The following is a 230,686-nucleotide window of genomic DNA, read 5'->3' as shown; positions in this document are numbered from 1 at the left end:
ATCATTAATCGCCATTGCTTCAGCAAGCTTCGACTCTAGTTCATCAGCATGATCAATCTGGATACCAACGTGACCATAAGCTTCCATTAACTTGCCAAAATCAGGCAATGATTCAACGTATGAGCTTGAGTGACGGCCTTCATAGTTCATATCTTGCCACTGCTTCACCATACCTAAAGCACGGTTATTCAAGCACAAGATCTTCACATTCATGCCGTATTGCTTACACGTTGAAAGCTCTTGAATACACATTTGAATTGAAGCTTCACCAGTAATACAAACGACTTGTTGATCTGGGAAAGCAAGCTTCGCAGCCATTGCATAAGGTAAACCTACGCCCATGGTGCCTAATCCACCCGAGTTAATCCATTGACGTGGACGCTTGTATTTGTAATACAACGCACCAAACATTTGGTGTTGGCCCACATCTGAAGTAATGATGGCGTCACCGTTAGTGACTTTATATAAAGCTTCAACAACTTGCTGTGGCTTCATTGTGCCATCAGTCGGGGTTTCAAACTTTAAGCCATGAACTTTACGCCATTCATTAATTTGATCCCACCACGTAGCAATTGCTTCAGGGTTTGGCTTAGACACATTCAATTGTTTCAACTGCGTCAACATTTCCTGAAGTACAGGCTCAACCGCCCCTACAATCGGAATGTGCGCCATAATTGTTTTTGAAATGCTCGCCGGGTCAATATCAATATGAATAACTTTAGCATTCACACAGAATTTTGCTGGGTTATTGGTCACTCGGTCATCAAAACGCGCACCAATTGCAAGAATGACATCAGCATTATGCATCGCCATATTTGCTTCATAAGTACCGTGCATACCTAACATGCCCACAAATTGTGGATCATCGCCAGGGAAACCACCAAGGCCCATAAGTGTGTTAGTTACTGGATAACCTAGTAAATGCGCGAGTTCAGTCAATAATGCCGATGCATTACCTTGAACAACGCCACCACCCGTATAAATTACAGGGCGTTTTGCACTTAAAAGCTCATCAATCGCTTTACGAATTTGACCAGAGTGTCCACGTGAAGGTGGTTGATATGAACGCATCTTCACTTTTTCAGGATATTCGTATGCAAATTTTTCTGCTGGATTAGTCGCATCTTTAGGAATATCGACTACAACTGGGCCAGGGCGACCACTTGATGCGATATAAAATGCTTTTTTGATAATTGCAGGAATTTCACTTGCGTGACGAACTTGGAAGCTATGTTTCACGATCGGACGTGAAATACCCACCATATCAGTTTCTTGGAAAGCGTCTTCACCAATAAGATGTGATGCAACTTGGCCAGACAAAATCACCATTGGGATTGAGTCCATATAAGCTGTTGCAATAGGAGTTACTGTATTGGTTGCGCCAGGTCCTGAAGTGACCAGTACTACGCCAGTCTTACCTGTGGCACGTGAGTAAGCATCTGCCATATGACCAGCAGCTTGTTCATGACGTACGAGGTAATGATTGATTTTGTCTTGTTGAAATAGCGCATCATAAATATGTAATACAGCGCCGCCTGGATAACCAAAAACATGTTCAACGCCTTCGTCCGCAAGAGCACGAACGAGCATTTCACCACCAGATAAAAGTTCCAACGTGATTCACCCTAAATTCTTTATCACTATTTATGGAAGGCACAAATAGTGTTTCATTCATTGAATTGTCTGCACTGTTATAGCACACATATTGTCTAGTTTTCGTTGCAATAGAAAAATTTCTGTTTTTCAGCCGTATAAGCTTTTTTAACATTAATAAAGCATGTCTGGATATACATACTTTAGTAAAATCAATCTCTCGGCTAGAGAGAATGTCTATTACAAAACATGACGGTTATTCGAAGGGTGATCAAATAATCGCATATAAAACTAAAGGAAGCATTTTTGTTGTTTAATTCACTAAAGTCAAGATTAAAGAAACACTTTTCTATGATTATTTTTTAACTGACTATTTTTTCATCTTATTTGATTTTTCCACTTTTCTTTTTTTATGATTACCCAACTTTTTTCAGGTTTATTCTTGTTTAATTTTTAACGGAAAATAAATCCATCCCAAAACTGCATTTTTGTCGATTTTGCGCTATGCTGTGCAACAATCTTTAATATCAATTTTTGTTGTATAGCTTACGTCTATGACTATTTCTCACATTGACCCCGAATATCAAGCAAACACGATTGAACCATCAGTTCAACAAGATTGGGAAAATCGTAAAGTCTTTAAAGTTGCCGACACTGTCGAAGGTAAACATCGTTACATCCTGTCAATGTTTCCTTACCCAAGCGGCAAGCTGCATATGGGGCATGTGCGTAACTATACAATTGGCGATGTGATTAGCCGTTTTTACCGTTTAAAAGGTGAAACTGTATTACAACCTATGGGTTGGGATGCATTCGGTTTACCTGCGGAAAACGCAGCAATTGCCCATAAAGTTGCTCCAGCAAAATGGACATTTGAAAACATTGCGTACATGCGTGACCAATTAAAAAAATTAGGTCTATCTGTAGATTGGGATCGTGAATTTGCAACTTGTACACCAGAGTATTATCACTGGGAACAATGGTTATTTGTTCAGCTTTATAAAAAAGGCCTGATCTACCGTAAACTTTCAACAGTAAACTGGGATCCAGTTGACCAAACTGTTTTAGCAAACGAACAAGTTGAAAATGGTCGCGGATGGCGTTCTGGTGCATTGGTTGAAAAACGCGATATTCCAATGTACTACTTCCGTATTACTGACTATGCACAAGAATTATTAGACGACCTAGACACCCTACAAGACGGCTGGCCTCAACAAGTGTTGACCATGCAACGTAACTGGATTGGTCGCTCTACAGGCATGGAAATTACTTTCCCATCTGCCAATACCGGAATTTATGCTGATGGCTTAACTGTTTATACAACACGTGCTGACACGCTTATGGGCGTGACATATGTTGCCGTTGCAGCAGAACACCCTCTTGCGCTTAAAGCTGCTGAAAACAACCCTGAATTGGCTGCATTTATTGAAGAGTGCCGCATGGGTTCAGTTGCAGAAGCAGACTTGGCAACAGCCGAGAAAAAAGGCATGGCAACAGGCTTGTTTGTAAAGCATCCTGTAACTGGTGAAGAGCTTCCTGTCTGGATCGCAAACTACGTATTAATGTCTTACGGTTCTGGCGCAGTGATGGCTGTACCAGCGCATGACGAGCGTGATTTTGAATTTGCTAACAAGTTCAACTTGCCTATTAAGCAAGTAATTGATGCCAAAGGCGCTGACGATGCAGACTACTCTGCAACTGAGTGGCAAGAATGGTATGGCTCAAAAGAAGGTAAACTTGTGAACTCTGGTGAGTTTGACGGTTTAGAATTCCAAGCTGCTTTCGATGCATTCCTTGCAAAATTAGAACCACAAGGTTTAGCAAATTCTAAAGTTCAATTCCGTTTACGTGACTGGGGTGTTTCTCGTCAACGTTACTGGGGTTGTCCAATTCCAATGATTAACTGTGATACTTGTGGTCAAGTCACAGTTCCAGAAGACCAGCTTCCAGTTGTATTACCAACTGACGTTGTTCCAGATGGTTCAGGTAACCCGCTTAATAAAATGCCTGAATTCTATGAAACAAAATGTCCTTGCTGTGGTGGTGATGCACGTCGTGAAACAGATACCTTGGATACTTTCGTTGAGTCATCTTGGTACTATGCACGCTATGCATCTCCAGACTTTACTGGCGGCATGGTTAAACCTGAAGCAGCTCAAAACTGGCTTCCTGTAAACCAATACATTGGTGGTGTTGAACACGCGATTCTTCACTTACTTTATGCACGTTTCTTCCACAAATTAATGCGTGATGAAGGTGTAGTACAAGGTAATGAGCCATTTACCAACTTGTTAACTCAAGGCATGGTGCTTGCTGATACATTCTATCGTGAAGCAGAAAATGGTAAGAAAACTTGGTTTAACCCTGCTGATATCGAATTAGAGCGCGATGAAAAAGGTCGTATTCTTTCTGCAAAATATTCAGGTGATGGTCAAGAAGTTGTGATCGGTGGACAAGAAAAAATGTCTAAGTCGAAAAACAACGGTATCGACCCACAAGCGATTATTGATCAATACGGCGCAGATACAGCACGTGTATTCATGATGTTCGCTGCTCCACCAGATCAATCTTTAGAATGGTCTGATGCAGGTGTTGAAGGTGCAAACCGTTTCTTGAAACGTGTATGGCGCCTTGTAGCGAGCTTCCTTGAAAAGGGCAACCAAGCTTCTACGATTGATGCTGCTAACTTGTCTAAAGATGCTCAAGATTTACGTCGTAAAACTCACGAAACTATCCAAAAAGTAAGTGATGATATCGAACGTCGTCATGCATTCAATACTGCGATTGCTGCTTTGATGGAATTGTTAAATGCAAGCAATAAGTTTGAAGCAAAAGATGACAACGACGTTGCTGTAGAACGTGAAGCGATCACCACACTGTTAACTTTACTTGCTCCATTTGCACCGCACTTAAGTCAAACATTATTGGCTCAGTTTGGTACAGATGTAACAGCAGCAACATTCCCTGAAGTCGATGCTTCTGCATTAACTCGTAATACGCAAACGATTGTTGTACAGGTTAACGGTAAACTTCGCGGTAAACTTGAAGTTTCTGTTGATATTTCTAAAGAAGATCTATTAGCTCAAGCTAAGGCCCTTCCAGAAGTTCAACAATTCTTAACAGGACCAACAAAGAAAGAAATTGTGGTTCCAAATAAATTAGTTAACCTCGTGGTTTAATTAAAGTTATTAATGAGAGGATCAAGCATGCACTTTGCCAAACGTTTAGCCGCTGTTGTTTTAACCTTAGGCCTTAGTGCAGGCTTAGTCGGGTGTGGATTTCATTTAAAAGGAACCAACCCGACTGCAACTCCGCTTGTTTATAAAAAGTTAAGCCTTGAGTTACCAGCTAAAACTGATGATTTAGAAACCCAGTTAAAAGTTTATTTGGCTGCAAATGGTGTTCAACTCAGCAATGATAATGATGCCTATGTACTCCGTGTTTTAGAATACACACCACGTCGTCAGCTTTTAAACGGAAAACTAACGGAAGTATTATTACGCTTAACCGTAACCTTCCAGATTGAAGATCGTCAAGGTAACAAAATTACTGAACCACGTTCATTAACTGCATCTCGTAGTTATCAATATGATCTTGCAACGGTTAACACCGAAAATCAGCAAGAATCTTATTTACAACGTATTGTAATTGATGACATTGCACAACAAATTACTCGTCAGATTTCAGCAAACCGCTTACCAAAAGCTCAACCTTAATCTCCAGTTTTATCAGCAATGAAAATTGACTATTTGCAAGCCTTAAAACGCATTCCGGAAGCACGGGGTGCGTGGATTTTACATGGCCAAGAACCTTTGCTGGAACAAAATTTATTAGATGCTTTTCGTAAAAGTTGGCAACAACAAGAAGTTGAAAGACAGCGCTACGATATTAGTAGTGTAAGCGACTGGAAAAATGTTTTTAACGCTCTTAACAGCTTATCTTTATTTTCTCAGCAGCTTGCCATTGAAGTACATGGCAATATAAAGCCTGACGCAAATGGGCTAAAACAACTTAAAAGTTATATCCAACATAATGAAACCAACTTACTTTTAATTGTTTTACCTAAACAAGATAGTAGTAGTTTAAAGTCTGCTTTTTTCCAAGTTGTTGAAGCAAATGGTGTTGTCGTTGCCCTTACGGCAAACTATCCGCAAGACCGCCAAAGAATTTTATCTGCCGAAGCAGAGAAACTTGAAATTCAACTTGATAATGATGCCTGGCAATGGCTCATGCAGCATCATGAACATAATTTGCTCGCAGCTAAAAATAGCTTGATGCGTGTAAGAGATACTTTTCCAGACCAACAACTGATTCAAATTGAACAGTTGTATGCTTGTTTACAAGATCAGTCTCGTTACACCACTTACGATTTAAGCGATGCTTTATTAGAAGGTAATCTCGCTCAGTCCATTAAGATTTTTCAATATTTAATTGCAGCTGGTGAGCCAGAAAGTCTGATCTTATGGACACTAAGTAAAGAAATGCGTTTATTGATGCAATTATTTGAGCAGCCTCATAATGCATTACAACTTGGTATCTGGAAAACAAAGGTTGGTTTATATCAACAAGCTTTAAGAAGATTAAATCCTCAACAGTTTTTAGGCTGGTCTACCCTTCTATTGCAAGTTGATGCGGCAATTAAAGGAATGTCGAATGAAAATGCCCAACATTTAATGCAGCAGGCTATTGCTGAATTATGTGGGAAAACACTATTTATACAATAATTCGGCCGAATCATTTTTCTTCATTCCTGAAATATCATAAAAATTCACGTTTTATCCTCATTTCGCTTTTATACTAAATTAAATTTTAGACTTTTCGACCTCTCGCCATGCCAAAAATAAAGCCAATCAAACTTGTTATTATCATCGTCTGTATAGCCATTATTGCTGTATTAGCTTGGAAATTTTTAAAGCCTAAAGAGCAGCAGCCTCAATATATTACAGCTGAGGTAACACGCGGAGATATTGAAAATAATGTCCTTGCAACAGGTACACTTGATGCAACCAAACTGATTAGTGTGGGTGCACAGGTATCTGGTCAGGTCAAAAAGATGTATGTACAGTTGGGCGATCAAGTGAAACAAGGTCAACTTATCGCACAAATTGACTCAACCACCCAAGAAAATAGTTTAAAAACTTCTGATGCGAATATTAAAAATTTAGAAGCGCAGCGCCTTCAACAAGTTGCTTCTTTAAATGAAAAACAACTTGAATACCGCCGTCAGCAACAAATGTATGCGCAAGATGCAACGCCTCGTGCAGATTTAGAATCGGCTGAGGCAAGCTATAAAACAGCTCAGGCGCAAATTAAAGCATTAGATGCACAGATCGAATCTGCAAAAGTGACAAAATCTACGGCACAAACCAATATTGGTTATACACGCATTGTTGCTCCAACTGATGGTACGGTTGTCGCGATTGTGACCGAAGAAGGCCAAACTGTAAACGCAAACCAAAGCGCTCCAACAATTGTCAAAATTGCAAAACTACAAAACATGACGATTAAGGCGCAGGTGAGTGAAGCTGACATTATGAAAGTTGAAAAAGGACAACAGGTTTACTTTACAACTTTAGGTGATGAAACTAAGCGCTATGCAACATTACGTCAGATTGAACCAGCTCCAGACTCAATTTCTAGCGAATCAACAAGTACAACAAGCTCAACAACCAGTTCAGCTGTTTACTATAATGCGTTATTCGATGTGCCAAATACTGATGGTAAATTGCGTATTGATATGACAGCACAAGTTTATATTGTATTAGATTCAGCTAAAAATGCCCTACTTGTTCCTTCATCAGCACTGAGTTCTAAACAATTTTCAGGCCAAAGAAAATCTGGTCAATCTACAGATAAAGCTGCTTCAGCTCCAAATGCAGAAAGAAAAAATTCAGGTAGTGGTGTTCGTTTAGAACGTTTAAATTTAACTGCTGAACAAAAACAACTAGTTGAGCAAGGTAAATTAACGTTAAGTGTTGTACGTGTATTACAAGCCGATGGCACAACTAAACCAACTCAGATTTTGGTGGGTATTAACAACCGTGTAAATGCGCAAGTTCTTGCGGGCTTAAAACAAGGTGATCAAGTTGTGATTGCCGATAGTGCAGATACTTCTGCTGCATCAGCAAATAGTAGTAATAACCGTCGCCGTAGTGGCCCAATGGGAATGTAAGCATGACAAAACAAGCTTTGCTTGAAGTCAGCAATCTAGTCCGGGAATTCCCTGCTGGCGAAAGCACGATACAAATTTTAAAAGGTATTGACCTGACCATTTATGAAGGTGAACTGGTTGCGATTGTCGGCCAGTCTGGTTCCGGCAAATCGACCCTCATGAATATTTTGGGGTGTTTGGACCGACCTACGAGTGGTAGTTACAAGGTTAATGGACAAGAAACCGGTAAACTTGAGCCAGATCAACTCGCTCGACTACGCCGTGAATATTTTGGTTTTATTTTCCAGCGCTACCATTTATTGGGTGATTTATCTGCTGAAGGTAACGTAGAAGTTCCAGCTGTTTATGCAGGTGTTACCCCTTCTGAACGTAAACAACGCGCAACGGCTTTACTGACCGAATTAGGTTTAGGTACTAAAACCCTCAATAGACCAAGCCAACTTTCTGGTGGTCAGCAGCAACGTGTTTCTATTGCCCGTGCGCTGATGAATGGCGGTGACGTTATTCTGGCAGATGAACCAACAGGGGCGCTTGACTCTCATAGTGGTGTTGAGGTGATGCGTATTTTGCGTGAACTCAATGCCGCAGGTCACACTATTATTTTAGTCACCCACGATATGCAAGTTGCAAAAAATGCGACTCGCATTATCGAGATTAGTGACGGAGAAATTATTAGTGACCGCCCTAATGTTCCAGATCAAGCAGCTGAACCAATCAAATCTGATCCTGATGCGGCGCCTGCTTTGCAAGGTAAACAGAAGAAAGGCAAAAGTATTTCTGCATGGCGCTCTACTTTAGACCGTTTATCTGAAGCCTTTCAAATGGCTTTACTGTCTATGAATGCCCACCGCATGCGTACTTTTTTAACCATGCTGGGGATCATCATTGGCATTGCATCGGTTGTTACTGTTGTCGCATTAGGTAAAGGCTCTCAACAGCAAATTTTAAGTAATATTAGTAGTCTGGGAACAAATACGATTACAGTATTTCAGGGCCGTGGTTTTGGTGACAACTCTAAAACTGCAAGTTTTAAAACCTTGGTGCCTGCCGATGCCGATGCGTTAATGACTCAACCGTATGTTAGTGCAGTCAGCCCAATCGTTAGTACATCCAAAACCATGCGTTACCAACAAAATGAAGCGAACGCGACCATTAATGGTGTGAGTAACGATTATTTCGATGTGAAAGGTTTGGTCTTTAAAGATGGACAAACTTTTGATCAACGTAGTGTCCGTGATCGCTCACAGGATGTGGTCATTGATACTAATACTCAAAAGCAGTTCTTTAGTGACGGTACCAACCCTATCGGTCAAGTAGTGTTACTCGGTAGTGTACCTGCTCGTATTATTGGCGTTGTAGAACCGCAAACGAGCGGCATGGGCTCAGATGACACTTTAAATGTCTATATGCCTTATACAACCGTGATGAGCCGTATGTTAGGACAATCTAATGTACGTAATATCGTGGTTCGTATTAATGACAAATATTCAACTGCTGCCGCAGAAAATGCGATTGTGAATTTATTAACCCAGCGCCATGGTGCACAAGATATTTTCACCATGAACAGTGACAGTATCCGTCAGACTATTGAGAAAACAACTAGCACAATGACCCTTCTGGTTTCAGCAATTGCCGTAATTTCATTGGTCGTTGGTGGTATCGGGGTAATGAATATTATGTTGGTTTCGGTGACTGAACGTACTCAAGAAATTGGTGTACGTATGGCCGTAGGTGCGCGTCAAAGTGATATTTTGCAGCAATTCCTGATTGAAGCAATTTTGGTGTGTTTAATTGGTGGTGTGCTTGGCGTCTTACTATCGCTTGGCCTTGGGCAACTTATTAATAAATTTGCTGGTGGTAACTTTAGTGTGGCTTATTCAAGCACCTCAATTATTGCAGCCTTTGTCTGTTCAACACTGATTGGGGTCGTTTTTGGTTTCTTACCAGCCAAGAATGCCGCGAAACTTGACCCTGTCGCCGCACTATCTCGAGAATAAGGAAAATTGCATGTCTTTCTCTATGACTAAACTCAGCACAGCACTTCTTCTCACAGGTTCTCTTGTCGGATGTGCAGCTGTAGTAAAAACACCTTATGAAACACCTGCAGTACAAGTTCCGGGTAGTTTTCAGTATGACACAGCAAAAACAAAAACCATGTCTGCTAATCAATATTCTGACCGTTGGTGGACACTCTTTAACGATGCACAGCTCAATCAACTTGTAAGTAATGTATTAGAACGTAATAGTGATTTAGCAGTTGCAGGTATTGCTCTAAAGCAAGCCCGTCTACAAGCTGACTTAACCGCTAACAAACAAGGCTTACGAACCAGTTCAAGTGTTTCTACAGGGCATTCTTTCGATTTAAATTCGGGAGATGATAGTGCTAAAGGTCTATCAATGAGCGCTGGCGTAAGCTATGAGCTTGACTTGTTTGGCAAGCTTGCACGCCAAACTGAAGCAAGTAAATGGGAAGCTTTAGCGACTGAACAAGACTTACAAGCCACGGGGCAAAGTTTAATTGCAACTACTGCCAAACTCTATTGGCAACTCGGTTATTTAAATGAGCGCTACACAACTGCCCAGCAAAGTCTAGCAACCTCTCAAAAGCTTTATGACTTAGTGCAAATTCAATATAAAGCTGGTGCCGTTTCAGGTGTAGATCTGACTCAAGCAGAACAATCAGTACAAAGCCAGAAAGCGAGTTTAAGCCAGATTGAACAACAACTGGTTGAAACTCGCACAGCCATTGCGGTGTTATTACATGAACCATTGCAGCAATTAAATATTCAAGAGCCAAAGCGTTTACCACGCACTGCTCTACCTGCAATTGGTGCTGGTTTACCTGCCGATATTTTATCGCGCCGCCCTGATTTGCAAGCAAGCGAACTCCGCTTAAGAAAAGCATTAGCCACTAAAGATGCTACTAAGGCTAGCTACTATCCATCGATTAGCTTAACCAGCAGTCTAGGCTCAAGCAGCACATCGTTAACGGAGTTATTACGTAACCCTGCTCTCACGCTTGGTGCAAGTTTAAGCTTACCGTTTTTGCAATATAACGATATGAAGAAAGATATCGCGATTAGTAATCTGGATTATGAAAAAGCGATTATTCAATATCGTCAAACACTTTATCAGGCTTTTGCTGACGTAGAAAATGCTTTATCGAGTCGTACCGAACTCGACAAACAAGTAGCGTTACAAGAGCGTAATGTTGAACTTGCAGAAAAAACTGAACGTCTAACCGAAGTTCGTTACCGTTATGGTGCTGTTGCATTAAAAACACTTCTCGATGCTCAGCAAACCACACGTACTGCACGTCTAAGTCTCGTTGAAACCAAGCAAAGCCAATACAACGCGTATGTCACCCTCATGCAAGCTCTAGGTGGCTCCCCTGTAAAAGAACTACCGAATTAATAGCACTCCAAGTATTATTGTTTTACTCGTTTAAGCTATCAGCTCATCAAAATGAGTTGATAGCTTTTGATTATTTTTCGCCTTGACGAAACTATTGCTTTTTTATATGTTGATCAAAACAAATTCAAATTAGATAACAAATTCATTTATTTATGATGCGGTTTTATTTTCGCTATACAGAAGATATCTCATATATCTGTAGTAATGGGGTAAAGAAATTCCATGGATACTTTTAACAACCGAGAGATTGCGATAGGGATTTGGCTGTTAGTAATTTTTGTTTATTTTGCTCTATCTCCTAAAATGATCGAAGCCAGACAATCATTTAAACACCTGTTAGCCGCATTCTTTGTAAAACAAATTATTTCAGTACTCGGCTTGATGATCGTATATATAGTATTTATTGTTTACACCCTATCTGAAATTAATCTATGGAATACTGGGCAGCTTAAAAACACTATATTTTGGAGTATATCTGTTGGCTTTATGTCCATTTTTAACATGGAATCAATTAAAAAAGATAAAAGCTTCTTCAAACACTCAGTAATAGATAATTTTAAATTGCTGGCAATTCTCCAGTTTATAGTTGGTGTATATACTTTCCCAATTTGGATTGAAATTCCATTAGTTCCTATTTTGGTGCTAATAGGTGCCATGTTGGCGATTGCTGAAAGCGAAAAAAAACATTACCAAGTCAAAACTGTACTTGAATATTGTCTAACTATATTTGGCAGTATCTCGATTATTTACACTTTATATATGTTGATAACTAATTTTGATGAATTTGGAAATAAAAGGACGGCATATGACTTTTTTGTTCCACCATTACTAACTCTTTTCTATTTGCCATTCTTATTCTTCATGCTAGTTTATTCAACGTATGAACAAGTTTTTGTTCGTTTAAGATTTTCCATTGAAAACCAGCTATATAGGAATTTAGCAAAAATATACGCACTTGCTTTATTTAATATTCAGATGAGTTTACTTGATAGATGGTCATTCCATGTCGCCAGAATAAAAATTGAATCACATACTGATCTAATCGAATCATTTCGACATATACTTAAGGTAAGAAAAGCAGAAACAAATCCTATAAATTTGCCTATCGACCAAGGATGGAGTCCATATCAAGCAAAGGAATTTCTCTCATGTGAGGGACTAAATACTGGGTTCTACAATAATATATATGAGGATGAATGGGTTGCTTCATCTTCGTTGAAAGAGTTTAGCGATGGTATTATCCCAGATAATATTGCTTATTATGTAGAAGGATCTGAAAAAATTGCGAAGATGCTAAAACTTAAAATCAACGTGAATGATACTTCTAGAACCCGACAGGCATGTGAGAAGTTAAAATCAGTAGCAGATGTTTTGAGTATTTCCAGCTTAGGTTTACCTTTATCTAAAGAAATGACAAATGCTATTTCAGAGTGCAAGTCATATTCTGAAAAAGTAGAAAATAAAACAATCGAATTAGCAGTAGAGTACTGGTCTAATCATAAATTTAAAGGAGTTGATCTCAAGTTTATGATATCAACCATTTAACAAAATATTACTGTAGAACAATGTTTCCACTGCATTCCAAATTTTCCAAAAATCACAATCTTATTACAATGGATATTTTTTCAAAATATAAACTGTTCAATTTTTTCAGGTAATAATAGCAATATATGAGTAAATATGTATAAAGTTCACCTTCTACTACACATTTGGGATCGTCAAAATTTAGACCAATCGAATAATTGGGCGGTTGCATATAAAACGATTGAGATGCCATTTATTCCTTTCATTGGCTTAGAAATTGACTTTCCTTTTGAAAGAAACCAAAAAATCAAATCTATTAAATGGAGCATGGAGAGCAATTCATTTTCCTGCACTCTGCAAGATGAATTCTCGCGCAACGGTATAGATGATTCAATGTTTGATGAATGGCTTGAATATTACGAAAATCATGAATGGTCTATTGAAGGACCATATCCCAAAACCGAATAATTAGACTATAGCGATATATTTATATTAATTTTGAAATGACAGAAAAAGTGAAATTAGGTTGTAAAAACAAAGCCGCTATTAAAGCGGCTTTGTTATGTAAATTAGATAAATCTAATTATTCATCATCCATCATAGATTGGCTCATACCAACAGTATTGAAACCAGCATCTACATATAGAATTTCACCAGTAATACCTGAAGCCCAAGGTGAGCATAGGAATAATGCTGCGTTACCTACTTCTTCAATCGTTACGTTACGCTTTAACGGCGCAACTTTTTCATTGGCATCTAACATTTTACGGAAAGACTTAATACCAGATGCAGCCAAAGTACGGATTGGACCCGCAGAAATCGCGTTTACACGGATACCATCAACACCAAGGCTTGATGCTAAATAGCGAACACCAGCTTCTAAAGAAGCTTTTGCCATACCCATTACGTTGTAGTTAGGCATAACGCGCTCAGAACCTTGGTAAGTCAAAGTTAATAAACAACCTTGGCGAGCTTGTAATAAAGGTTTTGCAGCACGTGCCATTGCAACAAAGCTGTATGCACTGATGTCATGAGCAACTTTAAAACCTTCACGGTCAGTCACGTCAGTGAAGTCACCGTCAAGTGTATGTGCAGGTGCGAAGCCAATTGAGTGTACAACACCGTCTACACCATCCCAATGTTTTGCAAGTTCTGCAAATGCATTATCAATTTCAGCATCAACAGCAACATCACATGGAAACACAAGCTTAGAACCGAATTGCTCAGCAAATTCATCCACACGTTTTTTTAATTTTTCGTTTGGATAAGTAAACGCAAGCTCTGCACCTTCACGGTGTAATGCTTGTGCAATACCAAAAGCAATTGATAATTTACTAGCAACGCCTGCAATCAAAAAGCGCTTACCTGCTAAAAGTCCTTGTGTCATGCCGATCTCACTCAAAACAATTTCAAGCATAATGCCAATATTCGGCGGTTTTCGAAATTGCATAATGCATCTTTTTTCAAAAATCGCACGAAAAAAAATCGCTCCTGATGAGGAGCGACTTCTAGATGAATTCAATCTTAGTCGTCAGACAATAAGCCAAGTAAGCGTAAGAAAGAAATATACATCCAAACTAAAGTTGCCAGTAATGCGATACCACACAACCATTCCATGAATTTTGGTGCACGATATGCTGCATTAGTTTCGATTAAATCAAAATCTAAAATCAGGTTAAGCGAAGCAATGACCGCGACGAATGCAGCAAAACCGATACCTAACCAGTTACTTTCAAAAATATAAGGAACACTTGAACCAAATGCTAAACGCATGATCATCTGCACAATAAATACAATAAAGATAGCTAAAGATGCAGAGATTACAACTGACTTAAACTTTTCAGTTGCGCGGATAATTTGGAATTTATATAAACTAAACATCACCAAAGTGGTGACAAAGGTTGCTAATAAAGCCTGAAGTGGAACACCTGGGTATTTCAACTGGAAAGTAAACGAAATACCACCTAAAAAAGCCCCTTCAAATAAGGCATACGGAATTGCCAATGTTGGCGCAGTCGTTGGTTTAAACGTTGTAATTAAAGCTAAAACCAAACCACCAATTGCACCCACAATTGAAGCTGCGTAAGCAATACCAACATTTGCAGTAAAGGCTGCATAGAAAAATAAAGCGACACCCACCGCAGCTGCAATGACCGTCAACATAACAGATTTTTGAATCGCACCTTGCACAGTCATCGGTTGACTATAGTCACTGACCGTTTCAACACGAGTCAGTATCGGGTTATTACTTTGCATAAATGCTCTCTTTTTATAATAAAAATTTAAAACATCATTTTAAGCAAAATGAATATGAAAGCCAAATTAAGCAATTGGCATTATTGTAACAATGTCCTTTATACAATAAAAAAGGAGGCATAAGCCTCCTTTCATATCACGTCTACAATGTAATCAATCTTTACCATCAGTATTCATAATAAAGAAATATTCGCGGTAATATTTCAACTCTGAAATTGAGTCACGAATATCATCCATTGCCAAATGTGATGCATTCTTTTTCAGGCCACTCATAATTTCAGGGCGCCAGCGTTTTGAAAGTTCTTTTACCGTAGATACATCAAGATTACGATAATGGAAATACTGCTCAAGTTCAGGCATAAGACGATGTAAGAAACGGCGATCCTGACAGATTGAGTTACCGCACATTGGGGAAACTTTTGGATTCACCCATTTTTTTAGGAATTCTAAAGTTTGTAACTCAGCATCACGGGCTGTTAACTTACTGCGACGGACTCGTTCAATCAGTCCAGACTGCCCATGTTGACGAGTGTTCCATTCATCCATTGCATTTAAAATACGATCAGGTTGATGAATCGCCAAAACAGGACCTTCGGCAAGTACATTTAAATGATCATCTGTAATAATTGTTGCGATTTCAATAATTTGGTCATTATCGGTATCTAATCCGGTCATTTCCAGATCAATCCAAATTAATCGTGTATTTAAAGTACTGCTCATGAATGTACGTTCTAAAATGCCGTAAAAACATCAATAGTAGCAAATTTCTTGCTTCCGCGCTGTAATTCTATAGCTGCTTCATGCTATTTTGCGGTCTTCAAACAATGGTTTTTTTGGGATATGAATGGCTTTAATTCGTAAGCGTCGTTTAACTGAACAACAGCAACGTCGTATTGAAAAACAGCATAAAACTCGCCAAGAAGAGATCGATACTTCACAGGATCTAGACGGACTCGTTGTACAACATTATGGCCGTCAACTTGAAGTACAAGCCCTCTCTGTACCTGAGCATCACCCAGAAAAACCACAAGTTGCCGAAGGAGAACCAGAACCATTCTGGAAGCCGATCGAGCTCAATAGTGTTTGGCGTTGCCATACTCGAACTAATCTTGAGTTACTTGTAACTGGTGATCGTGTTAAATGGCAGGCAGACCCAAATACGGGTCTAGGTATTATTACAGCCATTCACCCACGTACATCTTTACTTACCCGCCCTGACCGCTATCACAAAGTTAAACCAGTGGCCGCGAATATCAGTTTGATTGTGATTGTATTTTCACCGCTTCCTGAACCTGCGCCAACGTTAATTGATCGATATTTAGTTGCTTGTGCAGATGCAAACATTCCTGCTCTTTTGGTCCTCAATAAGTCTGATTTACTCACTGAAAATGACCCAATTCTTACCCTATTAGAAGAATATAAAACCTTGGGTTATGAAGTGATGATTTGTCAGTCCAAGAAGGGAGATATCTCTGCTTTATCTGAGCGTTTAGATGGTGAAACCGTAGCATTTGTAGGGCAATCAGGCGTAGGAAAAAGCTCTTTAATTAATGTGCTCATTCCAGATGCAGAGCAAAAAACTAATGTTATTTCTGAAAACTCTGCACTTGGACAACACACGACAACCTCTACGCGCTTAATCAACTTCGGTAAAAATGGTGCCTTAATTGATTCTCCGGGAATTCGTGAGTTTGGGCTTTGGCATCTCGATTTAGAAAAAATTCGTATGGGATTTCCTGACATTGCCGCACATCTAGGATCTTGCCAATTCCGTAATTGCACACATACTCATGAAAAGAATTGTGGGCTTAAACAGGCCGTTGAAGCGGGTGAAATTTTGCCACGACGTTTAGATAGCTTTTTGCGTTTAATCGATGAGATTCAAGAAGCGCAGCAAAAAAACTGATTTTCTGCCCTATTTGCCCTTGAAGTGGTGATTTTGATCACCATCTATATACGCTATACTCTAGGTCAATTTTGTTTTTTAATTTTTTTAGGTGACTTGTGGAACGCTGGTTAGAGTTTATGGGGAATCACCCCATTTTGTTTGGTACGCTCGGAGTCTTGATTGTGTTGTTCTTCATTTTTGAAGGTCAACGTAACGGTCGTAAAATTTCTCCACAGTCGCTTGGTATTTTAGTGAAAGCGAAAAATGCTCTTTTGATTGACTTACGCGATAGCAAAGATTTCCGCGAAGGTCACATTAGTGGCAGTCGCAATATTCCGTATAGCCAAATCGCAAGTCATGCTGACGAATTAAAAGCAAGTGACCGTCCACTGGTATTTATTTGCAACTTGGGGCAAGTTGCTGGAAGTGCTTTGCAAAAAGTTGCTCACCACGATAGCTATCGTCTTGATGGTGGTATTAGTAACTGGAAAGCACAAGGCTTACCTCTTGTTAAAAGCAAACCAAAAGCTTAAGGAGAATTATCATGGCTGCAAATGTCATTGTTTACTCAACTTCTGTATGCCCGTATTGTGTTCGTGCTAAACAGTTACTTGAGCGTAAAGGTGTTGCTTATAAAGAAGTAAATCTTTCTGTTGAAGCACCAGAAGTACGTGTTGAATTAATGCAACGCACAAATCATCGTACTGTCCCACAAATTTTCATTAACGATCAGTTTATCGGTGGTTTTGACCAACTTTATGCTTTAGAGCGTGAAGGTAAACTCGACGAATTATTGGCTTAACATCGCATCCATATTAAGGAAAAAACAATGAGCGAAGAACAACAAGTTCAACCACAATTAGCTTTAGAGCGTATTTATACAAAAGATATTTCTTTTGAGGTTCCTGGGGCGCAGGTTTTTACTAAACAATGGCAACCTGAACTTAATATCAATCTTTCTTCTGCTGCAGAAAAGATTGATCCGACTCACTTTGAAGTTTCTTTAAAAGTTGTGGTTCAAGCCGATAACGACAACGAAACAGCGTTCATTGTAGATGTAACTCAATCAGGTATTTTTTTGATCGACAACATTGAAGAAGAGCGTTTACCTTATATTTTAGGCGCATACTGCCCAAATATTTTGTTCCCGTTCTTACGTGAAGCTGTAAATGATTTAGTAACTAAAGGTAGCTTCCCACAGTTACTTCTTACTCCAATCAACTTTGATGCCGAGTTTGAAGCTAACATGCAACGTGCTCAAGCTGCTGCTGTTGAAGGTCAAGCTTAATTTTTTAGCTTCTCCTTTTAATAAAAAAAACCGCGTAATACGCGGTTTTTTTTATGTGTGCTATTTATATTATTAACGATCAAGCGAGTGAAGCTGAATAGATGGAAACTGAAAACCACGGCAAGATAACTCTGAACGCCATGCCACGGTTAATATCATATTGCCAATAATAAAATTCTGATAAGCAAATGTCCCATTAAGTGGGTGAGAACAGACTCCACCATGATCGGTAGGATGTGCCTGAGTATTTAGCGTATTTAAATCTAAACGTATACCTAATCCTGAAGCTTTTAAAACGGCTTCTTTTGTGGTCCAGACTTTGAACCAATATTCTCTATCTTGTTCTAAGCTTAGCCATGTTTCATATTCATCGGGATGAAAGGCATGTTTTGCTAAAGCATCTAAGCGTACATTTCGATCCAGTTCCTCAACATCTACCCCAATATCTTTAACTTGTTCGCTCATGGCTAAAGCGTAGTATTGTTGGCTATGTGTGTGATTAAAATGCAAAGTGTGATTTAACAAATAAGGTTTACCATGTTCATGCTTGGCAAACTCCAATTCCATTGACGTGAGTTGGAGTTTCTCTGCAATCAGTCGATTTCTGACACTCTGTATTTGTTGTTTTTTATAATGATTAAATGAACGGAAGTCTGGAAAATCTTGTTTAGACTTTAAAAGAAGCTGAGATAATGCCTGTGTATAGACTTCAATTTTGCGCTTAGACATTATCTCAACCTTACTAGAAATTATTAAAATTTAACGACATCGCCTTTTAAAGCAACACCCGCCATCATGGTGCCTTTATAGCAATCGTAAGTTGTCGTACTCGTTGTTTCATTGGCTTTAAAATAGCTCACAATATTGGTCACGGCGTTTGCCCCTTGTGCTTTAGCATTGTTTTGCATTTGGATCAGTGCTGAACGTAAAACCCAGTCACAAGACGTTGCTGCTGACTTACCAAAACCATTGGTCTTTTTATTGGTTACCGCATCTTTTTGAATGATTTTACCGCCAGACTTTGTACCCTTTAAATAAAACTTTACTGAACCATCCAGAGTCCCATCGGCAACTGCACGGTCTACAGCTTCTTTAAAATTTAACTGATGTACTTCATCTCCAGCCTGAACAGTGGCAGTAAAACCCGCACTTAGCATTGCTATAAATAAAAGTTTTTTATTTAACATTGTTGTGTTCCTTATTGTTTAACACGTTTAAAAATAAGCGAAGTATTAATTCCGCCAAAAGCAAAGTTATTGCTCATAATAATGTCAGCATCCAAATTTCTCGGCTGCTGAACGATATAATCTAGTTCACCACATAGCGGGTCGATTTCATCTAGATTTAAAGTTGGAATAAAACGGCCACGATTCATCATTTCGATGCTTAACCAAGCTTCAATAGCCCCACACGCCCCCAGCGTATGTCCAAAATAACTCTTTAAAGAGCTGATTGGTTTATAGCCTAAAACTTTTGCAGTGGCTTGGCTCTCTGCCACATCGCCCTGATCAGTTGAAGTACCATGCGCGTTTACATAGGCAATGTCTTTAGCCTCTACAGATGCATCTTTAAGCGCTAACTCCATACAGCGTCCCATCATTTCTGACTCAGGACGAGTTACATGTTGACCATCGGTATTGCTACCATAACCAATCACTTCTGCATAAATATGAGCACCTCGTGCTTTGGCATGTTCATATTCTTCGAGAATTAAACACCCTGCCCCTTCACCAATCACCAATCCATCTCGTTTAGCATCAAAAGGACGTGGTGTTTTTTCAGGTTGATCATTCATTCCACTGGTCGCGAACAATACATCAAAAACTGCCGCACCTGCCGCACTGAGTTCCTCTGCACCACCCGCAATCATGACCTGTTGTTTGCCATATTTGATTGCTTCATACGCTTGCCCAATTGCCATGGAACCAGAGGTACATGCGCTTGAGGTAGGTAAAGTTAATCCTTTTAGACCAAAATATACAGTCATGTTCACCGCACTGGTGTGGGCCATCATACGAATATAAGTGGTGGCATTAATCTTACTCATGCTCTGGTGAAGCAACATGCTTGCAAACTCACCCACGGCATCTACGCTACCCGCAGAAGACCCAAAGGCAACACCCGCTTCGCCACTAGACAAAATTTCATGCCCGAGCAAACCAGCATTTTGTAAAGCAGTTTCGGCACAAACCACAGACATGAGCGCTACACGCCCCATCCCACGGGTAACCTTACGGTTAAAATGTTTTGGAACATGAAATGTTTCCACAGGCCCAGCAAGTTTGGTCCGAAGGTCAACATATTGCTCCCACTCCGGCATGTAGCGAATACCGCTTTTAGCAGCTTCAAATCGCGCAAAGATGTCATCGGCAGTTTCACCTAAAGAGGTAATGCCTGCCATTCCTGTCACAACTACACGTTTCATCAGATGAGTCCTCCATTTACAGAGATCACCTGTCGAGTTACATACGAGGCTTCATCTGAACACAAGAATTTCACTACGCTCGCCACTTCATCGACCTGTCCCATGCGCTGCAGCGGAATCATTTTAAGCGCATGCTCTTTGACTTCATCTGTCACCATTTCGGTTTCAATCAGTCCAGGAGCTACACAGTTCACAGTAATTTTTCGCTTCGCCAATTCGAGTGCTAAGGCTTTGGTCGCACCAATCAAACCTGCTTTTGCAGCACTATAGTTAACCTGACCACGGTTACCCATAATCCCAGAAACCGAAGATAACGTGACGATACGGCCACCTTTACGTAAATGAATCATTGGCATGATGAGTGGTTTTAAAACATTATAAAAACCATCTAAGGAAGTCGAAATAACTTCATCCCAATCTTGATCAGTTAATGCTGGAAAAGCACCATCATGAGTAAGACCTGCATTTAATACGACACCATAAAAAGCGCCATGCTGCTCTACGTCTTGTTCTAGAATTTGTTGAACTGTCTGGCGCTCATTTACATCAAACATTAAATAATGGCTATTTTGACCTAAGGCTTGAATCTCTTGTACGACTTGCTCAGCCTCTGCCTGACGAGAACGTGCATGTACAGTTACATCAAAACCAGCCTTTGCCAGCTGTAATGCAATCGCTTTCCCAATTCCTCGGCTTGAACCCGTTACTAAAATTCGTCTTGTCACAATGTATTCCTAATTCTTTGTGGTTATTCAAATGGTGTTTCTGTAGGTTCAAATACACTTAACGTTGCCTGAATGCAGTGCTCAGCATATTGAATTTCACAGGAAAATTGCCCAAGTCCTTCATGAAAATATTGTTGCTCTATTTGGATAATCAATCGTGAACCTAAGGAGAAATAAGGGATGGGTAAATTTAATTTACGTGTTCCCAATAAAAAACCGACTTTTGGTGCTTGTTTTGACTGCTGACCTTGCCAGCCTGAATAAGCACTAATTGTTTGTGCCATAATTTCAATGCTTGCCCATGTCGGCAATCCTTCCGCTTCACAAAACATGAGCTCTGGTGTAATCGTGAGTTCTGCTTGTGCCCGCCCTTCAGCAACATCCGTTAAATGGTCAATAAATACCATCGGTTGCTCATGAGGAATATATTGAATTGCATCCAGTTTCATTAGGGCTTCACTCCAAAAACAAGACTAATATTACTTCCCCCAAAAGCGAAAGAATTACTCATGACATAACGAATGGGCTGTGTTAATTCGGCTTCTTGCACATAGTTTTGGTCGACCAAATCTGGATCAATCTCAACATTTTGATGTAAAGGCAACCAGCTTTGATCCTTTAGAACCTGTTCACAAATGAAAGCTTCTATGGCACCCGCTGCACCAAGACAATGTCCAGTTTTATGTTTTGTACTACTTAAAGCGACTTGGTAATCACCAAAAACTTGTCTTACAGCCTTAATTTCCATTGCGTCATTTTGTGGAGTTGCAGTTCCGTGCAAGTTAATATAACCCACCTCTTGAGCTGAAATACGTGCCATATCTAATGCACGTTGCATAGCTAAAGCAGCACCTTTGCCTTCAGGATGCGGGGCGGAAATGTGCCATGCATCCATGGACTCACCCGCCCCAATTAACATGACAGGTGCTTGTTCTTTACTTAGTACAAAAAACGCAGCGGCTTCACCAATATTAATACCATCACGGCTTATGCCGCAGGGTTGGCAAATATGTGCAGATAAACTTTCTAGACTATTAAATCCATTTAGAGTCAATTTACACAAGGTATCGACGCCACCAACCAGCACAACATCTGCTAAGTCTGCGTGAAGTAATCTCTGCCCTGCGGCTAATGCTTTAGCGCTTGAAGAACAAGCTGTTGAAATCGTATATGCAGGCCCTTCCCATCCTAAGTACTGCTGTAATGCTTTCGCTAAACAGCTCATTTCTTGAGGATAGTGTGATATCGATAGATCTGTTTGCCCTTGAAAATATTGCTTAAGTAATAATTCATTATCTGCAATACCAGAAGTAGAGGTGCCTACCACAATGGCTAAACGTTTATTTTCAAAGGATGCTGTATAAGCTTTTAACTCTGTTTCGATTTTAGATAATGCGGTTAAGGCAAAACGTAGATTACGTGAATCTACAGACTGCAAGGTATCAGGTACGCTCGAACATAATGGGTGCGTATATTGCCCCACCCAAACATCACGATCAGCGATTAAATCATCTCGCAAAGTTAAGGTTTGCTGCGGCTCTTGTAATGCCTGTTTAATTTGATTAAGTTCGCAGCCTAATGCAGATAAACCAACACTAAATTGTATGCCTACTGCCATTGGAGTTGCATTTGCTGAAGGTAAATGTTTCATGGCGTAGGACTTTCTTCTGTCTGCAAGGTGTTCTCAATCGAACTCAGCGTCATGGTATAAGGGACTTGTTCATTAATCAATTCAATACTTCCTTGCCCTTGTTTAAGCTGCAACACAGGTTGCTTTTCAATATAAACAACTTGCTTGTCTGCTTGTTGTTTCATCTCTACAGCTTGCTGCCCTAAATGTGAAAACTGAGGATATGTCGCAAACAAAAGATCACGTACCACAAACTCAAAAGGCAATAAACGCATTTGATCAATGCGTTGTTCAACATGAACCCGATGCCCATCAAACTGTAACTTAAATAATTGTTGACCTGTCAGGCTCAAAGCAACCATATCTAGTACAGCACCCTTTTGCTGTTGATATAGCAAGAAGCTAAAACTTTGCTGCTTCCACTGAACCTCAACCTGATCTTGCCTTTGATAAGTCTGAGCTTGCCACAGTGGACTTTGCAGCCCTTTAGCATGTGGCATAACCTGACAACCATTTAAAAATATAAAGCTACTGAGTAATATCGTTGCCCATTTGCGTTGCATGGTTATCCCTCAAGTACCTGTTCTTGCGCCAAACCTTCACGACAATATTCTGCCAAAGTAGTGAGTCTACGTTTGGCATTTTTATGAATCGGGTTTTGTTCATCCCACGCATAACCAGCCAATAGGGATGAGATCATACGGCGAATACCTTCATTCTGATTTTGCGAGAACACCACATCTTGGAACTCGCCTTCGTACCACGACTCAACATAGGCACGAAATACCTGAATACCGCGACGTAATGGCTTTTCATATTCTTCTAACCAGTCGACTTGCTCACCTTCTAAAACTCGTTCAACCAAAGGAACCGCCAAACTGGAAGATTTAAGAGCAATCGTTACACCTGATGAAAAGACTGGATCAAGAAACTCACCCGCATTACCTAATAGCGCATAGTTACGGTCTGCCAAGTGTTTTACATTCGCTGAATAACCAACCAAGGTGCGCACTGGTGTATCAAAGTTTGCACGGCGCAAGACATGTGACAAGCTTGGCTCATCATTCAAAATACGCTTAAACATTGCCTCAGGTTCATTATCCGAAGCATTTTCGACCGTGTATTTGTCAAAAAAATCTTGCTCTGCAACAACACCAAAAGAAGCTCGTCCATCTGCAAATGGAATCAGCCAATACCATGCACGATGATCTTTTTCATGGACAGTAATTAAAATTTTATTACGGTCAAATTCTGGATCATCCGTAATTCCGTCTTCAATATGGGTAAACAACGCACGTCGTACCGGAAAATTTGATGGACTTTCTAGATCTAATAACTTTGGCAAAATGCGTCCAAAGCCACTCGCATCTAACAAGAATTTAGTTTGAATCTGATAACGCTGTTGTTCTTCATCGATTACTGTAAGTACAGGCTGTTCAGATGCAACATCAACATCTAAGACTTCATGTCCAAAGCGTATATCTGCGCCATAAACTTGAGCCTGCTTTGCTAGCAAATTGTCAAAATCTGCACGGCGAACTTGCCAAGTTGTTCCCGGACCATCCGTAAATTTTTCTGTAAAGTCATAAAAACTACGCTGTTTGCCACGTAGAAAAGCTGCCCCATTTTTAAATTGAAAAGCATATTGCTCAACATGCTCACGGACTGTTTCTAATAAACCAGCCTCTTCTAAAAATGCCATAGACTGCGGTAACAATGATTCACCAATCGAAAAACGAGGGAAATGCTGTTTTTCAATGACCGTAACGGTATAGCCCTTTTTTCGAAGAAGTGCAGCAGCAGAACTACCTGATGGCCCAGCCCCAATAATTACGACGTCAATTTTTTCTATAGTGCTCATAGCACAACTTCCTTTTTAATTTATTCAAATTATGAATGGTCTTGTAAATTTACAATATGTTTTTCATCTGCGGGCGTTAACAAAGTCGCATAGATAAACGAGAAAATAACCCCGAATAAAACCGTTAACCCAAAACAATGAATTGCGTAAGTATGGCTAAATGAAAGTAATCCAAAGCCCAGTAAGGTCGACATCATACATAAAAATAATGCCATTCCAACTACTTGTGGGTGATCATGTCCATGTCGGTAGAAAATTGCATAGTCGACACCAATCCCAATAATCAGAAAAGTCGCCATAATACTAAACAGGTTAATCTCGACACCTAACCATGCCTGAACAGCAAAAGTGCTTAGTAAAGCCAAGCTGACTGGCAAGACCAAAGGTACAATCGAACTTAATCCATAAATAAGCGCTAAACCAACTGCCAGACCAATTAAGGCATAAATCAGAAGATGTTGAGCCTGCACTCGATGTTCAGCAAACATTTGTGACATCGCAGTAATCGGTTGCTGGAAATGTATATGCTCATTCTGAAGTTGCTTTAACGCGTCAGGTTGTTTCACCCCTGTCACCATCACTAATCGCTCATTGGCTTGAGGTTGTAAAAAAGCTAAAGGGTGATCTTTAAATACTGAAAAATCTAATAACGGTTGTGCCGCTAGTTGCTGTTGCCACTGTAAAACATCAGTGACATTTAGGCCCATACTTTGTGCATATTGCTGCAAAGTCGCTTTTGGAATATTTCTTAATAATTGTAGATTACTTTGCTGCTCTGCTAATGGTGGAATCCATTGTCCTAAAGCTTGAAATGCACTGATTTTCCCTTGTGACTGTAACTGTTGCAAATGTCCAATCAGTTGCTGCTCTTGTTGCTGCATTTCATTCGCAGATGCTGCACGCACCACAAAATAATCACTACTTTGTTGCTGACCAAATTGCTCACGAACCGCTTGGTCTTGCTGCTTTAACCTCGCGTCCATACCTTGTAAGTTACGAATATCATCATTACTTTTAAGATAGAAAAGACTAACTGTACCTACTGCTAAAATGATTGCAATCAAGCTATAACGTATCTTGGCACGCTGTTGAAACCATAACCGTGCTTGTCCAATCCACGACAGTGCTTTTATTGCTGGCTGGGCATTGAGTGCAGGTAATCTTGGTAATAGCAGTACACTACTGATCCACGCCGCAGTTAATCCTACAATTGAAAAGACCGCAATCTGCTTGAACCCAGGAAACGGAGTAAAACTCAAAAAGATGTAAGCAACCAATGTGGTCATTAAGCCCATAAACAAACTTGGTAATAGCGGTTTTAAAATTTGAAAACCACCAAGCTTTCTATGCTGCGATTGCATCGCCATAAAATAAAATGAAAAGTCGACACAGACACCAATCAGACTTGCACCAAAGACCAATGTCATCAGGTGAATTTCACCAAACACCCAATGTGTGACCGCAAACGCCACAAAGCTTCCAGTCGAAACTGCAATAAACTCGGTTGCCAAAGGTCGCAGTGAGCGAAAGCCGAACCAAACCAGAAAAATTAAGCCCAGTGTCGAGCCAACACCAATTGTTGAGATTTCCTGCTTAGCCGATTGCGTCCCAAAATTTGAAAATAAAATAGTTCCAGTCCAGTGAGATTTTAACCCCATTGCCGCTAGCTTTTGCTTAGTTTGTTCAATCCAAGTAGAGGTCTGTTCTTGGTAATCAATATTGTATGGACTTTGCGTTAGCTGTAATACGAAAAGCCGAGAAATGCCTTGTTCATGATGAATTGTGGCAAAGCCCTGCTCCATTTCAATATCTTGCTGTGACGGGGTTACCAACTGCATGGCATAACGAGGGAACAATAATAGCGGATCTTGCTTAAGTGACTCAGCAGTGACAGGCATACCTGGACTCATCATCTGCATCAGACTTTGTTCAGTCAGCGCAGCATAATCCTTTTTTTGCAATAAGGCTTGATCTTGAGCACTCAACAATCCTGCTCGATGTTGATACAACTGTTTTGCAAATTGATCAAAATCAAGTTGTGGCTTCAGCGGTTGCCACAACTGGCTTTGCTTGGCCTGCGCTGTTAAGAAATGAGTCGCTTGTTGTATCGCAGCTTCATCTTTGGCATCTACCACCACAAATACTTTATTGTTGAGTTGCTCATTCATGTATTGCTGAGTACGTGCAAGTTCTGGGTCTTGCTGAACTTTAGGCAATAACGCAAAAATATTAGTTTGAATATGAATATCTTTATTCAGCCACGTCACGCCAAGCCCCACCGCGATCAGTAGCAGAGCAATTAACCAAAGCGCGGTGAACTTATTTTGCCAGTTGGAAAATCGCATGCTCAGCAGCCGTTAGATTCGTCGGTTGAGAAGTCTGTTGACTAAAGCGAATAGTCGTTAAATTATTCGCTTTCTCGGTAATCACAATTTGGTTGACGTACTGTTGTCCTTGAGCATCAACACGCACAAATAACTTTTTAAACAAGCTACTTTTCGGAGTTAAGCTCATGCTCCAACCCACTGGACTATAATTCGCACTTACCACATTAAAATTCTTTGCCAAGGCCTGTTCATTACCAGACATGAGCTGTAAGAATAAAGTCGCGACCGAACTATATGGCGATTGATCAACTTGTATTTGGCTAAATGTACGCTGAGTTTTCTGTACCAATTTGGTTGGGGTAACGATCAAATCTGCTTGCACAGGTCGTTTGATTTGCCACGCTACACCATAAGATTTTGAGAACAACAAAGAGCCGTTCGATACAAAAGTTTTATTCAACGATGGCAATTTTTTTTGCTGTTCGAAATCAGCACGAACCGTAGGAGACTGTGACAATTGCTGAAAAATCTGAGTGATCTGTGTTGGCGCTGCATAGACCGCACTTAAACTGCTCATCCAAATCGCAGTACCTAAACCTAAAGTTTTGATGAATTTAGACATCACGCATTCCTCTTCGGTTGAAACTCAGACCATGCATTTAAACGATCAAACAAAACTTGAGGCGACTGAAAACACATTTCACGCGCTTCAATATTCACCGCCACCTGTGTGGTATAACCCTTGGTTAAACGTTTCCCTGACTCAGCATCAAAAATTAAATAATCAATTTTCAAACGGTTTTCCCATTCTTTTAAAATGGCCCGAACCCGAATCTTTTGTTCAAACTCAATACCGTATGCATAGCGAACATGGCTTTCAATCACAGGCCATGCATAGCCTGATTCTTTCATCTGCATATAGTTATAATGAAATTGATCGAGCAATTTACAGCGAGCAATCTCAAAATATTTTAAATAGTGTCCATGCCAAACCACATTCATGGTATCGACATCATGAAATGGAATTTCAATGATTACATCTGCATGCATTGGCTCACCTTATCCCATAAATTCTGGTTGATTAAACAATTCAAGTTGGTCTAAACGATCAACAATCTGTTGTAATTCGGTTTGTAATGGTCGGTCTTCTTCGACAAATGCAAAGCTTTGTAAGGTCCATTGCATAAATGCCTGCAATGTTGGACTTAACTGTGTAGTTAAACCTTTCAGATGAATCGCCTGCACACTCGCACAGCACAGCGCTGCAATGACTTGCTGTGTTAAGGTAATTACACGGCTCGCATCACGTGCAGCAATGGTACCCATGCTGACTTTGTCTTGGTTATGACATTCAGTTGAACGTGAAAAAATTGAAGCTGCCAAAGTGTTTTTCAAAGCTTCAGCCGTCCACGCCGATACTCCGATTTGTACCGCTTTAAAACCATGATTCAGTGGTAAACGTTCAGCCGTTGCGCCTGTTAAATTACGTGGTAAACCATGATTCATTTTATGGTCGACTAGCTGTGCAATCTGTCTATCCATCAAATCAGCAATATTGGCAATCATAATTTTCAAGCTATCCATTGCTTGTGCAATGTGCCCACCGTAAAAATGACCGCCATGCAATACACGCATACCGACTGGATCAATCAATGGGTTGTCATTACTTGAGTTCAACTCATTTTCAATGAACTGACGTAACCATACTTTCGAATCTTCAAATACACCAATAATATGCGGCGCGCAGCGCAATGAATAGCGATCTTGCAAGCGTGGACTTTGATGTGCTGTTTGTACTTCACTGTTCAGCCAGTCACGTAATTGCTTGGCAATTTGTTGCTGTCCTGGATGAGGTTTCTGTGCAAACAGAACCTCATCAAAATGGCTTGGATTACCTTCCAAAGCCAATACATTTAGAGCGGTAATTAAAGTACTCGCAAGTGCAATCTGCTCTGCTTTTTTATAATTTAAACAAGCAATTGCCGTCATCACCGCAGTGCCGTTCATGAGCGCCAAACCTTCTTTAGGTCTGAGCGTTAAAGACTGCATATTCTTTTCAGCATAGACTTGAGCAACTGGAACAGTTTGTCCATCAACATAGACATCACGCTCACCAACTAACGTTCCCGCAATATAAGACAACGGTGTTAAGTCACCGCTTGCCCCGACTGAACCTTCAGATGGAATGACTGGAATTACATTTTCATTCAGCAACCAAACCAAGCGCTCAAGTAGTGCTATCGACACGCCTGAATAACCGCGAGCCAATGAACATAAACGTGTTACAACTACTGCACGTGCAGTGATGACATCTAAATTTTCACCTAAACCACAACCATGAAAGCGTGAAAGATGCAGCGGTAGTTCATTAACCTGATGTAATGGCACTTCAACCAAACATGAGTCACCATAGCCCGTGGTCACACCGTAGATAACCCCTTCTTCTTCAAGGAGCTGATCGAGAAAATCAGCACCTTTTTGAATTAGTTCACGCCACTCAGACGTTTCTGGTAAAGCAACCTGACATTCGCCTCTGGCTACAGAAACGACATCTTCAATACTCAGTGGTTGTTCACCTACGGTTAACACACGCATGTTATTTCGTCCAAAAATTATAAAAATTAAACCATTGATAAGGGGCACGCAGACAATGCTGTTCTAGTACGGCAACGTACGTTTTAGTGATGGTTTGCATACTTTCAATACGGTGAGCACGGGGTAAACTCACCTGCTCAGCAATTGAATGAATATGCACTTGAAACTGCTGTTGCACCCGATAGCAAAACACCGCAATAACAGGCACTTTGAGTAAATTTGCTAAAATCCAAGCCCCTTGTGGGAAAGCTGCTGACTCCCCTAAAAAATCAACATGCTGTACACGATCTGACTGCACAGGCACTCGATCTGCCGCTACAATGACCCACTCACCTTGCTGCATTTTGTCTTGCAGCAGCATGGCGGTTTCAATACCCAGCTCATCAACTGATAAAAGACACACATCTGCCTTATCATTTATTTTTTTCAAAAACTCATTAAATTTTGTCGCATGCTTTTGGTAAACAAGCACATTAATTTTCTGTGGATGCTCTGACTTAATGGCTCGAAGCAATTCAATATTGCCAAAGTGAGAGACAATAATCAGAGCACCTTTTTGATAATGCTGAGAGAAGTTTTCGTGCCCAAAAACTTGCAATTCTTGCTCAGGAATATTACCTAACCAGCCCTCAATCTTATCTAAAATACATTCACCAAATTGCATGAAATGCGCGTAGCTATTTATCCAATTTGGTTGGTGGTTAAACGGCGACTGTGATCCAGCAAAATGATGCAGTTTTTGTAAATAGAGTAAAGAAGCCTGTCTTGCTGTGGCTGCAAATAACCAATACCACATAATGACAAAATACATCACCAACTTGCATAACCAACGTCCACCAAAACGGTAAAACCACAACATCAGCATAAGGGGCAACATGCCACCTCGCTCTTTAATGTCGTTCCATTTTGGTGAAGCTGAATCTGTCATAATTAACCTTGCAGCTTTTGTTTTAATAGCTTCGGTAAGCGAATCAGCATGCCCATAAACAAAGTTGCATGCGCTTTACTTAGCCCTAAGTTATCTCGCCAAGCATGAAAATGAGAAATACCCTGCTCTGGATAAACCACAGGCGTTGGTACATTAATAAAAGGGGTATTTTCCCATTTTAAACGTACTAAAATTTCACTATCAAAGCCCATACGTGGCTGAAATTTAGCACTATTCAATACCTTGATTGTGCTCTCGAGCGGATATACGCGAAACCCGCACATGCTATCTTTAATTTCAAAAGATAAGCTATTTAACCACACCCAAAAATGAGTAATGTAACGGCCATATAAGCGTTTTTTAGGAATAGAGGCATCAAAGTATGGCTGACCAATCACCATTGCATCGGGATGCTGGTGAGACTGCTCAATAAATTTTTGAATGTCATCCCAACAGTGTTGACCATCCGAATCGAGTTGTAATGCATGGCTTAAACCAAGCTCATAGGCTGCACGCAAACCAGTCATTACGGCTTGTCCCTTACCCCTATTCACATCATGTTCAATAAGATGAATTTGAGAATATTGCTCTGCCAATCCTTTTAAAATTTGGCTACATGCATCATCACTGCCATCATTGACCAAAACAATCGGTAGACCAAAACTGTTCAGATAAGAAATTAAATCTGCTAAATAATGTGGATGGTTATAAACCGGAACAACAAAGCCGTAATTGGTCTGCATTTTTAACCCTCTACTTCCGTTTGCAAAGCAAATAATAATCGCCCTGAAGCCAGAATTTGTTCTGAATCACGTAGTTCAAAACTCACTTTATGCTCTTTTCGAGAAAACTTGAGTTGTACTACAGCATAAGGGCGAATCAGGTTTTGGAATTTTAACTGCTCATATCCCTGACACCAGCTCAAATCAGACCAAATTGATTTAGCAAAGTGTTGTAAAAAGCCTATTTGCCCAACCCCAGGATAAATGGGTTGTGTTGGGAAATGCCCTTTAAAACATGCTAATTCAGGTGGAAATTCCAACTCCCAAATGTAGTCATCTGAATTTTGAGACTGTGACAGCACCACGGGTTGTAACATAGGCTTAAATAGAGTTTTCAAATAGTTTTTATTGAGTTTGGACTGAGTATTTTGTGGTAACTGGCTAAGGAAACGCCATTGACGAGGAATCGCCATCGTTTCCAAGCTGTCTTTTAATTGCTGTTTTAAATGGTTGACAAAAGCGGACTTACCTTGCTGTTGTAACTGCTCACGAGCTTGTTCTGTTAGAACAACAATACAACCCAACATTTGGCGTAGCTCATATTCAAGTACCAATACATGGCATTGCTTTACGACATCTAAAGCTTGGATGCTTTGCTCGATCGCATCTAGACTTAAACGCTTTTCTTCAAGTTTTACAATTCGATCTGTACGCCCCAGCAGCTTAAAGGTCTGACATGTTGCATCTGTCCATGCCGCACCATCACCTGTGGTAATCCAGTCATTCTCATAGGCATGATTACTCTTGACCATAAGCTGTTGGTCTTCAATACGAATAGCCACATTACTAAATGAAGTCCAAGCATCTTCATCTTTAGCGCGATGGGCAATACCACCAGTTTCCGAACTTCCCAAAACTTCAATAATCGGACGATTTAGCAAAGGGCGAACACCACTTTCTAGTTTGCCCCCGGAACTAAAGACCATCTGGCAGTGTTGTAAAACAACATCGGTTGTCCAGCGTTTTAATAAAGCAGGACTTGAGATCAAATAATTGCTTAACCCCATTGTTTCTAATTGTTTTTGGGCTTGTACCACATCTTCAGGGAATGCCATTTGAGGATTATAAAAACTTCGACCTGTAGCAAGTGGTAGTAATAATTTAAACAGTAATCCATAAATATGTTGATGACTAACTGTTGCAATCGCAGTTGCATGTTCATCAAAGCTAAAACTCTGACTCAACCCTTGGACTTCGTTAAGTAATTGTCTAAGTGTTCTTGGAATTTTTTTAGGTTCTCCAGTTGAACCCGACGTATAAAAATAGAGTTGAGCCTGCTCTAAAAAAGCATCGTCTAACATTAAAGATAAAGGAACAACCTCTCCAATTTCTTGACGCTTTAAAAAATAAATCTGCTGTGCTGCAAAATCTTGTTCTAGTTCACGTACTCGATTGGGTGGCAAAAGTATTTGTTTTTTCGCTAACAAAGCAGCAAAGAATAAAACCAGAAACTCATAGCTATCTGCTTCCCATAAAGCCCAAGTTAGATTTTCCATTTGAGCAATTGCAGCAGCTTGTAATGCCACATCTTGCCAAAATTGATTAAAACTGGTCGAGTTTAGAGTACCGTCTATACAAAGTGGCTGAGCTGAATCGATGAATTTCTGAAAATGGCAATACATAGTTTTTTAATTAATGATTTGAAGAATGTAAACGCTGATGTCGTTTACGCAAAATAAATTCACCAAGGAATAAAATGCCCATCAGCACATAAGAAATAAAGCCATTATAAATGACCCAAACCTGAGTTGAGGTAAAAAGCACTGTGCTTAAAGCGATCAGTGCATTACAAAAAAAGAAAACACACCAAACTTTGGTGACCTGTCTGGTCCACTGTACGCCAGAAGCAGGTAAATCAGGTTCAACGAGTCGGGCAAAGCGCTCAATCATAGACGGCGGCTTAATGAGCGTCAGCGCAAAAATAATTAATGCACCTAGACTCATACCCACTGGATATAACTTTAGCCAAGCATGGTCATGTAACAATAAACTTAGACTACCGCAAACGATAGCAAAACCCGTTAATGGCCATAATAACGAGTTGCCTTTGCTAAAAAGTCTGATCACACCTAACCCGATGAGTAAAGCACTCACCCAGACAAATTGGCCGTGACTCAAACTCCAGCCCACAATAAAGGGATACAGCACAAAAAGTGCCGTCATTATCCCTTTAAGAATAAACTTCATTCAGCAGTCATGTTCTGAATAACCGTCACCACATCAAGTACGGTTCTCACATTTTTAAAGTCTTCAGGCTTTACTTGCTTGCCTGTTAACTCTTTAATTTTTACAACTAAATCGACCGCATCAATACTGTCTACATCCAGGTCTGAATAAAGGTTCGAATCGAGTTGAACAGTCTCTGGTTCAATCTCAAACAAATCTTCCATCCATTCACGGAGTTTAGTTAGTACTTGCTCTTGAGATAACATCATCACGCTCCTTATGACTTCTGTTGTGCTTCAACTAAAGCAACCAAGCTCTGGATTGACTTAAAATGCTGTTTGGTTTCATCCGACTCTGCATTTAAATGAATGTTGTAACGCTTTTTCAAAGCCAGTCCCAACTCAAGTGCATCAATCGAGTCTAATCCTAAACCTTCTCCAAATAATGGAGCTTCTGTATCAATATCGGCAATAGTAATATCTTCTAGTGCTAGAACATCAATAATCATTTGCTTTAGTTCATCAGCAAGATTGCTCATTTCAAGATAACTCTTCATCAAAAATTTTATAAAAACTACGACTTAACTGACGAACTTGTTTAGGTCCTACTGTTAAATCATCTAACAGATCTGATACTTGCACAGCATCTAATACCTTGACCTCGATATGAAATGGTTGAGATGGTACGTGGTACCATTTTTCATTCTTGGTTAAAGTTGAAGGTGTACAAGTAATAATTACTGGGCGAATTGGTACATTTGCACGAATGGCAATATTGGCCGCGCCTCGCTGGAACTCGTTTAGGGTCATCCCTTTTTCAGTGCGCGTTCCTTCCGGAAAAATTAAAAGAGAAGCCGCATTATTTTCTTTTAGACGCTTTACACAGTCTTCAACAAACTGCTGAGAACCTGCATTTAAAATATAGCCTGCGCTTTGTACGGGTCCTTTGGTAAATGGGTTCGACCAAAGAGACTGCTTCACGACACAATTAGCCTGCTGCATCATACCAATTAGTACTACAACATCAATCAAAGTCGGATGATTGGCAATCACCAGCTCTTGGCGACTATTTTGTAGTTTTTCTAGCCCCTCTACCGAATAAGTCATGATGCCGAGTTTGACCATCATGTCGGTAAAGCCTTTAAAACTATGTTTAATCACATTTTGCGCACGTTGCTGCCGCTTTTGCGGATCAGAAGTGGTTGCATTGAGTACGGGTGCAATCACTGAGGCGATTGCCATACCACCCACCCCAAAACTGGCAAAACTAAAGCCAGTGGCAGCTACACGCCAGCAATAATTACTTTTTTGCTTGAGATTTTTAAGATTTAGCATTTGTTCCACCCAAATGCAGATGTTAACTGGTCAGCATCCTGCCAAAAATGAGCAAAAGCAGGAGCATCTGCTTCATCTGTATGCGTCCACGCAGTAATTTGTAAATTAGGTTGCTCTAGAGTAACGACAGCAGCCATCGCATAGGCAGGAAAATTGATTGCCTCAGCATAAATATTAGGTAATGGCTCATCATAAGCGACGACTAAGACCCGCTTAATCTCAGGCATTAACTTTAAAAGTGCATAAGCCTCAATCAAACCTTCAGTCCATGAACAGCTTAAGCTGGTAGAGGGAGTATCATCCTGACATAAAATTGAATAGAGACCAGAAATTGCATTATGAACAGATGTTGAAAATTGTGTTGGCGATGGAGTTTGATCATTTAAAACGTCTTGCAAGATATTTAACGTTTTTGCCTCATCACCATATTTTGATACCCAAACAATATAATCGGCCTTATTACTTTCTAATGCTCCGATCGCACTATTTAAAGCAAGTTTAGCCAATGGTGATAAACGTCTACGCTGCATAGCTGGGATACAGTCGAGAGCCGCATAGGAAGGCTGAGCATGTGTAAATATAAGCTGAGCAAGATGTAATGTTACCATGCTAAAAAATGAACCCTAAGCCGCGTTATTCTGTCGAAATATAAATTATTTTATAAATATGCTGATTATAGCATTCGTTATAAAATTTACAAAAAATTACGTTTATCACTCACACTTTTTCACAACTCTTCGGAGTAGCTCATTTATTTGCAAAAAAAACCCAAAGAAAACTTTGGGTTTTTGAGCAGTAAAAAAATTAACGGTTAAATTTTTTCTCTGCTTTCTTAAATTTCTGAATATAACGACGGCGACGTGCAGCAGTACGTTCATCAACCTGACTCTTACGACCTTCAAACGGGTTTTCAGAAGTTTTAAAGTCAATACGAACTGGTGTACCTTCGAGTTTATACACTTTACGGAACACGTTTTCTAAATAACGGCGATAATCGGCAGGTGTCTTATCAACCTTATTACCATGGATCACAATAGTCGGTGGGTTCTGTCCACCCATATGCGCATAACGCATTTTAATACGGCGACCGCTAATCATTGGCGGTTGATGAGCTTCTGTCGCATCACTCAAAATTTGAGTCAATTTAGCTGGTGATACTTTTAAGTTCGCAGACTCATAAGCACGGTGGATAGAAGGATATAAATCACCTACCCCAGTTCCATGTAAAGCAGAAATTAAATGGATTTTTGCCCATGGAATAAAGTCAAAACGACGTTCAACATCAAGCTTACACTGCTTGCGGTCGTATTCAGACATGTTATCCCATTTGTTGATGGCAATAACCATGGCACGACCAGCTTCAAGCGCATAGCCAATTAAATGCAAGTCTTGCTCAACAATACCTTCACGCGCATCGACTACAACCACGACAACATGTGCATCTTTCATTGCTTGCAAAGTTTTAACAATTGAGAACTTCTCAATCATTTCATCAACTTTACCTTTACGACGCACACCTGCTGTATCAATTAAGGTGTATTTACGGCCTTCACGCTCAAAAGGAATGTAAATAGAGTCACGCGTTGTACCTGGTTGGTCAAATGCCACCACACGGTCTTCACCCAGCAAACGGTTGACCAGTGTTGACTTACCAACGTTAGGACGACCAATAATTGCTAAGCGTAAGCCAGTATCTTTGTCATGTTCTTCAGGATTTTCATCTTCTGGAACTTCCGCAAGTACATCTTCCAGCATTTGCTGTACACCACGACCATGGCTAGCGGCAACTTGTAATGGTTCACCCATACCAAGTTTATAGAACTCAACCAAAGCTGCTTCGGCATGAACACCATCTACCTTGTTCGCAACAAGATAAATTTTCTTACCTAAAGTACGTAGTTCACGAGCAATTTGCTCATCAGAAGCTAACAATCCCGCACGAGCGTCAACCACAAAAATAATAATATCTGCTTCGTTGATCGCTGTTTTTGACTGCTCGGCCATGTAGTTATCGATACCACCTTCACTCTCACCGATACCACCAGTATCAACAACAATGAAAGACTTATTTTGATAAGTCGCATCACCATATTTACGGTCACGAGTCAGACCCGCGAAGTCGGCTACAAGTGCATCACGACTCTTGGTAATCTGGTTAAATAACGTTGATTTTCCGACATTCGGACGACCAATGAGCGCAATAACGGGTTTCATACAATAACCTTAATTCAAGACCAGCCATATCTCATGGCATGAGCATTAGAAACAATACAGGAGATATATTTTAAGGTCAGATATGACCATAATAAAAGACGGGGCTTTGAACTGATTTAATTCAAACACCCCGATATTTTTTTAACAGCGTAATTTGTTAAGCGGCTATTTTAGCACAAGCAAACGAAATTAACGATTCTGCCAAATACTTAAATCGCCTTTTCTGGTCGAAACGTAAAGTTGGTTCTCAATAACACGTAATGTATTGACCTCACCACTTGTTTTTGAACGACCAATCAACTTACCTGTTGCAGGATCAACAAGATGTAATACGCCATCTAAATCACCAACAATAAGGTCCGATCCCAACACAACAGGGTTACTTAAATGACGGTTTAATAAACTATCATTTTGCCAAACTTGTTCGCCTGTCGTTAAATCATAAGCAGTTAACTTACCATCAGTTGATGAAACAAATACTTTATTGTCATAAACTTCCGGACGCTTGGTGCTGCTTGAGTCTTCACTCCAAACTACACGTTGCGAAGCTAGATCAGTTACGGTCACTTGTCCTTGGAAACTTGTAGTTACCATAAACTGTCCAGCAACAGTAGGATCACCATCGATATCAATCAAACGTTGAATATCAGAACGACCTTCACTTACCGCAACACGACGTTGGAAACGTGGAATACCACTAATCGTATCAATTGCATAAACATACGCATTCGCAGATGCGATTAATACGGTACGCGGGTCAAGACTCACCGGTGACGCCTGACCACGTAAACTAAATTGGACATTTGGTAATTTATAAGCCCAAACTTGTTGGCCTGAACCAGCATCATGCGCAAATACAGTACCATCATTAGCAATGGTAATAACGCGTCCAGACTGAACTAAAGAAGGACTTAATAGTGCACCAGATAACTGCGCAGTCCACTTTTGTTCACCTGTTGCCTGATCTAAAGCAAAAAGTTGACCTTTACTATTACCAACAACAACAATTCCTTCAGCAGCTTCAACACCAGAGCTCAAGCCTAATTTGCTGACTTTTTTCTCCCAAAGACGCTGCTTACCACGATATGCAGCGACTTCACCTTTTGGGTCAAGCGTAAAGACCACGCCCTCACTTGCATCAAGCTGCAAACGTAACGGATCTGCCTTATCAGTAGAAGAAACACTGCGCGAAAACACGGGTACTAGAGTCTTTTTCGACTCAGTCAATTTCGGTAGTGGATTTGGTTTTGCTTCTTTTACTTTGTTGCTAGAACATCCCACCAGTACAGCTGATGCGATTGCAATTGCCAAAGGCAGTTTGAATTTCTGATTCATTAAGACTCTTCCACCTGTGTTTCCAAAATTGGGCGCTCAATCTGTGGATCTTCAACTAAAACGCCAACACTTTCGAGTTTAATTTGTAAAATTTGTCGTTCTTGTTTACGTTCCAGTAACGAATCCCATGCTGCCTGATACGCTTTTTTAGCAGAATCAATATCTTTCTTGGCAACAAAGATATCACCACGTAACTCTTCTACTGTTACTTTAAACGCAGGATCGACGTTACCAGACAAAGTTTTCAGTGCTTCATCATATTTGTTTTGCGCCAATTGTGCATCTGCTAAACGCAATTTTACAACCTGAATCAAACCTTCATCTTTTACTTTTGAATTTTCGACTTTCTTCAATGCTTTTTCAGCAGCAGCATAGTCTTGTTTTTCATAAGCTAATTTTGCTAATACAAACTGAGTCTGTATCGCCTGAACAGAATCAATATCATCTTTTACGATTTTATCTGCCGATGCTGTTACCGAAGTTAAAGCATTAGGATTATCAGCACTTGCATTTGCTTCATCCATTAACTGCTGTACTTTTGCAGTTTCTGTCTGGCTGCTCGCAAGATTTCTTTTTTGCCAATATTCCCACCCAAAAAAGGCAATCAATGCAATGAGAATCCCGCTAATCATGGCAGAACCATATTTTTTGGCGAACGACTTTAAGCTGTCGAATTGTTCTTCATCACTTACACTCATGTGATTGTCCTTTTCCAGATGTTTCAGTTTATTTTGTAAATTTTTCGATTAAGAATGGTACAAGCTCAGCCAGCGCAACTTGAGACTGCTCAGCTGTTGCTAACTCTTTGATAGCAAGTTGCTGTGCTTCCCATTCACGCTCACCTAAAATCATGGCGTAAACAGCCCCAGCCTGATCAGCTTTTTTCATCTGACTCTTCATGCTGCCTTGTGAACCTGTTTTGATTCGAATACTGCTATTTGCAGCTTCTAACTGGTCACGTAATTGCTCCGCTAAAATCAAAGCTTTAGTTTGATAAGCAGGTTCTGCAACCAAGAAGACTTCACAATCACGTATAACTTGAGCCTGCTCAACCTGCTCAAGTAGAAGCAATAAACGCTCCATACCCATCGCAAAACCAACAGCTGGTACAGATTGATCGGCCTTACCTTTTAGCTGACCAACTAAACCGTCGTAGCGACCGCCAGCACATACAGTACCTTGCGAACCAAGTGCAGTTGTTGTCCATTCAAAAACGGTTTTATTGTAGTAATCCAGACCACGCACCAATTTTTGATTAATGACAAATTGGATGCCAGCAGCAGTCAAATAATCTTGTAACTGCTTAAAATGATCCAAGCTTTCTTCTTTCAAGAAGTCATGTAATTTCGGTGCATTTTCTAAAATTTTCTGAGTAGATTCAATTTTAGAATCCAAAATACGTAATGGATTCGTTGTTAAACGACGCTGTGAGTCTTCATCCAACGCATCTTTATGCTCGTTTAAAAACGCAACTAAAGCATTACGATACTCTGTACGCTCATCAGTTTCGCCCAAAGTATTTAACTCAAGCTGAACCTTATCAGCAACGCCCATACGTTTCCATAAACGAGCGGTCAACATAATCAATTCAGCATCAATATCAGGAGTCGCAACACCGAAAGTTTCCACGCCAAACTGGTGGAACTGGCGGTAACGTCCTTTTTGTGGCTTCTCATAACGGAACATAGGTCCCATATACCACACGCGTGGCGTAGCACCGCGCAACAAATTATGTTCAACCAAAGCACGAACACAACCTGCTGTACCTTCCGGGCGTAAGGTTAATGACTCTGGTGGATTGCCTTTGTCAAAAAAGGTATACATTTCTTTTTCAACAATATCGGTAGCATCACCAATAGCACGTTTAAACAAGCCCGTTTGTTCAACGATCGGCAAACGAATTTGTTGATATCCATAAGCATCCATTAAAGATGCTAAATGTTGCTCGAGACGTCTCCACGCTACTGTTTGCGTTGGCAAGATGTCATTAAAACCTTTGATTGCGACGATTGAACTCATGATGAACTACGAATAATTTCTTTAGATTTAGCTTCTTCAAGCTCTTGGACACGTTGACGAACCATAGTTTCGATTTCATCAACCAATTGATCGGTATCGATTAAATGGCTTTTTTCACCATTACGATAAACCAATGAGCGAGGCGCAGCCCCAACAACCCCGATGTCAGCTTCTTTTGCTTCACCTGGGCCGTTTACTTTACAACCAATTACCGACACATCCATTGGAGTACGAATATCTTCTAAACGCTCTTCCAATGCTTGCATTACCTGAATAACATTAAATTCTTGGCGAGAGCAACTTGGGCAAGCAATAAAGTTAATCCCGTTAGAGCGAAGCCCAAGTGATTTTAAGATATCAAAACCAATCTTGATTTCATCTTCTGGTTCGGCGGCAAGCGAAATACGCATCGTATCGCCAATACCTTCCATCAACAATCCACCAAGGGCAATCGCTGACTTCACAGTACCTGTACGGTAAATACCAGCTTCAGTCACACCAAGATGTAATGGGTTATCAATTTGCTTTGAAAGTAAACGGTAAGCATCCATGGTTAAAAACACATTTGATGCTTTTACGCTGACTTTAAATTCATGGAAGTTGAGACGATCTAAAATATCAATATGACGTAGTGCTGACTCAAGCAACGCCTCACCTGTAGGCTCGCCATATTTCTTTTGTAAATCTTTTTCTAAAGAACCCGCATTGACCCCAATACGCATAGAAATGCCATGATGACGCGCCGCAGCAACGACTTCACGCACTTTCTGGTCTGAGCCAATATTACCTGGGTTAATACGTAAACAGTCTGCACCATAGTCTGCAACTGCCAGAGCAATTCTATGGTCAAAGTGAATATCAGCCACTAATGGAACTGAAACACGTTTACGGATCGCACCAAATGCCTCAGCAGCCTCCATAGATGGGACCGAAACACGCATAATATCAGCACCTGCATCAACGCAACGCTCGATTTGAGCAACGGTTGCATCGACATCGCAAGTTTCGGTATTTGTCATACTTTGCACGCTAATAGGTGCATCGCCACCGACATACACCGAACCAACACGGATTTTACGTGTTGGTCGACGTTTAATTGGGTTCTCTATCATTGTATCGCTCAACTCATGGTATTAGCGGGATAAACGGAATTCTGCTTTACCGTTTACCGTATATGGAGACAATGAAATCTGTTCTTGGTTTAGACTTAATGACACAGCCGTTGCATCATCAAGACGAATCTGGAATGGAGACTCACCAGTTAAGTTTAAAGTTGATGACTGACGACCTGTCGCCAAAACTTTACCTGTTGCATCAACAATATGAACAGAAGTTGGTCGGTTAAAGTTTAACACCAATTGGTCACCCACTGTTGAGGTGGTAGCCCCTTGCATAGGTAAAACTTCAACATTCGATTGATTTACTTTAGGTAAATCAGCATCTTCTTTCTTTGAAGTCCATTTTTGGACACCCATAACAAGCAATGACACAACAGCAAGAATTACAATAGCAAGAAGTATGCGCTTTAACCATTTCTTATTACGATCACTATTAGAACCTGGGAGTTTACCCATGATTTTAATTGGCGAATTATTTAAGGCATGATTTGGTAACAACCCGGTATCATTTGCATAAATCTCATCGAAACGCTGAATAATTGCCGTCGCGTCCGTATTTAAATATTTTGCATATGAACGGTAATAACCCTTAATGAAAGTCGCTTCCGGCAATGATTTATAGTCATCTTGCTCTAAAGCGGTCAAGGTCTTAACCGGCATATTTAAATCTGAAGAAACTTGCCCTAACTCTTTATTCTGAGCAACTCGAATTTGACGTAAATACTCACCAGGACGTTGAATATTTCCTAAAGCAGAAGTCGGTAAGCTTGAGCCAGTTGGCTGCTGTGAATTAGGATTTATTTCCATACGGCCTCAGTACTATACTGTAATTGCAAATAACGTTGATATTCTGGACTTTCTGGGAACAAAGCACGTAACTGGTTTACTAACACTTGCATTCCCATTTTATCCGCATTGGCTCGAGCCACTCTTACACCAATCCAAAGTGCTCTTGCACCCTGATTTTTCTGCCCCACTGTACGAACATATTGCTCATACATTTGTGTAGCAGCCGGAATCTGCTGCTGCAAATAAAAAATTTCCGCTAACTCTAACATTGAAATATAAGAGTCGCGGTTAGCAAGGAGTGCTTGTTTGAATGTTTTTTCAGCATTCGCAACATCACCCAATTTTAAATAAATACGCCCCAGATTTTCTAATGCCTGATAGCGTTGGTCATAACCTAATGTTGCGCCAGCAATACGAAATTGCTCAACCGCATCATTATAACGCTCCATTTGATATAAATAAGTACCATAATTATTATGTGCTTGAGCATTATCCGGTTCAGATGAAATTGCTCGTTTAAAATAATGTTCTGCTTTTTCTAAATTGGGTTTGCTACCTTCTTGCTGTAGCAAAATACCCATCATCATATTTGCAGTAGCATCGCGGCTAGCTACACTTAAAGCTTGATCAAGAGCTCGCTTTGCTGAGTCCAAGTCACCCGAACGGATATGTTCAGCAGCAAGTTGTGTACGCACCTTTACCGCTTTCTCTGGGTCTTTTTTTTGCGTATGCGTTGTCTGGCAACCACTGACCAGAAATGCAACTGCAATCCCCATACATAAGACCGTTTTTAACTTTGGAATACTCAAAGCCTGCCCTCAATTTATCCTTGTGTACGCAAAATCTCTTGACGCTGTGTGACTTTTTTCTGCCACTGTTCAGCACGACGGGTTCTGTCAGCCACTTGACCCACTAACTGCCCACATGCAGCGTCAATATCATCACCACGTGTTTGACGAATCGTACACACAAATCCCGCATCAGACAAAGTTTTTTGGAACGAGATAATACGATTTCTGCTTGAGCGACCATATGGCGCATGGGGGAACGGATTAAATGGAATCAAGTTAATTTTACTTGGTAAATTTTTTAATAATTTAATCATTTGCTGTGCATGTTCAGGCTGATCATTTACGCCTTCTAACATCACATATTCAATCGTTACATGTTTACGCGTACTTTCATTACCATCTTTGGCAATATAACGCTGACATGCTGCAATTAACTGAGCCAATGGATATTTTTTATTAATTGGCACAAGCTCATTACGTAATTCATCGTTTGGCGCATGTAAAGAAATGGCTAAAGCGACATCAATGTCTTTTGCAAGCTGGTCAATTTTCGGTACAACACCCGATGTCGATAAAGTCACACGACGTTTTGACATGCCATAAGCAAAGTCATCAAGCATAATCTGCATTGAGCTTAATACAGCATCATAGTTGAGCAATGGCTCACCCATGCCCATCATCACGACATTGGTCACTGAACGCTCACGCTCAGCAACTGGCACTTCTTCCATATAAGAATAGTTTGCCATCCAGAGTTGCCCAATAATTTCATCTGGCGTTAAATCACGTTGGAAACCTTGTTTGCCTGTTGAACAAAATGAGCAATCTAATGCACAGCCCACTTGAGAGGAAATACAAAGTGTTTTACGTAATCCAGTTTTATCTTCGGCAGGAATTAATACAGTTTCAACCAAAGAACCTGCACCCTCACCTACGCGAAACACCCACTTACGTGTACCATCTTTTGAATAATGACGATGAACCACTTCAGGTGCTTTAATTTCACAAATCTGCTCAAGCTTCGCACGTAGTTTGCCTGAAATATTGGTCATTTCAGCAAAGTCAGTAACAAAGTATTGATGTATCCATTTCATGACCTGTCCGGCACGAAACTTCTTCTCACCAATATCTTCAAAGAATTTTTCTAACTCAGGACGAGACATGCCGAGTAAATTCACTTTATTTTCGGCAGCAGGGATTACCGGCGTGGACGAAGATTGCTGCTGTCCATCAAGATTTTCAGATGAAACGACCACTGCAGAGCTCATGTGTATTTACCTAAACCATGTCAAAAAAACTGAAGATATTGTTCAAGAATCAAACAATATTCTCTTAAGAGAATAAAAAAACCAGATAAGTAGTATACCACTTATCTGGTTTGAATGCTTTCGATTAACGAGTGCGTGAGCAGATCTCGTTGTCAGCAAAGAAGTAAGCAATTTCACGCTCTGCAGAAGCAACTGAGTCAGAACCGTGAGCAGCGTTTTCGTCGATGCTTACAGCGAAGTCAGCACGGATAGTACCAGGAGCAGCTTCTTTAGGGTTTGTAGCACCTAAGATTTCACGGTGTGCAAGAACTGCGTTTTCACCTTCAAGAACAGATACTACAACTGGACCAGAAGTCATGAATGCAACTAAGTCACCAAAGAAACCACGTTCTTTATGCTCAGCATAGAAACCTTCAGCATCAGCTTGAGAAAGGTGTTTCATTTTAGTCGCAACAATTTTTAAACCCGCTTTTTCAAAACGAGCAAAAATTTCACCGATGTGGTTTTTAGACACTGCATCAGGTTTTACGATAGACAAAGTACGTTCAATAGCCATGAGTGGCTCCTTTATTTTAAGATTTAAACTTTAAAAAATTTGCCGCATTATACCGATGTCATAGGCAATAATCAGCTTTGAATGTGTAAAAGTTGCGATTTTTTCTACTGTTTTTAGCGAACTTCGTCTATCCAGGCCATTTGAATGCCTTCTAGCAATCCTTCTGTCGATTTATTTGGGTCATCGCTAAAGTCTGGTAATGCGCACACCCATGCATGTAAATCGGTAAAACGAATCCATTGCGGATCAACTTCTGGATGTGCTTCTGACAATTCAATGGCAATATCAATCGTATCTGTCCAACGTAAGCCCATAGCGGCTCCTATCTGTTTAATCTGCTAAATCACGAACTATGTACTTTAGCAAATCCTCAAACCTAATCGATAGCTTAAGCTGATAAAAATTACCGATGCTTATAAAGCGATGTTCAATAATGGCGCCACAAAAATAATCACAGCCGCGACCGCTGCACCAATTAGCGCACCAACAATCACATCACTTGGGTAATGAAGACCCAGTACCATACGAGACAAAGCGACAAGCACCATAAATGGGAACATGGCTGCAAGCAGAACTGGCTGGATGTAACCCAATACAATTGTCACCATGACCGCATGAAGTGTGTGGCCTGATGGAAAACTAAAGTGATCAAGCGGTCTTTCACCAAGCACAATCACCTGATGCACCTGATAAGGACGTGGTCGCGTTGTCTTATGTTTTAAAAATTTATAAATTGCTGTGCCGACAGAACCACCTAGCAACAAGTAGATAATTTGCAAGCTATAGGTGATACCTTGCATGCCCCACACAATTGCCAGCATTAGATACCAAAACGGACCATCACCAACACGACTGATAATTTTGAAAAAAAGGGCAACACGCTGTGAGTGAGAGAAATTGTTCAGATATAAACAGCCTCTCAAGTCTAAATCGAGTATTTTTATTTTTGCATTCTTAAATTTCATGGTCATTCTCCTATCTTAGGATACTTAGGTGAAGTCCAATGAGGGCTCCTTCACTACCTGATAAAATGCCTGCTCCAATTGCTGAACCGGAAGTTGCCAACCGCTTTGCTGTACTTTATGACAGGCTTGTACGCCCATTTCTCTAAGTTGTTGTACCGAAGGAAGCTGATAAATTTGTTGTATAAAGTGGTTTTTTTGTCCAAGTGGGCTTAACCAGCCATTCACACCATGTGTTAAGTATTGATGTGCACATGCATAATCATACGCTATAACTGGTAAACCGCTTGCCATTGCCTCTAAAACTACGTTACCAAACGTTTCAACTTGACTCGCAAATACGAATACATCTGCACTCGCATAGGCCACCGCCAAATCTTGACCTCTCAGACTTCCAGTAAAGATAACACCCTTCGCTTCAGGTAGTGACTTTAAACGAGCAAAATCTGGGCCATCTCCCACAATCACTAATTTAGTTTTATGTGGCTGAATGCTTTGCAGGTTCGCATAACTATCAATGAGGACTTGCACTTCTTTTTCAGGAGACAAACGCCCCACATAAAGCATAACGCGAGTATTCTCATCAGCATCCCATTGTTTTCGCAAATTTTCAGAGCGATGCTTCGGTGAAAATCTTGTTGTATCTACGCCACGCCCAACGACAACCAGTGGACAAGTAATACCAAAACCTCGTAATGCTTCTTGAGTATCTTTACTCGGCACACAAGTTACTTGAGTGTTATTGTGAAACCAACACAGATATTTTTGAATCGGTTTGACTAAAAAAGCCAAATCGAAGAATCGACTAAAGTCTTGAAATGGTGAATGAAAGCCACTAGAAACCGGAATAGCTTTTGCCTTAGCAGCTTGCATGGCAGTTAAACCTAATGGCCCTTCAGTCACAATGTGCACAACATCTGGGACAAACTTTTCAAAAGCTTTCGATACTTTTAAATATTGTGGCCAACCGAATTGTAAAGTTGGATACTTGGGAATCGCCTGCGACATAACCAAACATTCTTGCTCTGGTGTAAAGTCATTACATTTTGCTTTTTGCTCTGGGCGAATCAGTAAAATCTTATGCCCCTGTTTTTGTAAACCTTGGCATAACTGTAATAATGATAGTGCCACACCATTGATTTCGGGTGGCCAAGTTTCCGTCACAATCGCAATTTTTAAACGTGGGCGCACCAAATCATGCAATGAATGTGCATTAGATAGCTGCTGCTTTTGTTTAAAAAAGAATTGGAAGCTTTCAGGAAGTTGCTGTTGTTTTAATAGTGCTGTCGCATATGAACTTTGCATAGCGCCATCCATCAATGTATTTATTTTCATGCTTAAAGATTAAGCAGTTTTTTTGACATTTTGATGATAAATGCATGACAGTTTACTGACATGAAAAATAAAAAAAGCATGCTGATGACAGCATGCTTTTTTCTTAAATCCTAGTAACTCTTAGCGATTTTGCAATTTTGCATAATCCATGAGTACATTAGCAGCTTCAGTCACAAAAGTTTCTTCTTCTGGTAACGCTGGACGTTGCGATGCTTTCATTTTAGCGCGAGATTCAGCTAGAGCATCTAATGAAGCTTGATAGCTTTCCCAGTTTGCAAAAGGCTTTTGACCCGTTGCAGCACGGCGTTCATTCTCTGCATCTAAAGTTTGTTTCTCTAAACCAAGTAATTCAGCACGGCGCTTATCAATATCAAGTACCACTTGTTTTTGATCACTCGTCACCTTAGCAATCGCAGTACGTTTATTTAGATATTTAAACTGAGCATCATTGCCAACACGTTGTTCAGAGAATTGAGACAACTTTGTCACATAAGGCTGAACAGAACCTTCACGTTTAAATGGTGCAGTAGGAATTGTGTCCCACTTCAATGCATTTTTCGATTTACGCTCACCAAACTCTTCGTTATAGATATCAACGAGTTTAATGTCTGGTACTACACCTTTATTTTGTGTACTACCACCAGTAATACGATAAAACTTACGCTGAGTTAAAGTTGCTTGACCATATGCCAGAGTATCAAGTTGTACCTGAGCTGTACCCTTACCAGTTGTTGTACTACCAATAATAATACCGCGCTCATAATCTTGAATTGCAGCAGAGTAAATCTCACTTGCCGATGCAGATGCCAAGTTCACCAATACCGCGAGTGGGCCTGTATAAATTTGCTGACCGCCATCGTTATCTTCAAACACGCTTACGTTGCCATTGCCATCACGAATTTGCACCACCGGACCAGACTTAATCACCTGACCCAACATACGTGCAACTTCTTCTAATGAGCCACCTGGGTCATTACGTAAGTCAATAATAATACCTTCTACTTTCTTCGCTTTTAGCGCTTCAAAAGCATTTGCAGTATCTTCAGAAACTGAACGGTATTGTTGACCTGCACGACGTGAACGATAGTCGAAATAGAATGATGGAATTTCAATTACGCCCAACACATGCTTTTTACCATCACGTGTCACTTCAACTGTGCGTGAACGAACACCAGCATCTTCCTCTTGGATAACATCACGTACTAATGTCACGTTACGTGCCTGACTCATTGATGCGCCAGCGCCAAGAAGTTTTAGCGTGACTTTTGTTCCACGTTTACCACGAATGAGTCCAACAATTTCAGAACTTGTCCAGCCAATCACATCAACCATTTTCTCGCCTTCTTGGGCGACACCAATGATTCGATCTCCTGATTTCACTTGACCAGACTTACTTGCAGGACCACCTTCTACAATGGTTTCAATTTTGGTGTAATCTTCGTTGCCACGTTCTGGACGAATCGACACCCCAATACCTTCGAGCTGCAAAGTAGTTTGGCGATTAAGTTCGATCGCATCAATTGGCGGGTAATAGTTACTATGTGGATCATAGGTCGCCAACATTGCATTTAAAGTTTTGTCCAAGACGTCATCGCTTTTTACACGACTAATTCTTTCAAGCTGACGTGTATAGCGTTTAGTTAACGTTTGAGCTGGCGTTAAATCTTCTGGGCCAGTTAAGTCTTGACCATCAGCAAGCGAAGGATTCTCTTTAAGCGCTTTTTGTTTCGCCTGCTCTTCTTCACGGCTAATGGTTAAGTTGATTAACTGTGAAACCAACATTTTGCGCCAATGGTTTTGTTGTTCAGCAGTCGTTTTAAAATACGGTGCTTTTTCACGATCAACTTCAATATAGCTATTTGGCTGCTTTAAATTTTGCTGTTGTTTTAACTCAGCTAACATGAACTCATAAAATTGTTTTAAGCGTTCACGATATTGCTGATGAATTGCAAACGGTCCAGTTAAATTCCCCGCTTTTAATGAAGCACCAAAATTTGAACCATATAGTTTTTTATAATTTTGAACTTCAGAATCTAGAAATAGTGAGTGATCTGGATCGAGACTATCTAAATACATATCCAGAATACGATTTGATGTGGTCGCATCCAGACGCATATTTAAATAATGTTGGCGATCTACTAAAGTTGCCAGTTGGCGAGCCACCAAAGCCTGTTCTTGCGTTGGCTGGATCGATTGAGAAACCGCAGCAGTATTGGTTGCTGCTCTCGCTTCATTCATCGTATGAGAGAAGAATAAACCGCCAGTCGCGATCGCTACTGCACAAGCTATAGTTTGAAGTTTCATAAATTTTTAATACTTCCTTGGGTGTTCCTATCTTACACGCTCTGTTTTCGATATGAACTAAGCAGATTCAAAATCTTAACCAACTAAATTGTTTATACCGTGTAGTTTTATCATATTCTGTACTGACAAAATGTAGCAAAACATTGCAAAATTCGCTTATTGTTTTTCAATCAAAATTCAAATGGAACCAATATGATTGGCGCATTGATGCTGGACATCGCCGGCACAGAACTTACTCAAGAAGATATTGAACTATTACGCGCTCCGCAAGTCGGTGGCATGATTTTATTTGCACGAAATATTGAATCTCCACAACAAGTGCGTGCTTTAACCGACTATATGCGTCAAATTCGTCCAGATATTTTGATTGCTGTTGACCAAGAAGGTGGCCGAGTTCAGCGCCTAAGATCAGGTTTTACCTTATTACCGGCCATGGGTCGTTTCGGAGAGTTATATTTAACTCAACCCCAAAAGGCTCTTGAATTAGCTGAGCAATGCGGTTGGTTAATGGCAACTGAAGTGCTTGCTGTCGGCATCGATTTCAGTTTTGCGCCAGTTCTAGACCTAAATGCTATTAGTGATGTAATTGGTGACCGTAGCTTCTCTAAAAATATTGATGATATTGCCCCGCTTGCAGGCGCATTTATGCAAGGTATGAAAAAAGCCGGCATGGCAAATACAGGCAAACACTTCCCGGGTCACGGTTCAGTAAAAGCTGACTCTCATGTTGCGGCCGCAATCGACAGTCGTAGCTATGACGAAATTTACAACCATGATATGCAAAGCTTCATTAAGCTTATGCCTCAGCTAGATGCACTCATGCCTGCACATGTGATTTATGATCAAGTTGATCCAAATCCAGCAGGTTTTTCACCTTTCTGGATTCAAGAAGTTCTACGCAAACGTTTGAATTTTAATGGTGTACTTTTCTCTGATGACTTAAGTATGCAGGCTGCATGTGTCGCAGGTGGTGCGGATGCTCGTATTCAGGCTGCTCTAGCAGCTGGGTGTGACATGGGGTTGGTATGTAATGATCGAAGTGCAGCCTGTACAGCGCTCGAAGGTATTACAAACTTAGCACTACCAAATCAACAGCGTTTGGAACGCATGCGTGGCCAAATTCCACAAATTCAGATTGGTGAAACTTTATCGCTTGGAAATGAGTGGCAAGCTGTCAAAACAGCCATTGAAGAGTTTAAAAATTCGATCTAAATTGAGTTAAACCTATATTTGACTGATGATCTTGATCATCAGTCAAACCACACAAAAACAATAAATCGAGTTCAGGACGAATGACACAACACCTTTCAAAACACCGCCACATCTCTTTTACAGCCCACTATACGGGTTATATCTGGTATCAAATGGGGATTTCTCATGAAGCTCTTGCCACAACGAAAGGCAAGTCACTGGCGTATTTGGTTCACCCGCTAGAATCATGGGCAGAGAAATATGTGGGTGGCAGCATGCGCACCACACTAAAACAACGCCACATCATGCTTGATCATCATTTAGAAAAATTAATTCAAGAAAATCCTGATTTACAAGTTCTAGAAATAGCATGTGGCCTGTCGCCACGTGGCTGGTGGTTTAGACAACATTACCCTTCTATTACCTATCGGGAGCTTGATTTGCCCGATATGGCACAAACCAAACAAAATGCGTTACAGCAAATTGAAAAAAATGCACCTGAAATCTTATCAGTTGATTTATTTACAGAAGCTTTTGCACAGGCATTTGAAGTATTTGACCCTAACCGCCCATTGGTTGTAATCAGTGAAGGCTTGATTAACTATTTCGACAAAGATTTATTAAAACAATTGATCCAAGCGATTGGCCACTATGGTGCCACTTTTAAAAAGCTTCATTATTTAACCGACTTATATCCTGAACCCATTAAAAACAAACTCGCCAGTATTATTTGGAATAGTAGTAAGTTACTTAAAATAATGTCTCGCAGTTCTTTTAGTTTTCATTTCAAAAGTCCACAAGAGGTTAAAGACTTTTTTAAAGATACAGAGTTTGGGCAAGTTACTATTGAACAGCCACAAATATTCTTTGGGCAAGTTTCTCAAGATAACCATGAAGAGCATTTAGGCGATTTAGTCTGGATTATTCATTCTCAAATAAAATAATAAATATAAAAAAATGGAAGCTCGAAATAAAAGAGCTCCCATCTATAAATATATTATTAAGCTGCTTGTTTTTGACGAGCAATAAAACGGCTTAACCGATCAGCAAGCTCAAAACTACCATGTTTAAATAAAGCTCGAATACCCTGCGCTGTACTTTCAAAAATTAAGCACTCAATCGCAAAACTACCTTCTTCATCTTCTAAATGAAGTGCCAAATCGCGTGGATGGTCATTAACAAAATCAAACTGCGAAACATCATTCATTTTTAAATACATACCGAAGAAAGTCACATCAACAATTGATACAGGGACCTGTACATCAAACTCTCTATGGGTAAGTTGAGTATGCGGTTGTAAAACTGGGACTCGCTCCTCACCACGACGTTCCATTTTTTGCATTTGTTCACGCGTCATTGGAATAATGCCATCCAAATTTTGGATAGATTCACCCTTCAAGAATGAAGTGAACAAACTCATGGTTTCTTTACGACGCTGGAGCTGTGGCACATGATCAGCGTTTGCAATAAGTGCAAATTCCATATCAGGACATTGCAAAGCAAAATTGGCATTTTCATGAGGCAGAGTAAAACTGTCGTATTGCCCTGCTGCAACTAGCGTTTTGCACTCTGGAATAGGTACATCTGTTAACCGCAAAAGGCGGTTACAGTTAATTTCATAACGTTCCCGCTCAGTCCCCGTAAACTCGGCCATTTGTCTAAAAAATAACTTTTTAGCGGTTGGTGACATACGAGTTTTATCTAATTTTGCATGATTAACTAAATATAAAATTACAGCTTGCCCAAACTCCTCCATGCGGTTTTCTTGCATGAGCTTGAGCGACTCTTCCAAAATCATTCGCCAACTTTTTCGGGTCTTTTGCATAACCCCCATTAAAATCATGCGATCCATTAATTCAGGACGATGATAAGCAAAACAAGAAGCAATCACTGACCCCAAAGACATTCCCATTACAGAAACTTTTTGTATTCCAACAATATCTAACCAACGTCCTAACATTTCAGATAAATCAGGAAGTTCTAAAGTACCGGCAGATACTCCTGTGTCGCGATTGGTAATTTGCTGATTTGCACCCATCGAAGGTAAATCAATTAAAATAACCGGACCACTTTCAAACAATTGTTCAACACAATATTTATAAGAATTAAAATTCTGGAAAGCACCACCAACAATCACAATCGGCGTATTGTGAATCGTTTTTGGATCGGCAATTGCCATATATTCAATTTTCCAGCCGTCGATCCATGTTGTACGAGCAGGTTGTTTAAAACTATCTCTATGGTAGATATCGAAAAAGCCAAAACCGGCATAAGCTTGGTTGATCTCCGAATCCATTTGAATAATGGAATTCATATCCTTGCTTCCTCCTTGCTGTAATTTTTTTATGCTGCAAGAGTTCCTTCTTGAACACGTAATCTTTTATGCACAAAACTTTAAAATTTGTATTAGTTTGTATTGCACAATAACATTCTAAACAATTGTCTGAAATATACGCAATCGCTGAAATGACCGCTCATCTTGTTTAAGTCGCTAATAGTTTGCAAAATATTTAAATGTTTTTTTATGGCGGTCACATTTTTCAAAAAAAGCCATTCATTGTTCCGCATTTGACTGCTACTATCTTACTCATTGGTAAATGATTAAAAAATGCTATGCAAGATTCAATTGAACAATATATGCAAAAAGTTGGGCAACAAGCACGCGAGGCCTCACGCGTCTTAACAAGTGCTTCTACCTCACTAAAAAATCATGCACTCTCTGCTATTTATACTGCTTTGGAAAATAATCAAGCAGCAATCTTGGCGGCGAATCAAATCGACATGGATAAAGGTCGTAGCAATCAGCTCGACAGTGCCTTACTTGATCGTCTTGAGCTTACGCCCGCACGCTTTAAAGGGATGTTGCAAGGTTTAAAAGATGTGATCGCGCTTGTCGATCCAATTGGGGAAATTACGGATCTTGCATATCGCCCCACAGGTATTCAAATTGGAAAAATGCGTGTGCCTCTAGGCGTAGTGGGTATGATTTACGAATCACGTCCAAACGTTACCCTTGAAGCTGCATCTTTAGCGATTAAATCGGGTAATGCCATTATTTTACGTGGTGGTTCAGAAGCACTCGAGTCAAATAAAGCAATCGCAGAAGCAATTAAGCATGGTTTAAAAGTTGCTGGCCTACCTGAGCATTCAGTACAAGTCATTGAAACTTCTGACCGTGCAGCTGTTGGTCACCTCATCACGATGGCTGAATATGTAGATGTAATTGTTCCACGTGGCGGTAAAAGCTTAATTGAGCGTGTAACCAACGAAGCGCGTATTCCTGTCATTAAACATCTTGATGGTAACTGCCATGTATTTGTTGAAGCGCAGGCAGACTTGCAAAAAGCTTTACCAATTACATTAAATGCAAAAACACATCGCTATGGTGTTTGTAATGCGATGGAAACTTTGCTGGTTGATGAGAAAATTGCAGACGTTTTCTTACCACGGATTGCCGAACTATATGCTGAAAAACAAGTTGAGTTACGCGGTTGCCCAGAAACACGCCGTATTTTAGGTGCCTCTGTAAAACCTGCGACAGAAGAAGATTGGTATACCGAATATTTAGGGCCAATTCTTGCTGTTAAAGTGGTTAGCGGTATTGATGAAGCAATTGACCATATCAACAAATATGGTTCACATCACACCGATGCAATTGTGACTGAAAACTACACTTTAGCTCGTCAATTCTTAGCTCGTGTAGATTCAAGCTCAGTTGTGATTAATGCTTCAACTCGTTTTGCTGACGGTTTCGAATATGGCTTAGGGGCAGAAATTGGTATCTCTACAGATAAAATTCATGCTCGTGGTCCAGTTGGTTTAGAAGGCTTAACTTCTCAAAAATGGATTGTGTTAGGTGACGGTCAAATTCGTCAATAATTAATCTATTGGTTCAAACAAAAACGCCTGATCTTGATCAGGCGTTTTTTATTATTCAAGTTATGAGTCACTATAAAAAACCAACCCGAAGGCTGGTTTTTCTTAATCGTATATTTATTAGAAAATAAAGTCAGTATTCACAAATTTAGAGTAGTGTTCAGACACCATAGAGGCCAACATGCCTTTGCTGTCATCTGTCTGTTTAGCAGCAATCATAGAACGAATAGAAAATGCTCGAAGTGCATCATGTACAGAAAGTGTGCCTTCCGCAGAATCTTTACGACCACCAAACGGGAATACATCAGGGCCACGCTGACATTGGCAATTGATGTTTACACGACAGACCTGATGGACCAACGGATCAACTAAATGACCAATTTGCTCAGGGTCGCTACCAAAAATACTCACCTGCTGCCCATGATCAGAAGTAGTGACATAGTCCAGCACAGTTTCAATGTCATCATAAACAGAGACTGGTATCACTGGACCGAACTGTTCTTCACGATACAGTCTCATCCCCTCGGTCACTGGATAAACTACGGCAGGATAGAACATTGTTTTGCAGAATTCACCACCTTCCGGATTAACTATTTGAGCCCCTTTAGCCACGGCATCTTCAATGACGTCAGTCATGTAGGCTGTACGGTGCATACCAGGTAGCGGCGTAATAAATACACCCTTTTCCCATGGCATACCCACTTTCAGTTTAGCTAGTTCAGTCGTTAAGCGGTTAACAAATTCATCTGCTATTGAACGATGTACCATCAGCATTTTGAGCGCGGTACAACGCTGACCATTAAATGACAATGCACCCAGCAGACACTCTTTCACTGTCAGATCCAAGTCGGCATCCGGCAGAATAATAGCTGCATTCTTCGCATCCAACCCCAAAATTGCACGCAGACGGTGAGATTTAGGATGTTGCTTCTTCAAGTGATCAGCTACTTTACTAGAACCAATCAGTGCCAGCACATTAATTTGCCCAGATGCCAGCAAATGCGGCACCACTAAAGAACCTGGTGCATAAATGGTATTGATCACACCTTTTGGAAATGAGTCACGAAACGCTTCTAGTAATGGTTCGAACAACAAGGTCCCAAATTGAGGTGGTTTAAAAATGATGGTATTACCCATCAGCATGGCTGGGATCAGAGTCGCAAAGGTTTCATTCAGTGGGTAGTTGTATGGCCCCATACACAACACGACACCTAGTGGAGTACGACGAATTTGACCAATCGTACCTTCAGCCATGACAAAGCGAGAGTTAGCATTATCCAGATCTTTCAGAGCATCTATCGTTTGACGCATGTAGGTAATCGTACGGTCAAACTCTTTCTCTGAATCAGCCAAGCTTTTGCCAATTTCCCACATGATCAGCTTAATGATCAGATCTCGCTGTTCCACCATCCGCTGAATAAAATTTTGCATACAGGCAATGCGCTCACCAACCTTCATCATTGGCCATTCGCCACGACCATTGTTGTAAGCTCGTACCGCTGCCTCTAACGCTTCATCACTTTCTTTTTCACCCATGACCGGATAACTACCAAGTTCAACTTGTTGTAGGCTACCGTCAGGCTGCTGAATCCAGATTGGAGATAATGTTTTCTTGGTTGCACCAGCCCACAACCTCAACTCACCATCTACTAGTGAGACACGCTGATGAATTTGAGAGGGCAGACGCACACTTTCAGGAATACTGTCCTCTACTGGGAATTTATGCTGTAAATTATTTAACTGATTCATTCTTCTTAATACCTTATTATTCGTATGTCTTTTATATATCCCCGAACTGTCCACTGTAATCAGGTCTTTTTCGGGTCAATATCACTATTATTATCCGTATTCACCTTGCTTGAACCGTAAATCACAAGGTGAATAACTTAAAGCGTTGATAATCTTTCTAGATGAATTTACCCCCGACACACATTATCAGTCATTCCTAGCTTCTGAATGACTTGCTCAATGATTTGTTCTGGTGTGAGAGCAATATCAATAGCAATTGCTTCATTCATATCAGGTTCTTCCAACGTATCTAGCTGTGTTTGTAGCAACGCTGGGTCAAAAAAATGACCAGATCTTTCTGCCAGTCTTTGCTGTAATAACTCATAAGAGCCTTTTAGGTACACAAACTTAACATTCTGATCCTGCCCTCTTAAAATATCGCGATACATTCGCTTTAAAGATGAGCATGTAAATACAGCTGTTTCACCGTCTCTTTGTTTGGTTTCAATGACCTGACGAATTGCCTGTAACCATGGCAAGCGGTCTTCATCAGTTAAAGGAATGCCTTGGCTCATCTTACTTTTATTTGCAGCTGAATGAAGCGTATCTCCATCAAGAAACTCACAAGCCAAACGCTCTGATAACAATTCACCAATTAGGGTTTTACCTGTTCCACAGACACCCATTGCAATCACAATCATGGATTACTCACCTTTAATTATAAAATAGTGCTAAGCAGTAGCGTGAAAGATAAACCCAACACTGAAATGATCGTTTCCAATACCGACCAAGTCTTGAGCGTCTGTCCCACTGTCATACCGAAATATTCTTTGATTAACCAGAATCCTGCATCATTTACATGTGAGAAAACTAATGAACCTGAACCCGTCGCAAGCACTAAAAGTTCTGGTCTAACTGCGACACCAGCCGTAGCTGCAATTGGAGCAACAATGCTACACGCTGTAGCCATAGCTACCGTTGCAGAACCTGTTGCCAAACGAATTAATGCTGCAACAAACCAACCCAACAATAACGGCGACAGGTTTGCTTTCAACGCTGTAGAGACAATCTCATTAGAAATACCAGTGTCACGCAAAATGCCGCCAAAACCACCACCAGCACCTACAATCAACATAATCCCTGCAATAGAAGCTAAACATCCACCGCAGAATTTTTCAATTTGTTCACGGTTAAAGCCCTGCATCGTACCAAAGGTAATAAAGCTGACCAGTACGGCAATGAGTAATGCGATATCAGAAGTACCAATAAAACGTAGCAAATCATTTGCGAAAGTCTGTGGAGCAAAGAAAAGATCAGCCCAGCTTCCAACCAACATTAATACTACAGGCAGCATAATTGTGAATAAGGTAATCCCAAAGCTTGGTAGCTCACGAGTTCTATTCGTATCTGCTTCAATAAACTGCTTCGCTAACGGATTATTTTCGGGCAATTTAACGTATTTATTAATCCAAAGTGCATACAATGGTCCAGCAACAATAGCTGTTGGCACACCAACGATCAGACTATAAGCAATTGTTTTACCAATATCAGCATGATAAGCCTGTACTGCCAACAATGCTGCTGGATGTGGTGGAATTAAGCCATGCACAACCGATAAACCGGCAACCATTGGCAGGCCAACAACTAATAAAGATTTGCCTGTCCGTTTAGCAATGTTGAATGCAATTGGAATGAGTAGAACGAAACCTACTTCGAAAAATACGGGAAGGCCAACAATAAGGGCAATAAACATCATAGCCCAGTGAATATTTTTCTCACCAAACCACTTAATTAAAGTAATTGCTATTCGCTCTGCACCACCAGACTCGGCCATCATTTTACCGAGCATCGTTCCGAGTGCGATTACAATCGCAAGGTGACCTAAGGTTTTACCTGTACCGGCTTCATAAGACTTAACAATATCACCCATTGGCATGCCAACAGCCAAGGCTAAACCGAGTGAAACAATAATAAGAACTAAAAATGGATAAATTCTAAACTTCGCGATCATGACCACTAAAGCAATAATCGCGATTACAGTGTAGATCAGTAACATGCCACCCTGAACCGTCTCCATGGGACACTTCTCCTTGGAATAATTATTTAGGCACACTGCCTAAACAAGGGTCTTCAACCACAGTAATTCCTACTGTTAAGACATTAAATTTTTATATTTAGGTGTGACCAGTACAAACTGATCACATCAATACAGCCTTTAAAGCACATAGAATGCACTTCATTTTTTATAAATATTGTCTACATTTACAAAGCTCTCAACTGACTCGCAATTTGTGCCAAGCGAGTAATTTCAGACCAGTCTTGGGCAGCTACTGTAGCTTTAGGTGTTAACCATGAACCACCTACACAAACCACGTTAGGTTGTTTTAAGAAATCTGGCGCTGACTCTGCCGTAATTCCACCAGTCGGACAAAAGCGCAAGTTTGGAAATGGACCATAAAATGCTTTTAGCATCTCAACACCACCTGCCTGTTGAGCTGGAAAGAACTTCACAATGTCATAACCCAATTCAATCGCTTGAATTAGGTCACTTGGTGTCATCACACCCGGCAATAGAGGTAAGCCAGCATCTTGCGCAGCCAAATGCAGATCTTTAGTTAAACCAGGAGATACCCCAAATTGAGCACCTGCTTTTTTAGCTTGAGCACAATGTTCTGGCTTGGTAATCGTTCCCACACCCACCACAATGTCATCGGCCAACTGGCTAGCACGCTCAATAGCAGCAAGACCAGCAGCGGTACGTAACGTAATCTCAAGAACTTTTACGCCACCTGCATGTAAAGCACGTGATACATCTTCACCTTGCTCGGCAGAATCAAATGCCAATACAGGGATAACTGGGCCTAATTTGACGATATCTTCAATTTTAATCATTATTTTTCAGTTCCTTTGACTCAAATCTGCTCTGGTGAATTTTCACCAACCAATGCACCAAATACAGATGCTCCATGTTCAGCTGGCGCAGCAGCAGCACGGAAAACACCAAATAATTCACGACCAAAGCCAACTTCGTTTTCTGCCTGATGTTCTGGCTGTGCAACAGGGCGCGACTGCCATACATCGTCACCTATTTCGACATCAAGTACGCCAGCTTCGGCATCAATGATTAACATATCGCCTGTTTGAACTTTAGCAATTGGCCCATTTAGTAAGGCTTCTGGAGATAAATGAATCACCGCAGGAACTTTACCTGAAGCACCAGACATACGCCCATCAGTGACTAAAGCAACGTGGAAACCTTGATCTTGTAAAACACCCAACACAGGCGTTAAACGATGCAATTCAGGCATACCATTCGCACGTGCACCTTGGAAACGAACAACTGCAATAAAGTCTCGATGTAACTCACCACGATCAAATGCAGCTTGCACTGCTTCTTGAGAATCAAACACAATTGCTGGAGCTTTAACTTTACGATGTTCTGGCGCAACAGCAGAAATCTTGATCACACCACGGCCAAGACGACCCTGCATTAAACGCAAGCCACCATCTGGTTGAAACGGTGCATCAATGCTACGAAGTACTTTGTCATCAAGGCTTTGAACCACACCGTCAACCCAAGTGAGCTTACCGTCAATCAATTTCGGTTCTTTGGTGTAGTGCTGTAAACCTTTACCAGCTACAGTCGTTACGTCGTTATGCAACAAACCAGCTTCAAGTAGATTACGAATGAGGAAAGCGACCCCACCCGCAGCTTGGAAATGGTTTACATCAGCTTTACCATTTGGATAGATTTTTGCGAGCAATGGAACAACAGCCGATAACTCATCAAAGTCATCCCAGTCAATCAAGATGCCAGCCGCACGAGCAATCGCAATAAGATGTAGAGTGTGGTTGGTTGAACCACCTGTAGCGAGTAACGCCACAATACCGTTTATAATTGCTTTTTCATCGACAACATGACCAATTGGCGTGTAGTTTCCACGCTCAACTGTTAAATCAAGTACACGAATCGCCGCTTCTGCGGTGAGTGCATCACGTAATGGTGTATGAGGATGAACAAATGCGGCACTTGGCAAATGTAAGCCCATAACTTCCATCAGCATCTGGTTACTATTGGCTGTACCGTAAAAAGTACAAGTCCCTTGTCCGTGATAAGCAGCTGACTCAGCTTCTAGCAAAGCATCTCGGCCAACCTGACCCGTTGCAAATTGCTGACGAATTTTGGCTTTCTCATCGTTAGATAAACCACTGGTCATTGGGCCAGCTGGCACAAAAATAGTAGGTAAATAGCCAAACTGCAAAGCACCAATGAGCAAGCCCGGCACAATCTTGTCGCAAACACCAAGACATAAAGCTGCGTCAAACATGTTATGAGACAATGCAATCGCTGTACTCATCGCAATGGTTTCACGAGAGAACAAAGATAGTTCCATGCCAGCATTACCTTGGGTAATACCGTCACACATCGCAGGTACACCACCTGCAAACTGCGCTACTCCCCCATTTTCGCGAGCGGCATTTTTAATTAAATCTGGAAATGTTTTATATGGTGCGTGAGCCGACAGCATTTCGTTATATGAAGATACGATGCCAATATTTGGTTCACGGCCTACTTTAATAATTAATTTTTCATTATCGTCCATACTGGCAAAACCATGAGCCAGATTGGCACATGAAAGTGCTCCACGAGCAGGAAATTTGCCTTGTGCATGTTCAATACGTTGTAAATATGCAGAACGAGTTTTTTGACTACGTGCGATTACACGCTCGGTCACTTTTGCCAATACTGGATTCGGCAAGTCCATGCTGGACGCTCCTGTACAACCGGATAAGCCGGAACATAAAAATAGACCAAATGATATATTTCATCATCATTTGATAAGGGGAAGGGACAATATTATTAAGGCAAAAACCGACATGCAAGCCCTAGTCAATTTTACGGTAATACCCGAGCATGGGTATTAAATACAAATTATGTTTAAGTTTTAAACAAGAAGCTGGTTTTATTTTTGACTATATTTACTGGTATATTAGCCCCTAATAACTATGAGAAAATTCTCATAATATCAAAGCAATAAAATATTCTTATAAATGTATTAATACCGGCTTTTTTATACTAATTTTTATATTAAAAATGTTTATGATTTATATATTTTAACCTATATATAAACGATTAAAATTTAATTTAATTTACGTATATTATTTGTAATACTCCCCTCTAGTTTGATTAAAATAACAGCATGTCTTTTTTCTTAAAAAATTTATACCAAATATTTGAAAAATACATTAAATAGAAATTTACCTTTCATAAATATATACAAAAAACTCGTTTCAACACGCATAAAAAAACAAGGAATACAGTGGTTAAGCTTTATACTGGACAAATATTAGTTACAAATAATTTGATGGTCGATAGTGCTTAAGTCTAATGGGCTAAAGTCTATCTTGGACAGAAAAACAACACATGTTAAAACATGACAACCCGTTCAATCTGTATCGAAAAATAATACATGTTGAACAGGAAGTTAGGAAAACTATTTTAAATCAGGACTTGGGTATTTCAACGTGGCTACATCAGTATTAGTTATCAATTGCGGCTCTTCATCTATTAAATACGCACTGGTTTCAGAGCGTCGTGAAGATCGTATTTACGGTTTAGCAGAAAACTTGGGGGCAGCTGATGCTCGTATTAAGGGAATTACAGTAGGTGGTGAACCACTTGAACTTTCAATCCCTTATGCTGACCATGCCAAAGCTTTAGAAACTTTACTTGCACGTCTTGCCAACTACAAACCGCAAGCAATCGGACATCGTGTTGTACACGGGGGTAGTTTAACCAAAGCAGAATTACTCACTCCTGAAATTATTGAACGTATTCGTGCTGCGACACCTTTAGCCCCACTTCATAACCCAGCACATTTAATTGGTATTGACGCAACCGTACGTCTATTTCCTGAATTACCTCAAGTTGCCGTATTCGACACTGCATTCCATCAAACCATGCCACCGCATGCATACCGTTATGCAATTCCTAAGTTTTTATATACTGACCACAACGTCCGCCGTTATGGCTTCCATGGTACAAGCCATGCGTATGTGTCTGATAAAGCGAGTGAGCTGGCAGGTAACCTGAAAAAAGGTGGATGGTTAACAGCCCACTTAGGAAACGGCAGTTCAACTTGCGCAGTATGGAATGGACAAAGTGTTGATACTTCTATGGGTCTTACTCCACTTGAAGGTGTAGTGATGGGAACACGTAGTGGTGACGTTGATCCAAGCTTACATAGCTTCCTTGCGAAAAACCTCGGTTGGGATTTAGCAAAAATTGATAAAGTTTTAAACAACGAAAGTGGCTTACTAGGCTTATCTCAACTGTCTAATGACATGCGTACAGTCATTGAAGCTGCTGAAAATGGCAACGAAGATGCTAGTCTTGCAATTGAAGTGTTTAGCTATCGCCTAGCAAAATCACTTGCTGCATTAAGCTGTGGTTTGCCAACTTTAGACGGCTTAATCTTCACGGGCGGTATTGGCGAGAACTCAGCTTATATTCGTGAAAAAACCTTAGCGTATTTACCTCATTTTGGTTTGCAGCTTGATAAAGATCAAAACAACAACCTGAAACGTGGCACTGAAGGGCGAATCGACAACGGAACAGGACCTCAAATTTGGGTCATTCCTACAGATGAAGAAGGCCGTATTGCTAAAGAAACTCGTCAAGTTGTTGAAGCGGCAGAAAATACAGCATCTGTAGCAAGCCTTGCTTAATTAGAGCTTAGCGAAAACTCGATATTCGTTTATTTATAGGTTTATATGAATACAATTTTATTGATTCCTACAGGTGAAGGGGTTGGCTTAACCTCTGCCTGTTTAGGTATGATTTACGCACTTGATTGCAACGGCATTAAAGCGGGCTTTTTAAAACCATTTTCTCAAGAAGACCAAGAACATCTTGACCGAACCACTTCATTATTTGGTCATTTATTTCAAAGTAAAACTGTTCAATCTATTTCACATGAAAAATTAACTCAGCTTATTGCGGCTGGGGAAGTAGATGAATTACTTGAAGAAGCTGTTAGCCTTCATCGTAGTGTTGCAGCAGACCATGATGTCATTATTGTGGAAGGCTTATTACCTAACGGACAAGACCATTTTGCCAGTGAGCTCAACGCAAGTCTTGCTCAAGCACTTGATGCAGAAGTCGTGTTGGTCAGCACAGCAGATATTCAAAACCCGAAAAAAGCAGCAGAAAAAGTAGATGCTCATTTACGTCAGTTTGGTGGAGCAACATCAAATCGTACTGCTGGTGTACTGTTTATGCGTACCCGTGGATTAACTGAAGAAACAGCACAAATTCCTGTTGCGTTTGATCCATCGTTACGACCGACTGAAGAAATCGCAAAATTTACGACCGAACTGCAAAAATATAATCGTTATTTCGGCTCTAGTGACTTACCAATTATTGGACTTGTTCCTTTTAGTAACACGCTAAGCGTACCGAGAACTCTCGATATTGCAAATGTCATTGATGGGCAATGGGTACATCAAGGTGAAGCTAAAACACGTCGAATTTTGCATTCAAGTTTAATTGCTTCAAGCATTGAATATGAACTGAATAAGTTTATTGCAGGCGAGTTAATTATTAGCGCATCTGAGCGTACCGATGTTTTACTTGCAAGTAGTTTGGCAACCAGCAATGGTATTCCTCTGGCGGGTTTAGTTCTTACCGAAAGAGAAGCGCCAGCACCTGAGCTTTTAGAGTTTTGCCAAAGTGCAATTAAACAAGGGTTACCGATTTTACATACCCGTTTAAACACACTTGAAACTGCACAGCGTTTATCTAATTTTGGCAATGAGATTCCAACTGACGATACTGAACGTGCAGAGCAAGTGACTCGATTTGTTTCAAGTCATATTGATGTTGAATGGCTTAAACAGCACAGCAACAATGCCGCCACCCCTCGCCTGTCGCCATCAGCTTTCCGTCATGAACTGGTGCAAAAATCAATTGCAGCAAAAAAACGGATTGTGCTACCTGAAGGTGATGAACCGCGCACCATTCAAGCTGCCGCAATTTGTCAGGCACGTGGTATTGCTGACTGTATTTTGTTAGCTAAACCAGATGCTGTGCACGATGTTGCAAAAGCACGTGGTATTGAATTACCTGCTGAACTGGCAATTATTGATCCTGATAGCATTCGTGAACAATACGTTGCACCAATGGTTGAGCTACGTAAAGGTAAACTCAATGAGCTTCAAGCGAAAGAACAACTTCAAGATACTGTTGTGCTTGGCACCATGATGTTAGCCTTAGATCAAGTCGATGGCTTAGTTTCAGGTGCGGTACACACCACAGCAAATACGGTCCGCCCAGCATTCCAGCTCATCAAGACAGCCCCTGAATATTCACTGGTTTCATCAATATTCTTTATGCTTTTACCAGATGAAGTTTATGTATATGGCGACTGTGCAATTAACCCAGACCCGACAGCAGAACAACTTGCTGAAATTGCAATTCAGTCTGCTGACTCTGCAAAAGCTTTTGGAATTGATCCGCGTATTGCCATGATCAGCTACTCAACCGGTACTTCTGGAACAGGCGCTGATGTTGAAAAAGTACAGCAAGCAACTCAAATTGCTCAACAACGTCGTCCAGATTTACTGATTGATGGTCCACTTCAATACGATGCAGCTTCAGTTGAAAGTGTGGGTCGTCAAAAGGCACCTGACTCGCGTGTTGCTGGTCGTGCCAATGTATTTATTTTCCCAGACTTAAATACTGGCAACACAACTTACAAGGCGGTACAACGTGCTGCAAATGTAGTCAGTGTAGGTCCAATGCTGCAAGGCCTCAACAAACCAGTCAATGACTTGTCTCGTGGAGCATTGGTAGATGACATCGTCTTTACCATTGCATTAACAGCAATTCAGGCAGAACAGCAAGCCGCTGCCAAATAATTAATATAATTCACCTTTACTACCTCTCGCCATTTGATATCCGCTCAAATGGCTTTTTTTATTTTAGTCATTCAAAAATAAATAATTTTCTGATTTCTTACGTTTAAATCACTTCAAATCTTCTTATGCGACTTTCGGTCAAAAGATCAACCAATCTCCCACAACACTGTCTTTTTGTCATATAATTTAGCCCGCTAGCTAACAGCCCGCTCAAGAGATTTTCTGGTATGACAACGATTATCAAACAAGATGACTTGATTACATCGATCAAGGACGCCCTACAGTTTATTTCGTACTATCACCCGCAAGACTTTATCCAAGCGATGAGCCGTGCTTATGATCGCGAAGAAAACAAAGCCGCAAAGGATGCAATTGCACAGATTCTAATTAACTCTCGCATGTGTGCGGAAGGTCATCGTCCAATTTGCCAAGATACTGGTATTGTTAACGTTTTCCTTGAAGTGGGCTTAGATGTTAAATTTGATTTAACGATGAGCTTAGACGATGCTGTAAACGAAGGTGTTCGCCAAGGTTACCTTGAAAACAGCAACGTTCTTCGTGCATCTGTACTTGCTGACCCTGCATTTGGTCGTAAAAACACAAAAGATAATACCCCTGCTGTAATTCACTACAAACTCGTTCCAGGTAACAAAGTAGATATTACTGTTGCTGCTAAAGGTGGCGGTTCAGAAAACAAATCTAAACTTGCGATGCTTAACCCATCTGACTCGATTGTTGATTGGGTACTTAAAACTGTTCCAACAATGGGTGCAGGCTGGTGTCCTCCTGGTATGCTCGGTATTGGTATTGGTGGTACTGCTGAAAAAGCCATGATGCTTGCTAAAGAAGCGCTCATGGAAGAAATCAACATGGACGAATTACTTCGTCGTGGACCAGAAAACAAAATCGAAGAACTTCGTATCGAAATCTTTGAAAAAGTAAACGCACTTGGTATTGGTGCTCAAGGTCTTGGCGGTTTAACGACTGTTCTTGATATTAAGATTAAAGATTACCCATGTCACGCTGCTGGTAAACCAGTAGGTATGATTCCTAACTGTGCTGCTACTCGTCATGCTCACTTCCAGCTTGATGGTACAGGTGTAGCTCATATTCAAGCACCAAAACTTGAAGACTACCCATCTGTAACTTGGGACTCTTCACAATCTAAACGCGTAAACCTTGATACCATTACTCAAGAAGAAATGGATTCTTGGAAACCAGGTGACACATTACTTCTTAGCGGAACAATGTACACAGGTCGTGATGCTGCGCACAAACGTATGGTTGAGATGATCGACAATGGTGAAGAATTACCAGTTGATCTTAAAGGTAAATTTATTTACTACGTTGGCCCTGTTGATCCAGTGGGTGATGAAGTCGTTGGTCCTGCTGGCCCTACAACTGCAACACGTATGGATAAATTCACACGTAAAGTATTAGAACATACTGGCCTATTCGGTATGATCGGTAAAGCTGACCGTGGTCCTACAGCAATTGAAGCAATCAAAGACAACAAAGCAACTTACTTAATGGCAGTTGGTGGTGCGGCTTACCTCGTATCTAAAGCTGTTCGTGAAGCTGAAGTTGTTGCGTTTGCAGACTTAGGTATGGAAGCAATCTACAAATTCGTAGTTGAAGATATGCCTGTTTCTGTTGCAGTTGATGTAAACGGTACTTCAATTCACGCAGTAGCCCCAAAAATCTGGCAAGCGAAAATTGGAAAAATTCCAGTAGTCGATGCAGCAGCTGGCTAATCAAGAAAAGCACCGAATTCGGTGCTTTTTTTATGTATTCTTTTTTTATTTTAAAATCTGAAAAGAATTGTAACAATTACTTCGTCAATCTGTGCTATTAATGAAAGCACCCTCTCGCCAAATATTGAATATAGGTCATTTCATGACTATTCGCCCTATTCTTAAAAATCTCTCAATCAGCCTTTGTCTAAGCTGTATTACCACAAGCTTATTTGCCTCTCCTGCCAAGTTAAGTTCAGTTAAAGAACTCATGCAAATGAGCCAAATTGATTACCTGCTTAAAGAATCAATTGATGAATTAACGCCTTACTATGATCAACAGGCAGAACAGATCGTTAGTAATATCACGGGTATCAAAACTTTAGGTCCAAAAGAAAAAGAGGCCGCGAAGAAGTTAGGTTCACTCTTAAAAGATTCGAGCAATCAGCTCATTAGTAACCCAAAAACAGCTCAAGCCTTAGAGGATATTTATCTTAAGACTTATACTGAAGAGGAAATTCAGGCTAATCTGAAATTTTTAAAAACCCCAGAAGGCCAATCAATTACGCGCAAAAACGTACAGATTATGGGGCAAATTTCAGAATATATGATGGAGTTGGGACAGCAAACATTTAATGACCCTAAAGCACGAGATCATATGCAAGAAGAGATGCTTAAAATTCTTGCACCGTTGATGAAAGATAAAGAAAAGTCTTAAACTTTTCTTTATCTTTTTTAGGCTATTACCAAGTTAAAGGATTCCATAATTTAAATGGCTTAATCAGATGTACATCTGATTTTTCATCATATTTGGCTGGCTTTAATTCTTGTGGTTTATGACGGATCTTTCCTGAAGCATCTTCAGCTACAAAATTATAGCTAGAAGATTTAAGCTCAGTAAATGCTATCTCTCTACGTCCAATATTGTCTTGCATTAACATAAATGGACCAGTATGTTCACTTCGGTCCATTTTATTTTCTTCATCATATTTCAAATAATAAGACGTTCCCGCCTCAACAGTGATATCAATATATTTTGGTTCTTGAAAATGGATACCAAGTAAAGGGCGACTTGCTGAAAGACGATACGTTCCTGCTGGTAACTCAATCCAGTAATAATGATTATGTAATAGACTCGGAATGCGCTTACCATTCACAAAGAGATTAATCGCTGCAATTTCCTGACGATTCCATTTTGTGTCTGGTCGATATAGATAAACTACAGCTGCCTGTTCATTTTGTGGTTTGATTGGAGCAAAAGTCTGACCCAATTTTTGGTTGACCCACCCTCCCACAGTAAAACCGCCTAAATGATATTGATCTAATAAACCAGGTTCTTTTTCAACATCAACTTTAGGTAGAGTCGCGGTCAATTCACTCGGATTTTTTTCTAAATGAGATAAACTTTGACAGCCCACAAATAGTCCTGCACAGCACAAAGATACGATTAAATAACGCATGGCATCCCTCAAAGCGTTTTGTTTTTGATTTATTTTTTACACCGCAAAACTATGCGTATTTTGTATTTTTAAGATTAACACTACCCATATAAATTGAAAACAAAAAAAGCATGAATCACTAACGCGATTCATGCTTTTTAGATGAATGAAATCTATGCAGACTTCGAATCAATAACCTTTAAATCTGCCTTAGCAACACTTTCATGCGTTGCAGCTTCTTTAGGTTGGCGTTCAGCCTGATAAACAGGTTCTGCTTCACCATTAATGACTGCTTCATTAATAATGACTGTTCCAACATCTGTACGACTTGGTAAATCATACATAGTTTCAAGCAGTACGTTTTCCATAATAGAACGTAGACCACGCGCACCCGTATTACGTTCAAGCGCTTTTTTAGCAACAGCACGTAATGCAGAATCTTCAAAGATCAGATCAACATTTTCCATAGTGAAAAGATATTGATACTGGCGTGTTAATGCATTTTTTGGCTCAGTCAAAATTTGCATTAAAGCTTCTTCGTCTAGCTCTTCAAGTGTCGCAATCACTGGTAAACGACCAATGAATTCTGGAATTAAACCAAATTTCACTAAGTCAGTTGGCTCAACCTGACGGAACAATTCAGCAAGCTTTTTGGTTTCATCTTTATTTTTAACGTCAGCTGTAAAACCAATACCGCCTTTCTCTTGACGCTGTTGTACAATTTTTTCCAAACCAGAAAATGCACCACCACAAATAAATAAGATATTTGAGGTGTCAATTTGGATAAACTCTTGCTGTGGATGCTTACGACCACCTTGCGGAGGAATCGAAGCAACTGTACCTTCAATCATTTTTAATAATGCTTGTTGTACACCTTCACCAGACACATCACGCGTAATTGATGGATTTTCAGATTTACGAGTAATCTTATCAATCTCATCAATATAGATAATGCCCTTCTGAGCTTTCTCTACATCGTAGTCTGCTTTTTGCAAAAGCTTTTGCACAATATTTTCAACATCTTCACCCACATAACCCGCTTCGGTTAATGTTGTTGCATCTGCCATCGCAAATGGAACATCTAAAAGGCGAGCCAATGTTTGTGCAAGTAAAGTTTTACCTGAACCAGTAGGTCCAATCAGTAGAATGTTACTTTTAGCAATTTCTACTTCTTTAGACACATGGCCATTATGACCAACTTTCAAGCGTTTATAATGGTTATAAACTGCAACAGAGAGTGTCTTTTTGGCAAGATCTTGACCAATAACATATTGATCAAGCGCAGCACGTATTTCATGTGGTTTTGGCAATGCCTTGCTCGCCCAGTCACCTGCTTCAACCTGTTGGCTGGTTTGTACAAGGTCTAAGCAGACATCCACACATTCATTACAAATATATGCGTCCTCACCCGCAATCAGTTTCCCGACTTCAGACTGCGTTTTACCGCAAAATGAACAATGTTTTTGTCCTTGAGGATGTTCGGACATATTCACTCCACAAATAGAATCTTAAATATTAGGGCAAGATGCACTGCATAAATAACTAAATGGAGATCTTTTTCAACATCTCAAGTTATTTATATAAGAAGGTCCTTATGGACGCTTACTTAACACCTGATCAACCAGACCATATTCTTTAGCAGCTTGGGCTGTCATAAAGTTATCGCGGTCAGTATCACGAGCAACGGTTTCATAGTCTTGACCACTGTGCTCTGCCATTAAGCGGTTCAAGCGCTCTTTAATAAAGAGAATTTCACGCGCATGGATTTCAATATCCGATGCTTGACCACGGAAACCACCCAATGGTTGATGAATCATGACACGGGCATTTTCTAAACAATAGCGTTTGCCTTTAGCGCCCGCATTTAATAAAAATGCACCCATTGAAGCAGCTTGACCCATACAATATGTCACGACATCAGGCTTAATAAACTGCATTGTGTCATAAATTGCCATGCCCGCTGTCACAGATCCACCTGGAGAGTTGATATAAAGGTGGATATCTTTATCAGGATTTTCAGCTTCTAAAAACAACATTTGGGCAACAATCAGATTTGCCATGTTATCTTCAACTTCACCTGTCAAAAAAATGACGCGCTCACGTAAAAGTCGTGAATAAATATCAAAAGAACGTTCGCCGCGAGAAGATTGTTCAACCACAACAGGAACTAAAGCATTTTCAATTGTTGGAACATACATACGTTATTTATTCCTAAATTTTTTGTGACTTAACCTATGGCAACAATATGCGGGATAATTTCTCAAATTGCAAAAGGTTCGCACTGAAATATTATATTATTTATACCTAAGTACTTAATGCCGCACTCTAATTGATCACATAAAGAAAAACAAAAAAGGCGCCTCAGGCGCCTTTTTCTGACTTCTTAAAAGATTAGCCCATACGGCGAGCTTGTTGTTCTTTCAATAAGTCATCATAAGATACAGCTTTGTCAGTCACTTTAGCACCAGCTAAGATGTGATCAACAACTTGATCTTCTAATACAACTGCTTCGATTTGAGCACGTTGTTGAGCATCATTTTTGAAGTATTCAATCACTTCAGTTGGATCTTCGTAAGAAGAAGCCATGTCGTCAATGTAAGCATCAACGCGAGCTTGATCAACTTCAAGTTTAGCATCAGCTAAAACTTTGCTTACCAATACGCCAAGCTTAACAGAACGCTCTGCTTGTTCTTTGAACAATTCATCAGGAAGCATGCTCTTGTCAAAAGATTGCGCGCCTGCACCACCAAATTGTTGAGTGAACTGTTGAACCATTTGTTGACGTTGACGGTCAATTTCTTGAGCAACCATTGCAGTTGGAACTTCAACTTCATTCGCAGCAACAAGTGCATCAAAAGCAGCTTGTTTAACTTGGTTACGTAAACCATTGCGAACTTCACGTTCCATATTCTTACGAACGTCAGCTTTTAACTTCTCAACGCCTTCTTCTTCAGTTACACCGAAGATTTTTAAGAATTCAGCATCAATTTCTGGAAGTTTAGATTTTTCAACTTGCTTCACAGTGATTTTGAACTGAGCTGCTTTACCAGCCAAGTTTTCAGCTTGGTAATCTTCAGGGAAAGTAACATCAATTACTTTCTCTTCACCAGCTTTCATGCCAATGATGCCATCTTCGAAGCCAGGGATCATACGACCTGAACCTAACACAAGTTTAAAGTCTTCAGCAGAACCGCCTTCAAACTTCTCACCATCGATAGTGCCTTCAAAGTCAAAAGTCACTTGCATGTCTTTTTTCGCCATACCCTTGGTTACAGCCCAAGTTTGACGTTGTTTTTGCAAGTTTTCGATCATAGCGTCAACGTCAGCATCTTTAATTTCAGCTGATTTACGTTCAACTTCTAAGCCGTCAAATGCTTTTACTTCAACTTCTGGATAAACTTCTACAGTTGCTTCAAAAACTAAAGCGTCTTCTTTATGTTCAACTTTCTCAATGTTCGGCATACCTACCGCATTGATTTTTTCTTGTTGAATTGCTTCAAAAACGCTATCACGAATGATGTCATTTACAACTTCTTGATAAATGCTTGCACCGTATTCGCGACGAACAACGTTTTCAGGTACTTTACCTGGACGGAAGCCGTTGATCTTCACAGTTTTGGCAGTGCGCTTCAAACGAGCTTCAAATTGCTCGTTAATACGGCTCGTCGGTACAGACACATTTAAACGACGGGCAACGCCCGAAACCGCTTCAGTCGTTACTTGCATGGCTTCCTCGATAAAAATTAGTTAGTAGGAACAGTTTTTAAAAAAGTGCTGTATTATATGACAACTTTCAAGATATACAAAATTAACCGATCACTTCATGTAAGTGAAGGACATTATTCTAGTAAATTTCACAGTAATTTTATGATTCTTTAAATATTTTTCATAAGTACTTAAGTAAAACTAATTTTTTAGTTATTCTTTATAAATCTAAAATTACAATTAAACTTTGAATTTAATCGCTTTAACAAACAATTACCAATAATCAGTAGATTAGCTACATAAAAGCACAATTTTCCATTCAATCATTCACTTTTTCTTCATAATTCAATTGGCAAATCCAATTAACACAAACTGTACATATAAATAAGAATTATTATTATTCGCATAACCTTTTAGTTTTAGAGTCCTGAAGTTATGTCTTTGATTAGAACACGTAAAAAAATTGTTTCTTCTGCAATAGCTTCATCGCTATCAATGATTGCAACAACAGCCATGGCGCAAGAAGCAGTTTCACAATTACCAACAATTCATACTAAAGCGACTCAAGAAGAATCTTTAAAAGTAGATCAGTCTGCAAACTCTAAATTCGTAGCTCCTCTCAAAGACACACCAAAATCAGTCTCAATTCTTTCTCAAAAATTAATTAAAGATACAAACTCTAATACCCTACTCGAAGCGTTACGCTATGAACCTGGTATTACATTAGGTGCTGGTGAAGGCGGTACCCCGTTTACAGATATGCCTTACATTCGTGGTTATAGCGGTCAATCTTCTATTTATGTTGATGGTGTTCGTAATACGACTTCCCAAAACCGCGACATGTTTGCCATTGAACAAGTTGAAGTTATTAAAGGCTCTTCTTCTGCCCTTGGTGGTGGCGGTAGCGTGGGTGGAAGCATTAACTTAATCCCTAAAGTAGCTCATGAAGGTGACGTTTACCAAGGTAGTGTTCAAGGTGGTACTGACAACTATCGTCATATCCAACTTGATGCCAACAAAGACTTTGGCAACGGAGTTGCTGGTCGTGTTGTTATTATGGGTCACGAAAATGAAAAAGCTGGTCAAAGTAACGGTGCAGAATATGCCCGTGCCGGTATTGCCTCAAGTCTTGCATTTGGTTTAGATACGGCAACTCGTGGAACACTAAGCTACTACTATTTACGTAGTAACGATGAACCTGATGCAGGTATTCCGTTTAACAATGCAAACCCAACCAAACCTCCTGTTGGAGTTATTGTAACTCCTGGTGACGGCAAGCCTGTTGATGTAAAAGCTGGAACCTACTATGGCTGGAAAGCGCGTGATTTCGACAAACGCGAAAACCACATTGGTACGTTTAAGCTAGAACATGATTTTAATGAAAATCTTACCTTGTCTAATATAGCAACCTACAACAAATCTAAATCTGATTATGTTTATACGAATGCTGATGACTCTAAGGGTAATATTTACAGAGGCACAATCGCTCGCCGTGCCTTAAGCCGTATCTTAGATAGCGATGCTTATAGCGATCAGCTTTCTTTAAGAGGTAAATTCAATACAGGTAGCCTAAAGCATTCTTTTAATGTTGGTACCGAGTGGAGCTTCCAAGAAACTGACCAAGGTGTACATACTTTTACTAATGCTGCTGGTGAAACCACATCGACCATTTTAGACAGTAATATTCAAAACTGTACTTCAGCTGCTGCTGTGGCAAATGGCTGGTGTACGAGTTTAAATAATCCTGGAAATGGTACCTTCACAGATAAGCGTGGATCTATCACAGCACAATCGACCACTCGTAGTCATAATGTAGGCGTGTATGCTTTAGATAGTATCGAATTTAATCCACAATGGTTACTTAACTTAGGTGTTCGTTGGGATAAATTTGAAACTGAGAAAAAATATAATAAGGACGTAAGTGGACGTACTCCTCATAAAGCTGGTGATAAATTAGAAAGCGATACAGACTACTTCTCTTACCAAGCTGGTTTAGTTTTTAAACCAACAGAAGATGGTAGTATTTATTTAAGCTATGCTACGTCAGCAAATCCAGTAGGCGTGCTTGCTGAAGGTGACACAGGTTCAGATTCTATTAGCGACTCAGGTGCTGCAAGTGCGAGTGCAAATGATCTAAAACCAGAAGAAGCTCGTACTTTCGAGTTAGGAACTAAATGGGATCTGTTTAATAACCGTGCTAATTTAACAGCAGCAGTTTTCCGTACTGAAAAGCAAAATACACGTATCCAAATTGATCCGAACACGACAGCCAATGCTGGTAAAAGTAAAGTTGATGGATTTGAAATTAGTTTGAACGGGAAAATTACCGACAAATGGGATGTTTCTACAGGCTATAGCTATTTAGATAGCGAAATCACAGAAGCTGCATATAATGCGGTTGCTCAAGAAGGTAAACCATTACCATTTGTAGCGAAAAACAGTGCTACACTTTGGTCTACTTACAGAGTAATGCCTCAATTGACTTTAGGCGCTGGTGTTGAATATCGTGATCAAGTTTTTGTGAACACAACTGCACCTAAATATTTGCCAACTTATACCATTTACAATGCTATGGCTAAATACGACGTGAACAAGAATGTAAACTTACAGCTTAATATTAATAATATTTCTGATAAGCGTTATTTCACTAGTGCACATGCAGCTCACTACGCATTTGAAGGCAATGGTCGTAATGCTGTCTTAGCGATTAACTTTAAGTACTAAGGTTAAATGCCATAATTTATTTATGGAATTAATTGAAGTTCATATAAAATAGCCTCGTCATGAGGCTATTTTTACAAATGAAGTATCTATTTAAAAGGTGTTTGCCGTGATTCATCATATCCCGAATGTTTTAAGCAAAGAGCAAGTTGCCGAGTTTCGTAAGCTCATGGAAGACGCCAATTGGGTAGGTGGGAAAGTGACTGCCGGCACCTTGTCTGCTTCAGTGAAAAGAAATCAGCAACTCTCAGAACAAGACCCGCTTACTCATCATTTAAGTGATCTTGTCATCAAAGCAATTTGGCAAAATCCAGTGTTTCAGGCTGCTGCCCTACCCCACAAAATTATTCCACCGCTTTTTAATCGTTATGATGAACATGAAAGCTTTGGTTTCCATGTAGATAACTCGATCCGTCTTATACGTGGAACTTCAGAACAGTTACGCACTGATTTATCTTGTACATTATTTTTAAGTGAACCCGATGAATATGAAGGTGGTGACCTAGTGATTGAAGACACTTATGGTTATCACGAAGTTAAATTACCAGCAGGTGATGTCGTGCTCTACCCTTCTACTAGCCTACATGAAGTCAGTAGCATTACCTCAGGTACTCGTTTTGCTTCTTTTTTCTGGGTACAAAGTTTGGTCCGTGACGATAGTAAACGCCACCTTTTATTTAATCTTGATGAGAGCATTCGAGAACTACGTAAATCACACGGTGATAACTACCCAGAAGTCATGAAGCTGACCAACATTTATCATAATTTAATTCGTATGTGGTCAGAACTGTAACTATATTTATTTTTGCCTTTTTAAGGCTGGATAATCTTTTTTTCCTTAAAAAGGCAATAATATGAAAATAATTTTCCATAAAAAATAAAACAGCGCAAAATTAGAAAATTATTTTCTAAACTATTTAACTAAAATTATGATAAGAATTTTGCACAAGGTGTAATCATTGTTTAGATGTGATATATCTAAATATCAAGATTACCCCCAGCAAACCATCAAACTTATTATTCTACGGTCTAGAGATGAAAACGAATTACTTGTTTGCCCAGCCTACTCAAGCAAGACATCATCTGCAACTCCTGATGCTGCGCCAAGCGCGCGTATAAAAATTTTGTCTGCTTTTTAAAGCAGCACTTCAAAATTACCTTTAATTTTTCTGAATTAGATACCATATATTAAGTAGAGACGTTGCCTTTTAAATATATCCAGAGCAACCGCGCTACGAGACAAGGAGTTTTCTCATGATGTTGGCTGACCCTAGCAAAAAATACCGCCGTATGTACCAGCGTGTGGCTTTACCAGATCGCCAATGGCCAAATAACGAAATTACAAAAGCGCCAATCTGGATGAGTACGGATTTACGTGACGGTAACCAAGCAATTTTTGAACCAATGAACATGGAACAAAAATTCAAAATGTTCAAAATGCTTGTGAAAATTGGTTTTAAGCATATTGAAATCGGTTTCCCTTCTGCATCTCAAATTGACTTCGATTTTACTCGCATGTTGATCGAAGAAAATCATATTCCTGATGACGTATATATTGAGGTTTTGGTTCAAGCACGTGACCATTTAATTGAACGTACTTTTGAATCTTTGGCAGGTGCTAAACGCGCGATTGTACATATTTATAACTCGAACTCTCCAACCTTCCGTCAAAAGGTTTTGAATGTAGATGTTGATGGCGCAAAACAATTAGCAATTAATGCTGCTCAAAAAGTTAAAGAGTATGCGGCTCAATATCCTCAAACTGACTGGATTTTCCAATACAGCCCAGAATGTTTCTCTGCAACTGAATTAGAAGTCGCTAAAGATGTCTGTGATGCCGTCACAGAAATCTGGGATGCACGTCCAGATCATAAAGTTATTTTAAACTTGCCTGCAACTGTAGAAGTTTCCACACCAAATGTTTATGCAGACCAAATTGAATGGATGCATCGTAATTTGGCTCGTCGTGATGGCGTAATCATTTCTGTTCACTGCCACAATGACCGCGGCTGTGGTATTGCTGCATCAGAACTTGCCATTATGGCGGGTGCTGACCGTGTTGAAGGCTGTGTGTTCGGTAATGGTGAACGTACAGGTAACGTTGACGTTGCAGCAATTGCATTGAACATGTATACCCAAGGTGTAGCGCCTGAGTTAGATTTTTCTAATATTAATGAAGTGATTGCAACGGTTGAAGAATGTACTGGTTTACCTGTACACCCTCGTCATCCGTATGCAGGTGATTTGGTATTTACTGCATTCTCTGGTTCACATCAAGATGCGATTAAAAAAGGCTTCGAATACCAGAAAAACGAAGAAATCTGGGATATGCCTTACTTACCAATCGATCCGAAAGATTTGGGCCGTGATTACGATGCTGTAATTCGTGTAAATAGTCAGTCTGGTAAAGGTGGTATCGCTTATTTATTAGAATCAAACTACAACGTTGTGTTGCCACGTCGTTTGCAAATCGAATTCAGTCAGGTTGTTCAACAATATGCTGATGAGAACGGTACAGAAATTAACGCTAAAGAGATCTGGACGTTATTTAAAGACGCGTATGTTGATGTGAAGAATCATCACTACACAGTCAAACACTACAAGTTATCTGACATTAATGGCACTCAGATTATCGAACTTGATATTGATGTCGAAGGTGAAACACAACAGCTTCGTGGTGAAGGTAATGGACCGATTTCTGCATTCTTAAATGCTCTTCAATTACCAATTGACGTATTGAACTATGAAGAACGTAGTATTAGTTCAGGTGCAAATGCGAAAGCATTAACCTTAATTGAGCTTCAAGTAAAAGGTACTGGTAAAGGTTCGTTTGGTGCCGGTGTTCATGACAACACAGTCACCTCATCCATTGAAGCAATTATTGCATGTACCAACCGTTTGATTGATCAAGGTGTTTTAAGTACAGATCAGGTTGTTGCCGCCGCTGTTTAATTAAAAAAAAGACTTTGGAAAGGATACCTAGCTTGGTATCCTTTCTTTTTATTCCTGAAAGATTTAAAAGGCGAAATGTTCCCGTGTCTTTTCCAGCTGATTCAGTGGGGTTAGTCACTCCGCAAAAGTTCCAATTTGAAGAACCATTACACCTTGAATGTGATCGTGTTTTGCCACGTTTTGAACTAATGGTCGAAACTTACGGCACTTTAAATGCTGATAAATCAAATGCAATTTTAATCTGTCACGCTCTTTCCGGACATCATCATGCAGCGGGTTATCACCACGAAGATGATAAAAAAGCTGGATGGTGGGATAGCTGTATTGGCCCGGGTAAGGCAATTGATACGAATAAGTTTTTTGTAGTTTCGCTAAATAATATTGGTGGCTGTAATGGCTCAACTGGCCCGACCTCACCAAATCCTGAAAACGACAACCGTCCTTACGGACCTGATTTTCCATTAGTAACGGTACGTGACTGGGTTAAAACACAAGCCATGCTTTCGGACCGTCTAGGTGTAGATGTCTGGTATGCAGTGGTCGGTGGATCATTAGGAGGCATGCAAGCACTACAATGGTCCGTAGACTACCCTGACCGCCTACAAAAATGTGTGATTATTGCCAGTGCACCAAAGCTTTCAGCACAGAATATTGCATTTAATGAGGTTGCTCGTCAGTCAATCTTATCTGATCCAGATTTCCATCATGGCCGTTATTTGGAAAATGATAGTTACCCGAAACGCGGACTAATTCTGGCTCGCATGGTAGGTCATATCACCTATCTTTCAGAAGAAGCCATGAAACAAAAATTTGGCCGTGATTTAAAATCTGGCAAATTTATGTACGGTTTTGATGTCGAGTTTCAGGTCGAAAGCTATCTACGTTATCAAGGTGAACAGTTCAGCCGTAACTTTGATGCCAATACCTATCTGATCATGACTAAAGCTTTAGATTACTTTGACCCATCTCGTGAATACGGCCATTCTTTAACTGAAGCAATGGGCAAAACTAAATGTCAGTTCTTGATTGTCTCATTTACAACTGACTGGCGTTTTGCACCAAGTCGCTCACAAGAAATTGTAGATGCGCTTATTACCAATCATAAGCCTGTAAGTTATCTCGACATTGATGCTGAACAAGGTCATGACTCCTTCTTATTCCCGATTCCACTGTATGTCAAAACCATGCGCGCTTTCTTAGGCGGTGAAGAACACTTGAAATCGACGTCACTGGAGGCAAGCTAATGCGTATTGATCAACAACTGGCAGAAAAGTGGATTAAACCCGGCTCAAGCGTACTCGATTTAGGGTGTGGTGACGGTGAATTACTCGCTCATATGAGCCAAAAGCATCAAATTCGTGCTTATGGTTTAGAAATTGATCAAGAAAAGATTGCAATTGCCGTCAGTCGCGGGTTAAATATTATTCAACAAGATTTGAATCTCGGCTTAAGCCGCTTTGCAGACCAGTCCTTTGACTATGTGGTTATGGCACAAGCTTTGCAAGCCGTAGATGCACCCGATGTTTTATTAAGAGACATGGTGCGTGTGGGTAAACAGGCAATTATTACATTTCCAAACTTTGCACATTGGAAGACTCGCTCTTTTCTTGCATTAAAAGGAATGATGCCTGTATCGGATGCTCTACCATATATGTGGTATAACACCCCCAACATTCATTTATGTACATTTAAAGATTTCGAAGCACTATGTGCTGAAAATCAGATACAAATTATTAATCGACTCGCCGTCAATGGAAATCAGCAGGGAAGCCTGTTAAGCAAACATGTTCCAAATTTGTTTGGTGAAGTCGCTATTTATCGAGTGAGTGCACTATGAAAAAGACATTATTTAGCACACTATTTGCAGGACTGCTAAGTATGCAGGCTCATGCAGATTATATCGCCCAGCCACAATCGGTTGCGAGTCAAGCCGCACGCTTTTCAACGATGGGGATTAACGATCTTCAGAAAGCGGCAAAAGCTGGTCAAGCAGGCGCACAGTTTTACCTTGGTACACACTACCAATATGGTAAAGATGTAGCAAAAGATGAGAAACAAGCTTTCGCATGGTTTAAAGCAGCAGCCGATCAAGGTTTATCACCAGCACAATTAAACGTAGGCCGCATGTATGCGGACGGTATTGGTGTTAAAAAAGATGAGTCTATGGCTCGTAAATACTTTGAAAAAGCAGCAAGCAATGGTGATAATCGTGCAAGCTATAACCTTGCGATGATGGAAGAGCAAAAGAAAAACTACGTTGGTGCTTACCAATGGTATGAGCTTTCAACTCGTGATGGCATGCTCGACAATAAAGTGATTAGCCTATCTGAAGGTAAGAAAACTGCTCTAGCAGCGAACTTAACTCAAGAACAAATCCGTACAGCTCGTGACCGTGCGGACAAATGGATTCAAGCACAATAATAACGGTTCATCCGTAAAAAACCTTACTCGACTAAAGCCACCTTGTATGCTGTACAAGGTGGCTTTAGTTTAGGTTATCCCATTTTATATTCTATTTGTTTTCCTCTATATCCCCTTCCAAAAAACACGTAACATAACTGCTGTTCGATATTAGCTATAAAGTTTGGTTTTATTATGTCTACCCCACATTGGTTTGATCAGGGCAGTTTAGTTCTTGCCAGCAATAACAAAGGTAAAGTCGCAGAGTTTGAAAAACTTTTTGAACAGCTTAAGTTACCAGTAGAAATTATTCCTCAAGGTCGCCTTAATATTCCTGATGCAATTGAAGATGGTTTAAGCTTTATTGAAAATGCCATTATTAAAGCTCGTCATGCCTCTAAAATTTCAGGTAAACCTGCTATGGCTGACGACTCTGGTATTTGTGTACCTGTCTTAGGCGGCGCACCTGGCATTTACTCAGCACGCTATGCTGGAGAACATGGTGACGATGCAGCTAACAATGCAAAATTATTAAATGATCTTCTGCCATACCGTAAAAATGGTGAAGTGATTGAAGGTATGTTTGTATGTGTACTTGCTTTAGTCACTCATGCCGAAGACCCATTACCACAAATTTTCCAAGGCATCTGGCACGGCGAAATTTTAGAAGCGCCACGTGGAGAAAATGGCTTTGGTTATGACCCACTGTTCTGGTTGCCTGAGCTACAAGTTTCTAGCGCTGAATTGTCTAAAGAAGACAAAAACAAGATTAGCCATCGTGGACAAGCGATGCAGTTATTTAGAGAAAGTTTAGTATAATTTTTTCCATATAGCCTTTGAATACCACGTTAGAGAGTATTCAGCTTTGTATAGGCACCTCTTACTTTTCAAAGATGAAAAGTAAGCAAAAATCTTTTGTTAGACTGATGGCACATCCTTGTGCCACCGTCTAACTGGCGGCATCCATGCCGCCTTCGCACAAGCAAATTTAGGAAACTTAGAATTAAATAAAGATTAAACGAACAAGTGTAAAAACACAGCATAAATCGCAATACACACACAACTCACAATCGTCCCCGAAGCAATATAAGCCGCAGATCTTCCCGTCCCTTGGTAATGTGTTTCTAGTGCTACAATATTGGCTGCTGGCGGCAAACAAAACATTAAAAACATCACTCCAATTTGCTGGTTGATATTGGGAATGGGTAAAAATCTATAAGTTAAGCCACAGAGAATAAATCCGCACACTACTTTAAATGCTTGAGCTTTTGTACTGTAAATTAAGTCTTTTAAATGCACGCGAGTACGGCGTAGCCACATTCCCAGCACACACATACCAGCAAAAGTCATGACAAACTTGGCAACTTCATATACCCAATGTACAGCAGGATGCTCGATATGTTGAGCACCTAACGACCTAAGTAAAAGTGCACAGAAAATTGAAATACACGGTGGAGAAGTTAAAACCTTTTTTAATATGTTGAGCTTACTTTGTGGTGCAGTGGTGACTGCCGTAACAGCCCATGCATTTCCAAAAAGAGACATACCAATATATAAAGCCACAATAGGAGCCGTAGCATCAGGGCCAAATAAAGCCATAGCAAAGGGAAAACCAAGCCACCCCATATTGGTATAACTCACGCATAGCGCTAATAACCTGTCTTTAAATAGAGCTAAATAGGCAAAGAAAATAAGAAATGCTGAACCGAAGCTAAACAGCATCAAACTCAAACTACCTGGCTGATAAAATACCATGTTGTAAATAATCACAATCGGAATCAGGAGTCGTGCAAGCCAAGCTGAGAGAATAGGTTTTATAGTTTCTGCAATGGAAGTCTGAGCAAGTAGAAGTCCTGTGATAAATGCCAATACAGGCAGTAGTAGCGCCACGCTCTCTCCTCTTGCTCATTAAAACCAGCTTGCTATGCTACACCTTTTCAAAATGAAATGTATTCTCCATTTCAAGTAATTTAAGTGACTCTTTTCAAACTATGTATCAATAAAAAAAAGGAGATATGCAGTTTATAAAATTAACTTTTTAGATTTTGGCAGCCATTCATTGTCTTAAAAATGACATATAAATGTCACATTCCTGTCATGGCAACCTGTTGATATAAAGCAAACTGAAAAGAGGTATAAGATCATGGCCGGTTTATCTATTTGGCATGTCGTTATTTTTGCAATTGTCGTTATTTTATTATTCGGTACGTCTAAATTAAAAAATATCGGTAAAGACGTAGGCGGTGCAGTAAAAGACTTTAAAAAATCAGTTCGTGAAGAAGATGAGACCACTGCTCTTAATACTCCACGAACAATTGATGCCCAAGTCAAAACACCTGACAGCACATCAGTAAAAAGCTAAAGGTTTTCGACCATGCTTGATGTAGGAATGACAGAGCTACTCTGTTTTGCAATTATTGCAATTTTAGTTTTAGGTCCGGATAAACTTCCAGAAGCTGCACGCTTTGCTGGTCGTTGGTATGTTCGCCTAAAACGTTATATTACCAATTTGCAAAATGAGATTGATCAAGAGTTGCGTCTTTCTGAGTTTCGAAAAGAGATGCAAGAAGAACTCAACCGCATTGAAGCACTAGAACGTAAAGTACAACAACAGCTTGAAGAAATTCAAAAGCAGAATATTTCTGAAAATATAGATAAGGCTGAGGCAACCAAATCAGTGCCCCAACCTATTCGGATATGTCTTCCTATATCAGGCCATTATAAAGTCCCATACATTAGAAAATTTATGCCTTTAGCATCATCAACTGATATTTCAGAGACATCACCTGTTAAATTGAAGATTGCCGTATGAACCAACTGCCTTCAACCACTGTAAATAATCAGGAAAATTTAGACCAAATGCCAATCATGAGCCATTTGGTCGTTTTACGACGTCATTTATTTAGGATTGTCGGAGTAACCTTATTTTTATTTTTTTGCTTATTACCTTTTAGAAATAATACTTACCAATTACTATCTGAACCTTTGAGGCTGCAACTTCCAACCTCCTCGTCAATGATTGCAACAGATGTCACTGCAACCTTTATGGCGCCTTTTAAACTCAATTTATTTGTCGCACTTGTGCTGGCAATGCCATTTATTCTTTATGAAATCTGGTCATTTGTTCGTCCAGCACTCTATCAAAAAGAACGTCATTTAGCACTACCATTACTCATCGGTAGTATTGTCTTGTTTTATGCGGGTGTTGCTTTTGCATATTACATTACTCTTCCGGCAATTTTACATTTCTTTATTAGTGTATCGCCTGAAACTGTTGCACCGATGACGGATATTAATAGCTACCTAAGCTTTTGCTTAAAGCTATTTTTAGTATTTGGACTGACTTTTGAAATTCCAATCGCGACGCTTCTCCTTATTTTAATCGGTGTGGTAAATACAAAAAGCCTTGCTGAAAAGCGACGTTTTATCATTGTTGGATGCTTTTTTGTAGCGATGTTTATTACACCACCAGATGCAATTTCAATGGTGATGTTAGCGATTCCCATGTGGTTGCTTTTCGAACTTGGCCTACTCTTTGGTAAAATTCTTGAGAAAAGAAAAGTCCATTCTGCTGAATAAAATGATTTTTAACAAAAAGCCTGAACCTCGAAGTTCAGGCTTTTTTTATGTAGAACACTTTTTATTCTACAAAGCAATAAACTGTCTTCAAAGTGACTTAAAAATGTAAGAAAAGTGTCATTTTCAGTCCATAGAATCAACTCAACAAATATACCCACAAAATTTAGGGATTTATTATGACAACTGCTTCTACTCAACCAACGCGTCGCGAAATTTTAAAATGGTTTACGGGGATCCCTTTTCTTCCATTAGGTGCGATGGCTACGGCAGCAACGTTAGCAGGTTGTAATGATAGTGATGACAGCTCTGTAGTCACTCCAACACCACAACCAAGCAAATTTAAAAATGCAAAATTTACAGCAATGCCAGCGCCAACAACTGCGGCAGACCGTGCAACAACTTTAGTGAATTCTAAATTAAAAATTGATTGGGAAAATTCAACCAGTACTGAATACCAACTCGCTTATAAACCCTTCTTTAAAACAGGTGATAGCGTACCAAAGCACGGTGGTGGAACAATTATCGCTGGTGGTTATTTTGATGTTAATGGCAATCCAATTATGGATAAATCAGTTGCTGGCAAAGAACGTCAATTCTTTTCAGACTGTCCAGATGGTTCATCTCTAATTCAATTAGAAGGTGCGAAAGTTGAAGGCGTAGCAAATCCTGTGTTTCACGTTGTTCAATTTGAATACAACTCTAAAGACCAAGCAGGTGGCGATACTTACGGTCAGTTACCATCTCCAATCGCAATTTTAACGTTGGATCAAGACCAAAAAACAGGTCACCTAGAACTTAAAAAATACTTCAACGTTGATACTGCACCAGTACACGGTTTATGGATTACTTGCGGTGCTAGCTTATCACCTTGGAACACTCACTTATCAAGTGAAGAATATGAGCCAGATGCATTCAATCAAGGCATTGGCGGTACAGATCCAAAATATCTTGGTAAATACTTCTTTGGTGATGAAACTAAAGCAAACCCTTATAACTACGGTCATTTGCCAGAAGTAACGGTTAACCTTGATGGTACAGGTAGCATTAAAAAGCACTATTGTTTAGGTCGTATTTCTCACGAACTTATCCATGTTATGCCAGACAACCGTACAGCGCTTATGGGAGATGACTACACCAACGGTGGTTTCTTCATGTTCGTTGCTGATAAAGAAAAAGATTTATCAGCAGGTACGCTCTATGTTGCTAAATACATTAATACCCTAACTGAAACCTCAACTGCTAGCATTCAATGGATCAAACTTGGACATGCGACAAGTAAAGAAATTGAGGATTTAGTTGCTGGTGGGATTAAATCAACTGACATCATGGAAAGTTTAACAACTAACCCAAATGATGCTAGTTATACTGAAATCACTTTGGCAAAGAAACAGCTTTGGGTCAAACTTAAACCAGGTATGGAAAAAGCGGCCGCTTTCTTGGAAACACATCGTTATGCAGCATTAAAAGGTGCAAGTATGGCGTTTACCAAGATGGAAGGTACTAACGTAAATATTAAAGATAAAGTTGCTTACTCTGCTTTAGCTAATATTCAGGATTCAATGGTCATTGGCGGTAAAGGTTATGTCGCTGGACATAATGTCGCATTCTCTAAAAAAATTACTGCTGGTGGCGTGCTAGCACATAAATTAGGTAATAGCTTTACAGACAATGAAGGCAGCGCAATCAATAGTGAGTGGGTTCCTCTTTACTCATATATGCTGCTAATGGGTGAAGATCTTGCTACGAAAGATAGTTTAGGTAATACAGCGAACCCAGACAAAATTGCTAGCCCAGACAATCTGAAGTTCTCTGAAACTTTACGCACATTATTCATTGGTGAAGACTCAGGTAACCACGTGAACAACTTCTTGTGGGCATACAATGTAGATACCAAAGAGTTAACACGTTTACTTTCTACACCAGCAGGTGCAGAGTCAACAGGTTTACATGCTGTAGATTCAATCAACGGTTGGACTTACATCATGAGCAACTTCCAACATCCAGGCGATAGCAGCAGTGTACCTGAGGATGTTAAGGCATTAATTAACCAAAATTACAATAATGGTTATAGTGCTAACGTGGGCTATATTACAGCAGACCCAATAGCCCCTTCTGTCACAACTAAATAATTTTTCATAACCTCTCTAAACATTAAAGCTGGCTAAGGTCAGCTTTAATGTTTTTACATTCAGCTTTTACTTTTTATGAAAATTAAATGAAAAATTACAGAACTTTTCATTAACTTATCATCAAAACGTCAACGCCTCGTCACATTCACAAACTAAGCTCATGAAGAATTTTAGAACAATCTCTTTATTTACTTAGGAATTTCCCATGACAGAGCTGACGCCATATCATGAAGACCAAGAATTGGATAATAATACTTCTGACAATATCCACTTCCGCGACATCTTAGAACAACACATCAGTCGCCGTAGTTTAATTACTAAAGCAGCAAGTGGTGCTGTAGCATTGACTTTAGCTTCTACTTTAACTGGCTGTAATGATAGCGATGATGATTCAGGTTCTAACACCGGTGGAACCACACCTGTAGATCCAAATAAAAAACCAGAAAAATTAACTTTTACTGCCGTTGCGAAAAACCATAACGATATTGTGACTGTACCTGAAGGTTATGAAGCGAATGTCATTTATGCATTGGGTGATTCAATCAACCCTAATTTTGGCGAATGGGACGACAATAATATTCCATCAGGCCCAAGCTTTCAGTTCCGTTCAGGCGACTGTCATGATGGTATGCATTTCTTTGGTTTAAATAATTCAACAAACCGCTTTGACGAGAGTGTTTCAGCACAAGGTTTGTTGGTGATGAACCACGAATATATCAATCAGACTTTCCTTCATCCTAAAGGTCCAACAAAAGTTAATGGACGCCGCCCTGAAGATGAAGTCATTCGTGAAACCAATGCGCATGGCGTTTCTATTGTTCATATCAAAAAAGATGCAGCAACTCAACAAGTAACTATTGATAAAAACTCTATTTTTAATCGTCGCATTACAGCATCAACAGTAATGGAATTTGCAGGAGCTGCGGCTGGTTCAAACCTACTGGCAACTCGCTTCTCGCCTGCTGGACGTCAAACACGTGGCACTCATAATAACTGCGGTAACGGTTATACCCCTTGGGGCACGTATTTAACTACCGAAGAAAACTTTATTGGTTATTTCCAACGTTCAGGTAGCGATGAATATGCACGTACAGATGCAGAAAAAATTGCTTTAAAACGTTACGGCTTAGGTGTTAAAAAAGATGAACTTTATCAATATGAGAAAGATGAAAAAGGTGCTCCTAAAAAAGATAAAGATGGCAAAATCATTTATTTAAAAGATAAAAATGGTGAGTTCATTCCTAACGTTGATGAACAAGGCCGACAAATTTATTTAGGCGTAAGTTCACGCTACGGCTGGGAAACAGCAATTGGTCAAGTAGAATCACAAGACTTATATGATCGCTGGAATGCCGACGTAAAAGGCACTCAAGCAACACAGGACTACCGCAATGGACCAAATACATTCGGTTGGATGGTCGAGATTGATCCTTTTGATAACCGTCTGAACCCAGTTAAAAGAACATCACTAGGTCGTTTTGCACATGAAGACAGTGCTTGCCGTGCCGTAGCAGGTCAGCCATTAGCATTTTATATGGGTGATGACTCTCGCGGTGAATACATCTATAAATTTGTCTCTAGCGCAGTGTGGGATGCAAAAGATGTAAATCGTGGTTATGCAGCTGGCGACAAATATATGAACGCAGGTAAATTGTATGTTGCTAAATTTAATAACGATGGTTCAGGTCAATGGATTGAACTTGCCTATGGCAAAAATGGCTTAAATGAGAGCAACACGACTTATCCATTTAAATCTCAAGCAGACGTTGTGACATTTGCACGTTTGGCTGGCGACTCAGTCGGTGCTACAAAAATGGACCGCCCAGAATGGTGTACGGTCAACCCAGTGAACGGCGAAGTTTATGTTACTCTAACCAACAACTCAAATCGTGGTAAAGATTACGCAACCGATGCTGCCAATCCACGTAACTACACAGACCTCTACAACGGCACTAAAGAGCAAAAGGGTAACGTTAACGGTCATATTATCCGTTTTAAAGAAACTGATGACAAAACGACTGCTGAAACCTTCAAGTGGGATATTTATCTATTTGGTGCTGAGGCATCTATGGCTTCAAACATCAACTTATCTGGTTTAACAGACAACAATGATTTGTCATCTCCAGACGGTATGTGGTTTGACCCACGTGGCGTACTTTGGATTCAAACAGATGATGGCGCATACACTGATGTCACTAATTGTATGATGCTTGCTGCGCTACCAGGCCAGATTGGAGATGGTGCTCCTGCAACTACTTCAAATGGTCAGCAAACTTTAGTGGGTGCTAAAGTTACAGACTCAACTTTGCGCCGTTTCTTGGTGGGGCCTAAGCAATGTGAGATTACAGGTATTGCGATGACACCTGACTACAAAGCAATTTTCATTAATGTTCAGCACCCTGGTGAAGATTCTGCAAGTTACGCAACACCAGAAAGTAACTGGCCAGCAACCCAGAAAGATCCAAACAACAAAACTGCGCGTCCACGCTCAGCAACTGTTGTGATTACCCGTAAAGATGGCGGTGTGATCGCGGGCTAATTCGTTTATAACTATAAATGCCGGTCGATTGATCGGCATTTTTATTATCATCGATTTAAGAGAACCTGCTGCTGAACAATTTGCCCACTATGCTCGCCTTGCTGAGTCTTTTCCAACCAAAGCCATTCATTATTGGTCATTCTTAGAAAGTTTGAACAACGTGTGCCATACACAGGGCTTTGAATAAAAGTCGATGACAATAACTCTTCCATTTCTGGCTGAATGCCCGTATTGGGTAATAATGCAGTTGTGACCTTACGTTCATCTTCAAGAATATCCCATGCAGCGTGTTGCAAAGTTAACTCTTCCGTCTGGTGCTGAAGCATAGGCAAAAACTCTTGCGTAAAACGTGTTCTTAAATGTCTGGTTTTTTCCCAATGTTCAGACATTAAGCCATTCGAAACCACATAAACACCATTGGCTAATACTTGCGGCGCTTCACCACGATTACTCATATAAACTGCTTGATCAGCATTTCCCATAAACAGGTTAAAGCCAGCGAAGTTCTGTTGCTGCTGTTCTAATTGCTGAGCAAATCGAATCGGCAATAAATCAGACTCTAAAAAAGCCTGAACTAAGTGCCCCCGAGAAGTTTCATATGTTTTTTGATCTCGTCCATCACGAAAATTGGTTAACACAGCCCATCGACCTTGAGGAGTTACACCCATCCAAGTACCACCCGACTGTAAATCTTGCCCAGCAATAATTGGTGTGTGTTGCCACTGATGCAATAAAGCTGTTGGTCGGTGGTAGAACTCATCCCGATTTGACATAAGACATAAGGGCATATCATCCAGAACATGCCATGCTAAAGCCACAATACACATCTTTTCTTATTCCCTATCTTTACACATTGAATGTACAACATTTTTCACATCATTCCGCTACAATCTGTCAAAACGTAAGATCAAGGAGCAGCAATGCTGACCTATCCTAATATCGATCCGGTCGCAATACATCTAGGACCTCTTCAAGTCCATTGGTATGGACTCATGTATTTATTGGCATTTTTATGCGCTTGGGGACTTGCCTCCTACCGTGCCAAACAGCGTGATGGCTGGACATCGGACATGGTTTCCGATCTGGTGTTTTACGGTGCTTTAGGTGTCGTTCTGGGCGGTCGTATCGGCTATGTCCTGTTCTATGAGTTTGATAAATTTCTCGAAAACCCGATTTGGCTATTTCAAGTCTGGACAGGCGGCATGAGTTTCCACGGCGGCTTTTTAGGCGTCATGATTGCGATGTTATTTTGGTGTAAAAAATACCAAAAAACATGGTTCCAAACCCTCGACTTTATTGCCCCATGTGTACCGACTGGCTTAATGTTTGGGCGCTTTGGTAACTTCATTGGTGGGGAGTTATATGGTCGTGCAGTATCTGACCCAAATTATCCATTTGGTATGATCTTCCCAACTGATCCATTACAACTGGTACGCCATCCATCACAAATTTATCAAGCAATTTGTGAAGGTTTAATTCTATTTATTATCTTGTGGTGGTTTAGTTCAAGACCACGTCCACGTATGGCTGTTTCTGCTCTATTTTTAATGGGGTACGGCGTTGCACGTTTTGTAATGGAATTCTTCCGTCAACCAGATGCCGATCAAGGTTTTATTCTGTTTGGCTGGATGACTAAAGGTCAGATCCTTACCGTTCCAATGTTGCTGATTGGCCTTTGGATGATGTGGTATGCCTACCAAAAGAAAATTTATGACTGGGGTCCACAAAAGAACAGTTAATATGATAAATCAGAGGAGTTTCGGCTCCTCTTTTCTTTTTTATGCTACAGTTTTTACTCTCCTAAAAATGAAGATATGCCATGCTGGAATTCTGGTTTGACACACAAGTCCCGACATTTAAAAAATTAGTGATTTTAATTATTACTTTGGCTATTTGTATTGGGCTATATCAATACCAGCCTTTGCCCTTAGATACGATTTTAATGTTTACTGGCACGGGTGTTATCTTTTTAATCTGCCGCTATTTTAAATTACATTTTGCTCAGAAAAATCCAACTGGCCTACTTTACCGCCTGCTGACTTGGATCCCTATCGCTCTCTTATTTGCACTTATTTTTGTTAAAACAATGCCAAACTTGCTGATCTGGGGCGTTCAAGGAATCGCTTTTATGGCGCTTGCAGCTTTTATTTTTTCACCTCAATCACTTTTTAATAAATAGGCTCAATATATGTTGGCTTATTGGTACAAAGCACCACGTCACATCAAACTTATCTTCATTATTGTTGTTTGTGTTGCAGTTTATGCTGCTAATCAAGTTCAGCCCTTATCGCCGACCTACACTACTCTTAGTCTTGTGTTAGGTTTTGGACTTCACTTCGGACAATATTTAAAAACAAAAATTTCAGTTCGTAGCTCACATAAATCTAACTTTCAGTTTCTACTTAAAATTTATCCTCTCATTATTGTTGCTATTGTGATGTGGGTGCTGCCACCTCAACACAATTGGACTGCAACAATACAAGCTTTAGGCTTTGTACTGGTTGGCTTTTTCCTTGTCTCGATTTATCAAAATCGCGCTAAAAGATTTAACTAAACACATTCAGCAAAAATATCTTAGAACTAATTTTAGATTTTCATCTTGAGCTACAACAGGTATCATCTTCAGTGGTTCATGATGAAGCAGCTCTATTGAGTAATTATTTATCTTGTGAGCTATCTCCCTTCTATTTTATGGAATTAATCCGAACTCGAGAGTGTTATGCGTGCATATTTAGACCTACTACAACATATCCTTGATAATGGCGGTGACAAAGGCGACCGTACAGGCACAGGAACCCGTTCTGTATTTGGTCATCAAATGCGTTTTGATCTCTCTAAAGGTTTTCCTTTACTCACCACAAAAAAAGTTCATTTCCGTTCTATCGTGATTGAGTTACTTTGGTTTTTAAAAGGCGACACCAACGTCCAATATCTAAAAGACAATAAAGTTTCAATTTGGGACGAATGGGCAACGGCAGAACAAACTGCTCGTTTTGGCCGCCCAGAACATGAGCTTGGGCCTGTTTATGGTCATCAATGGCGTAATTTCGGCGCAACAAAAAAGGCGGATGGTACTTATAACCAAGATGGTTTTGACCAGATTAAATGGTTAATTAACGAAATTAAGACCAATCCAAACTCGCGCCGTTTAATTGTTTCTGGCTGGAACCCGAATGAAGCTGGTCAAGTTGCTTTACCGCCTTGCCATACGCTCTTCCAATTTTTCGTACAAGACAACAAATTGTCATGCCAGCTTTATCAACGTAGTGCCGATGTGTTCTTAGGCGTACCTTTTAACATTGCAAGTTATGCTCTACTCACCCATATGATTGCCCAAGTGTGCGGTTTAGGTGTAGGTGATTTTGTCTGGACTGGTGGTGATACGCATCTTTATGCCAACCATTTTGAACAAGCCAAACTTCAATTGACACGCGAGCCTTTACCACTGTGCCAATTGAAATTAAACCCAGAAATAACTGATTTGTTTGATTTCAAATTTGAAGATATTGAAATTGTAGGTTATGAATCACATCCTGCAATTAAAGCACCAGTTGCAGTATAACAAAGGCTTAAATTTCATTAGATTACGGTTTAGAGAATAAGATTATGGCATGGCAAAATGTAGAAGTTGTCCACGTTGTGGCAATGGACAAAAATCACTGTATTGGTAAAGGCAATGCGTTGCCATGGCATATTTCTGCCGACTTAAAACATTTTAAAGAAATCACACAAGGTGGCGTGGTTGTGATGGGCCGTAAAACACTTGAGTCTATGGGCCGTGCTCTACCAAACCGTGTGAACTGGGTAATTACCCGTGACATTAACTGGCAATTTGACGGTGTTAAAGTTGCATATTCAATTGAAGATGCTTTAAACGCAGCTTTAGAAGATGTAAAGAATACCGAAAAACAAGCTTTATTCATCATTGGTGGCGGCGAGATATTTAAGCAAACCTTATCGATTGCAGACCGCCTTGAACTCACTCATGTTGACTTAGATGTACAAGGTGATGCACATTATCCAACAATACCGAGTGAATTTCATAAAACTGCGAGTGAACAACAAGTTGATGAAAAATCAGGAACTTCATTCGAGTTTGCCACTTATAAAAAATAATTTTATGGATGCCTATGCACAATATCGGAACACGTGAATTTATTATTGCTCTACTTTTTGGGCTATTACATAGTTTATTCACGCTGTTTATTGTGTTCTCTAGCATTTGGGTATGCGTAGCGCTTTGGGTCCAACAACCTTTTGGCTGGTTAGGCAGCCGCATACTCATTGGCATCTGGATTGCTTTTGCACTCAGCATGGTTGGCTTATATGTTGAAGGTCATATTATTAGCCGCCGTACCGATATCCTAATTTATCTTTTAGCGTTTGCCTGCTCTCTTGTTTGGTATTTTTCCATTACTGCACGTCAAGATCGCGACTGGAACCCAGAAGTTGCCAATATGCTGAGCTATGAAAAGCACGGCGATGTAATCACTTTACACAATGTTCGTAACTTCAACTGGCATCCTGATGGAACTTATGATGTACGATGGGAAACCCGAACATTTGATCTTAAACAATTAAATGGCATAAACATCATTGCCTCTTACTGGATGGGACCACAAATTGCTCATACACTGGTAAGCTTCGAATTTAAGAATCAGCAACCTTTGGTCTTCTCAATCGAGATTCGCAAAGAAAAAACTGAAGAGTTTTCAGCCATTGGTGGCTTTTTTAGAAAATATGAACTTAGCTTAATTGCTTCTGATGAAAAAGATATTGTCTATACGCGCAGTAACATCCGTAAAGAGCAGGTTTATAATTTCCCAGTCAATATGCCACGTAGCGAGCAAAAAGCGCTATTTTTAGAATATCTTAAGAAATCGGATGAGCTACGTGCAGAACCGAAGTGGTACAACACCCTTACGAGTAACTGTACAACTTTAATTTTTGATATGGTTCAAGCGATTAACCCCTATGAACTTCCTAAAGATTATCGTCTAATCGCTTCGGGTTACTTACCTAATTATTTATATGACCTTAAAGCACTTAATCAAAATATCAGTTTAAAACAGTGGTATCAAATTGCGCATATCAACCCAAGAACTGAAAATTTTGAACAGCTTTCAGATCAGAGTAGTCAACACTTCTCTCAAATCGTTCGACAAGGTTTACCTAAAGCTAAATGAAATAAGTAATGCACTTTTCTTTACTTTTTTATACATGCTTTACTTTGTATTTTAAATACATAAACCCTATTGTAATAGGCTGGAAATAGAGGGAAAAACAATGCAACAGGCATTATTTGGCGGCGGCTGTTTTTGGTGCGTCGAAGCTGTATTTTTACAAATACGCGGTGTAGAAAAAGTAACGAGTGGTTATGCTGGTGGGCACACGACTAACCCTACTTACGAGCAAGTATGTCAAGGAGACACCCAGCACGCTGAGGTAATCTTAGTCGACTTTGATGAACAGCAAGTAACTTACTCCCAGTTACTCGACGTGTTCTTTGCGACTCACGATCCAACGACTTTAAATCGCCAAGGTAATGATATCGGCACGCAATACCGCTCTGTTATTTACTACTATAACGAAGAGCAAAAGCAGGCAGCAGAACACACGATTCAGACTCTAAAAAATGATGATCTTGATATTGTGACTGAGCTGTCTCCTATTCCGATATTCTATCCGGCAGAAGAATATCATCAGAATTACTATGCAAAGAATCCTTCACAAGGTTATTGCAACTTTGCGATTCCACCTAAGCTGCTCAAGCTATATAGTAAATTCCAGCATCTGATGAAAGATCAATAAATCAGAGCAATAAAAAAGCAACCAAACTGGTTGCTTTTTTATTGAGTAAACTAAATTTTAGTTTTCACTTACAAAGGCAATATCGCTCAGTCCGGCTTCACTGGCGCGAGACATTACCTGAGCAACAGTATCGTACTTCGACTCTTTATCAGCACGAAGTTGAACTGTTGGTTTAACATCGCCTTGACCTGCTTCTTGAAAACGTTTTTGAAGCTCATCTAGGCTAATTACTTGAGTATCCCAAGCCACTTCACCATTTGCATTGATACTAATCGTAATTGCTTTTGGTGGTGGATCAATAATTTCAGCAGTTGTTTTAGGAAGCGTTAATGGAATCGATGGGTTGGCAACTGTTGCTGTGACCAAAAAGATGATCATTAACACCAACATAATGTCGATTAGCGGAATGAGATTCATCTCATTCATGCCACTATCGTGGTCTTCACCCAATTGAAAAGCCATTAAGCTTGACCTCCAACGTAACTTTGCTGTGCAGTTTTAACATCAGACTTTACAGTTGAGTCTTGCTGCAACATCGTGTCAATTAACAAGCTATGCGCTTGGTCTTGTAAGTCGTGAGCAAGACCACGGTTTGCACGTACACAAATGTTATAAGCCAATACCGCTGGAATCGCAACTGCAAGACCAAGACCTGTCATAATAAGTGCTTCACCTACTGGTGTAGCCACTTGAGCCAAACCTGCTTGTCCGCTTTTACCTACGGCAACCAGCGCATGGAAAATACCCCAAACAGTACCAAACAAACCTACGAATGGTGCAATTGAAGCAATCGTTCCTAAAACAGAAATACCTTTATCAGCATTGGCCTTTTCAGCAGAAATCTGACGAAGTAATGCCTGCTCTGCAACCGCTTTACGCTGTTCAAAACTCAAAGGTTGTAACTTTGCTTTTAGCGAAGTGATAGCCTGAGAAAGTTGAGCATAAGCTTGTTGCTTTAGCTGGCGAGTCCCCATCAAACGTAAGATGAAAACTGTCCAGGTAGCAATCGACATTGCCAATAAGATGAAATACAGGGTTTTACTCACTGCATCTGCATGTTGCCAATAGATTGAAAAGTTCATATTGAACTCCTGATTAAGGTTAGCCGTTGGGACTCAAATTCATTTAAGGGGTTAAATCAAAGGGTTGCTCTGCTTTAATTGGATAAGCAACACCATTTTCCATATAAGGTTTAAATTTCGCACCGCGAACAGCACGGACTACTTTGTCATCTAGACTTGAAATACCACTACTTCTAGTCACTCGCACATTAATAATTTTGCCTTTTTCATCGGCTTCAATGAGTACCATGACAGAGCGTGCTTCGCCTTGTAAATCTTTTGAAGAAACTGTTAAACGTGGTGAGCGGCTCCACTGTACACCCGAACCACCAATTGAAACGCGTTTCGGTGATGGATCTGGGGCAGCTTGAGCTTTAGGCGCTTCTTGTACCACTGGTTTTGGTTTTTCAATAACTTTTTCAGTAACTGTTGTCGTTACCACTTTGGTTTCAACTTTAGGTTCTGTCTTTACTGTTTCTTTTGGTGTTTCAGCTTTTTTCACCTGTTGAATTTTTTCCACTTTTTTAGGTGGTGTCACAGGTTTTTCAACAACTTTAACTTCTTTTACCTCTTTTTTAGGTTCCGGCTTTTTAGGCGGTTCCTTTGGCTTAGGAGGTAGTGGTTTTGGTTGCTCTTGAATTTTTACGAAACGTACCTGTAAAGGCTTCTTCTCGATTGGCTTTAATTCAGCAGGCTTAATATGGCTGACCGCCCATAAGACCCCGATATGACCAATTGCAACCGCAATTAGTGCCGTGATGACTTTCTTTTTCATCGGATTGGGAGAGTTTAAGGCTGCGGAAGATTGACTCATAAGAATCTAATTACCTAATGGATGATGATTTCAGATTTCTATTTGTAGAAACGATTTCAAACATCGGATAGAACAATAAAGTGCCACAATAATAAATGAGAAGTGTTTTCATTTGCAACTATTTTTTGAGAAAAACATTTGCTCAATATCACTAATTTGTATCAGTTGAGTGTCTTTGCTTTTGTTTTCTCATAGTTACATGAACGCGTATCTCTTGTTCACAAAGTGTTTAATCTAACTTATATAGTTAGGCTAATTTCGCTATGAAGAGATCGAATCCTACCATAAACTCATTCAATATTGTTACGTTATATCGTTTCAATAGTTTTTTTGATATAAAAAAACACGCATGAAGCGTGCTTTTTTTAAATAAGCGTTATTTAAAAAACAACTGTCTTGTTACCATCAACAATAATACGGTCTTCTAAATGCCATTTTACTGCGCGAGCCAATACATTACGCTCAACATCTTCACCTAGCTCACGTAATTGCTCAACATTATAGTCATGGCTTACACGCTCAACGTCTTGCTCAATAATTGGACCTTGGTCTAAATCAGCAGTCACATAGTGAGCTGTCGCACCAATCAACTTCACACCTTTTTCATAAGCTTGTTTATATGGGTTGGCACCCACGAAAGCTGGCAAGAAAGAATGGTGGATATTGATGATTTTCATTTCCCATTTCGCAACAAAATCTTCGCTTAAAATCTGCATGTAGCGTGCAAGAACTAATAAGTCATTGCCCTGCATCATTTCATCAATTTGTGCATAAGCTTCAGCTTTATTGTCTTTCGTTACTTTAATTACAGTAAATGGAATACCGAAGTTCTCAACAGATTCACGTAAATCTTCGTGGTTAGAAATCACATGTGTAATTTCACAAGGTAACGACCCACGTGCATGACGCCACAATAACTCAAGTAAAGCATGGTCGACTTTAGAAACTAAAATACCAACCTTCTTAATTTCGTTTACGAAAGCAAGACGCCATTGCATGCCATAACGCTCAGCAACGTTAGCAGCAAATGTTTGAATTAGTGCATCTTTACGTGACTGTAAATGATCAAGTTCAAACTCAACACGCATGAAATAACGTCCACCCTGAGCTTCCGTCGCATATTGGTCAAGCGCGGTAATGTTTGCACCTTGGTGGTACAAAAAGCTCGATACAGCCTGTACGATCCCAGGCTTGTCTTCACAAGTAATCAGTAAACGGGCTGTATTGGCAGTGGTCATATTCATTTGGTTAATATCACTTAATTGAGTCAAATTTTTAATAAGCCGAGTATTCTAGCGCTCTAAATAGGCAAGCACAACTATTCATCTTTTAACGACGACAAGCTGGCGAATAGATCAGAAGGCCCCAGTGAATCAAGCAACTGCTCGTAAGTTGCTCGGCTTTCTCCCATAAGATAAGGACCTTCAAGGAAAACCATTTGACGTAATGCCTGCCAAACCCATTTTTCTTCTAAATGGTTATTGTCACTAATGTGACCAGACATATATAAAAAGTTTGTCCAGTTTGTTAATACAATCCATAAGTTAATAATGAGGGCTTCAATTTCAGATGGTGTCATTTTCATAAGGCCGGCATCGACAAAGGCTTGATAAATCTTTTGCCCTTGCTGCATGACCTGCCCCGCAAAACGCGGATAAATCTTTTTAAAGTCTTCGTTACTTTCAACTAAATGATAGACATCACGATGGATAAAACGGTAACTCCAGAGTTGACCACTTAATACTTGAAAATAGTTGATTTTATCATTGGTCGTTAGTGGTCTGTCTTCAGGTAAAGAAAGCATTTCCAAAGTCTCAACCTGATATTGGTACATTAATTCTTTAATAATTTCATGCTTATTCCGGAAATGGTAATACAAGTTTCCAGGACTAATACCTAACTCCGCCGCAATATGATTGGTTGTAACCGACCGTTCACCTCGCTCGTTAAAAAGCTGCAAACTGATTTGTAAAATCCGGTCTTTTGTCTTCAGAGCTTTAGGTAGAGACATTTTAATAACCTTTAATAATTCACATGGTTAAGACTTAAACACATAAACCGACTTGACTATTTAGAGTATTTACTCTAAAAAATAAGTATATCAGTATATTTGGTAAGTACCGATGAACAGTCAAACAAAAACAAATCCAGAGACTCAGCTTCCTTATGATGTTAAGCATTTACATGACTTGCTTGAACAACAAAAGCTCGCTTATTTACGTCATCCGGTACCCACTGCTAAAGAGCGTATTGATCGTTTAGCTCGTCTTAAAAGAGTCTTGGTAAAATATCAAGATCAGATTGCCGAAGCAATTAACCTTGATTATGGCAATCGTGCAGTTATGGAAACAAAAATTGGTGAACTACTCACGAGTTTGGAACAAATCAAGTATTACAGTAAACATCTGACTGCATGGATGAAACCATCAAAACGCCACATCAGTGTATTACATCAGCCAGCAAAAGGTTGGGTACAATATCAGCCTATGGGTGTCATTGGTATTATTACACCATGGAATTACCCATTATTACTTTCAGTTGGACCTCTGATCTGTGCACTAGCTGCAGGCAACCATGCCATGATCAAAATTTCTAGCGCCTCGCCAAATTTTGGACGTGTCCTTGAAAGTGCATTGGCAGAAGCATTCCCACAAGAATTAGTTGCTGTGGTAAATGGTGGTGGCGTTATTTCAGATGCGTTTAGTCATTTGCCTTTTGACAAAATGATTTTCACAGGCTCAACTTCTGTTGGTAAAACAGTGATGGCAGCCGCAGCTCAAAACCTTGTTCCAGTAATTCTTGAGTTAGGCGGAAAGTCTCCTGCCCTTGTGCATGCATCTATGGATATGAAAGATGTGGCTCAACGTATTGCTGTAGGTAAATTGTGGAATGCAGGACAAACTTGTGTTGCACCTGATCATATTTTCTTACCACGCGGCAAAACTGCCGAGTTCATCGAAAACTTTAAATTGATTGTAGCTGGAATGTATCCTCATTTCCGAAACAACCAAGACTACACTTCTATTATTAATGATAAACAGTACAACCGCATTCAGGGTTATCTCGAAAATGCCCGTGATCAAGGCGCACGTATTGTTGAAATTAATCCGCAAAATGAAATTTTAGATGATGTCCGTAAAATTGCACCGACTTTAGTCACTGGCGTGACGACCGCAATGGATATTATGCAAAATGAAATCTTCGGGCCTATTTTACCGATTTTAGAATATGACCAAATAGAAGAAGTCATCGAATTCATTAATAGTCGTCCACGTCCTTTAGCGATGTATTATTTTGACTATGATCAAGCGCGTGCTGACTATATTGCACAGCACACCCATTCAGGGCATTTCGGAATTAACATGGTGATTACCCATGTTGCACAAGATGATTTACCGTTTGGCGGAATTGGCGCATCAGGTATGGGTAAATATCACGGACCAGAGGGCTTTTTTAGCCTTTCTCATGAGCGTTCGGTGATGTCAAATCCAAAACTTTATAGCCTTAAATACATTCTTCCACCGTTCAATAAGCCGATTCATCGATTCATTTCGAAAACCTTGTTGCGCTAACTGATCAAGGCATGATCTGTTATACTAAATCATGCCTCGTTTTTACCAATTTCGCTTGTCTTTTAATCGTATTTTTGGTATAAAACGCCCCTTGAATGAATTCATCCGTTTACATTTAGTATGACTGGCCACAGATTTGCTGTTGGCTGAATCAATGGAGTTACACCATGTCTAAGGTTTGCCAAGTTACCGGCAAGCGTCCAGTCGTTGGTAACAACGTCTCACACGCCAACAACAAAACCAAGCGCCGGTTCGAGCCGAACCTGCACCACCACCGTTTCTGGTTAGAAAGCGAAAAACGTTTTGTACGTCTTCGTTTAACCACTAAAGGTATGCGTATTATTGACAAATTGGGTATCGAAAAGGTTGTTGCAGACCTTCGTGCTCAAGGTCAAAAGATCTAAGGAGTCTGAGCAATGCGTGATAAGATTCGCCTCGTTTCTTCAGCTGGTACAGGTTACTTCTATACCACGACTAAAAACAAACGTACTATGCCGGAAAAAATGGAAATCAAAAAATTTGATCCAAAAATCCGTCAACACGTGATTTTCAAAGAAGCTAAAATCAAATAATTTTAGCCTCGAAAAAAACGACTTCTTTATGAAGTCGTTTTTTTTTGCATTTTTTTTATACCTACCTTTTTGTTAAACTTTCTCTAAATTCCGCCTTGGCATTTTTTATGCTTGTTTTTAGCCTGACTCACGTAAAAGGAGTTTTTAGTGCCGCATGACGTAGATTTAATTATTTTACTTGCTGTTGGTTTCGGCGTTGCCCTCATTTTTGGCTACATTGCAGCCCGATTACGACTCCCCCCTCTTATCGGCTATTTAATTGCCGGAATTATTATTAGCCCAAATACACCCGGTATAGAAGCAGATATCCACCTTGCCAACCAGCTTGCAGAACTCGGGGTCATGTTCCTGATGTTTGGTGTAGGGATGCACTTTTCATTAAAAGACTTATTACTGGTTCGTCGTATTGCCTTGCCTGGCGCAATTTTACAAATCGCTGTTGCAACCTTACTTGGTATTGGCGTTTCAATGCTATGGGGATGGAGTTTCGGGTCTGCACTTGTTTTTGGCTTAAGTCTATCGTGTGCGAGTACAGTTGTATTATTAAAAGCATTAGGAGACCGAGGTCTTTTAGACTCAGTTAACGGCAAAATTGCTGTGGGTTGGTTGTTAGTCGAAGATTTAGTGATGGTGCTAGTTTTAGTGCTTCTTCCGGCTACAGCTGTTTTACTCGGTGGAAAAGCGCCAGCAGGTGCAGACGGTAATATCTGGTTAACCCTTGGGATAACCTTATTAAAGGTGATTGGCTTTATTGCCTTTATGCTCATTGTAGGCAAGCGCGTTGTACCTATTATTATGCAATTTGTTGCTCGTTTAGGGTCACGAGAGCTATTTACGCTGACTGTCGTCGCTGCTGCTGTTTCGATTGCTTACGGTTCTTATGCCATCTTTGGGGTTTCAATGGCTTTAGGGGCATTCTTTGCAGGTATGGTCGTTAAAGAATCAGACTTTAGCCATCGTGCAGAGGAAGAGACTCTTCCACTACGTGAAATTTTCTCGATTTTATTTTTCGTTTCTGTGGGTATGCTGTTTGATCCACATATTCTTGTTGAGAGTCCGCTCCATATTTTAGCTGTTATCGCGATTATTATGGTGGGTAAGACACTTGCTGCAATGGCATTGGTTTTATTCTTCCGCTACCCAATCAATACAGCTTTAACAGTCGGGGCAAGCCTTGCACAGATTGGTGAATTTTCATTTATTTTAGCGACCCTTGGTGTTTCTTTAGGCCTATTAAGCTTAGAAGCTCAAAATCTGATTCTAGCGGGCGCTTTATTTTCAATTACGCTTAACTCTTTCATCTTCTCAGCGATTGAACCGGTACAACGCTGGATTCGTGAACGCTCTCACTTAGCTCGACTGCTTGAACGTAGTGGTGACCCATTGGCAATGTTACCCGATGAGGTTGATCAAGCTTACTTACGTGATCAGGTCGTAATTGTGGGATATGGCGGTGTAGGACGACGCATCACTGAAAATTTAATTAATGAGAATATTAAGGTCGTTATTGCAGAAGAGAATCGTGAAATCGTAGAAAAACTACGTAACGCAAATATTGCTGCTGTGAGTGGTGTTGCTACTGAACCGAGTGTTTTAATTCAAGCACATATCATGCATGCACGACTCTTGGTAATCTCACCTATGGATATTTTAGATATTCACCGTATCGTGACAATTGCCAAGCAATTAAATCCTCAGATTCAGGTGTTAATTTGCGCAGAAAGCAAAGAAGAAGCAGCGGTTATCCGTGATGAAAATATTGGCGAAGTGTTCTATGCAAAAGAAGAAATGGCAAAGAATATGAGTCACCACATCTTAAATCAGATCGAGCTTGCTCATCAGTCAACAATTCATTAACCCATATAAAAAGCGTACTCAAGAGTACGCTTTTTTTAACTCAAGAATTTAGGCTGTTCGTCTAATACCTCAGCCTGCCACTCGTTTACCTGCTTTTCCAGCAGTCCAAACAATGCAGCCTGAATCATATGCTGAGCAACAACTGGAGTCTGCTCACCCAAGATTGCTTTGACTTCATCGCTAAATTGAATTTTAACCAAGGGTTCATTCTCAGAACCTGCATTACGCAAGGCGAGTTCACCACCTTCGAGTTGAACTAATTCCAACACTGCTTCTTGATTTCCAAATAACTCTTTCAATTGCTGTATAGACATATACTTCCTCCATGTTTCAACATGGTGGCAAAGCACCCTTGCACTTTGCATCTCTTGTCTTATTTATATAGGCACACCTAGTCTAAATTTCAAGCATCTAGGCAGTTTAATTTTAGAACTCGACCATTTCGTTACGAAAACCATCAATTAAATGACTTAATTCTCGGTGCCATTCACGCAAGATTTTAACATCTGGCAACCAAGACTGAGGCCCTTGTGTCACTTTAATAATAAGGTTAGAAGAAGTTTCTTCTTCAGGAGTCGGTTCTTTTGGTTCTGGGGCGTATTGGCACATACGATAAGCTCGTTTTAACTCTGCAACAAAACCATCTTTTGCCAATTGCTGCAAAACGGACACTTCAGGGGAAACCTGTCCTTTTGCCGCCATATGTTCCTCAATAGATTTTAAGGTGGGTTGCAAATCATTTAAACGGTAATAACGTACCAATTCTTGTAAGAACGCTAACATTGCGCCATGTAAATGAAATACAGCTGCTTCACGGTAAGCTTGTACCTGCTGCACATGATCAGTCTGCTCTGCCTGTTGACACGCTAGACGTGCAAAATAGAGCTTCTGATTGGTACGATCGGCATGATAACGAGCAACACGTGACATAACTAAACTTTCCTGTTCTAAAATCGCCATTGCAATAGCTATTCTTAGCTTAACGACTCCATTGATAAAATCAACGTTATTTATGGTAAATCCAGCTCAACTTGATAAATTTTACGTTTAGCTAAAATTTTCACTGGCTGTTTTATAGGACGAACATTACTTAAGACCCAAGCAAAATAGCCTTCACTCCAAGCAGATGCACAGGCTAAATTGACCTCGTCATTTCGCCAAGCATGAATAGAGTCGACATCAACTAAAGCGACAGCAACCCCCTCCTCTTCATCAGTATCTTTAACCAGAAGGTTCTGGTTTTCGACAATTAATAGATCTTTCACTGGTAACTACGTAGGCACCCATGAACGCACTTCAAGTGTTTTTATACCTTCAGCAATACGAGTACCATTCGGCGTTACAATCGAGAGAGCTAAAAATTGTCTTTTCATCAGGAAAACTTATTCTTCGGCTGCTTTAACTCGAATTCCATAGCCTTTAACTTTAAGCGTATTTAAGCCTTTAATTGCCTTAATCGCTTCACGGGGATTAGGCATTTCAACAAAACCAAAGCCCTTCGATTTACCTGTATCTTTATCAGTCACCAGAACACATGTATCAACTTTACCATATGCCTTGAATAACTCTAAAACTTCAGCTTCACTTACAGCACGATCTAAATTACGAACTAATATCTTCATTTTCTAACCTTAATTGGCAATAAAAGGGAGGGCCAATATACATTTAAGTAATCACAGCGTCTTATACATTAGTTTAGTCCAGATCGATACCAAAACCTAAATTTACTGCAGGAGATCTGTTCCATTGTTTTTTAGTAAATTGCTGAGGTACTTGCCTATGAATTTTTGCTTGAACCAAATGTGCAGGCAGATCATTTAAGAAATAACTCTCAATTTTACGACCTTGCTCATCATAAGTGTCTTGCGACCACGTATTAAGATTTTGCTTCGTCAAGATTAATTCATTTTCAGCACGCGTTAAGGCGACATACAGCACACGGCGCTCTTCCTCAACATCATCAAAATCACCCTGTGCTCTTGCATAAGGATATTGATTTGGCGATACGTGAGGTACATAACAAACTTTCTGTTCGGCACCCTTAGCTGAATGAATCGTAATTAAAGTTACTAAATCTTGATCAGCAGCTTTTTCAATTTCAGAAACTGAAATCGGCTCAAGTACATATTCCTCAAGGAATTCACCTAACGACGCATGCTTTCGTGCAAGTTGCTTAACCAAATCAAAGTCTTTTAAACGACGCGACCAATCTTTAGTTTTATAATTTTGCTCTAGCTGTTCACCTAAAGCATCGAGAGCCAAGCCAATACTTGCCTCGACATGCTGCTGTAATACATCTAGCTGTTTTAAAATTAAAATCGCTTGTAGAGGTACCTTGCCATGACGTTCAAGTCGCTGACAGCGCTCCTCGACATCAACAATTCCCATCAGCTCTTGGGCTAACTTACTCGCTCCAACATCACCGATCCCATCCCACAAGGTTAAAAACCGCATCCAAGCCAAATCATCGTGAGGGTTACTCACAATACGTAACAGGCTCAGTACATCTTTTACATGAGCCGACTCAAGAAGCTTTACCCCACCAATAAAACGATAGGGTATTTCAGCCGCAATAAAAGCCCCTTCTAGATATCGGGCACTATAGCCAGAACGGACTAAGACCATGTGGTCATGCCAGTTTGCACCTTGCTGATGCCGCGTTATTAAATCTTGTGCAATCCAGTTTGCTTCTTCAAACTCATTACCAAACAAATGTAGCTGTGGCTTTTGCCCTTGGCCACGATGCGCTTGTAGCTGTTTTTGATAATCGATTGGGCTATGTGCCAACAGCCAGTTCGATAAATCTAAGATTTCTTGGGTCGAGCGATAATTTAAAGCCAGTGTAAGTACTTCTGCATCAGGTATTCGTTCTTTAAAAGAATGAATATTTTCAAAGTCTGCACCACGAAAGCCATAAATGGACTGAGCGTCATCACCCACGCAAAACAACTTCACTTTACCAATTAAGGGCTGCAACAAAGCCCATTGTAAAGGGTTTGTATCTTGCATTTCATCAACTAGCAATGCCTGACAAAAACCTGCAACCCAATTGGTCAACGCTTCTGAGTTTTGTAAATGAACAGCCACAATCGACAAGATATCGTCGTAATCTAAAAAATTACGCTCTCTTTTGCGTTGCTCATAAGTTTTCATCAACTCAGCAATTTGAGTTTTATGCTCATATGCATCTGGAAGCTGTTTGATTAATGCTTCAGAAAGCTTTGTTTGAGTATTTCTTGCATAGGAATATAGATCACACAGCTCTGCCGCTTTAGGTAAAACATTATCTTTGTCTTTACCTCTTAATAAACGGAACATCAGCAACTGATCATCACGATCAATAATACTAAATTGATTTAAGCCAAAAGCTTGTGGATTACGGCGCAGTAAATACATACAAAAAGTATGAAAAGTTGAAGCTCTTAGACCCTTTGCCTGTGCTCCTACATGCTGCTCTACTCTTGCAACAATTTCACTCGCAGCACGTCGAGTAAACGTTAAAATCTGAATTTGGTTTGCTGGTAAGCCTTGATCAATTAAATAGGCAGCACGGGCAACAATCGTCTTAGTCTTGCCACAGCCAGCACCTGCTAAAACTAAACAGTTCTGCGCAGACGTCGTGGCTGCTTTTTTTTGCTGAGCATTTAGTTCATTAATTAATTTTGCAAGACTCATAACACATATCGCTAAAACACCAAGACATAGTTTAACAGACCCAACCCCAGATGCGTCTGCCCGTCCTAAAAACAAAAAGAGCACCTAAAGTGCTCTTTGATTCAACAATATTATTTAAGATACTGTTTTTGAACTAGATGGCAGATGCTTAATCGCAGAAGCCAAACCTAGAAAATTAATTCCTTGGAATAAGATATCTATGGCAAGGAACATGCCTAATACCCAAAAAGGTGAATCTTTAGAAACCAAGATCAAAATACCTGTAGCGAGTGTTAATAATCCTGAAAATAAGGTCCAACCCCACCCAGTAATTGGTTTAAGTAAAATCGCGTTTACTGTACGTATAGCTCCGGCAATAATCAGTGCTATTGATAATAAACTCGTCAAAACTACCGCTGTTGTTACGGGAGTAGAGAAAGCATAGTAGCCCGCCATTAGATAAAGCACGCCAAAGAGTGCCCATAACCAGCGGCTTGCACCTTTAAATACACTAATGGCCGCGACAAGATGTAAAACACCTCCGACCATCATGAGTATTCCAAATAAAAAAACCACAGAAAAGGTCGCAAATGGTAATGAACTAAACAAAATCAGACCGAAGCCAATAAGCACAAAGCCTAATATCAAATACCACTTACGATCAGCATGTAACTGATTACGCACCAAATCATTACCGACAGTTTTCATCATGGCCACTCTTATTATCAGGTATTAGAATTTCATCTACCTAATAATAGTGATCCACTTCACATTTTTTGTCTGTATAAGATCTGCATCGTTTCTTATCAATTGATGTGGATAAAGCAGTATTTATCCACAGTTTTATTTCACCCAGCCAATTTCTTGAGCTGTAGGTAAACCTATGATTGTTTCATGTAAACCATTCGGCATTTTACTGCTCTGCTCAGATAACGGTGTTCGACCACCCATGATTTCAGCGTCAGTTTGCGGATATAAAGGCACTTTTTCAGGGTGCGCGTAACCTAAAGGGTAAAGCGGTTGACCAGTTTTTAAATCATATTTGTCTTGTGCCCCAAAGCCATGTAATAGCTCATGAACAATCACGACCTGATTTTGGGAAGCTTGTGTGTTGGTCGCAAATAAATTCACACTACCAATACGACCTTTTTCCAAAGCTGTCGAATGGATCAAAACTTTTTGATAATTGGGATCATAATAATTTAAATAAAGTTTAAGTGATGCCCCATTGTCTTCAGATTGTTGATGTCGCCATGCATAAAAACGGAACTTTAAACTCCACCACATCACATGAAAGATATTGGCATTTTGAGGAACCTCAGGAGGTCGTTGCTGTAATGGCTGACCTAAACGAATTACAAAGTTTCCCGATTGACCATGATAATGCTGCGACCATTCTCCTAAATAATTTCTTATTCTCTCAAAATCAGTGTATTGCAATTGATGAATATAGCTCTGCGTTGTCTGCAAACCATCTGCATTAATAGGATGTAAAACGACAACAATAGGTTGATTCCAGTCTTGGTTTTGATCTCGCCATGCCTGAACAGCAACAATCAATAAAATAATTAACAAACATAAAACTCGAATGTTTTTCCACATTCTTTTTCCCCATACATTTAAAGTTTTCTTTTATTGTTTTAGATATAAAAAATGCTAGCTGAGCTAGCATTTTTTATTGTGGACTTAATTAGCCCTCAACCCATTTACCATTTTGATAAATCAGGCTCCATTTGGTTTGTTTACCCTCTGGAGTTTCCGAGCCTACATATTGTGATTGATTCTTACGACTGAATTTCACAACTGTCGGATTACCTTCAGGATCTACATCTGGCGCTTGTAAAATAAATTGATATTTAGGATCAAGCTGAGCGGCAACACTACGCAATTCCGCAACTTTTGGCGCACGTGTTTCACGAATTTTCGGGAATTTACTTGCAGCCAAGAATAAACCAGCAGCACCATCACGCAACACGAAATAGTCATCATGCTTTGTTGAGCGCAAATGTTCCATCTTGATCGGTTCTACACGTGGAGGAGCAGGCTGACCGCTCTTCAAGACCTTACGAGTATTGTCACAGCTTGTACAAGCGAAATATGGACCAAAACGGCCAGTCTTAAGCTGCATTTCCCCATCACATTTATCACACGGAATGGTTGGGCCATCGTAGCCTTTAATCTTGAACTCGCCTTCTTCAAGCTCAAAACCATCACAGTCAGGGTTGTTACCACATACATGTAGTTTACGACCACCATCAATTACATAGCTGTCCATGGCTGTACCACATTTTGCACAACGATGTTTTGACATCAAGTCTGCGGTTTCAGCGCCATCATCATCAGACAGGGCAGCTAAAGACTCAACAGGTGTTAAGTTCAAAGTACCTTTACAACGCTCTTTAGGTGGTAAGTTATACCCAGAACAACCTAAGAATACGCCTGTTGTCCCTGTACGAATCTGCATTGGACGTGAACATTCAGGACAATGTACCGCAGGCACTTCAACCGGTTGGTTACGGCGCATGCCGTGCTCGCCCTGAGCATTGGTCAGACGTTTTTTGAAGTCACCATAGAAAGTATCAAGTAACTCTTTCCAGTTACGCTCACCTGTTGCAACTTTATCGAGCTGCCCTTCAAGGTCTGCTGTAAAGGCATAGTTCATCAAGTTATTGAAACTTTCATCAAGTCGATCCGTGACAATTTCACCCATTTTTTCGGCGAAAAGACGACGGTTTTCTAACTTAACGTAGCCACGTTCTTGAATCGTAGAAATAATCGCTGCATAAGTCGAAGGACGACCAATACTACGTTTTTCGAGTTCTTTAACCAAAGAAGCTTCAGTAAAACGTGCAGGTGGTTTAGTAAAGTGCTGACTTGGGTCTAACTTCTCTAATTTTAAAATTTCACCTACTTTAATTGCAGGCAAAATAATATCGTCATCCGACTTGTTAGCACCACGCACTCGTGTAAAACCATCAAATACAAGCGTACGGCCTTTTGCTTTTAATTCAACATTTGCAGCTTCAACAGTTAAAGTTGAAGATAAATATTCTGCTGGAGTCATTTGACATGCAACAAACTGACGCCAGATCAAATCATATAAACGCTGAGCATCACGCTCTACACCCGCAAGTTGATCACCTGTAAGTGCAACATTTGAAGGACGAATCGCTTCATGGGCTTCTTGAGCACCTGCTTTGTTCCCATAGCGGTTTGGCTTTGCCGGTAAATATTTCTCACCAAATTGGCTTTCAATATGAGCACGTACCATGCTTACTGCATCATCACTCAAGAACGTTGAGTCAGTACGCATATAGGTAATAAAACCTGCTTCATATAGACGCTGTGCCAGCATCATGGTTTTCTTTACAGAAAAACCTAAACGTGTACTTGCAGCTTGTTGCAGCGTTGAAGTGATATACGGTGCGCTTGGATTTACCTTAGTCGGTTTATCTTCACGCTGTGCAACTTTATATTCAGCACCCTTTAAAACATCCAATAAAGCATCAGTTTCAGCTTTATTTTTCAGTTTAAGGGTTTTACCAGCTTGCTTAACTGCTTCAAGACGAATGTCATCTTTCTTGGCTTGCGTGTCTGCAAAAACTTGCCAGTATTCTTCCGGAATAAAAGCACGAATTTCTCTTTCACGCTCTACAACCAGTTTTACCGCTACAGACTGTACACGACCTGCCGATAAACCACGGGCAATCTTTTCCCAAAGTAATGGTGAAACCATAAAGCCAACAACACGGTCTAAGAAACGGCGTGCTTGCTGAGCATTAACTCGGTTTAAATCTAGGCGAGTAGGTTGTTTAAATGCTTCTTGAATGGCATTTTTAGTAATTTCGTTAAATACCACGCGATGATAACGACTGTCATCACCACCAATAACTTCTCTTAGGTGCCAAGCAATGGCTTCCCCTTCTCTATCCAAGTCCGTTGCGAGATAGATTGCATCGGCATCTTTGGCGAGTTTTTTTAGTTCAGCAACAACATTTTCCTTACCTGGCAGAACTTCGTAATGAGCTTCCCAACCATGTTCAGGATCAACCCCCATACGATTAACTAAAGCCTGACTGGCTTTTTGTTCTTTTTCTGCTTCAGTGAGTTTCGTCCGGGCAGCCGGCTTTTTCTCAGTTGATTTACTGCCACCTGTTGGCAAATCACGCACGTGACCTACAGAAGACTTTACAATGTATTGCGAACCCAGATATTTATTGATGGTTTTCGCTTTGGCAGGCGACTCCACAATCACTAAGGCACGTTTATGTGCAGCAGGTGCAGTAGATGCTGTGCTTTGAGATGCAGAGCGCGAGGTATTCGCCATATAAAATGTTATTCCTATACCAATAAATTTAAAAATCAGGCTTTAGCCAAGTTCAACAGATAAGCCTTCATCTCATCTAATTGTGTTGCTCTCAGGTCTGATTCCTCATCCCAATAAAGCCCTACACAGTTTGCCTGCATATCAATAGCATAAATCCCTTTTAATGCAATGGGAGAATCATTAAATTTCTCATCACCCTGAACCACTTTTAATTTGCCGTCTATAACGCGAGCACGCATTAAAGATAAACGGGCATCGGGAATCAATACACTATAATAAGCAACCATGCTGGCACGCTTTTCAGTCGCCATTGGGATATGCGTCCATTCGGGTGCAACGATTACACGTGGGTGTAAACCCATTTTACGAGCTTTATCACGCATAATACCAAGTGCCTTTTCACGTGGGCTCACTCTTAAACCAAAAATGGAGCCTAGTACGAAAAGAACAATGATAACGGTAACCCAAATTCCCATATTGTCCATAGCAAAACCTATTAATCTCTTTTATTAGAGTTGCATAAGCTGACCAGAAAACGCAAGTTTCATCATAAAAATAATGCCCGATACAGGGGCACGCTTCAAAATAATCAGACTTCACAGTGCAAATTGCGATGAGCTGACACAAATATCATTAAGGATTCGGATGGCGATTAACAAGTGTCAGCTTCCCAAATTGGTCAATATGAGCATCCCCCCACTGTTTTAAAGCAAACAGAATTTTTTCAAGACTTTGCCCCAAATCAGTCAGGCAGTATTCTACTTTAGGTGGTACCTGAGGATAGACTTCCCGATGAATAATTCCATCTTGTTCCAATTCACGTAGCTGATTTGTCAGCATTCTTTGGGTAATACTCGGAACACGCTTTCGAATTTCGTTAAACCTCAAGGTGCCTTCATTAAATAAATGCCAAAGAATGACGCATTTCCATTTCCCATCAATCAAGCTAATCGCTGCCTCCACTGAACAACCCGGAGAGCAATCAAAACTTGAGTGTCTTGCTTTTGCCATTTTACAGTATCCTTTTTGACACTATGAGCGTTATTTGTCTGTAGTCACCTATTTTAAGCTTACGTTATGATCAAACTCTCAACAAGAGGAATGATAATTATGAAAGCTGTGGCATATCAAAAAGCTGGTCCCATTACATCGCCAGAAGCACTCGTTGATATTGAACTCGATGCACCTATTGCTGAAGGACACGATTTACTTGTTCGTGTACAAGCTGTCTCAGTAAATCCGGTAGATACTAAAATTCGAAAGAATGTAAACCCTGAGAATAATCAGTGGAAAACGCTTGGCTGGGACGCAGTAGGTATCGTTGAAGCGATTGGAGATAAAGTTACTCAATTTAAGATTGGCGATATCGTTTGGTATGCAGGAGCTCTTAATCGTCAAGGTAGTAATCGCGAATTACAACTCGTTGATGAACGCATCGTTGGCCATAAACCAAAAACTTTAGAAGCAACCGAGGCTGCAGCTCTTCCTTTAACTGCAATCACGGCTTGGGAGATGTTATTTGATCGTCTACAAGTTCCAAAGAAAGCGCCAGAAAACACAACAATATTAGTGATTGGTGGAGCTGGCGGTGTAGGTTCAATCACTATTCAACTTCTTAAACAGCTGACTAACCTAACAATTATTGCAACAGCTTCACGAGCAGAAACTCAAGACTGGGTTAAGCAACTTGGAGCAGATTATGTGTTAGATCATCGTCAACCTTTAGCAGCCCAAATCAAGCAATTAGGTTTAACTGCACCTTTATATGTGTTCTCAACTACTCAAACAGATCAGCATTTAGCAGATATTGTAGAGTTGATTGCACCGCAAGGCCGTTTTGGACTCATTGATGATCCTGAACAGTTAGATATCAAACCGTTTAAAACCAAGTCTGTATCAGTGCATTGGGAATTTATGTTTACACGTTCAATGTTCCAGACCGAAGATATGGCAAAACAAAGTGAACTATTAAATGAAGTCAGCAAGCTGGTTGATGAAGGAAAAATCAAAACAACTGTGACTGAAGTTATAAGTCCAATTAATGCTGAAAATTTAAAACGAGTTCATCAGCAAATTGAAAGTGGGACAACAAAAGGAAAGATCGTCTTACAAGGTTTTTAAACAAAATTGAAAATATTCCCAAATAAAAAGGCAAGTATCGAACTTGCCTTTTTATTAATAGTGGGGAGGTTTATTCGTTAATGGATCAAAAGGTGCAATGCCTTCTGATAAATCCGACGATTCCACACGTTGATAAAGAAATTGCATTTGTTTTTTCAAATCAGCTATTTCTTGAGTTTGAATAGCGAGTTGTTGATTTAATTGTTCAACTAAATCATCCAAAAATGTAATTCGCACTTGCAAATCTTCAATGGGTGCGGAAAATGACGCTTGATCATCATGATATGGTGGTTTAGTCATTTAAATCCTCATTTGAGATTCTGGAAAACATTATGGCCTATATTACCCTAAGGGATGTCCAACTTGCTTTTGGCGGACCTGCCCTGCTCGATGGCGCGAACTTTAATCTAGAACGTGGCGAACGAGTCTGTTTAATTGGTCGTAATGGTGAGGGTAAGTCTACTTTACTTAAACTGATCGAGGGAAGCCTATTACCGGATTCTGGTGAAGTTTCTATTCAAAATGGCTTAACTGTTTCAATGTTAGCCCAAGATGTTCCAATGGACTCTGGCAAAGTAGCTGACATTGTGGCAGATGGTGCAGGAGAAGCTTCTGAAGTACTCAGAGCTTATCATGAAGCGACCGATGCTTGTATGCTGGGAGATATGGAAGCCTGTGATCGCATGGGTAACCTTCAGCATAAGCTAGACCAACTAGATGGTTGGGCATTAGAAAATAAGGTAAATGCTCTTTTAAGTAAAATGGGGCTTGATCCAAATGCAGACTTGGCAGACCTGTCAGGTGGACGTAAACGCCGTGTCTTACTCGCACGTGCTCTTTTAACACAACCAGACGTATTACTTCTAGACGAACCTACGAACCATTTAGATGTTGAAAGTATTGAATGGTTAGAAAAATTCCTACTCGATCAAAATAATTTAACGCTTCTATTTATTTCGCATGACCGTTCTTTTGTAGATAGCATTGCGACTCGAATTGTTGAACTTGATCGCGGCATTTTACGCGGCTACGAAGGCAACTATTCACGCTATTTAGAGCTTAAAGCTCAGCAAATGGAAGCAGAAGAGAAACAAAATGCTTTATTTGATAAAAAATTAGCTGAAGAAGAGGCTTGGATTCGCCAAGGGATTAAAGCTCGTCGTACGCGTAACGAAGGCCGTGTGCGCGCCTTAAAAGCTTTACGTGAAGAATCGAAAGCTCGCCGTTCACAACAGGGCAAAGTGAGCATGGCGACTCAAGAAGCAAATCGCTCTGGTAAATTAGTATTTGATATTGAACACCTAAGTGTATCTTATGATGATAAACCGCTTATCAAAGACTTCTCTACGCTAGTCATGCGTGGCGACCGTATTGGCCTAGTCGGCGATAACGGTGTTGGTAAAACAACGTTAATTAAAGCCATTTTAGGTGAAATTGAGCACGGTGGTTCTGTTAAGACAGGTACACAGTTAGAAGTTGCTTATTTTGATCAATTACGTAATGCCTTAGACCTTGAAAAGACAGTGATGGCAAACGTTTCAGAAGGTTCTGACTTTGTTGATGTAAATGGTAACCGTCGTCATATCTATAGCTATTTACAAGATTTCTTGTTCTCACCTGAACGTGCACGTACACCAGTAAAAGCCCTTTCTGGCGGTGAGCGTAACCGTATTTTGCTTGCTAAATTATTGCTTAAACCATCGAACCTAATTGTGATGGACGAACCAACCAATGACTTGGATATGGTGACTCTTGAGCTTCTTGAAGAGATGCTTTCTGAATATAAGGGAACCTTGTTACTCATTTCGCATGACCGTGCATTTATGGACAACGTCGTAACATCGACTTGGGTCTTTGATGGTAAAGGCAATATTGCAGAGTATATTGGTGGCTACCAAGACTATTTACAGCAACGACCAGATGATAAAGTCGTAGACCAAAAGTCTGATGTTAAAAAAGCTCAGGCAAAAGCCGAAGCTGAAAAAGCCGCTGCACAAAGTAACGTTAAAAAGGTCAAACTGAGTTATAAAGACCAACGTGAACTTGAGCAACTTCCTGCCGAAATCGAGAAATTGGAAGTTGAACAAGCAGAACTTTCTGACAAGTTGGCAGATGGTTCATGGTTTGTCAGTAATGCCGATGAAGCAACTAAAGCAAGTCAGCGTCTCGCAGAAATTGAAGAGGTATTACTTGAAAAATTAGAACGTTGGGATGAACTTGAACAAATGAGTAAAGGAAATTAATTTGTGTTCTTTCCTACAATTTAAATAACAAAAAAGCCTCCTTAAATTAAGGGGGCTTTTTATAGAATATCTATAAATTTGAAAGCTAAAAATCTATGAAAAATACATGATGAGTGATTAAATGTAGCCAGCCTTAATAGTTTAAAATATAGCTCTAATTGAATATAAGACTTATAAAAATAATTATGTTATATCTACCAATATAATAATATTCGAGTATTTTTCATGCTAGATCTTTCTCAAATTTTAGCATTCGGATTAATCTGTTTGGCGATGGTACTCACCCCTGGCCCAAACATGATTTACCTTATTTCTCGTTCAATTTGCCAAGGAAAAACGGCAGGATTTATTTCACTCGCTGGTGTTGGCGTTGGCTTCGTATTTTATATGCTTTGTGCTTCTTTCGGGATTACAGCACTTATTGTTGCAGTTCCTTATGCTTATGACACCATCCGTATTGCAGGGGCAATTTATTTACTCTGGCTAGCATGGAAAGCACTACGACCTAATGCATCCCCTATTTTTGATGTAAAACAATTATCAGTAGACTCTCCAGCTAAACTATTTTTAATGGGTTTCGCTACAAATCTACTTAATCCTAAAATTGCGATTATGTATTTATCGTTATTGCCACAGTTTATTCACCCACAACAAGGCAGTATTTTATGGCAATCCATTCAGCTCGGTACTATTCAAATTTTTGTTAGCGTCTCGGTAAATGCGCTGATTGTACTTTCCGCGGGTAGCATTGCCCTTTTTCTTCAACAAAAGCCTCTTTGGGCAAATATACAACGCTGGCTTATGGGAACGGTGTTAGCTGGTCTTGCTGTTCGCATTCTTTTAGAAAATCGTCGATAACCGCGTTTTACTTCCTCATCTTAACCGCTCAATTCAACAGTGTATTACGACGATAAATTCAGTTCGTGATACACTTTTGCCAGTTTTAATTTTGAATTCTTTATATCGTTATGAGCCAAAAGCAGACTTATACGCCCGGTGAATTTCAATGGTCCTTTTTATTGCCTAAATATTGGGGTATTTGGATTGCCATTGTTTTTTTAATGCTTTTGGCTATTTTGCCGTGGGCAATTCAGTGGCGTCTGGCTCATGGCTTAGCAAATCTGGCTTGGAAATATTTAAAATCTCGCCGAAAAACGACTATTCGTAATTTAGAAGTTTGCTTTCCTGAATGGTCAGCCGAAAAAGTACAGCAACAAGCTAAGCAAGTTTTTGTAGATATGATGCTTGGTATTTTTGAGACATTAAACGCATGGTATAAGCCTTACTGGTTTAAAAACCGTGTCACCATTGAGGGCTTAGAATATATTACCAATGCTCAAGCTCAGGGCAAAGGCGTTTTATTATTGGGTACTCACAGCACGCTTCTTGATGCTGGCGGCTATGTTTGTGCTCAGTATTTTGAACCAGATGTTGTCTATCGACCTCAAAATAACCCATTGCTCGATATGCTGATTTATCGTTGCCGTGGCACCATTTATAAAGCACAAATCGACCATGATGATATGCGTGGTTTAATTCGTCACCTTAAAGATGGTGATGCCATTTGGTATAGCCCCGATCAAGACTTCGGACTCAAGCAAGGCGTTATGGCACCATTCTTTGGCGTACCAGCGGCTACAGTAACTGCTCACCGTCGTTTATTAAAAATCTCAAAAGCGGTTGCCGTTCCTTTATATTTTTACCGTCATGGTGATGTACAAGATCCTAAATATCATATTTTGATTGAACCTGCGGTCGAAAATATGCCAAGTGAAGATGAAGTCGATGATGCAACTCGAGTTAATAAAATTATTGAAAATCAGCTTCGTATCGCACCAACTCAATATATGTGGTTCCACCGCCGATTTAAGACACGTCCTGAGGGATATGAAGAGATTTACTGAAACCTTCAATAATTACCGCACCATAGTTATAAATATCTAAATAAACTCCAGTATGTACTATCGTGCGAAGGCGACATGGATGTCGCCTGTTGGACTACGACATCAGGGATGTGTCGTTAGTCCAACAAATGGTTTTGTTACTTTTGCCAAAACAAAAGTAAAGAGTAAACTCCACCTATTGAATGAATAAACCGCAAGCCCCCACTTTGCTACAACCTAAAGGCAAAAACAATGAAAGTGATGCAACTTCTCCCAGAACTTAATAGCGGTGGCGTAGAACGCGGCACACTAGAAATTGCACGCGCACTTGTTACACAGGGCCATCAATCTTTGGTTGTTTCAAATGGTGGCCGACTAGTGTCCCAACTCGAAGCTGAAGGTTCTACTCACTTAACGCTGCCTATTCATAAAAAATCACTTTCAAGCCTGTGGCAAATCCGTCCTTTACGCCAGCTGATTGAACAGCATCAACCTGATATTGTTCATGTGCGCTCTCGTGTACCAGCTTGGCTTACTCACTTCGCTTTGAGAAAAATACCTACAAACAAACGCCCTCACCTCATTAGCACAGTGCATGGCTTTTATTCAGTTAATCGTTATAGTGCGATTATGACTCAAGCTGAAAAAGTCATTGCTGTTTCTGACAGTGTGGTTAAGTACATCACTGACCATTATAAAAACTGTCCACCGCAAGATATTGTCCGTATTTACCGTGGCATTGACCCGACAGCCTTTCCACATAACTACCAACCTTCAGCACAATGGTTTAATCAGGTTTTTCATGATTTCCCAGAACTGGAGAATAAATTTCTGCTCTGCCTGCCTGGCCGTATTACTCGTTTAAAAGGGCATGAAAGTTTAATTGAACTGATGCAGCAACTTCAGACGCAATATCCTCAGCTACATGCAGTTGTTGTCGGTGGGGCTGATGCCAAAAAGCAAGCTTACTTAAACGAACTACAAAGCACTATCCAAAGCAAAGGGCTCGCAGATAAAATTACCTTCGTAGGCCATCGCTCAGATATTCGGGAATGGCTCGCTTTTAGCGATATTGTGCTGTCTCTATCCAATCAAGCCGAAACATTCGGTAGAACAGCTTTAGAAGCGCTTTCAGTGGGTACGCCAGTCATTGGCTGGAACCGTGGCGGTGTTGCCGAGATTTTATCGAATGTATACCCACAAGGTCTTGTTGAAGCAGAAAATGAAAAAGCATTAATCGAGACTGTGAAAAAGCATATTGAACAACCTCAAATCGTTGCTCCTGTCACTATGTTTAGCTTAAAAGATATGTGTGATCAAACAATAGAACTTTACCAACGCGTTTTGAAATAACCCAATAAAAAACCCGCGATATTCGCGGGTTTTTTACAACTAAAAGAAAGCTATCTTATTTAAATGTTGCTTCATAAGCGGCAGCTTTTTCAGAGTCGTATTGTTTTTCCCATTTACTGATTACAAGTACAGCAAGTGCGTTACCAACAACGTTCAACGCAGTACGAGCCATATCCATAATACGGTCAACACCAGCAATAAATGCTAAGCCTTCAAGCGGGATACCAACAGTATGTAAAGTTGCTAATAGGACAACAAATGATACGCCAGGAACACCAGCAATACCTTTAGAAGTAATCATCAAAGTAATAACCAAGATTACCTGTTGACCGATCGACATATCTATACCATAAAGCTGTGCAATAAAAATTGCTGCGATACTTTGGTAAAGTGTAGAACCATCAAGGTTAAATGAATAACCTGTTGGAATCACAAAGCTGGAAATTGCTTTTGGCGCACCGTAAGCTTCCATTTTTTGCATAATACGTGGTAAAACCGTTTCCGAGCTTGCTGTTGAGAATGCTAAAATCAATTCATCTTTTAAAATCTTAAACAAGATAAAGATGTTGATTCCAAACATTTTTGCGGTAATACCCAAAACCACAAAAGCAAAGAAAAAGATAGCGGCATAAACCAACACTACCAATTTAGCTAATGGAATGAGTGAAGTAAAACCAAAGTTAGCAACAGTCACTGCGATTAAACCAAACACACCCACAGGTGCATATTTCATGATGATGTGCGTTACGCGGAACATCGTTTCTGAAACTGCATGAAAAACATTTAACAATGGGTCTTTAGTGGTTGCTGGCAATGAAGACAGACCAATACCAAACAACACAGCAAAGAAAATCACAGGCAACATTTCGCCGTGTGCCATAGAGTTAACAATATTGGTTGGAATCATGGACAAAATTGTCTGTACCAATCCATGTGACTGAGAACCAACTTCTTGAGCTGTATGCTGATATTGCGAAATATCAGTCGTCACTAACATCGCTTTATCTACACCAGCACCTGGTTGGAAAATATTTGCCGCAACCAAGCCAACTAAAATAGCAATAGTCGTAATAATTTCAAAATAGAGAATGGTTTTAAAACCAAGTCGCCCTAAACTTTTCGTACTGCCAACACCTGCAATACCTAAAATCAAGGTAGAGAAAACGATTGGAATAACAATCATTTTAATCAGGCTAATAAATATCTTACCCATTGGTGTAAGAACATTATTCACAATACTGTCTTTGATTTCAGGCTGGTTATGTAAAACAGCCCCGACAACTATCCCTAGGATTAAAGCAATTAAAATTTGCCAAGCAAGGCTAAATTTAAAATTCTTCATAAGACAATCCTTATGCACCGCAAAGTATCAAATATGAGAGGGAGAAGACCACTAACTAAGAGTGAAACCTCAACATGCACACTAATTCCCAAACAGAAATTTAAATGTACAAACAAATCACAACCCGCCGATCCGGCGAAGTAAAAAACAATGCCTGTTGACGATCCAACATGTCAACGATCGGCACATTCTATTGAGATTTATTAATTAAACAACCCCAATTTATCTTTAAATAAAACAAAGCCTATATTTATTCATTAATAATCTATAAAAACAAAAACTTAATAAAAAAAAATTTTGTATCTTTTTTCATTAAAAATTGCTCAGATTTATATGAAAACATATAGGTATTTACCTATTGTTAAATAGATTTAAAAATTAAGATGAGCTTAAAAATATTTGTTTTATTTACATAGAATTAAATAAGGTATATAAAAATATCAACCCGAGTTCTGCATCCTGCAAAACTCGGGTAAATGAGGTTGTGCTTTCAGGTTAATAGTTATTTTTATCGTTTCCGTTCCAACATCTGATCCGTGATGCTATTCCATATCAGCTTTGTGTATCCTTACTTGGGACTATCCATTCCCGGTTCCGTGTGCCGATGAATGTAGAATAAGGTTTTTATAACCCTCTGCCTATTCGCCCTAGACTCAAATCTTTGTACGATATTGCTTACATCACTTTTTATATTCTTTTTATTTATAAGGCTGTGCAATTTTATCAGTTACTACTTTTTCTTCAGCTTCAGCCTTTGCAATTCCTTCTTGGATAGCTCTTTGCGCCTCTTCTTCATCATCTTGAGTTTGTTCTAGTTCCTCTTGAATATGCTCAAATATTCGACCAGTCTGCAAAACTACATAGACAGGAAAATGATCAGATCCAACATGAGGTAAACGCTGCATCTTCACCAAACCGAAATCGGTACTATGGAAAATATGGTCTAAAGACCAACGCAACAATGGATAGTCCGCATGAAAAGTATTAATAAAATGTCGCCCAACACGCGGGTCAAGCAATCCACTAATTCGTTGAAATAATCGTGTAGTACGTGACCACGCTACATCGTTTAAATCACCCATCACAATACAGCTTTCATCTAGATCTTTAATTTGGTCGCCCACAATTAAAAGTTCAGCATCGCGTAAAGTCGAATCCTTCGCCTCAGTTGGACTAGGTGGCTTAGGATGCAAACAATAGAGTTGAACTGGCATACCAGATCGTAAAGTCACAGTGGTATGAATAGAGGGAATTTCATCACTGAGAATAAATTTAACTTCAGTATTTGATAAAGGTAGACGGCTATATAAATGCATGCCGTAGAGGTTATCTAAGGGTACAGGAACGCGATAAGGATAGTCACTTTCAATCTCTCTTAAAGCATTTTCCCATGTCGTATCGCTTTCCAATGTAAGCAGCAAATCTGGTTTTAATGTCCTGATCTGTTCAAGCAATAAATGATACTTATCATTAGGAGTGAGCACATTCGATACAATTAAGGAAATCTGCTTTTGTGGATCTAATTGAGATGTCTTAACCTGTTTAACCTGTTTTTTCCAAAACAAAGTATAGGGCAAAATCATTTTAAGCTGATAGGCAATGGCAGCAATGAGCGCAGCCAGCACGACTTCACGCCAGAGATTCCATTCAGCGGGCCAAAACAGCATTCCTATAAAAGCTAAAAGACCAACAAATAGAATCTGCAACCGAGGGAAGTCGGCACCACGAAACCACCACTCATCGCGGGGAATAAGTGACCAGAAACTTAACCAAATCACCAGACCAGCTAGAACTTCGATATAAATCATTGAATTTTCTCTTTTAAGATGATTTGTTTTTTAAAGTTTTTGTCATCTTTATCAATTTTGTATGTAACATAAACAAGATATTCTACTCAATAAAGATGGTGTTTTGTTTCTGTAACGCTTGCAGTTGTGGACACTTTTGATACACTCAACTCCCCCTAACAATTTTAACGCACCGAGGCAAAATGACATGAAAGTAGGTCTGGTCGGTTGGCGCGGGATGGTCGGTTCCGTCCTTATGCAACGTATGGTTGAAGAGAATGATTTTGCTCATATTGAGCCATTTTATTTCTCTACCAGTAATGCAGGTGGTGAAGCTCCTTCATTTGGTGGTAAGACTGCCCCAGCACTTATGGAAGCTACAGACATTAATAGTCTGAAGCAAATGGATGTCATTATTACCTGTCAAGGTGGTGACTATACGTCTGAAGTTTTCCCACAGTTAAAAGCGACTGGTTGGGATGGCTACTGGATTGACGCAGCTTCAACTTTACGTATGTCAGATGATGCAATCATCGTTCTTGACCCAGTAAACCTTAACGTCATCAAAGACGGATTGGTTAACGGCACCAAAACTTTCGTAGGTGGTAACTGTACAGTATCACTTATGTTGATGGGTGTAGGTTCACTTTTCCAAAATAATTTGGTGGAGTGGATGACTGCTATGACTTATCAAGCAGCATCAGGCGCCGGCGCACAAAACATGCGTGAGCTAATTACTGGTATGGGCTACTTATATAACAATACCAAAACATTGTTAGATGACCCTAAATCTGCAATTTTGGATATTGATCGTCAAGTTGCTGAGTTACAACGTGGTGAAGGTTTCCCTTCTGCTAACTTTGGTGTGCCATTAGCTGGATCGTTGATTCCTTATATTGATAAGCAACTTGAAAGCGGTCAGTCAAAAGAAGAGTGGAAAGGTCAGGTTGAAACCAACAAGATCTTGGGTAATTCACAAATTGTTCCGATCGATGGCCACTGTGTCCGTATTGGCGCGATGCGTTGCCACTCTCAAGCACTGACAATCAAGTTGAAAAAAGATGTTCCGCTTGATGAAATCGAAGATATGATTCGTACTTCAAACCAATGGGCGAAAGTTGTACCGAACACTCGTGAAGCATCTATGACTGACCTTACACCTGTGGCTGTAACTGGTACCTTAACTGTACCTGTTGGCCGTTTGCGCAAACTTAATATGGGTAAAGAATATTTAGGTGCATTCACAGTAGGTGATCAGTTACTTTGGGGTGCTGCTGAACCTTTACGTCGCATGTTACGTATCTTAGTAGAATACAAAAGCTCATAATTTGGTCTGAATTATTCAGTCAAAACGAAAAGCCGATCACATTAGATCGGCTTTTTCGTAACTGGTTTGTAAAAATTTTACAATTTATTTACATTTCATTATTGTATAATTTTGAACGACTTTACGACTTATTAGGTCATGGATTGAGATGACTGTTTATAACAAATTAAAAATTGCCATTTTCACCATTATGTCTTCGCCTTCTCTTTATGCGATTACATTAGACCCTATACAAATTCAGTCCGCACCTGGCGATTTGTTATATGCCGAAATGAATTTCCAACAAGCTGACCCCAACGCTAATCTACAAGTCAGTCTAGCGACTCCTGAAGATTTAAGCGCGTTAGGCGTAACTCATCAGCCGCCCGGAAATCTTAATTTTTATACACGCCAAAACGGTCAAGGCTCAGGGGTTATTGTGATTACCTCATCTCGCCCTGTGATTGATCCTGAACTAAATATTGTAGTAAAAATTAGTGAAGGTTCTGCCACACGGTTGCAGCATATCAAAACCGTAATTAAGCCTTCTTCTATAAAAAAGACTGAAAATAACGAAAGTACTTTGTCACCTCAGTTTATTGTCAATGAAAAAGACATTGCTCTAAATCTGCCAGAAAGTACTCGATATGCATCACCAACTTCGGTCTCAACTACAAATAATTCGAATGGTGAACACAGTCTTAATATTAACTCTGGAACTGCTCCAGCTGTAAATACAAACTCATCCAATACACTTAGTGCAAATCCTTCTACTCAGGTTACTCAACAAGTTACAACAGCTACTACTTCAGATCAGACAGAAATTAAACCAACCAGTGCGAAGACTGCTACAAACAATTCACCAAAAACTCCGGTCAAGAATCTAACAGCAAAAAAGAAATCTGCACCTCAAAAAACGCTCAACCAAAATCCTGCGAAGAAACAATCGTTAAGTTCCTACAAAGGACCAGCAACATCAGGTAAATATGTGGTACAGCGAAATGAGTCTTTATGGAGCATTGCTAATCGTATTGCAGCAAAAACAAAACAACCTGTTGCGAAAGTCATGCATGATATTCAAACACAAAACCGACATGCTTTTATTCAAGGTGATGTAAATCGTTTGCGTCAGGGAATCGCACTTAACCTAGCTCACTCTCCTGCTGCTAAACCTCAGCAAAACAAGTCAAAAACAGATATCGCACATACTGCAAAATCAACTTCTGGCAAAGCAAAATACCGTTTACAACAAGCCGAAATGAGTATTGTGGCTGAAAACAGTCAAAATTCTACGCATGGAAGTGCTAAAAAGAGCACACAACAAGGTCAAAACAATACTGAGTTAGCAGTAAAAGTTATGACAACAAGAGAAAAAACCGTTACATTACAAAGGAATGTGACCAAATTAGACCAAACTTTACGTTTAAAAGACCAACGTATTCAACTTTTGAATGCTCGTTTGGCAGAGTTACAACAGCAGTTAAAAGCACAGCAACAAACTCACAAGCAAAAACATTAAGTTAAAACCAGAGTTAGCCCGCTTTACATTGCAAAATTTTATTTTTTAAGGGGAAAGTAATGTTATATGTGATTCCGTTTATCATATTACTCGTGGTCGCCGTTGTTTTAAAAAAGCGCGAGAATAGCCAAAAACAAGAGACCACCTCCCCAAAAAGTATAAGTAAAAAATCGGGCAAAAAAGCAAGTGCCAAATCGAGTAAAACCTCGCGCGAAAAAAGTAAAGCGATTGTAGTAGAAGACGTCGCTCCTGCTCTTCCACAAAGCAGTCCTGTCCTTGAAGCTGTTCGTCAAAAAATTCAGCTACTTATTAAAGAAAAACAATTTTCAGCCGCTGAAGCTCAAATCAATCAGGCGCTAAAGAAAGATAATACCCAACACGAATTATATTTATTACTTCTTGACATTCATATTGCACAAAAAGATGAGTTTGCAATAACTCAACTGATTAGCCATATTCGTAGCTTAGCGCTCAATGAAATAGCCATTCAAGCAGAAGCTAGACAAAAAGAATATGAATCATCAAGACAATCAGATGCGATCGATTTTCCTCAAGCTCAAACATACCAAGAGCTCCAAAATACATCTGATGCAACAGCTCAGTTTGACCAATTAACAATAAGTTCTTCTGAAACTTCTTTTGATGATTTACAGCAAGACTATACCCCTGTAAAACAAGAACCCGCTGTTGAAGTTGAACCTTTAGAATTCAATTTTTCATTCGAAAAAACTGCGGCTACAGAAAATACCAGCCAACCTGTACATGAACCAGAAGTATCAGCACCTCAGCAAGTATTAGAAGTATCATCATCTCAAGAAGCAAATGAGCTAGCTGACTTAGAGTTTTCTTTTGATTTAGCGCCTTTGCATGAATCTGAGAAAAAAAACCAGACAGTAGCAGTACCAGCAGCTCAAGAGAACACCAATGCTTTGGATTTTAATCTTGAGTTAACTCATGAAAATCCAGAGGTAAAATCTAATGAACAGATCTCATCATTAGATGAACTTCAACTCGTAGAACAAGCTCCATTAGAGTCGAATTCAATAGCACCTATTGAGTTTTCGCTAGACGAGCCTGCATTAGTTACAGCACCAGAGATTGAAACTCAAAACCTTGTAGACTTAGTAGGCGAAGAAACTACCCCAGATCAAACCAAAGATCCTCTTGTAGAAGCTTTTCCAGAATTAAAACAATTAGATGAAAATGAACTTGATTTAAAACTAGCTGAGCAATACATCAAGTTAGGAGCCTACCCAGCAGCTCAAGCCTTATTGGCAAGCAATGAGCGAAAATTCAACACAGAACAACAACAACGCGCGAAAAACTTACTTAATCGCATAGCTTCTTAGAACTGTTCGATTTACCATAAGCAGTCAGAGATGACTGCTTTTTTATGCCTGCAAAAATATGAAAAAAATAGCCTTATTTTATATGGGTGGTACTTTTGGTTGCATTGGTGAACCTCTAGCTCCTATGCCTTATGAGCAATTCTTGCCTCAACTTGAAAAAGTGATTCCCCCACACTTAACAGTTGACTGCTTTGCTGCACCCAATATTGTTGATAGCAGTGCATGTACGGCACCTGACTGGTTACGCCTGATTCAACGCATACAACAACTACAACTTGAAGGTTATCAGCATTTCGTTGTTATTCATGGTACAGACACGCTCAGTTACGCGGCCGCAACCCTAGCCCGCTTTTTAGGCCAAAGCTGTCATATTGTGATTACCGGTAGCCAATACCCGTTACTGAATATTCAAGGCGATAACACCCGTGAATTTACTGATGCAATTGAGAACTTATATCTTGCATTAGAACAAGTGATTGCTTTACCTGTGGGTGCTTATCTTGCATTCCACCATCAAGTGTTCCACGCGCAAACTGCATTAAAAACGCATACGACTGAACTCGATGCATTTTCAGGGTTAAGTAGTGAAGCTGAGTTTACGCCTCAGCAAAATGAATTGATCGTACAAGATGTCCAAATTGAACGAGCTGCTTCTTTCCAGATTTTAAACTGGATGATGCAACCCATTGCAACACAGCACTTAGTACAGCAATTACGTCACTTACTTTCAGCCCCACCGCACTTTTTAGTGTTACAAGGCTTTGGTACTGGTAATATTGCAGTAAACCAAGAATTACTCGCAACATTAGATGAGCTTTACGCACGTGGCTGTGTTCCGATTCTTACCACTCAGGTGACATTCGGTGGTATTGATCAACGTTATGCAATTAGCGCCTGGGCCAAAACTGCAAAAATTGTCATCAGTGATGCACATAGCCATGCAGATCTCTATGCAAAAGCACTTCAAATCTATTTAAAATATTCAACCCCAGAACAATGGCTCAGCCATTGGAATGAAAATTAGCATTAAATAGAGGTAAAGCTATGCAACGTTATGCGGTCGGTATTGAATTTAGCGGAGTTCAATACCGAGGTTGGCAAACACAACAGCCAGGCGTTGCCAGCGTTCAGGAAACGATCGAGCGTGTACTGAGTAAAATTGCAGATGAGCCCATTGCACTTCACGGTGCGGGTCGTACTGATGCGGGAGTACATGCAACAAATATGGTAGCACACTTCGACACGAACGCTATTCGTCCAGAAACGGGGTGGTTAAGAGGGGCAAATAGCCAACTACCTAAAGATATTTCCATTCAGTGGATTAAACTGATGGATGAAAATTTTCATGCCCGCTTTAAAGCGACTGCTCGACGTTACCGTTATATCATCTATAACGCACCTCATCGCCCAGCACTATTACATAAGCAAGTTACGCACATTTACCAAAAGCTAGATGTGCAAAAGATGATTAAAGCTGCTAGTAAGTTCGAAGGAACGCATAACTTTGAAACTTTCCGCGCAGCAGCATGCCAGTCCAATAAGCCTGTACGACATGTAACGCATTGCCTTCTATTTGAACATGGACGCTATTTAGTTTTAGATATTCAAGCAGATGGTTTTTTACACCATATGGTGCGCAATATTGTTGGTTGCTTACTCGAAATTGGTCAAGGTATGTATGAGATTGATCATATCGATGCAATGTTTGCGGCGCAGGATCGTAAGGCAGCTGGGGTAACCGCCCCACCCGATGGCCTTTATTTTATTCAGTGTAATTATCCTGAGCAGTTTGATTTGCCGCAGCCACCACTTGGGCCACATTGGCTAAACTTACCAGATTAAAACATTTAAAACTCAGTATCCAAATTAAGCATTAAATAAGATACGCGAGAAAGTCATACGCAACCTGAACAAGGTTAAAGTATACTTTAACTGCAGTGCAAGACAAACGAGGTGCGTAGTTCAATACATTTTTCATCTTGTGACACGGTAAGAATGATTATTCTTTACCATGTCACAAGCTTTTGCTCTTGCAGAGCTTGCGCTCTTCATCCCGAAAGAAAAGTAACTCTAGCTGAAAGCCAATCCAATTATTAAAGCCTCAATGGCACGACTATGTCATGACATAGAATAAATTATCGGTGTTGTTTACGCTTACGGTATTCAACAGGTGTTTCATTCGTCCAACGCTTAAATGCACGATAGAACGTACTTGGTTCGGAGAAACCAGTTAAATACACAATACGTTCAACACTCTCATTGGTATTTGCCAGAAGCTTTTTAGCCAAACGACAACGATAGTCAGAAAGTATTTGTTGAAAACTGGTATTTGCCTCACTGAGCTGAGTACGTAAACGACGCGGCGTAATATTCAACTGAGCAGCAACCGTCTCTAAAGTTGTTTCTCCACTTTCAAGTGTCGAACCAATCGCACGACGAACCTCACCCACTAAATCATAACGGGCGAGTTCTTGTAACTTTTCAATCGCCAATTGTTCATGCAATTGAAGTAACTCAGGCTCTGCCTGCCAAAGCTGAAAATCTAAAATAGCTGGGTCAAAATATAAACGTGTCTCTTTCTGACCTAAGCTAACTGGGCAGCCAAATACACGGAAATATTCATCCTCAGAAGCTCCTTCGCTAAAATTAAAATCGATGAAGATAGGATGAAATTGTCCTTCAGTAATGAACTTAAAAAATCTAAGCACGCCCGAAATCGCACATTCAGAGAAATGACGATTGACGAGATTGTCAGCACCAATTTGTTCACCATTGGTTAAATAACAACGCCCTTCTTCAACGACTAGTTTTGCATCAAATGCGTCACTAATCAGTCGTTGATAAGCTAAGGCTCGTTTTAAGCCTTCACCAAAGGTTTCACTACTAATAAATAGATGTTCAATCACCTGCCCTCGATACAAAGGCAAATGTTCACCTAAATGCAGACCGATGTCTGGATCTTTACTGACTTCCTGAGCGGCAGTCCAAAAGGCGTACTGTGCACTTAACGGTGTACGTGCATTGGTATCGACCTGATTTAAAGCAACTCCCGCTTTGGTTAATATTTCTTCTGTTGGCAAACCCGCACGACGAATCGCTTGGTAGCCAAAGCGTAATACAACTGATGCATCTGTTAGCTGACCCACGCAGTGCCCTTCCATGTAGATACTTCATTGATATTTAGGGCTGTTGACCTTTATGCAATGAACAGTCCCTAATAACTATGATTTTAGATTAGCGTTGATTGACCAAACTGACAACAGAATTACACTTCTTTTGTGAAAAAAATTACATCTTTTTTTATTAGTCATACTTTAACCAGATGCTTTAGCAGAAGTGTGTCTATCTTGTTTTTTTTAAAAAAATTGACTATAATTTGCGCCTTTCCAATTTGATCATCAGGTAGGCTATGGCCAATAAAGAGGAACTCATTGAGTTCGAAGGCGTTGTCACCGAAACGCTTCCTAATACGATGTTCCGTGTACGTCTTGAAAACGGTCACGAAGTTATTGCACACATTTCTGGTAAAATGCGTAAACACTATATTCGTATTCTTACTGGTGACAGTGTAAAAGTCGAAATGACTCCATATGACTTAACTAAAGGTCGTATTACGTACCGTGCTCGCTAATTAGTGAATGCAAAAAAGCCACTTTATGATGTGGCTTTTTTATTGCGTTATTTATTCACTTAAGCGACTGGTTTTACATCCCACCGTTTGGCATTCACGCAATCTTTCTTGCAGCCAATGGTTTCTTTCTTGCGTTGTCTGTAAACGACATTGCACGTCTACACTATTCCTATTTAAATCTGTACACTCGGCATCACGTTGACGTATCCATGCAAGCTGAGATTTCTTAAGAATATTTTTCTGCGCGGTGTTTAACTTTACTCGCAGTGCTTGATAATTCTTATTCAGATCGGCATCAGCACTCGCATAAATTTTATTTGTACAGTAAATATCATCATAAGTATTGCGGGCACTATCACAGTTATCTGCATAGACTGAAGTCACGCCAAAGCTGCATAAAAATGCAAAAAATATTTTTTTCATCATGTTTTTCCTTAAGTTTTTTACAAAATAATTATAAAGCCTTTTGAATATTAGTATGAATCTCTAAATAAACTTATTCTCCATTTATCTTAATCCTCCTTTTTTGCTTTACAAGCTTGTAAATACAACCTATTGTTCTTTAATAATAAATATAATTTCATATAGTGAGAAAAATGAGCATATATACCCGCTGCCAAATTGGCTTATTATCTTTCATCATTATTTTTCTTAACGGTTGTGCTAGCCACCCACGTCAATCCGTAGATTTACAGGAATATTTAAAAGGCTTTCTAGGTAAATCATCAGCGACCATTCAACAAGATATCAATCTACGTAGTCTTGGTTTTCAAGTCGCCAATACACCGCAAAAAACATCCAATCAGCTCATCTATACGATTTTGCGTCCTTTAAGCATTCCAATTCCGATGGTTAGTAATGTTGATATGAGAGGAAGCTCTATTCCTGTCCAATCAGGAAATCTGAGCGGCAATTCTTATGATATTAATTTCAATTGCAAAGTGATTTTCCAGCTTAAAAATGATATTGCCGAGTCCATTCAATATGAGGGTAAAGCCTGTTAAAACATAGATATAAAAAACGCAGCTCAACGCTGCGTTTTTTTATAATAAGCTTTTAAGCAAGAGCAGCTACAACAGCCTCACCCATTTCAGCCGTACCTACTTTTGTCATACCTTCAGACATAATATCTGCTGTACGCAAACCTTGATCAAGCACTTGACCTACTGCATCTTCAATTGCTTTTGCAGCAGCTTCTTCACGGAAGGTATAACGAAGCATCATTGCAACTGAAAGAATAGTTGCTAATGGGTTTGCCACATTTTGACCCGCGATATCAGGTGCAGAACCATGGCAAGGCTCATACATACCTTTGCCATTTTCATCTAACGAAGCCGATGGCAACATGCCGATTGAACCTGTAAGCATTGCTGCTTCATCAGATAAAATGTCACCAAACAAGTTACCAGTTACGATCACGTCGAACTGCTTCGGCGCACGTACAAGTTGCATAGCAGCGTTATCAACATACATATGTGAAAGCTGAATATTTGAATAATTTGCTTGCTGTAAATCAGTGACTGTTTGTTTCCAAAGCTCTGTAACTTCCAAAACGTTAGCTTTATCTACAGAACAAACCTTTCCACCACGTAAGCCTGCAAGTTCAAAAGCTACTTTTGCAATACGCTTAATTTCGCTTTCAGAATAAACGTCGGTGTTATAACCTTGCTTTTCACCGTTTTCGAGTTCACGGATACCACGTGGCTGACCGAAATAGATACCGCCAGTCAATTCACGAACAATTAAAATATCTAAGCCAGCAACAATTTCAGGCTTTAAGCTCGAAGCATCTGCTAATTGCGGATATAAAATCGCTGGGCGCAAGTTAGCAAACAAGTTAAGTTCACTACGAATTTTTAAAAGACCACGTTCAGGGCGAATAGAACGCTCAATGGTATCCCATTTTGGTCCGCCTACCGCACCTAATAAAATTGCATCAGCTTTTTTTGCTTGTTCACTTGTTACTGCTGGGTACGGTTCACCATGCGCATCAATTGCCGCGCCGCCTAATAAGCCATGTTCCCAAGTTAACGATAAATTAAATTTTTCATTTACTGTATTTAATACTTTTTCTGCTGCCCCAACAATTTCAGGACCAATACCATCACCAGCTAAAATTAAAATCTGTTTAGACATGAACTTTTTTCCATTTTCCAAAGACAAGCAGTGCTACAACTACCGCGGTGTTAGTTTTTTCTGCTCAAGGAATTCACCTAGTCCTGTTGTAACATCAAATGGTCGACAAAAACGGCGAATGACATGCCCATCTTGTTCTAAATCGACACATAATGGATCTGGTACAGAAACATTCAGCAAACTACCCGAACGGTTAGATTTGTCCCGGTACATTTTAAATGTATAGCGATGGTTAGCATTAAACTGGTGAATCACATGAAATGTTTCTGCACGATCTGGAGAGATCGGATAGAAACGGATCACCACTTCATATTGTTTAGCAGGCACAGATAAATATAAGCGGTTAGTTTGGCTAAGCACTGAACCTTGTAATCTCACAATCCCTTGATGAATTGCCTGATTACTAATTCTTCGTGTTTGCGCATCCACTACAGTAATATCATTTAGTCGTTCAAATTCACAACTCTTCGCGCCCGAACAATATATTGCTGCATTCTGCCCCAAATTTTCTTGTTCAGCCTGCTTAATGCGGACAGTATCCACTACATTGTAAGTGCTTTGACAAGCACTGAGTGTTATTGCGCACAGGCTCAACAAAAAGCTATGAGTAACGTTCCTCTTCATTGTTCAAGCCCAATCCTCATCTAGTGCATAATTCTAAGGTGTTTTTATGCTTTAGCATGTTAGCAAGAGTTTGAACGCTACGCCATGGCTATGTTTAAAATGTACCGAAAGGTTAATTCAACTCTTGGAATACCCAAGGACGAACTTGTTTAGTTTTTTCTTCATAAGCGCGAATTGCGTCCGCATTTTGAAGAGTTAAACCAATATCATCCAATCCATTTAACAAGCAGTGCTTACGAAACGGATCAACTTCAAATTTAAATGCTTCACCTGTTGGAGTACGTACTTCTTGAGCTGCTAAATCAATTGTTAATTGATATCCCTCATTAGCAGCACATTCTTTAAATAACTGCTCAACTGTTTCTTCTGGCAAAATGACAGGTAACATGCCATTTTTGAAACAGTTATTAAAGAAAATATCAGCAAAGCTAGGTGCAATAACGGTACGGAATCCATATTCATTTAATGCCCAAGGCGCATGCTCACGGCTTGAACCACAACCAAAGTTAGTACGAGCAATTAAAACTGTTGCTCCTTGATAACGAGGCTGGTTTAAAACGAAATCCGGATTTTTTGGACGTACTGAATTGTCTTGCCCTGGATAACCTTCATCTAAATAACGAAGTTCATCAAATAAGTTGTCGCCAAAACCAGTACGCTTAATCGACTTTAAAAACTGTTTTGGAATAATTAAATCTGTATCAACATTGGCACGATCTAATGGTGCAACGATACCTTGTTCAACTGTATAAGCTTTCATGGTTTGCTCCAGACCGAATTAAAATGAACGAACATCAACGAAGTGACCAGCGATTGCAGCCGCTGCCGCCATTGCCGGGCTCACCAAGTGAGTACGACCACCATTGCCTTGACGGCCTTCAAAGTTACGATTAGACGTCGATGCACAGTGTTCACCTGGTTGTAACTTGTCTGCATTCATTGCTAGACACATTGAACAACCCGGCTCACGCCATTCAAAGCCAGCTTCCAAGAAGATTTTATCCAAGCCTTCTTTTTCAGCTTGTTGTTTAACTAAACCAGACCCCGGAACAATCATAGCTTGCTTAATGGTAGATGCCACTTTACGGCCCTTAACCACCTCAGCCGCAGCACGAATATCTTCAATACGAGAGTTAGTACAAGAACCAATAAAGACACGATCAAGCTGAATATCAGCTAATGCCTGACCTGCATTTAAACCCATATATTGATAAGCACGTGTCCAATCATTACGTTGTACGTCATCTTTCGCTTGTTCTAAAGTTGGCACAGCTTCAGTAACTGGAATAACCATTTCTGGTGAAGTTCCCCAAGATACTTGTGGTTCAATTTCTGCGCCATTTAACTCAACTACAGCATCAAACACAGCATCTTCGTCTGAATGCAATGTGTTCCAGTAAGCAACTGCTTGATCCCATTGCTCGCCTTTTGGTGCGTAACTACGGCCTTTCACATATTCAATGGTCTTGTCATCAACAGCCACCATACCGACACGCGCACCTGCTTCAATCGCCATGTTACAGACCGTCATACGTCCTTCAATCGACATATCACGGAAAACCTGACCACCGAATTCGATTGCATAGCCCGTACCACCAGCGGTACCAATTTTACCGATAATGGCCAACACCACATCTTTTGGTGTTACGCCTTTACCCAATACGCCATCTACACGAACTAACATGTTTTTAGATTTTTTTTGAATCAAGCATTGTGTTGCTAACACATGTTCAACTTCAGATGTCCCAATACCATGCGCCAAGCAACCAAAAGCACCGTGAGTCGCTGTATGTGAGTCACCACATACCACCGTCATGCCCGGTAAAGTTAAGCCCTGTTCAGGTCCAACCACATGCACAATACCCTGACGAATATCATTAATACTAAATTCAACAATATTAAAGGCTTTACAGTTGTCATCTAAGGTTTGAACTTGAATACGAGATGTATCATCTTCAATACCAGCGATGCCTTGGTCACGTTCCTTTTTAGACGTTGGAACATTGTGGTCCGGTGTAGCAACGTTTGCACTTAAACGCCATGGTTGACGATCCGCAAGTTGCAAACCTTCAAATGCTTGTGGACTTGTCACTTCATGCAATAAATGACGGTCAATGTATAGTAAACATGAGCCATCATCACGCTGTGAAACAACGTGGTCATCCCACAATTTGTCATATAAAGTTTTGCCTGCCATGTCGTCTTGCTCCATTGGACTGGGTAATTCTGATCTTTATTCGATTATAGCCAGAGTTTCACATAAATCTAATTTATCATTTTTATAAATTAGAAAACTTTTTGGAATAAATTATAACTTCCATAAGGCGCATCAAATTTAATAAATCGTTTTTGTTAATGATTATCATTTGCATAATCAATTTTTAATCTTATACTCTAATGCCTATACTAAAAATATCTAAAGTGGCTAAAGAGAATGATCATGGCTAATATCCAAAAATTCGTTATAAATAATCAACGTACCTTAAAGAAAACCTTAAGCTATTACATTATGCATATTACTGTCGCAATGCTAGTCGCATACTTTGTAACAGGTAATATCTGGATGGCTTTAACATTAAGTATGCTTGAACCAACCGTACAAGCTTTTGCTTTTTTCTTCCATGAAAAAGTTTGGGCTGCTAAAGATCGCCGCATATCAGCCTTAGCTGAAAAAGAAACAACAGCTTAGGCTAAGATTAGTGCGGTAATTCATAACTTTCTCACTCGTTTTGCTGCAAGCATGATACGATTTTGGCTCGGCAACTTTAGCCCCTCGATTTTTCTATTCCAAGTTGAGTTGTATTATGAATCTTGCAGCCTTTGAAGCTTTTGTAAAAGTTATGGAAACAGGGTCTATCTCTGTGGCAGCAGATCAGTTATTTATTACTCAACCTGCTGTTACCAAACGAATTCATAGCTTAGAAGAATATTTTGGCGTAAAACTATTTGAATCTGCAGGGCGTGGTGTTCAGGCAACTCATGCTGCACATTCATTACTACCTAAAGTTAAAAACTGGTTAAATGAGCTGGGTGATATTCACCATACGCTTAGCCATGAACAAACTCAGGTACAAGGCCGCTTGAAAGTCGGTACGAGTCACCATATTGGTTTACATCACTTACCTGCACCGCTTAAACATTTTGTTCAGCAATTTCCTCAAGTCACTCTAGATGTGCATTTTGTTGACTCAGAGCAAGCCCATGAACAAGTATTGGCTGGTGATTTAGAACTAGCATTTTTAACACTTCCTCCTTCAGGAGATGAGCGTCTTAACTACATTACAATTTGGAATGATCCTTTAGTTTTCGTTGCAGCCCCTTTTCATCCGTTGGCACAAAAAAAGAATCTCACCTTACAAGATTTAATTGAATATCCAAGCTTATTACCTGCTGCACAAACTTATACTGCTCAAATCACTTTAGCTGAGTTTGAAAAACAAGGACTTAAACCAAAAATCACCATGAGCAATAACCCTCTTGAGTCTATTCGTATGTTGGTGTCAATTGGTTTAGGTTGGTCAGTTTTACCAAAAACTCTATTGAATCAGGATATGCAGCAGCTTGATTTAAATGTTGAGATGAATCGTCAATTAGGTATGGTATGGCATCCTGCACGTACTCAATCTAGAGCCATGCAGGAGTTAATTAAAATGATGCAGGATGCATAAAAGACTCTCATCTAAGCATCTACTCTAATTTAATTTATCCAAGCTTTAAGAGGCTTCGAATTTGTTGCACCATTTGGTTTTCATCAAGCATATGATGTGGAATCGTCATCGTTAATAGCTGATCTGATCGAAAATGGCGGTCTACTTCAAGCATAACGTGAGTTTGGTTAGGTTCAGCAACGAAAGAAACTTCAACCTCATTAAATCCGCTAAACATATGTGAAGAGACAAATTCAAGCTCTTGGTAACAACCAATCGTTGATCTAAAATTTCGCGCAGTAAGCTGCCCTTTTTCTACATCTACTGTCGATAAAACAAAGCCACATCGCTGCATAGCCTGTAGAAATATTTGCATGGCTGGAGTTGGCAGAACCTTTAGATAATCACGATCAGTTGCATCTAATCCCCAATCAACATCCATATGGGTTTGAATCCAAACACGTGCACCATTTCTTCGACAAGCAACCTCAGTAATTGGTGTCTCAAATGGTAGTTGAATACTAAAAGGGAAAGAATGTGCTTGATGTGCCGGCAAGAGGAATCGAGAGTTCACTAACCACTCTTGTAAAACTAAAGGTTGGTTAAACTCATGATCACCAGATTCGACTTCTGCCATCGTTACCAATTGCAAATAAAGACCATTAATCTCTTTATCAGATGATCCGCCTTTAAAGCTAATTTCTCCATGCAATGTGCTACCAGCTTGCAAGCTCGGGTTCTGCAAAACAGTTTCTACCGTCACACCTTGAAGACCCAAACCAGACATAATTTTACTAAACATTTTTTCTCTAACCTTTCGAATTATTTCCTGTCATCTGTAGCAGCATACTTATTATTAAAGTGCATCATCTCCAGCGAGCTGAATCTTACCATCTGCAACTTCATTCATAAATTGCTGATAGTCATTTAGATTACGTCCTGCATATTCTTCTGCATACGTTTGTAATACTTCTACTATCGTATTACCTTCGCCAAGATATCCCATAAGTACATCTGCATTTCCAGATTTAGCATGGGCATGAGCTAAGGCTAAACCACAACTTTCGGCATACTCATAGAAATACTCATCATCCATGTCACTAAGATCAACCGAGATTTTCATATCACGTAACTGACGTACATGAAAATGTTGAGTCGATATAGAAGAGAATCCAAGAAATATATCACTTGCGGCCTGCATGAGCTGCTGACCATGCACTACGCGCTCACCTTCGTGATTTACCTTGTCTACAAATAACGGGCTGAGAATTGATGGATTCGCTTCTTTCATTTGTAAAATTAACGGTTCCCGATCTGCATCCTGAAATAATGCAATCGCTGATCGTGTACCAACACTTCCGACACCCACCACTTTCAAAGCTATATCTGTACGTTGATAACGATCAAAAAGCACTTGGCGATCGTATTTCAAAGAATTACGGTATTGTTGAAAGAATACATCAACATCTTTACCAAATGGCTCATTTGCACTTGGATGCCATAATAACGGCGCATCATCCACAAAATGACGAAATCCTGTATCTTGATCTTGCTGCGTAAGCTTCGGCAAAACAGAGTACGCCGTTCTTTTCTGTGCTGAATCAAGATGCTTCTCGCGTTTCTTTCTTAGTTTTCGACACTCAGTATTTTCTAATAACGTACTGGCATCAACTTTTTCATACCAAACTTGGAGTGGTGAAAGTTCTGTAATTTCTAATAAGTGCTGACGATAACTATTCAGCATTATTTTAATTGCTTTTAACCCGACTTTCTCTGCAAGATGAATATCACGTGCCGCGATTACAAAACTGGTTGCTAAGCGCTTTACATCCCATTCAAATGGGGCAACTAAAGTTTCATCAAAATCATTAATTCCAAATAATAGGTTACGTTCGGGACTTGCAAAACCGCCAAAATTACTTAAATGACAATCCCCACAAATCTGTTGAAATAAGCCTGAGTTTACCGGCTCCCACGCTTGATCAAATAGCATCAAAGAAGGCATGCCACGATAAAATGTAAATGGAGAAACACTCATCCGTTTTGCACGAATCGGTTTGAGTTTTTCTAAACGACCTTGGTTACTCCAATCATAGATCGTTAAAGCAGTTGTACCTTTTGGTCGTTCAGAAAGCTTTGATAGGTGTTCACGTGGAACTTTTTTACGTTGAGCCTTACCTAATTTGAAGCCTTCGCTTTTATTTAGTAGTTTCCCCTGATAGCTATGACGTGTTAAATCAATACTTTCATCATTCCAAAGTTGTTTTGGTAATTTAATTGGTGTTGTTTTTGACATTATTCCCTCATTTTTAAATTAAAATTTTTTATATTCTGAAATCTTTACCAAGATAAAATTTATTTTATTAATCATAGCAATATCTTTTTTTAGCTAAGATTTATAAGAAATATTAAAAAATGATTTTAAATATAGTTAAGAGTTGGAAGACCTCAAAACTTTTCAAATTGTTCTTCCAACTCCACAATTTTAAATCGACCAGTCCTGAATGTCCCAATTGTGTTCTTGGGCCAGTTTTTCAAGACGATCATCAGGGTTTACTGCAATTGCATGCGTTGCATATTCAAGTAAAAAACGGTCATTAATTGAATCGGAATACGCCCAAGACTCAGACACGTTACGGCCTTCCAACCATGCATCTAGACGTGCAAGTTTGCCTTTTTGATAACACGCTAAACCAGCAACTTTACCTGTATATTTTCCGTCAGCCACTTCAGCATTGGTGGCTAAAATTTCAGTAATCCCAAATTCACGGAAAATCGGCGCAGTAATAAAATCACTTGTTGCCGTAATACCCACAATAGTATGGCCTAAATCTTGATGTTTTTTGATTGCATCAAAACCTTTTGGACGCATTTGCGGACGAATGACTTTTTGCATGAACAATTGGTGAAGCTCAGTTAAGTAGTTATTGTCATGCTGCGTTAAAAATCCGAAAACAAATTCATTATAAGCATATGGGTCAAGTTGCCCTGCTTTGTAATCTTCATAAAATTTATCATTCATCTGACGATGATGAACCGGATCAACCAAACCTTCATTGACTAAAAATTCACCCCAAGAATGGTCTGAATCGGTATTTAACAAGGTATGGTCTAAATCAAACAACGCCAGTTTCATGAAAATTCTCGTTTAAACTGAAATTTAAGAAAAAAAATGTAAATCTATCTCCGCTAGTCGATAGAAATTCGTTAAGATCGTAGCAATTTAAACATTTTACTTTGATCTTTTCGAGCTGGACATAAAAAAGTGTTTGTCCCCGCGATTAAAGTCAACGATATAGACAATATTTAGGTAGCCAAATGATCGATTCAGAAGGTTTCCGACCGAATGTCGGGATCATTTTGGCAAACGATGATGGACAGGTTTTATGGGCAAAGCGCATTGGTCACAATGCTTGGCAATTTCCACAAGGAGGCATCCAGTTTGGAGAAACCCCTGAACAGGCACTTTTTCGAGAACTGAGAGAAGAAATCGGCTTATTGCCCGAACATGTCCAGATTATTGCGCAAACCAAAGGATGGCTGCGTTATCGTTTGCCACATCGGTACATTCGGTCAGACTCTGACCCCGTATGTATCGGACAGAAACAAAAATGGTTTTTACTGAAGTTAACTGCGCCTGCAAAAAATATTCAGTTAAACCTCTCCGACCCGCCCGAATTCGATGAATGGCAGTGGGTTAGCTATTGGTATCCTCTTGGACAAGTGGTGAACTTCAAGCGTGATGTTTATCGTAAAGCCATGGTGGAGTTGTGTACACAGTTGCCGATGCAACAATTACCCTAAAAATCATTTATCTAGCAAATGATTTTTATTAAAAGTGCTGTTATAAATACATTCATAGTCTAAAAAAATACTGGAGTATACATCCATGTCAAACATGCAACTCGACACTCTACGGCGCATTGTCCAAGAGGTTAATGCGTCCGTCAGTTTGCATGAATCATTAGACATCATGGTTAATCAGGTTGCTGAGGCCATGAAAGTGGATGTTTGCTCTATTTATTTACTCGACGAACGCAATCAGCGCTATGTCTTAATGGCCTCTAAAGGCTTAAATCCAGAATCTGTAGGCCATGTTTCTTTGCAACTCGGTGAAGGCTTGGTTGGTCTGGTCGGGCAACGCGAAGAAATCGTTAACCTTGACAATGCGCCAAAACATGAGCGGTTCTTGTATTTACCTGAAACAGGCGAAGAAATTTATAACTCTTTCCTCGGCGTACCAGTCATGTATCGTCGTAAGGTTATGGGTGTTTTAGTTGTCCAAAACAAACTTCCTCAAGATTTTAGTGAAGCTGCCGAGTCCTTTTTAGTTACGCTATGTGCTCAGCTTTCTGGCGTTATTGCTCATGCTCATGCAGTAGGTAATATTGACGTATTTCGTAAGCCGAGTAATGGACCTGCCTATAAAACCTTCCAGGGTGCTTCAGGTGCAGGTGGCGTTGCTTTAGGTCGCGCTATTATTTTATATCCGCCTGCCGATTTGGGTTCTGTGCCTGATCGTGAAGCAGAAGATATTAGCGATGAACTTCGAATTTTAGATCAAGCCATTTCATCAGTACGTTCAGAGATTCGCTCTCTGGATGAAAAAATGCATGATTCACTCATGGCCGAAGAGCGCGCTTTATTTAGTGTTTTCTTAAGAATGCTAGATGAAAATGCATTGCCAGCAGAAATTAAAGAACTCATTCGTGATGGACATTGGGCACAAGGTGCAGTACGTCGTGTAATTGAAAAACATACTGCCCTATTTGCACAGATGGAAGATGATTATCTTCGTGAACGAGTTTCCGACCTTAAAGATTTAGGGCGACGTATTTTAGCCTCTTTGCAAGAAGAAGATTCTAGCCATCGTGAACTGAGTCCAGACAGTATTTTAATTGGTGAAGAGATTAGTACTGCGGCACTTGTAGAGTTACCAGTAGACAATATTGCAGCGATTGTGACATCCGAAGGTGCAGCCAACTCTCATATGGTGATTGTGGCTCGTGCATTAGGTATTCCAACCGTAGTTGGTGTAACTGAACTGCCAGTGAACACACTTGATGATGCAGAAATGATTGTGGACGCCTATCAGGGCCGTGTTTTTGTTAATCCGCCACGTCGTTTACGCCAACGCTATAAAGAAATTCAGAAAGAAGATGAACAAATCGCAAAAGATCTCAAACAATACGAGACCAAAGAAGCGATTACTCCAGATGGTGTGTCTGTTCAGCTCTATGTGAACACGGGTCTCATGATTGACGTCGTACGTGGTGTACAACGTGGTGCTCAAGGTGTTGGTCTATACCGAAGTGAAATTCCATTCATGTTAAGGGAACGTTTCCCAGGTGAAGAAGAACAACGCGCAATCTACCGTCAACAGTTGAGCCATTTCGCCAATAAACCTGTGGTGATGCGAACTCTGGATATTGGTGCCGATAAAGATTTGCCGTATTTCAGTATTGAAGAAGAAAACTCGGCATTAGGCTGGCGTGGTATTCGTTTCACGCTTGATCATCCCGAGATTTTTTCTTCGCAAATTCGCGCCATGCTCAAAGCCAGTATTGGTTTAAATAATTTGCATATTTTATTGCCAATGGTCACTACAGTCAGTGAAGTCGAAGAAGTACTTTATTTACTTGAGCGTGACTGGATTGCAGTGCAAGAAGAAGAGCAAGTTAAAATTACCAAACCAAAAATTGGGATTATGGTTGAGGTACCGAGCGTCCTCCTACAAATTGATGAGTTTGCTGAACTCGTCGATTTCTTCTCGGTCGGTTCAAATGACTTAACACAGTATTTACTTGCAGTTGACCGTAATAATCCACATGTGGCAAACGTTTACTCACACTTTCACCCGTCCATTCTACGTGCGCTAACCCGCTTAGTTAAAGAATGTCATGAATACAAAAAACCTATCAGTATTTGTGGTGAAATGGCAGGTGATCCATTATCAGCAATTCTGCTCATGGCAATGGGCTTTAATACCCTTTCGATGAGCTCGAGTAACATTTTGCGCGTACGAAAAGCAATTTGTCATGTCCCTATGACAGATGCACAAAAATTGCTGGATGATGTCATGAAAATGAATAATCCACTCATCGTGAAAAGTTGGCTTGAGTACTATTTTAAAACTCATGGTTTAGCTGATATGGTTAAATCGAATCGAATCGTAAATGTTTAATATATAAACAATAAAGGAGAGCAATGCTCTCCTTTATTCCTTTGAGCTCGCTTCTACTACAATTAAATATAAAAATTTCATCTCACCATTGCTCCCCCATTTTAATCTTTTAAATAAACATACAATCGGTTTTTTAAATCAATATTGACAGTTTAATCCATTTGAAAAATAAGACTCCTACTCCTAGTATATTTACAGAGCGTTATTAAAAGATCTTACGTTGTTCCAACAATTGAAGAGGTAATTCTATGCATCGTTATTTACAAGTTTCATCTTATTTTTCCTCTTGTTTTTTAACCTTCATGCAGTAAATTGGAGGAATAACAAGTAAAGGAATCTGATGCATTATTAAATAAAAAATAATGGGCCGACATCTCAGTGAAAAGACTTTTAAACGGTCTCTCTCACCATTTGTTCTCTCATTTATTTAGTAAACATGAGTTTTTAAACCAGAAGTCCAGGAAAATGAGCCCTAACATTTTTACGAAGAGCTCAATAATTATTACCCAGAGAGAATATAACCATGTCAGACGAATCAAAATGCCCTTTTTCAGGCCATAAATCAAAACCAGAAGTAACGGTCGGTGGTGGCACGCCTAGTTTACACTGGTGGCCAAAACAACTACGCGTCGACCTACTCAACCAACATTCAGAACGCTCTAACCCACTCGGTAAAGAATTTAATTACCGTCAAGAATTTAAAAAACTCGACTACTACACCCTCAAAGCTGATATCAAAAATGTATTAACCGATTCTCAAGATTGGTGGCCAGCCGATTGGGGAAATTATACAGGCTTATTTATTCGTTTAGCATGGCATGCTGCTGGTACATATCGTATGGGCGATGGCCGTGGTGGTGCTGGTCGCGGTCAGCAACGTTTTGCACCATTAAATAGTTGGCCTGACAATGCGAGCTTAGATAAAGCACGCCGTTTGCTATGGCCAGTTAAACAAAAATACGGTCAAAAAATATCGTGGGCAGATTTATTTATTCTTGCTGGAAACATCGCACTTGAATCTTCAGGTTTCCGCACATTCGGTTTTGGTGCAGGTCGTGAAGATGTTTGGGAACCAGACAACGATGTAAACTGGGGCGATGAAAAAGAATGGTTAGCTCATCGCAACTCTGAAGCATTGGAAGGCAGCAATCTAGCTGCAACCGAAATGGGTCTAATTTATGTAAACCCTGAAGGCCCACAAGCCAGCGGTGACCCTAAATCAGCTGCACCATTTATTCGCGCGACTTTCGGCAATATGGCAATGGATGATGAAGAAATTGTTGCCTTAATCGCAGGCGGTCATACTTTAGGTAAAACTCACGGCGCTGCCTCTGCTGACCATGTTCAGGCTGATCCTGAGGGAGCATCAATTGAACAAATGGGCTTTGGCTGGTCAAACAGTTTTGGCACTGGTGTGGGTAAAGATGCAATAACTTCAGGTTTAGAAGTAATTTGGTCGCAAACACCAACACAATGGAGCAACTACTTCTTTGAAAACCTATTCAAATACGAATGGGTACAAGAGCGTTCACCTGCTGGGGCAATTCAATGGGTGGCAGCAGATGCTGAGGCGATCATTCCAGATCCATTCGACCCATCAGTTAAACGTAAGCCAACAATGCTTACTACAGATTTGACCTTACGTTTTGATCCTGAGTTTGAAAAGATCTCTCGTCGTTTCCTTAACGATCCACAAGCCTTTGCCAATGCTTTTGCTCGCGCTTGGTTCAAGTTAACTCACCGTGATATGGGTCCAAAAGCACGTTATTTAGGTCCTGAGGTTCCGGCTGAAGATTTAATTTGGCAAGACCCATTACCTGCTGCTAGCGCTATACCGTCTACTGCTAGCATAGATGATGCAAAAGCAAAAATTGTTGCATTAGGACTATCTGCTGGTGAGCTAGTTTCCCTTGGTTGGGCTTCGGCATCCACGTTCCGTGGTGGAGACAAGCGTGGCGGTGCAAATGGTGCACGTATTGCTTTATCACCACAACGTGAATGGGACGTAAATAAAAAAGCAGTTGAGACTTTAACTAAAATTGAAGAACTCAAAGCATCTACTCAATTATCATTAGCTGATTTAATCGTGCTTGCAGGTAACGTTGGTGTAGAGCAAGCTGCTCAAGCGGCAGGTTTCAATATTAGCGTTCCATTTGCTCCTGGTCGTGTTGATGCATTACAAAGTCAAACTGATGTCGAATCTTTCCAATTACTCCTTGGCCTTGCCGATGGTTTTAGAAACTGGAAAAAAGAGGGTGTCAGCGCAACAACTGAAGCATTATTAATTGATAAAGCACAACAACTGACTTTGACTGCACCAGAGTTAACTGCATTGATTGGTGGCTTACGTGTACTGGGCACCAACTGGGATGGCTCACAACACGGCGTATTCACTCAGCAAGTTGGTGTACTCAGCACTGACTTCTTTACGAATTTACTCGACATGTCTACTGTATGGGCACCTGTTGACTCAACAAGCGAAGTCTTTGAAGGCAAAGACCGTAAAACCGGCACAGTAAAATTTACCGCAACACGTAATGATTTAGTTTTCGGTTCAAACTCAATCTTACGTGCGTTGGCCGAAGTCTATGCTCAGGCAGATGGTAAAGAAAAATTTGTTCAAGACTTTGTTGCTGCATGGACTAAAGTCATGAATCTTGACCGTTTTGACTTAGCTTAATTTAAGTCAAAATAGTAAAAAGCCAGTTCAATTTGAACTGGCTTTTTTAATATCAAGCATCGTTTTTAAACAGTCAGTTTATGCCCTTCCCGAATGCAATAAAAAGGATTTGCAAGCTTTGACGAAGCTTTAATTGCCTGTGCTAGAGCATGCTCTGGGTCTTCTCGGTCTTCATCAGTCAACTGGAAAGTTCGATAATGAATCGCAATAGAACGATGAGCCTGTAAATCAAAGTGCGCATGTAGCGCATCTTGCGGGTTCATATGAACATAGCTCATCAGTTCACGTGGCTCATACGCACCTATTGGAAGTAAGGCAACTCGCGGTGCGCCATAACGAGCATGTATTTGCTTAAAATGACCCGCATAACCGGTATCACCCGCAAAGAAACAATGACCTGTTTTAGCCACAACCGAAAAGCCGCCCCAAAGTGCCTTATTCTGGTCGCGCAAACCACGACCTGAACCATGCTGTGCAGGTGTATAGATTATTCTTAATTCGTGATAAGGAATTTCTTGCCACCAATCCATCTCAATGACATGGAACTCTTTAGGTAGATAAAAACCATTCCCGAGTCCAGTGTAAATTGGCATTGCGAATTTTTTATGCAACCATTCAAGTGTCGCCAAGTCCATATGGTCATAATGATTATGGCTGAGCAAAACTCCATGAATCGTCGGTAATTGTTCTAGTGCAAAACCTGCCGGGCATACACGGCGTGGGCCACGCCCTTGTGAAGGACTTGCATAATCACACCACACTGGGTCGGTAATAAAGTTATAAGGACCAATCTGAACCAATACCGTTGCATGCCCAACAAACCAAACTTGCCAATCATCCAGATCTGCCTGAGGTCGATTTTGCGGCAAAGCTACAGCCGTATTTACACGGGTTTCATATTCATTTTGAATATCCACTTTCCATGTAAAAGACTCACGCGTAACTAACCAACGCAATAACTCTTTTGAGCCACGAGCAGGTGATTTAGGTTGTTGATTATAAAAACGTGTATCCGTTTCATGCCCAGACTCGGGATGACAAAAAGGAGGTTTTATCCATGTATGCGTCCAACAGGACTGAGTCGGCAATTGATATGTTAATGTCGGCTTGTCTTTCATGGGCTTTTCTATGTTTTAGCATCAGCAGAATGGATGTGATCAGGTTTCTATCTTAACGATTAAAACAAATTAAGCTATGGCACTTACACTTATTTATCATATAAATATCCATTTTATCGTGGTCATAGCCAACCTAAGTTAAATTAGAGTGCCATAAAAAACACTTAGATGTGTTGAGTTTATGCGTCAGTAATTACCATTCTTACTAAGACTTCTTGTATAACATAACAATTAGAAGATACCGAAAGCCGCCATAGAACCTGTCTATTTCATCTTTGTCGCCCGTAATTTTTAACTTAAGATTCTTCTGTGCAATGAAAACAATATATTTAGTAACAATTACATTTGGGTAGATTTTAGTGACCTCTAGGTTATAAATTTATTTTATTATTCTAGTTTTTGCATAATATGAGAATTTCTTAAATGAATATTTAAATCCTTTAGAAAATTCTTTGATTAATTATAAATAATGTATTTATTATTTAATTATTAATATATTTTATGAATTATTTGAGCTTATATTCCCATATTAAATCTTTAATGAAAATTAAAATTCCATTTATTTTATAAATACCTAAATCACCTTCACGCTATATCTATTTATGCTTTATACTTCACTTAAATCATAGTAAGACATTTTTTGGATTAGTCTTATGGAACTACGCCATCTCCGATATTTCATTACCGTTGCTGAAGAATTAAATTTTAGTAAAGCCGCTCTTAAACTTTTTACCGCACAGCCCTCTCTTAGCCAACAAATTAAAGATTTAGAAGAAGACGTTGGTGTACGACTTTTAAACCGCACAAAACGCAAAGTTGAGTTAACAGAAGAAGGCGAAGTATTTTTAGAACATGCTCGACTCACTCTCGCTCAGGCTGAAAAAGCGGTCGCTATGGCACGACAAGTTTCTAAGGCTAAACAGCAATTGTTACGTATCGGTTTCGTTCCCATCGCAGAAATGAAAATTTTCCCTTATGTACTTCCTAATCTGCGACTACAACACCCAGACCTCACCATTGAATTATCTAATTTAAACAATACTGAACAGCTTAAAGCCTTAAAAAAAGGAGAGCTGGACATTACGTTTACTCGTGAAAATACAGATAGTGATGAAATACAAAGCCAATTTGTTTTAACTGAACCCCTGATTTTCTTACTTCCTAAAAATCATCCACTTACTCAATATGATCGAATCCCAGTCCATGCTTTACAAGGTATTGACTTTATTATCCCAGCAGCCGAACAATCACAAACCTTACATAACACCATTTTAGATTTCGCTAAAACTCATAACATCGAACTGAATATTGTTCAAAAAGCAGACAGCATATTGTTCAATATTAACTCTCTTGGTTCTGGATTAGGCTGTACAATTTTACCTGCCTACGTTGCGCCTTTAGGCATCAAAAACACGATAGTTCGTCCACTTGATGTCGACTTACCAACACTTGATTTATTCGTAAATTACCGTAAAAACTCACAGTCTTTAGGCGTTCAAAAATTCATTGACCAGCTCACTAAAGTATTTCATTTAGATAAAAACTTAAACCACGCTTAATTATTACGAATAATTTTATTATTAAGCGCATGATTAATAAGATCATCTTTATAAAAAAGTATAAATAAATATTCCTTTTATTTATTTTATACTTTTTATAAACAGTTTAATCCACGGTAATGTCCTATTTTACCTAATAGGTAAAATTAAATATCTCATGAATATAAATGAAAAGAATTGAAATAAAATCTATATAAAACCATATATTATTTTCACCATTTAATAAAAAATAATATATTTACCGTGTAATAAAGGAGACTAGGAAAATGGTTGGCGTATTTCAACATCTAGGACGTAGTGTACAAAACCGCCCACATTTCTTTATTGCTTTATTCATAGGTATTGTCACAGCCGGTATTTTGACATGGTTAACATCATGGAAGTGGTCAACTATTTTATTAGTCAGCTGGAATGCTTCCGTTAGCATATATTTACTCCATGTTTGGCAACTCATGAAAAGTGCCGACCATTCACAAATGCAACAACAAGCTAAAAAACAAGATGAAAGCAAATGGGTCATTATGCTGATTGTTTTATTGGCATTAATCATGTGTCTGGTTGCTATTCTAATTCAACTGTCACAGCTCCCTTCTGACAGTTCTGCAAAGTTAGGTCATGTGGCTTTAGCTTTGCTCACCATTGTGTCTGCATGGCTTTTTATGCATACCGTTTTTGCTCTACATTATGCCCATGATTTTTATATGGCTTTATCTAGAAATGAGGAAAATGGAGGGTTAGATTTCCCTGGCACAAAACAGCCAACTTATCCTGATTTTCTATATTTTAGTTATATTATTGGTACTTCTGCTCAAACTGCGGATGTGTCAATTACCACCAAGCACATGCGTCTTTTAAACTTACTTCACGCGGTGTTGTCTTTTGGATTTAATACCACCATTTTAGCGATCTGCATTAACGTTGCTGCTGGCTTTCTTACCAATTAAAACCTTTATTTGAAAACAAAAAAGCCACCCTTTTGGGTGACTTTTAAGAATATTAGGTTTACAGCAGTTGCCCCATAGTACTTTGTTTTAAGCCTTCACGCTGTTTGATCGTTTCAACATAACGGGTAATAGCAGGATGTGATTCAATCGCATTCATTTTTAACTGCCATAAAAGCATTGCTCCAACACTTACATCTGCTGCGGTAAATTGCTCACCACATACATACGGATTCGCTTCACTCAATCCTTGAACTAAAGCTTGATAAGCATCGTTGTAATCGCCATAGCCAACAAACATTTTTTGCTCAGGTGATACTTGTATTCCTAAAGCTTTATCAACACCTGCAGCTTCCCAAGGGCCCGCCATCAAAAATAACCAACGATAGTACAAACCACGTTTCGGATCATCTAAAGCAGGAGCTAAACCTTTATCACTAAACTTATCAGCCAAATAAGCACAGATTGCGCCTAACTCATAAATAACCACATCGCCATCTACCAATACCGGTACTTTCCCAAAAGGATTAAGTTTTAGATATTCAGGCGATTTCATTTCGGTCTTATATGCGACTTCAATTCGTTCACATTCAACACCTAACTCGACCAAAAGCCAGTCAATAACTACACCACGTGACTCTTTGTTAGTATAAAGTTTAAGGCTCATTCTTATTGCTCCTTGTTTATCGTAGTTCGTAGTTTACAAATAACTTTTGTCAGTTTTTGTCAGTAATCTTCGATTCCTGTGCCCACCACTGCTGAAATAATTGTTGCTTAAATGATGGGTATAATTCTTGAGTTAAACTCAACTGTTGAATGCGATCGATTCTAAAATGTCGGAAGTCTTGTCTTAGTTCACACCATGCAGCCAACACAATTTTGTCATTAAAATATCCCAATGCAAAAGGCCACAAAGTTCGCACACTACTTCGTTGCTGCTCATCATGATAATGCAACGAAATTTTGACTTGCTGCCGAATAGCTAAGCGCACTTGTTCGACTTGATTTTCATCCACAGGTAGCCATGTGTTAAAAGCTCTTAGAGTCGTCTGCTGTAATAAATATTGCCGATGCTCAGGCAAAACAGAATTTAATTTAGCTAGGATTGAAGTAGATGCCGATTGTAACGATTGATCTGGCACACTCTTTAACCAATACAATGCCAGAAAAATAGCTTCGACTTCATTTTCATTAAGTGTCATTGGTGGCAGTACAATATCTTCTTTAAGTTGAAAACCTATACCTGCCGATGCCTCAATTGCTACACCCTGCTCACGTAAGCTATCAATATCGCGATAGACACTTCGGACACTAATTCCCATACGTTCAGCGAGAACTTGTCCAGTGATTGGATAACGGGCTTCTCGAAGTTGTTGTAAAAGATTTAATAGACGAATAGAACGACTCATTTTTTCTCTTCTTATTGTTATTAGACATACAATAAGAGGGAATAAATTCCCCCTTGTTGTATTATTCTAAATTATGCAACATCTACCGTAGATAACTTTGCATATTCTCTTAAAAAGTTGTGCAGCTCAGGTACATCTTTGGCAATCGTTAAAGGCTGGAACTGTTGTAGAACTTCGATCGAATGCACACCATAGCCCACACCAATTCGTGGCATGTTTAACCGCTGAGCCATCTCAAGATCATAGCTACTATCACCAATCATTACTGCACGCTCAACACTGACTCCAGTGACTGCTAAGATTTCTTGCAGCATGAGCGGATCTGGTTTTGAACGTGTTTCGTTGGCTGCCCGAGTCACATCAAAAAGATGAGTACTTTGTGTTTTTGCGATTACACGGTCTAAGCCACGGCGGTTTTTACCCGTTGCAACTGCAAGTTTTAAACCTTGGGCTTTTAAATCATGGAGTAGTTCAGAAATACCCTCAAACCATGCATCACTAGTCGAGTTCGCAATATAGTGATCGCCATATGCCTTTAAGATCGAGTCATGCAATTCTGGCGCTTCTGGAAATAAGGTCTGCATCACCTCAGGCAAGCCTAACCCAATAATACTTTTTGCGGCTTCATCGCTTAGAGACAATTCATGTTGTTCTGCTGCATGTTGTAAGCTCGCAACAATCTGGCCAACAGAGTTATATAAAGTTCCGTCCCAGTCAAAAATTACTAATTCGGTTTTCAGACTCATTTTGCTACTCTCAAAGCCTTTAATAACTGGGTCATGTCTTCTGGTAACGGCGCTTCAATCGGTGGATAACCCGGAATATCTAAACGCATCGCGTGTAAACATAAACGTCGTGCCTGCGGACCTGCGTACTCAGTGGTGTGTCCATATTTATCATCACCCAACAACGGATGTCCAATACTTAAACCATGTACACGAATTTGATGGGTACGACCTGATAACGGCGATGCATGAACCAAAGTGGCATTTTTAAAACGCTCTGCAACCACCCATTCGGTTTTACTTGGCTTACCTTCTTTAGATACACGTACACGACGCTCGCCATTGGCTAACTCGTAACGAAATAAAGGAGCATCAATGAGTTGTTTATCGAGACTCACCTGACCTTTTACAATTGCCGCATAAGTCTTACGAATTTTGTGCTCACGCAACATATCTTGTAGCAGCTTTAAAGTACTACGTTTTTTGCTAATCATGACCAGACCAGAGGTATCACGGTCAATGCGGTGAATTAGTTCTAAATATTTTTTACCTGTCGCTGCGCGTAAAGCCTCAATCAAACCATACGCCACACCACTACCGCCATGTACAGCAATACCTGATGGTTTATTGATAACTAACAGGCCTTCATCTTCATAGACCACACGGCTGAGTAGGCTCTGTGCTACACTATCACTCACAGGAGCAGCGGTTTCATCCTTTTGTTCATAACGAATAGGAGCAACACGAATCTGATCTCCAATCTCTAATTTGGTCTCAGCTTTAATACGTTTTTTGTTTACTCGAACCTGACCTTCACGAATCAAACGATAAATACGACTCTTAGGTACACCCTTTAAACGCGAAAACAGGAAATTATCAATTCGCTGTCCTGCTTGATGTTCATCCACCTCAAACCAAGTGACACTTTGCCATTGCTGTGTAGAATTCATACTAATATTTAAACCTGAAATTTTGCTAAATTTGATTAATAAATGACCGATTAGCTTAGTTTTTTCACAAGAAATCTAAGCTTAGCCCATAGGCAGATGCTGCAAGGTTTGATATAGTCAGCGCACGGATACCGCCGTAAGTGAACATCTAATAGGGAATTTCCCTGATTGAAACCTCAATCAAAATGATGCTTTCATCACCAGCTCGGATTGGTCCTAAAGAATTATGCCGACGCCGAAGGCTTATTATATCGGCAAAATGACAAACTGTTGCGTTTAATTCAGTTTGTTCAAAAAAATATGTTACCAACTCTAGTTGGTTATGGAACGTAAACTGATACACATCAGACAAATCGCTCCTTAATGTTGCCTTCAGGCTAAAGCGTTGATGCATTGGAACTGCCGAAAGCACCGATACGATGAGCATTCCGTATCAAACTTCCAAAAAGAAGTCACTTCGTGCCCAATGACAGTGTAAAGTCATTAACCAATGCACCGCTCACCCGCCAGTGAAGCACTAAGGAAGTCCGATTTAAAGGTTGAAGCAGTATTGCCTACATCACAGACGAGAATCGAAGCTAAGGCTAAATGTAGCCGGTAACAGATGACTCAGACCACAAATATTTTGAGATCTGGGAAATGATCCGTCATGTTCGATGTTCGTTCAGAACCTTTAAGTTTGTGCGATATGTTTGTGTGGGTCACTATTAGGTGTCACACCCATGAAACGTATGTTGATTAATGCAACTCACGCAGAAGAAGTCCGCGTTGCACTTATCACTGGTAATCGTCTTTACGATTTTGATTTAGAGAATCGTACCCGAGAACAGAAAAAATCCAATATCTATAAAGGCCATGTAACCCGCGTAGAACCCTCTTTAGAAGCTGTTTTTGTTGAATACGGCGCAGGCCGTCAAGGCTTCTTGTCTATGCGCGAAATTGCTAACAGTTATTTCCAAGCAGACCCACGACAAACTTCAAACATTCGTGAACTTATCACTGAAGGTACTGAATTACTTGTTCAAGTCGAAAAAGAAGAACGTGGCAATAAAGGTGCAGCCCTTTCTACATTTATTTCACTTGCAGGACGTTATTTGGTTCTTATGCCAAACAACCCGAAAGGTGGCGGTATTAGTCGTCAAATTTCAGGTTCTGTACGTGAAGAGTTAAAAGAAATTCTAGCTTCTTTAAATTTACCGCGTGGTATGAGCGTTATTGTACGTACCGCTGGTATTGGCCGTACCCAAGAAGAATTACAGTTAGACTTACAGCATTTGCTTGACCTTTGGGCACAAATCCAAGGCACAGCGAGCTCTGGTCCTTCTCCAATGCTGGTTCATCAAGAAGCTGGTGTTGTTACTCGTGCTATCCGCGATTATTTACGTGATGATGTTGCAGAAATTTTAATTGATAGCGAACAGGCTTATAACGAAGCTTATAACTTTGTTAAAGCAGTGATGCCTCGTCAATTAGACAAACTTAAAACTTATACTTTAAACGAGCCATTGTTTGCTCATTTTGGTATTGAAAGTCAAATTCAAACTGCTTATGAACGTGAAGTAAAACTTCCTTCTGGCGGTTCAATTGTGATTGACCAGACCGAAGCTTTAGTTTCAATCGATATTAACTCTGCAAAATCGACTCGTGGACATGACGTTGAAGAAACTGCGCTGAATACTAACTTAGAAGCAGCAGAAGAAATTGCTCGCCAACTTCGTCTTCGTGACATTGGTGGTTTAGTTGTAATCGACTTCATCGATATGACTAAAGAGCGCAACCAACGTATGGTTGAAGCAAAACTTCGTGAAGCAACACAAAGCGATCGCGCACGTATTCAGTTTGGCCAACTTTCTCGTTTTGGCTTAATGGAAATGAGCCGTCAACGCTTACGTCCATCTCTTGAAGAAGCAACAGGTTATGTGTGCCCACGCTGTCATGGTACAGGCATGGTTCGTGACTTACGCTCACTTTCGCTTTCAATTATGCGTAAAGTAGAAGAGATCGCGCTTCGTGAACGTCATGGTGAAGTACAAGTAGAAGTGCCTGTTGAAATTGCAGCATTCTTACTCAATGAAAAACGTCATAGTCTTGTTTATTTAGAACAAACTTCTAGTGTTCGTGTGACTGTTTTACCTCACCCACACTTAGAAACCCCTCACTACGAAATTCAGTACAATCCAGATGGATTTGCACCATCTAGCTACGAACGTACTGAAGCAACTCGTTCAAGTGAAAAAGAGTTAGGTTATGAATCTTCTGAATGGCATTTAGAAGAAGCCGATCATGGCCATACTCATGCTGCCCCTGCTGCCAATAACGCAGCTAATCAAAAGAAAGCAAATCAAGCGGCTCAACCTGCTGCTCAGGCAAGCGCTCAAAAATCAGCAAGTCCTTGTGCATGGTTAGAAAACCTTTTTGTTCAAAAACAAGCTCAAACAGTTGATCAATCTCGCTCAGCACAAAATGCTGCTGCTGCAATTGAACAAATGGTGAATACAGGTGCTGTTAGCCGTGGGCAGTTTGGACAAGTTGTAGCACCGGCTGTTGCTGAAGTTACTTCTACTCCATCTAACAATGCTTATATTTCTCAATCTCCTGTTAAGCAGGAAGCACGTGAGAATGTTGAAAAAGACGATAAAGTACAACAGCAGCGTCCAAACAACAAAAAACGTAAGCACAAAGAGCAACGTGAACAACATCAGCACCACCACAATCAAGAACCACAGCAACAACAGGTTCATGAAGAGGTTGTACAGTTATCACGCCAAGAGCAACGTGAATTAAAACGTCAACAAAAGCGTCAACAACAAGATCAGCCGCATGCGCAACATCAAAATGATGGGCAACAAGCTGAACATGCTGTACCACGTCGTGATCGTAATAATCAACAACGTCCAAACCGCCCGAATCGCCACCGCGATCCAAGCGTATTAAATGAAAATCAAAATACGCCAGCACCAGCAGTTGTTGATGAAAAACAAATTAAGGTTGATTTGATTGATGCTCCACAGCATGAAGTCATGAATACAGCCTTAGTCATCAATGTTGATCAAGCACAAAGCGAAATTATTGCTTTAACGCCTGAGCAACCTGTTGAACGCACTGAAAAAGCACCTGTTGTTGAAGCTACTCAAGAATCAGCTCCAGCACCAGTTGTGGCAGTGGAAGAGACGGTAACTCCTGAAGCAGAAGCTCCTCAACCAAAGGCTGAGAAAACTCAACCGCAAGTTCAACGTGCAAGTAATGATCCTCGTATGCGTCGCCGTGAACAACGCAATGCAAAACGTGCTAAAGCTGCTGCACCATCAATTGCCCCATCGCAAATTCCAACGTTGGCGCAATATACAATTGGTAGCTTGATCCGTCATGTTTACGGTGAAGACTGCACAGTATTGATTGAACAGTTTGGTTTAGTTCCAACATTCAATCGTGCATTGCAGAAGTTTGCAGAGCAATACGCAAGTACGCTAGTAACTGAAGTAGCTGCTGAAGCTGAAGACAAAAAGCCTGTTACTCGTGATGCCGAGCTTCCAAGCAATAAGCCTTCACAAGAAGCAGAACCTGCGCCGGTACTTCCGTTGACGCCACCAAAAGAAGCGACACCACGTGTTGCTAATGATCCGCGTGAACGCCGTCGTTTAGCGAAACTTGCAGCTGAACAAGCTTTTGAGCAAGTTAAACAACAACATTCTGCACCAGAAGAAGCTGCCCCTGTAGCTGAGACTGTAGAAGAAGCCGTTGTTACTCCTACTGCTGAAACACAAGCACCTGTTGAATCAAAACAACAACCGCTTGAGCTTGATCAGGAAACTGAAGTAGCAGCTAATGTAGAAGAGACACCAGCTGAACCTGCAGTAGAAGCTCCGGTTGCAAAACAGCCAAAAGCAGCTGCAAAAGCCAAAGCAGCTACAGAACAAGCTGTAGAGCCAACTGAAGCTCCTGCCGAGAGTGAATCGGAAGATTCTAAAGCTGATAAGGACAAACCAAGTCGTCCTCGTCGCCCTCGCGGCCGTCCACCAAAGAAAGCAAATCCTGTAGCTGAGTAAATCATTTGCTCAATTGCAGCTAATTTAAACAAACCTAGTCATTTCGATGACTAGGTTTTTTTTGTTATTTTTAACCAATTAGGTTGATTGCACTAGAAGAAAAGTTTTAAAAGCATGGTGAACCATGAAAAATACTGTACTTTTGCCAACGCAACCTTTTTTGGATTGATCGAAAAATAAATAGGATTGATATGAGCCAGACAACACAGACCGATATCATTACGCTTGGGGATGTTGCCACTAGACTTCCTAGCTTCATTCCCAAAGTACCCCATATCCTGAATGGTCTTAAACAGGCTTATTTAAGAACAGCAAATACACCAACTGGATTAGGTGTAGCTTTTGAGAAAGCTGTTAAGCGAAATCCGAAAGGTATTGCTTTATTATTTGAAGATCAAAGTTACTCATACGAAGCTTTAAATGAATGGGCTAACCAGATTTCTCACTATTATTTATCTCTCGGCGCACGTAAAGGTGATGTGATTGCCGTAATGGTTGAGAACCGTTCTGAGCTTATTGCCACTATTGTGGGCTTAGCTAAAATTGGGGTAACGATTGCACTTGTAAATACATCTCAAGTCGGTAAAGTTCTCGCTCATAGTATCAATCTTGTAAAACCAATTGCAGTCATTGCGGGCGAAGAAGTTCGTGCTGCAATTGATGAAATTCGTCAAGACTTAAACGTTCCGAAAGACCGTTTTCACTGGTTTGCAGATCAGGCTACTCGTCAAGATGCAGGAACAGCACCTCAAGGTTATGCCAATCTTGCAATAGAAATTGATCAATTCCCGAAATTCAATCCATCAACCACACATTCCGTTCATGGAAATGATGGCCTGTTTTATATTTATACTTCGGGTACAACGGGCTTACCAAAAGCAGTTATTTTTAAACATAGCCGCTGGACACTTGCCTACGGCACTTACGGCCACATTTTAAACCTTGGCCCAAATGATGTGATGTATGTCACTTTGCCGCTGTACCATGCAACAGGCGTAGTTGTTTGCTGGTGTGGAGTGATTGCAGGAAGCTCTACCCTTGCCATTCGACGTAAATATTCGACCAGTGCATTCTGGAAAGATGTTCAGAAGTTTAATGCGTCTGCAATCGGTTATGTAGGTGAACTTTGCCGTTACTTGATGGATGCTCCAACTACAGAGCTTGACCGTGCTCACCGTGTAACCAAAATGATTGGTAACGGCATGCGTCCGAACATCTGGGATAAATTCAAACAGCGTTTTGGTGTACAAGAAGTTCTAGAGCTTTATGCTTCAAGTGAAGGCAATGTCGGCTTTAGTAATATTTTCAACTTTGACAACACTGTAGGCTTCTCCCCTACGCCATACGCAATTATTGAATTTGATAAAGAGAAAAACGAACCGATACGCGATAAAAATGGCTGGTGCAAAAAAGTTAAAGCAGGTGAAGTCGGTTTATTGGTAGGTAAAATTACCAGTCGCTCTCCATTTGATGGCTATACTGACCCAGAAAAGAACAAATCTGTGATTATGCAAGATGTCTTTAAAAAAGGTGACTCATATTTCAACACAGGTGATCTTGTTCGTAATATTGGTTTCCGTCACGCTCAGTTTGTTGACCGCTTAGGTGATACCTTCCGCTGGAAAGGCGAAAATGTATCTACCACCGAAGTTGAAAACATGGTGTGTGAATATGACAAGATCGCTGAAGCTGTGGTTTATGGTGTAGAAATTCCAAATACCAATGGTCGTGCAGGTATGGCAGCAATCACACTTGCTGATGGTGCCGAGTTAAATGACACTGACTTAACAGAAATGGTGACTGTATTTAAAAAATGCTTACCTGCTTATGCGGTACCAGTGTTTTTACGTATACAAGCTAAAGTTGAAACCACAGGTACTTTTAAGTACCAAAAGAATAAATTGAAGGAAGATGCGTTTAATCCAAGCAAAACTTCTGAACGTTTACTCGCTTTATTGCCTGGTGCAAGCAGTTACTGTGACATCACAACTGAAATTTTTGACAACATTCAGGCATATAAATACCGTTTTTAGTTCATTTTTTAGCTAAACAAGAGGAAATCGTGCTTTTTATAGGCAATCATGCAAATGTTTTTAAATTTCCTCTTGTGTTAGTTGAATAACTTGCTAAAATACGCGACATCAAAACAAAGGTGGTGTTAGAAAACTTTTAGTTATCTTGCACTTCACATTCAAATGATATTTGAATGTTTGTTCAGGGTCGTTAGCTCAGTTGGTAGAGCAGCGGACTTTTAATCCGTTGGTCCCGCGTTCGAGTCGCGGACGACCCACCACTTATCTGTTTTGAACCTATTTGGGTCGTTAGCTCAGTTGGTAGAGCAGCGGACTTTTAATCCGTTGGTCCCGCGTTCGAGTCGCGGACGACCCACCAAATTCTAAAAAGCCTCTCACTGCGAGAGGCTTTTTTTATTGTTATCTTATTTTAGTTTTATGACTAAAAGATGACGATGCACTTCTTATATAGAACATCCCTAGTCCATTCCATAAAGATTTCCAAACGTTTAGGAATATAACTTCTATTCGGATATAAAATATTAAGTGGAAGTGATTGAGCGGTATAGGCACTTAGTACTTCAACTAAAGTTGCCTGCTCGATTTTATCCTGAACATCGTAGTATGGAAGTTGAATAATTCCCAAGCCTGCAATAGCCGCTGCAATATAGGCTTCCGTATTATTTACGCTTAAAGCACTATCCATCATCACAGCTCCATCTTGATATGAAAATACACCCTGTTTTTCTCCTACTGCTCCCGCATAGTTAATGAGTTTGTGTTGAGATAGATCTTCTAATTGTTCAGGAATACCGTACTGTTCTAAATAGTCAGCACTTGCACAGTTCACCATAATCAAGTTACCAACGAACTTCGCAATTAAACTACTATTATCTAGCTGCCCCACCCGAACAACACAATCGATTCCTTTCTCGATTAAGTCAGTGATGTCATCAGAGCTATGAAGTTGTAAATGGATATCTGGATAGCGGCTATAAAAATCGGGCAGTTCAGGAATAATCACTTGATGCACGATTCGGCTGGGCATTGAAATTTTTAGCGTGCCACGATAATGCTGCTTTTGTGCCTGTATAAGCTGTTCGAGCTGTTCATAATCAAATAATAGATTTTGACACTCAGGTAATATTCGTTGTCCATCTTGGGTAAGGCTTACTTTACGCGTAGTACGATGAAATAAGCGTACTCCATAGTGAGTTTCTAGCTGTTGAATTGCGCTCGTCACTGTCGAACGAGGCAAATCAAGCTGATTCGCCACTTCACTAAAGCTTTGTCGTTTAGCGACTTCTGTAAAAATAAAAAATTGCTGCAACCGATCCATTTAATTGTTCGTATTTTTTGAATAGTTAAACCAAACTAGCATAATTGATCAAAAATTACCGCCAATCTAGACTAAAAACACATTAAAACAAGTCAGCATAGGAACAACCATCATGACAACTCATACTCTTAAAGATAAAGTTGTATTGATTACAGGCGGTGCAAAAAACTTAGGTGGACTGATTAGCCGTAAATTTGCAGAACAAGGCGCCAAAATCGCGATTCACTACAATAGCGCTGAAACTCAAGCAGATGCTAAACAGACGCTCGCAGATGTAAGAGCATTCGGTGTAGATGCCGTTTTAATTCAGGCAGACCTAACGGATATTGATAATATCGAAAAGCTATTCTTAGACACTAAGCAGCATTTTGGCGGAATTGATATTGCCATTAATACAGTTGGAAAGGTTTTAAAGAAATCTTTTTTAGATACCACCGAACAAGAGTTTGATAGTATGAGCGATATCAACTCAAAAATTGCCTATTTCTTTATTCAATCGGCAGGTCGTCATTTAAATGACGGCGGCAAGATTTGTTCAATCGTTACTTCTCTTCTTGCAGCTTACACTGGGCTCTATTCAACCTATGAAGGTTTAAAAGCTCCTGTTGAACACTACACCCGTGCTGCATCAAAAGAATTTGGTGATCGTCAGATTTCTGTGACTGCTGTTGCACCCGGACCAATGGATACACCTTTCTTTTATGGCCAGGAGTCTGCCGAAGCAGTGGCTTACCATAAATCAGCTTCAGCTTTAGGTGGACTCACCAAAATTGAAGATATCGAACCTTTAGTTCGCTTTCTGGTAACCGAAGGTTGGTGGATTACCGGTCAAACAATTTTTGCAAATGGTGGCTACACCACTCGCTAAAATCAAAAAAGCCGCATCTCATAGTGCGGCTTTTTAATTTACTTCTTTACAAGAACTCTTCTAGTACCGAATTTAAGAAAATATGCCCCTGCTCTGTACAAGCCAAACGAGAACTATCCTCTACCAGTAGCTTTCTAGCTCGAAGTGAAGTGAGTACCTCATTTAAATGATCTAAGCTTAAGCCTGTACGCTGTTCATATAATTCAGCTTTTACCCCGTCATTTAGACGTAAAGCATTCATCATAAATTCAAAAGGTAACTCTTCTACTTCAATCTTTTTCATTTGCAAATGTTCGGCTGGAACCTTAGCCAAATAGTCTTTTGGCAAACGAGTTTTTTGGAAACGGTACACCCCATCAGGTTGTGTGACTTTGCCATGTGCACCTGCACCAATCGCAAGGTAATCACCAAATTCCCAATAATTTAAATTATGGGCTGAAGGTTGTTCTTTACGCCAAGCCGACACTTCATAATTTATAAAACCATTGGCTTTTAAATATGCTTCGCCTTGCTCTTGAATATCTTCTAGCACTTCATCTTGAGGTAAGACGGGTTGAGTACGGAAGAATACGGTGTTTGGCTCAATAGTCAGTTGATACCAACTGATATGTGTCGCGCCATGCTCTACAGCCATCTTTAAATCATAAAGCGCTTGTTCTAGCGTTTGCTCAGGTAGGCCATGCATTAAATCGACATTAACTCGCTTAAAGCCTGCTTGTCGTGCCTGCTCAATTGCATCCATAGCATTGTTGGCTGAATGAATACGCCCCAGTTTTTGCAAGTGCTCTGTATTAAAAGTCTGCACACCAATCGATAAACGATTAATACCTGCGTCTAAATAGCCTGCAAACGGATCATGTTCTAGTGTTCCAGGATTTGCCTCTAGGGTGATTTCACAGCCATCTTCGAATTTGAGTAATGACTTAAGCTGTTCAAACAGCCACGCATAGCCTTTAGCAGAAATAAGTGAAGGCGTTCCACCACCAATAAATACACTATGAATTGAACGTCCCTGAGCCATCTCAACTTGAGTTTCAAAGTCGGCCACCAACGCTTTTAAATAGGTTTGCTCAAGTTCTGCCGAAAGCGCTCCATCTGGTACGGCATGCGAGTTAAAGTCACAATATGGACATTTACGCACGCACCAAGGCATATGGATATATAAAGATAAAGGAACAGAAGCAGGATTTAATACGGCCAAGGAGCAGGTCCAATTTACACAATATTTCTATTTTAACATGACTGCATCAATGGGCTTATGAAAACATACCTTAATTGCTTTAGACTGTTTTTAAACATACTTAAATATTGATAAAAATGATGAAATTCTCTAGTCAACTTTTCCTGATCTTACCTCTAGCTATGGGAATCGGTGTTGCCATGGCTTTTCAAACTGCAATCAATGCTCAACTGCGCGAGCAACTACACTCACCGTTGCAGGCAGCTTTATTATCATTTTTCATAGGTACTATTGTTTTAGCCGTTATGGTTTTTTTCCAAAGTGCCGAAAAGCCCTCTTTAAGTGAAATATCAAATATTCCATGGCTTCTTTGGACAGGAGGATTCCTTGGGGTTTATGCAATTAGCATGAGCATTTATACTGCACCTAAACTTGGTTTTTTAACCTTTACAGGGCTAGTCGTTTTTGGGCAATTGCTCATTTCAATGTTGCTTGACCATTTTGGTTGGTTAGGTACAGAAAAGACACCTGTTACATGGCAACGGTTTCTGGGTGGCGTGATCATCTTTGTCGGTGTATTACTCACTTTGCAACGTTAGCTTCATTTTTATATTTAAAAAGAGTACCTTTTGTGTCGAATGTCACATCTTTTCGGTCTGAATTAAAACAACTCTTCCACTTAATGCTACCGATTTTAATTACCCAGTTTGCTCAAGCGGGATTTGGGTTAATTGACACTATTATGGCTGGGCATTTATCTGCAACCGATTTAGCAGCAATTGCGGTAGGTGTGGGCTTATGGATCCCAGTCATGCTCCTGTTCAGTGGCATTATGATTGCAACTACACCTTTGGTCGCTGAAGCAAAGGGCGCAAGAAATACAGAACAAATTCCTGTCATTGTTCGTCAATCCTTATGGGTCGCCATCATTTTAGGCGTAATGGCTATGCTCATTTTGCAGCTTATGCCGTTTTTCTTACATGTGTTTGGCGTACCAGAAAGCTTACAGCCTAAAGCAAGTTTATTTTTACATGCGATTGGTTTAGGCATGCCAGCTGTGACCATGTACGCAGCCCTACGCGGTTATTCTGAGGCTTTAGGCCATCCACGTCCTGTAACGGTCATTAGCTTACTGGCCTTAGTGGTTTTGATTCCTCTTAATATGATTTTTATGCATGGATTAGGGCCAATACCTGCATTAGGTAGCGCAGGCTGTGGTTTTGCAACCTCCATTTTACAGTGGCTCATGCTAATTACTTTAGCTGGCTATATTTATAAAGCTTCGGCTTACCGTAACACGTCTATTTTTAGCAGATTCGATAAAATTAACCTGACTTGGGTTAAAAGAATTTTACAGCTTGGCTTACCAATCGGTTTAGCCGTGTTCTTTGAAGTCAGTATTTTTAGTACTGGCGCATTGGTGCTTAGCCCACTAGGTGAAGTGTTTATTGCAGCACATCAAGTCGCAATTTCAGTCACCTCTGTGCTGTTTATGATTCCGCTTTCACTCGCGATTGCCTTAACTATTCGTGTGGGAACCTATTATGGTGAAAAGAACTGGGCTTCGATGTACCAAGTCCAAAAGATTGGTCTAAGCACGGCAATATTTTTTGCCTTATTGACCATGTCTTTTATTGCTCTAGGTCGTGAACAAATTGTCTCGGTTTATACTCAAGATATAGATGTGGTTCCTGTTGCCATGTATTTACTCTGGTTTGCAATGGGTTATCAGTTGATGGATGCATTACAAGTCAGTGCCGCAGGCTGTTTAAGAGGGATGCAAGATACGCAAGCACCGATGTGGATTACGCTTATGGCATATTGGGTGATTGCGTTCCCTATCGGACTTTATTTAGCACGTTATACCCATTGGGGTGTAGCTGGTGTTTGGCTAGGTTTGATTATTGGTTTAAGTATTGCCTGTGTTTTATTGCTCTCACGGCTTTATTTAAATACCAAACGTTTAAGTCAAACTTAATAAAAAAGCCGATGAAACATCGGCTCTTTTTATTTTATGCAGACTTTGCCCGCGGGCTTGCTCCAATTTGCCAGACAAAGGGCAAATCGGTCCGGTTAACTTCCCAATCTCCAATCACCTTTTCTTTATAGATGAGCGGATTATGTGAAGAGACCGTTCGTGCATTACGCCAGAAACGGTCGAGTTGTTTGACCTGACTACTTGCTGACGCGCCCAAAGCATTAAATAATTGGCTGGTTAAATCGAGTACCAAATTAGAAATCACCACCTGTCCTTGCGCCGACTCAAGCTCTGCATCTACGTTAAACTGATGTTCTTTCACCTCTAACTCACTAAAGTGACTTTCATAAGCCTTTTGTAATGCTTCAGCTGTTTTAATCGTAATTGCCAGACTTGCATAGGCTTGAGCAGAGGCTTTACCTACCACCTGTAAAATTTGTGGATCGTGACGAACAAGGTCACCATTACCATGACTAAAAATACGCTTTCGCTCTCGTATTTCTTGACTAAAAGTTTCTACTGCCGCATGCGCAATCCCTGTTAAGGTTGCAAGGTGGACAACCTGATAAAAAGCAGTTTGATATTTAAAACGTTGGTCAAATGGAATAAGGTGCGAAGCCGGCAAGTGAACCTGATGTACTTTTAAAGTACCGCTACCCGTCGTCTTTTGACCAAAGCCATCCCAATCATCAATCACACTCACGCCTGTTTCATGGCGATAAATAGCAGCAATCACATGGCGGTCATTTACTTCATCGTAAGCAAATAAATCGATCCAGTCTGCAAAGATACTTCCGGTTGAATAGTACTTTTCACCATTCACTACCAAGTTGCCCGAAGCATCTTTGGTTACTCGTGTAATGACATCACCGATTTGCACATTTCCAACTTCGGTCCATGCATTCCCGACTAAATCACCCTGCACAAAACGCTGAAACCAGACCTCTTGTGAGTGCTCTTTATGCGCAACCAAACGGTCTTCAACAAAAGCGAAGTGTCCACGCAACGCTTGCACAATATTCGAGTCTGCTTGTGCTAACTCTGCTAAAAGCTGGAAAAGTTGCGGTAATGACACCCCATCTCCACCATACTTAACGGGTACACGTACCGCACCTAATTTGAGTTCTTTTAACCACTGAATCGGTTCAAAAGGCAATATTCGTTCTTTCTCCCGTTGAATTGCACCTTGGGCAATTTTTTCAAAAACTGGACGAAATCTACTTGCTACCTTTTCATAATCGGCGCCTACCGATAGCTCTTCTAATTCAATTTGGGTAATTGTCATCTTTATTCTCCTAATCTTATTTTTTATTCACTTTAGCTCCATGCATGACGAGGTGGATGGATGCCATTGAGGTAGTAATTACCGACAATGTGATATTTCCAACGCACGGGATCATGCAAGGTGTGAGTGCGAGCATTACGCCAATGGCGGTCAAGATTAAGCTCTGACAAGGTCGATCGTGTTCCAGACAACTCAAAAAGCTTATTCGCTGCTAAAATCGCAACTTCTGTAGTGAGTACTTTTGCTTCAGCAACTAATAATGTCGCTTGGTTTACATGCTCTTCTGTCGTGTCGGCAATCGCTTGATCAATCGCATCTCCTGCTAAATCTAATACTGCTTCTGCTGCACGAAGTTTTATTTTTAAATCACCAATGTTTGCAATCGTATAGGGATCATCACTCGCTTTTTCTAAACCTGAATCGACCCATGCACGGCTATGATTTTTGACATAGTGGATTGTTTCTTCAATTGCGCCACGTGCAATACCAGCATCAACAGCAGCTTGAATAAATTGTGAAATTGCTCCCGCTGGTGTTGGTCGCTCGAAAGCCTGATAAATCGGAATTAGATATTCTTCACGTACTGGAACTTGATTAAGTTCAACGGTTCCACTGGCCGTGGTTCGTTGCCCAAAACCAGACCAGTCATTAATAATATTAACCCCTGAAGTTTCCCGAGGAACTAGCGCTGCGTAAGGCTGTCCCTGTTCATTTACAGCGACAATTGGAACCCAATGCGCAAGCAATGCACCAGTTGCAAAAAACTTCTTGCCATTAATTTCATAACCGTGCTCGGTCTTTCGTAATGTGGTAGTGAGGTCAGCCACCGTTTTGCTATGCTTTTCTGAAAAGGCATTGCCAAAACGAATCCCCCTCAACACTAAGTTAAAGAAGAACTGTTGTTGTTCAGGTTTCGCATCTAATCTTAAATGCTCAATAAAAGCTAAGTGATTTTGAGGAAGCTGTGCAAGAGATGGATCAACACTCGCAATTGTTTTGATGACCTCAGCCAAGGTTCGATATTTAACTTGGGCACCACCAAATTGCTTGGGAACCGTAATGGCCCATAAGCCACTTTGTGAAAACTGTTGAATTTCATTTAGAGGTAAACGGCGCTCTCTGTCTCGCTCAGATGCTTCTTGTGCAAATTCTTGAGCAAGTTGTTTGGCAAGCTCAATTGCTTCTTCATCAGAACGAATAATATGCGCATCTTTTGACTGCTCAAACACAGATAAAGGAACCGCCTGAGACCGCCCATGGGCCGAACTTAAACTTGTCATAACTTTTGTTATCTCTATTTTTATTTAACCTGTCATTTACATTACCACCAAAAAAATAGAGACTATATAGATATTAAAGCTTTGTTTATGAAATGGATTTTCACAAGCTTTTCATATTTTTTACTATAAAAATAACATTTTGTTTTTCGAAAAATTTCTTACATGAGATAAACAATTTCATATAGGCTTTTTAAGCTTTGTCACCTATGATCAAAACTAGGCAATATTATGTTGTAGTCAATGAGGTATCGAAGATATGGCAAAGAATGCAAGTTCACCCGGCAAACGATTTATGAAACTTGCAGGAATGACCGCGAGCATTGCAACGAAAACCGTTTCTAACTCGATTCGAAACTTGACCGCAGATGAAGAGCAAAAGCTGGCTTCAAAAACCAAGTTATTTCAGGATATTGGTTTGCAAATTGCCGACACCTTAGGTGAAATGAAAGGTGCCGTCATGAAGGTCGGCCAAATTGCATCTCAATATAAAGATATTTTCCCACCCGAAGTCGCTAAAGCAATTTCAAAGTTACAACGCCAAGCTCCAGCCATGCCTTTTGCTGCCATTCAGCAACAAGTTGAACGTGAGCTTGGAAAACCGCTCAATGTTGCCTTTAAATCTTTTGATCAAGAACCTTTTGCAGCTGCTTCAATTGGCCAAGTTCACAAAGCTACCTTACCTAGTGGCGAACAAGTTGTAGTGAAAGTGCAATATCCAGGTGTTGATGAGGCCTGTGAAAGTGACTTAAAACAAGTGCGTTTAGCCCTTCGTTTAATGGGTGTACTTAAAATTGATAAAAAGCTACAAGATCAGCTTTTTACAGAAATTCAGGATAGTCTTTCAGCAGAACTTAACTATGAAATCGAGGCTCAAAACCTTGAAGTTTTTAAAATCTTTCATAGCCAGTTAGATGACAAAATTATCATCCCTACTGTTTATAAAGATTATTCTTCAAGACGTATTTTAACCTTGAGCCTTGAACAAGGTGACAGCATTGAAACAGCCAGCGCTTGGCCTATCGAAATTCGAAATACGATTGGACGTCGTTTGATTCGTGCTTTAGGTCAGGAAATGTTCTTTCTAAAACGTTTTCACTGCGACCCTCACCCAGGTAACTTTGCTTTTCGCCAAGATGGTAGTGTCATTATTTATGACTATGGCAGTGTTAAAACGCTTTCAAATGAAATCGTGCAGCACTTTAAACGCTTAGTAAATGCAGCTCGCCATGAAAATATCGATTTGATCGAAACAGAATTATTTGAACTACATTCACTTGCTGAAAAAGGCAAATTCCCGAGTGATCTATATAAACTCTGGATTGAAGTATTATTACGCCCGCTTACTACCACTTATGATTTTGCAGAGAATTCATCACATCATGATGGCATGTTACTCGTGAAAAAATCTTTGAAGTATTGGGATGTCTTTAAACCATCACCAGATACTTTAATGGTCAACAGAACCATTTCAGGACATTACTGGAACCTAATTCACTTAAAAGTTCATGACAATCTAAACGATCTATTTGAAGAGCTTGTACCGCCTTCTAACTAACTTAATTTACTGATCAATGTAGCCTTTTAGAGGTTACATTGACTTTATAAACGTTATGTTATAACATTTCTTTAATCAAAAATAATTTAGGACAATCTCTCATGCGTAAAGATATTCATCCTGCTTATCAACAAGTGTTATTTCATGACACCAATGCAGACGTTTACTTCTTAATTGGTAGTACTCTTCAGTCTAAACAAACCAAAGAATATCAAGGGAAAGTTTATCCTTATGTAACTCTTGATATTTCAAGTGCCTCACACCCTTTCTACACAGGTGAAGTACGTCAAGCAAGTAACGAAGGCCGTGTAGCAAGCTTTAATAAACGCTTCGCTCGCTTTAATCGTAAGAGTTAATCTTGCGTTAAGATTTGACCAATACACTTAAATCATTGGAAGCCTAAGACTATCTCCTCCACTTAGGCTTCTTTTTTTATGTATGTTTTTCGGTCTTTTCTAAACTGTGTATAAAAGAAAACTTATCCACAAGTTGTCTAAAAACTCTTCTGATTTTTTTCAATAACTCCTCAATTTTTATAATTGCCAAGCTTTCAAAGCATGTATTCAATGCTATGCTTAAGCCCCATTTGATAGGAAGTTTAAGATTATGGCACAAGAGTTACTTGCCCAATTACAAGCAGGCACAGCAAAATTTTCAGACGTTTTAGCTCATATTGAAGCACGTTACCAACATACTCCAACGGCTTTTCAAAATGGTGCACAGCATAACGCTGCTACTGAAAATCAAGGCAGTGCAAAAGTTTTCTCTTTTGCCAAGTTACAAGGTTTAGACCAAGCACAAACTTTAAGTTTATTTGCAGAACACTACGCATCTGTATTGGCTACACCAGAAGGAACTGATCATCAAAATATTCGTCAGTTTATGCAAAATGGTTGGGATGGTGTGAAGTTTGAAGGTCAGGCTTTAACTGAAAAAGCTTAATCATTTTTTAGCATAGCCTCAAATTATGAGATTTTCTAAAGCCTATTAATAGGCAATGCCTCACTTTTGAGGCAAAAGTGACAAAACCCTTTGTCCCGCTGATGCTACATCCATGTAGCACAGCGAAACGACGGCATCCATGCCGTCTGTCACGATAGTGAATGCCTTATTTTTCTTAATTATTTTATTAGCCCCTTACATTTGATACGCGATAACGTCATTCGCAGCCTGCGTGGTGTCAATAAAAGATCGTTTTTGCAAAGCATAAGATAAATGGATTCAGTGAACAGGTTCTGCGAATGACAGATGCCTTTGGTTACTTTGGGCAAAACCAAAGTAACTTAATTAGCTGCTTCCATTAGATAACTCAACGATAAGACTCCGTCGTGAAAATCCTACCCAACACTCAACTTCGATGAGTTCTCACAACTTGAAATCATGGTCAATTCTTAAATATAAAAACTCAATGCCCCGCTACCCAATGATAAGTCGCCAAACCCAAACACGTAAAAATTAATGATCCAATTAAATGGATGGAGATCCCCAACATCGCCATTCCCAACTTACCACTTTCTAATAAAGTGACGATCTCAATCGAGAACGTTGAAAAGGTAGTTAAAGCACCACAAAAACCAGTAATCACAAAAAGCTTATAGTTCGGACTTAAATCACTTTGAGCAAAATAAGCAATTGCAAAACCAATAATAAAACCACCGACCAAATTAACAGTCACTGTACCAAATGGAATTTGCGGATAAATCGGGTTGAGTTTTAAACCTAAAAACCAACGTAACCATGCCCCTAGAACTGAGCCTAAAGCAATTGAAAGTAGAGAGTAATACATAGGACCACCCCTTTAGATAGACGCTAAAAGAGCAAAAAATAATGAAGGGAAATATGACACAGCGTACTCCAAAAATAAGCAGAGTACGCAATAACCTACGTACCCAGCGATATAAATACATGAGGGTAACGTAGGCATCATTAGCCAATATGGCGGTTTTTCAAGGGAGGAATGCCATCTCCCCGTTTTAAGTATATTAGATCATCTTGAATTTGATTAAAACATACTTTTTAAATCATGGACGTTCATCGTATTGCGGTAAATCGTCACAAATGCTTTCCCACTCTGCTTTTGAAGCAGCAAAAATATGCATTGTCGGTTTTTGGTCTAGTGGTGTATCAAGTGACCCAATTCTTACACGAAATAGTTCAGGCTGGGCATCACGCGAGCTAATAAGCGGTGAACCACATTCGCTACAAAACCAGCGATACACACCGTTCACAGCAAATTTTTTGACGAGATCTTCACCTTGGGTAATTTTAAAATCTGTACTTTTAACAGGAGCATTGGTGGCAAATGCTGTTCCATTGGATTTTCGGCATCTTTGGCAGTGACACTGAATAATATCTCCGATATCGCCCTTAATTTCATAGCGAATACCCTGACATAAACAACTTCCTTGATAAACTGGTGATGCTTGAGACATGTTCTCGTAAATCCTATTATTATTGATTGCTCAAAAATAACACTTTTCACATATCAAACATAGCACCAAATTATCCTGTTATTTCTCTAAAAATGAATGCACACCCTCACCAGCCGCTCGCCCTGTAGCAAAGCATGCTGTAAGTAAATATCCACCCGTAGGAGCATCCCAATCGAGCATTTCACCACAACAGAATACACCTGAAGTTTGTTTAAGTTCTAAGCTTTCAGTTAGTGCATTCTGCTTAACACCACCAGCACAGCTAATCGCTTCTTCAATGGGTCTAAACCCTTCTAGCTTAATTTGGAGCGCTTTGATTCGCTGAGCCATAGCCTCTGGTTTGTTCCATAGTGCTTTATCAACCACTTCTCTGATTAAGTTAATCTTGGCTGTGTCTAAGCCTGCTTTACGCCAGATATTGGTGAGCGATTGTTTTTTGCTAACTTGTAATTTTTTAACTAACTGTGACAACTCTACATCAGGCAATAAATCTAAAAATAAATTTAAGCTTTGCCCTTGTTTTTGCTGCTCTCGTAAAGCACATCCGAGTTTATAAATAACACCACTTTCTAAACCATAGTGAGTAATCACAATATCGCCATGAGTAATCTGGCTAGGATCAACCCATGCATTGATACGTTTTAAAGGTTCACCAAAACAGCTTTCCATAAAAGCTGACCAAGTGTGAAGTACACCTGCATTACTTGGTTGGAAAGGTTCAATATTGGATTGATCCATCCATTGCTGCCAAGCACCATCACTACCTAATTGTGACCAAGAAACAGCGCCACAAGCCAATACTACTGCATCGTATTGCTGGGTAAAAATTTCAAATTTTTGATTATTTTGGTTTTCTAAAGTCACCGTTGTGCCTTGTAAATTAATACAACGATGACGATAAAAGAATTTAACCTGCTGTTCTGCCAAACGTTTTAGCCAAGCACGCAGTAAAGGTGCCGCTTTCATTTCGACAGGAAAAATACGACCTGAAGTACCCACATAAGATTCAATTCCCAGATTTTTCATCCACTTTTGAATCCAGACTGCATCCCATTTTTCAACCCACGGTTTGAGCCATTCTGCATGGTCATAGCGTTCAATAAACTGCGCTAAAGGTTCAGCATGCGAGATGTTTAACCCCGTTTTACCTGCCATCAGAAACTTACGTGCAGCTGAAGGCTTTTGCTCGTATACATCAATCTCATAATTATACTGGCTCAGTACCTCAGCTGCCATTAAACCAGCCGGACCCGCACCAATAATGGCAACCCGCTTATTCGCCATGCACTTGACCTTGTAATGGGGCAAACTCATCAAAACGTGTGCTGTAACCTTCAGGTTTAGTGATCACAAGCTGTTGGCAAAGTTCTCCACGTTCTAAATACTTAATTTCAAAATGAGTACGTGCAGATGTTTGAGCAATTTTTTCTTTTTGGTAAGGCAGCTTCCAGACATTAATTAATTGTTGTTCAGCTTCTTCAATATATTCAGGAATATTACTTGCCAAAGTAATGGTTCCACCTGTTTGCAGGCGAGAAATTAAGAACTCAAAAAATGGCATATTCAACCAGCGCTGTGCTGGATTATGGGGTTCTGGGTTTGGATAGAGAATAAAGAAATGTTCAACTTGAGCAGGATGTAATGCATGTACCACCCAAGGCAAAGCATCTGCATGTACAGGAATTAAATTATCTCTTGGTTCCAGACCGTGCTGTTTTTGCATTGCCAAGAATTTTTCTCGGGTTCGTTCAATTGCATACAATGTGTGCTGCGGCTGTTGCTCGCTAAAAAGCAAAGCATGTTTACCCTTGCCCGCTCCAATTTCTACACAAATCGGGGTATTTTCAATTGGGGTAAAATCGCGAGGCGCTTGCATACGTTGTGCTTGAAATTGACGAATCTGCATAATCACATCAAACTAAATAAAAATCGGCATAAGTCTAACAAGTCACCTGACTTTTGCCTAATCTATTTCTCTTCACTTTGAGGATATCGCTTTATGCCACGTACATTCCCCTGCCCACGTTGTGGTGAACCAAGTGTTTGGGAAGGTAACGAATTTCGTCCATTTTGCTCTGAACGCTGTAAACTCATTGATTTAGGTGCTTGGGCAAATGATGAGTATAGACTGCCTACCCAAGATGCGCCTCAGCATAACAAGGGTAGTCAAAATGAAGATGATTATGAGGATTAACCAGCTTTACCTGCAACAAAAGGGTTAAATTGTTTCTCATAGCCAATGGTACTCATCGGACCATGTCCAGAAATAAACTGAGTATCATCTGGCAGACTAAAACATTCTCGTTTAATCGATTCAATCAACTGATCGTGATTACCACGCGGGAAATCTGTTCTGCCAATTGAGCCTTTAAACAAGACATCACCTGTCCACAGCAATCCATGATTTTTATTATAAAAAATGACATGTCCTGGCGTATGGCCGGGAGCAAAACGTACCTCAAACTCATCTTCGCCAAGTTTTAGCACTTCGCCACCTTCAAGCCATTGATCGACTTTTACAGGCTGTGGAATTGGAAAGCCATAACGTGCTGAAACTTCCTGAATCATATCTAGCCAAAACTGATCTTCTTTATGTGGCCCAATAACTGGAACGTTCCATTCTTTGGCAAGCTCACCCACCGCTCCTGCATGATCTAAATGCCCATGAGTGAGCCAAAGAGCCTTCACCTTTAAACCCAACGCTTCAACTTCATTTTTTAAAACAGCAGCATCACCACCAGCATCAATCAAAACTGCTTCTTTTGTTTCACTGTCCCAAACAAGAGAGCAATTTTGGGCAAATGCAGTAACTGGAACAATTTTGACTTGCAACATAAGAACCTCTGGCTAAAACACAATTAACGGTGGGCTAAGGTATAGGTAAGGGCATCAAGATTAGCCTGAACTAATCCTGCAAGCAAATCAATATGAGCTTGATCGCTATTTAAAGCAGGAATGTAAGCATAGCTACCACCGCCCGCCTCTTGAAATAACTCAGCGTTTTGAATAGCTAACTCTTCAAGAGTTTCCAAGCAATCAGCAGAAAAAGCTGGGCTTAATACCTGTACTGACTTAACGCCTTGCTTCGCCCAATCTTGTAAAAGCTGGTCTGTATAAGGTTTAACCCATTCTTGTTTTCCAAAACGTGACTGGAAGCTAATTGCCCATTCATCATCTTTTAAATGTAAAGCTTCAGCGACTAACTTTGCTGTAATACGACAACGATCTGCATAAGGGTCGCCTTTATCTGCATACGGCTGTGGAATACCGTGAAAAGACATCAATAGTTTTTCAGGTTTACCATGCTGCTCTTGGTAGGCTAAAACACTTTCTGCCAATGCCTGAATAAACATTGGATGTTGATAATAATCTTTAATAATGGTTAGACCCGGCAAGTTTCGCTGAGCTGGAATCCACTTGGCAAATGCATCATATAACGGCGCTGTAGACGTTGCGGAATATTGAGGAAATAATGGCAATAAAATGACATGCTCTTGCGGGTTAGTCGCCAATTTTTCTAAAACTGTATCAATACCGGGATTACCATAGGTCATCGCTGGTATCACGGTTAAATCAAACTGATTATTTTCTCGCTGCAAATAAGCCTGAATACGTTGAGTTTGCTCAAACACAATTTCACGCATGGGCGAATCTTTTGACCATACCGAAGCATAGGCATGTGCTACCCTTTTTGGGCGAAAAGGTAAAACAAACAGATTTAAAATAATCCACCAAATGAATTTCGGTATTTCAATTACACGTGAATCAGATAAAAACTGCTTTAGAAAACGGCGAACCGCCGGAACAGTGGCCTCATCCGGTGTACCTAAATTCGCTAAAATGACTGTGACTTTCGGTTTTTGTTCAAACGACATGTGTAAATGCCTTTCAATTCATCTTATGTCACTAATGTAACAGCTTTTATTGTCATATATAAATTGAATCGCTCTAAGCTTTTAATCGAATGCCCCGATGATTCCATTTATAGCTAAGTAATAACTTTTGAGCTTTAGCTGTGACTTTCCATAAGCTATAGGATTGTTCAGTCTGAGTTGGAACAATCCAGCCCTGTGACTGCATTTGCTTTTTTATCCGAAACAATGCCTTATGGTTAATCTGAGCGCAGGCAACAGCATGAGCACGAGGTAACTCCTGACGAGCATCTTCTAAGCCAGCCTGATTCAGATATTCATTTAAACATGTCCCAAAATTCTCTTCTGGTGTAGCTGTTTCAAACTGCTTTGCCAATATGCTTAACAACTGCGACCAAGTCATTTGTCGTTGTCGTTTAAGCTCTTTAAAATTCCCATCCTGAAATGCTTGAATTTGATATTCAAATGCAAAAACATCCTGAGGAGCAACTTCGTTTATTTGAGCTGATGATTCTGCTAATTGTTGTTCTAACTGTAAAATTTTACTTTTTAATAACTTAATTTCATCTTCTAAGTGATGAGCTTGATGAGCAGGGACCCAACCTTGTCCCATATGCTGTTCAACTATTAAAGGCATATTTAAACGGACAGCCAACTCTAGTTCACGTGGAGTTTTAAAGTAAAAAATATGATTCGCATCAAGTAATAACCTTTTTCTAAATGCGAGAAATTTATCTTTAAGCTGTGGATGTGTTTCTTGTAAATGCATATCACGACTTTCGGGCTGCTCATGCATGAATACAATAATAGGTTTAGCCTGACTTAACGCATATTCATATTCTAAAGATAAATAACTCACACCAGAAATCGACTGCTCTCCATACTGGCTACCTAAAAGTAGGATTACATAATCACATTCATCAATTTGTCGACGTGCAAGCGTAGTGGTTAGGGGTGTTCGTTGTTCTAATCCCCAAGCAAAGAAACCCATCCCTACCAAGGTTTGAGACAGAATCATCCGCTCTGGCTGCATATCGCGGCCGGATGTTGAAATAAAAATCTGATAGCGTGTATCGAGCATAACAATACCCTTTCGCCCCATGATCTGTCCGTGACTTAATATCAGCCAAGATCATGAACCGCCCCAAATAAAATAATAAATCTAAAAAACACTACTTTCTAAATGATGCTAAAAGATCAGTTTAGATTATGAAGTGTCCAAGTTAACTCTTGTGGAATCATATGTTGTAAAACAGGTTGCAGTGCCTCAGCATTATTACCGCTGACATAACATTCAATACGTGCAACATTCTGACCTATTTGGTCACATAATAACTCATTTTTTATTAAAATACGGGCTGTTTGTCGGGCAACTGCCAATCCAGAATCAACCAGTGTGAATTGGTTATCAAAAAGATGATGAATTGCTTGATTTAAGAAAGGATAATGCGTGCAACCGAGCACTAAATAGTCGGCACCTTGCTCAGCGGCGGGCTGTAAAACTTCTTTTAATGCCTTTAAACATGCCTCACCCATTTGCTGACCTGCCTCTACACAAGGAACAAGTTCAAGGCTGGTTAAGGTCATCACTTTAACACCCGCCGGAACAGCAAACTTCTCGACAACATCTTTAATGAGTTGGCCACGAAAAGTAGCAGGCGTCGCCAATACAGCAACCACTTTAGAACGAGTCTGTAATACAGCAGGTTTTAATGCTGGAACCAATCCTACAATTGGAAAGTGTTCACCATAATGCTCACGCAAATGATCAAGGCTAAATGCGGAAGCCGTATTGCAGGCTACGACTGCAATTTTACAGCCTTGACGATATAGCCAATCGACTGCTCGAGCCGTGAGTTCTCTGATTTCTTGATCAGAGCGAGGACCATAAGGAACGTAGGCAGTATCGGCATAATACACAATACGCTCATTGGGTAAATATTTAGCAATTTCTGCTGCAACTGACATCCCTCCAATTCCCGAATCAAAAATACCAATTGGGGCATCTGCTGATGCTTTAGGCATAGGTTCTAGCTCGGAAAATAAAGGTTGTATGGCGGTCATAGCTGTACTGAAGTGTCAGAAAATTTCACTCCCTAAAGCTTAAACCTCAAGTGCCTAATTGCAAGAGCAAATTACCACTTTTTAGCTCTAAAATGGTTTCACCTTTATCGTTTTCAATCAGTGTTCCATAGTTCACCAAATGATAGAAAGCCTGACGTTGAATCAGCGCATTAATCCCAAAACGGACATGCACATAAGGACGCAACTCTCCTGCATATTCACGCATAAAAATAGGATGCTCTGCATCAACCAAAATTACATCTTGGTTGGTGGTGGTCAGTTGTAAAAACTGATCACCTGAAATTTCGACCTGATCTGCCTGATTGACCAATAAAGGTTCATCTTCAACTTCGATTTCAATTTGTTCTACAGGGGTTTTCAGGTAGAATTTACCCTCTTCTTTCCATAGGACTTTGGTAAACAGATCTAATAGAGCTTGGCGCTTGATTAATTGACCTTCGTGCCACCATTCTCCATTGGATTTCACCGTCAAATCCATTTTGCCGCAATGCTTTGGATGCCACTGCTCTAAAGGTGGAATTGACCTTTTGTGACTTTGCTGTACACCTTTTATGTATTGTGCAATGTTCATTAAGTTTTTATCATCAGATAACGGTATTTTTCCCATATCCGATGGTGAATTATTTTGATTTACCATAGTTTATGCCTTGCTGACGAAAAAATGTTACGACTCAGCCAATTGGCTAGATCATGGTTTAAAACTATACTAGCCCAAACGATAAAAGGCACAATAGCATATTTGCGCCTATGGATTAAAACACTCACGGCAGCACCGAATTATCTGAATATGACGGTTGCCACCTTTAAGTATTGAGGAGTCCTACATGGAACACATCGAACGTGAATCGATGGAGTTTGACGTTGTCATCGTAGGTGCAGGACCTGCAGGTCTATCTGCTGCGATTAAGATCCGTCAATTAGCGATTGAAAAAAACTTACCCGATCTTTCTGTTTGTGTAGTTGAAAAAGGCTCTGAAGTAGGTGCGCATATCTTGTCTGGTGCTGTGCTTGAGCCACGTGCCATCAATGAGCTTTTCCCGAACTGGAAAGATGAAGGCGCGCCTCTTAATGTCCCTGTAACTGAAGACAAAACTTTCTTCTTACTTTCAGACACCACTTCTAAAGAAGTACCTCACTGGATGGTTCCTAAAACCATGCACAACGATGGTAACTATGTTATTTCGTTAGGTAACGTGGTTCGCTGGTTAGGTCAAAAAGCTGAAGAACTAGAAGTTTCTATCTTCCCTGGTTTTGCTGCATCTGAAGTGCTTTACCATGAAGACGGTACTGTAAAAGGTATTCAAACTGGTGACATGGGTATTGGTAAAGATGGCGAACCAACGCATAACTTTACTCCAGGCTATGAGCTTCACGCTAAATACACTCTCTTTGCTGAAGGTTGCCGTGGTCACTTAGGCAAACGCCTCATTGCGAAATACAACCTTGATAAAGATGCTGATCCTCAGCACTACGGTATCGGGATTAAAGAGCTTTGGGAAATTGACCCAGCAAAACATAAACCGGGCTTAGTCATGCACGGTGCAGGTTGGCCTTTAGCAGAAACAGCTTCTTCAGGTGGCTGGTGGTTATACCACGCTGAAAACAACCAAGTTACTTTGGGCATGATTGTGGACTTGTCTTATGAAAATCCACACATGTATCCATTTATGGAAATGCAGCGCTGGAAAACTCACCCACTGATTAAACAGTATTTAGAAGGTGGTAAACGTATTTCTTACGGCGCACGTGCGGTAGTGAAAGGCGGTTTCAACTCTCTTCCTAAATTAACTTTCCCGGGCGGTTGCTTGATTGGTGATGATGCAGGTTTCTTAAACTTTGCAAAAATCAAAGGCTCACACACTGCCATGAAATCAGGCATGTTATGTGGTGAAGCTGTATTTGAAGCGATTGCTGCGGGTGTAGAAAAAGGCGGTGATCTTGCGATTGCACGTGTTACTGAAGGCGAAGATTTATTCGTTAAAGAATTAACTTCATACACTGATAAATTTAACAACAGCTGGTTAAAAGAAGAGCTTTATAACTCTCGTAACTTTGGCCCAGCGATGCATAAATTTGGTCAATGGATGGGTGGTGCATTTAACTTTATCGACCAGAATGTCTTTAAAGTGCCATTCACTTTACATGACTTGAAGCAAGACTTTGCTGCATTGAAAACTATTGATGCAACAAGCTTTAAGCCAAACTATCCAAAACCAGATGGCAAACTTACATTTGACCGTTTATCTTCAGTATTTATCTCAAACACTGTACATGAAGAAAACCAGCCAGCTCACTTGAAGCTTACTGATCTTTCAATTCCAGTGAATGTGAACTTACCAAAATGGGATGAGCCTGCTCAGCGCTACTGCCCTGCTGGTGTTTATGAAATCATGGAAAATGATGATGGTTCTAAACGCTTCCAGATTAACGCAGCGAACTGTGTTCACTGTAAGACCTGTGATATTAAAGACCCATCTCAAAACATTACGTGGGTAACGCCTGAAGGCGGCGGTGGTCCGAATTACCCTAACATGTAATTCCTTGCGCCGCTTTAGCCGCGGCTCATATCCTAATATGTAATAAAAAAGCCCCGATTATTCGGGGCTTTTTTATTAGTATCCACTTATTGAAAAGGCGGTATTTTTGCTACGTTTAAATTAAAATTCTTTTTATAGAAAATAAATGTGCCTAATAAAAATAAGCCAAGAAAACCAAAGTTTCGCGCTAAATCGTAGTACCAAACCGATTTACCAAATAATAAATCAAGAATTAACATCAGCCCGAGAAACCTTGTATGCAAGATCAAACTCATCTTTATCTTTGGTTCAGGAGCAAAAGATGTATTTCTATAACCGAGTAGAATTGAACCTAAAATAATGAGAATAGATATAATAATGATAGCAACAGTTTCAGATAGCCAAGAGATCTCTAAATGTAATAAACCAGCAATAGTGAAAAACCAAAGACAGATTAATAAGCTTCGTTTCACAAAATAATCATTCATTTTTATACGTCATTTATATACTTAATTTTATAAATTATATAACGATTCTTATTTGTAAAAAATTATCATTTCAAATTAAAGTTGAATTATTCATGGCTTCTAATCGTCTTTATTAGAAGCCTTATTATCCTATTAACCTTTCTTCACTAAGTAATGAAATTCTTTATGACCATTTTCATCTAAGCGTTCTTCTTGCAACAACAACTCATGTCCTAAATGCATACAAAATTTAGGAATATCCCAAGAGGTCGAATTATCTGTTGCAAAGACTTCAACCACATCCCCTGACTTAGATTTGCGGATGGCTTGATGCAACATCATGACAGGTTCCGGACAACGTAAACCACGCGTATTGAGTTGTACAGTAGGTGAAATGGGTTGCTCTGACATAACAAACTCGAACAAATAGAATTTTCACATTTTAGCATAAACAAATTACTGAGCTGTTAACTGTAACTGGCTTTTACATAACAATATACGTTTTGTCTTTTAGCTTGTTTTATAGATGCATAAGCATCTTTTCTTCGGTATGATCTGTGTATTCATTTGATACATTGAGTCTTTAGGAAAGATCATGCAAGAGGAACCAAGTCCGTCGTGGGGAATGCGAGGCTTACGAAAATGGTTAGGTACAGCGCCAGAAACCCGTGATGAATTATTAAAATTAGTCCAAAATTCACGCCGCTTTTTAGAACCAGATACTGTTGCTATGCTTGAAGGCGTTCTTGACCTTCCAGCTACAAAAATTCGTGAAGTCATGACGCCACGAACAGCAATGATCAGTTTACAAGAAGATGATCAATTACTTGATATTCTTGATGTACTGGTTGAGTCTGCTCACTCACGCTTTCCAGTCTTCTCTGCCGATCAGCCAGACAATGTTGTCGGGATTTTGCTCGCAAAAGATTTGTTGCCGTTTCTAACTGAACCGAATACCAAAGTTGATATTCGAGTTCTTATGCGCCAACCGTTATTTGTTCCTGAAAGTGCACGTTCCGATCAGGTCCTACGCATGTTAAAACATACTCAGACTCACATTGCGATTGTGATTGACGAATATGGTTCAACAGCCGGTCTTGTTACGCTTGAAGATATTCTTGAAGAGATCGTTGGCGAAATTGAAGATGAGCACGACACTGTCGATGAAGATGCTCAGTACATTGTTCCTGACAATGACCATACGGTAGCAAATGCGTGGATGGTGCAAGCACTTACACCAATCGAACATTTCAATACTGTTTTAGATGCTGATTTTTCTGACGATGAAGTAGAAACTGTCGGCGGTTTATTGCTTCAAGAAATTGGTCTGGTAAGTGATTTACAAGGTCAAACTGTTGAGCTTGGAAATTGGTTATTTACAATTGTTGAAGCAGATGCCCGCACTATTCATCTGATTCGAGCTGTACGTCAATGAGAGCATACTTTGAAAAGCTGTTAGATTCTTCGCAACAACAAAAACAGCTTCCTTTAATTTTTCCTTTACTCATTGCTTTATTTTCAGGTGCCGTGTTCAGTTTTTCACTGGCACCTTATTATTGGTGGTGGTTGGCAATTTTATCTCCAGCCCTACTCTATGCAACATTACATAAGCGCTCAGCTAAACAAGCCTTTGCTATTGGTTGGAGCTATGGCTTTGGCTTATGGTTTGTAGGCGCTTTCTGGCTCTATACTTCCATCCATGTATATGGCGATACCAATGCATTTCTAAGCGTATGTATGATCGCTGTTATGGCCCTTGTCATGGGTTTATTTACAGCATTTCAGACATGGGTTTACCGACGATTCTTCCCTGAAACACCACTTACTTTTGCCCCGCTCTGGATTGTTTTCGAATGGGCAAAAACTTGGGTATTTACAGGTTTCCCATGGTTGTTTGTAGGTTACGCTTTTACTGAACGTTTACTTGATGGTTATGCACCGCTATTTGGCATTTATGCAATTTCCTTCGTCGTCATTGTATTAGCATGTGCTTTAGTCGAAGTTCTGCGTAAACGTATTTTTTGGGTTATCCCTTCTGCCCTATTGGTTTTGGGTGCATGGGGAGCATCGTATATCCAGTTTGTAAAACCTAAAGATGCCAAGCCGCTTAGTGTTTCGCTCATTCAAGGTAACATTCCACAAGATTTAAAATGGCTAACCGAATATCAAGTTAGAACATTAGAAATTTATGCTGGCTTGACACAATCTGAATGGGGCCGTGATCTGATTGTATGGCCTGAGTCTTCAATTCCGCTTTTCCAAACCGATATTGAACCGTTTTTGGATGCAATGGATGCACAAGCTAAAAAGAACCATACTGCATGGGTAACTGGAATTCCCTACTGGGATGTTGCAAAATCACATCAAGTTGGTAGCCCGCTGTATTACAACAGTATTATGGCTTCTGGCAGTGATTCAAGTGGACTCTATAAAAAGCAGCGTCTTGTTCCATTTGGTGAATACATCCCTCTTTCAGGTTTACTCTCTTGGGTGTTACCAGCCATGCAAAATGACATTAGCATGAGCGGTTTTACACGTGGTGAGAGTGACCAAAAACCACTTTTAATTAAAGGGCATGCGCTTGCTGCTGCAATTTGTTATGAAGTGGCTTACCCCAACCTGACAAGACGTAATGCAGAAGATAGCGACTTCTTGGTGACTGTATCGAATGATGCTTGGTTTACGGGTACTGCTGGGCCGTGGCAACATTTACAAATGGTGCAGATGCGCGCGAAAGAAAATGGCCGCTGGTTTATTCGTGCAACCAACACAGGTGTAACAGCGTTTATTGATCAAAATGGTCATATCACTGAACAAGCACCAATCGATAAAGAGTTTGTCTTGAGAGGTGATTTACCTGTTATGCAAGGTCAAACTCTTTATAACCGTTTAGGTGATTATCCAATTTTAGGATTTGCGGTCTTACTGCTGATTTTAGGTTGGGTTTATCGTCCGCGTAAAGTTGACGTTTCTTTTAAATCTCGTCGCTAAATCATAATAACTTTGTACCCAGAGGCACTTCAAACTCTGGGATACAAAGTGCGACATCACCATCTGCATTATGAAATCCTGTCACCAAACATTCTGACTGAATAGGCCCTATTTGTTTTTTAGGGAAATTTACTACAGCAACGACTAATTTACCCACCAAATCTTGTGGTTGATAGAGCTTGGTAATTTGTGCACTTGATTTACGCACACCCAATTCTTCACCAAAATCTACATGCAAAATATAAGCAGGTTTACGCGCCTTTTCAAAAACCTCAGCTTGAATAATTTTACCAACGCGAAGCTCTACTTTTAAAAAATCATTCCAATCGATTTGTTCCATTTCATATTTCTCGTTTTCTTAAATTGCTGATTTGAAGCATATAATATGTACAAATGAAGAAACACCCTGTTTTTAAGTCCAGTTAAAAAATAAAACGTAGATGTTTAATCTACGTTTTATCTAAAAATTTGGTTTTAAAATATTATTAAAAAGCAATCGATAGTTGCAGAGATAAATAAGCAACTAAACTCGATAAAAAGACCATAGGTACATAACGGTAAGCTTTAAAAAGGAATTGTTCATATTGAGTAGATAATTGTTTAGCTTTCCAGACACTCGCTTTTAATGCTGTAAAGAAGCTCACCATTAACCATGCGCTCACAATACTTAATGCGAAGAAACCAATCATGATTTGGCTACTTCCCTCTGTACTCAGCCATAACTTTAATGAAACTTCAGCAATCGGCAATAAACCCAAAATCAATAGGACAGACTTGAGCATTACCCAATGAAACTGAGTCAGTTCATCTACTATGAGAAATGCTTTCATTTAATCTCTCCTTTTAATTGAATAAAGTGCTTTTTATTTATTATGCAAAGCTTTCATTTAAATATATAGCTTATTTTTCTCTACATTTTAACTTTCTTGTAACTATTAAATATGGGAATAATTCTTATTATAAATCTCAAATATTTATATTAACTTTAATTTATATTTTTCAGTTAGTTATTATATTTTTCTGATTGAGAGAGATTATCAATTCGTATTATCATTTTAACTGTTTAACTGAATTGATAATCTACATTACATTTTAATTAAGGTTGATAATAAATATCTGCATCATTACCTTCACCGCCTTCTTTGCCATCCGCTCCAAATGAGTACAAGTCAAAAGCTCGACCATCTGCCCCAGGAATGACATATTGAATATCATTTTTCCAGCTGTCTTTAGGATAACCACCTTTTACATAACCACCTGGCATCCAGTTTTTCGCTGTAGCAGGCTGGTTAACCAAAGCATCTAACCCACCTTCTTGCATGGTTGGGAAATGGCCATTATCTAGCTTGTACTGATCTAAAGCACCCGCCACACCCTTTAATGCAATTTGAGTCGTATCAATTTTAGCTTTTTCACTACGCCCCATGACATTTGGTACGATTAAAGCTGCTAACACACCTAAAATTACAATCACGACCATGACTTCAATGAGGGTAAAGCCTGAGGCACGCTTCATTCGAGCACCGCTCGAACGTGCCGCAAGTCCGAAAGCTGTGCTTGAGGAGCAAACATCTGATAGAGAGCAATGCTCGGAATGGCACGTTGGCTCAAACTGATTTGAAACCGCAGATTCACTATGTTGTTCCATCGCTGTTTCGCTTTGAATATTTTTTACTTTCATCATTATCTCTAATATCAAAGTTATTAAATCATATTGTTCATATTTACGATTGGCAGCATAACCGCGATTACAATAACCAGTACAATGCTTGCCATTAAAACCAGCATAAGCGGTTCAAGTAATGCCAGTAAGGTTGAAATAAATGTCGTCACCTCACGGTCTTGCATGGTCGATGCTCGTTCTAACATTCTGTCAAGCTCGCCTGATGCCTCTCCACTTCGAATCATTTGTACCATCATTGGTGGGAAATAACCACTGCGCTCCAGTTGCGTACCTAGGTTACCACCCTCTGTCACTCGCTCAGCCGCATGAGCAATTGAATCTCGGATAACCCAGTTGTTGGTCACTGCTGCACCAATTTTTAAGGCATCGACCAAAGGCACACCTGAACGGGTCAAAATAGATAAGGTACTGGCAAATCGTGCAGCATTAATACCACGTGATAGTTTACCGAATAATGGCAATTTGAGTGTTAATCGATCAAAAGCATAATGTCCAGCAGTGGTTTTTAAAAACCGTACGAATGCAATAACACCCACCACTGCAAAAAGAATAATAAACACCCAAGCGTGGCGAATAAAATCACTGGCTTTCATTAAAGCGACTGTAATCCACGGGAGAGCATCTTTATTTTGATCAAAAGTTTTTACAATCTCTGGCACAACATAAGTCATTAAACCCATCACAATACCAAAAGACATCAGCATTAAAATGATTGGATAAATCATGGCACCCTGAACTTTCTTTTGCATGGCAAAGCGGTTTTCAGTGTAATCCGAAAGCTGATCTAAAATGAGATCTAAATGTCCCGAGCGCTCGCCAGCAGCCACCGTTGCAATATAAAGGTCAGGGAAACGTCCAGACTGCTGCATACCTTGTGCAAGTGAATGCCCTTCTAAGACTCGAGAACGAACAGATAATAAAAGATTTTGCACATGTGTTTTTTCACTTTGCCTACTTACGGCGCGTAGAGCTTCCTCAAGTGGAATAGCAGCTGCAACCAAGACCGAAAGTTGTCTGGTCATGAGCGCCAAATCGTAAGCACTGAACTTTTTTTGGAATAACCCCTGACTCTGATGTTTATCTTTTTGTTCAACAGGGTCAACACTAATTGGTGTCCATGCTTTATCGCGTAATTGTTGGCGAATCTGGCGCGCTGAGTCTCCCTCAAGCACCCCTTTTTGCTGCTTCCCTGAAGCATCAATGGCAGTAAATTGATATGCAGGCATGGTAATGTTCTAATTTTCCAAAAATAATAGTCGCTGCTGTTGCATCTATGCTACGCAATCATTCATATTCGTTCTATAGCCTGTGTAGAATACCCAAGTCCTCTTCACGACGCTATGCCGTTTTTTAAAATTGACGAAATGAGCCTCTATGACCATAACGCCAAAGCCTGATTCAGTTGTTTATCGTGTGCGTGTAGCCGTACCTGTGCATCTGTACGACACTTTTGACTATACACTCACCCAAGCACAATATGAACGGGCTCACGTAGGCTCACGCGTCGCTATTTCATTTGGACGCCAAAATCTGATTGGCATCATTACTGAAAAAGTTGACCCAAGTGAATCATTTACAGGCACCTTTCAGCTTAAAGCCATTTCTGACCTTTTAGACGAACAGCCTATTTTAGATGAACAAGTTTTAAGTTTATTGACATGGTCGGCTCAGTATTACCAATTTCCAATTGGCGAGGTCATGCAAACCGCCCTACCCGCATTATTGCGTCAGGGCAAACCAATGGATGTTTTGTTCCATCTTTGGAAAATCACGCCATGTGATAATGTTGAAGCACTTCTTAAACGCTCTGTTAAGCAACAAGACGCGTATCAAATTTTAAAGTTACACCCTGCCGGAACTACAGAGAATATTCTTAATTTAAGTGGTGTAGAAACGGCTACGCTTAAAGCACTTCAAAAGAAAGGACTGGTTGACTGTACGCTTGAACCACACGATTTTAGCCCATCGCCTGTTCAATTGGCACAAATGCCGCTTACACTCAATGAAGACCAAAAGAAAGCAACCCAGCACGTCGTAAACGCACAGCATCAATACCAAGCCTTTTTATTAGATGGTTTAACAGGAAGTGGTAAAACTGAAGTTTATCTACACATCATGCACGAAGTGCTAAAGCAAGGTAAGCAAGTACTGGTGTTAGTTCCAGAAATTGGTTTAACCCCTCAAACGATTTCTCGTTTTAAGTCTCGTTTTAACTGTGATATTGCTCTATTACACTCAGGCTTAAATGACTCCAAACGCCTACAAGCATGGCAACAGGCCCAGACTGGTAAAGCATCTATTATTTTAGGAACACGCTCTGCGATCTATACGCCACTGCCACGTTTGGGCTTAATCATTTTAGATGAAGAACATGACCTGTCTTATAAACAGCAAGAAGGCTTCCGCTACCATGCACGTGATGTCGCACTTTATCGAGGTCACTTGCAAAACTGCCCTGTTATTTTAGGTTCAGCAACACCGAGCATCGATAGTTATTATTTGGTCGAAACTGGTAAATTAACTTCACTGCAACTTAATCAACGTGCAGGCCATGCACTTTTACCTAAAATGCATTTGATTGACCTTAAAATTGTCAAAAAACAGCATGGAATTAGCCAACCATTAATCGAACAGATTAAAAATACCCTAGCCAGAAAAGAACAGGTTTTAATCTTTTTAAACCGTCGTGGCTATGCACCTGTACTGGTCTGTGAAAGTTGTGGATGGCAAGCAAATTGTCCGCATTGTGATGCCCATTTTACTTTACATACTCAGCCTTATTCTTATTTACACTGCCACCACTGCGGCACTGTTCATCGCTTGCCAGACCATTGCCCTGAATGCCAGCAAAAAAGCTTAAAAACCCTAGGAGCAGGGACAGCCAAGGTTGAAGAGCACTTACAAGAACTATTTCCAGACTATGATGTGATTCGGGTTGACCGTGACAGTACCAGTCGTGCCGGTAGCTGGCAAAAAATTTATGACCGTATTCATCAAAACAAACCAACAATTTTGCTTGGCACTCAAATGCTGGCAAAAGGTCATCATTTCCCACACGTGACTTTGGTTGCCATTTTAGATATTGATGCAGGGTTACTTAGTGTCGACATTCGCGCGCCAGAACGTACTGCGCAGTTAATTGTACAAGTCGCTGGACGTGCAGGCCGTGGTGAACATAAAGGCCATGTTTATTTACAAACCCTAAGACCAGATCACCCTTTACTAACCACACTCATCGAAAAAGATTATCGGGCGGTTGCTAAACAGACTCTTGCGGAACGTAAAGTCGCATTGCTGCCACCTTACCGTTATGCAGTACTGATACGTGCGGAATCTAAAGATCGTGACTATACCTTACATTTTTTAAATGAAGCGGCGGAACAATTACGCCAAATTGCAGGTGAAATTGTTGATATTTGGGGTCCGATTCCAGCACCGATGGAACGTAAAGCTGGGCGCTACCGCGCCCACATGGTGATTTTATCTGCTGACCGTGCTCGCCTACATTTTTACTTAAGGCAATGGTGGTCACAATTGGTTCATGCACCACGGCAGCATCAACTTCGGCTATCAATTGATGTTGATCCGCAAGAATTTAGTTAGATGATTTGAATATCATGGTGTGAAGAAGCCTTTTTGGCTTTACACTTAAAAGAGACTAATACATTCGAGGCAATGAATGTCATTCTTACTGCAAGCAACAATTTTTCTTGGAGCTTCTCTGATTTTAGTCCCTCTTGGCAAGCGCCTGGGGATAGCAACAGTTTTAGGTTATTTATTTACAGGAATACTTCTGGGCCCTAGTGTTTTAAATATTGCACATGACCCTGAAGCGATTATGGAACTAGCCGAATTCGGCGTTATCTTATTAATGTTCCTGATTGGTTTAGAGTTACGCCCCCAACGTTTATGGGAAATGCGTGACTCTATTTTTGTAATGGGAAGTCTGCAAGTCCTCATTAGTGGGGCTATTCTTATGCTGATCGTACTATTACTCTTTCAACAGCAGCTCTCTGTCAGCTTTGTCATTGGTTTTGCCCTTGCGCTGTCTTCTACCGCTTTTGTATTACAACTTCTGACCGAAAAGCAGCAACTCAATACGACTTATGGTCAGCAGTCTTTTTCCATTTTACTTTTCCAAGATATAGCGGCTATTCCCTTACTTGCCATCATTCCATTATTGGCAGGAACAGAATCAACCCATCATGGGGTAGCTTATTTTGCGGCTATCATTGCAACGTTTACTGGTCTATTTCTGTTTAGTCGCTATGTGATGCGTCCATTCTTCCGCTTTGTTGCCAAAAGTGGAGCGACTGAACTTATTACAGCAGTAGGATTATTTATTATTCTTGCTGTTGTCTTGCTTATGGATACTTTAGGAATTAGCACAACATTAGGTGCTTTCCTAACAGGCGTATTATTAGCAGATTCAGAATTTCGTCACGAGGTTGAAGCGAGTATTGCACCGTTTAAAGGTCTACTGCTTGGCTTATTCTTTATGACCGTCGGCATGACCACACAGCTATCACTACTGATTGATATGCCTTTGCTTATTATTGGTGGCGCAGTCGGCTTATTGCTCATCAAAACGCTGATATTGACCGCCATCGCCCGCTATAAAAAATACAGTTGGAATAACAGCTTGCTTTTAGGTACTTGCTTGGCACAAGGTGGAGAATTTGCTTTTGTAATTTTGAGTCTTGCAAAAAGTGAGAAGGTTTTAACTCAAGCTATATTAGAACCCGTGACTCTGATCGTGACATTGTCGATGGTACTTACACCAGTAATTTACTGGATCATGGCAACTCAGGTCATTCCTCTGTTTAATAAAGAACGTCCACCTGAATATGACGAGATTCCTCAGCAAGATAACCCGATTATCATTGCTGGCTTTGGTCGATTTGGACAAATCATCGCGCGTATTGCCCGCCTACAGCATTTAGGCTTTACTGCAATCGACAACAATCTTCATCAAGTGGACTTTGTGCGTCGCTACGGCGGCAAGCTCTATTATGGCGATGTAACCCAGCCCGATTTACTGCGTTCTGCCGGTATTGAAAAAGCCAAAGTATTTATTTTAGCAATTGATGATGTTGAAGACTCTATGAATGTCGCGCGTCATCTTAGATTAAATTATCCAAACTTAAAGCTATTAGCCCGTGCTCGCGACCGTCACCATGTCCATCTTTTAAGAGATTTAGGCGTGGAATATATTTGGCGTGAGACGTATTTATCTTCATTAGGAATGGCTTATCGCGCTTTGCGAGAACTTGGAATCTCTGATGAACAAGCCTATAACAATATCGAAATCTTTCGGGATTATGATGAGAAATTGCTCATACAGCAGCAAAGTATTTATACTGATGAACAGAAGATTTTTGAAACACATCGTAATGCCTTAGCCGAGCTTGAACATTTGTTTGAAAGTGATGCGCAGCAACAGGCTACATCAAAACATGATGTTAATTTAAAGCGTCATTTACAACCAAATCGCATCGACATTACAAGAGATCATCTAGAATAACTTGAGATTTCAGAAAATGGCTATATTAAGGACTTATTCACATTGCCTAAATAATTGGACAATGGGCACAAAGCTGCCCCTGTCCGGCTTGCGGCTTCGCTGCATTTCCTGAGCTTGATTAAAACGAAATAGTTATACTCTGCTTAGGGCCCTGGAGAATATTATGTCTGATTTACGCCAACGCTTTTATATAGAGAACTTTCCAGTACGTGGAGAAGTAGTTCATCTAGAAGAAGCCCTACAAACTATCTTAGCTCAACGTGACTATATGCCTGCGGTTAAAATTCTGATAGGTGAAATGTTGAGTGCGACTGCATTACTTGCAAGTACACTAAAAATCAAAGGCCGTATCAGCTTGCAAATCCAGGCTAGCGGCACCTTCAAATGGGCGATGGCTGAATGTAACCATTTAGGAGAGGTTCGTGCTTTAGCGGACTATGAAACCGACCCTCGCTTTGTTGAAGCAACAGACAGCAGCACAGTTCTTGGCGCTTTAGTTAATCCAGTTTTATTTATTAATATTGAACCGGAATTTGGCGAACGTTATCAAGGAATCGTGCCGCTTGATCAAGTGACTTTAGCGGGTTGCTTAATGCAATATTATGATTTATCTGCACAAATTCCAACTCGTATTGTGTTGGCAAGTACAGATAAGCGTTCTGGCGGTTTACTGATTCAACTCTTACCACGTCATGATGAAGAAGAGCAAAACTTGGTCGATGAAGATTTATGGCCACGTTTGACGATGTTGACCGAAACATTAAAAGCTGAAGAGCTTACCAATTTAGATGCAAATGAAATCTTATATCGTTTATATAACGAAGAAGAAGTTCGTTTACCAGAAATTGAAGCATTAAAATTTGGCTGTACATGTTCAAAAGAACGCTGTGCAAATGCTCTGATTCAAATTGGTGTAGACGCTGTTCATGAAACTCTAGAACAGCAGAACCCGATTCGTATGGACTGTCAGTTCTGTAATACGCAATATACATTTACCGCTGAAGAAGCTTTAGCGTTATTTGGTGAACATTTAAGTTAATTTTTTAACTTTATAAAAAGGCGGTTATACCGCCTTTTTATTTACCTGTATTTTTTGATGATAATTTTCAACATGTTAATTTAAATAGGATAATATAAAGCTACTTTATAGCCTAATAAATAAGATGCCTAAATACCATGAATTATTTTGATTATTTTCTCTTTATTTTTAGTGTAGTTATCATGATTGCGACCCCTGGCCCTGTCATGATTTTAGTTGCAAGCGCTGGACTTAAAGGGGGCTATAAAAAAGCACTAGAAACCATTTTTGGTACAAACCTAGCATCCCTTGTTTTAATTTTTATTTCAGTACTGGTTTTAAAAGGAGTACTGAGTGTTAATGATAGTTACCTCAATATCATTCGGATTTTAGGCTGCCTATATATTGGTTATTTGGGTTTTAGTATTCTCAAAGAAGTTATTCAGGCACCTCACCCAGAAGCGATACAAACAGTTTCAGCACAAAATGGTGGCTTTAAAAAAGGCTTTCTTGTCGGTATTTCAAACCCAAAAGATATTATCTTTTTCTCTGCTTTCTTTCCGCAATTTGTCTCTATTACCCCTCAGTTAAATTTAAGTTTAACCCTACTTACTCTGACATGGATTGTTTTAGACTTCCTCACACTATCTTTGGTTTATATCTTTTTCCGCCGCCTTTCTAACAGTCATTTATATCCAAAAATATTAGGCCTCTGCGGTTTATTACTTCTACTTATTGCTCTGTACGGCTTATATCAGAGTTTCATCTAATTCATTAGAGGTATAGTCTAATTTTTCTATACCTCTTTATTTCGTAATAGAACAACTCTTATACAATCTAGCTTATTGAAAACTCTAAAAATCGTTTCATAATGAAATAAACAACACCATCGTGATAAAACATTATGGCAAAAAATTATTATGAAGAATTAGGGGTTACACGCAAAGCCTCTGCTGATGAAATTAAAAAAGCTTATCGAAAATTAGCCCGTAAATATCATCCCGACATCAGCAAAGAAAAAGATGCAGAAGAAAAAATGCAGGCCATTAATGTTGCCTATGACACATTAAGCAACGCAGATAAAAAAGCCGAATATGACCAAATGTTAGATCATCCTCAAGGTTTTAATAACTTTGGTCAAGGTGCTGCACAAGGTGGTTTTGATGGAGCACAGTTTTATCGTCAAGGTTTTACAGGCGGTGAACAAGCAGACTTTAGCGGTTTTGAAGATTTATTTGGTCGCTTTGGTGCAGGCTTTGGTGGTGGCCAACAACAATATCAAAGACAACAACGTAGTTATCGCGGTGAAGATCAACATGCCAGCATAGAGGTTGATCTTGATATTGCCTATCATGGTTCGACCCAGCAAATTACTCTGCAAATTCCAACCATGAATGCTTATGGTGAGCCTGAAGTTCAACGCAAAACTTTACAGGTAAAAATACCAAAAGGCATGAAAGAAGGTCAGCAAATCCGCTTAAGTGGGCAAGGCCAAAGTGGGATTAATGGTGGTGCTAACGGCGATCTTTATATTGAAATCCAGTATAAAGATACAGACCGTGTTCATGTCGAAGGCAGTGATGTGTATTTGACTGTAGATGTAACCCCATGGGAAGCGGCATTAGGTCAAGGTATTGAAGTGAAAACACCGGCAGGATCTTTACATGTCAATTTACCTAAAAATGCAAAACAAGGACAACAGCTACGTTTAAAAGACAAAGGGATACCAAATAAAACGCCAGGGCATCTGTATTTAATTTTAAATATTGTATTCCCGCCTGCAAATTCTGAAAAAGAAAAAGAAGCGTATCAGCAACTGGCAGAAGCATTTGCTTCATTCGAACCTCGTTCATCTCATTAGGGAGCAAGATCATGACAACCATTCACTATCGAGAAATTGTATATGACGGCCATACCTTTAGTGCAGAGGTCGTTGATGAACAATCTACATTTGATTTACAACAATTTGCCCAAGCTTGCGGCCAAAGTCCTGACTGGATTCTTCAGCTCATTGAATATGACATTTTATCAGTCGAAAATAAACCTGAAGCACACCAGTTTATGGGCGAAGATGTCGCACGTGCTCGTAAAGCGTATCGTCTGCAACGTGACTTTGACGCAAGTTTAGCAGCAGTTGCGGTAATGTTAGATTTGATTGATGAAGTGCAACAACTTAGAAAACAGTTGAAGCATTTTCATTAGATTAGATAGTCACGACGGAGTCCTACTGGCACTCCCTATCTATTTCATCAGCTAATTACGTTACTTTTGTTTTGGCATGAGTAGCGAAGCTACGCAAGGCCAAAACCAGAGATATTGAAGTGCGTACTAAGATCAAATTTATATTTGAACACAAGCTACGCACTTCGTTTGTCTTGCGCTCGAAGCAAACGATGTTTGCTTTTTCTCGCTCAGGTTGTGGATGACGCTTAGCTCAAGCAAATTTGGAAAAAATTCAATAAAAATTGAAGAATTATTTCAACCGAGTAATCTTTTCCACTTCCTTCAAAGTCTGTTTAATCGGTTCATATTCCAAAAACCAGAACAAATTCATCCGATCTTGGCGATGTTGTTGAGCCAATAAATCAATCACACTTTTTTCACCGCGGCCGACCAAGTGTTGTCGATAAAAATAGTAGAGTAATAAAACAGTACTGAGCAGCATGACACCGAGCATAATCCAGAAACCTACCGGTGACTTAAGCCCTGGAATAAACTCAAAGTTCATTCCATAAATACCCGTTAAAAGCGTAAGCGGTGCAAATACGGCAGTAATAATGGCAAGAATACGCATATTTTCATTGGTCTGGTTTGCAATTGCCGAGAAATGCAAATCAATCGCTGATTGAATAGCGCTACGTAAACGTAAAGTATGTTTTTGAATACGTTCGACATGACTCATTAAATCATTCAAACGAACTAACAGAAGGTCTTGAGAACTATGCGTCTTCTCACCAATAACATGATGATAGTTTTCTACAATTTCATCTCGAAACTCTTGTAAGGTTTCGATTTGCTCTTCGCATAAATTTTCAACTTGCTGAAAGGCCATGTTTTCATGAAACAACTGATGCCATTGTTTAAAACGGCGATTACCTTGCAGCAATTGCTGTTGCCAATGCTCAACCCTTCTAGTCAAAGGTGAACGGATATCAAGGTAGCCATCCACCATACTATTGAGCAGTCGTAAACATAAATCTACAGGTGAATTAGGCAGCTTACGGGTTTTATTTTGTTCTTCCAAAGTTTTACATAAAATATTTTCGAGACGTTGAATATAGTTTTCAATCGACTTATTGCCCTGCTCACGAACACTAATCAGAACTTTAGGAGTAAAAATAAAGCTAATCGGCGTGGTTGCTAGGCCAAATACACTCTCATGGGATTCCCCATTTTTAATTTCATCATCAGGTGTAACGAGCTTTCTAAAAATAAGCAAATCATATTCTTCAAGCGTATCAAATGCACAAGGATGCTCAATATTGGCAATATCCCGCATATGAAATTCATTAATAACCACACCTGAAAGCTGTTGAATCTTTTGTTGCCATTCTTCGTTATGGTTCACCACATCAGCTCTGACACTATCAATCCAGAAAAACTCCAGAATGTGTTCATTATGCTGTTCACGGCTTAAAAAGACATAGCCGTCAGCTTGATGGCGATAAAAGTAATAAACCTGCATACCACAATGATCTGTTTTTGTATTACTTGCATCATGCCATAAAAAAAGTCCGCATCAAGCGGACTTTTTCATGTCACCAGAACAATTATGCTTGTTCAATGTCTTTCATAGTCAATTTAATACGACCACGATTATCAACATCAGCAACTTGTACTTTCACTTCCTGACCTTCTTTAAGAACATCAGTTACGTTCGCAATACGTTCATTTGAAATTTGCGAAATGTGAAGAAGGCCATCAGTACCCGGCATGATATTTACAAACGCACCGAATTCTACGATACGGATTACTTTACCGTCATAGATCTTACCTGGTTCAACTTCAGCAGTAATGGCTTGAATCTTAGCAATTGCAGCTTTAGCAGCAGCTTTAGTTTCACCAAATACGCGAACTGTACCATTGTCTTCGATATCAATTGCAGCTTTAGTTTCTTCAGTAATTTGACGGATAGTTGCGCCGCCTTTACCAATAACATCACGGATCTTGTCTGGGTTGATGTTAATGACTTCAAACGTCGGTGCATGAGCACTGATTTCAGCACGAGCGCGTGAAATGACTTTATTCATTTCGTTTAGGATGTGCATACGACCAGCAAATGCTTGATTTAATGCAACTTCCATGATTTCTTCAGTAATACCTTCAATCTTGATATCCATTTGAAGCGCAGTAATACCGTTTGCAGAGCCTGCTACTTTAAAGTCCATATCACCAAGATGATCTTCATCACCCAAGATGTCAGAAAGTACTGCGAAACGCTCGCCTTCTTTCACTAAGCCCATTGCGATACCCGCAACTGGAGCTTTAAGCGGAACACCTGCATCCATAAGTGATAATGAAGCACCACATACAGAAGCCATTGAAGATGAACCGTTTGATTCAGTAATGTCAGATACAATACGAATTACATACGGGAAGCGGTCAGCAGCAGGAAGAACTGCTTGAACACCACGACGTGCTAAACGACCGTGACCAATTTCACGACGCTTAGGACCAGATTCACGGCCTGTTTCACCTACAGAGTATGCAGGGAAGTTGTAGTGCAACATGAAGTTGTCAGTCTTAGTACCAGCAAGGGTATCAACCATTAACGCATCACGAGTATTACCCAAAGTTGTTGTTACCAACGCTTGAGTTTCACCACGTGTAAATAATGCAGAACCGTGTGCACGATCTAATACGCCAACTTGAACGTCGATAGCACGAACAGTTTTAGTATCACGACCATCAATACGTGGCTTACCTGACAAGATGTTGTCACGTACTGTACGGTATTTAAGGTCTTCGAACAATTCGTTTACTTCATCAGCAATACCAGTTTCGTCATTTTCTGGAACAAACTGAGCTAAAGCTTCTGCATAAAGTGCATCAAGTGCTGCATAACGATCTTGTTTAACTGCAATTGTATATGCTTCTGAGATTTTCGCTTCGAAAGCTGCTTTTAATTGCTCAAGAAGAGTTTCGTTTTTAGCTGGAGCAACCCAAGTTGATTCAACAGCGCCAGCAGCAGCCGCAAATTCTTTAATTGCTTGAATTGCAATTTGCATTTCGTCATGACCGAAAAGCACAGCACCAAGCATTTGGTCTTCTGAAAGTTCTTTCGCTTCAGATTCAACCATCAGTACAGCAGATTCTGTACCTGCAACCACAAGGTCAAGGTCACTTTCTTTCAACTGTTCAAAGTTCGGGTTAAGAACATATTCACCGTTGATTAAACCAACACGTGCTGCACCGATTGGGCCACGGAAAGGAGTGCCAGCAATAGACAATGCTGCTGATGTACCAAGCATTGCTGCAATGTCAGCATCCATAGTTTTGTCAGAAGAAACAACAGTTGCTGTTACTTGAATTTCGTTGAAGTAACCTTCTGGGAACAACGGACGAATTGGACGGTCAATAAGACGTGAAATTAAAGTTTCAGCTTCAGAAGCACGACCTTCACGCTTACCGTAACCACCAGGGATACGACCAGCTGCATATTGTTTTTCTTGATAGTTAACTGTTAACGGGAAGAAGTCTTGGCCCGCTTTTGCTTTAGGTTGAGCAACAACTGCAACTAAAACAGTTACGCCACCCATAGTGATTAAAACTGTGTTTGCTTGACGTGCAACGCGACCCGTTTCTAAAACGACTTGATGTTGACCGAATTGGAATTCTTTACGAACGATATTAAACATTGACATGTATTGTATTTTCCTAATTTTATTCTAGTGAGACCCCTAAGGTTTGGCATTCAGACTACACCGATTGGTAGATAAATGACAAAGCTTAGAAGCCATCACACTAGATCAATTATTTAAAATAAGTTAAACGCAAAGAAGGAGCGCACAAGCGCCCCTTCTAAAAATCACTTAACCTAGCATTAAGTGAAACTCTCTTTTCAGCGATAAAGCATTGCGACATGCGAAATAGCGAAAACAAAGTGAAAATCGAATTAACGACGTAAACCTAAAGCACCGATCAAAGCAGTGTAACGACCGTGGTCTTTACCATTTAAGTAGTCGAGCAATTTACGACGTTGGTTAACCATACGGATCAAACCACGACGGCTGTGGTGGTCGTGTTTGTGAGCTTTGAAGTGACCTTGTAAATCATTGATTTGAGCAGTCAATAAAGCTACTTGTACTTCTGGTGAACCAGTGTCATTTTCAGCGCGAGCAAATTTAGCAATGATCTCTGCGCGGTCTGCATTAGTTAAAGCCATTCGATTTCTCCGAGATGCTTAAAAAAGTAAACGATATGAATCAGTTGAGGCAACTGACTGCCGTGCATCACTACAGCAAGTCGCCTATTTTAAGGTATCTATAGGTGGATTGCAAAATAGTTTTCAGTAACTTGTCATTTTAGACACTGACATCAAGACCTTAACCCTGCACACTAGCCTCGAATAAAAAGAAAGAAGCGCGAGGGACGTGTGAAAATTTTTTCAACTAACACCTGTCCAGTACCGGACAATATTGAGCAAGTCATTCGACAAAAAGATGAAGTTGCTGCTGAACAGGGTGGAATGAGCGATCACCAGATTCAAAAAATCTGGAAAAGTATAGAAGCACTGTATAGAACCGGAAACTATCCACTCATTACCTTTTGTTTACGTAGGCAAGGTAAAATTTTGCTGAATAGAAGTATTGGATATGCCCAAGGGAACTCTCCGGCAGGACTTCAAGAAAATGCTCTGATTGCAACACCAGATACACCTGTTTGCCTATTTTCAGCATCAAAGATGATTACAGCCATGTTGATTCATCTATTAGATGAAAAGGGTGAAATCAATTTACTTGATCCCGTGAGCTACTATGTTCCTGAATATGGGGTCAATGGTAAGCGCCGTGCAACGATCTTTCATTTATTAGCACATCGTGGCGGCATTCCCTATATTGATGGCGATGTCACACCAGAATTGTTATTTGATAAAGACGAAATTTTAAAACGTTTATATGCTGCCCGACCTGTGTCTCCTGCTGGAAATCACCTTGCCTATCATGCTGTTACGGCAGGTTATATTTTAGGAGAAGTCATTGAACGGGTGACTGGGCAGGATTTACGTGAATTTGTACATCAAACTATCGAAAAACCAATGGGGATGCCTTATTTCAATTATGGCTTAAAACCAGAATACCGTTCAGAAGTCGCCTTAAACTGTGCAACAGGTCTGCACCCTCGCCTTGGGACCGATCACTACCTGAATCATGTTTTAGGTGGCGGTTTACAACTTGCAGTTGATGTAACTAACGATACTCGTTTTATGGATACCATTTGCCCAGCCGGCAACATCTATACCAGTGCAGAACAAGCTGGACGTTTCTTTGAAATGCTTTTAAGTGGCGGAAGCTACGGCGGTCAGCAAATCTTCAGTGAAAAAACTATTTTCAGAGCGACTCTTCCAACCACAGGCGTTAACATTGACCGTACTTTGCTAATTCCAATGCGCTATGCTTTAGGACCAATGTTAGGTAGCAATCCTGTAGGTCTTTTTGGCCCAATGACAGGACAAGCATTTGGTCATTTAGGGTTCTCCAACATTTTATGCTGGGCTGATCCTGAAAGAGATATCAGTGTTTCTCTATTAACAACTGGTAAATCTGTAGTAGGTACTCACCTGCCTGCTTTAGCTAAAGTGCTTTATCAAATCTCAACCCAATGTCCACGTATACCAAGAGATCAACGCCGTTCGTTATTTGGTAGTGATTCTCATGAAACTGACTTAGTGTAGAAACAAATAAAAAACCCAAGCATTTCTGCTTGGGTTTTTTGCGCTGTAGTTTTTGTTTATCGTGTTATTGCTGTTTTTATTGTCGTTGGTGAGATGCTAGTCACATCCTTCTTGTTGTTTTAACTCACTTCCGATGTTTTTGTTTCTATTTCCTTATGTGATGTATTGTGACATATCCAATTATGAAGAAAAGTAGTATTTTTCTTATCATCATGTAAGTGAAAACGTACAGGTCTGTATAATATTTGGTAATAGCCATTTTTACCTTTAACGTACAGTTCTGTATAACATATAACTTAACAATTCACAGGAAAAATGCCTGTTTTGAAATCATATTATAGATAAATATATTGATATTATTGATTTAAATCTTTAGACAAAAACAGAGTGAAGATAGTGTTAAAAACGAAATGTGCGAATGCTTTTTGAAACATGGTGAAAAGTAGAATATAAAAAAGCCCTGTAGTCTCTCCCAAAACTACAAGGCTTAGCGGCTGTAAGTTTCCTCTTTATACACCTACTTCATTGTAAGTTCGCAGTCTCTCGACTTAAGTTATTATTATTGTGCGATTTTGCCCGACATTCCGTGCCAAGCTCGTTGTGCGTTTATAATCTCAAAAACACGGGGTGTACTCTAGCAGCAAATATCTCGAATCTATGTAAGCTTTTTCTTACAAGGGTAAAAATATTAAGTTTGTCTTAACGAACTAACCGATTAACTTTTTGAACTAAACCGCTTTTTCGTGTAGTACGAACTGTAAATGCTTGTAATAAAGCCTCTTGATGCACTAAAAGACTGACTACTTTCTTAGCTCGTGTAATCGCAGTGTAAATAAGTTCTTGGCTTAATAAGTTCTTGGCAGCCTGATCTAAAACGACAGCAGTGTGTGTAAATTCAGACCCTTGCGATTTATGAATCGTTAAAGCGAACGCATTTTGAATATTTTTAGGTAATCGATTTGCAGCAACCCATTTATTCAAACTTGGAAAATATACTTCAAACTGTTGTGGCTGAGTTCTGTGCTCAAAGCACAAACCAATATCGCCATTTGAAATACCGAGCTGATAATCGTTATAAGTCATCATTACAGGACGACCGACATACCATCCCCCTGCTGTCACTATTGAAAGTTGCTGCTGCAACCAACGCTGCGCATATTGGTTTAACTGCTGCAATCCAAACGGACCATGACGAACCGCGGTTAAAATCCGGTAGTCATCAAATGCTTTTACTACGTTTTGGACCTGTTCAATCGAGCGCTCTTCTTTTAAATAATTTTTTAGACTCTGTACATACCCTTGGAAACCGAGCATTAGCTTTTGGTAATAGGTATCTAGGTCTAATAGACTCGCTTCTGGTAAATATTCAAGCTGAACAACATCAGGCATATCTCTTTGTAAAAGTATGGGCTTTAATTCTGACACCTGAACAATATCAATTTCAAATCTCTGCAAAACTTCTACATGATCTTGTTGATAGCTTTGTGCCTGAATAAATTTGGCCACTTGTCCAATCAACGCACCTTCAGCAAAACGACGACTGGTTTGTAATTGTACCCGGTTATCAGCCAACGCCTGTATTTGCTGCAAATCTGCAAGAACCGCCCCGACATCGACAGAAGCGAGCTGATTTGCATCTCCTAATAAAATAATTCGACAAGACTCTGGCACAGCTTCAAATAAAAGAGTAGCCAGATTTAAATCCAGCATAGAAGCCTCATCCACGACAATCACGTCATAAGGCAAAGGCTGTTTTTGATTAAACCGTGGTGTTTGGCTATGTCCCATCCCTAACAAACGGTGAATCGTTTGTGTTCCCTGATTTCTGAGTTCCTCACTCACTAATCCGGACTCAAGCAATTTAGGATCGTTAAATGAGTTCTGTAAAGCCTCTTGCATTCGCTGTGCTGCCTTACCTGTTGGAGCAGCCATCGCCACACGAATATGCGGAATTGCCTGACTCAGCACAGCAATAATACGTGCCAGCGTATAAGTCTTACCTGTACCCGGCCCACCGGTAATAATACTCAAACTCTGCCGAGCAACCATTTGTAAAGCTGCCTGTTGATGAGGATCGGTAAGCAGGTCTAAATAGTCACCACAAGAGACTGGTTGAATTAATTGTTGCTTTAATCGACAAATTTGTTCTGCAAGTCGTTGCTCTAGGTGCCAATATCGGTATAATGCCAACCCCTGCTCATCGTAGACGCACGGCGCAACTTTTGAGGTTGCTTGATCGGCAGATATAGCAAGCTGACCAAGTGCTGCAATTTGCTCTGAACTGATATCAATACAACTATCGCCTTGTAAGCTCGCTTCAATAAGCTGCTGCAAGTAAGAAGTGGCTTCTGACACTTGCGATTGCTCAGTAAATGGAGCCTGATTTAAGAAGTTACTCCACGTTGTTAACCAGCTTAAATCGGCCTGTTCAGAGCTATTTAGATTGTCCACACACTTATCCACCTAGTTTTCCACACGCTTGTCCACATGGTTATAGACAGGCTTATCCACATACCAAGTATTTGTTAATATTAAAATTACATAATTTATCAGCATTTTTCATGCAATTTTATCCTCAGCAAAATACCCTAAAATGGCATCAAGACGCAGAATAAACTCGACGCTAGGTTCCCAATAATAGTACCCCTGCTCTGCTTCACCATTCATGCCACGTAAATAAAGATAAGTTGCCCCACCTAAGTGTTGCTCAATCTGGTAATCCTGCATTTTGACTTGCAAATAGCGATGTAACGCAACGAGATATAAACCTGCTTGTAGCCAGTAACTTGCCAAAGACATGCTTTGAGCAATGCTATCGCTACGATAGTCTGCAAGATCATCACCTAAGTAATTACTTTTATAATCGGCAATGTGGTAACGCTGCCCATCAAAATAAACCAAATCGATAGAACCATTAAGGTAACGCGCTGAACGAGCCTCAAGTAACTCCGGCATATTCAATCCATACTCAGCGAAGAGCTGCTGAATACGTGTCATCGCTAGAACCCGATCTGACAGTGCCAAATAAAAAGGAAACTCTGACAAATACTGATCTTGTTGGAGCTGGTTTAGTCGAAAGCCTTGAGAAAGCGGTGTTCGCAAAATATCTTTTAACCACTCTGCAACTGACTGGTAAAGCAAATTTTCGGTATCTTCTTGCTCTGGGAAACTCTCGTTATATTTATTAAGTAAATCTTGCCAAAGACTACTATAGTCATTTTTAAAACGACGACGTATTTCTATGACCCAGTCATCTGAACATTGAAAATCAATATGTTCAAATATTTCATGCAAGAAATTACCGGCAAGCGTTCCTCTAGGAAAGTTATTCTTTATCCAGTCAATCGGCTGAGCACTGATTGCTTCAGCAGTGTTAATTAAGTCTAACTCATCTTCTGCTAATACAGCATCATTGCTCTGGCTGGCCAATAAATCCGTGCCAGCCTTATGTTTTAAATGCTGTGCCAAGTAACTGAAACTGGTTTTACCTCTTGAATAAAAACGTTGTTCAGGGAATCGTTGTGCTTGTATTTCAATAATACTTGTTTGTTTGGCTAAATGAATTGCCTGTGGAATCTGCTCCAAAACCATTTCATCCGTACAGCAACGGTGTTGAAAAGGCTCAGTCCTATTTTTCCAAAACGCAAGGCCTGATACTGATTTACCATCCCCATCTTGTAAAAGCGCATAGACGCGGTGGCTTGCTCGCGTTAAAGCGACATACCAAAGTCGATTCTGTTCAGCGAGCGCTCGTTCTTCGTGCTGCTTAAGTTCTATTTCATTCAAATAAGTCTTGTCAGCAATCGCAACGACACGTTGAGTCAAAGTCTGGTTTGAGTCCGGTTTGACAATATCTTGGGTCGAAAAATTGAGTGTTTTATTATTTTCTCGAAAGGGCTTATCTGCACCTAATAAAAATACAATCTTAAATTCCAGCCCTTTTGACTGGTGAATTGTCATGAGCTGAACACCAGCTTCGCTCGATAATTTACGCTCTAACTCCCAATCACGGTCAAGAGGAGAACGCAACTGTTTGAGATACCAGTGATAAAGGTTCTGAGCACCTGAGTATTTCTCACTGTGCTGACTCAGAATTTCAGTTAAATGACGCAAGTTCACCACAACCCGTTCATTATCTTTACTTTGGGCAGCGACCAAATTTTGCCATATATCAAACTGGATGAGGCATTGTTGCCATGCCACTAAAAAGCCTTGAGCGGACCACAACTCTCTAATCGTGTCAAAACCAGTCATAAACTGGCTTAACCCTTCGGCTGTCTGCTCAAGTTGCAAGAGTTGTTTTAAATCCATGGCAAATAGACGGCTAATTAAAGCTCGCTTCACTTTTGCCTCATCGTAAGGATGAAGTATGGCGGTCAACAAAGCACCCACATCTTGAGCAATCGTGCAGTCGAAAACACTTCGTTTTGATGGCCTATTAACCCGAATTCCTAAACGCTCTAGCTCAAATTGAACTTTATCCAACCCATCATGATTACGAGACAATACCGCAATATCATCTTCGTTTAAGACTTGAGTCTGAGCATCTTTTTGAAAATATAGCTGTCCAGCATGTGACTGGTTAAGTAGATCTCGAATCTTCCATGCAACTTGCTGAGCCTCTGTTTCTTTATCTTTGAGCATTAACCAGCGCAAAGGGTGAGGATTATGATTGTTCTGCTCAATCAGTACAGGATGAGGTCGAGTACCCGCTCGAATTGGGTCATATTGAACCTCTTCACCAAAGTCGATTTGCCTTTGAAATAAGGCGTCGACCACTTCAACCAGATCAGCAACAGAACGATGGTTATGAATTAACTTATATTCGCGGCCATGTTTGGCTTGAATATCTTTATAGGCATTTAAAAAGGTAAGCATATCCCCACCACGGAAACCGTAAATTGCCTGTTTACGGTCACCCACCATAATCATACAACCTTTTTGGTAGCGCTCTGGATGGCGCCAAATGCTCGCTAGCATGTCGTCTTGATCTTGGTTAGTGTCCTGAAATTCATCAACCAAAATTAAGGGATAACGTGCCTGAACAAATACAGCAAAACGCTGCCCCTGCTCACCTTTTAAAGCTTCAGAAAGTGTACGAATTTGCTGAGAAAAAGTAGTTTCACCTTTATTTTGCAAAACCTGAGGTAAACGTTTTTTCACCTCTACACATAAATAGGCTTTTAAAAAAATATGAAGCTGGTCGAACTGCTCGGCGTAGTTTTTCAGTACGCCAAATAGCTGTTGAATCTGTTGAATACAAGGATGCTGATAGAAACCATCTGAAATTTCAGCAGGACATTTCTTAAAAACTTTCTGATCGGCAAGTTGACCTAAAAACTTAAAAACAAGTTCTCGTTGTGCGGCTAATGACCCATCAAAAACCAAAATGCTGTCGCTTTGCTTTAGAACTTGTAGTAGCTGCGGTAAACATTCACTAAATAGTTTATTAAATGCCCCATTTCTAAATACTGTCCCGCTCACATGTTTATAGTGCTCGCCATCAAGCGAGTAATATGGTTCTAGAAGACTGATATCAATTTCTGCTGCCAGCTTTTTGAGCTGAGCAAGCTGTTCAAACTGAATGGTAGGCTTTTCGGGGAGTTTAAAGTGAGCCGAACTAAAATTCAGTGAGTCTTCGACCAGTTTGACAAAACTATCGACACTTTTTAATTCACCCGCCAGATACAACGCATCAATCACGGTCTGAGGTTGAGACTGTATCCATTCACGCAGTACATCATGAATCAGTTGACGACTATAAGTTTTGGCATCATCGGTGATTTGAGCGCGTTCAATTTTGCCACTCTCAAAAGCAAACTCACGTAATAGTTTTTGGCTAAAGCTATCGAGTGTTCCGACAAATAACTCGTCTAACTGATCTATAACCAATTTTAAACGTTCACACGCATAGGCAATACGCGTCGCAAAATGCTTTAGAATATGCTGGAGTAATAAGTCAGGTTCTTGCTCTGCCTGCGTAAGTAATTCTTGTTCTGTAAAACTACGCTTGGCATCTAAATAACGGTACGTTTCAACCAAACGTGCACGAATACGGCTTTTTAACTCAGCAGCAGCAGCACGGGTAAACGTGGTCGCAATGACTTGTCTAGGCAAGTATTTTTCAAGAAAGATACGGACCATCAAACTTGATAAGGTATAGGTTTTTCCTGTACCTGCCGAAGCTTCAATTAAGTGTAAGCCACTAAATTCAATATCAATAATAGGTTGATAAGACACCTGTACTCTTGAGTTCATGTCTTACTCCGAATGTTGAAATTGAAAAACTGGATGATACAGATCATACGCAAACTCATCACAAGCATGTTGAAGCAAAGCTTGCGCATCTTGTTCTTGTAAAATAAAGCTCCAGTCTCGATGCAACTTGCAAGCTTCATTTTGAGTCATATCCATTGTGGTAAATGACCCTGTTTCATTCCAGTATTTTAACAGCTCAGTGTAGCTCTTCTCATCCAGTTTTGCTTTTTCTGCCTGATTTGTTGTTTCCCACTGATATGCTTTGGCTTTTTCTAATGGTTTTAATAATAAGGCTGCTGGTAGAACCAATGGTTGTTGCTGCGCATGACGCCAGATTTTAAACCATGGCTGTAAATATTGCCGAGCTTGCTCAGAACTTACACCACTACAAATCACAGTTTGATCGCTAAAAACCACAATACGGCGTTTTTCAGCTCCTGCACTACCCTCATTCAAATAAGCTAACCAGAGCAGATATTCTAACCAAACTTTAGCACGTCTTTTTGCGCGAGCACTTGAAGGTTCCATGCTGACCCAGTCCCGAGTTTCAGACTTCGGAACGGTAATATTCATATGAAGCTGTTTAGCAATTCGCCAAATACGCTGAGTTGTTTGTGTCACTGCAGGTGCATAATGATGAAGGCGTTCAAGCAAACATTCTTGCTCGAACACACCTTGTTGCCATGCGCTATATTTGACTTTACCTACAGGCAACTGATCAATTAATACTTCAGGTTGTGCTTGCTGTTTAGATTGTTGTAAAAAATGTCGAATCGCATAACGCCCTAAACCATCTAATAGCAAAGGTTCATTTTGGTCGAGTACTCCAACACTTCCTAAGTTTTCTACCCCTAAAGTCTTCAAATATAACCGTGCAGGGAATGTCACATCCTTTATCCACTGCTGACTTTCTAAAACCAACATATCCGGTGCTTGTAGCGGATAGGCTGTGTTCGCCCAAGGTTGACGGTTTCCTGAAATTTGCTGAATTTGTGAAGCAACCTTAAACCAGTGATCTTGGTAACGGATAACACTTTTTTCTACAGTGAAACCTTTCGGGTCGAAGGGCTGTAAATTATGTAAGTGATAGAGTTGTTTTAATTGTGATGGAATTTCAATCCCTTCAATAACGACACTTTCAGGTACACCGTCTTCAGCTTTCACAATCAAGGCAAGATGTTCACGGAACTCTTGGAGAATACTAGAAGGTTCGCGCACCTCTCCATCGTTCACATCAAAGCCGTTATAAAACAGCCATAAATTTTCTTGGGCTAATAATAAAGCATCTAAAAACGCCCCTTGATCATCTTCAAGTCGAGAGCGATCGCCTAACTGTTGACGCAGTGCATCCATTAAATCAAATGGAACATGGGTATCGCGGTTTGGAAATTGCCCTGCATCCAGATTTAGCAGGACCATTAAACGATAAGGTAACGGTCGAATGTGTCCAATTTGGGCAAAAGTAATTTGCCCAGTCGGCTCAGCTTGCGCACTTTGACTTTCTAAAGTCCGTTGAATTTCTTCAATAATATAAGGTAGTGGCAAGGTGATTTTGCGCAAAGTTCCTGTTTCTGTCTCGGCGTAATAACTTGCGAGGGTCAACATTCGCTCTTGTTTTTTAACAATTTCCCGCACAGCTTTTAGGGCAGCAACACCAACCTGCTCAAATTCAACAATATCTTTGCCCAGTACCTGAAGCCAATATTCAACGGTATAGACTTTCCCCTGCTCATGCAGAGTAAGCCAATCACGGCGCTCATTCAAATCCTGATAAATCTGAATGAGTGTACCCACCAACTCGAAATCGCTCGGTTGAACTTTGGCATAACTCAACACCTGATTAAATGTCGCATGCACAGGCACAGCAATGCCAAGAGCCAATCGCTCTAAGGCAAATTTAAAACTATATCGATAATCATCATCACCGTCACACAAACTGCGCTTGAGATGCTCTGCATCAAGTCCTCGTTTAAAGCCGGCATCGGCAAGTAAATTTAGAATTCGCTCAACCTGAACATACTCAAGTTCATAACGTTGCTGGGTCGCATGCAAACTTAACCAATCAGCAAAATCATCAAAGCTAAAACGGCCCTGCATCAGTTGAATACGCCCAATTACGGCACGCCAAGCATTAAGTGCATCAAGTGATGCAACACCTGCAATTTTCACTGGCAAATGTACACCTTGCTCAGTGGCAGTAGCGGGAAATACACTTCGAATTAAAGGTTCTATGTCGGCCAAATTAGGAACTAAAACTAAAATATCGTTTGGTCGGCGCGGCTGCTCATGTGGTTTAGCCAACCAACAGATTAATTGCTCTTTTAGAACTTCAAGCTGACGTAAAGTCGAATGACAAACATGAATCTGAATCGAGTCATCGTCTGGGGCAAGCTCATATTGCTTAGCTTGAGGTTCAACTAAATGCAAAATATCTGACTGAACTTTACCGAGTAAACTTTCAGGAAAATCATCCACAAAAGCATCAACCCACTTACCTTCTTCACCCGTAGATAAATTCGATAATAAAGAAAAGTGGTCGCGGGCTTGTTTACCCAATCTGGTTAAAAGCGGATGTCTAGACTCACGCGCTTCAGCATTAAAATTGAGTGTGAATTTATTAAAGAAATCACTAATTTCAGCATCAGTAGCCTTTGGATTTTTCGCAATAAAACGCTCTTTTACCCCTAAGTCATAACGCTGTTTCCAGAGTGGATCGACACTATCGGCCCAATATTCTTGTGAAGGGTTATAGTGCAAAATCAAGACATCAATATATTGGCCTAAACGGCGCAAGAACTGTAACTGACTTGGCGGCAAATCTAATAACGTAAAAATCACTACTTGATTAGGTAATCTTGAAATAGCACACTTACCACGGTCTGGATGATCTAACTCTTGCCAAAACAACGCGTCAATTTGCTGCATTTGCACAAAATCATCATGAAAATGTTGCTGCCACAACCAACGCTGCCAACGCTCTAGCTCCTCAGTTTGATGTAATGCAAAAGCAGTCACTTCTTCATCTTTTTGTACAATATATTTTTCAATATCTAATGATCGGCCCTGGCCCCAAGCAGACAACCAATTTTCCGGACAGGTACAACTATTTTCACACCCACGCTGGCACTGTCCGCGATAAATCATATAGTTGCTAAATAAATCGGCAACCTGCTCAGCGACCCAATACAGCATTTTTTGTTTTTTTAATTGTTTATCTATGCCTTGTTCGAGACGATCTGCGCTGTCATAAATACGCTGAACAATAGAATGTAAGGGATGCGATGAATCTATACTTATCGTGTCAGGTTGGATAAATTCGTGTAAAGCCTGATGCACCCGCCATTTAAAAATTAAACGGGGGATGTTGGCTTTACGGACCTGCTCTTTATGCGCAGTTAAAACTTGCTGATAGGCAAACCATTGGAAACCTCGTACCCGTTGGTGAAACTGGTAATTGGCACTCATGCCTTGCTGTTCTGCAAGTTTTTGTATCAACCACTGCTCGACCGCAGGACTTGGAACAATAAAATGTTGGGTTTTCAAAACCTGTAATGGATGCGTTGAAGCTTGAGATGTAGACGCCAATACACCTTGCAACAACACATCAATACGTTGACTTTGAATAACATGGATCCCCATTTATTTCATTTCCTGCTTGCATAATTTATGCACAAAATCATAAACATTCATTACTATACAACTGAATCTGACTATGTCACGTTGGTTTAAACACAGCATAATTTAACTTAAGGTGTCACTTACACTTGGTTTGAATGACGCCATCAAGAACTTATACAGGTAGACATTATGAAAATTGACAAGATTCCTGACTATATTGATCCTAGCCTAAATCTGGAACAAATTCGCGATGAGTGCCATGATCTCATCAAAAAAAGAGCTTACGTCTCAGCTGGAGCGGCGATCGTGCCGATTCCTTTCTTTGACGTGGTAGTAGATTTGGGGATTTTGTCTCACCTGATTCCAGATATCAATTCCCGTTTTGGTTTAGCACCTGAACACGTGAGTGTCTACGACCCAAAAACTAAAACTATTCATTGGGATGAGTTACGTAAACGCGGTTTTGAATTTTCAGGTTTTGTAGTCGCACGTACTACCGTTAAAAAAACATTTAACGGCTTTTTGGGCAAAATCGTAACAAAACAGGTGACTAAATTTATACCGCTAGGCGGACAAATTGTAGCAGCAAGCTTAGGTTATTTCATGATGAAAAAAATAGCAGAAACTCATCTGAATGACAGTTATAACCTTGCAAAACGTATTCAGCAAAAAAGCCGTGGCACAATTGTAAATTAATATGTGCATTTTAGCTGAGAGCTTAGTCTGCTCTCAGCTGTTTTAAAACTGCTCTTAATACTTCCAGACGTGCCGTATATTTATCATCAGTTGCGACAATATACCAAGGTGCGTAGTCAGTACTGGTTCGCTCAAACATATCTGCAGCGGCTTTTAAATACTCGTCCCACTTATCACGATTACGCCAATCTTCTGCGGTAATTTTAAAACGCTTATGGGGTGTTTGTTCTCTGGCCTTAAAACGCTGCTCTTGCTCATCTTTACTAATCGCTAGCCAAATTTTTACCACAATCGTTTGACTATCAAATAAATCTTTTTCAAAGCGGTTTATTTCATCATAGGCACGCTGCCATTCTAAAGGTGAAGCAAAACCTTCGACACGTTCAACGAGTACACGTCCATACCATGTCCGATCAAAAATCGTGATTTTTTCAGCTTCATTAATGCGGTTCCAAAAGCGCCATAAGTAAGGATGTCGAGCTTCAAAGCGTTCAGGTGCACCAATACAATGAATATCATATTCACGCGGGTCTAGGTTTTTAACGATACGCTTAATGGCCCCACCTTTACCAGCAGCATCCATGCCTTCAAAAGCAATCACGACATTACGTTTATCAAAACGCATGGCATCGGCAATTTTTTTGCTTAATTTATCGAGCTCTTTTTTATATTCAGCTTTTTCAAGTGGTTCATTAGAAGGTTTTAATAAACTCTCTGGAATTTTAGCTTGCTGCCATTTTCCTTTAACTTCAGTTTCATGCTCTGGAAGTTGACGCATGTGTTGTAAAAGGTATTGAGCAAAAAATTGATCACGCTGCTTTTCATCTTCGCCATCAATAATGTACCAATCATCGGTAAAACGACGGCGTAACTTTTGCAAAGTGTCATATTGTTTTTTGTTACGCCAGTCTAGACCATGCAGCTTATGCCAGTGTTGCTCTGACGGATCTATTTTATCTAAACGTTTTTGCAGCGATTTCCATGATAGATCGAACCAGACTTTAACTACATCGACATAGTTATTTTTTAAATCTTGCTCAAATGCCCGCATATTTTCAACGTATTCATCAAAACGCGAATCATCTAAAGGCTCGGAAACATGCGTTGCGGTGACGAGCAAATCGCTATACCAGTTGCCGAACATCACCACAATTTGTCCTTCAGTCGGAATAAACTCCGAGTAAGATTGCCAAAATGCTTCTGTGTCTGTCAGCACACGTGGCGCGTCTGCTTTGACTCGTAAATATCTAGGGTCTAACCACTCACGAAGTTGCTTAACAGCCTCGCCTTTTCCAGCCAGTTCAATACCACTCATTAAAATGAGTGTGCTTTTAGCGTTAGGTTTTCCCCGACTTTCTTTTAACGCATATTGTGCTTCAATCAAATCAACTGAAAGCTGTTCTTCATCACGAATCTCAAATTTTGGTTGTTGTTCACTCATAGTCCACGGCTCTAATCTTTTATTGTTTAATTTCGATGATCTTTAACTTATGCGGTTAAATGATGAATTGCTATACAAATTATGTCATTGCGACAAAATTCTGTTTAAAAATTGACGCATGAATCATTTTTTTTACATCTACTCGCCATAGTACAAGGTTACAATGCCTTTTATGATTTTTTGCAAATAGCCCAATATTAGAGCCTTAAATGTCTAAACTCGCTGCTTTTGATGATCTTTTACAACAATATAAAACGTTTAATTATCACGATAATCCAGTGCTTGCCCAGCGTTTGCAAGATGTACAAACATGGCTAAAAGAGCGGATGAAAGATACGCATCATGACTTTTTTAATCTGCCAACACACAAGCTCATGTCAGAGTACTTTTTAAATCGTTTATATGGTGGCCCAGAGTTTGATGCTCTTGCAGCTCAAATTGAACGCCTATTGAAATATGCGCATAAAGCCGAAAAAGTCTTACCTGAAAATGCAATTAAAACGGGTACTAAATCGGTAAGTTTGGCTGTACTTGCAACTCAACTTGATGAGCAAGTAGCAATGCAACTTCTTGAGGACTATCCGGCAGATACAGTACTCACTGATGAGATTATGCGTTTAACCTTAATTAAGCTCGATCAAGCAGAAGCTCGTTACCAGCAGCTTGCTCTGCTTGACGATTTAGGAGCAGCGCTCGATAAATACATGCGTTCATTTATGATGTTTACTGCTTTTAAAATGTGTAAAGGTATTGCCCAAAAATATCACTTCGAATTGATGTATGATTTCATTCAAGATGGTTTTAGTGCGATGAAACCGTTAAAATCAGCCGAAACCTTTATCAAGACTTTTACTGAAAAAGAACGCCGGATTATTGAAAATGTACATTCAGGGCATCCGAATCCGTTTAGAGTGTGATAAGGTCGGCACATAGAAAAACTCAACCTCGCGAAGTTGAGATTTTATTCATTATATTTGCGTGATGATGCCTGTAAAAATAGACAAAATCTGTCATCATGCAGAACTTATTCCGTTTCACTTGAGTTTGAGTCTAGGAGAGACAATATGTCTAACGAAAACCAAAAGCCAACATCTCCAACTGAGCAGGCACAAAGTTCAGACAAAGTTAGCCCATTCCTAAGCTCACCTTTACCTCAAGGTACACCTCAAGGGCAACAACAATCTTTACAGCAAACCTTAACAGACACACCTGTGAATGGTTCTGTACCTAAATACAATTTACCTCGTGGTGCTGGTAATACTGGCAACGTTGGTGAAACCACACATTTTGGTTACTCAACAGTTAGAACTGAAGATAAAGCACAAAAAGTTGCAGAAGTTTTCCATTCAGTTGCAAGCAAATATGACTTGATGAATGACTTGATGTCATTTGGTATTCACCGTTTGTGGAAACGTTTTGCAATTAATATGTCTGGTGTCCGCCGTGGTCAACACGTGTTGGATATTGCGGGTGGTACAGGCGACTTAGCAAAAGTATTTAGCCGTGAAGTTGGTCCACAAGGTCATGTTGTACTTTCAGACATTAACGAATCTATGCTTAATGTTGGCCGTGACCGTCTAATTGATGCAGGCTGTACCAATGTTGACTTCGTTCTTGCCAATGCAGAAACATTAGAGCCTTTTGCAGACAACAGCTTTGACCTTGTAACCATTAGCTTTGGTTTACGTAACGTGACAGATAAAGACGCAGCACTTGCTTCTATGTTCCGTGTATTGAAACCAGGTGGCCGTTTACTGATTCTTGAATTTTCTAAACCTGTATTTGAGCCATTCTCAAAACTTTATGACCTCTATTCATTCACTGCTTTACCGATTATGGGTAAATTGGTTGCGAATGACTCAGAAAGCTATAAATATTTGGCTGAATCAATCCGTATGCACCCAGACCAACGTACTTTAAAAGGTATGATGGAAAATGCTGGCTTCCAGAACTGTGACTATCACAACCTTACTGCTGGTATCGTTGCCGTTCACCGTGGCTTCAAACTGTAAGGGATAACGATATGTGGTCGATTCTGGCACTCGGTGCAGTCGAACGTATCATTCATCATCTGATCGATCTGGATGCGGTTACACGCATTCAGCTTAATCAGTTACAGGGCAAAATGTTGCGTGTTGTGATTGATAGCCCGCAGCTTTCTGTCGATGTGTTCTTTGACCAAGAAAAAGTACGTCTTGAACCTACCGTAACAGGTCATAGTGAAAAGCCTTCTATTTTTGAACAGCGTCCTTTTGATGCCCAATTCAAAATTTCTGAAGCAACTGCAACTTTGCATGTTAAAGATGTCATTGAACTGATTAAATTATTGGTCAGCGATCCAGATCAGATTGGGAATATCCCGCTCCAAGGTGATTATCACCTATTACAGGATATTCAAAAGATTATGCAGCAAGCTGAACCTGATTTAGCTGCGCATTTATCAAGATGGGTGGGTCCTCAACTCGCTCATGAAATTGGCAAGATTCAACTCGCACCAAAACATTTAAAACGCTCCGTGCAAAGCCATCTGTTTTTTGCTGAAGATGCCTTAAAAGAAGATAGCGGCCTATTTGCCCCTCGCTGGGAAATGGACGACTTAACTCAAGCAACTCGCATGCTTAATCAAGACATTGACCGTCTAGAAGCAAGATTGCAGCAACTCAATGCACAACTACAACCCTCTCAAGACTAGGTAAGACTGTATATGATTCCGCATGTTTCACGTTTACTCGAACTTTGGCGTATTGCAGCGCACTATAGACTCGATACGTTGTTCCCTGCGGATGAATTACCAGTTAAAGCTCAGCATGCATTAAATATTATTAAAATGCACCCTGCTGCATGGTCGAGTCGTGAACGTAAAAATCCTTTAAAGCTCAAAGAAGCTTTAGAAGATATGGGACCACTTGCAATCAAGCTTGGTCAATTACTCTCTACTCGCCGTGACCTGATTCCACCTGAGGTGCTCGCTCAACTGGTTTTACTCCAAGATCAGGTTAAACCTTTTGATGGAGATGTTGCCAAACAACGTATTCAAGATTCGTTAAAAGCTGACGTTAATACATTGTTTGCTCGCTTTGATGACCAGCCATTAGCTGCTGCATCAATTGCCCAAGTACATACTGCTGCTTTGCATGATGGTCGCGAAGTCGTTGTTAAAGTGACTCGCCCTGACATTCGCAATCAAATTTTGCAAGACTTTGAAATTCTGGCATGGCTAGGCAACACACTAGAAAGCCGCCTTGAAGCTGCCCGTGCGTTGCATCTCACCGAAATTATTCAAGACTACCGCCAGATCATTTTAAATGAACTGGACTTGAGTATTGAGGCTGATAACACCCGCCGTATGCACCATTACTTTACTGGCTCAACCATGATGTATGTACCAGAAGTCTACATGGACACCAAAGATGTCATGGTGGCTGAGCGCATTACAGGTGTGCCTATTTCAGATACAGCAACCTTTGACCGTTTAGGCATGGATCGCGCACAACTTGCAGAAAAAGGGTTAACTATTTTCTTTACGCAAGTATTCCGCGATAACTTTTTCCATGCCGACATGCATCCCGGTAATGTCTTTGTAGAAACCATTAATCCAAGCAATCCACGCTTTATTGCACTGGACTGTGCGATTATGGGAGAGCTATCTAAACACGACCAGATGACGGTTGCCCGCATGTTACTTGCTGTCATGAACAGCAACTTTATGCAGCTCATTCAAATTGTGCACCAAGCTGGCTGGATTCCACCGGGTACAGATCAAGACGCGTTAGCACGTGAAATGCGCCGCACTGTTGGGCCAATGGTATCTAAACCAATGGACCAGCTTGATTTTGCGGGTATCTTAATTCAAGTGATGGACATTGCTCGTCGCTTCCATCTTGAGATTCCGCCACAGCTCATGCTGCTACTCAAAACTTTAGTGCATGTAGAAGGCCTAGGGACTGACCTTTACCCACAGCTCGACATCTGGAAATTGGCAAAACCAATTTTGACGGAATGGGTCAAATCCAACATGAACCCAGTCAAAAATGTAAAAGAACTCGGCCAGCAATTACCTGACCTGCTTTTAGGCGCTCAAGATTTCCCAAGCTTAATTATTGATAGCTTAAATGGTTTAAAAAATCAGTCAGCTTGGCAAGACCGCCAGTTACGCGAAATTCAGCAACTTCGTTTGCAAATGGAACATCAGCAACGCCGTAGTTGGATGTTCGGCAGTACTATGCTGATTTTGCTGACTATTGCAATTATTAGCCCTTGGTTTGTTTCGATTATTCTAATTGTGCTGAGTAGCTTATTAGCGCTTTGGCGTATATTGAAATAAGTTCAAAATCCCTTGCCAATGCAAGGGATTTTTTTATGGAAAAAATTTAATTTTCAAAAAATTTATAGATCAGCTATTCGTTCATTGCTAAATTGAAGCTATAAATGCTTCAAAAGAACAAACAATGAAAACACCTCATTTTGCCATTATCGGTGCAGGTACAGCAGGTTTAGCCACTGCTATTTTGCTTGCCCGCCAAGGCAATAACGTTACTATTTTTGAACAAGTTGATGAGTTATCTCCGGTAGGTGCCGGTTTATTACTACAACCTGCGGGCTTAGCTGTATTTGAACACTTAGGTGTGCTCGAAAAAGCCTTAACATTAGGCGCAAGAGTAACAGGCCTAGAAGGACAACTTCCGGACAAGCGCCTTTTAGTTAATAGTCATTATCACGAAGCTTCAGCAAACCTCTATGGTCTAGGTATACACCGAGCCACTTTGTGTCATGTACTCACTCAAAAGCTTAGCGAGTATTCAAGCCAGATCACTTGGCATATGAACCATTCTGTTGAAAGTTTTGAAGAACATAATGATGAAGTTCGGATATTCGGCAGTCATCAAAACCAAAAGTTTGATGCTTGCTTTGATAGCCTACTCATTGCCAACGGTGCACGTAGCCAGTTACGTCCTAAAGCATGGGTAAAGGTTGACAAAGCTTATCCTTGGGGTGCGGCATGGAGTATCGTACCTGAGTGCCAAGTTCTCGATTCTGAAATTCTGCATCAATTTTATGATCGCTCGAAAATTATGATGGGAATTCTTCCTACAGGAGCGATTCCAACTGAATCTCAACAGCGCCTTTCAAGTGTTTTTTGGAGTTTACCTACACCACAACTACAAAGCTTTTTACAAGATGAGCAGGCTAAACAAGCTTGGTTAAAGCAAGTCTCAGAACGTTGGCCCAAAGTTGCAGAATGGCTAAAAGAAATTCTGTATAACAGTCAAACTCAGCCTAAATGGTTATCTGCAAACTACCGCGATGTCGTCCTGACTCAATTTGGTCAGGGTCGAGTTGGAGTAATTGGAGATGCAGCTCATGCGATGAGTCCACAGTTAGGTCAAGGTGCAAATATGGCATTATTGGATGCTTGGGCTTTCTCTCAATCATTGCAACATGCTCAAAAGAACCAGAATATTGATTGGTCCCTGCTCTGGCAGAACTACCACCAGCTTCGCCGTTCATCCACCCAGTTTTATCAATTTCTTAGTCGCTTATTAACACCCCTTTATCAATCTGATCATTGGTGGGCTGGAGGTTTAAGAGATTTAGTTTTTCCGTGGATGTATCAAATCCCTTATTTTCGAAAAGAGATGGCAATTACAATTTCAGGCTTAAAAACAGGGCCATTCCAACAACTGGACTATGATCAGGTTGCTCAATTACCTAAAGAAAACAGTGTATTTCATTTAGAAAGCGAATCTCTGTCTGACTATTAACCCAACCAAATAATAGTGAGTAACACATGAAAATTAGCCATCTTGATCATCTTGTTTTAACCGTCTCAAATATTGAAACCACCTGTCATTTCTATCAAACCGTGTTGGGGTTTGAAGTTATCACGTTTAAAGGTGATAGGAAGGCTCTACAGTTTGGAAATCAAAAAATAAATTTACACCAGCAAGGCAGTGAGTTTGAACCCAAGGCATTACAGCCGACTCCCGGATCTGCCGACTTGTGTTTTATTTCAGACACTCCCATTTCAGAAGTGGTTGCACACCTTAATCAATTAAATATTCAAATTGAAGAAGGTCCGATTGAACGTACTGGTGCAATGCATCCTATTCTTTCAGTTTATATTCGTGATCCAGATCAAAATTTGATTGAGATTTCAAATATTCTAATGACTCAGCCATCTGAATAGGGCACTCATGAGTAAAAAGTACAAGCTACTCATTACGCTGACAAAGACAAAAAGGACAAAGAATTTTTCCGCAAAGCGACGTTGATGCCGTACACTATACAAGCTATTTTTAGCATCTAATTGAAATCAATTTATAGTTCATATTTCTTTGGTGATTCCTCATGAATAACACGCAATGGCTCGATGAAGTAAAATTTAACGAACAAGGTCTTATCCCTGCCATTGCTCAACATCATCAAACCGGACGTATTTTGATGGTGGCGTGGATGAACCGTGAATCACTTGCGCTCACAGCAGAAAAAAATCAGGCGGTGTATTTCTCTCGCTCTCGCCAAAAACTTTGGCACAAGGGTGAAGAATCAGGTCATTTCCAAACGGTTTATGAAATTCGTTTAGACTGCGACGGTGATGTAATTATATTACAAGTTGAGCAACACGGCGGTATTGCATGCCATACAGGTCGTGAGTCTTGTTTCTACCGTAAACTTACCCCACAGGGCTGGGAAATTGTCGATGCACAATTAAAAGACCCTACTGCAATTTATGGCGATAAAGCCAAAACTGAAAGCCACGATCATGCTCACACGAAAGAACAAGTGGATGTACTTGCTCACTTAGGGCAATTAATGCAAGAGCGTAAACAAGCAGAAGCGGATACGTCATATGTTGCAAGCCTCTACAAAAAGGGCATCAATAAAATCTTGGAAAAAGTCGGTGAAGAAAGCGTAGAAACTATTATTGCTGCTAAAGACTACGCTGCTCAAAATACAGAAAGTAATTTAAATGACTTGATTTATGAAACTGCCGATTTGTGGTTCCATAGCATTGTTATGTTGGGTTATTTCGATCTTAATCCACAACTTATTATTGACGAATTAGCTCGTCGTCAGGGTTTATCTGGTTTAGTTGAAAAAGCTAACCGCAATAAGGTTTAAAATCACTCAGTGTCGAATATCGAAAAACCTAAAGCCACCTATGAGCAAGCAATTGCCATAGATAATGCACGTCTGGGGCAATCATTTAAAGTGATTGCCTATGCGGGTACAGGTAAAACTACTACCTTACAAATGATTAGTGATGCCATGCCTGAACGGCGCGGTATGTATCTAGCATTTAACAAGGCAATTGCAGGCGAAGCACAAAACAAATTTCATCGTAATGTAGATTGTCGTACTTTTCACTCCCTCGCTTTTCGCAGTGTGCCACGAGGTGTGACTGATAAATTACGCTTACCTCGCTTAAGCCCAAGTTTTATTGCAAAAGAATATCGACTACAACCTATAACTTTGCGACGCATGATGGGTGGACGTTATGAAAAATACGTCTTAATGCCAAGTCGCCTCGCAAGTCTTGTCGCCAATGCTGTCAGCTATTTTTGCTCGACCAGCTCGCAATACCCTGCTCCTCGACATATTCAGGCACCAAACTGGTTACATCCAGACGATATTACCGAGCTACAAACTCATCTTTACCCTGCTGTTGAACGCCGCTGGTTAGAGTCAATCGACCCAAATCATCAGGCAGGAATTGGTCACGATATTTACCTCAAACTTTGGGCATTGTCTGAACCGAACATTCCAGCCGATTATGTACTATTTGATGAAGCACAAGATGCCGATCCTTTAATGTTGGGCATTTTGCTTCGTCAAAAAAATACTCAGGTTATCTATGTTGGCGATGCACATCAGCAAATCTACGCGTGGCGTGGTGCAATTAATGCCATGCAGCAATTACCATTGCCAGAGTCTCGCCTCACCACTTCTTTTCGTTTTGGTGAAACGATTGCCGATGTTGCCAATGCATTGCTGGGCGGCTTAAATGAAACTGTTCCTCTGCTTGGTAATCCAAACCAGAAATCAAGTGTTGTAAATAAACCACACACTAAAATGCGTGATGCGATTTTGTGCCGTACCAATGCTCGTGCAATGGAACTTTTATTAGCTGGTTTAGTTCACGGCGATAAAGTAAGTTTGCAGGCTGACCATCAAAAACTAAACCGTTTTGTAGATGCCGCAAGCCTCTTAAAGCAAGGAAAACGGGTTACTGATGTACCTGAATTAGCATGGTTTAATTCATGGCATGATGTCCATGAATACTGTGAAACTAATGAAGGTAGTGATATTAAGCCATTGGTTAAACTTGTCGATGACCACGGCACCGACCCACTAAAAAAAGCGCTTGCAAAGATTACACCACTTGAGCAAGCTGACTACGTCATCTCTACAGCCCACAAAGCGAAAGGCTTAGAATGGAACCGCGTTCATATTGAAGATGACTATCAATTTAAAATTAATGGGTTAGAACACAAGATTACCGATGAAGAATTAAGATTACTGTACGTTGCCTGTACTCGTGCTAAAGTAAGTCTAAATATCCATCATCTTTATGATCTGATACAACAATTAAAACTAAGGGCGCCTTTAAGTCTTCGTCAGTCGGTTGGTTGAAGCGCTCATATTTAGGTGAGCCTATGAAACTTGAATCTGTCCAATTTAAACATATTGCTCTGTTTCACGACCTTAAAATACACTTTCACTATGAAAAACAGCCAATCACCTTAATTTTGGGTGAACAGGCAACTGGTAAAAGTATGTTGCTCAAACATATTTACCATGCTTTAACTTGGCTCCCTGCTCGCCTTAAAGATTTGCGTAGTCCCGGTATTGTCATGCCTGATCAAGACATTACTCAGTCACGCCTACAATCAAAAATTGAAGTGACCATTCAAGTTCCTTCAGAAATAGGTCATCTGCCAGAAAGTACCTCTGCTCAGCAGGTAGATTCTTCGCTGTGTAGCTGGAAACTTTTTAAAACCCTAAATGCAAGTGGGATTGGAGTGAGCCAAGTTGAAACTCAGCAACTTGACCAAACCATGGCTCTTTATCAACAAGTCATAAAAAAAGATCCATTACAGGGGCTTCCCTTAATCGCTTACTACCCAGCCGAGCGATTTGTGAATGATATTAATCTTTTGAATAAAAATTTACCCGGCATTACTCAAGCCATTTCAGCCTATGACATTAGCCCACTACCGTTTACAACTTTTACACGCTTTTTTGAATGGCTACGAGAAATCAGTGATATTGAAAATGCTCAAGCTGCATATCTAGTACAACGGATTAGATCGAAACAATCAGATCAGCAAGATCAAACAGAATTATTAAATGAGCTCCAAAAAGAGTTATCAGGGCAACCTAAACAGCTTACCTCACCCAATCTCTACGCCCTCAAGAATGCATTAAATATAGTTCTGCCTGAGCTTAAAGATCTCTATCTACAATACCAGCCTCGACTGCAACTCATGGTCAACTATGAAGATCAAACCTTACCTTTTCAGCAACTTTCAAATACAACAAAAACTTGGATTGCTTTAGTAGGCGATATAGCCCGCCGTCTCTGTTTACTCAATCCTTTAAGTTTAAACCCTTGCCTTGAGGGAGATGGCGTTTTACTCATTGACCAGATTGATACACAGCTCGACTCAACGCATTGCTCCGAGATCTTAAATCGGCTTCATCAAGCATTCCCACGCCTACAAATTATTGCAACAGGAAGTCGTGAAGAGCTACTCGAACATGCCTCGACCTATCAATGTCTAAAATTAGAGCATGGTAAAATTAGCCATCTTGACCTAAATACGACCAAGCAACAGCTTGAACATATCTATACCTTACTTCAAAGAAGCGAACCTTTAACACCATCTATAGAAGCACAGCCTCTGAGTTTAATAGACCCAACACCAGCACAGATTGAAGTTTTATTTCAGCAGATTCAGGGTTTAACTGAACAACAAAAAAATGAATTATTAAGGATGATTCATGCGGGAGACGCACCGGAAGAAAGCCCTTCGGTTTGAGTTTTATAATCAAAAAACTACACTCACAAAATATATGGTGGAGTACGTTTTTTTAGGCACTAAAATAACTAGATGTTGTTACTACATGTAATAACATCAGATTTTCAATGCTTTTTTAGTGTACAATAAATTTCATTTTGCGTTTTTATTCTTCAAGTTGCGCAATACAACTTGTTTCTCGCTTTATTTTCTAATTTGGTTGGGTTTTCGGAATAATAAGCTTTGGAACTCTCTTTGAATTCCTATCTATTCTGAAATTAAAATTTCACCTTTAGGTTTCGACCTAAATCACATATGGATACGAGTGTGCTACCGATAATTATCTTATTACCGTTAATATTAGGCACCACCCTTGTTTCATTGCTTCAACGGTTCTCGCGTGGAGTAACGGCTTTAGGGGCAATTGGAGTCAGTTTAACCAGTTTTGGTTTATTACTGACTCAAGCTAAAACTGTGCTTGGTGGTGCAAGCATTCAACAAAGCTGGGATTGGCTACCTCAATTAGGGATTAATCTAAGCTTTAGACTTGATGCTCTTGGTTTATTATTTTCTCTTCTTATTACCGGTATCGGTACACTCATTTATATATACGCCTATTATTATTTAGGCCCTAAAAATTCATTAAGTAAACTCTATACTCTACTCATGCTGTTTATGGCAGCAATGCTGGGTATTTCGCTCTCTAATAATCTTATTATTTTATTAGTCTTTTGGGAGCTCACCAGTATTTCATCTTTCTTGTTAGTGGGATATTGGAGTCACTATGAAGCTGCTCAACGTGGCTCTCGGATGGCACTCACAATTACAGGAATGGGCGGTTTAGCAATGCTAGGTGGATTTGTTCTATTAGGACAAATCACTGGAACCTATGAAATTAGCGAAATCATGGGCATGAAAGATGCGATCCAAGCCCACGCTCTTTTTATTCCAATGTTATTGCTTATTTTGCTTGGCGCATTTACAAAGAGTGCTCAGTTTCCATTTCATTTTTGGTTACCTAACGCAATGGCGGCACCAACACCAGTGTCCGCTTACCTGCACTCTGCGACCATGGTAAAAGCCGGGATTTTTCTACTTGCCCGCTTACTTCCAATCTTTATAGGCGCTGCGATTTATCATAATATCGTTACGTTTGTCGGCCTATTTACGCTCTCTATGGCAGCGTGTTTTGCCATTTTCAAAGAAGATTTAAAAGGACTGTTAGCCTATTCAACCATTAGTCATTTAGGGCTTATTGTTTGTTTACTCGGGATCGGTTCTCCTTTAGCGGTTGCCGCTGCTATTTTCCATATTATTAACCATGCAACATTTAAAGCAGCGCTGTTTATGCTTGCAGGCATTATTGATCATGAAACTGGCACACGTGATCTTCGAAAACTCAGTGGTATTTGGCAATTACTTCCTTTCACCGCCACACTCACCATGATCACCGCTGCCTCTATGGCAGGTGTACCACTTACCAATGGCTTTATTTCAAAAGAAATGTTCTTTACCGAGCTATTGGCGAATCTTTCAGGCTCAACGGTTATCTTTGCCAGTATCATTGCAACTCTGGCTGGTATCTTCGCAGTAAGTTATTCAATTCGCTTAGTACATGGTGTCTTCTTTGACGGCCCAATTGGCAAACAAGTGCCAAATAAAGACGCACATGAACCACCTATCGGGATGCGTGCTCCAGCCATCCTTCTTGCTGTGCTTTGCATCTTGGTCGGCGTTCTGCCTTCGTTATTGGTAGAACCACTGGTCAATAGCGTAACTAGAGCAAGCTTAATGCAACCAGAATTTGCGGGTACACACCTTGCAATTTGGCATGGATTCAATGCTCCTCTTGTGATGAGTATTATTGCTTTGGTTGGCGGTACGCTGTTCTACTTTGCTTTAGCAAAAGACGGCATGATTCGTAAAATTGACCTTGACCCACGTCTAGGCAGATTACAAGGCCGTATCTTATTTGATTTATTTTTAAAACATCTGCTGCTTACAAGCCGAAAAATCAAACAAAAAACTGAAAATGGTTCATTGCAAAGTTATTTGTTCTGGATCATTGCTTTTAGCATCATCATGGTTACTATGCCTTTACTCAATCAAGGGTTGAGCACAGGTACACGTGAACTCACCCATGCTCCATGGATTGCTGTAGTTCTTTGGCTGACGTTGTTCTCAGGCTGTTGGATGATGCTCTGGTTCCACCATGAGCGTATTAAGGCAGTACTTATCAGTGGTGCAATTGGTTTAGTAGTAACGATGGTCTTCGTCACCATGTCAGCACCAGATTTAGCGCTGACTCAAATTACAGTAGATGTAGTAACCACTGTTCTCTTACTAATGAGCTTATCGTTACTTCCACAGCTCACACCGTATGAATCTCGTCGCTCTAGACGTTTGAGAGATGCTGCCTTAGCAATTATTGGAGGTTTAGGAATTGGCTGGATTACTTGGCTCATTTTAACCCGTGATCATAATTCGATTTCTTGGTTCTTTGCCCAACAGTCTTTACCACTTGGTGGCGGCTCAAATATTGTAAATGTCATTTTAGTTGACTTCCGTGGCTTCGATACCTTCGGTGAAATTACAGTATTAGGCATCGCTGCGATTGGTGCCCTATGTTTAATGGATGGTATGCGTGTACACGGCACAACCATGACGCAAGGTCTCACCTACCGTTTTAATCCATCTCCACTTATGTTCCGTATTACGGCCTCTTGGGTATTACCGCTAGCGCTTGTCGTCAGTGTTTATATCTTTTTGCGAGGACATAACTATCCAGGCGGTGGCTTCATTGCAGGTCTAATCACCTCAATGGCGCTAATCATTCAATATATTGCATTAGGTCAAGATCAAGCAGAACAGCTATTAAAAGCGAAGTCTGGCCGCCTTTACGAAGTCTGGATTGGCACAGGATTAACGATTGCAGGTCTGACTGGTATAGCAGCATGGTTCTGGTTACGTCCGTTCCTCACGAGTGCTCATGTCTATGTTGAATTACCAATTCTAGGAAAACTACATCTAGCTTCAGCTGCAAGTTTTGACTTGGGTGTTTATATCACCGTTGTAGGCGCGACAATGTTGCTCATCTCTGTATTAGGCGACTCTCGTCATTCGAGTATGTCCGGTCCTGTACCACATCGGGAGGAATCATCATGATCAGTTTAGAATTCTTACTGGCTTCTGCTATTGGTTTACTTGTTGCCACAGGTATTTATCTGATTTTACGTGCTCGTACTTTCCCTGTTGTGCTCGGATTGGCTGTAATCGGTTATGCAGTAAACCTATTTTTATTTGCTATGGGTCGATTACAAATCAGCTCACCAGCAATTTTAACTGAAACAACAAAAATAACCGATCCACTTCCTCAAGCGTTGGTGTTAACCGCCATCGTGATCGGTTTTGCAACTACAGCGTTTATTGTACAACTTGCGCTACGTAGCCGTTATGAATCAGGTAGTGATCATGTTGATGCTAAAGAAGATGCTTCCCCAACATACGACCCACGTGAGGATGAGCCGTGATGTTTGATTTTTTATCTTTTTGGCAACAACACACGCCTATTTTTAGCATTCTCATCCCAGCATTTACTGCTTTTATCTTATTACTGTTAGGTAACCCTGGGGCAGGTGCTTTAAAAGATGACTGGCGTCAGCCTTGGCGTCGTGGCATTAGTCTCGTCTCAGCAATTGCCGGATTAATTACAGCTATTGTTTATCTTAGTTACGCCAGCACAGGACAAATTACTGTTTACCAATTAAGTGAATGGTCAGCGCCATTTGGTATTGTGCTTGTACTCGATCGTCTTTCAGCTTTTATGCTGGCACTGTCTTACGCATTAGCAGTACCAGTTTTATGGTATGCAAGTGATAACTGGGATACGCGTGGTCGCTATTTCCATGCCATGGTACATTTCCTATTAATGGGAATCTGTGGAGCATTTCTAACAGGCGACTTATTTAACCTTTTCGTCTTTTTTGAAATCCTGTTGATGGCTTCGTATGTGTTGCTCTTACATGGACAAGGCAAACCTCGTTTTCAGCTTGGCGTTCACTATGTCATTATCAATCTTTTAGCCTCTGCTCTCTTCTTAATTGGGCTTGGTATGATTTATGGCAGTGTGGGTAGCCTCAACATGGCGGATGTCTCACGTCTTATACCGACACTTGAAGCAGATCAACACAAATTAGCAGTCGCTGGTTCGTTACTTCTCTTTGTTGTTTTCGGTATTAAAGCAGCAATGCTTCCTGTCGGTTTTTGGCTACCAAAAACCTATGCTGTTGCAAGTACGCCTGTAGCTGCAATTTTCACCATTATGACCAAAGTCGGGATCTATTCTATTTTACGTGTAAATGGAACAGTATTTGACGATGCGCTTAGTCAAGAAATCTTAAAAAGCTGGTTATTGCCTATTGGCTTAATTACTTCACTCTATGGTGTGATTGCAGCAATTGGGGCAGATCGTTTACGTCGCTTTGTCGGCTTTATGGTTCTTTCTTCAATTGGTACCTTGCTTACAGCAATTGCCATGTCAAATACACAAGCATGGTCTGGTGCTTTATATTATTTAGTGCACAGTACATTGATCGGTGCAGCTTTTTATCTATTTTGTGGATGGATCACTTCACAACGTGGAGATTTTAAAGATCATTTAAAAGTTGCCCCAAGAATCAAACAAGAAAAAGCGGCTATGCTGACTTATTTCTTGATTGCCATGATGCTTGCAGGTTTGCCACCTTTTAGTGGTTTTCTTGGAAAAGTATTCATTTTACAAGCGACAGTTGAAGCTAGCTATCAAGGCTGGATTATTGGTGTTGTGCTTGTTGTAAGCTTATTAAGTATTATTGCACTCACACGTGTTGGTTTTATCCTATTCTGGCGCGCATCTGCTCCAGAAGAAGATCCAATCCATCCAGCTTATATTCTTTATCGTGCTTTGCCAGAACGCGCACCACCACGTAATGATCAAGTCATTTATCTATTACTGGCTGGTTTAATCGCTTATGTTGTCTTTGCTGCACCAATTCAGCATTACACATTAAGCACCGCACAACAAATTCAGGACCATACACTTTACCAGCACTCTATTCTTAAAATAGATCAAAACGGTGAAGTCATCAGTGTGCAACCATATGACCCAGCTTACTTACCGGAAACCAAGTACGGCGGTGAAGTTGAAGATCATAATGCTTATCTTGTTCCAGATATTATTTCGAAAGATACGTTCAATGGCGAACATATTTCTGAATATAAACAACGACAAATTCAGCAACAGGACAAACTCCAAACGCCTACCATTGTTGATGAAAGTCAATTGAAACCTATGGAGCCCTAACAATGCATTTATCTCATTTGCTTGAACGCTGGTTTCCACATCCATTTGTTTCGGTTCTCATCGTTTTATTTTGGTTGATGCTGGCGCATAGTCTTGATGCGAGTGATCTTTTGACTGCGATGCTTTTGGGCTTAATCATCCCCCGTTTAGTCAAACCGTTTATTACCCGCACACCGCATATTCACTGGAAACCTGCTGTTAAACTATGTTTTGTAGTTCTTTGGGATATTATTATTTCTAACTTTAAGGTCGCAAAACTTGTTTTGGGACCTACTAAAAAATTACATCCTAAATGGTATCGCGTACCTTTAGAGACAGAACATGAGCAGGTCAACACCTTACTTGCAATGATCATTACCACAACACCAGGTACGGTTTCTGCGGGTATCGATCAGGAACGCGGGGATATTCTGGTTCATGCTTTGAGCACAGATAATACCGAATCTGATATTCAAGACATCAAAGAACGTTATGAAATTCCTCTTATGGAAATTTTTGATGTGAAAAGTAAAACGGAGGCAAGTGCATGACAATCCTACCCTATGCTCTAGGTATTAGCTTGATTGCCGTTACAATCTCGATGCTACTTTGCCTTTTTAGATTGGTTATGGGCCCATCAATTGTAGACCGCCTTTTAGCGCTCGATACACTTTTCCTCAATGCAACTTGCCTCATTGTTGTGTTAGGCATTTATTGGATGACGACTTCTCTATTTGAAGGAGCACTATTGGTTGCGATGTTAGGTTTCGTATCTACAGCCGCCTTAGCACGCTACTTCACAACCGGTCATGTTATCGATTAAGGAGAGGTCAAATGCAATTTACAATGGAAATTATTGTTTCGGTCTTTCTGGTTTTTGGCGCCTTCTTCATGTTAGTTGGCTCAATCGGTATGGTCCGTTTACCTGACTTATTCATGCGCTTACATGCGCCTACCAAATCGAGTACGCTCGGCTTAGGAAGCTTCCTGATTGCTTCCATGATCTTTTTTGCTTTCCAAGGTCGGTTCGGTTTTGCCGAGCTACTCATTACCCTTTTAGCTTTTATTACCGCGCCTGTTTCGGCTAATTTGATTGCTCAAGCTGCGCTACATTTACGTTTACGCTCATTGAGTGGTGAAGTACCTGAAGCCATTGAACGCCCTCTACCTTGGGACCGTTACAAAATTGGTCAACGCTTTTCACAAAACAAACCGCCAATGGAACCTCCTAAAGAATAAAAAATTGAATCAATAAAAAAGCCACCCGAAGGTGGCTTTTTTATTTTGAGTTTTAATTACTCTTGGTCATCTGACTTACGTTCTGGTAAATCTTGTACCGCTTTTTCGATTAGACCAAACATATAGTTACCATATGCATTTGTCTTATCGTAATGGAAACGTAAGCGAGGCGTAATACGAGTCTTAATGCGACGGCTCAATTCATGACGCAAGAAACCAGAAGCTTTATTTAATACATCTAAAGTTTCTTTATTTGCTGCTTCACTTTGCTCATCGCCGAGTTCACGTCCCATAACGGTGACATAAACTTCAGCATAACCCATATCCGCACTGACTTTCACCGCAGAGATGGTCACTAGACCACCTAAGCGAGGATCTTTAAGCTCTTGACGGATCAGCTCAGACAACTCACGTTGTACTGAATCCGCCATGCGCTTTAAGCGTTGGCTACCCGCCATTAAAGACTCCGTTTAATCAATTGAACATCATACACTTCGATCTTATCTTGTGGCTTGATGTCTTTATAACCTTTCACCGCAAGTCCACATTCCATACCAGCACGAACTTCATCAACAACATCTTTATAACGACGAAGAGATTCAAGCTCACCTTGGAAAATTACAACATCATCACGTAATACGCGAATCGGTTTATTACGATGTAATGTGCCTTCAAGTACCATACAGCCTGCTGCTGCACCAAACTTACTTGAGTGGAATACTTCACGTACTTCCGCAACACCCAAGATTGTTTCACGATGTTCAGGAGCAAGTTTACCGCTCATGGCATCTTTCACATCATCAATTAATTCATAGATGATGCTGTAGTAACGAATATCAATACCATCTTGGTCACTTCGTTGACGAGCAGTCGTATCGGCACGAACGTTAAAGCCTAACAATACAGCTTCTGAAGATTCAGCAAGGATTACATCAGACTCAGTAATCGCACCAACACCTGAGCTAATTACACGAACTTTTACTTCGTCAGTAGATAATTCATGTAGAGCAGCATTCAGTGCTTCTAAAGTACCACGTACGTCTGTTTTCAAAACAACGTTCACTGTAGGAACATCTTTTTTGCCCATTGACGACATGATATTTTCAAGGCGCATAGCACTTTGACGATCAATACGTTTTTGACGCTCACGGTCAGCACGAGCATCGGCAACTTCACGCGCTTTCTTCTCGTCATTTACAACAAGAACTTCATCACCCGCCATTGGAGCATCTGGAAGACCCAGAATTTCTACTGGAATAGATGGTCCTGCTGATTTAATTGGCTTACCATTTTCATCAGACATTGCACGGACACGACCATAAGACGAACCTGCAAGAACAAGGTCACCAATGTTTAATGTACCGTTTTGAACAAGAATCGAAGTTACTGCACCACGGCCTTTATCTACACGTGCTTCAATAACAACACCTTGCGCAGCACCTTCAGCAGATGCTTTTAATTCCATCAATTCTGATTGAATAAGAATTAAATCAAGGAGTTCATCAATACCTTGTCCGCTGTGTGCAGAAACTTTAGCAATCGGAACATCACCACCCCATTCTTCTGGAACGATTTGTTTCGTTGTTAATTCATTTAACACACGGTCTGGATCAGCAGATTCTTTATCCATTTTGTTGATTGCAACAATAATTGGAGTACCTGCTGCACGAGCATGGTCAATTGCTTCTGCAGTTTGTGGCATTACACCGTCATCTGCAGCAACAACTAATACAACGATATCTGTTGCTTTAGCACCACGTGCGCGCATTGAAGTAAATGCCGCATGTCCTGGTGTATCAAGGAATGTAATAATTCCTTTGTCTGTTTCAACGTGATATGCACCAATATGCTGGGTAATACCACCTGCTTCCCCAGCCGCTACTTTCGAACGACGGATACGGTCAAGCAATGATGTTTTACCATGGTCAACGTGACCCATAATGGTAACAACTGGCGGACGAGTTGTTTGCTCACCACGAGCTTCTTCAGCTGCTTCAAGCAAGTTATCTTCCGCTTGTGTATCAGAAACTAAAACAGGGTTGTGGCCCATTTCTTCTACAACAAGCGCCGCTGTGTCTTGATCAATAGCTTGATCTTGATTAACCAATTCACCCATTTTCATAAGTGTTTTGATAACTTCACGCACTTTAATGGCCATTTTTTGAGCAAGATCAGCAACAACAATGCTTGAACCGATTTCTACATCATAAACTTGCTTTTTAACTGGCTTTTCAAATCCATGCTTATTCGCTTGGCTTGATTTTAAACCACGTTTGTTATGGTTAACAAAGCTTTGCTCTTCTTGACCACGACGACCACCTTTCTTCCCAGCACGTGGGTTAGTGGTTGCGCCACCGCGTTTAATTTCACGGTCTTCTTGCTTAAATGAATCTTCATAAGCTTGGCCAACTAGACCTGAAGCAAGTGGGGAATCATCAATCACACGAATTGTCGTAGTAGCATCGTCATTTGAATACTTAGACGCCATTTTGCGCATTTGTTCAAGTGTACGTTGCTGAGCTTCTTCAGCCGCTTTACGACGTGCAGCTTCTTCAGTTGCTTTTAACTGAGCTGACTGCTCTTCACGAGCTCTTTTCTGTTCTGGAGTTTCAGCTGGTTTTGGCGCAGGTTTTACTGTACCGCCACCACGCTTTTTCACTACAACAGCAGCTTTTGGAGCTGTCTGTGCAGCACTATCTTGTTGATGAGCAGCACGCATCGCATCTAAAGTTGCTTTAGCTTTTTGCTCTGTTTGAAGACGCGCTTTTTGCTCGGCAGTTTCACGCGTTTGCTGTTCTACACGTGCTTTCGCTTCAGCTTCTGCACGTGCTTTAGCTTCGGCTGCAATTTGTTCAGGGTTTGGTTTAGCAAAAACCTGTTTTTTACGTACTTCTACGTTAATCGTTTTTGCTTTACCTGAAGTACTTGCAACTTTAGCGGTACTGGTTGTTTTACGTTTCAACGCAATTTTTCCTGTGTTACCACTTTCCTGACCATGAACTTTTTTCAAGTGATTGACCAAAGTATCCTGTTGTTCAGTGGTAATAATGTCGTCTGCTGTACGTTGAGGCAAACCTGCTTCACGAGCCTGTTCTAGGAGCTTCTCAACAGGACGTCCTACACTGAGAGCTAACTCTTTAATCGACTTGTCCGTCATATTTCATCTCCTAGTTAAACCATGATTCGCGAGCTTTCATGATCAATTGACCTGCTTTTTCATGACCAAGTCCTTCAATATCAGAGATATCGTCAGTAGCCTGATCTGCCAAATCGTCGACAGTAATAATACCGCGAGCGGCAAGCGAGTAAGCGATCTCAGAAGTCATGCCTTCCATAGTGAGAAGGTCTGCGCTCGGTTCTTGAATATTTTCTTGCTGTTTCAAAGCATCAGTAAGGGCTGCTTCTTTTGCACGACTTTGCAATAACTCAACCAATTCAGCATCAAGCTCAATTTCGTCAAAAGTCTCAGCAGGAACATAAGCAATCTCTTCTAAAGAAGTGAAGCCCATTTCCACCAATGCCATTGCTAAATCTTCTTCAATATCGAGACGTGATACAAACATGTCGAGATATTGCTGAGCTTCATTTTGCTGACGAGCACGATACTCTTCTTCAAGCATCATGTCGAGTTTGTAGCCAGTTAAATCAGAAGCTAAACGAACGTTTTGACCTTGAGAGCCAATCGCACGAGCTAATTGATCGCTGGTTGCAAAAATAATGTCGGCACTTCTTGCATCTTCATCAAGCACGATGCCTGAAACATCAGCTGGTTCTAATGCACTAGCAATGTATTGAGCCGGATCATCAGACCAGACCACTACATCAATACGTTCACCATTTAACTCTTGTTGTACAGCTTGAATACGCGTACCACGCATACCAATACATGCACCTACAGGGTCAATACGGTGATCATTTGTTTTCACTGCAATTTTAGCACGAACGCCCGGTTGACGTGCCGCTGCTTTAATTTCAATAATTTCTTCAGAAATTTCAGGAATTTCTTTTTTCATTAAAGCAATTAACATTTCAGGCTTAGCGCGTGATAACAACAACTGAGCGCCACGACCTTCACGGTTAACATTATATAAAATAGCGTTTACACGCTGTTTTGGACGAAGAATTTCTTTTGGAATCATCTCTTCGCGTGCAAGATAAGCTTCTGCGTTGTCGCCTAAGTCGATAATGAAGCCATCTTTGGTTTGTTTTTTCACTTCACCGTAAATTAACTCACCAACTTTAGACTCATATGCATCAGCAACTAAAGCACGCTCAGCTTCACGAATTTTTTGTACAATAACTTGTTTTGCAATTTGTGCAGCAATACGACCAAACTCAATAGATTCTACTTCGAGTTCACGCACGTCACCAATTGACCATTTAGCTGGATCAACGTCAGAAATTGCATCTTGGCAAGCTGGCATCTCGTGATCTTCATCTGCCACAACAGTCCATTGACGGAACGTACGGTAATCACCAGTTTTACGATCAATTTCTACACGAAGCTGAGCTTCTTCAGCATGCGTACCTTCGTAAAATCTTTTCTTCGTTGCAGCAACTAGAGCTTGTTCCAAAGCTTCGAAGATCGCTTCACGACTAACACCTTTTTCATTACTAACCGTTTCAACAACGGTAAGAATTTCGCGGCCCATAAGTCACCTACCGATTTCTTATAAAATTTAAATAAATTTAATCTTGATAGATCAAGTTTGCTTTATCGATATTGTTGCTGTCGATCACAAGCACATGCTTCCCATCAACTTCAACCTGAATTTCTTCATTTTCAAGGTCTACTGCGATAAGTTTTGCTTGAAATTTACGACGGTTTTCTACTGCTGCAATTAAACGCAAAGCAATTTGTTGTCCGATGTAGCCTTGTAACTGTTCTAGTTGAAAAAATGGACGATCCCAACCTGGTGAAGAAACTTCTAATGAATACTCACCTGAGATTGGATCATGAACATCCAACATTGCGCCAACTTGTTGTGTTACACGCACACAATCTTGTACACCAATACCACGGCCTAGTTCTACTTCACCATCTTCATTAATTACAGGCTCAGCATCTTCACTTACCGATTTATCGATATAAATACGCAATAATGAACGTTTACCTTGTGGGAGAAACTCGATTCCCCAAAGGTCGACACCACATGCTTCCACTGCAGGAACAATTAAGTCATGCAATGCTTGGGATTTATTTGATAATTTCATTTACTCTCGTCATTCTCGTGCGATTCAATCGGTTGTTTTAACCGACACAGACCTACTATAGTGAAGCATGACTATTTGACCAATTGATGTCGACACTACACGATAGCGATACGATAACCAATAAAAAAGGGCGTTAATCGCCCCTATTTAGCACAGAAAACAATAGT

Annotated in this window: 207 protein-coding genes, 2 tRNA genes, 1 pseudogene and 1 riboswitch (1 of these 211 running past the window's edge); of the genes and pseudogenes, 99 read left to right on the top strand and 111 right to left on the bottom strand. The window is 40.2% G+C overall.

What is annotated here, in order from left to right; all coding sequences use genetic code 11:
• Positions 1-1,614 carry the 5' portion of an acetolactate synthase 3 large subunit gene (locus JGE69_RS13565; protein ID WP_199113647.1) on the bottom strand. 111 nt of this gene lie to the left of the window's left edge, so the window shows 1,614 of its 1,725 coding nt (coding positions 1-1,614); the start codon lies at positions 1,612-1,614; its stop codon lies beyond the left edge, outside the window.
• A gap of 533 nt (positions 1,615-2,147) precedes the next feature.
• Between JGE69_RS13565 and leuS the strand changes: the two genes are divergently transcribed.
• The 8 genes from leuS to JGE69_RS13525 all read left to right on the top strand — a co-directional run bounded on the left by leuS (position 2,148) and on the right by JGE69_RS13525 (position 13,171).
• A complete protein-coding gene (gene leuS / locus JGE69_RS13560; protein ID WP_033849382.1) occupies positions 2,148-4,772 on the top strand; it encodes a leucine--tRNA ligase in 2,625 nt (874 codons plus the stop codon).
• Positions 4,773-4,799: 27 nt separating this feature from the next.
• Complete coding sequence (lptE, locus tag JGE69_RS13555) at positions 4,800-5,309, top strand: LPS assembly lipoprotein LptE (protein ID WP_086265027.1); 510 nt, start codon at positions 4,800-4,802, stop codon at positions 5,307-5,309.
• An 18-nt stretch (positions 5,310-5,327) separates the two neighbouring features.
• Entirely contained in the window at positions 5,328-6,317 is a 990-nt protein-coding gene (holA, locus tag JGE69_RS13550) for a DNA polymerase III subunit delta (RefSeq protein ID WP_017398822.1), read from the top strand.
• 107 nt (positions 6,318-6,424) lie between these two features.
• Positions 6,425-7,765 (top strand): MacA family efflux pump subunit, encoded by a 1,341-nt coding sequence (locus JGE69_RS13545; protein ID WP_133480874.1) that lies wholly within the window; start codon positions 6,425-6,427, stop codon positions 7,763-7,765.
• A 2-nt stretch (positions 7,766-7,767) separates the two neighbouring features.
• Complete coding sequence (locus JGE69_RS13540) at positions 7,768-9,762, top strand: MacB family efflux pump subunit (RefSeq protein ID WP_002114873.1); 1,995 nt, start codon at positions 7,768-7,770, stop codon at positions 9,760-9,762.
• Between the two features lie 22 nt (positions 9,763-9,784).
• A complete protein-coding gene (locus tag JGE69_RS13535) occupies positions 9,785-11,179 on the top strand; it encodes an efflux transporter outer membrane subunit (protein ID WP_199113801.1) in 1,395 nt (464 codons plus the stop codon).
• Between the two features lie 222 nt (positions 11,180-11,401).
• The gene (locus JGE69_RS13530; protein WP_199113649.1) at positions 11,402-12,724 is read left to right on the top strand and encodes a hypothetical protein; all 1,323 of its coding nucleotides are present in this window, start codon (positions 11,402-11,404) and stop codon (positions 12,722-12,724) included.
• Positions 12,725-12,859: 135 nt separating this feature from the next.
• Positions 12,860-13,171: a hypothetical protein gene (locus JGE69_RS13525; protein ID WP_199113651.1), complete on the top strand. Its 312-nt coding sequence runs from the start codon at positions 12,860-12,862 to the stop codon at positions 13,169-13,171.
• A 115-nt stretch (positions 13,172-13,286) separates the two neighbouring features.
• Here JGE69_RS13525 and JGE69_RS13520 read toward each other — a convergent pair whose 3' ends face one another.
• The 3 genes from JGE69_RS13520 to orn all read right to left on the bottom strand — a co-directional run bounded on the left by JGE69_RS13520 (position 13,287) and on the right by orn (position 15,679).
• The gene (locus tag JGE69_RS13520; protein ID WP_031944198.1) at positions 13,287-14,090 is read right to left on the bottom strand and encodes an enoyl-ACP reductase; all 804 of its coding nucleotides are present in this window, start codon (positions 14,088-14,090) and stop codon (positions 13,287-13,289) included.
• 137 nt (positions 14,091-14,227) lie between these two features.
• On the bottom strand, positions 14,228-14,959 hold the full coding sequence (locus JGE69_RS13515; RefSeq protein WP_068527998.1) for a Bax inhibitor-1/YccA family membrane protein: 732 nt from the start codon (positions 14,957-14,959) through the stop codon (positions 14,228-14,230).
• Positions 14,960-15,112: 153 nt separating this feature from the next.
• The gene (orn, locus tag JGE69_RS13510; protein WP_000099436.1) at positions 15,113-15,679 is read right to left on the bottom strand and encodes an oligoribonuclease; all 567 of its coding nucleotides are present in this window, start codon (positions 15,677-15,679) and stop codon (positions 15,113-15,115) included.
• Between the two features lie 124 nt (positions 15,680-15,803).
• Between orn and rsgA the strand changes: the two genes are divergently transcribed.
• The 4 genes from rsgA (at position 15,804) to secB (ending at position 18,135) form a co-directional block, all read left to right on the top strand.
• Entirely contained in the window at positions 15,804-16,865 is a 1,062-nt protein-coding gene (rsgA, locus tag JGE69_RS13505) for a ribosome small subunit-dependent GTPase A (RefSeq protein ID WP_005066188.1), read from the top strand.
• Between the two features lie 98 nt (positions 16,866-16,963).
• On the top strand, positions 16,964-17,380 hold the full coding sequence (locus JGE69_RS13500; protein ID WP_000443006.1) for a rhodanese-like domain-containing protein: 417 nt from the start codon (positions 16,964-16,966) through the stop codon (positions 17,378-17,380).
• A gap of 11 nt (positions 17,381-17,391) precedes the next feature.
• Complete coding sequence (grxC, locus tag JGE69_RS13495) at positions 17,392-17,649, top strand: glutaredoxin 3 (RefSeq protein WP_002114715.1); 258 nt, start codon at positions 17,392-17,394, stop codon at positions 17,647-17,649.
• A gap of 27 nt (positions 17,650-17,676) precedes the next feature.
• Positions 17,677-18,135 (top strand): protein-export chaperone SecB, encoded by a 459-nt coding sequence (secB, locus tag JGE69_RS13490; protein WP_002115005.1) that lies wholly within the window; start codon positions 17,677-17,679, stop codon positions 18,133-18,135.
• A gap of 72 nt (positions 18,136-18,207) precedes the next feature.
• Here the strand turns inward: secB and JGE69_RS13485 are convergent, their stop codons facing one another.
• The 33 genes from JGE69_RS13485 to JGE69_RS13325 all read right to left on the bottom strand — a co-directional run bounded on the left by JGE69_RS13485 (position 18,208) and on the right by JGE69_RS13325 (position 49,599).
• Complete coding sequence (locus JGE69_RS13485; protein ID WP_199113653.1) at positions 18,208-18,864, bottom strand: 4'-phosphopantetheinyl transferase family protein; 657 nt, start codon at positions 18,862-18,864, stop codon at positions 18,208-18,210.
• 23 nt (positions 18,865-18,887) lie between these two features.
• Complete coding sequence (locus JGE69_RS13480) at positions 18,888-19,322, bottom strand: excinuclease (RefSeq protein WP_199113655.1); 435 nt, start codon at positions 19,320-19,322, stop codon at positions 18,888-18,890.
• A gap of 11 nt (positions 19,323-19,333) precedes the next feature.
• The gene (locus JGE69_RS13475) at positions 19,334-20,560 is read right to left on the bottom strand and encodes a beta-ketoacyl-ACP synthase (RefSeq protein ID WP_014208361.1); all 1,227 of its coding nucleotides are present in this window, start codon (positions 20,558-20,560) and stop codon (positions 19,334-19,336) included.
• A complete protein-coding gene (locus JGE69_RS13470; protein WP_014208360.1) occupies positions 20,560-21,285 on the bottom strand; it encodes a 3-ketoacyl-ACP reductase FabG2 in 726 nt (241 codons plus the stop codon). Before JGE69_RS13470 ends, JGE69_RS13475 begins: the two co-directional genes overlap by 1 nt.
• 23 nt (positions 21,286-21,308) lie before the next feature.
• Positions 21,309-21,734, bottom strand: coding sequence for a 3-hydroxylacyl-ACP dehydratase (locus JGE69_RS13465; RefSeq protein WP_039764348.1), 426 nt, complete (start codon positions 21,732-21,734; stop codon positions 21,309-21,311).
• Positions 21,734-22,936: a beta-ketoacyl-[acyl-carrier-protein] synthase family protein gene (locus JGE69_RS13460; protein WP_199113657.1), complete on the bottom strand. Its 1,203-nt coding sequence runs from the start codon at positions 22,934-22,936 to the stop codon at positions 21,734-21,736. Before JGE69_RS13460 ends, JGE69_RS13465 begins: the two co-directional genes overlap by 1 nt.
• Entirely contained in the window at positions 22,933-23,478 is a 546-nt protein-coding gene (locus tag JGE69_RS13455) for a DUF3261 domain-containing protein (protein WP_016142227.1), read from the bottom strand. The genes JGE69_RS13460 and JGE69_RS13455 overlap by 4 nt, the downstream gene beginning before the upstream one ends.
• A gap of 2 nt (positions 23,479-23,480) precedes the next feature.
• Complete coding sequence (locus JGE69_RS13450; RefSeq protein WP_199113659.1) at positions 23,481-24,776, bottom strand: NAD(P)/FAD-dependent oxidoreductase; 1,296 nt, start codon at positions 24,774-24,776, stop codon at positions 23,481-23,483.
• A gap of 29 nt (positions 24,777-24,805) precedes the next feature.
• Positions 24,806-27,121 carry an MMPL family transporter gene (locus JGE69_RS13445; RefSeq protein WP_227602433.1) on the bottom strand — a complete coding sequence of 772 codons (2,316 nt, stop codon included), beginning with the start codon at positions 27,119-27,121 and terminating at the stop codon, positions 24,806-24,808.
• Entirely contained in the window at positions 27,096-27,725 is a 630-nt protein-coding gene (locus tag JGE69_RS13440) for a LolA family protein (protein WP_199113661.1), read from the bottom strand. The genes JGE69_RS13445 and JGE69_RS13440 overlap by 26 nt, the downstream gene beginning before the upstream one ends.
• Positions 27,725-28,153 carry an acyl-CoA thioesterase gene (locus JGE69_RS13435; protein ID WP_000542808.1) on the bottom strand — a complete coding sequence of 143 codons (429 nt, stop codon included), beginning with the start codon at positions 28,151-28,153 and terminating at the stop codon, positions 27,725-27,727. Before JGE69_RS13435 ends, JGE69_RS13440 begins: the two co-directional genes overlap by 1 nt.
• 9 nt (positions 28,154-28,162) lie before the next feature.
• Positions 28,163-29,698: an HAL/PAL/TAL family ammonia-lyase gene (locus JGE69_RS13430; RefSeq protein ID WP_068565125.1), complete on the bottom strand. Its 1,536-nt coding sequence runs from the start codon at positions 29,696-29,698 to the stop codon at positions 28,163-28,165.
• A 1-nt stretch (position 29,699) separates the two neighbouring features.
• Complete coding sequence (locus JGE69_RS13425; RefSeq protein ID WP_068565127.1) at positions 29,700-30,626, bottom strand: acyltransferase; 927 nt, start codon at positions 30,624-30,626, stop codon at positions 29,700-29,702.
• Between the two features lie 2 nt (positions 30,627-30,628).
• A complete protein-coding gene (locus tag JGE69_RS13420; RefSeq protein ID WP_068565129.1) occupies positions 30,629-31,369 on the bottom strand; it encodes a glycosyltransferase family 2 protein in 741 nt (246 codons plus the stop codon).
• A 2-nt stretch (positions 31,370-31,371) separates the two neighbouring features.
• Positions 31,372-33,030: an AMP-binding protein gene (locus tag JGE69_RS13415; protein WP_199113662.1), complete on the bottom strand. Its 1,659-nt coding sequence runs from the start codon at positions 33,028-33,030 to the stop codon at positions 31,372-31,374.
• Between the two features lie 10 nt (positions 33,031-33,040).
• Positions 33,041-33,595 carry a septation protein IspZ gene (locus JGE69_RS13410; RefSeq protein WP_063098089.1) on the bottom strand — a complete coding sequence of 185 codons (555 nt, stop codon included), beginning with the start codon at positions 33,593-33,595 and terminating at the stop codon, positions 33,041-33,043.
• Positions 33,592-33,846 (bottom strand): acyl carrier protein, encoded by a 255-nt coding sequence (locus JGE69_RS13405; protein ID WP_001987856.1) that lies wholly within the window; start codon positions 33,844-33,846, stop codon positions 33,592-33,594. Before JGE69_RS13405 ends, JGE69_RS13410 begins: the two co-directional genes overlap by 4 nt.
• A 5-nt stretch (positions 33,847-33,851) precedes the next feature.
• Entirely contained in the window at positions 33,852-34,112 is a 261-nt protein-coding gene (locus tag JGE69_RS13400) for a phosphopantetheine-binding protein (protein ID WP_000067033.1), read from the bottom strand.
• A 1-nt stretch (position 34,113) separates the two neighbouring features.
• Positions 34,114-34,917: a lysophospholipid acyltransferase family protein gene (locus tag JGE69_RS13395; RefSeq protein ID WP_080759742.1), complete on the bottom strand. Its 804-nt coding sequence runs from the start codon at positions 34,915-34,917 to the stop codon at positions 34,114-34,116.
• On the bottom strand, positions 34,902-35,516 hold the full coding sequence (locus JGE69_RS13390; RefSeq protein WP_068565133.1) for a beta-ketoacyl synthase chain length factor: 615 nt from the start codon (positions 35,514-35,516) through the stop codon (positions 34,902-34,904). The genes JGE69_RS13395 and JGE69_RS13390 overlap by 16 nt, the downstream gene beginning before the upstream one ends.
• A gap of 196 nt (positions 35,517-35,712) precedes the next feature.
• Positions 35,713-37,122, bottom strand: a complete 1,410-nt coding sequence (der, locus tag JGE69_RS13385; RefSeq protein ID WP_005066184.1) for a ribosome biogenesis GTPase Der — start codon at positions 37,120-37,122, stop codon at positions 35,713-35,715.
• 189 nt (positions 37,123-37,311) lie between these two features.
• Positions 37,312-38,457, bottom strand: coding sequence for an outer membrane protein assembly factor BamB (gene bamB / locus JGE69_RS13380; RefSeq protein WP_032005187.1), 1,146 nt, complete (start codon positions 38,455-38,457; stop codon positions 37,312-37,314).
• Positions 38,457-39,155, bottom strand: a complete 699-nt coding sequence (locus JGE69_RS13375) for a YfgM family protein (protein ID WP_199113664.1) — start codon at positions 39,153-39,155, stop codon at positions 38,457-38,459. Before JGE69_RS13375 ends, bamB begins: the two co-directional genes overlap by 1 nt.
• Before the next feature lie 28 nt (positions 39,156-39,183).
• Positions 39,184-40,476, bottom strand: a complete 1,293-nt coding sequence (hisS, locus tag JGE69_RS13370; protein WP_017385736.1) for a histidine--tRNA ligase — start codon at positions 40,474-40,476, stop codon at positions 39,184-39,186.
• Positions 40,473-41,588 carry a flavodoxin-dependent (E)-4-hydroxy-3-methylbut-2-enyl-diphosphate synthase gene (gene ispG, locus JGE69_RS13365; RefSeq protein WP_002115078.1) on the bottom strand — a complete coding sequence of 372 codons (1,116 nt, stop codon included), beginning with the start codon at positions 41,586-41,588 and terminating at the stop codon, positions 40,473-40,475. The genes hisS and ispG overlap by 4 nt, the downstream gene beginning before the upstream one ends.
• 21 nt (positions 41,589-41,609) lie before the next feature.
• Positions 41,610-42,401 (bottom strand): helix-turn-helix domain-containing protein, encoded by a 792-nt coding sequence (locus JGE69_RS13360; protein WP_069141760.1) that lies wholly within the window; start codon positions 42,399-42,401, stop codon positions 41,610-41,612.
• Positions 42,392-43,192, bottom strand: coding sequence for a type IV pilus biogenesis/stability protein PilW (pilW, locus tag JGE69_RS13355; protein WP_199113666.1), 801 nt, complete (start codon positions 43,190-43,192; stop codon positions 42,392-42,394). Before pilW ends, JGE69_RS13360 begins: the two co-directional genes overlap by 10 nt.
• A gap of 14 nt (positions 43,193-43,206) precedes the next feature.
• Complete coding sequence (gene rlmN / locus JGE69_RS13350) at positions 43,207-44,442, bottom strand: 23S rRNA (adenine(2503)-C(2))-methyltransferase RlmN (protein WP_002115097.1); 1,236 nt, start codon at positions 44,440-44,442, stop codon at positions 43,207-43,209.
• 124 nt (positions 44,443-44,566) lie between these two features.
• Complete coding sequence (gene ndk, locus JGE69_RS13345) at positions 44,567-44,998, bottom strand: nucleoside-diphosphate kinase (RefSeq protein ID WP_199113668.1); 432 nt, start codon at positions 44,996-44,998, stop codon at positions 44,567-44,569.
• 113 nt (positions 44,999-45,111) lie between these two features.
• Positions 45,112-45,312: a Fe-S cluster assembly protein IscX gene (gene iscX / locus JGE69_RS13340; protein ID WP_004698764.1), complete on the bottom strand. Its 201-nt coding sequence runs from the start codon at positions 45,310-45,312 to the stop codon at positions 45,112-45,114.
• Positions 45,313-45,411: 99 nt separating this feature from the next.
• Complete coding sequence (locus JGE69_RS13335) at positions 45,412-45,963, bottom strand: phosphatase PAP2 family protein (protein WP_289518692.1); 552 nt, start codon at positions 45,961-45,963, stop codon at positions 45,412-45,414.
• A 24-nt stretch (positions 45,964-45,987) separates the two neighbouring features.
• Positions 45,988-47,277, bottom strand: a complete 1,290-nt coding sequence (locus JGE69_RS13330; protein WP_199113806.1) for a glycosyltransferase family 4 protein — start codon at positions 47,275-47,277, stop codon at positions 45,988-45,990.
• Between the two features lie 138 nt (positions 47,278-47,415).
• Positions 47,416-49,599, bottom strand: coding sequence for a carboxy terminal-processing peptidase (locus JGE69_RS13325; protein WP_017385731.1), 2,184 nt, complete (start codon positions 49,597-49,599; stop codon positions 47,416-47,418).
• Positions 49,600-49,791: 192 nt separating this feature from the next.
• On the opposite strand from JGE69_RS13325, the gene nagZ reads away from it, so the two are divergent.
• Complete coding sequence (nagZ, locus tag JGE69_RS13320; protein ID WP_199113670.1) at positions 49,792-50,811, top strand: beta-N-acetylhexosaminidase; 1,020 nt, start codon at positions 49,792-49,794, stop codon at positions 50,809-50,811.
• Between the two features lie 80 nt (positions 50,812-50,891).
• Positions 50,892-51,734 carry a class I SAM-dependent methyltransferase gene (locus tag JGE69_RS13315; protein WP_199113672.1) on the top strand — a complete coding sequence of 281 codons (843 nt, stop codon included), beginning with the start codon at positions 50,892-50,894 and terminating at the stop codon, positions 51,732-51,734.
• A 56-nt stretch (positions 51,735-51,790) separates the two neighbouring features.
• Here the strand turns inward: JGE69_RS13315 and JGE69_RS13310 are convergent, their stop codons facing one another.
• Entirely contained in the window at positions 51,791-53,104 is a 1,314-nt protein-coding gene (locus tag JGE69_RS13310) for an alpha/beta fold hydrolase (RefSeq protein WP_199113674.1), read from the bottom strand.
• A gap of 299 nt (positions 53,105-53,403) precedes the next feature.
• On the opposite strand from JGE69_RS13310, the gene JGE69_RS13305 reads away from it, so the two are divergent.
• A complete protein-coding gene (locus JGE69_RS13305) occupies positions 53,404-54,669 on the top strand; it encodes a glutamate-5-semialdehyde dehydrogenase (RefSeq protein ID WP_044101247.1) in 1,266 nt (421 codons plus the stop codon).
• 117 nt (positions 54,670-54,786) lie between these two features.
• On the opposite strand, the gene JGE69_RS13300 is transcribed toward JGE69_RS13305, so the two are convergent.
• The 5 genes from JGE69_RS13300 to edd all read right to left on the bottom strand — a co-directional run bounded on the left by JGE69_RS13300 (position 54,787) and on the right by edd (position 61,160).
• Complete coding sequence (locus JGE69_RS13300; protein ID WP_199113676.1) at positions 54,787-56,415, bottom strand: NADP-dependent glyceraldehyde-3-phosphate dehydrogenase; 1,629 nt, start codon at positions 56,413-56,415, stop codon at positions 54,787-54,789.
• Between the two features lie 167 nt (positions 56,416-56,582).
• Positions 56,583-57,095: a gluconokinase gene (locus tag JGE69_RS13295; protein WP_130127805.1), complete on the bottom strand. Its 513-nt coding sequence runs from the start codon at positions 57,093-57,095 to the stop codon at positions 56,583-56,585.
• A 17-nt stretch (positions 57,096-57,112) separates the two neighbouring features.
• The gene (locus JGE69_RS13290) at positions 57,113-58,471 is read right to left on the bottom strand and encodes a gluconate:H+ symporter (RefSeq protein WP_002115035.1); all 1,359 of its coding nucleotides are present in this window, start codon (positions 58,469-58,471) and stop codon (positions 57,113-57,115) included.
• Positions 58,472-58,656: 185 nt separating this feature from the next.
• Entirely contained in the window at positions 58,657-59,286 is a 630-nt protein-coding gene (eda, locus tag JGE69_RS13285) for a bifunctional 4-hydroxy-2-oxoglutarate aldolase/2-dehydro-3-deoxy-phosphogluconate aldolase (RefSeq protein WP_044101251.1), read from the bottom strand.
• A 20-nt stretch (positions 59,287-59,306) separates the two neighbouring features.
• Complete coding sequence (gene edd, locus JGE69_RS13280; RefSeq protein ID WP_199113678.1) at positions 59,307-61,160, bottom strand: phosphogluconate dehydratase; 1,854 nt, start codon at positions 61,158-61,160, stop codon at positions 59,307-59,309.
• Between the two features lie 659 nt (positions 61,161-61,819).
• Between edd and JGE69_RS13275 the strand changes: the two genes are divergently transcribed.
• The 5 genes from JGE69_RS13275 (at position 61,820) to JGE69_RS13255 (ending at position 67,764) form a co-directional block, all read left to right on the top strand.
• Positions 61,820-61,939: a hypothetical protein gene (locus JGE69_RS13275; RefSeq protein WP_005804223.1), complete on the top strand. Its 120-nt coding sequence runs from the start codon at positions 61,820-61,822 to the stop codon at positions 61,937-61,939.
• Positions 61,921-63,123 (top strand): acetate/propionate family kinase, encoded by a 1,203-nt coding sequence (locus tag JGE69_RS13270; RefSeq protein ID WP_005066132.1) that lies wholly within the window; start codon positions 61,921-61,923, stop codon positions 63,121-63,123. Before JGE69_RS13275 ends, JGE69_RS13270 begins: the two co-directional genes overlap by 19 nt.
• A 45-nt stretch (positions 63,124-63,168) precedes the next feature.
• On the top strand, positions 63,169-65,313 hold the full coding sequence (gene pta, locus JGE69_RS13265) for a phosphate acetyltransferase (protein ID WP_199113680.1): 2,145 nt from the start codon (positions 63,169-63,171) through the stop codon (positions 65,311-65,313).
• 227 nt (positions 65,314-65,540) lie between these two features.
• Positions 65,541-67,067 carry a fumarate hydratase gene (locus JGE69_RS13260; protein ID WP_002115045.1) on the top strand — a complete coding sequence of 509 codons (1,527 nt, stop codon included), beginning with the start codon at positions 65,541-65,543 and terminating at the stop codon, positions 67,065-67,067.
• A 142-nt stretch (positions 67,068-67,209) separates the two neighbouring features.
• Entirely contained in the window at positions 67,210-67,764 is a 555-nt protein-coding gene (locus tag JGE69_RS13255; protein WP_199113682.1) for a DUF2059 domain-containing protein, read from the top strand.
• Positions 67,765-67,789: 25 nt separating this feature from the next.
• On the opposite strand, the gene JGE69_RS13250 is transcribed toward JGE69_RS13255, so the two are convergent.
• The 4 genes from JGE69_RS13250 to tig form a co-directional block, all read right to left on the bottom strand.
• Positions 67,790-68,506 (bottom strand): DUF2846 domain-containing protein, encoded by a 717-nt coding sequence (locus JGE69_RS13250; RefSeq protein WP_199113684.1) that lies wholly within the window; start codon positions 68,504-68,506, stop codon positions 67,790-67,792.
• A gap of 152 nt (positions 68,507-68,658) precedes the next feature.
• Entirely contained in the window at positions 68,659-69,972 is a 1,314-nt protein-coding gene (gene clpX, locus JGE69_RS13245; protein ID WP_002114726.1) for an ATP-dependent Clp protease ATP-binding subunit ClpX, read from the bottom strand.
• Positions 69,973-70,077: 105 nt separating this feature from the next.
• Complete coding sequence (gene clpP / locus JGE69_RS13240) at positions 70,078-70,683, bottom strand: ATP-dependent Clp endopeptidase proteolytic subunit ClpP (RefSeq protein ID WP_002114870.1); 606 nt, start codon at positions 70,681-70,683, stop codon at positions 70,078-70,080.
• 193 nt (positions 70,684-70,876) lie between these two features.
• Positions 70,877-72,211, bottom strand: coding sequence for a trigger factor (tig, locus tag JGE69_RS13235; protein ID WP_002114878.1), 1,335 nt, complete (start codon positions 72,209-72,211; stop codon positions 70,877-70,879).
• A gap of 414 nt (positions 72,212-72,625) precedes the next feature.
• Between tig and JGE69_RS13230 the strand changes: the two genes are divergently transcribed.
• The 7 genes from JGE69_RS13230 (at position 72,626) to rdgB (ending at position 81,082) form a co-directional block, all read left to right on the top strand.
• Positions 72,626-74,914 (top strand): TonB-dependent receptor, encoded by a 2,289-nt coding sequence (locus JGE69_RS13230; protein ID WP_199113686.1) that lies wholly within the window; start codon positions 72,626-72,628, stop codon positions 74,912-74,914.
• A gap of 106 nt (positions 74,915-75,020) precedes the next feature.
• A complete protein-coding gene (locus tag JGE69_RS13225) occupies positions 75,021-75,704 on the top strand; it encodes a Fe2+-dependent dioxygenase (protein ID WP_032054373.1) in 684 nt (227 codons plus the stop codon).
• 461 nt (positions 75,705-76,165) lie between these two features.
• Positions 76,166-77,863 carry a 2-isopropylmalate synthase gene (gene leuA, locus JGE69_RS13220; RefSeq protein ID WP_199113688.1) on the top strand — a complete coding sequence of 566 codons (1,698 nt, stop codon included), beginning with the start codon at positions 76,166-76,168 and terminating at the stop codon, positions 77,861-77,863.
• A gap of 83 nt (positions 77,864-77,946) precedes the next feature.
• Positions 77,947-79,107, top strand: coding sequence for a homoserine O-succinyltransferase MetX (metX, locus tag JGE69_RS13215; protein ID WP_002114709.1), 1,161 nt, complete (start codon positions 77,947-77,949; stop codon positions 79,105-79,107).
• The gene (metW, locus tag JGE69_RS13210) at positions 79,107-79,700 is read left to right on the top strand and encodes a methionine biosynthesis protein MetW (protein ID WP_001217230.1); all 594 of its coding nucleotides are present in this window, start codon (positions 79,107-79,109) and stop codon (positions 79,698-79,700) included. Before metX ends, metW begins: the two co-directional genes overlap by 1 nt.
• Positions 79,697-80,284, top strand: a complete 588-nt coding sequence (locus JGE69_RS13205) for a tetratricopeptide repeat protein (RefSeq protein ID WP_017385717.1) — start codon at positions 79,697-79,699, stop codon at positions 80,282-80,284. Before metW ends, JGE69_RS13205 begins: the two co-directional genes overlap by 4 nt.
• 174 nt (positions 80,285-80,458) lie before the next feature.
• Positions 80,459-81,082: an RdgB/HAM1 family non-canonical purine NTP pyrophosphatase gene (gene rdgB / locus JGE69_RS13200; RefSeq protein WP_068932912.1), complete on the top strand. Its 624-nt coding sequence runs from the start codon at positions 80,459-80,461 to the stop codon at positions 81,080-81,082.
• Between the two features lie 195 nt (positions 81,083-81,277).
• Here rdgB and JGE69_RS13195 read toward each other — a convergent pair whose 3' ends face one another.
• Positions 81,278-82,153 carry an AEC family transporter gene (locus JGE69_RS13195; protein WP_199113690.1) on the bottom strand — a complete coding sequence of 292 codons (876 nt, stop codon included), beginning with the start codon at positions 82,151-82,153 and terminating at the stop codon, positions 81,278-81,280.
• Positions 82,154-82,406: 253 nt separating this feature from the next.
• Here JGE69_RS13195 and JGE69_RS13190 point away from each other — a divergent pair, with 253 nt between their 5' ends.
• The 5 genes from JGE69_RS13190 to JGE69_RS13170 all read left to right on the top strand — a co-directional run bounded on the left by JGE69_RS13190 (position 82,407) and on the right by JGE69_RS13170 (position 88,510).
• Positions 82,407-82,625, top strand: coding sequence for a Sec-independent protein translocase subunit TatA (locus tag JGE69_RS13190; protein WP_002114991.1), 219 nt, complete (start codon positions 82,407-82,409; stop codon positions 82,623-82,625).
• Positions 82,626-82,637: 12 nt separating this feature from the next.
• On the top strand, positions 82,638-83,075 hold the full coding sequence (gene tatB, locus JGE69_RS13185; RefSeq protein ID WP_002114889.1) for a Sec-independent protein translocase protein TatB: 438 nt from the start codon (positions 82,638-82,640) through the stop codon (positions 83,073-83,075).
• Positions 83,072-83,842: a twin-arginine translocase subunit TatC gene (gene tatC, locus JGE69_RS13180; RefSeq protein WP_033849475.1), complete on the top strand. Its 771-nt coding sequence runs from the start codon at positions 83,072-83,074 to the stop codon at positions 83,840-83,842. The genes tatB and tatC overlap by 4 nt, the downstream gene beginning before the upstream one ends.
• 176 nt (positions 83,843-84,018) lie before the next feature.
• On the top strand, positions 84,019-85,971 hold the full coding sequence (locus tag JGE69_RS13175) for a PhoX family protein (RefSeq protein ID WP_199113692.1): 1,953 nt from the start codon (positions 84,019-84,021) through the stop codon (positions 85,969-85,971).
• A 205-nt stretch (positions 85,972-86,176) separates the two neighbouring features.
• Positions 86,177-88,510: a PhoX family protein gene (locus tag JGE69_RS13170; RefSeq protein ID WP_199113694.1), complete on the top strand. Its 2,334-nt coding sequence runs from the start codon at positions 86,177-86,179 to the stop codon at positions 88,508-88,510.
• Positions 88,511-88,557: 47 nt separating this feature from the next.
• Here JGE69_RS13170 and JGE69_RS13165 read toward each other — a convergent pair whose 3' ends face one another.
• The gene (locus JGE69_RS13165; RefSeq protein ID WP_033849479.1) at positions 88,558-89,337 is read right to left on the bottom strand and encodes an NRDE family protein; all 780 of its coding nucleotides are present in this window, start codon (positions 89,335-89,337) and stop codon (positions 88,558-88,560) included.
• A gap of 93 nt (positions 89,338-89,430) precedes the next feature.
• On the opposite strand from JGE69_RS13165, the gene lgt reads away from it, so the two are divergent.
• From lgt to msrA, 7 genes are all read left to right on the top strand, one after another.
• Entirely contained in the window at positions 89,431-90,249 is an 819-nt protein-coding gene (gene lgt, locus JGE69_RS13160) for a prolipoprotein diacylglyceryl transferase (RefSeq protein ID WP_199113696.1), read from the top strand.
• Positions 90,250-90,329: 80 nt separating this feature from the next.
• Positions 90,330-90,689 (top strand): hypothetical protein, encoded by a 360-nt coding sequence (locus JGE69_RS13155; protein ID WP_033849483.1) that lies wholly within the window; start codon positions 90,330-90,332, stop codon positions 90,687-90,689.
• A gap of 9 nt (positions 90,690-90,698) precedes the next feature.
• Positions 90,699-91,064 carry a hypothetical protein gene (locus JGE69_RS13150; RefSeq protein WP_199113698.1) on the top strand — a complete coding sequence of 122 codons (366 nt, stop codon included), beginning with the start codon at positions 90,699-90,701 and terminating at the stop codon, positions 91,062-91,064.
• 165 nt (positions 91,065-91,229) lie between these two features.
• The gene (thyA, locus tag JGE69_RS13145; protein ID WP_016142275.1) at positions 91,230-92,072 is read left to right on the top strand and encodes a thymidylate synthase; all 843 of its coding nucleotides are present in this window, start codon (positions 91,230-91,232) and stop codon (positions 92,070-92,072) included.
• Positions 92,073-92,116: 44 nt separating this feature from the next.
• Positions 92,117-92,626 carry a dihydrofolate reductase gene (locus JGE69_RS13140; protein ID WP_003654807.1) on the top strand — a complete coding sequence of 170 codons (510 nt, stop codon included), beginning with the start codon at positions 92,117-92,119 and terminating at the stop codon, positions 92,624-92,626.
• Positions 92,627-92,640: 14 nt separating this feature from the next.
• Entirely contained in the window at positions 92,641-93,696 is a 1,056-nt protein-coding gene (locus JGE69_RS13135; protein WP_199113700.1) for a DUF4105 domain-containing protein, read from the top strand.
• 100 nt (positions 93,697-93,796) lie between these two features.
• Complete coding sequence (gene msrA / locus JGE69_RS13130; protein ID WP_151283460.1) at positions 93,797-94,321, top strand: peptide-methionine (S)-S-oxide reductase MsrA; 525 nt, start codon at positions 93,797-93,799, stop codon at positions 94,319-94,321.
• Between the two features lie 57 nt (positions 94,322-94,378).
• Here the strand turns inward: msrA and JGE69_RS13125 are convergent, their stop codons facing one another.
• The 5 genes from JGE69_RS13125 to JGE69_RS13105 all read right to left on the bottom strand — a co-directional run bounded on the left by JGE69_RS13125 (position 94,379) and on the right by JGE69_RS13105 (position 98,207).
• Entirely contained in the window at positions 94,379-94,783 is a 405-nt protein-coding gene (locus tag JGE69_RS13125) for an ExbD/TolR family protein (RefSeq protein WP_000885432.1), read from the bottom strand.
• Positions 94,783-95,403 (bottom strand): MotA/TolQ/ExbB proton channel family protein, encoded by a 621-nt coding sequence (locus JGE69_RS13120; protein ID WP_001011664.1) that lies wholly within the window; start codon positions 95,401-95,403, stop codon positions 94,783-94,785. Before JGE69_RS13120 ends, JGE69_RS13125 begins: the two co-directional genes overlap by 1 nt.
• A 43-nt stretch (positions 95,404-95,446) precedes the next feature.
• On the bottom strand, positions 95,447-96,196 hold the full coding sequence (locus JGE69_RS13115; RefSeq protein ID WP_044101274.1) for an energy transducer TonB: 750 nt from the start codon (positions 96,194-96,196) through the stop codon (positions 95,447-95,449).
• A 380-nt stretch (positions 96,197-96,576) separates the two neighbouring features.
• Complete coding sequence (purU, locus tag JGE69_RS13110; RefSeq protein WP_005066088.1) at positions 96,577-97,440, bottom strand: formyltetrahydrofolate deformylase; 864 nt, start codon at positions 97,438-97,440, stop codon at positions 96,577-96,579.
• Between the two features lie 74 nt (positions 97,441-97,514).
• The gene (locus tag JGE69_RS13105) at positions 97,515-98,207 is read right to left on the bottom strand and encodes a TetR/AcrR family transcriptional regulator (RefSeq protein ID WP_002114968.1); all 693 of its coding nucleotides are present in this window, start codon (positions 98,205-98,207) and stop codon (positions 97,515-97,517) included.
• A gap of 112 nt (positions 98,208-98,319) precedes the next feature.
• Here JGE69_RS13105 and JGE69_RS13100 point away from each other — a divergent pair, with 112 nt between their 5' ends.
• The 4 genes from JGE69_RS13100 (at position 98,320) to JGE69_RS13085 (ending at position 102,197) form a co-directional block, all read left to right on the top strand.
• A complete protein-coding gene (locus tag JGE69_RS13100) occupies positions 98,320-99,768 on the top strand; it encodes a coniferyl aldehyde dehydrogenase (protein ID WP_002115149.1) in 1,449 nt (482 codons plus the stop codon).
• 167 nt (positions 99,769-99,935) lie between these two features.
• The gene (gene rpmB / locus JGE69_RS13095; RefSeq protein ID WP_000048256.1) at positions 99,936-100,172 is read left to right on the top strand and encodes a 50S ribosomal protein L28; all 237 of its coding nucleotides are present in this window, start codon (positions 99,936-99,938) and stop codon (positions 100,170-100,172) included.
• A 12-nt stretch (positions 100,173-100,184) separates the two neighbouring features.
• Positions 100,185-100,340: a 50S ribosomal protein L33 gene (gene rpmG, locus JGE69_RS13090; protein ID WP_001205031.1), complete on the top strand. Its 156-nt coding sequence runs from the start codon at positions 100,185-100,187 to the stop codon at positions 100,338-100,340.
• Between the two features lie 147 nt (positions 100,341-100,487).
• Entirely contained in the window at positions 100,488-102,197 is a 1,710-nt protein-coding gene (locus JGE69_RS13085; protein WP_005066082.1) for a cation:proton antiporter, read from the top strand.
• Positions 102,198-102,232: 35 nt separating this feature from the next.
• Here the strand turns inward: JGE69_RS13085 and JGE69_RS13080 are convergent, their stop codons facing one another.
• The 10 genes and pseudogenes from JGE69_RS13080 to JGE69_RS13035 all read right to left on the bottom strand — a co-directional run bounded on the left by JGE69_RS13080 (position 102,233) and on the right by JGE69_RS13035 (position 111,189).
• Complete coding sequence (locus JGE69_RS13080; protein WP_002114792.1) at positions 102,233-102,511, bottom strand: hypothetical protein; 279 nt, start codon at positions 102,509-102,511, stop codon at positions 102,233-102,235.
• A gap of 112 nt (positions 102,512-102,623) precedes the next feature.
• Positions 102,624-103,127, bottom strand: coding sequence for a DUF6586 family protein (locus tag JGE69_RS13075; RefSeq protein WP_005066079.1), 504 nt, complete (start codon positions 103,125-103,127; stop codon positions 102,624-102,626).
• Between the two features lie 80 nt (positions 103,128-103,207).
• Positions 103,208-103,570 (bottom strand): annotated as a pseudogene (locus JGE69_RS13070) (ASCH domain-containing protein).
• Between the two features lie 9 nt (positions 103,571-103,579).
• On the bottom strand, positions 103,580-103,819 hold the full coding sequence (locus tag JGE69_RS13065; protein ID WP_002115113.1) for an RNA recognition motif domain-containing protein: 240 nt from the start codon (positions 103,817-103,819) through the stop codon (positions 103,580-103,582).
• A 73-nt stretch (positions 103,820-103,892) separates the two neighbouring features.
• Positions 103,893-105,872 (bottom strand): ATP-dependent helicase, encoded by a 1,980-nt coding sequence (locus tag JGE69_RS13060; protein ID WP_002114708.1) that lies wholly within the window; start codon positions 105,870-105,872, stop codon positions 103,893-103,895.
• Positions 105,873-105,986: 114 nt separating this feature from the next.
• A complete protein-coding gene (locus tag JGE69_RS13055) occupies positions 105,987-106,568 on the bottom strand; it encodes an HdeD family acid-resistance protein (RefSeq protein ID WP_014208303.1) in 582 nt (193 codons plus the stop codon).
• 126 nt (positions 106,569-106,694) lie between these two features.
• A complete protein-coding gene (locus tag JGE69_RS13050) occupies positions 106,695-107,453 on the bottom strand; it encodes a hypothetical protein (protein ID WP_086393937.1) in 759 nt (252 codons plus the stop codon).
• An 88-nt stretch (positions 107,454-107,541) separates the two neighbouring features.
• Positions 107,542-110,178, bottom strand: coding sequence for a type I DNA topoisomerase (topA, locus tag JGE69_RS13045; protein WP_002115027.1), 2,637 nt, complete (start codon positions 110,176-110,178; stop codon positions 107,542-107,544).
• 35 nt (positions 110,179-110,213) lie between these two features.
• On the bottom strand, positions 110,214-110,663 hold the full coding sequence (locus tag JGE69_RS13040; RefSeq protein WP_005066064.1) for a hypothetical protein: 450 nt from the start codon (positions 110,661-110,663) through the stop codon (positions 110,214-110,216).
• Positions 110,664-110,811: 148 nt separating this feature from the next.
• Positions 110,812-111,189, bottom strand: coding sequence for a winged helix-turn-helix transcriptional regulator (locus tag JGE69_RS13035; protein WP_199113702.1), 378 nt, complete (start codon positions 111,187-111,189; stop codon positions 110,812-110,814).
• A 99-nt stretch (positions 111,190-111,288) separates the two neighbouring features.
• On the opposite strand from JGE69_RS13035, the gene JGE69_RS13030 reads away from it, so the two are divergent.
• Complete coding sequence (locus JGE69_RS13030) at positions 111,289-112,299, top strand: zinc-binding alcohol dehydrogenase family protein (RefSeq protein ID WP_086393938.1); 1,011 nt, start codon at positions 111,289-111,291, stop codon at positions 112,297-112,299.
• 54 nt (positions 112,300-112,353) lie between these two features.
• On the opposite strand, the gene JGE69_RS13025 is transcribed toward JGE69_RS13030, so the two are convergent.
• On the bottom strand, positions 112,354-112,599 hold the full coding sequence (locus JGE69_RS13025; protein ID WP_002115104.1) for a SlyX family protein: 246 nt from the start codon (positions 112,597-112,599) through the stop codon (positions 112,354-112,356).
• Between the two features lie 32 nt (positions 112,600-112,631).
• On the opposite strand from JGE69_RS13025, the gene JGE69_RS13020 reads away from it, so the two are divergent.
• The 4 genes from JGE69_RS13020 (at position 112,632) to JGE69_RS13005 (ending at position 117,778) form a co-directional block, all read left to right on the top strand.
• On the top strand, positions 112,632-114,542 hold the full coding sequence (locus tag JGE69_RS13020; protein ID WP_086393939.1) for an ATP-binding cassette domain-containing protein: 1,911 nt from the start codon (positions 112,632-112,634) through the stop codon (positions 114,540-114,542).
• Between the two features lie 225 nt (positions 114,543-114,767).
• The gene (locus JGE69_RS13015; RefSeq protein WP_032054347.1) at positions 114,768-115,400 is read left to right on the top strand and encodes a LysE family translocator; all 633 of its coding nucleotides are present in this window, start codon (positions 114,768-114,770) and stop codon (positions 115,398-115,400) included.
• A gap of 110 nt (positions 115,401-115,510) precedes the next feature.
• On the top strand, positions 115,511-116,446 hold the full coding sequence (locus JGE69_RS13010) for a lauroyl acyltransferase (protein ID WP_199113704.1): 936 nt from the start codon (positions 115,511-115,513) through the stop codon (positions 116,444-116,446).
• Positions 116,447-116,677: 231 nt separating this feature from the next.
• Entirely contained in the window at positions 116,678-117,778 is a 1,101-nt protein-coding gene (locus JGE69_RS13005) for a glycosyltransferase family 4 protein (protein ID WP_069122090.1), read from the top strand.
• A 55-nt stretch (positions 117,779-117,833) separates the two neighbouring features.
• Here the strand turns inward: JGE69_RS13005 and gltP are convergent, their stop codons facing one another.
• Both gltP and JGE69_RS12995 read right to left on the bottom strand, forming a co-directional pair.
• On the bottom strand, positions 117,834-119,120 hold the full coding sequence (gene gltP / locus JGE69_RS13000) for a glutamate/aspartate:proton symporter GltP (RefSeq protein ID WP_069036466.1): 1,287 nt from the start codon (positions 119,118-119,120) through the stop codon (positions 117,834-117,836).
• 698 nt (positions 119,121-119,818) lie between these two features.
• Entirely contained in the window at positions 119,819-120,928 is a 1,110-nt protein-coding gene (locus JGE69_RS12995) for an endonuclease/exonuclease/phosphatase family protein (RefSeq protein WP_069036467.1), read from the bottom strand.
• A gap of 187 nt (positions 120,929-121,115) precedes the next feature.
• On the opposite strand from JGE69_RS12995, the gene asd reads away from it, so the two are divergent.
• From asd to truA, 5 genes are all read left to right on the top strand, one after another.
• Positions 121,116-122,234, top strand: coding sequence for an aspartate-semialdehyde dehydrogenase (gene asd, locus JGE69_RS12990; protein ID WP_004794839.1), 1,119 nt, complete (start codon positions 121,116-121,118; stop codon positions 122,232-122,234).
• Between the two features lie 148 nt (positions 122,235-122,382).
• On the top strand, positions 122,383-123,732 hold the full coding sequence (locus JGE69_RS12985; RefSeq protein ID WP_063098053.1) for a FimV family protein: 1,350 nt from the start codon (positions 122,383-122,385) through the stop codon (positions 123,730-123,732).
• Between the two features lie 59 nt (positions 123,733-123,791).
• Positions 123,792-125,081: a hypothetical protein gene (locus JGE69_RS12980; RefSeq protein ID WP_199113706.1), complete on the top strand. Its 1,290-nt coding sequence runs from the start codon at positions 123,792-123,794 to the stop codon at positions 125,079-125,081.
• A gap of 58 nt (positions 125,082-125,139) precedes the next feature.
• Positions 125,140-126,105: an asparaginase gene (locus JGE69_RS12975; RefSeq protein ID WP_063098051.1), complete on the top strand. Its 966-nt coding sequence runs from the start codon at positions 125,140-125,142 to the stop codon at positions 126,103-126,105.
• A gap of 20 nt (positions 126,106-126,125) precedes the next feature.
• Positions 126,126-126,923, top strand: coding sequence for a tRNA pseudouridine(38-40) synthase TruA (truA, locus tag JGE69_RS12970; protein WP_005066033.1), 798 nt, complete (start codon positions 126,126-126,128; stop codon positions 126,921-126,923).
• Between the two features lie 293 nt (positions 126,924-127,216).
• On the opposite strand, the gene JGE69_RS12965 is transcribed toward truA, so the two are convergent.
• On the bottom strand, positions 127,217-128,227 hold the full coding sequence (locus tag JGE69_RS12965; protein WP_005066032.1) for an AraC family transcriptional regulator: 1,011 nt from the start codon (positions 128,225-128,227) through the stop codon (positions 127,217-127,219).
• A gap of 263 nt (positions 128,228-128,490) precedes the next feature.
• Between JGE69_RS12965 and infA the strand changes: the two genes are divergently transcribed.
• Positions 128,491-128,712, top strand: a complete 222-nt coding sequence (infA, locus tag JGE69_RS12960) for a translation initiation factor IF-1 (protein WP_001284370.1) — start codon at positions 128,491-128,493, stop codon at positions 128,710-128,712.
• A gap of 51 nt (positions 128,713-128,763) precedes the next feature.
• Here the strand turns inward: infA and JGE69_RS12955 are convergent, their stop codons facing one another.
• The gene (locus JGE69_RS12955; RefSeq protein ID WP_081325624.1) at positions 128,764-129,138 is read right to left on the bottom strand and encodes a lysozyme inhibitor LprI family protein; all 375 of its coding nucleotides are present in this window, start codon (positions 129,136-129,138) and stop codon (positions 128,764-128,766) included.
• A 170-nt stretch (positions 129,139-129,308) separates the two neighbouring features.
• Here JGE69_RS12955 and JGE69_RS12950 point away from each other — a divergent pair, with 170 nt between their 5' ends.
• The gene (locus JGE69_RS12950) at positions 129,309-129,716 is read left to right on the top strand and encodes a hypothetical protein (RefSeq protein ID WP_032042092.1); all 408 of its coding nucleotides are present in this window, start codon (positions 129,309-129,311) and stop codon (positions 129,714-129,716) included.
• 52 nt (positions 129,717-129,768) lie between these two features.
• Here JGE69_RS12950 and leuB read toward each other — a convergent pair whose 3' ends face one another.
• From leuB to leuC, 4 genes are all read right to left on the bottom strand, one after another.
• Positions 129,769-130,848, bottom strand: a complete 1,080-nt coding sequence (gene leuB / locus JGE69_RS12945; protein WP_002114882.1) for a 3-isopropylmalate dehydrogenase — start codon at positions 130,846-130,848, stop codon at positions 129,769-129,771.
• A 39-nt stretch (positions 130,849-130,887) separates the two neighbouring features.
• Entirely contained in the window at positions 130,888-131,472 is a 585-nt protein-coding gene (locus JGE69_RS12940) for a hypothetical protein (RefSeq protein ID WP_069122096.1), read from the bottom strand.
• Between the two features lie 112 nt (positions 131,473-131,584).
• Positions 131,585-132,232, bottom strand: coding sequence for a 3-isopropylmalate dehydratase small subunit (gene leuD / locus JGE69_RS12935; RefSeq protein ID WP_002114814.1), 648 nt, complete (start codon positions 132,230-132,232; stop codon positions 131,585-131,587).
• Between the two features lie 18 nt (positions 132,233-132,250).
• Entirely contained in the window at positions 132,251-133,669 is a 1,419-nt protein-coding gene (leuC, locus tag JGE69_RS12930) for a 3-isopropylmalate dehydratase large subunit (RefSeq protein WP_017482005.1), read from the bottom strand.
• Between the two features lie 237 nt (positions 133,670-133,906).
• Between leuC and JGE69_RS12925 the strand changes: the two genes are divergently transcribed.
• Both JGE69_RS12925 and JGE69_RS12920 read left to right on the top strand, forming a co-directional pair.
• Positions 133,907-134,161 carry a DUF2061 domain-containing protein gene (locus JGE69_RS12925; protein ID WP_005804193.1) on the top strand — a complete coding sequence of 85 codons (255 nt, stop codon included), beginning with the start codon at positions 133,907-133,909 and terminating at the stop codon, positions 134,159-134,161.
• 115 nt (positions 134,162-134,276) lie between these two features.
• Entirely contained in the window at positions 134,277-135,140 is an 864-nt protein-coding gene (locus JGE69_RS12920) for a LysR family transcriptional regulator (protein ID WP_005066023.1), read from the top strand.
• 34 nt (positions 135,141-135,174) lie between these two features.
• Here JGE69_RS12920 and JGE69_RS12915 read toward each other — a convergent pair whose 3' ends face one another.
• The 3 genes from JGE69_RS12915 to JGE69_RS12905 all read right to left on the bottom strand — a co-directional run bounded on the left by JGE69_RS12915 (position 135,175) and on the right by JGE69_RS12905 (position 138,255).
• Positions 135,175-135,921 (bottom strand): sporulation protein, encoded by a 747-nt coding sequence (locus JGE69_RS12915; protein WP_017385688.1) that lies wholly within the window; start codon positions 135,919-135,921, stop codon positions 135,175-135,177.
• Positions 135,922-135,975: 54 nt separating this feature from the next.
• Positions 135,976-137,415, bottom strand: a complete 1,440-nt coding sequence (locus JGE69_RS12910) for a DUF2252 domain-containing protein (protein ID WP_151283471.1) — start codon at positions 137,413-137,415, stop codon at positions 135,976-135,978.
• A gap of 189 nt (positions 137,416-137,604) precedes the next feature.
• A complete protein-coding gene (locus JGE69_RS12905; protein WP_017385686.1) occupies positions 137,605-138,255 on the bottom strand; it encodes an HAD family hydrolase in 651 nt (216 codons plus the stop codon).
• 182 nt (positions 138,256-138,437) lie between these two features.
• Here JGE69_RS12905 and JGE69_RS12900 point away from each other — a divergent pair, with 182 nt between their 5' ends.
• From JGE69_RS12900 to katG, 3 genes are all read left to right on the top strand, one after another.
• On the top strand, positions 138,438-138,923 hold the full coding sequence (locus JGE69_RS12900) for an RNA pyrophosphohydrolase (protein ID WP_000567255.1): 486 nt from the start codon (positions 138,438-138,440) through the stop codon (positions 138,921-138,923).
• Positions 138,924-139,008: 85 nt separating this feature from the next.
• Positions 139,009-141,303 (top strand): phosphoenolpyruvate--protein phosphotransferase, encoded by a 2,295-nt coding sequence (gene ptsP, locus JGE69_RS12895; RefSeq protein ID WP_046811459.1) that lies wholly within the window; start codon positions 139,009-139,011, stop codon positions 141,301-141,303.
• A 523-nt stretch (positions 141,304-141,826) separates the two neighbouring features.
• Complete coding sequence (gene katG / locus JGE69_RS12890) at positions 141,827-143,983, top strand: catalase/peroxidase HPI (protein WP_199113708.1); 2,157 nt, start codon at positions 141,827-141,829, stop codon at positions 143,981-143,983.
• Between the two features lie 65 nt (positions 143,984-144,048).
• Here katG and JGE69_RS12885 read toward each other — a convergent pair whose 3' ends face one another.
• Positions 144,049-145,101, bottom strand: a complete 1,053-nt coding sequence (locus JGE69_RS12885; protein WP_005066015.1) for an MBL fold metallo-hydrolase — start codon at positions 145,099-145,101, stop codon at positions 144,049-144,051.
• A gap of 653 nt (positions 145,102-145,754) precedes the next feature.
• Here JGE69_RS12885 and hcaR point away from each other — a divergent pair.
• Both hcaR and JGE69_RS12875 read left to right on the top strand, forming a co-directional pair.
• On the top strand, positions 145,755-146,660 hold the full coding sequence (gene hcaR / locus JGE69_RS12880) for a DNA-binding transcriptional regulator HcaR (RefSeq protein ID WP_199113710.1): 906 nt from the start codon (positions 145,755-145,757) through the stop codon (positions 146,658-146,660).
• A 266-nt stretch (positions 146,661-146,926) separates the two neighbouring features.
• Entirely contained in the window at positions 146,927-147,604 is a 678-nt protein-coding gene (locus JGE69_RS12875; protein WP_199113712.1) for a DUF1345 domain-containing protein, read from the top strand.
• Between the two features lie 58 nt (positions 147,605-147,662).
• On the opposite strand, the gene JGE69_RS12870 is transcribed toward JGE69_RS12875, so the two are convergent.
• From JGE69_RS12870 to JGE69_RS12855, 4 genes are all read right to left on the bottom strand, one after another.
• Positions 147,663-148,268 carry a glutathione S-transferase family protein gene (locus tag JGE69_RS12870; RefSeq protein ID WP_069122110.1) on the bottom strand — a complete coding sequence of 202 codons (606 nt, stop codon included), beginning with the start codon at positions 148,266-148,268 and terminating at the stop codon, positions 147,663-147,665.
• 49 nt (positions 148,269-148,317) lie between these two features.
• Positions 148,318-149,010: a helix-turn-helix transcriptional regulator gene (locus JGE69_RS12865; protein WP_069122111.1), complete on the bottom strand. Its 693-nt coding sequence runs from the start codon at positions 149,008-149,010 to the stop codon at positions 148,318-148,320.
• A 71-nt stretch (positions 149,011-149,081) separates the two neighbouring features.
• Positions 149,082-149,756 (bottom strand): HAD-IA family hydrolase, encoded by a 675-nt coding sequence (locus tag JGE69_RS12860; protein ID WP_063098042.1) that lies wholly within the window; start codon positions 149,754-149,756, stop codon positions 149,082-149,084.
• Positions 149,753-150,685: an RluA family pseudouridine synthase gene (locus tag JGE69_RS12855; RefSeq protein ID WP_005066005.1), complete on the bottom strand. Its 933-nt coding sequence runs from the start codon at positions 150,683-150,685 to the stop codon at positions 149,753-149,755. Before JGE69_RS12855 ends, JGE69_RS12860 begins: the two co-directional genes overlap by 4 nt.
• Before the next feature lie 722 nt (positions 150,686-151,407).
• Here JGE69_RS12855 and JGE69_RS12850 point away from each other — a divergent pair.
• From JGE69_RS12850 to JGE69_RS12835, 4 genes are all read left to right on the top strand, one after another.
• Complete coding sequence (locus JGE69_RS12850; protein WP_199113713.1) at positions 151,408-154,731, top strand: Rne/Rng family ribonuclease; 3,324 nt, start codon at positions 151,408-151,410, stop codon at positions 154,729-154,731.
• A gap of 191 nt (positions 154,732-154,922) precedes the next feature.
• A complete protein-coding gene (locus tag JGE69_RS12845) occupies positions 154,923-156,764 on the top strand; it encodes a long-chain-acyl-CoA synthetase (protein WP_199113714.1) in 1,842 nt (613 codons plus the stop codon).
• Positions 156,765-156,948: 184 nt separating this feature from the next.
• A tRNA-Lys gene (locus tag JGE69_RS12840) sits at positions 156,949-157,024 on the top strand.
• Positions 157,025-157,046: 22 nt separating this feature from the next.
• Positions 157,047-157,122 (top strand) — tRNA-Lys (locus tag JGE69_RS12835).
• 63 nt (positions 157,123-157,185) lie between these two features.
• On the opposite strand, the gene JGE69_RS12830 is transcribed toward JGE69_RS12835, so the two are convergent.
• Complete coding sequence (locus tag JGE69_RS12830) at positions 157,186-158,082, bottom strand: LysR family transcriptional regulator (protein ID WP_199113715.1); 897 nt, start codon at positions 158,080-158,082, stop codon at positions 157,186-157,188.
• Positions 158,083-158,194: 112 nt separating this feature from the next.
• On the opposite strand from JGE69_RS12830, the gene JGE69_RS12825 reads away from it, so the two are divergent.
• On the top strand, positions 158,195-158,950 hold the full coding sequence (locus JGE69_RS12825; RefSeq protein WP_199113716.1) for an SDR family oxidoreductase: 756 nt from the start codon (positions 158,195-158,197) through the stop codon (positions 158,948-158,950).
• Positions 158,951-158,996: 46 nt separating this feature from the next.
• Here JGE69_RS12825 and hemW read toward each other — a convergent pair whose 3' ends face one another.
• Positions 158,997-160,151: a radical SAM family heme chaperone HemW gene (gene hemW / locus JGE69_RS12820; RefSeq protein ID WP_199113717.1), complete on the bottom strand. Its 1,155-nt coding sequence runs from the start codon at positions 160,149-160,151 to the stop codon at positions 158,997-158,999.
• Between the two features lie 116 nt (positions 160,152-160,267).
• On the opposite strand from hemW, the gene JGE69_RS12815 reads away from it, so the two are divergent.
• Both JGE69_RS12815 and abeM read left to right on the top strand, forming a co-directional pair.
• On the top strand, positions 160,268-160,729 hold the full coding sequence (locus JGE69_RS12815) for a DMT family transporter (protein WP_005065993.1): 462 nt from the start codon (positions 160,268-160,270) through the stop codon (positions 160,727-160,729).
• Positions 160,730-160,761: 32 nt separating this feature from the next.
• Entirely contained in the window at positions 160,762-162,108 is a 1,347-nt protein-coding gene (gene abeM, locus JGE69_RS12810) for a multidrug efflux MATE transporter AbeM (RefSeq protein WP_017385674.1), read from the top strand.
• Positions 162,109-162,142: 34 nt separating this feature from the next.
• On the opposite strand, the gene JGE69_RS12805 is transcribed toward abeM, so the two are convergent.
• Both JGE69_RS12805 and JGE69_RS12800 read right to left on the bottom strand, forming a co-directional pair.
• Positions 162,143-163,393 carry an acyl-CoA dehydrogenase family protein gene (locus JGE69_RS12805; RefSeq protein ID WP_199113718.1) on the bottom strand — a complete coding sequence of 417 codons (1,251 nt, stop codon included), beginning with the start codon at positions 163,391-163,393 and terminating at the stop codon, positions 162,143-162,145.
• 32 nt (positions 163,394-163,425) lie between these two features.
• A complete protein-coding gene (locus JGE69_RS12800; protein WP_017398760.1) occupies positions 163,426-164,673 on the bottom strand; it encodes an SfnB family sulfur acquisition oxidoreductase in 1,248 nt (415 codons plus the stop codon).
• Positions 164,674-164,929: 256 nt separating this feature from the next.
• Here JGE69_RS12800 and JGE69_RS12795 point away from each other — a divergent pair, with 256 nt between their 5' ends.
• The 3 genes from JGE69_RS12795 to JGE69_RS12785 all read left to right on the top strand — a co-directional run bounded on the left by JGE69_RS12795 (position 164,930) and on the right by JGE69_RS12785 (position 167,170).
• Positions 164,930-166,228 (top strand): ABC1 kinase family protein, encoded by a 1,299-nt coding sequence (locus tag JGE69_RS12795; RefSeq protein ID WP_199113720.1) that lies wholly within the window; start codon positions 164,930-164,932, stop codon positions 166,226-166,228.
• 101 nt (positions 166,229-166,329) lie between these two features.
• Complete coding sequence (locus JGE69_RS12790; RefSeq protein WP_002114896.1) at positions 166,330-166,584, top strand: type B 50S ribosomal protein L31; 255 nt, start codon at positions 166,330-166,332, stop codon at positions 166,582-166,584.
• 250 nt (positions 166,585-166,834) lie between these two features.
• A complete protein-coding gene (locus tag JGE69_RS12785) occupies positions 166,835-167,170 on the top strand; it encodes a HopJ type III effector protein (RefSeq protein WP_057077264.1) in 336 nt (111 codons plus the stop codon).
• A gap of 463 nt (positions 167,171-167,633) precedes the next feature.
• On the opposite strand, the gene crcB is transcribed toward JGE69_RS12785, so the two are convergent.
• The 4 genes from crcB to JGE69_RS12765 form a co-directional block, all read right to left on the bottom strand.
• The gene (gene crcB, locus JGE69_RS12780; protein ID WP_199113722.1) at positions 167,634-168,014 is read right to left on the bottom strand and encodes a fluoride efflux transporter CrcB; all 381 of its coding nucleotides are present in this window, start codon (positions 168,012-168,014) and stop codon (positions 167,634-167,636) included.
• A gap of 124 nt (positions 168,015-168,138) precedes the next feature.
• A riboswitch (Fluoride riboswitch) is annotated at positions 168,139-168,205 on the bottom strand.
• 44 nt (positions 168,206-168,249) lie between these two features.
• A complete protein-coding gene (locus tag JGE69_RS12775) occupies positions 168,250-168,660 on the bottom strand; it encodes a GFA family protein (RefSeq protein ID WP_199113724.1) in 411 nt (136 codons plus the stop codon).
• Positions 168,661-168,738: 78 nt separating this feature from the next.
• On the bottom strand, positions 168,739-169,944 hold the full coding sequence (locus JGE69_RS12770; RefSeq protein WP_199113726.1) for a TIGR03862 family flavoprotein: 1,206 nt from the start codon (positions 169,942-169,944) through the stop codon (positions 168,739-168,741).
• Positions 169,934-170,572, bottom strand: a complete 639-nt coding sequence (locus JGE69_RS12765; RefSeq protein ID WP_199113728.1) for an SAM-dependent methyltransferase — start codon at positions 170,570-170,572, stop codon at positions 169,934-169,936. Before JGE69_RS12765 ends, JGE69_RS12770 begins: the two co-directional genes overlap by 11 nt.
• An 87-nt stretch (positions 170,573-170,659) precedes the next feature.
• Between JGE69_RS12765 and JGE69_RS12760 the strand changes: the two genes are divergently transcribed.
• Positions 170,660-170,854, top strand: coding sequence for a DNA gyrase inhibitor YacG (locus JGE69_RS12760; RefSeq protein ID WP_002114956.1), 195 nt, complete (start codon positions 170,660-170,662; stop codon positions 170,852-170,854).
• Here the strand turns inward: JGE69_RS12760 and JGE69_RS12755 are convergent.
• The 5 genes from JGE69_RS12755 to JGE69_RS12735 all read right to left on the bottom strand — a co-directional run bounded on the left by JGE69_RS12755 (position 170,851) and on the right by JGE69_RS12735 (position 175,254).
• Complete coding sequence (locus tag JGE69_RS12755; protein WP_086264318.1) at positions 170,851-171,495, bottom strand: MBL fold metallo-hydrolase; 645 nt, start codon at positions 171,493-171,495, stop codon at positions 170,851-170,853. The genes JGE69_RS12760 and JGE69_RS12755 overlap by 4 nt on opposite strands.
• A 23-nt stretch (positions 171,496-171,518) precedes the next feature.
• Positions 171,519-172,535 (bottom strand): ferrochelatase, encoded by a 1,017-nt coding sequence (hemH, locus tag JGE69_RS12750; RefSeq protein WP_199113730.1) that lies wholly within the window; start codon positions 172,533-172,535, stop codon positions 171,519-171,521.
• A gap of 73 nt (positions 172,536-172,608) precedes the next feature.
• Positions 172,609-173,613: a DUF4062 domain-containing protein gene (locus tag JGE69_RS12745; RefSeq protein WP_199113808.1), complete on the bottom strand. Its 1,005-nt coding sequence runs from the start codon at positions 173,611-173,613 to the stop codon at positions 172,609-172,611.
• Between the two features lie 116 nt (positions 173,614-173,729).
• A complete protein-coding gene (gene murI, locus JGE69_RS12740; protein ID WP_199113732.1) occupies positions 173,730-174,596 on the bottom strand; it encodes a glutamate racemase in 867 nt (288 codons plus the stop codon).
• Between the two features lie 46 nt (positions 174,597-174,642).
• Positions 174,643-175,254: a DUF1285 domain-containing protein gene (locus JGE69_RS12735; protein WP_199113734.1), complete on the bottom strand. Its 612-nt coding sequence runs from the start codon at positions 175,252-175,254 to the stop codon at positions 174,643-174,645.
• A 187-nt stretch (positions 175,255-175,441) separates the two neighbouring features.
• On the opposite strand from JGE69_RS12735, the gene JGE69_RS12730 reads away from it, so the two are divergent.
• The gene (locus tag JGE69_RS12730; RefSeq protein WP_199113736.1) at positions 175,442-177,154 is read left to right on the top strand and encodes an electron transfer flavoprotein-ubiquinone oxidoreductase; all 1,713 of its coding nucleotides are present in this window, start codon (positions 175,442-175,444) and stop codon (positions 177,152-177,154) included.
• Between the two features lie 86 nt (positions 177,155-177,240).
• On the opposite strand, the gene JGE69_RS12725 is transcribed toward JGE69_RS12730, so the two are convergent.
• Together JGE69_RS12725 and tusA are read right to left on the bottom strand one after the other, a co-directional pair.
• Positions 177,241-177,621 carry a hypothetical protein gene (locus JGE69_RS12725; protein WP_005079280.1) on the bottom strand — a complete coding sequence of 127 codons (381 nt, stop codon included), beginning with the start codon at positions 177,619-177,621 and terminating at the stop codon, positions 177,241-177,243.
• A gap of 132 nt (positions 177,622-177,753) precedes the next feature.
• The gene (gene tusA, locus JGE69_RS12720; protein ID WP_002053527.1) at positions 177,754-178,011 is read right to left on the bottom strand and encodes a sulfurtransferase TusA; all 258 of its coding nucleotides are present in this window, start codon (positions 178,009-178,011) and stop codon (positions 177,754-177,756) included.
• Between the two features lie 184 nt (positions 178,012-178,195).
• Here tusA and JGE69_RS12715 point away from each other — a divergent pair, with 184 nt between their 5' ends.
• Positions 178,196-179,035 carry an HlyC/CorC family transporter gene (locus tag JGE69_RS12715; RefSeq protein ID WP_002114976.1) on the top strand — a complete coding sequence of 280 codons (840 nt, stop codon included), beginning with the start codon at positions 178,196-178,198 and terminating at the stop codon, positions 179,033-179,035.
• Entirely contained in the window at positions 179,032-180,591 is a 1,560-nt protein-coding gene (lnt, locus tag JGE69_RS12710) for an apolipoprotein N-acyltransferase (protein ID WP_199113738.1), read from the top strand. Before JGE69_RS12715 ends, lnt begins: the two co-directional genes overlap by 4 nt.
• Position 180,592: 1 nt before the next feature.
• On the opposite strand, the gene JGE69_RS12705 is transcribed toward lnt, so the two are convergent.
• The 4 genes from JGE69_RS12705 to gspF form a co-directional block, all read right to left on the bottom strand.
• A complete protein-coding gene (locus JGE69_RS12705; protein ID WP_005079284.1) occupies positions 180,593-180,931 on the bottom strand; it encodes a tRNA-binding protein in 339 nt (112 codons plus the stop codon).
• Between the two features lie 145 nt (positions 180,932-181,076).
• Entirely contained in the window at positions 181,077-181,421 is a 345-nt protein-coding gene (locus JGE69_RS12700; RefSeq protein WP_199113740.1) for a hypothetical protein, read from the bottom strand.
• A gap of 266 nt (positions 181,422-181,687) precedes the next feature.
• The gene (gene gspG, locus JGE69_RS12695; protein WP_005079288.1) at positions 181,688-182,272 is read right to left on the bottom strand and encodes a type II secretion system major pseudopilin GspG; all 585 of its coding nucleotides are present in this window, start codon (positions 182,270-182,272) and stop codon (positions 181,688-181,690) included.
• Between the two features lie 23 nt (positions 182,273-182,295).
• Positions 182,296-183,501, bottom strand: a complete 1,206-nt coding sequence (gspF, locus tag JGE69_RS12690) for a type II secretion system inner membrane protein GspF (RefSeq protein WP_005065941.1) — start codon at positions 183,499-183,501, stop codon at positions 182,296-182,298.
• Positions 183,502-183,649: 148 nt separating this feature from the next.
• Here gspF and JGE69_RS12685 point away from each other — a divergent pair, with 148 nt between their 5' ends.
• From JGE69_RS12685 to JGE69_RS12660, 6 genes are all read left to right on the top strand, one after another.
• On the top strand, positions 183,650-185,878 hold the full coding sequence (locus tag JGE69_RS12685) for a primosomal protein N' (protein WP_199113742.1): 2,229 nt from the start codon (positions 183,650-183,652) through the stop codon (positions 185,876-185,878).
• Between the two features lie 76 nt (positions 185,879-185,954).
• Entirely contained in the window at positions 185,955-187,799 is a 1,845-nt protein-coding gene (locus JGE69_RS12680) for a monovalent cation:proton antiporter-2 (CPA2) family protein (RefSeq protein ID WP_069031514.1), read from the top strand.
• A gap of 163 nt (positions 187,800-187,962) precedes the next feature.
• On the top strand, positions 187,963-188,838 hold the full coding sequence (locus JGE69_RS12675) for an Hsp33 family molecular chaperone HslO (protein ID WP_017402578.1): 876 nt from the start codon (positions 187,963-187,965) through the stop codon (positions 188,836-188,838).
• Positions 188,839-188,975: 137 nt separating this feature from the next.
• On the top strand, positions 188,976-189,587 hold the full coding sequence (locus tag JGE69_RS12670) for a LysE family translocator (protein WP_002115157.1): 612 nt from the start codon (positions 188,976-188,978) through the stop codon (positions 189,585-189,587).
• Positions 189,588-189,721: 134 nt separating this feature from the next.
• A complete protein-coding gene (locus JGE69_RS12665; protein ID WP_017402580.1) occupies positions 189,722-190,678 on the top strand; it encodes a DnaJ C-terminal domain-containing protein in 957 nt (318 codons plus the stop codon).
• An 11-nt stretch (positions 190,679-190,689) separates the two neighbouring features.
• On the top strand, positions 190,690-191,019 hold the full coding sequence (locus JGE69_RS12660; protein WP_016142348.1) for a chaperone modulator CbpM: 330 nt from the start codon (positions 190,690-190,692) through the stop codon (positions 191,017-191,019).
• Positions 191,020-191,290: 271 nt separating this feature from the next.
• Here JGE69_RS12660 and JGE69_RS12655 read toward each other — a convergent pair whose 3' ends face one another.
• From JGE69_RS12655 to rpsO, 3 genes are all read right to left on the bottom strand, one after another.
• Positions 191,291-192,502, bottom strand: a complete 1,212-nt coding sequence (locus tag JGE69_RS12655; RefSeq protein ID WP_014208248.1) for a magnesium transporter CorA family protein — start codon at positions 192,500-192,502, stop codon at positions 191,291-191,293.
• A gap of 85 nt (positions 192,503-192,587) precedes the next feature.
• Positions 192,588-194,675 carry a polyribonucleotide nucleotidyltransferase gene (gene pnp, locus JGE69_RS12650; RefSeq protein ID WP_171071986.1) on the bottom strand — a complete coding sequence of 696 codons (2,088 nt, stop codon included), beginning with the start codon at positions 194,673-194,675 and terminating at the stop codon, positions 192,588-192,590.
• A 257-nt stretch (positions 194,676-194,932) separates the two neighbouring features.
• A complete protein-coding gene (gene rpsO, locus JGE69_RS12645; RefSeq protein ID WP_002114951.1) occupies positions 194,933-195,202 on the bottom strand; it encodes a 30S ribosomal protein S15 in 270 nt (89 codons plus the stop codon).
• A 210-nt stretch (positions 195,203-195,412) separates the two neighbouring features.
• Between rpsO and JGE69_RS12640 the strand changes: the two genes are divergently transcribed.
• The gene (locus JGE69_RS12640; protein ID WP_199113744.1) at positions 195,413-196,711 is read left to right on the top strand and encodes a serine hydrolase domain-containing protein; all 1,299 of its coding nucleotides are present in this window, start codon (positions 195,413-195,415) and stop codon (positions 196,709-196,711) included.
• Positions 196,712-197,410: 699 nt separating this feature from the next.
• On the opposite strand, the gene recD is transcribed toward JGE69_RS12640, so the two are convergent.
• The 3 genes from recD to JGE69_RS12625 all read right to left on the bottom strand — a co-directional run bounded on the left by recD (position 197,411) and on the right by JGE69_RS12625 (position 206,608).
• A complete protein-coding gene (gene recD, locus JGE69_RS12635; RefSeq protein ID WP_199113746.1) occupies positions 197,411-199,162 on the bottom strand; it encodes an exodeoxyribonuclease V subunit alpha in 1,752 nt (583 codons plus the stop codon).
• A gap of 108 nt (positions 199,163-199,270) precedes the next feature.
• On the bottom strand, positions 199,271-202,969 hold the full coding sequence (locus JGE69_RS12630) for a UvrD-helicase domain-containing protein (protein WP_199113748.1): 3,699 nt from the start codon (positions 202,967-202,969) through the stop codon (positions 199,271-199,273).
• 3 nt (positions 202,970-202,972) lie between these two features.
• A complete protein-coding gene (locus JGE69_RS12625; protein ID WP_199113750.1) occupies positions 202,973-206,608 on the bottom strand; it encodes an exodeoxyribonuclease V subunit gamma in 3,636 nt (1,211 codons plus the stop codon).
• A gap of 168 nt (positions 206,609-206,776) precedes the next feature.
• Here JGE69_RS12625 and JGE69_RS12620 point away from each other — a divergent pair, with 168 nt between their 5' ends.
• Entirely contained in the window at positions 206,777-207,283 is a 507-nt protein-coding gene (locus JGE69_RS12620) for a hypothetical protein (RefSeq protein ID WP_199113751.1), read from the top strand.
• 22 nt (positions 207,284-207,305) lie between these two features.
• On the opposite strand, the gene JGE69_RS12615 is transcribed toward JGE69_RS12620, so the two are convergent.
• On the bottom strand, positions 207,306-208,724 hold the full coding sequence (locus JGE69_RS12615; RefSeq protein ID WP_199113752.1) for a phosphate--AMP phosphotransferase: 1,419 nt from the start codon (positions 208,722-208,724) through the stop codon (positions 207,306-207,308).
• A gap of 209 nt (positions 208,725-208,933) precedes the next feature.
• Here JGE69_RS12615 and JGE69_RS12610 point away from each other — a divergent pair, with 209 nt between their 5' ends.
• The 15 genes from JGE69_RS12610 to JGE69_RS12540 all read left to right on the top strand — a co-directional run bounded on the left by JGE69_RS12610 (position 208,934) and on the right by JGE69_RS12540 (position 225,305).
• On the top strand, positions 208,934-209,641 hold the full coding sequence (locus JGE69_RS12610) for an FFLEELY motif protein (RefSeq protein WP_199113753.1): 708 nt from the start codon (positions 208,934-208,936) through the stop codon (positions 209,639-209,641).
• Positions 209,642-209,788: 147 nt separating this feature from the next.
• Positions 209,789-210,736 carry a bifunctional demethylmenaquinone methyltransferase/2-methoxy-6-polyprenyl-1,4-benzoquinol methylase UbiE gene (gene ubiE, locus JGE69_RS12605; protein WP_069036494.1) on the top strand — a complete coding sequence of 316 codons (948 nt, stop codon included), beginning with the start codon at positions 209,789-209,791 and terminating at the stop codon, positions 210,734-210,736.
• Positions 210,737-210,747: 11 nt separating this feature from the next.
• A complete protein-coding gene (locus tag JGE69_RS12600) occupies positions 210,748-211,416 on the top strand; it encodes an SCP2 domain-containing protein (RefSeq protein WP_199113754.1) in 669 nt (222 codons plus the stop codon).
• 12 nt (positions 211,417-211,428) lie between these two features.
• A complete protein-coding gene (locus JGE69_RS12595) occupies positions 211,429-213,048 on the top strand; it encodes an ABC1 kinase family protein (protein ID WP_199113755.1) in 1,620 nt (539 codons plus the stop codon).
• 124 nt (positions 213,049-213,172) lie between these two features.
• The gene (locus tag JGE69_RS12590) at positions 213,173-214,486 is read left to right on the top strand and encodes an FAD-dependent oxidoreductase (protein ID WP_199113756.1); all 1,314 of its coding nucleotides are present in this window, start codon (positions 213,173-213,175) and stop codon (positions 214,484-214,486) included.
• Between the two features lie 26 nt (positions 214,487-214,512).
• Positions 214,513-214,911, top strand: coding sequence for a VOC family protein (locus JGE69_RS12585; protein ID WP_199113758.1), 399 nt, complete (start codon positions 214,513-214,515; stop codon positions 214,909-214,911).
• A 161-nt stretch (positions 214,912-215,072) separates the two neighbouring features.
• Entirely contained in the window at positions 215,073-215,846 is a 774-nt protein-coding gene (gene hisIE, locus JGE69_RS12580) for a bifunctional phosphoribosyl-AMP cyclohydrolase/phosphoribosyl-ATP diphosphatase HisIE (RefSeq protein WP_017385377.1), read from the top strand.
• A gap of 9 nt (positions 215,847-215,855) precedes the next feature.
• The gene (locus JGE69_RS12575) at positions 215,856-217,358 is read left to right on the top strand and encodes a UvrD-helicase domain-containing protein (RefSeq protein ID WP_032062860.1); all 1,503 of its coding nucleotides are present in this window, start codon (positions 215,856-215,858) and stop codon (positions 217,356-217,358) included.
• Between the two features lie 23 nt (positions 217,359-217,381).
• Entirely contained in the window at positions 217,382-218,767 is a 1,386-nt protein-coding gene (locus tag JGE69_RS12570; RefSeq protein WP_199113760.1) for an AAA family ATPase, read from the top strand.
• 294 nt (positions 218,768-219,061) lie between these two features.
• Entirely contained in the window at positions 219,062-221,911 is a 2,850-nt protein-coding gene (locus tag JGE69_RS12565) for a monovalent cation/H+ antiporter subunit A (RefSeq protein ID WP_104075060.1), read from the top strand.
• Entirely contained in the window at positions 221,908-222,276 is a 369-nt protein-coding gene (locus JGE69_RS12560; RefSeq protein WP_002115033.1) for a Na+/H+ antiporter subunit C, read from the top strand. Before JGE69_RS12565 ends, JGE69_RS12560 begins: the two co-directional genes overlap by 4 nt.
• Positions 222,276-224,087, top strand: coding sequence for a monovalent cation/H+ antiporter subunit D (locus tag JGE69_RS12555; protein ID WP_199113762.1), 1,812 nt, complete (start codon positions 222,276-222,278; stop codon positions 224,085-224,087). Before JGE69_RS12560 ends, JGE69_RS12555 begins: the two co-directional genes overlap by 1 nt.
• Before the next feature lie 2 nt (positions 224,088-224,089).
• On the top strand, positions 224,090-224,617 hold the full coding sequence (locus tag JGE69_RS12550; RefSeq protein ID WP_086393977.1) for a Na+/H+ antiporter subunit E: 528 nt from the start codon (positions 224,090-224,092) through the stop codon (positions 224,615-224,617).
• Positions 224,614-224,889, top strand: coding sequence for a monovalent cation/H+ antiporter subunit F (locus JGE69_RS12545; protein ID WP_005065886.1), 276 nt, complete (start codon positions 224,614-224,616; stop codon positions 224,887-224,889). The genes JGE69_RS12550 and JGE69_RS12545 overlap by 4 nt, the downstream gene beginning before the upstream one ends.
• 11 nt (positions 224,890-224,900) lie before the next feature.
• On the top strand, positions 224,901-225,305 hold the full coding sequence (locus JGE69_RS12540; protein WP_005065884.1) for a Na+/H+ antiporter subunit G: 405 nt from the start codon (positions 224,901-224,903) through the stop codon (positions 225,303-225,305).
• A 56-nt stretch (positions 225,306-225,361) separates the two neighbouring features.
• Here the strand turns inward: JGE69_RS12540 and JGE69_RS12535 are convergent, their stop codons facing one another.
• The 4 genes from JGE69_RS12535 to rimP are packed head-to-tail and all read right to left on the bottom strand — an operon-like array spanning position 225,362 to position 230,519.
• Positions 225,362-225,763, bottom strand: coding sequence for a ribosome-binding factor A (locus tag JGE69_RS12535; RefSeq protein WP_002114836.1), 402 nt, complete (start codon positions 225,761-225,763; stop codon positions 225,362-225,364).
• Complete coding sequence (infB, locus tag JGE69_RS12530; protein WP_002114697.1) at positions 225,763-228,462, bottom strand: translation initiation factor IF-2; 2,700 nt, start codon at positions 228,460-228,462, stop codon at positions 225,763-225,765. Before infB ends, JGE69_RS12535 begins: the two co-directional genes overlap by 1 nt.
• Before the next feature lie 10 nt (positions 228,463-228,472).
• Positions 228,473-229,957: a transcription termination factor NusA gene (gene nusA / locus JGE69_RS12525; protein ID WP_002115134.1), complete on the bottom strand. Its 1,485-nt coding sequence runs from the start codon at positions 229,955-229,957 to the stop codon at positions 228,473-228,475.
• Between the two features lie 37 nt (positions 229,958-229,994).
• A complete protein-coding gene (gene rimP, locus JGE69_RS12520; protein WP_199113764.1) occupies positions 229,995-230,519 on the bottom strand; it encodes a ribosome maturation factor RimP in 525 nt (174 codons plus the stop codon).
• Between the last annotated feature and the right edge of the window lie 167 nt (positions 230,520-230,686).

The sequence above is a fragment of the Acinetobacter sp. C13 genome (assembly GCF_016809775.1).
In the GTDB taxonomy this organism is placed as follows: Bacteria; Pseudomonadota; Gammaproteobacteria; order Pseudomonadales; family Moraxellaceae; genus Acinetobacter; species Acinetobacter pittii.
The sequence above is the reverse complement of the archived record's forward strand: the minus strand, read 5'-3'. Positions and strand labels throughout refer to the sequence as shown.

What these genes read in the sequence shown, in the direction of transcription:
- JGE69_RS12670 (WP_002115157.1), top strand. Translation starts at nt 188,976, where the DNA reads ATGAATTATTTTGATTATTTTCTCTTTATTTTTAGTGTAGTTATCATG.
- lgt (WP_199113696.1), top strand. Translation starts at nt 89,431, where the DNA reads ATGCTGACCTATCCTAATATCGATCCGGTCGCAATACATCTAGGACCT.
- JGE69_RS12770 (WP_199113726.1), bottom strand. Translation starts at nt 169,944, where the DNA reads ATGGCGAATAAGCGGGTTGCCATTATTGGTGCGGGTCCGGCTGGTTTA.
- lnt (WP_199113738.1), top strand. Translation starts at nt 179,032, where the DNA reads ATGAGAGCATACTTTGAAAAGCTGTTAGATTCTTCGCAACAACAAAAA.
- rsgA (WP_005066188.1), top strand. Translation starts at nt 15,804, where the DNA reads ATGGCTTTAATTCGTAAGCGTCGTTTAACTGAACAACAGCAACGTCGT.
- JGE69_RS13460 (WP_199113657.1), bottom strand. Translation starts at nt 22,936, where the DNA reads ATGAAACATTTACCTTCAGCAAATGCAACTCCAATGGCAGTAGGCATA.
- JGE69_RS12570 (WP_199113760.1), top strand. Translation starts at nt 217,382, where the DNA reads ATGAAACTTGAATCTGTCCAATTTAAACATATTGCTCTGTTTCACGAC.
- JGE69_RS12760 (WP_002114956.1), top strand. Translation starts at nt 170,660, where the DNA reads ATGCCACGTACATTCCCCTGCCCACGTTGTGGTGAACCAAGTGTTTGG.
- JGE69_RS12775 (WP_199113724.1), bottom strand. Translation starts at nt 168,660, where the DNA reads ATGTCTCAAGCATCACCAGTTTATCAAGGAAGTTGTTTATGTCAGGGT.
- asd (WP_004794839.1), top strand. Translation starts at nt 121,116, where the DNA reads ATGAAAGTAGGTCTGGTCGGTTGGCGCGGGATGGTCGGTTCCGTCCTT.
- JGE69_RS13520 (WP_031944198.1), bottom strand. Translation starts at nt 14,090, where the DNA reads ATGACACAAGGACTTTTAGCAGGTAAGCGCTTTTTGATTGCAGGCGTT.
- JGE69_RS12680 (WP_069031514.1), top strand. Translation starts at nt 185,955, where the DNA reads ATGTCATTCTTACTGCAAGCAACAATTTTTCTTGGAGCTTCTCTGATT.
- JGE69_RS12735 (WP_199113734.1), bottom strand. Translation starts at nt 175,254, where the DNA reads ATGGTAAATCAAAATAATTCACCATCGGATATGGGAAAAATACCGTTA.
- JGE69_RS12715 (WP_002114976.1), top strand. Translation starts at nt 178,196, where the DNA reads ATGCAAGAGGAACCAAGTCCGTCGTGGGGAATGCGAGGCTTACGAAAA.
- JGE69_RS13125 (WP_000885432.1), bottom strand. Translation starts at nt 94,783, where the DNA reads ATGGCTTTTCAATTGGGTGAAGACCACGATAGTGGCATGAATGAGATG.
- JGE69_RS12595 (WP_199113755.1), top strand. Translation starts at nt 211,429, where the DNA reads ATGATTCCGCATGTTTCACGTTTACTCGAACTTTGGCGTATTGCAGCG.
- JGE69_RS13375 (WP_199113664.1), bottom strand. Translation starts at nt 39,155, where the DNA reads ATGAGTGTAAGTGATGAAGAACAATTCGACAGCTTAAAGTCGTTCGCC.
- crcB (WP_199113722.1), bottom strand. Translation starts at nt 168,014, where the DNA reads ATGTATTACTCTCTACTTTCAATTGCTTTAGGCTCAGTTCTAGGGGCA.
- JGE69_RS13135 (WP_199113700.1), top strand. Translation starts at nt 92,641, where the DNA reads ATGCACAATATCGGAACACGTGAATTTATTATTGCTCTACTTTTTGGG.
- JGE69_RS13525 (WP_199113651.1), top strand. Translation starts at nt 12,860, where the DNA reads ATGTATAAAGTTCACCTTCTACTACACATTTGGGATCGTCAAAATTTA.
- JGE69_RS13205 (WP_017385717.1), top strand. Translation starts at nt 79,697, where the DNA reads ATGAAAAAGACATTATTTAGCACACTATTTGCAGGACTGCTAAGTATG.
- JGE69_RS13530 (WP_199113649.1), top strand. Translation starts at nt 11,402, where the DNA reads ATGGATACTTTTAACAACCGAGAGATTGCGATAGGGATTTGGCTGTTA.
- JGE69_RS13325 (WP_017385731.1), bottom strand. Translation starts at nt 49,599, where the DNA reads ATGAAACTTCAAACTATAGCTTGTGCAGTAGCGATCGCGACTGGCGGT.
- JGE69_RS13040 (WP_005066064.1), bottom strand. Translation starts at nt 110,663, where the DNA reads ATGGACAATATGGGAATTTGGGTTACCGTTATCATTGTTCTTTTCGTA.
- ispG (WP_002115078.1), bottom strand. Translation starts at nt 41,588, where the DNA reads ATGATAGAGAACCCAATTAAACGTCGACCAACACGTAAAATCCGTGTT.
- JGE69_RS13100 (WP_002115149.1), top strand. Translation starts at nt 98,320, where the DNA reads ATGAACAGTCAAACAAAAACAAATCCAGAGACTCAGCTTCCTTATGAT.
- JGE69_RS12620 (WP_199113751.1), top strand. Translation starts at nt 206,777, where the DNA reads ATGAAAATTGACAAGATTCCTGACTATATTGATCCTAGCCTAAATCTG.
- JGE69_RS13010 (WP_199113704.1), top strand. Translation starts at nt 115,511, where the DNA reads ATGAGCCAAAAGCAGACTTATACGCCCGGTGAATTTCAATGGTCCTTT.
- purU (WP_005066088.1), bottom strand. Translation starts at nt 97,440, where the DNA reads ATGAATATGACCACTGCCAATACAGCCCGTTTACTGATTACTTGTGAA.
- JGE69_RS13435 (WP_000542808.1), bottom strand. Translation starts at nt 28,153, where the DNA reads ATGCATGCAGATGTAATCATTGAAATTCCATTTCATGATGTCGATACC.
- rdgB (WP_068932912.1), top strand. Translation starts at nt 80,459, where the DNA reads ATGTCTACCCCACATTGGTTTGATCAGGGCAGTTTAGTTCTTGCCAGC.
- JGE69_RS12795 (WP_199113720.1), top strand. Translation starts at nt 164,930, where the DNA reads ATGGCAAAGAATGCAAGTTCACCCGGCAAACGATTTATGAAACTTGCA.
- JGE69_RS12985 (WP_063098053.1), top strand. Translation starts at nt 122,383, where the DNA reads ATGACTGTTTATAACAAATTAAAAATTGCCATTTTCACCATTATGTCT.
- JGE69_RS12535 (WP_002114836.1), bottom strand. Translation starts at nt 225,763, where the DNA reads ATGGCGGGTAGCCAACGCTTAAAGCGCATGGCGGATTCAGTACAACGT.
- JGE69_RS12900 (WP_000567255.1), top strand. Translation starts at nt 138,438, where the DNA reads ATGATCGATTCAGAAGGTTTCCGACCGAATGTCGGGATCATTTTGGCA.
- JGE69_RS13300 (WP_199113676.1), bottom strand. Translation starts at nt 56,415, where the DNA reads ATGAATCAGTTAAATAATTTACAGCATAAATTCCCAGTAGAGGACAGT.
- JGE69_RS12755 (WP_086264318.1), bottom strand. Translation starts at nt 171,495, where the DNA reads ATGTTGCAAGTCAAAATTGTTCCAGTTACTGCATTTGCCCAAAATTGC.
- JGE69_RS12875 (WP_199113712.1), top strand. Translation starts at nt 146,927, where the DNA reads ATGGTTGGCGTATTTCAACATCTAGGACGTAGTGTACAAAACCGCCCA.
- lptE (WP_086265027.1), top strand. Translation starts at nt 4,800, where the DNA reads ATGCACTTTGCCAAACGTTTAGCCGCTGTTGTTTTAACCTTAGGCCTT.
- JGE69_RS12550 (WP_086393977.1), top strand. Translation starts at nt 224,090, where the DNA reads ATGCATTTATCTCATTTGCTTGAACGCTGGTTTCCACATCCATTTGTT.
- JGE69_RS12630 (WP_199113748.1), bottom strand. Translation starts at nt 202,969, where the DNA reads ATGAACTCAAGAGTACAGGTGTCTTATCAACCTATTATTGATATTGAA.
- msrA (WP_151283460.1), top strand. Translation starts at nt 93,797, where the DNA reads ATGCAACAGGCATTATTTGGCGGCGGCTGTTTTTGGTGCGTCGAAGCT.
- clpP (WP_002114870.1), bottom strand. Translation starts at nt 70,683, where the DNA reads ATGTATGTTCCAACAATTGAAAATGCTTTAGTTCCTGTTGTGGTTGAA.
- JGE69_RS12655 (WP_014208248.1), bottom strand. Translation starts at nt 192,502, where the DNA reads ATGCAGGTTTATTACTTTTATCGCCATCAAGCTGACGGCTATGTCTTT.
- JGE69_RS12790 (WP_002114896.1), top strand. Translation starts at nt 166,330, where the DNA reads ATGCGTAAAGATATTCATCCTGCTTATCAACAAGTGTTATTTCATGAC.
- JGE69_RS13425 (WP_068565127.1), bottom strand. Translation starts at nt 30,626, where the DNA reads ATGACAGATTCAGCTTCACCAAAATGGAACGACATTAAAGAGCGAGGT.
- JGE69_RS12600 (WP_199113754.1), top strand. Translation starts at nt 210,748, where the DNA reads ATGTGGTCGATTCTGGCACTCGGTGCAGTCGAACGTATCATTCATCAT.
- JGE69_RS12660 (WP_016142348.1), top strand. Translation starts at nt 190,690, where the DNA reads ATGACAACCATTCACTATCGAGAAATTGTATATGACGGCCATACCTTT.
- JGE69_RS13275 (WP_005804223.1), top strand. Translation starts at nt 61,820, where the DNA reads ATGTTAAAACATGACAACCCGTTCAATCTGTATCGAAAAATAATACAT.
- hisS (WP_017385736.1), bottom strand. Translation starts at nt 40,476, where the DNA reads ATGAGTTCAATCGTCGCAATCAAAGGTTTTAATGACATCTTGCCAACG.
- JGE69_RS13420 (WP_068565129.1), bottom strand. Translation starts at nt 31,369, where the DNA reads ATGCAGACCAATTACGGCTTTGTTGTTCCGGTTTATAACCATCCACAT.
- JGE69_RS13050 (WP_086393937.1), bottom strand. Translation starts at nt 107,453, where the DNA reads ATGTGGAAAAACATTCGAGTTTTATGTTTGTTAATTATTTTATTGATT.
- pta (WP_199113680.1), top strand. Translation starts at nt 63,169, where the DNA reads ATGAATACAATTTTATTGATTCCTACAGGTGAAGGGGTTGGCTTAACC.
- iscX (WP_004698764.1), bottom strand. Translation starts at nt 45,312, where the DNA reads ATGGGCTTACGTTGGACAGATACGATTGATATTGCCATTGAATTGTCA.
- JGE69_RS12955 (WP_081325624.1), bottom strand. Translation starts at nt 129,138, where the DNA reads ATGATGAAAAAAATATTTTTTGCATTTTTATGCAGCTTTGGCGTGACT.
- grxC (WP_002114715.1), top strand. Translation starts at nt 17,392, where the DNA reads ATGGCTGCAAATGTCATTGTTTACTCAACTTCTGTATGCCCGTATTGT.
- JGE69_RS12825 (WP_199113716.1), top strand. Translation starts at nt 158,195, where the DNA reads ATGACAACTCATACTCTTAAAGATAAAGTTGTATTGATTACAGGCGGT.
- JGE69_RS12860 (WP_063098042.1), bottom strand. Translation starts at nt 149,756, where the DNA reads ATGAGTCTGAAAACCGAATTAGTAATTTTTGACTGGGACGGAACTTTA.
- bamB (WP_032005187.1), bottom strand. Translation starts at nt 38,457, where the DNA reads ATGAATCAGAAATTCAAACTGCCTTTGGCAATTGCAATCGCATCAGCT.
- JGE69_RS12980 (WP_199113706.1), top strand. Translation starts at nt 123,792, where the DNA reads ATGTTATATGTGATTCCGTTTATCATATTACTCGTGGTCGCCGTTGTT.
- JGE69_RS12925 (WP_005804193.1), top strand. Translation starts at nt 133,907, where the DNA reads ATGATCATGGCTAATATCCAAAAATTCGTTATAAATAATCAACGTACC.
- JGE69_RS12920 (WP_005066023.1), top strand. Translation starts at nt 134,277, where the DNA reads ATGAATCTTGCAGCCTTTGAAGCTTTTGTAAAAGTTATGGAAACAGGG.
- JGE69_RS13545 (WP_133480874.1), top strand. Translation starts at nt 6,425, where the DNA reads ATGCCAAAAATAAAGCCAATCAAACTTGTTATTATCATCGTCTGTATA.
- edd (WP_199113678.1), bottom strand. Translation starts at nt 61,160, where the DNA reads ATGGACTTGCCGAATCCAGTATTGGCAAAAGTGACCGAGCGTGTAATC.
- JGE69_RS12910 (WP_151283471.1), bottom strand. Translation starts at nt 137,415, where the DNA reads ATGTCAAAAACAACACCAATTAAATTACCAAAACAACTTTGGAATGAT.
- JGE69_RS13410 (WP_063098089.1), bottom strand. Translation starts at nt 33,595, where the DNA reads ATGAAGTTTATTCTTAAAGGGATAATGACGGCACTTTTTGTGCTGTAT.
- leuB (WP_002114882.1), bottom strand. Translation starts at nt 130,848, where the DNA reads ATGTCTAAACAGATTTTAATTTTAGCTGGTGATGGTATTGGTCCTGAA.
- JGE69_RS12685 (WP_199113742.1), top strand. Translation starts at nt 183,650, where the DNA reads ATGACCATAACGCCAAAGCCTGATTCAGTTGTTTATCGTGTGCGTGTA.
- JGE69_RS13390 (WP_068565133.1), bottom strand. Translation starts at nt 35,516, where the DNA reads ATGGTAACATTACATCTTGCTCAGCTTATATTTACACATGCTCAGCCT.
- JGE69_RS12845 (WP_199113714.1), top strand. Translation starts at nt 154,923, where the DNA reads ATGAGCCAGACAACACAGACCGATATCATTACGCTTGGGGATGTTGCC.
- JGE69_RS13290 (WP_002115035.1), bottom strand. Translation starts at nt 58,471, where the DNA reads ATGGAGACGGTTCAGGGTGGCATGTTACTGATCTACACTGTAATCGCG.
- JGE69_RS13005 (WP_069122090.1), top strand. Translation starts at nt 116,678, where the DNA reads ATGAAAGTGATGCAACTTCTCCCAGAACTTAATAGCGGTGGCGTAGAA.
- secB (WP_002115005.1), top strand. Translation starts at nt 17,677, where the DNA reads ATGAGCGAAGAACAACAAGTTCAACCACAATTAGCTTTAGAGCGTATT.
- ptsP (WP_046811459.1), top strand. Translation starts at nt 139,009, where the DNA reads ATGTCAAACATGCAACTCGACACTCTACGGCGCATTGTCCAAGAGGTT.
- JGE69_RS12830 (WP_199113715.1), bottom strand. Translation starts at nt 158,082, where the DNA reads ATGGATCGGTTGCAGCAATTTTTTATTTTTACAGAAGTCGCTAAACGA.
- JGE69_RS13465 (WP_039764348.1), bottom strand. Translation starts at nt 21,734, where the DNA reads ATGAAACTGGATGCAATTCAATATATTCCTCATGAGCAACCGATGGTA.
- tig (WP_002114878.1), bottom strand. Translation starts at nt 72,211, where the DNA reads ATGCAAGTAACGACTGAAGCGGTTTCGGGCGTTGCCCGTCGTTTAAAT.
- JGE69_RS12865 (WP_069122111.1), bottom strand. Translation starts at nt 149,010, where the DNA reads ATGAGTCGTTCTATTCGTCTATTAAATCTTTTACAACAACTTCGAGAA.
- leuS (WP_033849382.1), top strand. Translation starts at nt 2,148, where the DNA reads ATGACTATTTCTCACATTGACCCCGAATATCAAGCAAACACGATTGAA.
- JGE69_RS13060 (WP_002114708.1), bottom strand. Translation starts at nt 105,872, where the DNA reads ATGAGTCTTGCAAAATTAATTAATGAACTAAATGCTCAGCAAAAAAAA.
- JGE69_RS13190 (WP_002114991.1), top strand. Translation starts at nt 82,407, where the DNA reads ATGGCCGGTTTATCTATTTGGCATGTCGTTATTTTTGCAATTGTCGTT.
- rpmG (WP_001205031.1), top strand. Translation starts at nt 100,185, where the DNA reads ATGCGTGATAAGATTCGCCTCGTTTCTTCAGCTGGTACAGGTTACTTC.
- hcaR (WP_199113710.1), top strand. Translation starts at nt 145,755, where the DNA reads ATGGAACTACGCCATCTCCGATATTTCATTACCGTTGCTGAAGAATTA.
- JGE69_RS13400 (WP_000067033.1), bottom strand. Translation starts at nt 34,112, where the DNA reads ATGAGCAATCTTGCTGATGAACTAAAGCAAATGATTATTGATGTTCTA.
- rlmN (WP_002115097.1), bottom strand. Translation starts at nt 44,442, where the DNA reads ATGAGCTCTGCAGTGGTCGTTTCATCTGAAAATCTTGATGGACAGCAG.
- JGE69_RS13025 (WP_002115104.1), bottom strand. Translation starts at nt 112,599, where the DNA reads ATGACTAAACCACCATATCATGATGATCAAGCGTCATTTTCCGCACCC.
- JGE69_RS12665 (WP_017402580.1), top strand. Translation starts at nt 189,722, where the DNA reads ATGGCAAAAAATTATTATGAAGAATTAGGGGTTACACGCAAAGCCTCT.
- JGE69_RS13175 (WP_199113692.1), top strand. Translation starts at nt 84,019, where the DNA reads ATGACAACTGCTTCTACTCAACCAACGCGTCGCGAAATTTTAAAATGG.
- topA (WP_002115027.1), bottom strand. Translation starts at nt 110,178, where the DNA reads ATGGCGAATACCTCGCGCTCTGCATCTCAAAGCACAGCATCTACTGCA.
- JGE69_RS12745 (WP_199113808.1), bottom strand. Translation starts at nt 173,613, where the DNA reads ATGCTCGATACACGCTATCAGATTTTTATTTCAACATCCGGCCGCGAT.
- JGE69_RS13035 (WP_199113702.1), bottom strand. Translation starts at nt 111,189, where the DNA reads ATGGCAAAAGCAAGACACTCAAGTTTTGATTGCTCTCCGGGTTGTTCA.
- JGE69_RS13260 (WP_002115045.1), top strand. Translation starts at nt 65,541, where the DNA reads ATGACAACGATTATCAAACAAGATGACTTGATTACATCGATCAAGGAC.
- JGE69_RS13080 (WP_002114792.1), bottom strand. Translation starts at nt 102,511, where the DNA reads ATGTCTATACAGCAATTGAAAGAGTTATTTGGAAATCAAGAAGCAGTG.
- JGE69_RS12730 (WP_199113736.1), top strand. Translation starts at nt 175,442, where the DNA reads ATGGAACACATCGAACGTGAATCGATGGAGTTTGACGTTGTCATCGTA.
- JGE69_RS13430 (WP_068565125.1), bottom strand. Translation starts at nt 29,698, where the DNA reads ATGCGTGTGTTAACCGTAGGTGAACAACCACTGAGTATTGAAGATGTC.
- JGE69_RS12995 (WP_069036467.1), bottom strand. Translation starts at nt 120,928, where the DNA reads ATGATTTATATCGAAGTTCTAGCTGGTCTGGTGATTTGGTTAAGTTTC.
- gltP (WP_069036466.1), bottom strand. Translation starts at nt 119,120, where the DNA reads ATGAAGAATTTTAAATTTAGCCTTGCTTGGCAAATTTTAATTGCTTTA.
- JGE69_RS13310 (WP_199113674.1), bottom strand. Translation starts at nt 53,104, where the DNA reads ATGAATTCCATTATTCAAATGGATTCGGAGATCAACCAAGCTTATGCC.
- JGE69_RS12555 (WP_199113762.1), top strand. Translation starts at nt 222,276, where the DNA reads ATGTTTGATTTTTTATCTTTTTGGCAACAACACACGCCTATTTTTAGC.
- metW (WP_001217230.1), top strand. Translation starts at nt 79,107, where the DNA reads ATGCGTATTGATCAACAACTGGCAGAAAAGTGGATTAAACCCGGCTCA.
- leuD (WP_002114814.1), bottom strand. Translation starts at nt 132,232, where the DNA reads ATGAAAGCTTATACAGTTGAACAAGGTATCGTTGCACCATTAGATCGT.
- JGE69_RS13440 (WP_199113661.1), bottom strand. Translation starts at nt 27,725, where the DNA reads ATGTCTAAATTCATCAAAACTTTAGGTTTAGGTACTGCGATTTGGATG.
- rpmB (WP_000048256.1), top strand. Translation starts at nt 99,936, where the DNA reads ATGTCTAAGGTTTGCCAAGTTACCGGCAAGCGTCCAGTCGTTGGTAAC.
- JGE69_RS13120 (WP_001011664.1), bottom strand. Translation starts at nt 95,403, where the DNA reads ATGAACTTTTCAATCTATTGGCAACATGCAGATGCAGTGAGTAAAACC.
- JGE69_RS12950 (WP_032042092.1), top strand. Translation starts at nt 129,309, where the DNA reads ATGAGCATATATACCCGCTGCCAAATTGGCTTATTATCTTTCATCATT.
- hisIE (WP_017385377.1), top strand. Translation starts at nt 215,073, where the DNA reads ATGAATAACACGCAATGGCTCGATGAAGTAAAATTTAACGAACAAGGT.
- JGE69_RS12805 (WP_199113718.1), bottom strand. Translation starts at nt 163,393, where the DNA reads ATGACAATTACCCAAATTGAATTAGAAGAGCTATCGGTAGGCGCCGAT.
- JGE69_RS12870 (WP_069122110.1), bottom strand. Translation starts at nt 148,268, where the DNA reads ATGAGCCTTAAACTTTATACTAACAAAGAGTCACGTGGTGTAGTTATT.
- nusA (WP_002115134.1), bottom strand. Translation starts at nt 229,957, where the DNA reads ATGGGCCGCGAAATTCTTACCGTTGTTGAAACGGTTAGTAATGAAAAA.
- JGE69_RS12855 (WP_005066005.1), bottom strand. Translation starts at nt 150,685, where the DNA reads ATGAATTCTACACAGCAATGGCAAAGTGTCACTTGGTTTGAGGTGGAT.
- JGE69_RS12905 (WP_017385686.1), bottom strand. Translation starts at nt 138,255, where the DNA reads ATGAAACTGGCGTTGTTTGATTTAGACCATACCTTGTTAAATACCGAT.
- JGE69_RS13020 (WP_086393939.1), top strand. Translation starts at nt 112,632, where the DNA reads ATGGCCTATATTACCCTAAGGGATGTCCAACTTGCTTTTGGCGGACCT.
- JGE69_RS13540 (WP_002114873.1), top strand. Translation starts at nt 7,768, where the DNA reads ATGACAAAACAAGCTTTGCTTGAAGTCAGCAATCTAGTCCGGGAATTC.
- JGE69_RS12705 (WP_005079284.1), bottom strand. Translation starts at nt 180,931, where the DNA reads ATGGAACAAATCGATTGGAATGATTTTTTAAAAGTAGAGCTTCGCGTT.
- JGE69_RS13485 (WP_199113653.1), bottom strand. Translation starts at nt 18,864, where the DNA reads ATGTCTAAGCGCAAAATTGAAGTCTATACACAGGCATTATCTCAGCTT.
- tusA (WP_002053527.1), bottom strand. Translation starts at nt 178,011, where the DNA reads ATGTCAGAGCAACCCATTTCACCTACTGTACAACTCAATACGCGTGGT.
- katG (WP_199113708.1), top strand. Translation starts at nt 141,827, where the DNA reads ATGTCAGACGAATCAAAATGCCCTTTTTCAGGCCATAAATCAAAACCA.
- JGE69_RS13140 (WP_003654807.1), top strand. Translation starts at nt 92,117, where the DNA reads ATGGCATGGCAAAATGTAGAAGTTGTCCACGTTGTGGCAATGGACAAA.
- JGE69_RS13170 (WP_199113694.1), top strand. Translation starts at nt 86,177, where the DNA reads ATGACAGAGCTGACGCCATATCATGAAGACCAAGAATTGGATAATAAT.
- JGE69_RS13475 (WP_014208361.1), bottom strand. Translation starts at nt 20,560, where the DNA reads ATGAAACGTGTAGTTGTGACAGGAATGGCAGGCATTACCTCTTTAGGT.
- JGE69_RS12725 (WP_005079280.1), bottom strand. Translation starts at nt 177,621, where the DNA reads ATGAATGATTATTTTGTGAAACGAAGCTTATTAATCTGTCTTTGGTTT.
- holA (WP_017398822.1), top strand. Translation starts at nt 5,328, where the DNA reads ATGAAAATTGACTATTTGCAAGCCTTAAAACGCATTCCGGAAGCACGG.
- JGE69_RS13450 (WP_199113659.1), bottom strand. Translation starts at nt 24,776, where the DNA reads ATGAGCACTATAGAAAAAATTGACGTCGTAATTATTGGGGCTGGGCCA.
- tatC (WP_033849475.1), top strand. Translation starts at nt 83,072, where the DNA reads ATGAACCAACTGCCTTCAACCACTGTAAATAATCAGGAAAATTTAGAC.
- JGE69_RS12785 (WP_057077264.1), top strand. Translation starts at nt 166,835, where the DNA reads ATGGCACAAGAGTTACTTGCCCAATTACAAGCAGGCACAGCAAAATTT.
- JGE69_RS13150 (WP_199113698.1), top strand. Translation starts at nt 90,699, where the DNA reads ATGTTGGCTTATTGGTACAAAGCACCACGTCACATCAAACTTATCTTC.
- JGE69_RS12915 (WP_017385688.1), bottom strand. Translation starts at nt 135,921, where the DNA reads ATGTTTAGTAAAATTATGTCTGGTTTGGGTCTTCAAGGTGTGACGGTA.
- leuA (WP_199113688.1), top strand. Translation starts at nt 76,166, where the DNA reads ATGATGTTGGCTGACCCTAGCAAAAAATACCGCCGTATGTACCAGCGT.
- JGE69_RS12585 (WP_199113758.1), top strand. Translation starts at nt 214,513, where the DNA reads ATGAAAATTAGCCATCTTGATCATCTTGTTTTAACCGTCTCAAATATT.
- der (WP_005066184.1), bottom strand. Translation starts at nt 37,122, where the DNA reads ATGAAACCCGTTATTGCGCTCATTGGTCGTCCGAATGTCGGAAAATCA.
- JGE69_RS13255 (WP_199113682.1), top strand. Translation starts at nt 67,210, where the DNA reads ATGACTATTCGCCCTATTCTTAAAAATCTCTCAATCAGCCTTTGTCTA.
- JGE69_RS13535 (WP_199113801.1), top strand. Translation starts at nt 9,785, where the DNA reads ATGACTAAACTCAGCACAGCACTTCTTCTCACAGGTTCTCTTGTCGGA.
- gspF (WP_005065941.1), bottom strand. Translation starts at nt 183,501, where the DNA reads ATGCCTGCATATCAATTTACTGCCATTGATGCTTCAGGGAAGCAGCAA.
- JGE69_RS13445 (WP_227602433.1), bottom strand. Translation starts at nt 27,121, where the DNA reads ATGCGATTTTCCAACTGGCAAAATAAGTTCACCGCGCTTTGGTTAATT.
- JGE69_RS13295 (WP_130127805.1), bottom strand. Translation starts at nt 57,095, where the DNA reads ATGATTGTGATTGCAATGGGTGTCTGTGGAACAGGTAAAACCCTAATT.
- JGE69_RS12565 (WP_104075060.1), top strand. Translation starts at nt 219,062, where the DNA reads ATGGATACGAGTGTGCTACCGATAATTATCTTATTACCGTTAATATTA.
- tatB (WP_002114889.1), top strand. Translation starts at nt 82,638, where the DNA reads ATGCTTGATGTAGGAATGACAGAGCTACTCTGTTTTGCAATTATTGCA.
- JGE69_RS13250 (WP_199113684.1), bottom strand. Translation starts at nt 68,506, where the DNA reads ATGCGTTATTTAATCGTATCTTTGTGCTGTGCAGGACTATTTGTGGGC.
- truA (WP_005066033.1), top strand. Translation starts at nt 126,126, where the DNA reads ATGCAACGTTATGCGGTCGGTATTGAATTTAGCGGAGTTCAATACCGA.
- JGE69_RS12800 (WP_017398760.1), bottom strand. Translation starts at nt 164,673, where the DNA reads ATGACAAGTTTAAGTTCGGCCCATGGGCGGTCTCAGGCGGTTCCTTTA.
- JGE69_RS13455 (WP_016142227.1), bottom strand. Translation starts at nt 23,478, where the DNA reads ATGCAACGCAAATGGGCAACGATATTACTCAGTAGCTTTATATTTTTA.
- rpsO (WP_002114951.1), bottom strand. Translation starts at nt 195,202, where the DNA reads ATGGCTTTAACTAATGCAGACCGCGCAGAGATCATTGCTAAATTTGCT.
- JGE69_RS12625 (WP_199113750.1), bottom strand. Translation starts at nt 206,608, where the DNA reads ATGGGGATCCATGTTATTCAAAGTCAACGTATTGATGTGTTGTTGCAA.
- thyA (WP_016142275.1), top strand. Translation starts at nt 91,230, where the DNA reads ATGCGTGCATATTTAGACCTACTACAACATATCCTTGATAATGGCGGT.
- JGE69_RS13335 (WP_289518692.1), bottom strand. Translation starts at nt 45,963, where the DNA reads ATGAAATTTAAGAATGCAAAAATAAAAATACTCGATTTAGACTTGAGA.
- nagZ (WP_199113670.1), top strand. Translation starts at nt 49,792, where the DNA reads ATGATTGGCGCATTGATGCTGGACATCGCCGGCACAGAACTTACTCAA.
- pnp (WP_171071986.1), bottom strand. Translation starts at nt 194,675, where the DNA reads ATGTTTAATATCGTTCGTAAAGAATTCCAATTCGGTCAACATCAAGTC.
- JGE69_RS13065 (WP_002115113.1), bottom strand. Translation starts at nt 103,819, where the DNA reads ATGAAGATATTAGTTCGTAATTTAGATCGTGCTGTAAGTGAAGCTGAA.
- JGE69_RS12885 (WP_005066015.1), bottom strand. Translation starts at nt 145,101, where the DNA reads ATGAAAGACAAGCCGACATTAACATATCAATTGCCGACTCAGTCCTGT.
- eda (WP_044101251.1), bottom strand. Translation starts at nt 59,286, where the DNA reads ATGATTAAAATTGAAGATATCGTCAAATTAGGCCCAGTTATCCCTGTA.
- JGE69_RS13155 (WP_033849483.1), top strand. Translation starts at nt 90,330, where the DNA reads ATGCTGGAATTCTGGTTTGACACACAAGTCCCGACATTTAAAAAATTA.
- murI (WP_199113732.1), bottom strand. Translation starts at nt 174,596, where the DNA reads ATGACCGCCATACAACCTTTATTTTCCGAGCTAGAACCTATGCCTAAA.
- rimP (WP_199113764.1), bottom strand. Translation starts at nt 230,519, where the DNA reads ATGAAATTATCAAATAAATCCCAAGCATTGCATGACTTAATTGTTCCT.
- JGE69_RS13415 (WP_199113662.1), bottom strand. Translation starts at nt 33,030, where the DNA reads ATGTATTGCCATTTTCAGAAATTCATCGATTCAGCTCAGCCACTTTGT.
- JGE69_RS12590 (WP_199113756.1), top strand. Translation starts at nt 213,173, where the DNA reads ATGAAAACACCTCATTTTGCCATTATCGGTGCAGGTACAGCAGGTTTA.
- JGE69_RS12700 (WP_199113740.1), bottom strand. Translation starts at nt 181,421, where the DNA reads ATGAAAGCATTTCTCATAGTAGATGAACTGACTCAGTTTCATTGGGTA.
- JGE69_RS13480 (WP_199113655.1), bottom strand. Translation starts at nt 19,322, where the DNA reads ATGTTAAATAAAAAACTTTTATTTATAGCAATGCTAAGTGCGGGTTTT.
- JGE69_RS13030 (WP_086393938.1), top strand. Translation starts at nt 111,289, where the DNA reads ATGAAAGCTGTGGCATATCAAAAAGCTGGTCCCATTACATCGCCAGAA.
- JGE69_RS13015 (WP_032054347.1), top strand. Translation starts at nt 114,768, where the DNA reads ATGCTAGATCTTTCTCAAATTTTAGCATTCGGATTAATCTGTTTGGCG.
- infA (WP_001284370.1), top strand. Translation starts at nt 128,491, where the DNA reads ATGGCCAATAAAGAGGAACTCATTGAGTTCGAAGGCGTTGTCACCGAA.
- JGE69_RS13075 (WP_005066079.1), bottom strand. Translation starts at nt 103,127, where the DNA reads ATGTCACGTGTTGCTCGTTATCATGCCGATCGTACCAATCAGAAGCTC.
- JGE69_RS13115 (WP_044101274.1), bottom strand. Translation starts at nt 96,196, where the DNA reads ATGAGTCAATCTTCCGCAGCCTTAAACTCTCCCAATCCGATGAAAAAG.
- JGE69_RS12815 (WP_005065993.1), top strand. Translation starts at nt 160,268, where the DNA reads ATGATGAAATTCTCTAGTCAACTTTTCCTGATCTTACCTCTAGCTATG.
- ndk (WP_199113668.1), bottom strand. Translation starts at nt 44,998, where the DNA reads ATGGCTATTGAACGTACTTTGTCTATCGTAAAACCTGATGCAGTGTCT.
- JGE69_RS12540 (WP_005065884.1), top strand. Translation starts at nt 224,901, where the DNA reads ATGCAATTTACAATGGAAATTATTGTTTCGGTCTTTCTGGTTTTTGGC.
- JGE69_RS13330 (WP_199113806.1), bottom strand. Translation starts at nt 47,277, where the DNA reads ATGGATGGCGCTATGCAAAGTTCATATGCGACAGCACTATTAAAACAA.
- JGE69_RS13230 (WP_199113686.1), top strand. Translation starts at nt 72,626, where the DNA reads ATGTCTTTGATTAGAACACGTAAAAAAATTGTTTCTTCTGCAATAGCT.
- JGE69_RS12940 (WP_069122096.1), bottom strand. Translation starts at nt 131,472, where the DNA reads ATGAAGAGGAACGTTACTCATAGCTTTTTGTTGAGCCTGTGCGCAATA.
- JGE69_RS13515 (WP_068527998.1), bottom strand. Translation starts at nt 14,959, where the DNA reads ATGCAAAGTAATAACCCGATACTGACTCGTGTTGAAACGGTCAGTGAC.
- JGE69_RS12975 (WP_063098051.1), top strand. Translation starts at nt 125,140, where the DNA reads ATGAAAAAAATAGCCTTATTTTATATGGGTGGTACTTTTGGTTGCATT.
- infB (WP_002114697.1), bottom strand. Translation starts at nt 228,462, where the DNA reads ATGACGGACAAGTCGATTAAAGAGTTAGCTCTCAGTGTAGGACGTCCT.
- JGE69_RS13105 (WP_002114968.1), bottom strand. Translation starts at nt 98,207, where the DNA reads ATGTCTCTACCTAAAGCTCTGAAGACAAAAGACCGGATTTTACAAATC.
- JGE69_RS13165 (WP_033849479.1), bottom strand. Translation starts at nt 89,337, where the DNA reads ATGTGTATTGTGGCTTTAGCATGGCATGTTCTGGATGATATGCCCTTA.
- JGE69_RS12615 (WP_199113752.1), bottom strand. Translation starts at nt 208,724, where the DNA reads ATGAGTGAACAACAACCAAAATTTGAGATTCGTGATGAAGAACAGCTT.
- hemH (WP_199113730.1), bottom strand. Translation starts at nt 172,535, where the DNA reads ATGTCGTTTGAACAAAAACCGAAAGTCACAGTCATTTTAGCGAATTTA.
- gspG (WP_005079288.1), bottom strand. Translation starts at nt 182,272, where the DNA reads ATGAAAGTAAAAAATATTCAAAGCGAAACAGCGATGGAACAACATAGT.
- orn (WP_000099436.1), bottom strand. Translation starts at nt 15,679, where the DNA reads ATGAGCAGTACTTTAAATACACGATTAATTTGGATTGATCTGGAAATG.
- ubiE (WP_069036494.1), top strand. Translation starts at nt 209,789, where the DNA reads ATGTCTAACGAAAACCAAAAGCCAACATCTCCAACTGAGCAGGCACAA.
- JGE69_RS13315 (WP_199113672.1), top strand. Translation starts at nt 50,892, where the DNA reads ATGACACAACACCTTTCAAAACACCGCCACATCTCTTTTACAGCCCAC.
- JGE69_RS12560 (WP_002115033.1), top strand. Translation starts at nt 221,908, where the DNA reads ATGATCAGTTTAGAATTCTTACTGGCTTCTGCTATTGGTTTACTTGTT.
- JGE69_RS12610 (WP_199113753.1), top strand. Translation starts at nt 208,934, where the DNA reads ATGTCTAAACTCGCTGCTTTTGATGATCTTTTACAACAATATAAAACG.
- JGE69_RS12675 (WP_017402578.1), top strand. Translation starts at nt 187,963, where the DNA reads ATGTCTGATTTACGCCAACGCTTTTATATAGAGAACTTTCCAGTACGT.
- leuC (WP_017482005.1), bottom strand. Translation starts at nt 133,669, where the DNA reads ATGGCAGGCAAAACTTTATATGACAAATTGTGGGATGACCACGTTGTT.
- JGE69_RS13305 (WP_044101247.1), top strand. Translation starts at nt 53,404, where the DNA reads ATGCAAGATTCAATTGAACAATATATGCAAAAAGTTGGGCAACAAGCA.
- JGE69_RS12850 (WP_199113713.1), top strand. Translation starts at nt 151,408, where the DNA reads ATGAAACGTATGTTGATTAATGCAACTCACGCAGAAGAAGTCCGCGTT.
- clpX (WP_002114726.1), bottom strand. Translation starts at nt 69,972, where the DNA reads ATGTCCGAACATCCTCAAGGACAAAAACATTGTTCATTTTGCGGTAAA.
- JGE69_RS13360 (WP_069141760.1), bottom strand. Translation starts at nt 42,401, where the DNA reads ATGGAAATAAATCCTAATTCACAGCAGCCAACTGGCTCAAGCTTACCG.
- JGE69_RS12545 (WP_005065886.1), top strand. Translation starts at nt 224,614, where the DNA reads ATGACAATCCTACCCTATGCTCTAGGTATTAGCTTGATTGCCGTTACA.